Source organism: Paraburkholderia aspalathi (genome assembly GCF_905220735.1).
GTDB lineage: Bacteria > Pseudomonadota > Gammaproteobacteria > Burkholderiales > Burkholderiaceae > Paraburkholderia > Paraburkholderia aspalathi.
This window is the reverse complement of sequence record NZ_CAJNBA010000005.1, coordinates 1-228,888: the sequence shown is the minus strand read 5'-3', so window position 1 is coordinate 228,888 and position 228,888 is coordinate 1. Positions and strand designations below refer to the sequence as shown.

Here is a 228,888-nt window from a genome sequence, read left to right as displayed (position 1 = left end):
GAAAATAGACTGAAGTAAGTGTTGTTATGTCATCGAAGTGCTTGCAGCCTGAAAGAAGCACGCGTAGGCGATGGGGTCATCGCATTACGGGGCAGATAGCTTTGATATCGTATGACTTATGACAGTGACCCTGCACAACCCATGAGCACCACCGCCCTATCCACGCGCCGCACCCTGGATAGCTTCGCCATCCTGCTGATGATCGGTTTGTGCGCGATCTGGGGACTCCAGCAAGTCGCGATCAAGAGCACCAACGCCGCACTACCACCGGTATTCCAGGCCGGCCTGCGCTCGGCAATCGCAGCCGTGCTGGTATGGGGCTGGGCCCGTTCGCGCGGTACGCCGCTCTTTCGCGACGACGGCACATTGGGCGCCGGCTTGCTCGCGGGCGTGCTGTTCGCCGGGGAATTCGTGTGCATTTTTCTCGGCCTGACGCTGACCAGCGCTTCGCGTATGGCGGTCTTTCTGTACACCGCACCGTGCTTCACGACACTCGGGCTGCACTGGTTCGTCGCTGGCGAGCGCATGCGGCGCACTCAGTGGCTCGGCATCCTGGTGGCGTTTGCCGGCATCGCGCTGGCGTTCGCCGACGGTTTCCTGCATGGCCACGGGGCGCAGGGTTCGACGCTGAAGGGCGTTGCCGGCGACGCGCTCGGCGTGCTGGGCGGCATCACATGGGCCGCGACCACGGTGGTGGTGCGCGCCACACGTCTCGCTTGCACGAGCGCCAGCAAGACGCTGTTCTATCAATTGACGGTGTCGGCGGTGGTGCTGCTCGCGCTCGCACTGGGGCTCGGGCAGGCACGCGTGGAAACCGTCACGCCACTGGCGGTGATGAGCCTCGCGTACCAAGCGGTGATCGTGGCGTTCGTCAGCTATCTGCTGTGGTTCTGGCTGTTGACGCGTTACATCGCGTCGCGCCTTTCGGTGTTTTCGTTCTTGACGCCGTTGTTCGGCGTGACCTTTGGCGTGCTGTTGCTCGGCGAGTCGTTCAGCCTGCGCTTTCTAATGGCCGCGGCGCTGGTGCTGACCGGCATCGCGCTGGTCAATCTGCCGGCGAAGCGGGTCGCCGCTTAAGACGTGGGGCGTTTCACGCGCGCTGCAGGGCGCAGCGCGCTTCCTTCAAGACCGTGCAACGCCACTCAGGCGTCGTCAGTCCCAGTTTCCGCGGCCGCGGCGCCACGCGACGGCGAAGCCGCCACGATCTGCGCCACACGCACATATTCGGCCACCGGCACATCTTCGGCACGGCGTTGCAGATCGAAGCCGAGCGCCTCGAAATCCACCGAATCTCGAAACGCGGCCAGGGTATTACGCAGCATCTTGCGGCGCTGCGAGAAAGCCGCCGTCACGACTTCGCCGAGCACGCGCTCATCCGCGGCCGGCAGTTCATGCACTTCGTACGGAATCATCCGCACGATCGCCGAATCGACTTTCGGCGGCGGGTTGAATGCGTCAGGCGGCACGTCGAGTTGCTTGTCGATCACGTAGCGGTACTGCAGCATCACCGAAAGGCGGCTGAACGCCTTCGTACCCGGTTCCGCCACCATCCGCTCGACAACTTCGTTCTGCAGCATGAAGTGCTGGTCGATCACGCGATCCGCGAATGCGGTCAGATGAAACAGCAGCGGGCTCGAGATGTTGTACGGCAGATTGCCGACAATACGCAGCGACGCCTTCTCACCCGGTGCGGCCAGCGTGCCGAAGTCGAACGCGAGTGCATCGCCCGCGTGCAGCTCGAGCAGGTCGCCGAATTTTGTCTTGAGGCGGCCAATCAGATCGCGATCCAGCTCGACGGCGTGCAACGGCGCTTCGGGCGTCGCCAGACGCTCGATCAGCGGTTCGGTGAGTGCGCCAAGCCCCGGCCCGATCTCGACCATGCGCTCGCCGCGCTGCGGCCGGATCACGTCGACGATCGAATCGATCACGCCCATATCGACCAGAAAATTCTGTCCGAAACGCTTGCGCGCGATATGGCCTTGGTGCCGGCCCGGTTGCTGTCTGCTGGTGGACATCGAAGAAACGCTAAAAAGAGAACTGCTTAAGAATAGGAACAAACCAGGAATACGCACAACGACTGCGCAACGAACGCGCAAACGTCAGGCACCCGGAAAGGAAAACCCAGAAAAGCGCGAACCAAACTGCGCCGCAATCGCTGGATCAGCCCGCGCGGCGGTGTTGGGCCATCGAAACCGCCGTATCGATCGCGGCGATCAGACTGCCCGAGTCGGCACGGCCGGTGCCGGCCAGATCGAGCGCGGTGCCGTGATCGACCGAAGTGCGGATGATCGGCAAGCCGAGCGTGATGTTGATGCCTTCGCCGAACGTTGCGTACTTCAACACTGGCAGGCCCTGGTCGTGGAACATCGCCAGCACGCAATCGGCCTGCTCCAGATAACGCGGCTGAAACAGGGTGTCTGCCGGATAGGGGCCAGGCGCGTCGATGCCTTGATCGTTCGCGAGCTTCAGGGCGGGAGAAATCACCTCGATTTCCTCGCGGCCCAGATAACCGTTTTCGCCCGCATGCGGGTTCAACCCCGTCACGAGGATACGCGGCGCAGGCAGGCCAAAGTGGTGACGCAGATCGTGATCGATGATGCGCAGCGTCTCGACGATGCCTTCGATCGTCAGCGCGGCAGAGACGTCTTTGAGCGGCAGATGCGTGGTAGCGAGGGCAACGCGCAACGGGCGCTTGCCGGTGCCGGCCAGCATCATCACCACGCGCGGCGTGTGCGTGCGCTCGGCGAGGTATTCCGTGTGCCCGGTGAACGGCACACCGGCATCGTTGATGGTGCTTTTTTGCAGCGGCGCCGTAACGATGGCGTCGAAGGTGCCGGCCACGGCGCCGTCGATCGCGCTGTCGAGCAGATCGAGCACGTAGCGGCCGTTGGCGGCGTTCAGCTTGCCGGCCAGCGAGGGGACGCCGAGCGGCCGATGCTGCACCCGCACGCGCTTGCCGTCCGCCACCAGCGCAGCCCAGTCGACGCCTACCGCACGCGCTCGCTCCGCCAGCAAATCCGCATCGCCCAGCACGGTGAACTCGGCGCCGGGCCAATGCGCCGCCGCGCCCGCCAGCGCCTGCGCGGTCAGCTCGGGACCGACGCCGGCAGGCTCGCCGGTCGTGATCGCGATCTGCAACGGCAGGCTGGTGGACTGCGCGGCGCTTGTCATGACGGTTATTGCGCGCTCGTCAACTGCGGCTTCACTTCCACATAGGCGGTATCGCGCAGTTCGCGCAACCAGTCGGCGTAGGCCTGTTCCGCCTTGCGCTGGCCGATTGCCTGACGCGCCAGATCCATCTGCTGCGAAACCGAGCCTTCCGATTCGCGACGGCCTATCACCTGAATCAGGTGATAGCCGTATTCGCTGCGCACCGGGTCGCTGATCTGACCGTCCTGCAAGTTGTTCATGGCGCGTTCGAATTCCGGCACCGTCTCGCCCGGGCTGATCCAGCCGAGGTCGCCGCCTTGCGACGACGAACCGTCTTGCGAGTAGGTGTGCGCGAACTTGGCGAAGTCGCCGCCTGCGGCGATCTGGTTCTTGATTTCGAGCAGCTTCTGACGCGCTTGCGGCTCGGACATGCCGTCGCCGACGCGCAGCAGAATGTGGCGAACGTGCGTCTGTACGAGCTTCGGTGCATCGGAGCTGGTGCCCTGGCCCGCGCGACGATCGACGAGGCGCACGATTTCGAAGCCGTCGTTGGTACGGATCAGATCCGGGCTGACTTCGCCCGGGCGCAGCGACGAGGCGGCCTTGACGAACTCAGGCGGCAGCTTGGACGGCGTCACGAAACCCGTATCGCCGCCTTTCGAGGCATCCGGTGCTTGCGAATTCGACTTCGCCAGCTTTTCGAAGTTGGCGCCGCCTTTGGCTTCGGTCAGCAGAGCCTGAGCCTTTTGCTGCGCGGCTTCGATGTCGGTTTCCGAGGCGTTCAGCGGCGCCTTCAGGAAGATGTGCTGAATGTGCAGATCGCTCGTCAGACCGGAGTTCGGTCCGCGCTGGCTGGCGATGTAGTTCGCGACCTCGGCGTCCGACACCGTGACCTTGCTGTCCACTTCCTTCTCACGCAGACGCGAGAGCGTGAGCTCGGTGCGCGCGTCGTTCGTGAAGGTGGTCCAGGGCACGCCTTGCGCCTCGATACGCGCACGGTACATCTCGAGTGTCAGGTTGTTCGCCTGCGCGAGCCGCTCGAGCGTTTTTTGCACAGCGGCGTCGTCGATATTGATGCCGTCTTCTTTCGCCTTCTGCAGCTGGATGCGTTCCAGCACCATCTGGTTGAGCACCTGCTGGCGCAACTGGTCCATCGGCGGGACCGGCGCGTTCTGCTGGTTCAGCCGGCGGGTGATCAGGCCGATGCGCTCGTCGAGCTCGCGCCGCGTGATGACACCGTTGTTGACCACTGCGGCAATGGTGTCGACCGTCTGGCCGCTATTGCCGGACAGCGCCTGCGCCTGAACCGGCGCAACCGACAGGAAAGACGCCGCGGCGACCAGACCGGCCGCAAGCGTTGCCAAGCGAAGCTTTTTCATGATTGCCACAGATACTCCAATGATGTCGGGCGCGCCTGGCCCGTCTTTTCGCATGCTATAAATGATCGGGCGAGCGTCATTCGTAATTGGTGAAACGCGCTTCCGGCGGCGGCGGCGGGGGCAATGGCGTATAGCCCGCCACGCTGCTGCGGAACGCGGAAATCAGCCCGTTGTCGACGCTCGACAAGCCCTTGAACGTCAACTGCGCGAGAAACCGCGTGCTCGACTGATTCTGCCCCGAAGTATTCAGACCGTTCGCATAGCGCTGGATCCCGGCGCCGAGCGTCCAGCAATCGGCGTCGTATTGCAGCCCGACCAGACCGTCGACGATCCGATGCCCGCCCAGGTCGTAATTGAAACGGCCTACCCCGTACACACGGTGCGTCAGCGGCCACTGGCCCGAAATCAGCACCTGGTTGATCGGCTGGTTATCCAGCGTGGTGTTCGCGCGGGTGTAGCGATACGCGACATTGATCACCTTGCCGCTGGCCGGACTGAACCCGAAGCCGATGCTCGTCTTCGTCAACTGGTTGTTGTCGGCATTATATTGGAACGCAGTTTCCGACGCGAAACCGGCGCCGAGCTTGAGCGACGCACCCGCGATCAGGTCCGAGTGCGTGGCCTGCGTGCTGGTCTGCGTAGGCAGCAGCGTGACGCGCTGATCCTGGAAGTAATACTGCTGCGCGATCACGAAACGCGCGCGTTCGTCGCCCGTGGCCGGGTTGATGAAGCGTGTGGTAATCGCCGCGGTCAGACGGTTCGCGTCGGCGATCCGGTCGTTACCGACGAAGGTGTTCGGCGTGAAGATTTCCGCCAGCCCGAAGTCGGAGTCAGCCGTATCGAACAGCGGCGCGTTTTCCTGGTTGCGGTACGGCGTATAGACGTAGTAGAGCCGCGGCTCCAGCGTCTGGATGTAATCCTCGCCGAAGATCCGCACCGAACGGTCGAAAATCAGCCCGGTGTCAAAGGAGAGCGTCGGGATCGACTCGGTGAAATTCTTCGGCGTGCCGGCCGTAGCGATGTTGTTCAGGTTGTACGACGCAAAGTGCCACTGCACCTTCGGCGTAACGAAGTAACCCGGTCCGACCACCGAATACGACAGGTACGGGTTGAACATCACCCGCTGACCCTGGGTCGTGTCCGCGGTGGTGATGCGGAAGTTCGTGTAGTCGGCTTCCGCGCCGTAGTCGAAACCGCCGACGTTGTACTTCGCGTACTTCACGTTCAACTGCGGCTCGCGGCCGTACGGCGCCACCGAAGGCGTCAGCGTCTGCCAGTGCTGTTCACGGGCCAGCACGGACCACGGGCCGTTGTTATAGGTCACCCCGGCTTCCTGTTGATACAGGAGCTGGGTGCCGTTCATGAACTGACTGACCGACGACGACAGGTCTTCCGGATACGTGTTGTCCGAGACCTTGTTGTAGTAGATGTAACCGCCGAACCCGTTGCCGAAGTTCTGGTTGTGCTGGATATACAGCGCGTAGCGGTTAGTCTTCGTCAGACGGTCGTCCGGCAGGTATTCACCGGTGATCGAGCCCGAGTACGTGGGCGACAGATAACGGAAGGTCGACTGCAACTGCACGCCGCGCTTCGAGATCAGCCGCGGCGTCACGGTCAGGTCGCGATTCGGTGCGATATTGAAGTAGTACGGCACCGACAGTTCGAAGCCGTTCGACGAACTCAGCGAGAACGTGGGCGGCAGAACCCCGCTGCGCCGATCGCCCGATAGCGGGAACGACAACCACGGCGAAGCGAATACCGGCACGCCCTGGAAGAACAGCACGCTGTTGTACGCAACGCCTTCGTCCGCGCCGGTGTCGAAATCGAACTCGCTGCCCTTGAGATACCAGCCCGGCTTGTCCGTGCATGAGCAAGCCGTGTATGTGCCCTTCGTGAACACCGAACGTTCGCTGTCGAGCAGGTCGACGCGCTCCGCGCTGCCCGAGCCGCCCGTCACGTTGAAGTGGTACTTCGGCGCGGACATGAAGCCTTCACTCGAGTCCACCCGCATATGCGCTTCCGGGCCGGTGAACGCGGCGCCGTTGTTGTTCAGGAAAACCTGGCCGTATGCGTCGGCCATGTCCGTGTCCTGATCGTAGTGCAGCGCGTCGGCCTTGATCACGAAGGTATTGCGCCGCACCTCGGCCGAGCCTTTCGCGGCCATGTCCTGGTCGGTGGTGCCGCTCGTCGTGTCGCCGAGCACAAAGGTGGCCGCCTTCTGGCCGGTCTGCAATGGATGTTCTTCGAGCTGCGGGGCGAGCTGCATGCCCCATGGCGCGTCGATAGGTTGCGGCTGCGCGGCTTCCCCCACCAGCTGGGCGTGCGCAAGCGCGGGCATCAGGCCCGGAACGGCGATCAACGCCGCGACGAGCCGCCTTTTGCGCGGGACTACAGCACAAGAGGGAGTCGTTTGGGAAAGCTGTCTAGGCGGCATGTATCGTTTGGCGAATCGGCCCGTCCGTCAGCTTTTGTAGTCACGATCCACCGCCTGCACATCCCGACCGTGACAGTCGGCTGCACATCAATATTTACAATCTGTCGAACGATGAGGCGGGCGGTAGAGCGGACACGCGAAAGCTGGCGTGAGTCGCGTCAAAAAAGTCGTGGGGTATTATATGGCAAGACGTTGCCCCTCTGAATTTGCTGCCGGTTTTCATGACGCTCCCCCCTGCCAAAAACGCTACCCAAGATTACTCCGACAGCCGCCTCGAACTGCTCAAGGCCTGGCTGAACGCCCACGCAGCGCGCTATGCGCTTGATCTCGGCACACTTCTCCCGGCTTCGTCCGACGCCAGTTTCCGGCGCTATTTCCGGCTCGCCGGTAAGGCGGCGGAAGGCGAAAGCACCGGCACCCTGATCGCTGTCGATGCCCCGCCCCCCGAAAAGTGCCGCGAATTTGTGCAAATCGCACAATTGCTCGAGGCCGCCAACGTACATGTACCGCGCGTGCTGGAGGTCGATTTCGACGCCGGCTTCATGCTCGTCACCGATCTGGGCACCGATTCCTACCTCGGCGCGCTGACCGAGGCGCAAAACGGCGACGACCCGCGTCGCGCCCGCTCGCTGATGCACGACGCGCTCGACGCGCTGATCCGCTGGCAGCTCACCTCGCGCGAAGGCGTGCTGCCGCCGTTCGACGAAGCCTTCCTGCGCCGTGAGATGGAGTTGCTGCCCGAGTGGTTCATCGGCCGCCATCTGGGCCGCGAGGTCGACGATAAGACCCGTGCGCTGCTCGATCGCACCTTCGCGCTGCTGATCGCGAGCGCCCGGGCGCAACCGCAAGTGTTCATGCTGCGCGATTTCATGCCGCGCAATCTGATGGTCGCTGCCCTGCCGAACCCCGTGAATCCCGGCGTGCTGGACTTCCAGGACGCGGTGTACGGCCCGATCACGTACGACGTCGCCTCCTTGCTGCGCGATGCATTCCTCAGTTGGGACGAAGAGTTCGAGCTGGATTGCTTCGTGTACTACTGGGAGCGCGCGAAAAAAGCCGGGCTGCCGGTCGATCCGGATTTCGGAGAGTTCTACCGCCAGCTCGAATGGATGGGTCTGCAACGACACATCAAGGTGCTGGGGCTGTTCTGCCGGATCAATTACCGCGACAGCAAGCCGCATTACATGAAAGATCTGCCGCGTTTCATCGGCTATGCCCGCAAGGTCGCGGAACGCTATGCGCCGCTGCGTCCGTTCGCGAAGCTGCTCGACGAGCTCGAAGGCCGCGCGAATGAAGTCGGCTACACGTTCTGACCGATGACGATGTCTCTGAAGAAAGCGATGATCTTCGCCGCCGGGCGCGGCGAGCGCATGCGTCCGTTGACCGACACATGCCCGAAGCCTTTGCTCGAAGTGGGTGGCAAGCCGTTGATCGTGTGGCAGATCGAACGCCTCGCGCACGCCGGTTTTCAAACCATTGTGATCAATCACGCGTGGCTCGGCGAACAGATCGAGGCCGCGCTCGGCGACGGTTCGCGCTGGGGGGTGCAATTGCGCTATTCAGCCGAGCATGAAGCCTTGGAAACTGCTGGCGGGATCGTGCAGGCGTTGCCGCTGCTCGAAGATGACGGCGCTAGCGAAGTGTTCGTCGCGGTAAGCGGTGACGTGTACGCGGATTTCGATTGCGCCGCGCTGAACGCTCGCGCTGAGACGCTCGCGGCATTGCGCGAGCCCGGCATGCATCTGGTGATGGTGCCGAACCCGGCGTTTCATCCGAACGGCGACTTTGGTCTGGTCGACGGAATGCTGTCGCTCGAGGCGCAACCGCGCTTTACGTTCGGCAATATCGGTCTGTACGACACGCGTATGTTTCGCGATCTGCCGCGCGGCACGCGGCGCGCGCTCACGCCTTACTATCGCGCGACGATTGCAAACGGTCTCGCGAGCGGCGAGTTGTATGAAGGATTGTGGGAAAATGTCGGTACGCCGGCGCAACTGCAGGCTTTAGATCAGCGTGTGAGTGCACGCTGAGTACTCGAGGGTGATGAGCGGCAGGAAGCGATAACACGCCGCCCAACGCCGCCGCAAAACTCACCGCCCGCCATCCCCCGCACCCACCGTTTCAGCCGACTCCGGCGCCTCTGCGGCACGTTGCTGCTGCAAGGCCCACATCTGCGCGAACAAGCCGTTCGCCTGCAGCAACTCGGCGTACGTCCCACGCTCGACGATCCGTCCTTTGTCCATCACGATGATCTGCTGCGCGTGCACAACTGTCGAAAGCCGGTGGGCGATGATCAGCGTCGTACGCTCGCGGGCGATCTGATCGAGCTCGTGCTGGATCGCGCGCTCCGAGCGCGAATCGAGCGCCGACGTCGCTTCGTCGAACAGCAGGATCGGCGGATTCTTGAGGATGGTCCGCGCAATCGCGACACGCTGCTTTTCTCCACCGGACAACTTCAGGCCACGCTCGCCGACGGGCGTCTCGTACCCCTTCGGCAGCCCTTCGATGAAGTCGTGAATATGCGCCGCACGCGCCGCCGCGATCACTTCCTCGCGCGTGGCCGATGGGCGGCCATAAGCAATGTTGTAGTAGATCGAATCGTTGAACAGCACCGTATCCTGCGGCACGATGCCGATCGAAGCACGCAGCGAATCCTGTGTGACGTCGCGAATATCCTGACCGTCGATGGTGATCGCGCCGCCCGTCGCCCGGTCCAGATCGTAGAAGCGGAACATCAGCCGCGCGAGTGTCGATTTGCCCGAACCGCTATGGCCCACCACCGCCGTGGTGGCGCCCGCCGGAATCGTGAAGCTGACGTCGTGCAGAATCTGCCGCGCCGGCTCATACGAGAAGTTCACATGCTCGAAGCGCACCTGCGCACCGCTCACCCGCAACTCGGGCGCGTCCGGCACGTCGGGCACTTCCTGGGCCGCGCCAAGCAACGTGAACATGCGGTCCATGTCGGTGAGGCTTTGCTTCAGCTCCCGATACACGACGCCGAGAAAATTCAGCGGAATATAGAGCTGCAACATGAAGGTGTTGATCAACACCAGATCGCCGAGCGTGAGGCGCCCGGCCATCACGCCTTCAGTTGCGCGCCACAGAATGAACACGAGCCCCGTGCCGATGATCGCCTGCTGCCCGAAGTTCAGCGCCGACAGCGAGCGCTGCGATTTGATCGCGGCCGTGCGATAGCGCTTGAGGTTTTCGTCGTAACGGTGCGCTTCCCACTCTTCGTTGCCGAAGTACTTCACTGTCTCGTAGTTGAGCAGCGAATCGATCGCGCGCGAATTCGCCTTTGAATCGAGGTCGTTCATCGTGCGGCGAAAATGCGTGCGCCACTCGGTGACCTTCACTGTGAACGTGATGTACACGGCAAGTGCAATGAACGTGACGATCGCGTAATACGCCTCGTATTTGACGACGAAAAAACCCAGCACGAGGCCGACTTCGACCAGGGTCGGCAAGATGCTGTACAGCGAATACGAAATCAGTTGAGTGATGCCGCGTGTACCGCGCTCGATATCGCGCGACATGCCGCCCGTCTGCCGATCGAGGTGGAACCGCAAAGACAGCGCATGCAGATGGCGGAACACTTTCAGCGCGAGTTGCCGCACCGCGCTTTCGGTCACCTTCGAGAACAGGATTTCGCGCAGTTCGGTAAAGAGCGATGTGGACAACCGCACCACCGCATAGGCGACCACCAGCAAACCGACCCCGCCCAGCAGCACGATGGCCGGCGAATCGTGCGCGCGGCCGAGCGCGGTGAGATGCTGCACCGACGCGAGGCTGTCGACGATCCGTTTCATCACGATCGGCACGCCGAGATTGGCGACCTTCGCGCCGATCAGGCAGCTCAGCGCGAAGCCGACGCGCCATTTATAGGTGGCGAGGTAGGGCAGCAGCGACAGGATCGTTTGCCAGTCGTTGCGCGGCTGGGTCGAGATCGGGGATGGTTCGGACGAGGGCGTACGGCGCATGGGATCGGCTGGGGAGTGTATGGAAGCGACGGAGGCTCGCAGGAGCGTCGACCGGCAGCGTGCCAAGGCTGGCATCCTGCTTTTTGTCGCGCGACCCGGCTGGGCGCTTTCCCGTACAATTCCTGATCTTTCTATTGTCGCAGAAGCTGGCTGGCGCCGCTTTTCATCCCCATGACCGATATTCTTCAACTTCCGCAAAAGCCGTGCGCGCTGCGCGTCATGCCGCAACCGTCGGACGCGAATGTCCACGGCGACGTGTTCGGCGGCTGGATCATGGCGCAAGTGGATATTGCCGGTTCGATTCCGGCAAGCCGCCGCGCCAACGGGCGGGTGGCGACCATCGCGGTCAATTCGTTCGTCTTCAAGCAGCCGGTGTTCGTCGGCGATCTGCTGAGCTTCTACGCGGATATCGTCAAGACGGGCACCACGTCGGTGACGGTGGCGGTCGAGGTTTACGCGCAGCGCATGAGCCTGACCGAAGAGCTCGTGAAGGTCACCGAGGCAACCCTGACCTATGTCGCAACCGACAGTGACCGGCGCCCGCGCGCGCTGCCGGTGCTCGACTGAGCGGCGAACTTTGAACGAAAAACGAGGCGCATGGGCGCCTCGTTTGGTTTCATACGTCGTACTTTGCCGGGATCCCCAGCGCAAGCACAACAGAGCCGGCAACCTTCATCCGGCCCGCAGCCGCTTACTGGCTCGCCGCCGCGCCCGCTGCCGCCTTCTTCTGCGCATTCTGGAGATCCGTCGGATAGTTCGGATCGTTGCGCGACGGGTTGTACCCGTTGCTTTCCAGCTGCTTCAACTCGGCGTTCTTCTTAGCCCGCGCCTGCTTGCGAGCGGCCTTCCGTTGCGCCTTGGCGGCGGCCTTCGATGCGGCGGCCGACGGCGCGGCGGCAGCGGCTTCATCACCCGCCGGCGCACTACCGGCGGTTTGCGCGAACACCGGTGCAACCGAAGCCACACTCAGTACAACCGATGTCAACAGCACAGCCCATTTCTTTGCAGGTGAAGACGTCATTTCTCTCTCCAGTCGGATTGGCAAATATTCGACGGCGAAACGCCCGTGACCAAGTGCGAGCAGCGAAAAGCGGGCGCAACGCCACGTGAATCGATGCTTCGTGGTTCCCAGCGAAGTCAGAGATGGGAATCCCAAATATATACGAGTGCCCCTCGCGCGCAAACCGGTAATCCCCCCGTAAGCGAAAGTCTGCGCGCGCCAATCGTCCTGGAATCTCACCCGCCGCTACGCAAATAGACGTCGACCTGCGCTTCGATCCACTGCGCAAAATGGGCCTGCTTCGCGTTCAGAGTCTCGCGTTGCTGCCACACCAGCCAGTACGGATACCGGTACGGCACGCGGATATCGGTGATCTGCACCAGATCGCCGCGGGCCAGCGCGTGCGCGACCAGACTGCGCCGTTCGAGCGCGATGCCCTGCCCCAGCAAGACCGCGCCCAGCACGATGTTCGAATCGTTTGCAGACAGCACAACCGCCTCGGCGGCCGGCTCCGCCACCTGCGCCGCCTGGCACCATTCGGCCCACGGCGTGTTGGGGCTGGAGATCAACGGACACGCGATCACGTCCTCGGCTGTAACGGGGAGGCGGCCCCCCGGCGCGAGCGTGAAGTGTGGCGCCGCGACTGCCAGTACTTCGTCGTCGAACAGTTTCTGCTGCGCCACATCGGGCCAATGCCCTTGCCCCATGCGAATGCCGATGTCACTCACACCCTGGCGCAAATCCTCGACCTGCAGACTCGTCAGCAGACGGACCCGGTAGTACGGATGTGTCTCGCGGAAACTCGCGAGACGCGGCACGAGCCAATGCTGCGCAAACGACGGCACGGTCGCGACGACCAATTCGCTTTCGTGTGGGCGCGCCTGCACGCGGCGCGTCGCCCGCGTAATGTCGCGCAACGCCGAGCGTATTTCCAGCGCGTAGAGCCGGCCTTCCTCGGTGGGTCGCAGGCCGCGCGCTTCGCGCACGAACAGCGCGACGCCCATCGAATCTTCCAGCACCTTGATCTGCTGGCTCACCGCCGAGTGCGTGACATGCAATTCGCGCGCGGCCTGGGTCACACCGCCCAGGCGGGCGACGGCTTCGAAGCAGCGCAGAGCAGTGAGGGGTGGGATCGGCTTCATGTAAGAAATTCTGACGTAAACCGTCGATTAATGTCGCTTTTTTTGACTCGCCGAGCGCTTTAATCTATTGGTCTGATGCATCACAAGCACCGTCTGGCAAGCGAACAGCCGCCACTTCGCCCGCTCAGGCTAGCCTTATAGATCTTCTAACGGAAATGAGATGAAACTGATCGGAATGCTGGATTCGCCCTACGTGCGCCGCGTCGCTATCTGCATGAAGTTGCTGAAGCTCGACTTCGAGCACCAGTCGGTTTCCGTGTTCAGCACGTATGAAGCGTTCGCGAAGATCAACCCGGTTGTGAAAGCGCCGACGCTGATCCTCGACAACGGCCAGAGCGTGATGGACTCGACGGTGATCCTGCAGTATCTCGCCACGCTCGCCGCGCCGGATCAGCGGATCTTCCCGTCACAGCCGGAGCACTGCCTGCGCGCCGCGCGCCTGACCGGCCTCGCGCTGGCCGCCAGTGAAAAGACCGTGCAGATCGTCTACGAACGCAATCTGCGTCCGGCGGACAAACAGCACGAACCGTGGGTCGATCGCGTGACCGAACAATTGCACGCCGCATATCGCGAACTCGAAGAGGAACTCGCGTCGGCCCCGTTGCCGGTCGAACCGAACCATTTTGGTGCGGCGGACGTGGCGGTGGCCGTCGCTTGGAATTTCACGCAAATGTACATTTCGGAGATCGTCACCAAGGCGGCGTATCCCCACTTGCAGGCGTTTTCCGAGGTAGCCGAACAACTGCCGGTGTTCCTCGATACGCCGGCCGCCTGAGGCACACGCGGCGGGGAGCGGGACGCCGAACTACGCCGTCTCCGCTTCCCGCCCCACTCCCCCCTGAAACAAGGCCGAGATCGCGTCCGTCGACATCGGCTTCGCGAAGTAGAAGCCTTGCATCTCGTCGCACGCACGCTCCTTCAGAAAGTCGAGTTGCGCCGACGTCTCCACGCCTTCAGCAATCACCTGCAATTTCAGCGAATGCGCGAGCGCGATGATGGCGGAGGTGATCGTCTCATCGTCGCCCGACACGCCGATATCCGACACGAACGAGCGGTCGATCTTCAAGCGGTCCACCGGGAAGCGCTTCAGATAGCTGAGACTCGAATAGCCGGTGCCGAAGTCGTCGATGGCAAGGCCGATGCCGAGCGCGTGCAGCTCGTTGAGCATCAACACCGCCTCCTCGGCATTGCGCATGATGGTGCTTTCGGTGAGCTCGAGTTCGAGATACTGCGGTTCGAGCCCCGTCTCGGCGAGCACCTGCATGACGAGCTTGGCGATATCGCGCTGCTGAAAAACGCGCGCCGACAGATTCACCGACACCCGCGCCGGCGGCAATCCTTCGTCCTGCCAGGCCTTGTTCTGCCGGCACGCCTCGCGCAAAACCCATTCCGACAGCGGCCCGATCAGCCCGCTCTCTTCGGCGACCGGAATGAACAGCGACGGCAGCACCAAGCCGACTTCCGGATCGCGCCAGCGCACCAGCGCCTCGGTGCCGACGATCTGCCCGCTCACGATATCCACCTGCGGCTGGTAGTGCAGCAGGAATTCGTTGTCACGCAAGGCCCGCCGCAGACGCCGTTCGAGATTCATGCGCGCACCCGCGCTCGCATTCATCTCCGGCTGGTAGAACTGGAAGGTATTGCGGCCCATGTCCTTCGCGCGGTACATCGCGAGGTCGGCCTTTTTCATCAGCGTTTCCGCGTCTTCGCCGTCCTGCGGGAAGAGGCTCGCGCCCATGCTGCAGCCGACATACAACTCGGTGCCGTCGAGCCACACCGGCTCGGAAATCGACGCGCGCACCCGCTCCATCCACGCGATCAGCGACTGCTCGTCGACGGTATCGGTCATCACGATCACGAACTCGTCGCCGCCATGCCGCGCGACCGTGTCGCTGGTCCGCGTGCAACGGGCGAGCCGTTCGGCCACCACGCTCAGCAAGCGGTCACCGACGCTATGGCCGAGGCTGTCGTTGACGTTCTTGAAACCGTCCAGATCGATGAACACGACCGCGACGCCCTTGTGATGCCGCTGCGCGACGATCAACGCATGCTGCAGGCGATCGCGCAGCAGGTTGCGGTTCGGCAGGCGCGTGAGACTGTCGTAGTTGGCCTGATATTCGAGCTGTTCCTGATAGCGGATCAGATCCGTCACATCATTGATCACGCCGATGTGGTGCGTGATTACGCCCTCCGCGTTCGGCACGGGCGCAATGAACAGCTGATTCCAGAACAGCGCGCCGTCCTTGCGATAGTTGCGCACCACGGCGCTCACTTCGCGGTTCGCGGCGAGCGCCTGGCGGATCAACGCGACGCCCTCCTGGTCGCGGTCGTCGCGCTGCAGCACGCGGCAATCGTGACCGATCACTTCGGCGGGATCGTAGCCGGTAATCCGCATGAACGCGGGGTTCACGTATTCGATCAGATTGCCCGCCGGCGACGGCGCGGTAATCAGAATCGCGTTGACGCTCGCATCGAGCGCGCGGCTTTGCAGACGCAAAGCCAGATCGGCGCGCTTGCGCTCAGTGATGTCCGTGTAAGAACCGAGCACGCCGATCACGCGGCCGTCGCCGTCGGTGAACGGCAGCTTGCTCGTGACCGTGGTGCGGTGCACACCGTCGATCACCAGGTCGACCTCGAAACTCATCTTCGGCACGCCGGTGGTCACCACCTCCTTGTCGTGCCCGTTCAGCAGGTCGGCGAAGGCGCGCCACGGCATGTCGCTGTCGCTCTTGCCCACCACCTGCTCCGGGTAAGAAAGCCCCGCATCGCGCGCGAACGCCATATTGCAGCCGAGATAGCGCGACTCGTGATCCTTCCAGAAAATGCGCTGCGGGATGTTGTCCATCACCGTTTCGAGCATCTGGTTCGAACGCTGCGCTTCGGCTTCGGTATTGATCTGTTCGGTGACGTCGTCGGCCAGCACGAAGAAAGCGGCGCGGCCCATGAAGTTGAGCGCGTGATATGAAATGTCGGCGCTGATCGTCGAGCCGTCCTTGCGCCGGTGATGCCAGACACCCGCCATCGTGCGGCCGTGTTGAGCGGTGTCGCTGCGCTGCATGTGCGATTCGAGGCGCGAGATTTCGCCATTCGGCCGGATCGCGCGAATCGTCATGCCGAGAAATTCGCTTTCCGAGTAACCGTATTGCTGAATCGCCGCCGCGTTGACGGCGAGAAAGCGCAAGGTCTCGCGATCGAAAATGTACATCGGCACCGGATGGTCATCGAACAGACCGCGAAAGCGCTCGTCATTGCGGCCGAGCGCACGCACGGTGCGCAGCTTCTCGCGCGCGCTGCTTTCGCGGGCTCCGAACGTGAAGATCAGAAGCGCGCTGCCTGCCAGCATCGTCACGATCAGCAGACACATGGCGCGCTGGGTTTCGTTCGCGGAACTCGCGAGCGACGCTTGCAACGCCTCGTTCTCCTGCTTGCGCAACGCCGCCAGAGCGTCTTCCACACGGCCGAGACCCAGCCCGAGATGCGTATAGGTCGAAGCCGCCCAGGCACGTGACTCGTCCGGCATGGCGCTGGCGCTCTTCAGGAGCGCATCGTCGATATCGTGTTGCAGCGCGCGGCTGTCCACGCTCAGCCTCGCGAGCGTATCGAGCATGGCCGGTTCGCCGGCGAGCTCGTTGCGCAACTCGCGCTCCAGACCGGCCAGCGAGGCGGCCATGGCGGCTGCCTCGTTGACAGGCGCGGCCTCACCCGTTGCTTCGAAACGGCCGAGCGCGGCCAGCCCGCCGTCGAGCGCCGTATGGTATGCGTCGAGATTCTGACGCACGTTCGTCGAACGCAGCATGCGCGCGTCGGCGTCGCGCTGGCCGCAAATCTGCGTATAGGCGACGAACGCGTTCGCGCCGACCGCCGCGGCGACGACCGCCAGATTGATCAGCAGCCGCTTCGATAAAAAAGGAGTCATGGGTTCCGAACGTCAATCGTTCTGAGGGCGGGAGCGCGGGTCGCTTTCGGTGCGTCGGGTCGCACCGGGTCGAGTCTTTTTACGCGCCAACCCATGGATAACGGCAGGGTTCGGAACAGATTGAGGGGGCGAGGCGAAATATTTCGCGGATTGAGCTGGGGACGTCTGGCTGGAGGTGCCTGGGCGGCAGCGGCTGGCCGGACGTCCCTGGGTGGTCTGTAGTAGCCAGCAGCGCCTAACCGGCTGTACCGAATTCCCTCATCGCCGGGACGAAGTCGTGGTTGCTTTCCGGCTTGCGCGACAATTTGGCGAGGACGTAGCGCTTGAACGGCTCGAGTTCGGCCCACTGCGCGACACGCGGCGTGGGCAGGCCGGCCAGCCCCGCCTGATGCACTACGCCGTCCGGCACGGCATCCGTGCGGCGCCAGGCAGGCGCGTCCTCGGGCGTGAACCACTCCGGCTCGACATTCGCGTGCGTGCGCAGCATCTCGAACAGTGCGTGGTCGAAATTCGGCTCGATTTCCGCGTCTTCTTCGACCGGAAATCGCGCCAGCAGCTTGCGGTCTTCGAGCGGCAGCATTTGCCACTGCTCAAGGGTGATGCGCAGCCCGAAACGATCGAGATTGAAGCGCACCGACATCGGGATGTAGGTGAAATTCTCCGAGGACGCGACTTCGAAGTTGAACAGAAGCGGTGCTTCGTTGAGTCCCATGACAGTATTCCTCTTTGGTGACGGGCAACGCGCAAGCCCAGCTTGAGGTATTTTAGAACCTTATTCGCGCGATAGCGGCATGGTCTGGCGCTGCTTCGCGCCGCCGGGCAACGCTGCAAGCCGTAGAAACACGCGCAGCATGAAAGGAGTGAAGTCGCTTGAACGAACTGGACACAGACGGGCAGACGGGCGCCGTGGAGCGCCAGGTGCACCGGCATCGCGGCGCAGCGGTCGAAACCGTCACCGATCACGTCGGTCAGGAATGGCCGGTAGCGCTCGTCTTCAATGGCATCTCCCACGCGGTGATGATGTGCACGCCGCGCGATCTGGAAGCGTTCGCGGTCGGTTTTGCGATTTCGGAAGGCATCGTGGAACGCGGCAGCGACATTCAGGACATCGAGGTCGAGCTGCACGACGATGACGAATTGCCGCACGCCGAAGTGCAATTGAAGGTCGTGCAGCAGGCCTTCGTCGCACTGAAGGAAAAGCGCCGCGCGCTCGCCGGGCGCACCGGCTGCGGCGTATGCGGGATCGAAAGCATCGATCTGCTGGATCTGAAACCGGAACGTGTGCCGGACACCGGCTTTCTGCAACGGCTGGCGCCGGATGCAATCGCGCGTGCCGCGCGCGAGTTGCCGGAACACCAGGCGCTAACGCGTCTGACCGGCGGCCTGCACGCCGCCGCATGGTGCGATGCGGCAGGCGCGATCCGTTACGCGTTCGAAGACGTTGGCCGTCATAACGCGCTCGACAAGCTGATCGGCCAGTTGGTGCTCGACCGCGCGGATACCCGGGAAGGTTTTGTGTTTCTGTCGAGCCGCGCGAGCTACGAGCTGGTGCGCAAGGCGGCGCGCGTCGACGTGCCGATGCTCGCGACGATTTCGGCGCCGTCTTCGCTGGCGATTGCGATCGCCCGCAAAGCGGGCGTACGGCTTGTCAGCTTCTGCCGGGAAACCAGCTACGTCGACTACGACACCTTGCAGCCGACGCAAGCTTGAGCGTTCAAGGCGCCTGAGAATGTTTCAGGCGCCCGAATCTACCCGTTGCGCAGCCGCTTCAGTCGAACTGACGGAAGTCCGGCTTGCGCTTCTCGAAGAACGCCTTGAACGCCTCACGTGCTTCCGGCGCGATCAGCATCTTGCCGAAGTGCACCGCTTCCTCGCTCATCTGCGTTTGCAGTTCATGCTGGCTCGCGCGCTTCATCAGACTCTTCGTCACCCGCAGCGACGAAGCCGGCAGCGCCGCCAGCTTCGCCGCTTGCGCGGCAGCAAACGCATCGACTTCAGCTGCGGGCAGCACGCGATTCACGAAACCCATACGGTGCGCTTCGGCGGCGTCGAACGCTTCGCCGAGCAGCAGCTTTTCCGCTGCGGCCTGGTAGCCGGCCACGCGCTGCAACACCAAACTCGACGCCGCTTCCGGACAAAGTCCGAGTTGCGTGAACGGCAGCGAAAAGCTCGCCGTATTGGCCGCGTAGACCAGATCGCAATGCAGCAGGAGCGTCGTGCCGATGCCGACTGCTGGGCCCGCCACCGACGCCACCACCGGCTTTTCCGCCGAACTGAGCGCACGCAGGAACTGGAATACCGGCGCGTCTTCGCCGCCTGGCGGCTTCTTCATGAAGTCTTCGAGATCGTTGCCGGCGCTGAAAATGCCGGCGCCGCCGCGGATCAGAATCGCCCGGATCGATGTATCGCCATGCGCTTCGACCAATGCGTCGGCCATCGTCTGATACATCGCAGCCGTGATCGCGTTTTTCCTTTCGGGCCGGTTGAAGGCAATCGTCAGCACGCCGTCGGCGCGCTCGACCAGAATGTCCATTGTCATCTCCTCGTACTCCTCGTTGCTGCTGAATGAAAAAACGGTTCGCAAGCCAGGCGGCCTGCGAACCGTTTCCGCGATCCCTAGGGAACCGCTGCGGGGATTACCGCAGCGATCGCGACAAGGATCACCGCTTGAATCTGAGCGAACATGATTACAGGCGTTCGATGATGCCCGCCGCGCCCATGCCGGTGCCGACGCACATCGTCACCATGCCGTACTTGAAGTTGCGGCGGCGCAGGCCGTGCACCACCGTCGACGCACGAATCGCGCCGGTCGCACCCAGCGGGTGGCCGAGTGCAATCGCGCCGCCGAGCGGGTTGATCTTCGACGGATCGAGGCCGAGGTCCTGAACCACCGCCAGCGATTGCGCGGCGAATGCTTCATTCAGTTCGATCCAGTCCATGTCTTCGATCTTCAGGCCGGCGGCCTTCAGGGCGGCCGGAATCGCTTCCTTCGGACCGATACCCATGATTTCCGGCGGCACGCCGCGCACGGCGAAGCTGACGAAACGGGCGAGCGGCGTCAGGTTGAACTCCTTCAGCATCTTTTCCGACACGACGATCAGCGCGCCCGCGCCGTCCGACGTCTGCGAGCTGTTGCCGGCCGTCACCGAACCCTTGTTAGCGAACACAGTGCGCAGCTTGGCGAGGCCTTCCATTGACGTGTCGCCACGCGGGCCTTCGTCGAGCGCGACTTCACGCGTCTTGATACGCACTTCGCCGGTGGCGAGATCGGGGAAACGTTCGGTGATCGTGTACGCGGCGATCTCGTCGTTGAACTCACCGGCTTGCTGCGCGGCGATGGCGCGGCGATGCGATTCGACCGAGAACGCGTCTTGCGCTTCGCGGCTGATCTTCCAGCGCTCGGCGACCTTCTCCGCGGTCAGGCCCATGCCGTAGGCGATGCCGATGTCTTCGTTACGATCGAAGATATGCGGCGACATCGACGGCTTGTTGCCCATCATCGGCACCATGCTCATCGATTCGCAGCCGCCCGCGATCATCGCGTCCGATTCGCCGACCCGGATACGGTCAGCCGCCATAGCCAGCGCGGTGAGGCCCGAAGCGCAGAAGCGGTTCACCGTAACGCCGCCCACCGTATTCGGCAGGCCGGCCAGCAGTGCGCCCATGCGCGCGACGTTCAGGCCCTGCTCGGCCTCAGGAATCGCGCAGCCGATGATGGCGTCTTCGATTACCTTGGTGTCGAGGCCGGGCACTTGCGCCACGGCCGATTTGATCGCGTGCACCAGCAGTTCGTCCGGGCGCGTGTTCTTGAACATCCCGCGCGGCGCCTTGCCGATCGGCGTGCGGCTCGCGGCGACGATGTATGCGTCTTGCAATTGCTTTGCCATTTGAAGCTCCTCTATCGTCGCTTAATTGCGCACCGGCTTGCCGGTTTGCAGCATGCCCATGATCCGTTCCTGCGTCTTTTGCGTGCCGAGCAGATCGACGAACGCTTGACGCTCGAGTTTGAGCAGCCATTCTTCGTCGACGAGGCTGCCCGCTTCCACGTCACCGCCGCACACCGCTTCCGCGATACGGCTGGCGATCAGGTAATCGTGCTCGCTGATGAAACGGCCGTCGCGCATGTTGACGAGCGATGCCTTGATGGTCGAGATCGCCGAGCGGCCCGCCACCGGCACCTGCGTGACACGCAGCGGCGGACGGTAACCCGCGGCGGACAGCGCACGCGCTTCCTTCTTCGCGATGTCGAGCAGTTCAAACACGTTGAAGACGATCGTGTCGGACGGTTTCAGGTAGCCCATGGCGCGAGCATCGAGTGCCGAGGCCGAGACCTTCGCCATTGCCGCGTTTTCGAACGACTTCTGCACGAACTTCAGCAGGTCATTGGTCGCGCCGGCTGCGGTTGCGGCTTCTGCCGCGCGCAGTGCCGCTTCCTTCAGACCGCCGCCCGCCGGCACGAGACCCACGCCGACTTCGACCAGACCGATATAGCTTTCGATGTGCGCGACACGCTTCGCGCTATGCAGCGCCAGCTCGCAACCACCGCCGAGCGCGATGCCCGACACAGCCGAGATGACCGGCACGTTCGCGTACTTCACACGCAGCATGCCTTGCTGGAATTTCTTCACGAACGGCTCGATGCCCTTCGCGCCGCCCATCATGAACGCGGGCATGGCTTCTTCGAGGTTCGCACCCGCGGAGAACGGGCCGCCCGGCGTGCCGAGTTTCAGCGACGTCGGCTGCCACACGACCAGACCCTTGTAGTCCTTCTCGGCCAGTTCGATGGCTTGCGTCAGACCGTCGATCACCGACGGTCCGATCGTGTTCATCTTGCTCTTGAACGACACGATCAGGACGTCGTTCTCGCCGGCACGGTCGTCGACCCACGCGCGCACAGCGTCGGTTTCGAACAGCGTCTTGCCGTAGGTCTTCGGATCAGCAGACGTTTCGCCGACCAGCGGGGCACGGAACACCTGCTTGTCGTAGACCGACAGCGACGAGCGCGGCACAAAAGTCTTCGAAGCCGGCGACCACGAACCTTCGTTCGTATGCACGCCGCCCTTCTCTGCAACCGGACCTTCCAGCACCCACGACGGCAGCGGCACGTTCGACAGCGCCTTGCCTGCCGCGATGTCTTCCTGCACCCATTCGGCGACCTGCTTCCAGCCGGCCGTCTGCCAGCCTTCGAACGGGCCTTCGTTCCAGCCGAAGCCCCAACGAATCGCCAGATCGACGTCACGTGCGTTGTCGGCGATCGATTCCAGATGCACGCCAATGTAGTGATACACGTCGCGGAAAATCGACCACAGGAATTGCGCTTGCGGATGCTCCGATTCGCGCAGGAGCTTCAGACGCTCTGCCGGCGGACGCTTCAGAATGCGGCCGACCAGTTCGTCGGCTTTCGCGCCGCCGTCGACGTATGTACCCGTCTTCGGGTCGAGCACCTTGATCGCCTTGCCTTCCTTCTTGTAGAAGCCACCGCCGGTCTTCTGACCGAGCGCGCCCTTCTTCACGAGTTCAGCCAGCACGGGCGGTGTTTCGTAGACCGGGAAGAACGGGTCGTCCTTCAACGTGTCCTGCATCGTCTTGATGACGTGCGCCATGGTGTCGAGACCGACCACGTCCGCCGTGCGGAACGTTGCCGATTTCGCGCGGCCCAGACGCGAGCCGGTCAGGTCGTCCACTTCGTCGAAACGCAGACCGAACTTTGCGGCTTCGGTAATCACAGCGAGGATCGAGAAAATGCCGACGCGGTTGGCGATGAAGTTCGGCGTATCTTTCGCGCGCACAACGCCCTTGCCAACCACGCTCGTCAGGAACGATTCGAGTTGGTCGAGGATTTCCGGACGCGTCGTGGCGGTCGGGATCAGTTCGACCAGGTGCATGTAGCGCGGCGGATTGAAGAAGTGCACGCCGCAGAAGCGCGCCTTCAGTTCATCCGAGAAACCGTTCGACAGTTCGGTGATCGACAGACCCGACGTGTTGGTCGCGAAGATCGCATTCGGTGCGATATGCGGCGACACCTTCTTGTACAGGTCGTGCTTCCAGTCCATGCGTTCGGCGATCGCTTCGATCACGAGGTCGCACTCGGCGAGCTTCTCGATGTCGTCGTCGTAATTCGCGGGCTGGATGTATTGCGCGTCGTCCTTCACGCCGAACGGCGCAGGCGACAGCTTCTTCAGATTCTCGATCGCCTTCAGGGCAATCGCGTTCTTCGGGCCTTCTTTGGCAGGCAGGTCGAACAGCAGCACGGGCACCTTGGCGTTGATCAGGTGCGCTGCGATCTGCGCGCCCATCACGCCGGCGCCGAGTACGGCGACCTTGCGAATGATCAGATTGCTCACGTCGTTCCTCCGGGGAGTTATGCGGTGTCGCGAAGGTGTCTCTTATGTTTCGCGATGTGTGACTTGTGGCGGTGGAAGGCGCCACGCCTTCTGAAGGCGTGGCGCTTGCCGTGAAGTGTGTGCTTTAGAACAGCGACTCTTCGACGTCCATCATCGACTTCGAACCGGCGCGCGCCTGACGGATGGTCATGGCCGTTTCCGGCAGCAACTTCGCGAAGTAGAAGCGTGCGGTCGCGAGCTTCGCCTTGTAGAACGGATCGCCCGATGCTTCGTTGTCCAGCGCGATACGCGCCATGCGCGCCCAGAAGTACGAGAACACCAGGTGGCCGACGGTACGCAGATACGGCACGGCGGCAGCGCCGACTTCGTCCGGGTTCTGCATCGCCTTCATGCCGATTTCCATCGTCAGCTTCTGCACCTTGTCGCCGATGTCGGCGAGCGGGTTGATGAACTCCTGCATTTCCGGCTTCACGCCTTCGGCTTCGACGAAATCCGACACAAGCTTGCCGAACTTCTTCATCTTCGCGCCCATGTCGCCGAGAATCTTGCGGCCGAGCAGGTCGAGCGCCTGAATCGCGTTGGTGCCTTCGTAGATCATGTTGATGCGCGCGTCGCGCACGTATTGCTCCATGCCCCACTCGGTGATGAAGCCGTGGCCGCCGTAGATCTGCATGGCGTGGTTGGTGCTCTCGAACGCGTTGTCCGAGAGGAATGCTTTCAGGATCGGCGTGAGCAGCGCGACCAGATCCGCCGCTTCTTTACGCACCGATTCGTCGGCGTGCGACAGTTCCTTGTCGATGTGCAGCGCGGACCAGTACGAGAACGCGCGCGCGCCTTCGGCATAGGCCTTCTGCGTGAGCAGCATGCGGCGCACGTCCGGGTGCACGATGATCGGGTCAGCCGCTTTTTCCGGCGCCTTCGGGCCGGTCAGCGAACGCATTTGCAGGCGCTCTTTCGCGTACGTGAGCGAGTTCTGATAGCCGATTTCGGTCAGGCCCAGGCTCTGCATGCCAACGCCCAGACGCGCGGCGTTCATCATCACGAACATCGCGTTCAAGCCTTTGTTCGGCTCACCGACCAGCCAGCCCTTCGCGTTGTCCAGATTGATCACGGCAGTCGCATTGCCGTGAATGCCCATCTTGTGTTCGATGGAGCCGCACTTCACGCCGTTGCGCTCGCCCGGTTCACCCGCTTCGTTCGGCACGAACTTCGGCACGATGAAGAGCGAAATGCCCTTGGTGCCCTTCGGCGCATCCGGCAGACGCGCGAGCACCAGGTGAACGATGTTCTCCGCGAGATCGTGTTCGCCGCTGGAGATGAAAATCTTCGTGCCGCTGATCGCGTACGAGCCGTCGCTGTTCGGTTCGGCCTTGGTGCGCAGGATGCCGAGATCGGTACCGCAGTGCGGCTCGGTCAGACACATCGTGCCGGTCCAGACGCCCGCGACCAGCTTCGGCAGATAGCGTTGCTGCAACTCCGGCGTGCCGTGCGCATGCAGACATTCGTACGCGCCGTGCGACAGGCCCGGGTACATCGTCCACGCCTGGTTCGCCGAGTTCAGCATTTCATACAGCGCGTTGTTCACGAACGCGGGCAGGCCCTGGCCGCCGTAGTCCGGATCGCAGCCGAGCGCCGGCCAGCCGGCTTCCACGTATTGCTTGTAGGCTTCCTTGAAGCCCTTCGGCGTGGTCACGACGCCGTCGCCGACGTACGTGCAGCCTTCCTGGTCGCCGCTGTGATTGAGCGGGAACAGCACTTCGGAGCAGAACTTGCCGGCCTCTTCGAGCACGGCGTTGATCGTGTCCGCATCGAGATCCGAGTGCTTCGGCATCTGCTTGATCTCGGCTTCGACGTTAAGCAGCTCGTGCAACACGAATTGCATGTCGCGCAGCGGCGCGGCGTACTGTCCCATGACTCTCTCCCAAGTTTGACAAGGAGCCAGGCCGTTAGCTGAGTCCGTGGATCGGATCTTTCAGCGCCGCTGAATCTGCTTTAAGTTCGGCGGTTCTGCTAACGGCTTTCGCTCTGATACGAAACAATCAATTTTTCCAGCGCGGCCCACGTCAGACGCACTGCATCCGGCAAGTGCAGGAAGCGTGCGTCGTGATGCAGACCGAGCGTGAAGCTGTACAGTTCGAACAGCATCAGCTGCGGATCGGTATCGGCACGCAGATGCCCTTCTTCCATCGCCTGCGAAATTGCCCGCGTAAGCGCCGCACGCCAGATCGTCACGCTCGACACCAGTTGTTCACGCACCGGGTTGTCTCCGCGGTCGTCGTACTCGACGGCGCCGCTGATGTAGATGCACCCCGTGGTGACTTCCTGAATGCGTTTCTCGATCCAGCGGGAAATCATCGCGCGCAAGCGCGGCAATCCACGAGGCTCACGCAAGCTCGGGAAAAACACCTCGTCTTCGAAACGACGGTGGTATTCGCGCACGACTTCGACCTGCAAATCCTCGCGCGACCCGAAATGCGCGAACACACCGCTTTTGCTCATCTGCATGCGCTCAGCCAGCAACCCAATCGTCAGACCTTCCAGTCCGTCGCGGCTTGCCAGATCAAGTGCTGCTTCGAGAATCGCGACTCGTGTTTGTTCGCCTTTTCGCATAGCTTTTTACCGTTCTAATGTGACCGAAAGAAAATCGAACGGCCGTACTATTATTGAGTGCTGCCGTCCGCGAAACAAGGACTTTATTAGAAACCGGTTTCTAACCCGGTTTCAATTCTGCGGCATCCGTCAATCAGAGGAAGGAGATTTTTTAGAGGCGTTTGCCTTCTTTTTGTCCCTTTCATTGACGCTGCGCCCTTGCGGTTATGTGCGAGGTGCTGATGAGCTAGTCATAGCCACCCACCGTTAATAGCTTCATCACGGCCCGATAGGTCGTGTAGGCAAGCCAGTTGAGCAAGCGTTCGCCCGCCGGACGGGCATCATAGCGCGCCTCGTCGATCCGGCGAGATTCCTTGAACGCGGCGATGATCGCTTCGCGCAGCGCGTCGATCGACGGGTCGTTCACCAGCACCACGTTGGCCTCGTTGTTGAGCATCAGGCTCAACGCGTCGAGGTTCGAGGAGCCGACCGTCCCCCAGTTCGAATCCACCACCGCGACCTTGCCATGCAGCATGGTTTTCTCGTACTCGGCGATCTGCACGCCGGCTTTGAGCAGCGCACGATACAGGAACGGCACGGCGTAATCGAGCGCCTTGAACTCCTTGCGCCCGATGATGAGCTTCACGTCGACGCCGCGCCGCGCCGCGAACACCAGCGCGCGCCGCAGCTTGCGGCCCGGCATGAAGTACGGGTTAGCCAGCAGTACTTCGCTGCGCGCCTGGCCGATCGCGGTCAGATAGGCCTTTTCGATGGCGCGGCGGTTGATCAGGTTGTCGCGTGCGACGAAAGCCACACAGGGCAGCCCGCCGGCCCACAGTGCCTCGTTACGATTGCGGCGCCGGCGGCGCAGCGTGCCGAGCGACGCCATGGTCTTCGGCGCAAGATCCGGCTCGAGGGAGTCCAGCGGCCGATGCCCGAGACGGATCCGCTGCCACTGCACTTCGAACGCCTGGCGGATATCGGCGACCACCGGCCCGCGCAATTCCACCGCGAAGTCCCAGCGCCGGTAAGGCAGCTTCTCGCCGTTGTTCTCGTAATCATCGACGATGTTGATGCCGCCGCAGTAGCCGAACTGATCGTCCACCACCGCGATCTTGCGGTGCGTGCGCGAGAAGCCGAAGCGGCCGAACAGATGTGGGTTGTAGATACGATGGTCGACGCCGGCGAGCGGCCATTCGTTGAACATCGGCAGGCGCTCGGTGCCGATACCGTCGGTAATCACGCGCACCTTCACGCCGCGCGAGGCTGCGCGCAGCAAAGCCGCGCTAACGGCCTGACCGGCGCTGTCGCCACAGAAAATATAAGTTTCGAGAGCCACGTCGCTTTGCGCCGCGTCGATGCGTTCGATCAACGCGGTGAAGAACTCGTCGCCGGAGCGCAGCAGCTTGACCTCGTTGCCGCTGGTGAAGCGGTAGCGCTGCCAGTAGCGGCGGCCGAGCAGCGATTGACGGAGTCGCGCGAAACGGCGCGCGCCGCCGACGCTCACCGGGCACGCTCCTCGGGCTGGCCATTCAGGCGCCCAGCGAGCCGTTTCGGCAATTGCAGGATCGCGTCGGCGTTCGACGACGAAAAGCAGCGCGAGGCCGCTTCTTCATAGGGCAACCACAGGAACGCGGTGTGCTCGCGCGGCGCGAGCGTCACTTCCAGCTGCTCGGGCACTTCCAGACTGAACCAGTGCTCGGTGTTGTGGATCACGCCCTCGGCGTAGCGATGCCGGAACTGAGGGTAGATCTCGTATTCGATCGAATACTGCCAGTCGAACAGCGCGCTATGCGGCACGAGCGTACTGCCGACCACGATGCCGGTTTCCTCCGCCACTTCGCGCGTCGCCGTCTCGACGAAGGGTTCGTCGAGCTGGTCTTTCGAGCCGGTCACCGATTGCCAGAAATCTGCGTGATCGGCGCGCCGGATCAACAGCACGTCCAGCGCGGGCGTATGGATGACGACGAGTACGGATTGCGGGATCTTCGGCGGTTTCGGCATGGCGTAAAGACTGGGCGCAACGCTTGCGCGGTACATGTCGGCGAATGGTCCAATAAGCGGTCGAGACCGGTTGCTGCGACTGTAACGCAAAAAACGAAAAAGGCGCATCACGCGCCTTTTTCGTTTCGCTTTTTCGTCACCTCACGCTGTCGTTTTCAGACAGCGTGAGTTTGATCCAGCTTAGACCTTCGGTTCCGGCTGACGCAGACGGATGTGCAACTCGCGCAACTGGCGCTCGTCCACTTCGCTCGGCGCCTGCGTGAGCAGACACTGCGCGCGTTGCGTCTTCGGGAACGCGATCACGTCGCGAATCGAATCGGCGCCGGCCATCATCGTGATGATGCGGTCCAGACCGAATGCGATACCGCCGTGCGGCGGCGCGCCGTATTGCAGCGCGTCGAGCAGGAAGCCGAACTTGGCTTGCGCTTCTTCCGCGCCGATCTTCAGCGCGCGGAACACCTTGCTCTGCACTTCTTCACGGTGGATACGCACCGAACCGCCGCCGATTTCCCAGCCGTTCAACACCATGTCGTAGGCCTTGGCGAGGCAGCGCGCCGGATCCGTTTCCAGATACTCGAGGTGCTCGTCCTTCGGGCTCGTGAACGGGTGATGCGCGGCGACGTAGCGGTTGTCTTCCTCGTCGTATTCGAACATCGGGAAGTCGATCACCCACAGCGGCTTCCAGCCGGATTCGACGAGGCCGTTGGCCTTGCCGAATTCCGAATGACCGATCTTCAGACGCAGCGCGCCCAGGCTGTCGTTCACCACCTTCGCGCGATCCGCCGCGAAGAAAATGATGTCGCCGTCTTGCGCGCCAGTGCGCTCGATGATCGCCTTGACCGCTTCGTCGTGCAGGTTCTTGACGATCGGGCTTTGCAGACCGTCACGGCCCTTCGCCACTTCGTTGACCTTGATCCACGCCAGACCCTTCGCGCCGTAGATACGCACGAATTCCGTGTAGCTGTCGATGTCGCCACGCGAGAGCTCGCCGCCCTTCGGCACGCGGATCGCCGCGACGCGGCCGTCTTTCGTGTTGGCCGGCGTGCTGAACACCTTGAAGTCGACGTCTCTAACCGCGTCGGTCAGGTCGGTGAATTCGAGCTTCACGCGCAGGTCCGGCTTGTCCGAACCGAAACGGCGCATGGCTTCCGAATACTCCATGACCGGGAATTTCTCGGCCAGTTCGACGCCGATCGTTTCCTTGAACACGTGACGGATCATCGCTTCGAACAGATCGCGAATTTCCTGTTCCGACAGGAACGAGGTTTCACAGTCGATCTGCGTGAATTCCGGCTGACGGTCGGCGCGCAGGTCTTCGTCGCGGAAGCACTTGACGATCTGGTAGTAGCGATCGAAGTTAGCGACCATCAGCAGCTGCTTGAACAGTTGCGGCGATTGCGGCAGCGCGAAGAACTGGCCCGGGTTGGTACGCGACGGCACGAGGTAATCGCGCGCGCCTTCCGGCGTGCTCTTGGTGAGCATCGGCGTTTCGATGTCGATGAAGCCCAGCGAGTCCAGATACTTGCGCACTTCGATCGCGACGCGGTAACGCAGACGCAGGTTGTGCTGCATCTGCGGACGGCGCAGGTCGAGCACGCGATGCGTGAGGCGCGTGGTTTCCGACAGGTTGTCGTCGTCGAGCTGGAACGGCGGCGTGATCGACGGGTTCAGCACGATCAGCTCGTGGCACAGCACTTCGATCTTGCCGCTCTTCAGCGAGGCGTTCGTGGTGCCTTCCGGGCGGGCGCGAACCACGCCCTTGATCTGCAGGCAGAACTCGTTCCGGACGCCTTCGGCAGTCTTGAACATTTCCGCGCGATCCGGATCGCAGACGACCTGAACGAGGCCTTCGCGGTCGCGCAAGTCGATGAAGATGACGCCGCCATGGTCACGGCGGCGGCTTACCCAACCGCACAGCGAGACGGGTTGGCCCAGCAGTTCTTCGGTCACCAGACCGCAGTATTCAGATCTCATCGACATGATGTTTGTCTTTCGTTATGCATTGGTTGGACGGCGCGCGGCGATAAACGCTGCGCACCGGCATTACAGCGGAGGCTCGACTGTCGTGCGGCGCACCGGCGCCGGCGGCGCGGACGGCGCCACGACGCCCATCGAGACGATGTACTTGAGCGCAGCGTCGACCGTCATGTCGAGTTCGATCACTTCGCTCTTGGGCACCATCAGGAAGAAGCCGGACGTTGGGTTCGGCGTAGTCGGCACATACACGCTGACGTAGTCTTCTTTCAGGTGATTGACCACGTCGCCGCCCGGAATGCCGGTCAGAAACGCAATCGTATAGGAACCGCGGCGCGGGTACTCGATCAGGAGCGCCTTGCGAAACGCATTGCCGCTACTCGACAACAAGGTGTCCGACACCTGCTTGACGCTGGTGTAGAGCGGGCCGACCACCGGAATGTGAGCGACCACGACTTCCCACCACTTCACGAGCTTCTGCCCGATGAAGTTTTGCGTCAACAGCCCAACGACAAAGATGAACGCCAGCGTCAGCACCGCGCCGAGGCCCGGCAAACGGAAGCCGAGCGCGCGCTCCGGCTGCCATGAGGTCGGCAGCAGCAATAGCGTCTGGTCCATCGTGCCGATGATCAGGCCGAGCACCCACAGTGTGATAGCCAGAGGCACCAGCACCAGCAGGCCAGTCAGGAACACCGATTTGAGCGTCGTTTTTTTCGTCGTCATGTGTACCGCCAGAAAGCCGCGCGAGCCGATACCCGACGCGCGGCGTGTGCGCCGCCCATAAGGGCGGCCGTGCTACTAGGCGCTGCCGGAGCCGCTCGAATTCGACGATGCGGCGGGTGCGGCAGCAGGCGTGGCAGGCGTTGCGGCGGCGCCCGACGAAGCGGCGGCGGCCGTGCCGTTGGCCGAAGCCGTGTCGGAATTCGCCGCGCCGTTATTACCGGCTGCAGCGTTTTCGCCCGAATTCGCATTCGAGCCGCCATTCGCGTCGGGCTTGGCCGGCGCGCTTGCGCCGCCATTGCCGCCGCGGAAATCGGTCACATACCAGCCGGAGCCCTTCAACTGGAAACCGGCTGCTGTCACCTGCTTGCGAAAGGTGTCTTTCCCGCACTCGGGACACTGCGTCAACTGGGGGTCGCTCATCTTCTGAAGCACGTCCTTCCCGAAGCCGCATGACTCGCAACGATAAGCGTAGATCGGCATGAACTTTTCCCTACTGAAATCTTGTAAACGCTTGCAAAGCCTTGAATTATAGCCGCATATGGCTAGGCACCCGCGAATTTCCGGGACAAAAGCCAGGCGCAGCCGCCGTCCACATAAATGGGGGCGGCCACTATCGAATCAAGTGCGGCCTGCTCCATCGTCAAACGCGGCGGCCCGCTCAGCCTCGACGGCGCCAGGTCATCCAGCGCTCGCGGCCGGCAAAGACGGCAATCGAGTCGGTCACGGCTTCATCTTCGATCAGATCGAAGAACGGCGAGAGCAACGCATCGAGTTCGGCACGCTCGATACCGAACGGCGGCCCTTTCGGCGTCGCGCCGATGAAATAGAAACCCGCCAGCAGTGCGCCCTCCGGCAACAACGCGGCCATTCGTTGCGCGTAGTCTGCACGGCGCGCCAACGGCAGCGCGCACAGAAACGCGCGCTCGTAAATCCAGGCCGGCGTGAACGGCGGCTCGTAAGCGAAGAAGTCAGCCTGTTCGACCAGTTGCGCATGCTGCGCGCCCAACTGCTCGCGCGCTGCCGCTACGGCGGCCGGTGAGAAATCGATCGCCCGGACTGGGTTGCCCTGCCCGGCCAGCCAGAGCGCCTCGTAGGCGCTGCCGCAGCCGGGAATCAGTACGGCCGCGCCGGTGTGCCGGCTAGCGAACGACTGGAACGCCGACGGCACGCCCGCCTGATCCCACGGAGTGAAATGGCGTTCGAAGCGCTCGTCCCAGAACTCGGGCGAGTTGGGATCGCGGGTCGCAAAGTCGGGCACGGAAGGCTGGGTCGGGTCGCTCATAGGATGCCTCGTAGGAATCAGGATCGGGGCAGGATCACCCGCCGTAAGCGAACGCCAGAAACGCCCGCGCCAGCACCGCCCCGACACCGACCGCCACGCCGAACAGCAGCAGCCCTTGAAGCAGCCGGTTGGTGCGCTTCTGCTCGAGGAGGATCTGGCGAATCATGTCGTCGTTCGCGCCGCGCGTGTGGTCGTGACGCTGAGCCAGCGCATGATGGATCAGGCGCGGCAACTGCGGTAGCGTCTTGCTCCACTGCGGCGCTTCGATCTTCAGTCGCTCGTACCAGCCGCGCAGACCGATCTGCTCGTTCATCCAGCGTTCGAGATAGGGCTTGGCGGTCTTCCACAAGTCCAGCTCGGGATCGAGCGAGCGGCCGAGCCCTTCCACGTTCAGCATGGTTTTTTGCAGCAGCACCAGTTGCGGCTGGATTTCCACGTTGAAGCGGCGCGAAGTCGAGAACAGGCGCATCAGCACCTGGCCGAGCGAAATATCCTTCAACGCGCGGTCGAAATAGGGCTCACAAACCGCGCGGATTGCGCTTTCCAGTTCCTCGACCCGAGTGGTAGGCGGCACCCACCCGGACTCCAGATGCAGCGTGGCGACACGATGATAGTCACGCTTGAAGAAAGCGAGGAAGTTCTGCGCGAGGTAGTTCTTATCGAAGTCCGATAGCGCGCCGATGATGCCGAAGTCGAGCGCGATATAGCGGCCGAAGTGCGCCGGATCGAGGCTCACCTGAATGTTGCCCGGGTGCATGTCGGCGTGGAAAAAACCATCGCGGAACACCTGGGTGAAGAAAATCTCGACGCCTTCGCGCGCCAGCTTCGGGATATCGACACCGGCCGCGCGCAGCGTCTCCACCTGGCTGATCGGCACGCCGACCATGCGCTCCATCACCAGCACGGTGGGCGTGCAGAACTCCCAGTACATCTCCGGCACCAGCAGTAGATCGAGGCCAGCGAAGTTACGACGCAACTGGCTGCCGTTCGCCGCCTCGCGCATGAGATCAAGTTCGTCGTGCAGATACTTGTCGAATTCAGCGACCACCTCGCGCGGCTTCAGGCGCTTGCCGTCGGCCCACAGGCGTTCGGCCCAGACGGCGATGTCGCGCAGCAAGGCCAGGTCGGAGTCGATCACCGGCAACATGTTCGGCCGCAGCACCTTCACGGCGACTGCCTTGCCCGCGTGCTGCCCTGCTTTCACCTTCGCAAAGTGAACCTGCGCGATCGACGCGCTCGCCACCGGCACCCGCTCGAAATCGTCGAACAGCACGTCGACCGGTGCGCCGAGCGACTTCTCGACCAGCCCGATCGCCACCGCCGAATCGAACGGCGGCACCTGATCCTGCAGCTTGGCCAGTTCATTGGCGATATCGACCGGCAGCAGATCGCGCCGCGTGGACAGCACCTGGCCGAACTTGACGAAGATCGGCCCGAGGCTCTCGAGCGCGAGCCGCAGCCGCACACCAGGAGGCGCGTCGAACTTGCGGCCGATGGTGGTGATACGCAGCAGCAGACGCACACGCCGGTCATTGACGCGGCTGAGCATCATCTCATCGAGACCGAAGCGGATGACCGTAAAGAAAATCTTGAGGAAACGCAGAAAACGCATAGTTGTGCCCGATGACTAGCGCGTGCCGCGCGACGTGGCGGCGCCGCCCGGCGCATCTGCGCCGCGGGCTTCGACCTTCTGTTCAAGACGCTCGATGCGCTTTTCCACGCGCGCCAAAGCGTCGCGGGCGCGGGCCAGTTCGACGTTGAAGTCTTCCAGCGCAGCGCGGCGCACCAGTTGCGGGTTTTCGTCGAGCAGATATTCAGCGGCTGTGTCGAGCAGATTGCGCCCGGTACGCCGCGCATGTTCGCCGACCGTGCGCACGACCGAAGCCACCCGCCACGCCGGACCGTCGCCGATCAGCTTCGCCAGATCCTCTTCGGGCTCCCAGCGCAGATGCTCGGCAAGCTTGGCGATCACGGTCGCAAACTCGGCGTCGCCTTCGATCTTCACGTGCTTCATCACGGCGGCCTGGCCGCCTTGCATGAAGGCCGGGAACGCGTCGGACGGCACCGAGATGGTCACATCGAATTGTTGCGCATCGGTTTCGCCGAGCGCGCCGAGGTAGCCGTCGGGTTGCACCAGCAGCATCAGCACGACTGGCGGACAGGACAGTCTGGCGGTCTTGCCCGCGTAAGGGGCGAGGCGCTCTCGAGCCCACGATTCGCGGGCGAGCAGATGATTGACAGCAGCAGCGAAGGGCTTGGCGGCGAGGGTCATTGAAAGTGGCAAGAAAAAACCCGCGCGGGCGAGGTGCCCGCGCGGGTTCCTATTGTAACGTCCGTTCGCTTCGCGGCTTGCTATGCCGAACGGCCAATGCTTTGCGCAAAGTCAGGGCAAGCAGCGCTGGCTCAGTGCTGTGCCACCTGCTGAATGCCGGCCAGCAGCCAGCCTTCGCCGGGGCGGTTCGCCTTCGTCAGGTTCCAGACTTCGACGAACGGTTCAGCCGCCGCACCCGCCGATTCGCGGATCAAACCGGAGAAGCGCACGCTGGCGAAGTATTCGGACGCACGTTCTTCGACGCCCAGCAGCTCCGCATTCAGTTGCACCACGTCCGTCTGATTGGACTCGGCACCGCGCGAGTTCAGATCCACCTTCACTTCCGCGAACATTTCCGGCGTGGTGAATTCGCGGATGTCTTCCGTGTTGCCGACGTCCCACGCGGCTTGCAGGCGCACGAAGTACACCTTCGCGTTGCGCAGGAAGGCTTCCGAATCGAAGCCGGCCGGCACGGCCGGGGCAGCGTTGATGGACGGCGTGGTCAGCGGGTTGCCTTGCGGTTCGAGGTACGAGCCGGTGGGCGGAGCGGAGTAACGCGGCTCCTGGGTATAGCCGGTGCCGCCCGCATTCAGCGACGGTGCGCCGCCCGCGTACGCCGGTTGCGACGTATTGCGCTTACGACCCATGAAGCGGCGGATCAGCCAGATGCCGATCATCGCGATGAGCGCGATCACGATGATGTTGGCCATGGCGCCGGCGAACGCGCCGCCCAGACCGAAGTGCGACAACAGCGCCGCGATACCAAGACCGGCAGCGAGACCGGCGATCGGCCCGAGCCAGCGCGAGCGGTTAGGCGCTGCGGCGGGAGTCGGCGCGGGCGCCGGTGCCGGCTGCGCGCGCTGCTGCATGGCCTGATTGCTTTGGGAAGGTTGCGACGGAGCGGACTGTTGCTGAACCGTGTTCGACTGACGGCCAATGCTACGGCCGCCGCCCATGCGGCGGGCTTCCGCATCGAGCGAGGCGAGAGAGCCGGCCATGATCAGACCGACCATCGCGATCAGTCCGATTCTTCTCACCAATGACCTCGTAACCTTACGGGGAGATAACACACCTGAATCGGACATTTTCGTACTTTCCTTTAAAAATCGATGGGTTAGGAACCCTAGTATTTGGTCCCCACATGTAAAGCTACCACGCCAGCTGACAAATTGTAATATTTGACGCCGTCCAGGCCCGCTTGTTCCATCATTGTTTTTAAAGTTTCCTGATCCGGGTGCATCCGGATCGATTCCGCCAGGTAGCGGTAGCTCTCGGCGTCCTTCGCAAACCGGTCGCCGAGCCACGGCAAGACCTTGAACGAATAGACGTCGTAGACCTTTTTAAGCGGATCCCACACCTTCGAGAACTCCAGCACCAGCAGACGGCCTGCCGGCTTCAACACCCGTCGCATCTCGGCGAGCGCCACATCCTTGTGCGTCATGTTGCGCAAGCCGAATGCCACGGTCACTACATCGAAGTAATTGTCCGGAAAAGGAATCTTTTCGGCGTCGCAGAGCAGCGCCGGAGTGATGACGCCCTTATCCAGCAGGCGGTCGCGGCCCACGCGCAGCATCGATTCGTTGATGTCGGTGTGCCAGACTTCACCGGTGTCGCCCGCCTGTTTGGCGAACGCCTTTGAGAGATCGCCCGTGCCGCCCGCGATATCGAGCACCTTGAAGCCCGGCCGGACGTTGGCCTGGGCGATCGTGAACATCTTCCACGCCCGGTGCAACCCGCCCGACATCAGGTCGTTCATCAAGTCGTAGTTGGAGGCGACCGAGTGGAACACGCCCGCCACCTTCTGCGCTTTTTCCTGTTCGTCGACCGATTGAAAGCCGAAGTGGGTTTTGCTCATCGCGCTCGTCCTTTCGCGTATTCTGAAATGTTGCGCCGCATCAGTGCGGCGACCAGGGCGAATCGTATCAGTGACAGTGCCCGTGCGCAGCACCGGCTGGCGCCATTGGGGCGTCGCGGTCGACGCCGGCCGCTGCCAGTTTGGCGAGATAGTCGCGCCAGAGTTCATCCTGACGGACAGCCATGTCGTGCAGCAGGTCCCAGGAATAGATGCCGGTGGCGTGTCCGTCGGAGAAAGTCGGCTGCAGCGCATAGTTGCCGACGCCTTCGATCATGGTGATCGTGACGTCGCGCTTACCGGTTTGCAAAGTTTCCTGGCCGGGCCCGTGGCCCATCACTTCTGCCGACGGCGAGTACACGCGCAGCAGTTCGAACGGCAGGCGATACGTTTCGCCATTTGCGTACTGCAATTCGAGTACGCGCGATTTGGAATGCACGACCACGCCGGTCGGCACCGGGGTATCGCGAGTCAAGCCACTCATATTGACCTCATTAGAAAGCGCCGGGCCGCCTCTGGCGCTGAACGCCAGGTTTGGAGCGTTCAGCCAAACGCCTGTTCGATTTCTTGCCGCACGGCTTCGCGCAGCAGGGTAGCTTGCGCGCGGCGCGACGACAGCATGGCTTCGGACACCGTGCGTTGGCGCGGCGCCCAGATCGGCAGCGGAAAATGAGCGTCGTTCGAAAAACGCGGAATCACATGCCAATGCACATGCGGCACCTGGTTGCCGAGGCTCGCCAGGTTGACCTTCACCGGCTGGAGAATGCGCCGGATCGCACGCTCGACCGCATACACGGCCCGCATCACGCGATCGCGGTCGGTCTCGGCGAGATCGGAAAACTCAGCGACATGCTTGTTCCAGATCACCCGGCAAAAGCCCGGGTAGTCGTGTTCGTCGGCGAGGACGACACGCAGGGTGTCGTCCTGCCACAGCACATCGCCGCCATCTTCACGGCAAAAAACGCATTCCATCGTCGTCCTCAGGCAAAAATCGTCAGTCGTGCCATTAAACCAGCACGCGCTCGATTCCGCCATTGTTCGCCCGCTGGACGTAATCCGCCATCCAGTCTTCGCCCAGCACGTGACGCGCCATTTCGACGACGATGTAGTCCGCCTCGGTGCCCGCGTCCTCGTTATAGCGCGACAGGCCTTGCAGGCAGGACGGGCAGCTCGTGAGGATCTTCACCTCAGTGGCGCCGTTCGGTTGCGGCCCGTCGCCCGCCTTGAGCACGGAGCCATCCGGCGCACCCGCCGCGCCGGCCGATGCATTAGCCGCGTTGATCCCATTCGCACCCGCCTCGGCTACGAGAGGAATGCCACGCAGCTTCGCGGCGCCCTTGCGCATTTCCTCTTCCTTGCGGAAACGGACTTGCGTCGAAATGTCCGGGCGCGTCACCGCGAGTGTGCCGGATTCGCCACAGCAGCGATCGTTCTTCTCGATCTTGTAGCCGTCCTTCTCCGATCCCATCAGCTGATTGACGAGCTTGACCGGGTCCATCGTCTTGATCGGGGAGTGGCACGGGTCGTGATACATGTAGCGCACGCCGTTCACGCCTTCGAGCTTGATACCCTTCTCGAGCAGGAACTCGTGGATGTCGATGATCCGGCAGCCCGGGAAGATCTTCTCGAATTCGTAGCCGGCGAGCTGGTCGTAACACGTGCCGCACGACACCACCACCGTCTTGATGTCGAGGTAGTTCAGCGTATTCGCGACGCGGTGGAACAGCACGCGGTTATCGGTGACGATCTGCTCGGCCTTGTCGAACTGGCCCGAGCCGCGCTGCGGATAGCCGCAGCAGAGATAGCCCGGCGGCAGCACGGTTTGCACGCCCGCCTCCCACAGCATCGCTTGCGTGGCCAGACCCACTTGCGAGAACAGCCGCTCGGAGCCGCAGCCCGGGAAGTAGAACACCGCTTCCGTGTCGGCCGTGGTCGTCTTCGGATTGCGGATGATCGGGACAATCTTGTTGTCCTCGATATCGAGCAGCGCGCGCGCGGTTTTCTTCGGCAGGTTGCCCGGCATCTTCTTGTTCATGAAGTGGATCACCTGCTGCGTGACCTTCGGCTTGCCGACGGTTGCCGGCGGGTGCGCCGTCTGCTTCTTCGCGAACTTCTTCAGCACGTCGTTGCCGAGGCGCTGCGCCTTGTAACCGATGCCCATCATCGCGGTGCGCGCGAGGTTGATGGTCTGCGGGTTGGTGGCGTTCAGGAAGAACATGCCGGCCGCGTTGCCCGGATTGAACTTCTTCTTGCCCATCTTGCGCAGCAGGTTGCGCATGTTCATCGTCACATCGCCGAAGTCGATCTTCACCGGACACGGCGTCACGCATTTGTGACAGACGGTGCAGTGATCGGCGACGTCGTTGAACTCGTCCCAGTGCTTGATCGACACGCCGCGGCGAGTCTGCTCTTCGTACAGGAATGCCTCGACCAGCAAGGAGGTCGCAAGAATCTTGTTGCGCGGGCTGTACAGCAGGTTCGCGCGCGGCACGTGAGTCGCGCACACCGGCTTGCACTTGCCGCAGCGCAAGCAGTCCTTGATCGACTCGGAAATCGCGCCGATGTCGGACTGCTGCATGATCAGCGATTCATAGCCCATCAGGCCGAAGCTCGGCGTATAGGCGTTGCGCAGGTCGGCGCCTTCGAGCAGCTTGCCCGCGTTGAAGCGGCCATGCGGATCGACGCGCTGCTTGTACGCGCGGAATTCGCCGATCTCTTCCTCGGTCAGGAATTCGAGCTTGGTAATGCCGATGCCGTGCTCGCCGGAAATCACGCCGTCGAGCGAACGCGCCAGCTTCATGATGCGCGCGACTGCCGTGTGGGCGTCCTGCAGCATCTCGTAGTTGTCGGAGTTGACCGGCAGGTTCGTATGGACGTTACCGTCGCCCGCGTGCATGTGCAGCGCGACGAACACGCGGCCACGTAGGACCTGCTTGTGAATCGCCTGCGCTTCCTCGAGGATCGGCTTGAACTCGCCGCCGTTGAAGATCTGACGCAATTCAGCCCGGATCTCCGCCTTCCACGACACGCGCACCGTACGGTCTTGCGTGATATGGAACACGGTCGCATCCGGCTGCGCGTCGACGCGATCGGCAAACTTCTCCGCCAGCCCTTCGTAGCCGAGGCCGACCAGATAGTGCTGCGCCTCACGCAAGGACAGATCGAGCTTGTCGCGCAGGAATTCCCAGCGCGTACGCACCTTCTTCAGAACGTCGAGCGCCTGTTGCACGCGATCTTCGAGCAACTCCGCGCTCGGGATTTCGTTGGCGTCGTCGCTCTTGCCGAGCGGCAGCTTGCCGCCCTTGAAGAACGTTTCGAGCGCGTCGACCAGTTGCAGCTTGTTCTTGATCGACAGTTCGATATTGATGCGTTCGATGCCGTCGGTGTACTCGCCCATCCGGTTGAGCGGGATCACCACGTCTTCGTTGATCTTGAACGCGTTGGTGTGCTTGGCAATCGCGGCGGTGCGGCTGCGGTCGAGCCAGAAACGCTTGCGCGCTTCGGCGTTGACCGCGACGAAACCTTCGCCGCTCTTGCCGTTGGCCATACGCACGACTTCCGAGGTCGCTTGCGCCACCGCGTCCGCATCGTCGCCGACGATGTCGCCGATCAGCACCATCTTCGGAAACGCGTTGCGCTTGCTCTTGGTCGCGTAGCCGACCGCGCGCAGATAGCGTTCGTCCAGATGCTCGAGGCCGGCGAGAATCGCGCCGCCCTGCTTCGACGTTTCGAACAGATAGTCCTTGATCTCGACGATGCTCGGGATCGCTTCACGGGCCTGGCCGAAGAACTCGAGGCAGACCGTGCGCGTATGCGCCGGCATCTTGTGCAGCACCCAGCGCGCGGACGTGATCAGGCCGTCGCAGCCTTCTTTCTGCACGCCTGGCAGACCGGCCAGGAATTTGTCGGTCACGTCCTTGCCGAGACCTTCCTTACGGAATACGCGGCCCTTGATGTTGAGCGATTCCGTGCGCAGCAGCTTTTCGCCAGGCGCGTGACTGCCGTCGAACCACTTCAGCTCGAAACGCGCGACTTCGATGTCGTGGATCTTGCCGAGGTTGTGGTCCAAACGCGTGACTTCGAGCCAGTTCCCTTCCGGGTCGACCATGCGCCACCAGGCGAGGTTGTCGAGCGCCGTGCCCCACAACACCGCCTTCTTGCCGCCCGCGTTCATCGCGACGTTGCCACCGACGCAGGATGCGTCCAACGAGGTCGGGTCGACGGCGAACACGAAGCCAGCCTGCTCGGCCGCTTCGGTCACGCGGCGTGTGACCACGCCCGCGCCGGAGAAAATCGTCGCCACCTTACGCTCGACGCCCGGCAGTTCGGTCATCTCGACTGCGCCCAGCTGTTCAAGCTTTTCAGTGTTGATGACGGCCGAAAACGGCGTGAGCGGCACCGCGCCGCCCGTGTAGCCCGTGCCGCCTCCGCGCGGAATCACGGTCAGACCGAGCTCGAAACACGCCTTGATCATGCCGGCGATCTCGGCCTCGGTATCCGGCGTCAGCACGACGAACGGGTACTCGACGCGCCAGTCGGTCGCATCCGTCACATGCGAGACGCGGGACAAGCCGTCGAACTTGATGTTGTCTTTTTCCGTGACCTTGCCCAGCACCTTGTTCGCGCGACGGCGCAGGTCGAAGGTCTTCTGGAATTCGCTCTCGAAATCGTCGACGGCACGGCGAGCAGCCGCCACCAGCGTTTCGACGCGAGCGGCCCGATCGACGCCCGCTTCATCGCCGTGCTCGACCAGATCGGCGCGACGGCGCTTCTCGATCTCGCTCAGACGGTGATGCAGCGCCTCGATCAGCAGCGCGCGGCGCTTCGGATTGTCGAGCAGGTCGTCTTGCAGGTAAGGATTGCGGCGTACGACCCAGATGTCGCCGAGCACTTCGTACAGCATCCGTGCCGAGCGGCCAGTGCGGCGTTCCGCGCGCAGTTCGGCCAAGGCCGCCCAGGCTTCGTCGCCGAGCAGACGGATAACGATTTCGCGATCGGAAAACGACGTGTAGTTATAGGGAATTTCGCGCAGACGCGCTTCGGGATCGGCGGCCACCGCAGTGGCGGCCCCGTGCGGATCGAAAACTTGAGGTGCGTTCATGTTCGGACGACTCGGTGGGTCAACCGGGCGCGCTCATCTCTGTGAGGCGTCGGCGGACGGTGCGCGTGGGGCGCAATGCTGGAAATCTTCTAGGGGAGCGAAGCGCAACCGACGGCCTACCCACATCAGTCGCTTCACGGCGCTCAGAGACAGCTACACGATCGCGCGTGGCGGACGTGACGCTCCGCCGCGGGGCAAGACTCACGCGGGACGGGCATCAAGTGGGCGATCTGAGGCTGCCAGTGCATCTTCCGATCCTTATTCCAAAATGGAATTCTACCCCATGATCCCGCCACGCGTTGACGCCTGAAATCAGGGTTGCGGCAGGACTTTTGGCGTTTTTGTCCTGAACGGCGGTCTCGAGCGCATACGATCGATTCTCCGACCGGACGGTCGGGTTGGGCTTTACCGGCGGCGCGCCGGGATACGCCCAAGGTTCACAGAGGGCCAGCGTGCACACCGTTGGCGCTATCATTGACCCTTTCCCGTCTCGCAAAGCGCACCGCGCCACCCGCATGGCTTCCCACGACTACCTGAAGAAAACCCTGACCGCGCGCGTCTACGACGTGGCCCGCGAGACCGAACTCGAACGCGCGCCGAATCTGTCGGCACGGCTGCGTAATCCGGTTTATCTGAAGCGTGAGGACAACCAGCCGGTGTTCTCGTTCAAGGTGCGCGGCGCGTACAACAAGATGGCGCATATTCTGGCGGACGCGCTGGAGCGGGGCGTCATTACCGCGTCGGCGGGCAATCATGCGCAGGGCGTGGCGTTGTCGGCGGCCCGGATGGGCGTGAAGGCGATCATCGTGGTGCCCGTCACGACCCCGCAGGTGAAAGTCGATGCGGTACGCGCGCATGGCGGCGCGACCGTCGAAGTCGTGCAGTTCGGCGAGTCGTACAGCGACGCCTATGGACATGCCGTGAAGCTGCAGGAAGAACGCGGCCTGACGTTCGTCCACCCGTTCGACGATCCGTACGTGATCGCCGGCCAGGGCACGGTCGCGATGGAGATTCTCAGCCAGCATCAGGGCCCGATTCACGCGATCTTCGTGCCGATCGGCGGTGGTGGACTCGCCGCGGGTGTGGCTGCGTACGTGAAATCGGTGCGCCCGGAGATCAAGGTGATCGGCGTGCAGACTGACGACTCGTGCGCGATGGCCGCTTCCTTGAAAGCTGGCGAACGGGTGACGTTGAATGAAGTGGGTCTGTTCTCGGACGGTACGGCAGTGAAACTGGTAGGCGAGGAAACCTTCCGCCTGTGCCGCGAATATCTCGACGACGTGCTGCTCGTGAACACCGATGCGCTGTGCGCCGCGATCAAGGACGTGTTCCAGGACACGCGCAGCGTGCTGGAGCCGGCCGGCGCGCTGGCCGTGGCCGGCGCCAAACAGTATGCCGAGCGCGAAGGCATCGAGGACCAGACGCTGATCGCGATCACGTCCGGCGCGAACATGAACTTCGATCGCATGCGTTTCGTGGCCGAGCGTGCTGAGGTGGGTGAAGCACGTGAAGCGGTGTTCGCCGTGACGATCCCGGAAGAGCGCGGCAGTTTCCGCCGCTTCTGCGAACTGGTGGGCACGCGCAGCGTCACCGAGTTCAACTACCGGATTGCGGACGCGAATTCAGCTCATATCTTCGTCGGCGTGCAGATCCGCAATCGCAGCGAATCGGCGCAGATCGCGGGTGCATTTGAAGCGCATGGTTTTGCCACCGTCGATCTGACTTTCGATGAACTGTCGAAGCAGCACATCCGCTACATGGTCGGCGGCCGCTCGCCGCTGGCCCACGACGAACGTCTGTTCCGTTTCGAGTTTCCGGAGCGCCCGGGCGCGTTGATGAAGTTTCTGTCGTCGATGGCGCCGAACTGGAATATCAGCCTGTTCCACTATCGCAACCAGGGCGCGGACTACAGTTCGATTCTGGTGGGCATTCAGGTGCCGGAGAGCGAGAACAGCGAGTTCGACCGCTTTATCACGACGCTTGGTTACCCGTGCTGGGAAGAGACGCAGAACCCTGTATACCGATTGTTTCTCGCTTGACCTTATTGGACTAAAACGCGCAGATGGCTCTTTCGCTTGTCGACAAACTGGTGGTGGCAATCTCGTCGCGCGCGCTGTTCGACTTCGAGGAAGAGAACTGCGTTTACGAGAAAGGCGACCTGCAGGCGTATGAAGCGTTGCAGCGCGAGCGGCTGGCTGTGCCCGCCAAACCGGGCGTCGCGTTTCCGCTGATCCGCAAGCTGCTGGCCTTGAATGCCGGCGGTCATCGGGTCGAAGTGGTGATCCTGTCGCGCAGCGATCCGATCAGTGGGTTGCGCGCATTTCATTCGTGCAGGGAGTACGGGCTGGCGATCGAGCGCGGCGTGTTCACACGTGGGCGCGCGCCATTCGGTTATCTGAAGCCGCTGAACGCCTCGCTGTTTTTGTCCGCGAATCAGGACGACGTGCGCGACGCATTGGCTGCCGGATTTCCGGCCGCGCGCGTCTTGCCCGAATCGGCGAAAATGGCGAGCAAGTACCCGGACGAAATCCGGATTGCTTTCGACGGCGACGCCGTGCTGTTTTCCGACGAAGCCGAGCGTATCTTTCAGAAAGATGGCTTGCGCGCGTTCGTCGGCCATGAGATTCACAACAAGGATTTGCCGCTTGCGGATGGGCCTTTGAAGCCGTTGCTCGAAGCGCTGCACCGCCTGCAGAAACTCGCGGACGAAGCCGCACCGATGCATATTCGTACGGCATTGGTAACGGCGCGCTCGGCCCCGGCGCATGAGCGCGCGATCCGCACATTGATGGCGTGGAACATCGAAATCGACGAAGCGATGTTCCTCGGCGGCCTCGACAAGAGCGCATTTTTGCGCGAGTTCGAGCCGGACTTTTTCTTCGACGACCAAATTGGCCATTGCGAATCGGCCCGCGTCGTAACGGCGACGGGGCACGTGCTGAGTGGCATCGTGAACGCATCATGACACCTGAACAGTCACCGCTGGGTAAGGCTTCCACTTACACCGAACAATATGACGCTTCGCTGCTCTTTCCGATTGCCCGAAAGAATGCGCGCGAGGCGATTGGGATTGGCGCGCAGTTGCCGTTTTTCGGCACGGACATCTGGAACGCTTACGAGCTTTCCTGGCTGAACGCGCGCGGCAAGCCGCAGATTGCGGTGGCGACTTTCTTTGTGCCGGCTGATTCGCCGAATATTGTCGAGTCGAAGTCGTTCAAGCTTTATCTGGGGTCGTTTGCGCAGACGGCTTTCGAGTCGATGGAAGTTGTGCGTGACACGATCAAGCGGGATGTTTCCGCTTCATGCGGAGCGACGGTGTCGGTTCATCTGGCGGCGCCGTATGAGTTCGGCAAATTGCAGATGGAAGAGTTTGACGGCTTGTCGCTGGATCGACTCGATCTCGATACCGACGTTTATCATCCTGATGCTTCGTTGCTGAAGGCTGCGTTTGACGAGTCGCCTGTTGAGGAGACTTTGGTTTCCAACTTGCTCAAGTCGAATTGTCCTGTGACGGGGCAGCCTGATTGGGGCAGTGTGCAGATTCACTATGTTGGGCCGCAGATCGATCATGCGGGCTTGCTGAGGTACATTATTTCCTATCGGAATCACACTGGGTTTCATGAGCAGTGCGTCGAGAGGATTTTTATCGATGTGCTTAAGGCCTGTCGGCCGGTGAAGCTGGCTGTTTACGCGCGGTATACCCGCCGCGGGGGGCTGGATATTAATCCGTTCCGGACGAATTTTAATTTGCCTATGCCGGATAATTTGCGGCTGGCGCGGCAATAAATATGTGGCGGTTTTGCCTGCGCGGCGCTTTTTGTTCGTGTCTCTGGCCTTGGTGCCTTTCCTTGCTTTGTTAGTGGTCTATTAGCGTTGCCCCTGTGCGGGGCGGCACTTACTTTCTTTGCCGCCGCAAAGAAAGATAAGCAAAGAAAGCGGCTAGAAGCCCCTGCTAAGCGGGTCCCGCAGCTTGCTCAGGGTAGTGGTGCGACTGGAATCTGTGTTCGTGCACCTGCATGCACTTGTGACAAGGGCGTCATACTTCCGGCGGCGCTGCGCGCGCCGAAGAGCCATTCATAAAACCGAGCACTGCGTTTTGGCGCCCACGCCTCGCCAACGGTTTGTGGCCGCTCATTGCACGCCTACGGCCGCCGAGATTCCGATTGTGATTGGAATGTCAGTTGCGACCGTGATTGCGAGCACCGACATATCGTTTGAAGTGGGAGTTCCCGTGTGAATGCAGAGGCGCCTCGCCGAGGCGAAGCCGATGGCTCCCACAGATATTGAACGAAGCCCTTGGTTTCCCATGCAGACCCGTCCGCGACGCACGTAGTGCGGAGTGGGAGCTGATGAATCCTTTGTCACTAACGCCGAATGTGAGAGAACACGGATTCCAGTCGCACCACTACCCCAGGCACACCACGAGACCCGCTTAGCAGGGGCTTCTAGCCGCTTTCTTTGCTTATCTTTCTTTGCGGCGGCAAAGAAAGTAAGTGCCGCCCCGCACAGGGGCAACACTAATAGACCACTAGCAATTCAAGGAAAGGCCAAAGCCCCAGGAACACTGACAAACAAGCGCCAAGCAGGCAAAAACCCCAATCAGCGCCTACGACGACCAAAAAACCTTAAGCCGAAGGCTTCTTATAAGCGACGCAGTCAACCTCAACCCGACAATCAATCACCATCGAAGAAACCACACACGCCCGTGCCGGCGGATTCTCCCCAAAATACTCCCGAAACACCTTATTAAACGAAGCAAAATCCCGCGGATCATCCAGCCACACACCACAGCGGACAACATGCTCCGCCCCATACCCAGCTTCCTTCAGAATCGCGAAAACATTCTGAATCGCCTTGTGCGATTGCTCAACAATCCCGCCATTGATCACCTCGCCATTTTCCATCGGCGTCTGCCCGGAAACGAACAACCAGCCATCCGCTTCGACCGCCCGAGCAAAGGGCATATGTTGACCACCCGTACCCTTGCCACCTTCAACGCCATATCGCTTCATCATCCAGCTCCTTAAAAAGTCCGGCACGCAGCGCGAGCAACGCCACAACCGCGTGCCATATCAATCAGAAAACAAAAAATCAAAACGCGCCGTGCGCATCGCCCTTCGACGCCGCACCACGCGCCACAAAATGCCCTGCCCGTTCGCCAGTCACCGCGCCATCGCGGTAAGCCAACACGCCATTCACCCACACCGCGTCGATTCCATCGGCCGCCTGTTGCGGCTTCTCGAACGTCGCCGCGTCGCGCACCTTGGCCGGGTCGAACAACACCAGATCCGCGTGATAACCGATGTGCACCTCGCCGCGCTGCGCCAAGCCAAACCGGCGCGCCGACAAGCTGGTCATCTTGCGCACAGCCTCTTCAAGCGGCAGCAAACCGGCGTCACGTACGTAGTGCCCAAGCACGCGCGGAAACGCGCCCCACAATCGCGGATGCGGCAACGGATCGTTCGGCAATCCATCCGAGCCCACCATCGTCGCGGGATGCGACAGAATGCGCCGCACGTCGTCCTCGGACATGTTGTGATACACCGCGCCCGCCGGCTGCAAGCGCTTGCCGGCCTCCTGCTGCGTGACGCCCCACTCGGCAGCAATCTCACTGATCAGCTTGCCCGCCATCTCGGGATGCGGCTCCGACCACGTGATCGTAATGTCGATGTCGCCCGTCACCTGCTTCACGTCGAGCGTCGACGAACTGCGGTTGTACGGATAGCAATCGCAACCGATCGGCTGCAAACGACGGGCGCCCTCCAGCGACTTCAGCACCTCAACGCTACGCCCCCAGTTCGACGGACCCGCGCACTTCAGATGCGAAATCACCACCGGCACGTGCGCGTGACGGCCCACCCGATACGCTTCGTCCATCGCGTCGAGAATCGCGTCGAACTCGGTGCGCATGTGCGTGGTGTAAAGCGCGCCTGCGGCGGCAAGCGGTTCGGCCAGCGCCATCACTTCTTCGGTCGGCGCGGAGAAGGCGGAGCCGTAGGCGAGCCCTGAACTCAAACCCAACGCCCCGTTCGACAACGCCTCTTCGAGTTGCGCGCGCATGCCGTCGATTTCCGCCGCGGTCGCCGCGCGATCGAGCCGGTCCATCTGATTGCTGCGCAACGCCGTGTGCCCAATTAGTGCGCCGACATTCACTGCCGGACGCGCCGCGTTCACCGCTTCGACGTACGCAGCGAAAGTCGGGTACTGGAACGCATCGCGCTCACCAAGCAAATTCATCGGATCAGGCGGATCGCCCTTCAACGACACCGGCGACGCGCTGATCCCGCAATTGCCGACGATCACCGTCGTCACGCCCTGCGTGATCTTCGGCAGCATTTGCGGCGAACGGATCACGTGCGTGTCGTCATGCGTATGAACGTCGATGAAGCCTGGCGCCAGCGCGCGGCCGTTCGCTTCGATCACCTCTTCGGCGAGCCAGTTCGACAGATTGCCGATCGCGGCGATGCGGCCGTCGCGGATCGCAACGTCGCGTTCGACCGGCGGCGCGCCCGTGCCGTCGTACAGTTGCGCGCCGACGATCAGCGTATCGGCGGCTTCGGGATGCGAATGCATGGATCAGTCTCCTAACGGTTGTCGGTCGCCGCCGCCACGGTGCGCGTCGAGCGCGTGCTTCATGCGGCGCAGCAATTCGCGGCTCTCGTCACCCTGACTCACGGCAAGTTCGGTGACGAGCACATCGAGCGCCATCATCATCGCGTAGCGCGACGACGACGGCTTGTAAATGAAATCGGTTTCGAAGGCGACGATCGGGATCACCCAATCGGCCAGTTTGGCCAACGGCGAAGCCGGCGCGGTCAGAGCGATCACAGTCGCCCCGTAGCTGCGCGCGATCTTGCAGTTCTCAACCATCTCGGGCACGCGCCCGGTGGTGGACAACGCAATCACCACGCATTCGCGCGACACGGTGCTCGCCACCATACGCTGCAACAGGCCGTCCTGATAGGTTGCAACCGGCCGGCCGAGGCGCACGAGCCTGAACCGCATTTCGTCGGCAAGCGCGGTCGAGCCGCCGCCCATGCCGAACACGTAGATCATCCGCGCGGCGCGCAGCGTGGCTGCGGCTTCGGCTAAAGGCGCCTGACGAAGAAGTTGGTGGTTATGTGCCAGCGCGGTCTGCAGTTCGTCGAACACGCGGGTGGCAATCGGCTCGGGCGCGTCGGTGGGTCCGCCCGCCTGCAGGAAGCGCTGACCGACAGCGGCCGCCTGCGCGAGCCGCAGCTTTAACTCCCGCACGTCGCGGCAACCCACCGCCTTGGCAAAGCGCGTCACGGTCGCGACGCTCACCTCCGCCTGCTGGGCGAGCGCGCCGATGCTGGCACGCGATGCCCCGGTCAGGTCGTCGAGAATCAGCGCGGCGACCTTCCGTTCGGCCGAACGCAGTTCCGGCGCGCATTCGGCGATGCGCGCGACGATATCGAAGGCCAGCGGTTCGGCGGTCAGGTTCATTGCAGGCTGTGGGGTGTCTCGCGAACGCTTACAAAGCGCTTCCGGAAAACCGTGGTACTAAATAACATTCCTCCAACCATCGTACTTTCGGTAACATGGTAAAGTCAACTTTGATTCGATTTAACTGGACGATGGAGCAGGGAGACATGAAAGTTACAAACTATCAGGGCGCAACGATTGATCCTTATAGCAAGGGCTTGGGCATGGTTCCGGGCACCAGCATCCAACTCACGGATGCCGCGCGCCTCGAGTGGAACCTGCTGAACGAAGACGTGAGCCTGCCCGCCGCCGTGCTGTACGCGGATCGTGTGGAACACAACCTGAAGTGGATGCAGGCGTTCGTCGCGGAATACGGCGTCAAGCTCGCGCCGCACGGCAAAACCACCATGGCACCGCAGCTGTTTCGCCGTCAGCTCGAAACCGGCGCATGGGGCATCACGCTCGCCACCGCGCATCAGGTGCGCGCCGCGTATCACGGCGGTGTGTCGCGGATTCTGATGGCCAACCAGCTAGTCGGCCGCCGCAACATGATGATGATCGCCGAGTTGCTGAGCGACCCGGATTTCGAGTTCTTCTGCCTCGTCGATTCGGTCGAAGGCGTCGAACAACTGGGTCAGTTTTTCACGTCAGTACGCAAGCCACTGCAAGTGTTGCTCGAGCTCGGCGTGCCAGGCGGCCGCACCGGTGTGCGCGATGAAGCGCAGCGCAACGCGGTGCTCGAGGCGATCGCGCGCTATCCGGATGTGTTGAAGCTGGCAGGCGTCGAATTGTATGAAGGCGTGCTGAAAGAAGAACACGAAGTACGCGAGTTCCTGCAGAGCGCCGTCGCTGTGACGCGCGCGCTTGTCGACGAAGGGCGTTTTGCCCGCACGCCGGCCGTTCTGTCAGGCGCCGGCTCGGCGTGGTACGACGTCGTCGCGGAAGAATTCGTGAAGGCCTCGGAGACCGGCAAGGTCGAAGTCGTGTTGCGGCCCGGCTGCTATCTGACGCATGACGTCGGCGTCTACCGCAAGGCGCAGACGGACATCTTCGCGCGTAATCCGGTCGCGAAGAAAATGGGCGAAGGCTTGCTGCCGGCGCTGCAATTGTGGGCGTATGTGCAGTCGATTCCGGAACCGGATCGCGCGATCATCGGCCTCGGCAAGCGCGATTCCGCGTTCGACGCAGGCATGCCGGAGCCGTCGCGCCACTATCGTCCGGGCACCGAAGCGCCCCGCGATATCGCGGCGAGCGGAGGTTGGGAGATTTTCGGCTTGATGGATCAGCACGCGTATCTGCGGATTCCCGCGGGCGCCGATCTGAAGGTCGGCGACATGATCGCGTTCGACATCTCGCATCCCTGCCTGACGTTCGACAAGTGGCGTCAGGTGCTGGTGGTCGATCCGTCGTATCGCGTCACGGAAGTGATCGAAACGTTCTTCTGATCGTGATAGAAGCGGCGCGTTTCACCGCAAGGTGGCGCGCCGTTTGTTGTAGCCTTGCCGCTCAATCGGCAGGTTCAGGTCTCGCTGGCTCAGCGAGCCGGGTCGGCGTCCGCCGTGTCAGACACCTGGGCAGCCGACGCAGCCGCAGTGCCAGTCGCAGCCGCCACTTCGCCAATCCGCACTTCCAGCATCTTCAACGCCCCCGACAACGCGCTCAGCGCTTCGTCCGGTAACGCCGCCATCGTGTCGTGCAAAAAAGCGTTGCGACGCGGCAAGCTGGCTTCGGTCGCGGACCGTCCCGCTTCGGTCAAACGCACATTGGTCACGCGGTTATCGCGCGTATCCATGCTGCGAGCAATCCAGCCTAAACCCTCCAGCGTTTTCAACTGCCGCGTCAATGCGCCCGGATCGACACGCAAGCGCTCGACCAGCCGCTTCTGCGACGATTCGCCGGCCTGTTCGTGCAGCGCGAGCAGAATGCGCCAGCGCGGCAACGGATGGCCCACGTGAGCTTCGAATGCCGACATGAACGCCCGATAAGTGCGGCCGAACTGCTGCATGACGGCGACGCGGTCCTGTTCTTCCATGATCTGTCAGTAAAACGGTAAGGCTAAAAAATCAATCCGCGTGGATCACCGGCTCGAGCTTGCGCTGAAGCTTGACCGGCGGCACACGCCGGCTTTGCCACACGGACACCACGGCGATGATCGCCGCGAGCGCGAGACCCAGATGAATGGCTGAAACGAGCGACTCGCGCGCACTCTCGAGCAGCATCGCGCCGTTGTGGCCCGCATGCGTCAGCTGGCCGAGCAAGGTGGTTTGCGCATCATGATTGATGAGGATTTGCGGGTCGCCGAGATCGGCGAACCACTGCGACGCGTGATCGTTTTCCAGCGCGCTGCGCACGCCGCTCGCGTACATATGGCTGATCAGCGTGCCGGTCAACGCCGTGCCGATCATCCCGCCGATCATCCGCAGCGACTGCAGCAACGCGGTGGCGATACCGAGGTGTTCGCGGCCCGCGGTCTGCTGCGCGAAGATCGTCAGATTCGGCATCACGAAACCGAGACCAAGTCCGCCGAGCACCATGAACGACATCAGCAGCCATTGCGGCATGGCACGCGTCGCAACGACCACGCCGAGGCACGACAGCGCCACCAGCGCAAAGCCGACGTACAGCATCAGATTCGGATTGCGTACACGCGAGACGATACGTCCGTTGGCGATACTGCCGATCGTGATGAATACGACGAGCGGCGTAATGACAAGCCCCGCCTCTTTCGGCGACATCCCGAAGCCGCCCTGAAACAGCAACGGCGCGTAGAACAACAACGAGAACATCGTGAAGCCGCCCAGCACGGCGAGCGTAAAGAGCGCGGCCAGACTGCGATTGCGAAACATATCCACCGGCAGAATCGCCGTCGGGCAGCGCTTTTCCCACTGCCACAAGCCATATGCCGAGGCGACGCTCAATGCGAGCAGCGCGAAGGCGGCCAAGGTGACGCCATGCTTCGGCAACAACTCGACGAACAATTGCAGCGAACCGAGCGCAACCGCGATCAACAACGCACCCGGCCAATCGAGCCGCATCTTGCCTTCGTGCTCGATGTGCCGCAGATGCGGCAAAAAGCGCCAGACGAAAAATAGCGACAGCAAACCGACCGGCAGATTCACATAGAACACCGAGCGCCAGCCGTAGTACTGCGTGAGAAAACCGCCGAGCGACGGCCCCACCGCGTTCGCAATCCCGAACGCCGAACTCATCAGCACCTGCCAGCGCAGTCGCACGACCGAGTCGGGAAAGAGATCAGGAATGCACGCGAAGGCGGTGCCGACCAGCATGCCGCCGCCGATGCCCTGCAAGCCGCGCGCGAGCACGAGGAACAGCATGTTGTTGGCAGCGCCGCAGAGCACCGAAGCGGCAGTGAACACGACGATCGATGCGATCACAAATGGCTTGCGCCCGTAGTAATCGCCGAGGCGGCCGAAGATCGGCACGGTGATCACCGAGGTCAGCAAATACAAGGTGCCGACCCACGCGTAGAGCTCGAAACCCTTCAGTTCCGCGACGATCGTGGGCAACGCGGTGCCGACCACGGTCTGGTCTAGTGCGACCAGCATCGAAACGAAGGAAACGCCGAGCATCGCCAGTAGCGACTCACGGAAAGGTAAAACTTGCCCACTCGAGTGGTGGGCCGCGGTATGGACAGCCATTTTTGATGGAGCAACAGTTGACTCGTCAAACGATCGGGAATCATACCATGAGGTGATGCTCTAAGCTGGAACGCGCCGGTGCGGCTCGCCGCATCGGCAATCGACTGAAGAATGGACAATACATGACGCCAGGGAGGCACATGGAGCCGAGTTCGCTCGCAGCACAATCCTTATCGGACGACGACCTGAGCGCGTTGCGACGCGCGAAACACGAACTGGAGAGCCCCGCGCTGGCGATGAAACTGGCGAGCATCGTCGGTTCGCCGCTGGAGAAGCTGCTCGCGCGCATGCCGGCTTTTGCCAACGAAAAGATCACGGATGCGACGGAACTGGCGTTGCGCAAGTGCCTCTCGATCGCGCTGCGCACGTTGGGACGGCAGGCCGGCGCCTCGCCCCTTGTGGTGCCCGACAAACCGAGCAATCTGCTGCACAAGTTCGCTGTGGCGACCACCGGCGCGGCTGGCGGCGCATTCGGTCTGTTCGCGCTGCCCGTCGAGTTACCGGTCACGACCACGTTGATGTTTCGCTCGATCTGCGACATCGCGCGTAGCGAAGGCGAGGATCTGTCGTCGATCGACACGCAGCTGCAATGCCTGACGGTGCTCGGCATGGGCGGCACCTCGAAGGCCGACGACGACGCCGACTTCGGCTACTTCATCATGCGCGGCGCGCTGGCGCAGGCGGTATCGAAGGCTTCATCCGAAATCGCGACGAAAGGCTTCACCGCGCATGGCTCGGCGGCCTTGCTACGTCTGCTCAACACGATTGCCGCGCGCTTTTCGGTGCAGGTGAGCGAGCAAATCGCCGCCAAGTCGATTCCGGCGATTGGCGCGGTGCTCGGCGCGATGGTCAACACGGTATTCATCGACCACTTCCAGCAGGTCGCGCACGGTCACTTCACCGTGCGGCGGCTGGAACGGCAATACGGTCTGGAAACGGTCGAAGCCGCCTATCAGGCAATCGACGTCACTTTGGACGGCTGAGCGGTCGTGCCGCGCCCGCTCGTTGTTGCACTCGTCACGCGCCGCACGAAGGCCGCGGCGCGGTCGAGTGCGCGGCCGCCTTCCGGGATGAATGGCGTGAACAAGGGCCAGACGTGCGGCATCTTCTTCCACACTTCGAGTTCGCAGTCGACGCCCGCCGCGCGCGCCTTGTCGGCAACGCGTTGCGAATCATCGAGCAATACCTCGGTGCTGCCCGCCATGATGAAGAGCGGCGGCAAGCCTTTCATGTCGGCATAGACCGGCGAAGCGTAGGGGTGCGTGGCGGGCGTATCGCCGAGATAAACCTGCGCGGCCCGCGCGATGGCGGGACCGCTGAACATGGGATCGAGACCGTCGTTGGTGCGAATGGTGGCGCCGGCAGCGGCGAGATCGGTCCACGGCGAGAACAGCAGGCAGCCTGCCGGCAACGGATCGCCGGCGTCGCGCAAGGCGACTACCGTAGCGAGCGCAAGGCCGCCGCCCGCTGAATCCCCCGCGATTACGATCGACTCGGGCGGCGTGCCGTCCGCGATCAGCTGACGGTAGGCTGCGGCCGCATCGTCGAGCGCGGCTGGAAAGCGGTGCTCCGGCGCGAGATGGTAGTCGAGGGAAAAGATCGGTGCGTTCGCACGCGTGGCGAGTCCGAATACGAGCGAGCGATGCGTACGCGGCGAACAGAAGTAGTAGCCACCACCGTGGCAATACAGCACGGTCGGGCCATTCCCGGAAGTGGACACGCCGTCGGCGCGCTCGATCCACTCACCCTGCAGCGGCCAATCGTTCGGCCCGTACGACTCGCGCAGACGCCAGCCCCCCGGCACGCGCGGCGACCAGGCGCGCTTGGCTGTCAGCGCACGCGCCTTCTCCACATTGATAGTCGGCTTGAGAGTTTGCGGTCGAAACTGCTTACGCAGATACCAGCAGGCGAGTGCACTTTGCCAACTCATTGGGACACGCTCCTTCGATAGTGTCCCAACATGGTACGTGCGTTCGCCGCCGCGCCAATGGACGGCGGCTTCTAATCCTGAAAAAGCGCCCGCGCCACCGGGCAAGGCTTTTCTCGTTGTCCTCTTGCCTAGTTCGCCGGCAAAACCTGCCCGCGAATCTCGCCCGTCGGATTCTGCTCGGTATGGACGTTGAAGTACCACTGCCCTGCCATCAAGTCCGTCACCTGCTGTTCAGTGAGCGCCGCCGATCCTTTGATCGGGCTCGCCAGCGCGTCCTTGCCGATTGGCACCTGGACCTTCGCGTTCTGCCCGACCGGCGCCGGGCCGTGGAAGTGCGCGGCGGTTGCCGGACCACTCAGCCCTTCATAGGTGACCGTCCATTGTAGGGACTTGGTCGACGTATCGAACGTGGCGTTCAACATGCCGTGCCCGTGACTCACGCGCGGCGGCACTTCGCTCGACGGTTCGAGATCGGCCTTCAACGCCACCGTATCCGCAAAGGCGACGCCCGACGCCAACGCCCACAACACCACAGCAAGATTTAATTTTCGAAGCGCAATCATGGTCTTCTCCGGACTTTGATGCACCGCCGCACCGACATTTCGGTCACGCGCAGAGCCACCACATACTAGTGCAAATCCGTTACAGCTGTTTGCGTCGGGGTCAAATGACATTGCGGCGATCTGCGCGACGCCTTCTTCGATATTTACAAACAGTTAATTGCGCAATTCGTACTGAATCTTTTGCGCCATCCGGATTATGCTTCCGACTGCGAGAAGTGACTCCTTCATCGAGGGATGTCTCCAAATCTTTAACGCGGCTTCGGCCGCGTTTTTTTTCGTCCTCGCAATTCGTTGCATGGATTTGCTCATGGGCGCGCACGCACCAATACGATCGCGCAAGCGAGGTGCTGCAGGCTGCCTCGGTGCGGAGCAAAGCAGCGTCATGCAAGTAACGCAGCCTGCTCCTTGATTCCATCCAGCATCGCATTGCACTTGCGCACCAATGCCAGCCCGTCGCTGCGCAAGCGCTCCGGCGTCTTGACGGTGATACCCCGACGGTAGTCTTCCAACGCATTGAGCAGCGGCGGGTACTGCAACACACTCGCGGCCCCTGCCACGCGATGATGCCACTCGCGCAGACGCTCGATCTCGATGTGTTCGAGTAGCGGCGACAATGCCTGCACGTCTTCGCGCACCGATGAAACGAATGAATCGAGCAGGGCTTTAACGGTCGATTCACTCCCCCACAATTGCGTCATATGGCTCAGATCGACCGGGATAAATGGTTCGGCACCACCATGCGCATCCAGCCCCGAAACCGGAGATGCACTGACCGTTTCAGCCGGAGCCGCTTGCCATGCGCTGTCAGTGCCGAACCAACGGCTCAGGTACTCGCGTAGTGTGGCAAGCCGCGTCGGCTTGACGAGACAGTCGTCCATGCCGGCGTCGCGACACAGCTTCAGGTCTTCCGGCGCGGTATTCGCGGTAATCCCGAGGATCGGCAAATGATGCATGCCGTCCTGCTCCCGATCCCGGATACGCTGCGCCAATTCGTAGCCGGACAGGTTCGGCATATGGCAATCCGTGATCAGACATCCGTAGCTGGTTTGCTCGAGCGCGGCGAGTGCCTCGACGCCGTCGTTCGCCACGTCGCAGGCAAAACCGAGCAAGGCCAGTTGATGACGAATCAACTCCTGATTGACCGGGTGGTCTTCCGCAACCAGGATGAGCCGTCCGCTGGCAATTGCCCGTTCGCGGTCCGGCGGGACAGCAGCGCCTTCGGCCTTGCGCGGCATGCCGGTGGAATGCGGCGCCATGGATGGCAACCCCGTCATCGCCGCGGCGCACGCCGCACCGAGACCGCGCCACGAGATTGGGTTGATACTGACGCGCACGTTGTTGTCGAGGATGCGATAGCCCGTCGGCTTGGGTTTCTCGGTCAGGCAGATGATCCGCGACCCGGGCCTGGCGTTCGTCGGCAGCGCCGCATCTTCACTCACGAAAATCATATCCACGCCTTCCAGGCCGGCGGAATCGCATAGTTCGGCCACATGCGGCGATACGCGACTCAGTTCTAGTCCAAGGGCCTGGCCGAAATGCATCAGCGCCTGTGCGACCCGCGCGTCGTCCGTCGCCACAACGCCGCGCTTGCCGCGCAAGCCGTTCACTGAGTAGTGCTGCGATGCCACTGGCATGGTGAGGCGCACCGTCATGCCTGTACCGACATCAGGTTCGCTATGCAATTCAAGGGTTCCGTTCATCAGATCGATCAACTTGCGGCATATCGTCAGACCAAGGCCGGTACCGCCGAAGCGGCGGGTAGTAGAGGTCTCCGCCTGCACGAACGGCTCGAACAACTGCGCCTGCAGCTCCGGCGCAATGCCGATGCCAGTGTCCTCGACAGTCATCTCGATCGTCTGAACGTCGCCGGCCTGATCGACGACCGCGACCTGGACGTCGACCTCGCCCTTCGGCGTGAACTTGATGGCGTTGCCGAGAAGGTTGAACAGAATCTGCCGCAATCGCACGCTGTCTCCACGGAGCGTAGCCGCGACTTCGGGCGCGATATCCACGCGTACTTTCAAGCCCTTTTCGTGGGCGCGGCCCGCGAGTAAACCGACCGCGTTGTCGACCAACTCGCGCATGTCGATCGGTTCGGCTTCGATAGTCAGCCGCCCCGCTTCGATCTTCGAATAGTCGAGCAAGTCGTCCAGAATCTGCAGCAATGCCCCCGCCGACTCGTGGATCATGCTCAACATTTCCCCCTGATCCGCATTGAGCGGCGTGCGCTCCAGCACTTCGACGAGGCCGAGCACGCCGTTCATCGGCGTACGGATTTCGTGACTCATCATCGCGACAAAGTCATCTTTTGCACGCGAGGCGGCTTCTGCCACGTCGCGCGCTCGCGCGAGTTCCTCGGACCGCGCGTGCTCGACGCTCGCGTCCACCCAATAGCCGCTCCAGACAACACTGCCATCGCTCTCGCGACGCGGCACCAGCTCCGCGCGCGCCCACTTGATCTCACACTCGACTTCGAAGCGGAACTCCATATTCACCGGCGTTTCGCAACGCGCCGATCGCTCAAGTTCGGCCAGCACGAAAGGCCGGTCCTCTTCGCAGACACGTCTGAAATCGATTTCTTCGCGGTTCATCGACGAGGCAGGGGCGGCACCCAGCAGATGTCGTGTGTCGCCGCCGATATACGGAAACGAATACGCGCCGCCCACGGTGCGTCGCAATTGAAATACGACAGCCGGCAATGAGCGCGTGACGTCGAAAAGGCGCCGCTCGGTTTCGCGCGCGAGCATTTCAGCACGCCGGATATCGGTGATATCGACCATGGTTCCGAGCACACAACTGGCCCTGCCGTCGCTGCTATGACATATCCGTGACCAGAACAGGCCGTGCCGCAGGTCACCTGTGCTGCGTTCAAACTCGAGTTCCGCCTGCGCAGGCTCGCCGCCGTTCAGCATCTTGCGTGTGAGGTCATCCAGAACGTGGCTATTGGCTTTGCCCCATGCCTGGACGTCCACGGCCGTACGTCCGATCACCACTTCGCGGCGCAATCCACACACCTCTTCATACGCACGGTTGATCGCGATGTAGCGCCCATCCAGATCTTTGGCGACGAGCGGATAAGGAACCATCTCCATCATGGTTTCCTGAAAATTCAGCTGTAGCGCCAGTTCGCGTTCGGTCTGCTTACGCAGCCTGACCTCGCGTTGCAGCAGCAGATACGCGCGTAGCGTAACCAGCAACACGAGACCGATACCAATCAGCAAGGGCAAAAGGCGCACGGCGGTAACGCTCCACGTTCCCGACTCCGCCGTGTTGCCGGCCAGCCCCTTCTGCGGGACGCGCTGCTTCTCGACCGTCAATGCGAGGCGCCGCGCAGTGGACGCAGCTTGCGCGTCGAAGCTGCTGGATAGCCAGCGCGCACGGATCGCCGTGTCGTCGGCCGGACTCATGGAAGCGAGCGCACGATCGATCTGGTCGCGTAACGCCGCGCGGTTGCGCGGGACGGCAAAGCGCAAGTCAGCGATTCTGCCGCGTTCCTCGAAAGCGACTTGCAGGCCGCGGAATTCCCCGGTGGCCAGCGCATACTGAACGACCGGAGTAAAGCCGAGATAGGCATCGGCATCGCCTTGTGCGACCGCCTGAAGCGCTGCGTGCGTACTGGCGAAGGTTGCCAGCTGGGCGCGTGGAAAGCGCTCGCGCAACGAACGCTCCAGCGCAAACCCTTTCTCCACCGCGAGGCGCGCGCCGGCAAGCTGGGCGGCACTCGTGTACGACGCATTGCCGTCGCGACGCACCACCACCGATGCCGACGCCCGAAAGTACGGCGCGCTGAAGCTGAAGCAGCGTTCCCGCTCGGGTGTGCGCGCGAGACTCATGACCAGGTCGACATTGCCGGCGCAGGCTGCGGCCAGTAGCTGCGGCATGTCAGGGAACACTTTGGACCCGATCACGACGTTCGGCCCAACGAGCGCGCGGAGATAGTCGGCGCTCAAGCCGGTTGGCTGACCGTCCAGAAGTCCGTCGAAAGGCAACCATCCATTCGCGAGAACGCCGATGGTCAACGTGGCAGGAAAGGCGCCGCCGACTTGCGGATGCGATGAATCAGCGACAGGCTGAGCCGCCGCCGACTGCATCAGCGCGACGACAAAGGCGAACATCACGAGCAGACATTGCGATACACGCCGGACCACATGCCGCACCGCGACACCGCGTTGGCGTCTCATCGCGAGCACCATGAAATTAGACGAGGCGGCGCTCACGCGACTTCGCCCTGCCCGTGAGCGAGCGATGCCGCACGCCGGCCGGACTTGTACCGGAGGAAGGAAAACAGCGCTCCGGCAGCGACGCCGCCCAGCAACGGCGCGGCCCAGAACAGCCAGAGCTGGTCGAGTGCCCAGTCGCCGACGAACAACGCCTGACCAGTGGAGCGAGCGGGATTGATCGAACCGTTGGTAACCGGGATCGACACCATGTACACGATCATCAGAGACGCACCGGCGACCAGCGGTGCGATCGGTCGCAACTTTCGCCGGCAGGTCACCATCAGACTCACCAAGACGAAAGCGCACGACAGTGCAAGCTCGATGACCAGTGCGGAATGAAGTTGATAATCGGCCGGAGAATGTTCGCCGAAACCGTTCGCTGCGAATTCGCTCGCACCCAGTTCGAAGCCGGGGCGGCCGCTCGCCACGTATACGAGCAGCGCTGCGGCTGCGATGGCGCCGAGAATCTGGGCGGCAATGTAGGGCAGCAGATCCCGAACGGGGAAACGGTGCGCGACCGTGAAGCCGATCGTGACTGCTGGATTGAAGTGCGCGCCTGAGATGGCGCCGAATGCATAGCTCGCTGTGACGAGCGCGAGACCGAATGCGAGTGAGACTTCAAGGATGCCGTAACCTTGCTGGACCGCGCCGGTGTTCAATACAATGCTGCCGCAGCCGATGAACACCACCCAGGCCGTCCCGACCCCTTCGACCCATAACCGCTTGCCTAGCCCTACCATTCCGCCTCCCAGTATTTGCGCAAATGGCAGACGGTGCTCTACTCCAGCCGCTAGACATTTGCCTGAATTTTCCAGGCTCGGCATTGCTCAGCATGGCGAAATAACTGCCTTCGTCAGGCGGCGTTGGACGTCGAGCCTCAGCTAATTCATAACTATGAAGCGGCAACTTCACCCAACCAATCAGAAGACTCCTAAAATCCTAAGAATCATCACCGGAGTCGCAGTCTAGTTCTCTGACGCAGCTATCAGGCCAACCCAATCTGCCTCGCATAGTCGATGAGGTCGTTTTCTGTCTCGAGCCCGAGCTTGCGCATCGCGCTTCGCTTCTGCGTGCTGATGGTCTTGCCACTGCGCTGCAGTCGCGCTGCAATTTCGTGGACCGCCAAACCTTGCACATAAAGCTGGAAGACCTCCCACTCACGCGCGCTCAGCACACCCGCGCGCGGCTGTGGCGGCGCATCGCATGCGTCCATCGCAATGCGCGCCTGGTCCGATAGATAAACACGGCCGCCAACCGCTGCCTCGATCGCTTCGATCAACGCCGCGGCGGTATCGCGCTTATCGACGATTCCGGCCACGCCGAGGTGCAACAATCCTGAAAGCATGTGCACATGGCAGATCATCGTCAGCACGACGACGCAAGGGCGCGGCCGCCCCCGCAACAGACGGCGGAGAAACGAGACGGCATTGTTGGCACCGTGGATGCCCGGCATGCCGATATCCGATACGACGACGTCGCACGCATGGACGTCGAGCAATTCGGCCAGCGTTTCGGTATCGGGCGCCTCACCGATTATCTCGATGTGGGGCGCTGCTTGAAGCAGACGCATCACACCAACACGAACGCAATCGTGATCGTCGGCCACGATGACGCGGATTCTTTGTGTCATTTTTTCTTGTCTTATCGACTGGCACTCCCTGCACGCAACGTGCCTCCCCGGGATGTGCCAAGTACATCTTCTGTTCGCCATGCCACCAAACCGGCATGACATCTCGTCGGCTTAGCGCCGGTTCTGCAGACAATCTTCAGAGATCACGCCGTGCTCGACAGCGAAGCGGAACAACTCCGCGTCGCTATGAAGATCGAGCTTGCGCATCGCAGTACATTTCTGAGCGCTGATCGTCTTGACACTGCGACCGAAGCGCGCGGCGATCTCCGTTACGCCAAGGCCGGAGGCGTACTGCCTGAACACCTCCAGTTCGCGGCGCGACAACATTTGACGGACAAAGTCGAGCCGCTGCGCGACTGTTGCATCGGCAATCAGCGATCGCACCGCCGGCCCGAGGTAGCACTCCCGAGCCAGCGCCGTGATGGCTGCCACGTGAATCAGATCGATCCGGTCGCGCTTGCTGATCAGCCCATCGACACCGAGCGCGATAACCTTTCTCAACGCGGCCGCTTCGGTTTCCATCGTGAGTACTACGAGTGCGACTTGGGGATAACGCATCTTGAACTGCCTGACGGCCTCCAATCCGTCGCCGTAGAGACCCCCTGACATGTAAAGGTCCATGAAAACGAGGTCGCATGGAACACGATCAACTTCTTTGAACAGTTCCGTGGCGTCGGCAGCACGACCGACGACTTGCATATCCGGATAGCCCATCATCAGATTCTCGATCGCTAACAGAACCAGTGGATGATCGTCCGCGATGATGGTACGCACAGGTGTACTTGGTTCAACGTTATCGCTCATCGTCTTTTTCTCCCCCGTACCTGAATTCCCTGCCGCTCTCTCCGGAGCAACTGGCCGTGCCGCGATCATTAATCAAATCCTGGCCGATAGACATAAGATCGCTCTTAAATGAGCAATGACCGCACTCTGAAAATTGATTAGATATACGATTTAACTCCATCAAACGCCATGCGCACGAATATAAGCAAAGAGACCGGGATCGTTGGCAACGCCGAGTTTAGCCATTGCTTCGCGTTTCTGACGACTGATAGTGCGACGATGGCATCCGAGCGTCGCGGCGATCTCGGAGATCGATTGGCCACGCACGAACATTCTTATAACTTCTGCCTGTCTGGAGGACAATCGCGATACAGGAGGCAGTTCGCTCGCGTCGTCCCGAGGCAAAGCAAGCGCCTGAATGATGGAGCGGCCGACGTACATGTCACCCTTCCTGCTCGTCTCCATCGCTTGCCAAAGCTCGTCCAACGTTTCCATTTTGCTGAGCACGCTGACTACACCATCTGACACGATGGCGCGCAGAATCGCAGTGTTCGTCAGAGCCGTCATCACAACGATGCGCAACGACGGCCATGAGGATCGGATTCGCCTGACAAGGTCCAACCCATCTTCGACCGTGCCGGATACCTCAGGCATCGTCAGATCGGTAACGAGCACATCGCATAGCGTGCTCTCCAACAGCGTGATCAATGAAGTGGGAGTAGTCGCTTCGCCGACAATGGTGACACCGGCGTGCATTTCCAGCGCGGCCCGGACGCCAAGCAGAACGAATGGATGATCGTCCGCAAGAATGACTCGAAGTTTCGTCATGATTTGTCTCTGCTGTTGTAGGCATACTCAGCAAACGTATAGGGAAATACCGTCCGCTTCATGCGCGCTCTAATGGCCCAGTGGCGTAGGACACCGCACCAAGGGCGGCCATAAAACCACTGCTACAAACCGGAGAAAATCGGAGCACTCTGAAACCCGCTGACAATTTGATAGCCCATTGCGAAACTATCAAAGCAGGAATGCGCAATTATGCAAATCGAATATGCGAGAGTTTTTTCGTCGCTATTTTTTCTTCTGAAAAGCAACATAGCGACGAGAGCGCACCGCCGCTCTCGTCGCATGAAAAATAACGAATTTGACCGGCAACATAACGCCACCGGTCGCTATTACTCCATCACGTGGCATCACAAGCGCGTGCCGCCGTCAGCTTGTTAACGCGAGCCACGCGTGGAAATACCGGCAGCGCGATCAATGCGCACAGACTGGCTACCGCCCACACCATCGGCCACGAACCCACCGACAACAACACCGGAATCGCGAGCGGCGTCAGGAACAGCGTGAGAAAGATACAGGTATTGCCGATCGCGAGTGCGGTGCCAGCGCGACTCGTCCCCGCGAGGGTCGCCAGTTCCGTGAAGGCAACGCCGTGCCATGCGGACGCGCTTATGCCGCCCAGCACGATCATCAGTGCGACCACAGCCGTCATCGCCGTATGGTGCATGCCGGCCAGACCCGTCACCAGGGCGAGCGATGCAAACAGCACCGCGGTCAGCACGCTGCAGGCGCGCATGTAAGCGCGTCGATTGCCGCGCCGGTCGGTCCACGCACCGCTCCAGACCCGCGCAATCGCAGCGCCCGTTTGGACGGCCGCCATCGTCAAACTGATCGCCAGCACACCGGCGCGGCCGAAGTCATGAAGGAAGACGGTCCCGAATGTCACGATGGCAATCTGCGGCACACACAACGTGCCGGCGCCGAGCGCCACACGCCAGATGCCGACGTCGCGTAACGGAGAAACCTTCGCCGGCGCCGCACCTGCACCGGCAACCGCAGCGTTGCGAGCCATACTCACACCGTTCCCTTCAACGTGCGAAGGCTCGTGCAGCCACCACCATGCAAACGCCGCAGTAATCGCACACGCAAGGGCCAGCACGGAGTACGCACTGGCGAAGCCGAACTTCGAGGCGAGCGCCGGCAAGATCAGCGCACCCAGGCCTCCGCCGGCCGGCACCGCGGTCTGCCGAATGCTCATCGCGAGGCCGCGCTCACCTTCGCGAAACCAGGCCATCACCGCACGGCCACTCGACCCGTTGACGCTGCCGCCGAGCAGGCCGACAAGCAGCAGGCCGAGCGCGAGCGTCGCCACGCCCGGCACATGCGCGCCGGACGGCACCACGAACAATGCCATCCCGGCTAGCGCCGCGGCAGTCGAAAGAAGTCCAAGCAACAGCACGCGGCGATCGCCCCAACGGTCGGTCAACAAACCCCACGGCAACTCGCTGACCGCAATGCCCAAACCGAGCATGCCGAGCACCAGTCCGAGCCCGTCATTGCCGAGGTGATAACCCGAACGCAAAAACACGGCCGTAGTCGGGATCCCTGAAAAAGCAGCCGAGAAACTCGCGTTCGCCGCAAAGCCCACTCCCAGCACTTTCCACCGATGGCTCGCCGTACGCGCGCCTGGTACCCGCACGGCGGCAATCGAATCGTTTCCCATGACAGCCTCTGCAATGAATGAATTGGAGGTATCCTACGGCTGGGCAAACCATCGGAAAAGCCGGAAAATCAGATGACTTCCATCGGATATACCGAATCATGAGTCAACGCGGATTTGACCTGACTCAACTGCGCACCTTCGTCGCCGTCGCCGAATCGGGCAGCGTCTCGGCGGGCGCGGAACGCGTGTTCCTGTCGCAGTCGTCGGTGAGCGAGCAGTTGAAGAAACTCGAGGAACGCGCCGGCCAGCCGCTCTTCGTGCGCAGCAAGCAGGGTGTGACCGCCACGCCGGCCGGCAGCCGCCTGCTCGATCACGCGCGCCGCATCATCGCCATGAGCGAGGCAGCTTTCGAAGACCTGCAAGGCCGCTCGCTCGACGGCGAACTGCGCATCGCCATCACGGACTATTACCGTCCGCTCGACATCGCGCGCATTCTCAAGACGTTTTCGGAACAGCATCCGCGCTTGAAACTGCACGTCACCGTGCAGCCGAGCGCCGTGATCGATAGCAGTGCCGGCGACGATGCGTCGTACGACATCGGCCTCTCGTTGCGGCTCGTCACCGGGAGCACACGCTCCACCAACCGGCGCGGTGGTGCACAAAGCACCGTTGTTCGGCGCGAGAAACTGCTATGGGTCTGCGCGGCCGATGCCAGTCCGCGGCCGGCCACGCCTTATTCGTTGGTATTGCTTCCGTCGAGCTGTCAGTTGCAGCGCTTTGTCGTGAAACTCCTCGATGAGCACAAGGTGCCGTATCTGGTATCGCATTCGGCCTCCGGGGTGGCTGGCTTGCAACTGGCGTTGAAGGCCGGGCTGGGCATTTCCTGCCTGAACGAATCGTCGATCGGCGGAGGCCTGGTGGCTTGTCCACCGAGCGTCGGGTTGCCCGCATTGCCCGCTGTCGAGTTTCATCTGTTGCCGGGGCGAATCGGCGAAAGCGAACGCGTCAGTAATGCACGCACGGCGTTGATGCATCTCTTCAGTTGACGCGCTCCGCGTCGATGCACGCACTGCGACTCAAGGAACACGACAGAAACGCAGTGCATCAATTGCATTCGGCGATGCAGTCCGCACTCGAACCAAGCAAAGAATAAATATTGAAGGCGCTCTAATCGACGCCTATGCTGATCAAATACATCACCGATTGGTCCAGCAAATTTTATTGACGCACCGGATAAATTCCTGCAACCTGCTACACGTCTGCGAGACGCATCAAGCGTTATTACTGCAGCCCGAAAGCCGCCACCCATTGGCGCACTCAGGCAGATCGTTGCTTCATAAAGAAGTTGCATTGCCGCATCGCTTCAATACTGTGCCTCCTTAATAAGTCCGTTTCGATTTGCTGTTCATGCAGTCGTGATGAAAAAGAATTGGCAGGCTTGTCATGCATCGTTCATCGATTTCGATGAGTGAATTCACGAGCGAATGCATGAGAAATAAATAGCGAAAATAACCGTTCCCCGACGAGGCCTGGCGTGCATCGTAGATCTATCGGATTTTCGATTCTGGTGGTGCTTTACGTCATGTGGCGTGGTGCGGCGTTCGCAGCCACAGACGCGTCAGCCGCGATGCCCTCGGCCATGGACGAGCGCGTGCGCGCCTGCACCTCGTGTCATGGCGTGCAAGGCCAGGGCCTGAACAACGATTACTTCCCGCGTATCGCCGGCAAACCGGCCGACTATCTGTTCAATCAGCTGAGCGCGTTTCGTGACGGCGGTCGCACTTATCCGCCAATGGGTTATCTGCTCGCCTTCCTGCCCGACGACTATCTGCGCAAGATCAGCCAGTACTTCGCGGACCTGCAACCGCCCTATCCGAATGCCGATCACACCGACGTGGCACCGGCCGTGCTCGCAGCCGGACAACGACTCGTCACCCAAGGCGACCCGGCACGCAAGATCCCGGCGTGCATCGCGTGTCATGGAGCACGCATGACGGGCACGCAGCCTGGCATCCCGGGCCTGCTCGGCCTGCATGCGAGCTACATCGCCGGGCAGATGGGTACGTGGCGCTCGGGCACACGTCACGCGCTTGCGCCGGACTGCATGCATTCGATCGCCGTCAAGCTGACCGACAAGGACATCACCGCGGTATCGAGTTGGCTCGCGCGCCAGCCGCGCCCTGCCGATCCACGGCCCGCGCCGGCGTCCGCTGAGCGGTTGCCGCTTGCATGCGGGAGCCAACCGCAATGAAGACGACCTTCCGCTCGATCCACGCTGTTGCGCATGCCATGATGAAGCGCCGTCGTACTGCTGTATTCAGCTTGCTGATTGCCGGCTTGTTCGTCGCCGGTGGCGCCGCGCTTTTCAGCGCACCGCGAGCGCTGTTGATCGCTGAAGCGAGCGCGGCTGAAGCGGTGCCTGCCGCCACAACCGCAACTACCGCAACGGCCACTGGCGACAAAGCCGACACCCGTCCCGACATCGTCAAACGCGGCGAGTATCTGGCGCGTGCCGGCGACTGCGTCGCCTGCCATACCGCGCCGCGTGGCAAACTTTTCGCAGGCGGCCTCGCCATGGATACGCCGTTCGGTACGCTGTATTCGCCGAACATCACACCGGACGCGCAGTACGGCATCGGCACATGGAGCGAGGACGCGTTCTTCAAGATGATGCGCACCGGCCGCACGCCGGACGGCACCCTGCTCTACCCTGCGATGCCGATCGCCCAGTACACCAAGGTCACACGTGAAGACTCGAACGCGATCTTCGCGTACCTGAAATCCGTGGCGCCAGTACGCGAGCCGAATCACAAGCACACGCTGCGCTTCCCGTTCAACCAGCGCAAGCTGCTATATGGCTGGCGCACGTTGTATTTCCGTGAAGGCGAATTCCAGCCGGACCCGACCAAATCGGTCGAATGGAATCGCGGCGCGTATCTCGTCGATGGGCTCGGGCACTGCACGATGTGCCACACCAAGATCAACATGCTCGGCGGCTCGTCGCAAAGCGAGCAGTTCGCGGGCGGTCTGATTCCGGTGCAGAACTGGTACGCGCCCTCGCTCACATCCGACAAAGACGGCGGTCTCGGCGACTGGAGCATCAAGGACATCGTCGATCTGCTGCAAGCGGGAATTTCCGATCGCGGCGCTGTGTACGGACCGATGGCCGAAGTCACCTATCACAGCCTTCAGTACATGACGGAAGATGACGTCAAGGCGATGGCCGTCTATCTCAAGACCTTACCGGACAATCGCGGCCGCAAGTCGGGCCCGTCCGCACCGACCAATACCAACGTGTTTGCGCTCGGCGAAAAGATCTACGCCGACAAATGCGCCCTGTGTCACGGCGCGAACGGCGAGGGTCAGTTGCAGCACTATCCACCGCTCGCACGTAACCAGTCGATCGAAATGGACTCCGCGGTGAACCCGATCCGCATCGTGCTCAACGGCGGTTTTCCGCCCGGCACGGCGCGCAATCCCGAGCCGTACGGCATGCCTCCGTTCGGTCAGGAGTTGAACGACACCGATGCTGCCGCCGTCGTCACGTATATCCGCACTGCGTGGGGCAACCACGGCCAGCCGGTGACGTCGCGCGAGGTCAACGAATTGCGCAAAGCACCGCTGCACTGAACCTGAACTGCTGCACCGGAGAATCTCCAGATGGAAGCGAACGATACCCGCAGCGCGGCCCCACCTACGGATGAAGAAGTGGAACGTGTCGTCGCGGCCGGCCCGCATGGCGCGATCGCCGTGGCCGGCGTCGCCACGCTGATCGTCATGGCGATCTGGTTCGGCTTCTACTTTCTTGTCTTCCTGCCGCGCGGCGTCATCCACTGACTATGTCGACTGATTCCAATCACCAACCGGGCAGCGGTCACGAAGTCGCTTTACGCGCAGAGCGCCGCTGGGCGATTTTCGCCACGGCGCTGATCGTGCTGATGCTCGTCGTCATTGTGTACTCGGGGCTGCATTGGGCGATGATGCCGCCGTCGCGAGTCGAGACGATCGATCCTTCGCGCCTGCAACTGTCGGGCGAATTCGTCGAAGACAACCTCGGCAGCGCCGTCGAGCCGGATGGCTCGGTAGTCGTGCGTTTTGTCGCGCAGCAGTATTCGTTCACGCCTCAATGCCTGCTGGTGCCTGCCGACACGCCGATCACAATACGCACCACCAGCGCCGATGTCGTGCACGGGCTGCTCGTCACCGACACCAACATCAACACGATGGTCGTGCCCGGCTATGTTGCTACGCTGAATACGCGCTTTGACAAACCCGCCGATCACACCATGCCGTGTCACGAGTTCTGCGGCTTCGGCCACCAGACCATGTGGGCGCACGTCAAGGTCATCGACAAAGCCACGTTCTTCGAGCAAGCCCGACAATCACGGAGGCTCAGCTGTGTTTCACGCTAAGCGACTCGTTCTCGCGCATTTCTGGCTGGCCTTCATCGCGTTTCTGATCGCACTGCTGCTCGGCGCGTGGCAGATGCTGGTACGCAGCCCGCTGCTGCCGTGGGTCGGCGACCCCGAGCTCTACTATCGATCGGTGACCGCGCATGGCTCGGTGATGGCTTACGTGCTGCCCACGTTGGTGTCGATGGGCTTCGGTTACGCGATCGTCGAACTCGCGCTCGCGCAGCGGCTTGTCGGTTTGAAATGGGCCTGGGCCGCATTCATCATGCTGGCAGTTGGCGCGGTGATGGCGATGGTGCCGGTCGCGCTAGGCAAGGCATCAGTGCTCTACACCTTCTATCCGCCGATGATCGGCAGTCCGTTCTACTACCTCGGCGTGGTGCTGGTGGTGGTCGGTTCTTGGATCTGGGTCGCGCTGATGCACGTGAATCTGCGCATCTGGAAGCGTGCAAATCCCGGCAAGCCGATACCGCTCGCGATGTTCGCCAACGTCGCAGGCGCGTATCTGTGGGCCTGGACCGCAATCGGTGCGGCGCTCGAAATCCTGTTCCAGATCTTGCCCGTCGCTTTCGGTCTCACCGACACGATCGATGCCGGCCTCTCGCGCATCCTGTTCTCGTGGACACTGCATGCAATCGTCTACTTCTGGCTGATCCCGGCTTACATCGCCTACTACACGCTGGTGCCGCGTGCGATCGGCGGACGGCTCTATAGCGATTCGATGGCGCGCGTGTCGTTCATTCTGTTCCTCGTGTTCGCGATGCCGATCGGCATTCACCACCTGTTCGCCGATCCGCAAGTCGGTTCGGGCTTCAAGTTCCTGCATGCGGTGTTCACCGGCATGGTGTCGGTGCCGACGTTGCTGACGGTGTTCACCATCTGCGCTTCGGTGGAAATCGCCGGCAGACTGCGCGGCGGCAAAGGCGCATTCGGCTGGCTGACCGCATTGCCGTGGCAAAACCCGATGATGCTGGTGATCGCGTTTTCGTTCGTGATGCTGGGGCTCGGCGGTGCGGGCGGCCTGATCAACATGAGCTATCAGTTGAACTCGACCGTGCACAACACGCAGTGGGTGACTGGACACTTCCATCTGATTTTCGGCGGGGCGATCGTCATCATGTACTTCGCGATCGCGTACGAACTGTGGCCGCAACTGACCGGCCGTGCGATTACGTCGGTGAAGCTGGTGCGTACGCAACTGTGGCTGTGGTTCATCGGCATGATGGTGGTGACGCTGCCGTGGCATTACGTCGGTCTGCTCGGTGCGCCACGCCGCATGGCCTACTATGACTACAACATGCCGGGGATGGAATCACAGGCGTTCTGGGTAGGGATGTCGGCGGTGGGCGGACTGATCCTGGTGGTGTCCGGCGTGCTGTTCATCTACATCCTCGCGAAGTCGCAATTCGGACCGGAGGTACAGCAACAGAGTTTCCGCTTCGCGAGCGCGGTTCAGCCGGTCGAGCACGTGCCCGCCGCGCTCAATAGTTTCGGCTTGTGGGTGGCGTTGATGATCGGGCTGACGGTCGTCAACTACAGTGTGCCGATCGTTCAGTTGCTCAAATTGCCGCAGACGTCGGTGCCGGCAGTTGTCGTTGGAGCGCAGCGATGAGTCAGGAACGCGTCTTCAGCTTGCGCAATCCGTGGTTCACGGTGAGCCTGGGCGGCACGATTGCGATTGCCGTGGTCGCGATACTGATCGGCTTCGTCTGGTTGCCATCGGCGAATAGCGGATTCAGCGAGCGCGGCATATGGGCGACGATTTGCAGCGCCGCGGGTGCGCCGTCGAGCTGGTACGGCGGCGCCAATATTGCCGGCCCGGCGCCGAGCGAGGTGGTGGTCTTGCCGCCATTGCGATGGGTGCGCGCAGATGCGAATTCGATTGGCCGCGGCGCGACGATTGCGACGCAGAATTGCTCGATGTGTCATGGCGTGCTGGGCACCGTGCAGGTGACGGCGCCTGCATTGGCCGGGCAGTATGCTGACGTGGTCTACAAAGAGTTGCGCGACTATCAGAACGGTGTGCGGCAAAACGCGGTGATGCAGCCGATTATCGCGGCTCGCAGTGATCAGGATCTGCATGATCTGGCGGCTTACTATGCTTCGCTTTCTCGCGCGCCGGCGGCCGAGGTTTTGCCTACAGGCGTTGGACCGGATGCGAATGCTGTGAAGCTTGCGATGCAGGGCGATCCGCAGCGGAATATTGCGCCTTGTGCGGCCTGTCATGGACAGTTGGATCGTAAAGGGGCGGCGCCCTGGCTTGGGGGACAGTCGTCCATTTATCTCGCTGCGCAGATGCGAGCGTTTGCCTCCGGCGCGCGGCATAACGATATTAACGAGCAGATGCGGAATGTGGCTCGGCAGATGACTTCGGCGGAGATTGATAGCGTCGCTAAGTATTACGCGGCTATGCAGTAATCGTTCGAGTCAGTTTTAGCCTTTGCGACGCTCGATGCGGTGCGCAAGGTCTGCGTGGTCGGGAGATTTGTCGCAACGCATCGCAACATCGTTGATGACCTGAAATGACGTGTTACATGGCCCGCACTCAGCGGGCCTTTTTTGTTCAACGTCTTACACGCTTTCGGATACCCCTGACGCACGCTTCAGATGCGTCCAATATCGATCCGCGGCAGAAAATGCCAGGCTCTACAGATAAGTTTCTTTATACCCTGTAGGAGACTGGCACATGGGAAATAGCGTCGCCGACAAGACAATTTATCTGTTCGCCACAATCGGTGCACTGACAAGATATTGCCGTTATTGGGGTGAAGACGCGCTCGCAAGATGGGAACACCGCGCATGATGCGCCTTGTTCTCTGTGTGGGTGATCAACCCGAAACAGGCGGCTATATCGATCCCATGATGATCGACGTGCCGAATTCGATCATGGGTCATCCCATCGCATTTATCGGCGGCGCAGCGTTTTGCAATGCGTGCCGCAGTGTTGGCGTGATCGCCAAAGCAGGTGGTCCGAGGCGAGGAAAACACTGCGGCACTGAGATCGCACTCGATGGTGACGTTCTGCTTTGCAAGTGCCCCACGTCACCGCGCATGGTGGCGGCCATGCAAAACATTTCACGACACGACGATATGGCCGAGTCCATGGGCACGGTGATTTCGAGCTGGACCGTGAACGGCGGGGTTTCGTCTGTTGCCATGGGTGTTTACGACGAACAGATCGAAGCGAAGCAAGGCAGGGTGCTCGAAGGTTATCCCTACTTCATTGAAACCGAAGATGGGCGCGTTCTTCGTGGACAGGTCGATTCCCGCCGTCTCATACCGCGTGTCTATACCGAAACGTCTGGCAAGTACACCGTGTTTTGGGGCGACGAAGCCCTTGCGAAACAACAAGGAAACTGACAATGCCAAACAAGCCGACCGTGGTCAGAACCAACTCGACACCCGGCTCTATCAAGGTAGTGGAACTGAAGGTGCTGACCTTTCAGGAACTGTGGGATAACTATCCATCTGGTGACCCATACGATGATCCGACGGGACAATACAAAAACCAGTGTGCGATTCGCATGAGCATCGCATTCCATCGTGTCGGTATCGCGATGCTATCTTTCTCCCAAAAGCTGGTGAAGCCAGCTCCACGCAGGAAAGACGTTGGTCGTCTCTTGCTTGACGGCAAACCGACGGCAACCCGCGCCTATGAGCTGGCCGAATGGTTGCAATTGCGACCAATCGCGGGGCTCCAGCAAGCCGAAAACGTCACCGGTCCAGATTGGGTAAGTAAGGTCGAAAGGCGTACCGGCATCTTGTTCTTTTACGGATACTGGAAGCAGGACGGCGATTCGACGGATGATCTCAGTGGTGGACACATCGACCTGTGGAACGGTGAGAAACTGACAGGATTCGGTACAGGCCTTCGTGTCCATTGGAATATTGTGATTTCCGGCATCTGGTCGGATTTTCGAAAATCCAAGACCATTCTGTTTTTCCCGATTCGGTGAACGTCATGAGAGTGTTAGCGGGATTCTTTGTGGGAATGATCTCTTCCAGCCTCGTTTGTTGGGGAGGGCTTGTTTTTTGGGGAACAGTCGTTTTGCACGGTCAAGGCAGTCTGTTCGACACCAATCCGACAATCGCTAACGCTTTCTTTATATGCTGGGGAGCTTTATCCATGCTTTGCGGGATAGCGGGCGCGCTGTATAGCGAGAAGGCTCACAGACGGTGGCATGGCTAGGCTGGGCGTCAAAGAAAAAGGCGCGAATTTCATCGCGCCTTTTCTACTACTGCGGCGTATTGGCCGCTAGTGATCTTCAGTGTGCAACGGCAGAAACCTGTGCCCCCGCTTCTGCTCGCGACGCGACCTTTGTGCGCACCGGCTTGGGCCGCGCGGTATCCGCGGGTTTCGCGCTCAGCCTGTCATCTGATTTCTTCCGCACCGCCTCGGACAGAAGACTCGCGGCACGTTTGGCGGTGATGCGGCTATGAGGCACGTCCTTCGCATCAAGCGCGATCACCTGGTACAGTTCACGGTCGCATTCAATCTCGCGCTCGTACCCCTCGCCAGTTTCGACAAGCAGTTCCAGCAACGCCTGTTGGCTTTGCCGTTCCTCTCTTGTCATGCAGGGAGTCCTACGTATTGAGGCCGCAAGCGTAACCAGTCGCTTAAGTTGATCCAACTGCCGGTTGCATAAATCGAAAGCTGAGAGCGCGAGTTTCTCGTATTGGAGCGCATCAACGGGCGCGCGTGAGGGTGCTTGAGAGTTCTTGGTAGATTTGCTCATGGTGCGATTTCCGGTTCGTTCCTGAATCGCCCGACACTCGCTGAAAGATGGGGTGAGCGGGCACGTGGCGAGGTTGACAGACCGGGCGAAATACGAAACCGGCGAGCCTCTCGGCTCCCTCACCACGACCCGCCCATTGAACGCGGCGCGCGTAGGTGAGCACTACCCACTTTCGCGGGCAGTGCCGTACTTCGCTGCGGGCTGTCAAACCCGCGCCGTTTTGTCTAACGGCAGGAACAATCTAACGCACCTATTTTTTAAGACGATCAACCAAACAGGCTAAACGCGCGAATTATAACTAATCTTTACATTTGACCTGGCGCGTACCCTGTACTGATTTTCATCCGGCGCACGCAAGCGCTCGATCACCCTTCGGCACGCTACGCGGTCTGCCCTATCAAGCCGCTACAAACTCACCTGCGTTAACCTTCCGCGGCGCAGCCGCAGCCCCACCTCGCCGACCAGCAAGAGAAGAATCCCCGCTCCCCGTCTGAAACACAGCCACCGCCGAAGTCAACCTGCGAGCCTGATCCTCCAGCGAGCTAGCAGCCGCAGCAGCCTGCTCAACCAGCGCGGCATTCTGCTGCGTCACCTCATCCATCTGCGCAACAGCCAGATTCACCTGATCGATCCCGGTGCTCTGCTCAAGCGCAGCCGCCGCGATCTCACCCATGATCGAACTCACACGCGAAATCGAATTGACGATCTCGGTCATCGTCGACCCCGAGCGCTCGACCAACTGCGACCCTGCCTGCACGCGAGCCGTCGATGCATCGATCAACCCCTTGATCTCCTTCGCCGCCGCGGCGCTTCGCTGTGCCAACGACCGCACTTCGCTCGCCACCACCGCAAACCCACGGCCCTGCTCACCCGCGCGCGCCGCCTCGACCGCCGCATTCAACGCCAGAATATTGGTCTGGAAAGCAATCCCTTCGATCACGCCGACAATATCGGCAATCCGCCGCGAGTCGTCGACGATGCCATGCATCGTGCCCACCACCTGCTCCGTCAGATCGCCACCCTGTGCAGCGAGACTCGACGCACCCTGCGCCAGCGAGCTCGCCTGCTTCGCGTTGTCCGCGGTCTGTTTGACCGTCGAGGTCAGCTCTTCGATGCTCGCCGCCGTTTCTTCGAGCGATGCGGCCTGCTCTTCGGTACGCTGCGACAGGTCGGTATTGCCCGCGGCAATCTCGCTCACGCCCGTATCGATCGATTCCGTGCCGTGACGCACGGCATTCACCGTCTCGATCAGCGAGTCCTGCATCTTGCGCAACGCCGCGGCGAGACGGCCCATTTCGTTATTGCTCGTCACGTCGATCTGGCTGGTCAGATCGCCATTGGCAATTCGCTGGAACTGCGCGATGGTCGCGTCGACCGGGCTAACAATCGCCCGCACCATCACCGCCCGCCCGATCAATGCACCCAGCAGCGACAACCCCATGCCGACCGCCACCGCAATGCAGATTGCGTAGAACAGGTCCTGTGCGTCCTGATAACGCTGCGCACCGTGATCGATTTGCAATTGCTCGAGCGTGAGCATCGCCTTCTCGTACGCGCTATAGAGCGACGGCAGCTTGTGCGCCTGCAACTGCTCGAATGCGTTTTTGTCACCCGCCTTGAGCGCGGCCAGCGCCGGCTCGACACCGTCGTGCAGGAAGGTATCGCGCTTGTCCTGCATGTCCTTGATCAGGCGCTGTTCGTCGGCATCCGTGCTCGCGCGGCTCACATAATGGGCAAGGCGATCATTCGATGCTTTCTGATACTGATCAAAGCGCTTGAGCACCGCGTTCGCGCCGTCCTGATCGTTCAGATCGACCAACGATGCGTATGTCGCCAGCGCCAGACGCAGGCGCAGCAGTTGTCCAGCGCTGCCTTCGAGGTCCGCGACTGCGGGCGTGTCTACGGTGTACATCTGCTGCAGCGACGCGTTGCTCGAACGCAACGACAGCAGTCCGGCGGCGGCGCCGAACAGCAGCACCAGGCCGAAGAACACGATCATCAGGGTAAGGCAGGTTCGAATCGACAAATTTTTCAACATCGGGCTGGTCTCCATTGGGCTGCCTGACCGAATGTTCAGAAAACTCCCCTCGGCCACGCGTGCTGCGCCCAAGCCCATCCGGCCAGGTCCGCAACCTTTGATCAAAATTTAAGCGAATGCCACATAGATGGTCTACGGCGGGATTACAAAAAACTTTATGGTTGATGGCGCATACAGTTGCGATACATCAACATACGAGCGGAAGTCGGCCGCTGTTTGGGCAGGGGCATTTGCGGGACTACCCGGGTGGCCGGCAGGCGGTGGTTGGTAGAAAGTGACGAGGCACGCGTCTCCGGAGCATTTCTATGTCAGAAATAGGCTCGGCCCTGCTGGTTTTCGCTTTATTGCTTGTCGGAACCGGCCTAGGCGTCTGGGTGCGACCGTTGCTGCCAGAAGAGCACAAGGCTCACGAAACCGTGCAACTCATCCAGCTGGTTATCGGCATGCTGGTGACGTTTGCCGCTTTAGTGCTCGGGTTGATGACGGCGTCCGCGAAATCCAGTTTCGATACCGAATCGAATGATTTGCGCACCTATGCGGCCGACCTGATCGAGTTCGACACCACCTTGCGGGAATACGGCAGCGATACCGATGAGGCCCGCAACCTGCTGCGGGTGTACACCGCAGCGGCGATTGCATCGACATGGCCGGGCGAGACGGCTCCATCCGGTGACTATCCGAGGAACATCGGCACACAGGACAACTCGCAGAAGCTGGAGAACGTGAGGCTCGGCGACATGCTGACCGCGGTGGGAAGGCAGTTGCGGCAACTGCGAGCGCACGACCCGTTGCAACAGCGCGCGCTCAATGATGCCTTGACGCAATATCGGCGAACGGTGGATGCCCGCTGGAAAATCATCGAGGAAGCGCACAGCTCGATTTCTATGCCTTTTTTGATGACACTGACGTTCTGGTTGTGCGTGATTTTTCTCAGCTTCGGATTGATCGCGCCGCGCAATGCGTTGGCTTTGGTCACGATCTCGCTTGGGGCAGTTTCTATTGCTTCCGCTATCTACGTGATCGTCGATCTGGATACGCCGTTTTCCGGGCCGATTGTCGTTTCCAGTTCGCCGATGAGAGATGCGTTGGAGCATCTCAGGCGGTGATTTCTTTGAGTTTGGCGGCGGCGTTTCCCGACTGAGTGCGCGGAGCACGCACTTCTTTCCGTCTCATTGATGCTGATGCGCAAATAAAAAAACCCCGCCTCTCGAGCGGGGTCTTTTGCATCGGTCAACTCGCGTGCGGGTCGATCAAAACGGAATATCGTCATCCATCTCATCAAACCCACCGCCAGCCGGCGCGCTCGGACGGCTTGAACCACCGCCGCCACCACCGCTGCCGCCACGCGAAGCGCCACCACCCGAAACCGCGCGACCACCGCCACCGCCGCTACGCTCCGACGGCTCACCGCGGCTATAACCGCCTTCATCGCCACCACCACCGCCCGACGAGCCACCACGGCCACCCAGCATTTGCATCTGCTCGGCGACGATTTCGGTCGAGTAACGGTCGGTGCCGTCCTGAGCCTGCCACTTGCGGGTGCGGATGCGCCCTTCCAGGTACACCGACGAACCCTTCTTCAGATATTCGTTCACGATTTCAGCGAGCCGGCCGAAGAACACCACACGGTGCCATTCGGTTGCTTCCTTCATTTCGCCGGACGTCTTGTCCTTGTACCGATCCGTTGTCGCAAGGCGGATGTTCGCCAGTGCGTCGCCGCTCGGAAGATAACGGACTTCCGGATCGGCTCCGAGATTGCCGACGAGAATGACCTTGTTCACGGATGCCATGAGTTTCTCCTGTTGATTCTGTTACGGGCGGCGCGGCAACACACGATTCACGTCTCAAGCCAGCGGGCCAGAGACCGGAACTGCGCCTCAGCCCGCCGCCTGGTGAGTTCTGAGTAAGCCTTTTTACGCCTTGCGCGGCGGCTGTTTCATATTTGCCGCGATTATAAGCCAGCAAAAGACGAGCCCCGAGCAAGTGAAAAACACAGCGCTCTGACCATCCACTTTCAGCAGCCAGCCGCCGACCACCCCGCCCAGCGCAAGACCAATCGACTGCGTGGTGTTGTACACGCCGGCCGCCGCCCCCTTGCGGGTTCCCGGGGCCAGTTTCGACACCAGCGAAGGCTGCGACGCCTCAAGAATATTGAAGCCCAAAAAGTAAACAAAGAGGATCGCCGCCACAGTCAGAATCGTATGCGGTGCGACGCCCAACAACAACTGTCCGATCAGGATAAGACCGATTGCGGAAAGGAGCACGATTTTCATTTTTCCGCGCTTTTCCGCGGCGATGATCGCCGGGACCATCATCACGAAAGAGAGGCCCATCACCGGCAAATACACCTTCCAGTGCGACGCGACCGGCAGGCCGCCCGCTTCGAGAATGCGCGGCACGACGAGGAACAACGCGGTTTGCGTGGCGTGCAGCACGAGCACGCCAAAATTCAGACGCAGCAACTCGACGTTATGCAGCACCTCGGCGAACGGCGCGCGCACGTGCACGGGCTTGGGCGCATCCGGCACGACCCACAGCACGAGACCAATCGCCAGAATCGAGAAAATGCCGACCAGCGTGAACAGGCCGCTCATGCCGACCCACTGGAACACGATCGGCGCACCGACAATCGCCACCGCGAACGAAACGCCAATACTGCCGCCAACCATTGCCATCGCCTTGGTGCGATGCTCTTCGGAGGTCAGGTCGGCGATAAACGCGATCACTGCGGACGACACCGCGCCCATGCCCTGAATCACCCGCCCGACAATGATCCACGTCATGTCGTGCGCGCCCGCCGCGACGAAGCTGCCAAGCGCGAAAATCAGGAGACCGGTCGCAATGACCGGTTTGCGGCCGACTTTGTCGGAGATCCAGCCATAGAAGATGTACAGCATCGACTGCGTCACGCCGTACGCACCCAGCGCGATCCCCACCAGCAGCACGTTGTCGCCGCCGGGGATGGTCTTCGCGTAGATCGAGAACACCGGCATGATCATGAAGAGACCGAGCATGCGCAGCGCGAAGATGGCGGCGAGCGACACGGTCGCGCGCATTTCAGGCGCGCTCATGCGTGAGGATGTAGCGGACGGATTGGACATCGGGAACGTTCTTTGAATGAGCGGGGCGGCAAACATACGGCGCGGCATTCGGGCCGGCGGCCTTGCCAGACGCTCGTCCGGCGCCTCGCGGCGCCTTGTACTCGCGAAAAATGGCCCCAGTTAGGCCTCTTTCCCGCGGCGCTGGACCGCAGCCTTACAGCTTGCCTTGCACCTTCTTCGGGCTGTCAGGAAGCCGTAACGGCGGTCTTGAAAAGTCGTTATAGTAGCAGGTTTAGCCTCCTCCTCTTTCCGCCAGGTCACGGGCCAAGTCTTGGAATAACGCGTGGAACAAATCCGTATCCGTGGGGCTCGCACCCACAACCTGAAGAACGTTAATCTCGACCTCCCACGTCACAAGCTCGTCGTGATTACGGGCCTATCCGGCTCGGGTAAATCGTCGCTCGCGTTCGATACGCTCTATGCGGAAGGACAGCGCCGCTACGTCGAAAGTCTCTCCGCTTACGCCCGCCAGTTCCTGCAATTGATGGAAAAGCCGGACGTCGACCTGATCGAAGGCCTCTCGCCGGCGATTTCGATCGAACAGAAGGCAACCTCGCACAATCCGCGTTCCACGGTCGGCACCGTCACCGAAATTCACGACTATCTGCGGCTATTGTTCGCCCGGGTCGGCACGCCGTACTGTCCGGACCACGAAATTCCGCTGGAAGCGCAAAGCGTCTCGCAGATGGTCGACGCGGCGCTCGCGCTGCCGGAAGAAACCAAGCTGATGATCCTCGCGCCGGTGGTGGCGAACCGCAAAGGCGAACACGTCGAGCTTTTCGAAGAGATGCAGGCGCAGGGCTTCATCCGTTTTCGCGTGCGTTCGGGCGGCGGCACGGCCAACGAAGGCGTCGCGAAGATCTATGAAGTCGACTCGCTGCCCAAGCTCAAGAAAAACGACAAGCACACGATCGACGTGGTCGTCGACCGGTTGAAAGTGCGCGGCGATATGAAGCAGCGCCTCGCCGAATCGTTCGAAACGGCACTGCGTCTCGCCGACGGCCGCGCGATCGCACTCGAAATGGATACGGACAAGGAGCATCTGTTCAGCTCGAAGTTCGCCTGCCCGATCTGCTCGTATTCACTGCAGGAACTGGAGCCGCGCCTCTTCTCGTTCAACAACCCGATGGGCGCGTGCCCGGAGTGCGACGGCCTCGGCCAGATCACCTTCTTCGATCCGAAGCGGGTTGTCGCGCATCCGTCGCTGTCGCTGGCAGCGGGCGCGGTGAAGGGCTGGGACCGGCGTAATCAGTTTTACTTCCAGATGCTGCAGAGTCTCGCGGCGTTCTACGAGTTCGACATCGACACGGCCGTCGAAGACCTGCCCGAGAAAGTCCGCAAGATTCTGCTGTTCGGTTCGGGCAAGCAGGAGATTCCGTTCTCATACATCAACGAGCGCGGCCGCACTTCCGTGCGCGAGCATGTGTTCGAAGGGATCATCCCGAACCTGGAGCGGCGTTATCGCGAGACCGATTCGGTTGCGGTACGTGAAGAGCTCGCCAAGTATCAGAACAACCAGCCCTGCCCCGCTTGCGCCGGCACGCGGCTGCGTCGGGAAGCGCGTTTCGTGCGGATCGGCTCGAACAGCGACGCGCGCGGCATCTTCGAAATCAGCGGCTGGCCGTTGCGTGACGCGCTCGGCTATTTCCAGACGCTGCGGCTCGAAGGCTCGAAGCGTGAGATCGCCGACAAGGTCGTCAAGGAAATCGTCGCGCGCCTGATGTTCCTGAATAACGTCGGGCTCGATTACCTGTCGCTGGAACGCAGCGCGGAAACGCTGTCGGGCGGTGAAGCACAGCGGATTCGCCTCGCCTCGCAGATCGGTTCGGGTTTGACGGGCGTGATGTACGTGCTGGACGAGCCGTCGATCGGTCTGCATCAGCGCGACAACGACCGGCTGATTGCGACGCTCAAGCATTTGCGCGACCTGGGCAACTCGGTGATCGTCGTCGAGCACGATGAAGACATGATTCGCATGGCCGACTATGTGGTCGACATGGGTCCGGGCGCGGGCGAACACGGCGGCATGGTGATCGCCGAAGGCACGCCCAAGCAGGTCGAGGCGAACGCGGCATCGATGACCGGGCAATACATGTCCGGCGCCCGCAACATCGAATTCCCGGACGAGCGCAAGGAACCGGACGAGCGCCGTCTGCGCATCGTCGAGGCATACGGCAACAATCTGCAGCACGTCTCGCTCGATCTGCCGGTCGGTTTGCTGACCTGTGTGACCGGCGTATCTGGTTCGGGCAAGTCCACGCTGATCAACGACACGCTGTACCACGCTGTCGCGCATCACCTGTATGGCTCGTCCACCGAGCCGGCGCCGTACGAATCGATCGAAGGTCTGGAGCACTTCGACAAGGTCATCAACGTCGACCAGTCGCCGATCGGCCGCACGCCGCGCTCGAATCCGGCCACTTACACGGGCTTGTTCACGCCGATCCGCGAACTGTTCGCGGGCGTGCCCGCGGCGAAAGAACGCGGCTACGAAGCAGGCCGCTTCTCGTTCAACGTGAAGGGCGGCCGCTGCGAATCCTGCCAGGGCGACGGCGTGCTGAAGGTGGAAATGCACTTTTTGCCGGACGTCTACGTTCCCTGCGACGTCTGTCACGGCAAGCGCTACAACCGCGAAACGCTGGACGTCCAGTACAAAGGCAAGAACATCAGCGAAGTGCTCGACATGACGGTGGAGAATGCCTACGAGTTCTTCAAGCCGGTGCCGGTCGTCGCGCGCAAGCTGAAAACCTTGCTGGACGTGGGTCTCGGCTATATCCGGCTGGGCCAGTCGGCTACTACCCTGTCGGGCGGCGAGGCACAGCGCGTCAAACTTTCGTTGGAACTGAGCAAGCGCGACACGGGTCGCACGCTATACATCCTGGACGAGCCGACCACCGGTCTGCACTTTCACGACATCGCATTGCTGCTGGAAGTCATTCATCGTTTGCGAGACCAGGGTAATACCGTCGTGATCATCGAGCATAATCTCGATGTAATAAAGACCGCCGACTGGGTCATCGATCTCGGCCCCGAAGGCGGTGCCGGCGGCGGTCAGATCATTGCGCAAGGCACGCCGGAGCAGGTTGCCAAGTCGAAGGCAAGTTTTACCGGTAAGTATCTGGCGCCTCTGCTGAAACGCATTGCCAGTAGAAAGTAACGCTGCACAACACGGGTTGGAGACTGAATAAGCCATGGCCAAGCGGAATCAGGCGAGCGACGACGGGCAAGTGCGGGACCTACGCCCACGCCCGGTCAGGCTGACTAGCGACATGAGCCTGCCGAAGCTGTCGGCGGTCGAAATCGGCAGTTACGTGCTGATGCTGATCGGAATGTGGGCGGTCATCGAACTGAAGCTGCTCGGCGCCTTGCTCGCCGGGCTGCTCGTGTTTCAACTCGTGCACACCATCGCGCCGCGCATCGAACGGCATATGTCGAGTCAGCGCGCGCGCTGGCTCGCGGTGGTAATCCTCTCGGCCGTGATAGTCGGTGCATTGACGGGGCTGACGCTCGGCATCATCGAACATTTCGAGAACGACGTGCCGAGCGTGCAGAAACTGCTCGACCAGGCGATGCAGCTAATCGACCAGGCGCGCGGCCGGATTCCGCAATTCGTCGCCAACTATCTACCGGTCGATACCGACCAGATGAAGGCCAAGGCGGCCGAGCTGATGCAGACTCACGCGAACATGCTGCAGCAAAGTGGCAAGACCGCGGCGCGCGGCTTCACGCACATTCTGATCGGCATGATCATCGGCGCGATCATCGCGGTCGGGGCGCAGAAGCATATGCAACGGCTGCCGCTGTCCACGGCGTTTGTCACGCGCGTGACACGTTTCGCCGACGCCTTCCGCCGCATCGTGTTCGCTCAGGTGAAGATTTCCGCGATCAATGCGGTCTTCACCGGCATCTTCCTGCTGGTGGTCCTGCCGATCTTTCACGACACGCTGCCGCTCTCCAAAACGCTGGTGCTGGTGACGTTTATCGTCGGCTTGCTGCCGGTGATCGGCAATCTGATCTCGAACACGATCATCGTCGCGGTGGCGCTCTCGGTGAGTTTTCCTGCTGCGATCATGTCGTTGGTATTCCTGATCCTGATTCACAAGCTTGAATACTTCCTGAACGCGCGCATCGTTGGTGGTCAGATCGAGGCGCGCGCATGGGAACTGCTGATCGCGATGCTCGTGATGGAAGCCGCGTTCGGCATCCCTGGCGTGGTGGCGGCGCCGATCTTCTATGCGTATATCAAGCGGGAATTGATTTATCTGCGGCTGGTGTGAACGTCGACCAGCCTGCGATGCAGACTTAGTGGACGGGCGAAAAGCGACACTTCGGTGCCGCTTTTTTTACGCCAACAGTCTTCAGGAGACCAGATCCATGCGGCGCCAATCACTTACAGAAAACTTGCGGCGGACCACTTGATTCGCATAAGATGCGAACAATTCCCATTTGCATTCTGACACTGTGACCCGCTGTTTCCCTTCGTTTTCCGTTCCGCCGGCTCACTTATGAGGCGGCAACTCGTCCGCCTGCACCGCTGGTTCGGTGTCGCCATTGCGTTGTTTCTGTTCGTCGCCGGCCTGACCGGCGCGATCATCGCGTGGGATCACGAACTCGATGCGGCGCTGAACCCGTCGTTCTTCAAAGCGCGCACCGCCGGTCCGGCGCTGTCCGGACTCGAACTGGCGCGCCGCGTAGAAGCCGCCGATCTGCGCCTGCAGGTGACGTATCTGCCGCTCGACGCCGAACCCGGCCACACGCTGCAGATGATGGTGCTGCCGCGTACCAACCCCGCGACGAAGCAGCCCTACCCGCTCGACTTCAACCAGATTGCCGTCGACCCCGCCACCGGCGACATTCAGGGCCGGCGCGAATGGGGCGCCGTTTCACTCGCGCGGCTCAATCTGATTCCGTTCATCTACAAGCTGCACTACACGTTGCATTTGCCGTTCACCGGCGGCGTCGATATCGGCACGTGGCTGATGGGCATCGTTGGAATCGTGTGGCTGTTCGATAGCGTGGTCGCCCTATGGCTGTCGTTTCCGAGCCTCAAGGCATGGCGCAAGTCGTTTGCATTCCGCCTCGGACGCGGCGGCTATGCGCTCACTTTCGATCTGCATCGTTCGGGCGGCGTGTGGATCTGGGGCCTGCTGGTGATCGTCGCGCTAACGTCGGTATCGATGAATCTGTCAGGGCCCGTGGTTCGGCCAGTCGTGTCGCTAGTCTCAAAGCTCACGCCGGATCCGATCAACAACCCCGAAATTCTGCGTGCGCCGCAGCCCGGCGATCAGGTACTGAGCCGCGAGCGCATCGTGCAGCTAGCCGAGCAAGCCGGTAAGGCGCAGAACCTGAAGGTGCCGCCAGGCGGCGTCTACTACGCGGAATTCCTGCACGCCTACGGCGTCGGCTTCTACGCAACCGGCAACGATCACGGTGATCTCGGCCTCGGCAATCCGTGGATGTATTGGGACGCGGCCACCGGCAAGCAACTCGGCGCGCAGATTCCTGGCAAGGGCACAGCGGGCGACATCTTCATGCAGGTGCAATTCCCCCTGCACTCGGGACGCATCCTCGGTATCGGTGGACGGATTCTGATTAGCGCGATGGGGATTGCAGTCGCCGTACTGAGCGCAACGGGACTACTGATCTGGCTGAAGAAACTGAATGCGCGCCGCCGTTCCGCACAAAACGCACGGCTCGCGCCGGACGCGCGGAATGCGAGTGGCTCCGCAATGCGCTCTTGATCTGAAGAGGGAGCGCCGACTCATTCGGCGCAAGCTTGCAGCGGGGTGATGCGGCCACGGCTTGACCGCCCCACTGCAAGCACATCAACTACGTTTAACGAAACACCACCGTCTTGCTGCCGTTCAACACGACGCGATGCTCGACGTGCCACTTTACCGCACGCGCAAGCGTCACGCACTCGACGTCGCGGCCGATTGCCGTCAGTTGCTCCGGCGTCATGCTGTGGTCGACGCGCTCCACACCTTGCTCGATGATCGGACCTTCGTCGAGATCTGTCGTTACGTAGTGGGCCGTTGCGCCGATCAGCTTCACACCTCGGTCGAATGCCTGGTAATACGGCTTCGCGCCCTTGAAGCTCGGCAGGAACGAGTGGTGAATATTGATCGCGCGGCCGGCGAGCGATTCGCACAGTTGCGGCGAAAGAATCTGCATGTAGCGCGCGAGCACTACCAGATCCGCTTGATGCTCGTCGATCACTTCAAGCACGCGCGCTTCCTGCGCGGCCTTCGCGTCGGGCGTGCCGCCCATCAGCGGGAAGTGATGGAACGGAATGTCATAGCTGGCCGCGAGCTGATAGAACTCCTTGTGGTTCGAGATGATCGCCGGAATCTCGATACCCAATTGACCGGTGCGATAGCGGAACAGCAGGTCGTTCAGACAATGGCCGATCTTCGACACCATGATGACGACGCGCGGCTTCACCGACGCATCGTGCAATTCCCAGCGCATACCGAACTGCTCAGCGAGCGTGGCGAACGACGTACGCAACACGTCCTGGCCCGGATCGCCGCCGACCTGCTGAAAATGCACGCGCATGAAGAACTCGCCGGTGCGGCTATCGCCGAACTGCGCCGAGTCGAGAATATTGCTGCCACGCTCGAACAGAAAGCCCGAAACCGCGTGGACGATGCCGGGCCGGTCGGCGCACGACAGTTTGAGGATAAAGCTGTGATCGGTCGACATGACCTGGGTGACTCCCTTCTTCAGTGCGTAGTTTGTTCGGTGTGTCTTATTCGATGCAGCGTGCTACAGCGTGATCTGGCTTGTCCGCCGAACCTGCACCCGCGCCTGACTAGCGCTTATGCAAGCACCGGTGGCGCGAACAGCGTCTCGATGCCCGGACACGCGTCTTCGTCGATCCAGCGGCGGCGCAGCAGGCAATCCAGCGTAGCCAGACTCGCATCCACAGTCATCGCGCCTTCTTCAATCCAGCGCGCCACTTCGTCGATGCGCGCGAGCCGGTGTTCACCCACTTCGCCGTCTTGATTGCGCGGCGCGAAATCGGCCGGCAGCGCGAGGTCGTAGATAAAAATCTGTTCGGCCTGCGTGCCTTCCGGCAACGATTGCAGCACATGCGCAGTGCGTCCAGCCGTGGCACGCGCGGCGATCTCCTCGGGAATACCGGCTTCTTCCCAGCACTCCTTGATGATCGTCGCCTCGATGCCGAAGCCCCAGCCAATCCCGCCTGCGACGACATTGTCGAGCATGCCCGGGTCGGTGGCCTTGGTGTCGCTGCGGCGCGCGATCCACAATTGCGGCGCGCCATCCGCGTATTCTACGACGCCGTTCAGATGCACCGCGTAGGTCATCGTGCCGAAGAAGCGCGACGCCGCGCGTTCGATGTAGGCGAGCGGCGGTGCATCGAACGCATTGCGGATCGCATAAGTCTCGTTGCGCCAGCCGGGAATGCGGCCCTCGGCGGCAAGTGCGCCAATCACGGAACCGAGCGCCGCGCTGCGCAGATCGACAGTGTTGAACGCGGGCGCGAGCGTGACGCGCGTATTGTCGATTTCAAACACATCGGGCCAGCGCGCGAGCAAGGGCACATCAGTCGAGCGAATCCAGCCGACCTGCTCGGCGTCGATCCAGAACGGCAGATGCGCGTCTATGTCGAAGCGACGCGCGGCGGTGATGCAAGGCAAAGTCATTCAAAACTCCAAACTGGTCTTCAGCTGCGTTCGGTTGGTGTCAGCCGGGCAGCAACGTCAATAGCTTCAATCACGCAAGGCGACGCGAATTCCAATCGCAATGAACGTCGCGCCGGCAAGCCGATCGAGCCACACGCCCACGCGCGGCCGGCGCTTCAGCCAGCCACCGATCATCCCCGCGCACACGCCGAACAGCGAAAACACCACCACGGTCTGCAACATGAACAACACGCCGAGTTCGAGCATCTGCACCGTGACGCTTTGCGTGCCGTGCGGCTGTACGAATTGCGGCAGGAACACGACGAAGAACAGCGTCACCTTCGGGTTCAGCAGATTGCCGAGCACGCTCTGGCGAAACACCGCCTTCAACGGTTGCGGCGCACGCTCGTGCGCGGTGGCGAGGCCCTGGCTGCGCAGCGCCTTGATGCCGATCCAGATCAGATAGGCAGCGCCCGCCAGCTTGATCACTTCAAACGCAACCGGCGACGAACGCAGCAACGCGGCCACGCCAAGCGCGGCCAACGTGGTGTGGAATGTGATGCCGGCGGCAAAGCCGAGCGCGGCGACGAGACCCGCCGCGCGGCCTTGCGAGATGCCACGCGCTAGCACTTGCAGATTGTCGGGGCCAGGCGCCATCGTGATAGCGATCGAGGTCGCGAGGAACAACAGGAAGTTGGGCATCGTTTCTTACCTTCTTTGTGTGCAGGAAGAAGTTGGCATCCAGCGCTCAATGGCCGCCGAATTCAGTCACCGTATAGAGCGGCAGGCCCGCTTTGCGCAGCAAGGCCGAGCCGCCGAGGTCAGGCAGATCGATAATCGCCGCCCCTTCGATCACCACTGCGCCGAGCCGCTCGAGCAGAATCTTGCCGGCCATCATTGTGCCGCCGGTGGCGATCAGATCGTCCATGATCACGACGCGGTCGCCCGGCTTGCAGGCGTCCTCGTGAATCTCGACGGTCGCGGTGCCGTATTCCAGCTCATAGGATTGCGCGACCCGCTTGTACGGCAGCTTGCCCTGCTTGCGGATCGGAATGAAGCCGAGGTTCAGCTCGTAAGCCAGAATCGGCCCGATGATGAAGCCGCGCGCATCCAGCCCGGCGACGTAGTCGAGCTTCGCGTCGATATAGCGCTGGACGAACAGATCGATTAGCACGCGCAGCGACTTCGGCTCCTGCAGGAGCGGCGTGATGTCGCGGAACTGCACACCCGGCTGCGGCCAGTCGGGCACCGTGCGGATATGGCTTTTGATGTAGTCGGCCGCATCGAGCGGCGCGCTCGCGAGCGCGTTGGACATGATGTCTCCGGATGGACCTCGGCGGGTCCGATGAAAGGCTAAATCAGGTTCGGCCGGCGAGGCGCAAGCGGCTCAGCCGTGGCCGGCAACGCCGGCCTCGCCGAAACCACACCCAGGCAACGCCACGCCGGTCGCACCGTTGTTGCTAGGCCGCAGCGGCGCCCGCGCGGCGATGCTTCGAAAGCAGTTCTTCGGCTTCGGCCAACTGTTCGGGCAGACCGCGCAACACCACGATGTCGCTCGCGCGCAGCTTGGTGGACGGGTCCGGCTCGACGCCGCGAATGCCGTGCCGCCGAATGGCCGTCACCTCGACGCCCAGATCGAACAGGCCCAATTCCGCCAGCGTTCGGCCCACCGCGTCCGAGTTTTCGTCGACCGGCACCGATTGTAGCCGCACCTGTTCGTGGCCGTCGTCGTCTTCCATGTCGTCCGCGCCGTGGAAATAGCCGCGCAGCAGCGCGTAGCGCTCGTCGCGCATTTCCTCGACCCGCCGCACCACGCGCCGCATCGGCACGCCCATCAGCACCAGCGTGTGCGAGGCCAGCATCAGACTGCCCTCGACGATTTCCGGAATCACTTCGGTCGCGCCGGCGGCCAGCAGCTTTTCCAGATCGGCGTCGTCGACGGTACGAACGATCACCGGCAGCGTCGGCTCAAGCTCGTGAATATTGTGTAGCACGCGCAATGCCGACGGCGTGTTCGCATAGGTAATCGCGATCGCCGCGGCGCGATGGATACCGGCGGCAAGCAGCGATTCGCGCCGCCCCGCATCGCCGAACACCACGGATTCACCGGCCGCGGCAGCGGCCTGCACGCGATCGGGGTCCAGGTCCAACGCGACATACGACAAACCTTCGTGCTCCAGCATGCGCGCCAGATTCTGCCCGGCCCGGCCGTAGCCGCAAATGATCACGTGACCGCTTTGCTTCAGGCTCTGCGTTGCAATACGCGTCATCTGCAAGGACTGCATCATCCATTCAGTCGACGACAACCGTAGCACGATTCGATCGGCGTTCTGGATCATGAAGGGCGCGGCCAGCATCGACAGCAGCATCGCAGCGAGAATCGCCTGCAACAGGGTGGCGTCGACAAGATGCTTGTCGAGAATCAGGTTCAGCAGCACGAAGCCGAACTCACCGGCTTGCGCGAGGCCGATACCGGTGCGCATCGCGACACCCGGCGACGCACCGAACAGGCGCGAGAGCCCGGTCACCATCACCGCCTTCAGCAGGATCGGGCCGACCAGGAAGCCGAGCACGATGAACGGATGCTCCCAGATCACGCGCGGATTCAGCAGCATGCCGGTCGTGACGAAGAAGAGGCCCAGCAGCACGTCGCGAAACGGCTTGATGTCCTCTTCCACCTGATGGCGGTACGGCGTTTCGGCGATCAACATGCCGGCGATAAACGCGCCGAGCGCGAGCGACAGGCCGAACTTATCCGTGATGAACGCCGCACCGAGCGTCACCAGCAGCAGGTTGAGAATGAACAGTTCCTGCGAACGGCGGCGCGCGACCACGTTGAACCAGCGAGTCATGAAGCGCTGACCCACTATTAACAATAGCGCCAACGCCACGACGATCTTGATCGCGGCCACGCCAAGCGCGCTGACGAGATCTTTCGAATCGCCGCCCAGCGCCGCGATCACGATCAACAGCGGCACCACCGCCAGATCCTGGAACAGCAGCACGCCGAAGATGTTGCGGCCGTGCTCGGTTTCGATCTCGAGCCGCTCAGCGAGCATCTTGCTGACAATCGCCGTCGACGACATCGCCAACGCGCCGCCCAGCGCCACGCTCGCCTGCCACGTAATGTGCACCCAACGCTCAAGCACGAAGCCGAGCGTGACCGCCACAGCAATCGTGCCGATCACCTGCAACAGGCCCAAGCCGAACACGAGCCTGCGCATCGAGCGCAGTTTGGAAAGCGAAAACTCCAGCCCGATCGAAAACATCAGGAACACAACGCCGAACTCGGCCAGGTTCTGTGCGCCCACCGAATCGGGAATCAAACCGAACGCGTGCGGCCCGACGACGATGCCGACCGTCAGATAGCCCAGCATCGGTGGAAGATTCAGAAAGCGAAAAGTCACCACTCCGGCCACTGATGCCAGCAGCAGGAATAGCGTCATTTCGAGGGGGGAAATCATCGGCTAAAACGCATCGGTAAAGCGTCCTCGTTCGTCAGCGGACCGCGCACGAGAAAGGCCGTGCGACAAGGTTGAGGGGCCGGTAAAGGCAGCAATAAAGACAGCGGCTTGGCACAGCAGGCCCGGCGCGGCGAACAAGCGCCTTTGCTATACTCCGCGAATGATAGCGAAAATCAATGGCGACCGGGCACTCGCGCTCGCTCGCGACGTGCTCGACATCGAAGCGGACGCCGTGCGCGCGCTTCGCGATCAACTCGACGATGGTTTCGTCGGGGCGGTCGACTTCATCCTGGGTTGCCGTGGACGCGTTGTCGTTTCCGGCATCGGCAAATCCGGCCATGTGGCCCGCAAGCTCGCGGCCACGCTCGCCAGCACCGGCACACCGGCGTTCTTCGTTCACCCGGCGGAAGCGAGTCATGGCGACCTCGGCATGGTGACGGCAGACGACGTGTTCCTCGCGCTGTCCAATTCCGGTGAAACTGAAGAACTCGTGGCGATCCTGCCGCTCATCAAGCGGCTCGGCGCGAAGCTGATTGCAATGACGGGCCGTCCGTCGTCGAGTCTCGCACAACTGGCCGACGTGCATCTGAATTCTGGCGTGTCAAAAGAAGCCTGTCCGATGAATCTTGCGCCCACCGCCAGCACCACCGCCGCGCTCGCGCTCGGCGATGCGCTCGCGGTCGCGGTGCTGGACGCGCGCGGCTTTGGCCGGGACGACTTCGCCCGTTCGCATCCGGGCGGCGCCCTCGGCCGCCGCCTGCTGACTTATGTGCGCGACGTGATGCGCACCGACGACCAGGTGCCGAAGGTGACGCCTGACGCAACCGTGCGCGACGCGTTGTTCCAGTTGACCGCCAAGCGCATGGGCATGACGGCGATCGTCGATCACAACGATCACGTGACCGGCATCTTCACCGACGGCGACTTGCGCCGCGTGCTCGAACGCGACGGCGATTTCCGCGAACTGTCGATTGCCTCGGTCATGACCGCCGGCCCGCGCACCATCGGTCCGGATCAACTTGCTGTCGAAGCCGTGGAACTGATGGAGCGCCACCGCATCAATCAGATGCTGGTCGTCGACGAAGCAGGCAAGCTGATCGGCGCACTCAACATGCACGACCTGTTCTCGAAGAAGGTGATCTGATGCCCGTCGCCCCCCTTACCGCCACTGAACGCGCAAGCCGCGTCAAGCTGATGATTTTCGATGTCGACGGCGTACTGACCGACGGCGGCCTGCTGTTTACGGCGGAAGGCGACACGATGAAGGGCTTCAACTCGATGGACGGCCACGGCATGAAGCTGCTGCGCCAGGCCGGCATCGAAACGGCGATCATCACCGGACGCAAGTCGGGCATCGTCGCGGTGCGGGCGAAGGAAATGAACATCGCCCACGTCTATCAGGGCGTGCAAGACAAACCCAAGGCTTTCGCCGACCTGCTCGAGCAAACCGGCATGACGGCGGAGCAATGCGGCTATATGGGCGACGACTGGGTCGATCTCGGCGTGATGCTGAAGGTCGGCTTCGCGGCGGCGCCGGCCAATTCGCATCCTGAAGTGATCGCGCGCGCCCATTGGGTCAGCGAGGCGCGTGGCGGCCACGGCGCAGCGCGCGAAGTCTGCGACACCCTGCTGCGCGCGCAACACAAATACGAGGCGCTGCTCGCGGCAGCCTGTAGCGGCGAACAGCGAGGCCTCGTCGGATGAATCGGTTTCGCTGGACCTCACTGATTCCGCTCGTCGCGATGGCCGCGCTCGCCGGCATTACATGGTGGCTGCTGCAAGCCACGCTGCCGCGGCAGAACGAAGGCGTGCTGCGCCCCAAGGAGCACACGCCCGACTACTTCGCGGACAATTTCTCGGTTTCCGAGCTCGATCAGTCGGGCTCGACGCAATACCGTCTGACCGCCCAGTCCCTGATTCACTACGAGGATGACGAGCTGAGCGACCTGGTCAAGCCGGCCATGCGCGCCTTTCAGCCCGGCAAGCCGATCGTCACCGCGACCGGAGACACCGGCACGGTGAACGGCGACGCCTCGATCGTCAATCTGTACGACAACGCGCGCATCGTACGGGCGGCCGGGAACGGCGATCCGCAGATGCAGGCAGATTCGCAGCATTTTAGGGTGCTGGTCAACGACGATGTGATCGAGACCGAAAAGCCGGTTAAACTTCAGCGCGGCATGTCTGTGATGACTGCCAGCGGCATGAACTACAACAACGTCACCCGGGTGATGCAGCTGTTCGGCAATGTGAAGGGCGCGATTGCCGCGTCCGAAGGCTCCGTCAGCTCGCCCAAGCAACCCGGGTAATCCATTCCAGGCGTGACTGCATGAACGAATCGTTCCCCCGTTTTGATACCGGCCGCTCGCGCACCCTGTCCGCGTGCCGCGCCGGACTCGCTGCGCTGATTGTCGCGCTGCCGCTCGCCGGCTTCGCGCCGCTTGCGCACGCCGACCGCGCCGACAAGGACAAGCCGCTGAACGTCGAAGCGGACAACATGACTTACGACGACCTCAAACAGGTCAACATCTTCACCGGCCACGTGGTCGCCACCAAAGGCACGATCGTGATCAGGGCCGATCGGGTCGAAGTGACGCAAGACCCACAGGGCTATCAGTACGCCACCGGCACGTCGAGCGGCGGCAATCTGTCGTATTTCCGCCAGAAGCGCGAAGGCCTCGACGAATACATCGAAGGCACGGCCATCCGGATCGACTACGACGGCAAGCAGGATCTGACCACGCTCACCACCAACGCCACCGTCAAGCGCCTGCAAGGCCTCTCAACGGTCATGGACCAGGTGCACGGCAGCGTCATTACCTATGACGGCCAGAGCGACTTCTACACCGCTAAGGCGGGTAAGGACGTCGCCGGCCCGGGCAACCCGACCGGCCGCGTGCGCGCCATGCTGGCGCCGCGCAATGGCGGCGCAGCGCCGTTGAACGGCGCGTCGGCCACGCTCGCGCCGTCCACCACGATCCAGGGAGCACCGAACCAGTGAGTTCCTCCGCGTCCCTCCCCAATCGCAAACCGGCCGGCACCAGCAGTTCGCTGGTGGTCCGCAACCTGAAGAAGCGCTACGGTTCACGTACGGTCGTCAAAGACGTCTCGCTCGACGTGAAAAGCGGCGAAGTGGTCGGCCTGCTCGGCCCCAATGGCGCCGGCAAGACCACCTCGTTCTACATGATCGTCGGCCTCGTGCCGCTCGATGCAGGTGAAATCGACCTGGACGGCAAGTCGATCAGCTTGCTGCCGATTCACAAGCGCGCATCATTGGGCTTGTCGTATCTGCCGCAGGAAGCATCGGTGTTCCGCAAGCTCAGCGTCGAGGAAAACATTCGCGCGGTGCTGGAATTGCAGGTCGAAGACAACGGCAAGCGGCTCAGCAAGGAAACCATTACGAACCGCACCGAGGCCTTGCTCGACGAACTGCAGATCGCTCACCTGCGTGAGAATCCGGCGCTGTCGCTGTCGGGCGGCGAGCGTCGGCGGGTTGAAATTGCCCGTGCATTGGCCACCAATCCGAGCTTTATTCTGCTCGACGAACCGTTCGCAGGTGTCGATCCGATCGCGGTGCTGGAAATCCAGAAGATCGTTAAATTTCTGAAGCAGCGCAATATCGGCGTGCTGATCACCGACCACAACGTGCGCGAAACCCTCGGCATCTGTGACCACGCCTACATCATCAGCGACGGCAGCGTGCTGGCCGCCGGTGCACCGAGCGACATCATCGAGAACGAAAGCGTGCGGCGCGTCTATCTGGGCGAGCACTTCCGCATGTAAGTGCACAAAGGATTGCCGGCGGTGCGAGCGTGCATCCGCCGGCCCCTTTGCGGCATCCGCACATCAGCATTTTTGACCTGGGCCGTCCCGCGCCCAGCGCCGCCGAAACGGGCGCACGCGTAATTGCGAATGTCGCAATGTATCGCGGTCGTGGCAAACTCTCTACAATGAATCTCAACTTGCCATGAAAGCCAGCCTCCAACTCCGCCTATCGCAGCATCTTGCGCTGACCCCGCAACTGCAGCAGTCCATCCGGCTGCTTCAGCTGTCCACGCTCGAACTGCAGCAGGAAGTCGCAATGGCGATCTCGCAGAATCCACTCCTCGAGAATGAGGACGACTGGATTGCGAGTCCCCTGCGCGTGGCGGCCGACGGCTCACTGATCGCCCAGTCGCCCAATTCCTCCCCACCGTCCGACCAGATGGGCGGCAATACGTCGTCTTCGTCAACCAGCAGCAGCGAGCGCGCCGAGAACGGCGAGCCGCAAGGTGTCGACGAATACAACGGCCTCGCGAGCGACAACAACGGCGACGCGTCGCAATGGGATCTCGGCGACTATGGCCGCTCCGGCAATGCCTCGGACGACGACGATCTGCCGCCGCTGCAAATCCATGAATCGAGCACCTCGCTGCGCGATCACCTGATGGCGCAACTTCGCGTCACCCAGGCGAGCCAGCGCGACCGTGCGCTGATCACCTTCCTGATCGAATCGCTCGACGACGACGGCTATCTAGCCGCCACGCTCGAGGAAGTGCTGACCGATCTGCCCGAAGAGCTCGAGGTCGATCTCGACGAAATGAACGCTGCGCTTGCGCTGCTGCATAGCTTCGACCCGGCAGGGGTCGGCGCGCGCTCCGCGTCCGAGTGCCTCAAGCTGCAATTGCTGCGGCTCGAACACTCGTCTACACGCACGCTTGCGCTCGACATCGTCGCCCATCATCTGGAACTGCTCGCGGCGCGCGATTTCACGCGCCTGCGCAAACACCTGAAGGCAAACGACGACGATCTACGCGATGCGCATGTGTTGATCCGCTCGCTCGAGCCGTTTCCCGGCGCCGCTTACGGCAAGGCGGAAGCGGACTATGTCGTGCCGGACATCATGGTGCGCAAAACGGCACAGGGCTGGCAGGCGGAACTCAATCCGGAAGTGGTACCGAAGCTGCGCATCAACCATCTGTACGCGAATATTCTGCGCAATAACCGGGGCGATCCGGGCAGCGGATCGTTGCGCCAGCAACTGCAGGAAGCACGCTGGCTGATCAAAAATATCCAGCAGCGTTTCGAAACGATCCTCAGGGTCGCGCAAGCCATTGTCGAGCGTCAAAAGAGCTTTTTTGTCCACGGCGAAATTGCCATGCGCCCCTTGGTTTTGCGAGAAATTGCTGATACGCTGGGCCTACACGAGTCAACTGTCTCCCGTGTGACAACCGGTAAATACATGCTGACCCCATTCGGGACGCTTGAATTTAAGTACTTCTTCGGATCACACGTTTCGACTGACACGGGCGGCGCGGCGTCTTCCACGGCGATTCGCGCGCTCATCAAGCAACTGATAGGAGCGGAAAACCCGAAATCTCCTCTTTCAGACAGCCGCATAGCCGAACTGCTGGCGGAACAGGGCTTCGTGGTCGCACGGCGTACCGTTGCGAAGTATCGCGAGGCCCTCAAGATTCCGGCAGTCAACCTGCGCAAGTCTCTGTAGCCCGCCGCCTCCCGCGACGGGCATTTACCGGCCGCTCCGCAGTTGGCGGACAGGCCGGCCGATGCGACCTGCCAGAAGTCAGTCACCGGGGGGCGACTCAGGCAAGCCGACAGATCGACCGGACCTTCGTCATCGTGCGGAACAAGCGGCCTCTAGCTTGGAGAAGCACTATGAATCTGCAGATCAGTGGACACCACCTCGAAGTAACGCCTGCGTTGCGCGAATACGTGATCACCAAACTGGATAGGGTGCTAAGACATTTTGATCAGGTCATCGACGGCAGTGTGGTCCTCTCGGTCGACAACCACAAGGAAAAGGAAAAGCGTCAAAAGGTTGAAATTAACCTGCATCTGAAGGGCAAAGATATCTTCGTCGAGAGCTGTGACAGCGATCTTTACGCTGCGATCGATCTGATGATCGACAAGCTCGACCGGCAAGTGATACGCCATAAAGATCGCCTGCAAGGCCATCAGCACGATGCGATCAAGTACCAGCCGGCACCAATCCTGGACGTGCCGCCGCAATAAGGAAGATTAGAAGGCCTGCTTTACTTTCCTTCGTTTTCCTCATTCGCCCGCATTTGCTCGCATTTGCGTGTCCCCAGCCAAACCGCCCGAGACCGGGCGGTTTTTCGTTTCAGGGCACCTTTTTCAGGCCGCCGGGCAGACCGGATCAATCCTGCGAAGAAACCCATGATGCATGGATGGCGCGCCGCACCATCCGTGGCTACCCTGTTCTATAATGTTCCGGTTACCATCGGGGTCAAGTTAGCTCAAACGGAAATCGGTCGGCCGGAGTCCTGCGCTTTCGGACTTCAACGCACGTCGCCGTGAGCATCAAACGAATGGAACATCACTCAAACGCCCCAGCGAGGAGAACCCAGGCCACGTTTTCGCCTGTCAACATGAATCGTTTAGCCAAATTTCTTCCCCTCGAGAACGTCGTCGTCGGACTATCGGTCACCAGCAAGAAGCGCGTGTTCGAGCAAGCGGGCCTGATCTTCGAGAACCAGAACGGCATCGCCCGTAGCACGGTCACTGACAATCTGTTTGCGCGCGAGCGCCTCGGATCGACGGGGCTTGGTGAAGGCGTCGCGATTCCGCATGGCCGGATCAAAGGCTTGAAGCAGCCGCTCGCCGCATTCGTCCGCCTTGCCGAACCCATCCCCTTCGAATCGCCCGACGGTCAGCCGGTCTCGCTGCTGATCTTCCTGCTCGTGCCTGAGCAGGCCACCCAGCAGCACCTCGAAATTCTCTCGGAAATCGCCCAGTTGCTGTCCGATCGCGAAGCCCGCGAGCGCCTGCACACGGAAGAAGACCGCGAATCGTTGCATCGCCTGCTCACTCAGTGGCAACCTTGATGCATCGGCGGTTATCCGCACGTCGCCTATTCACCCGGCTTCCCGCCTGCAGGCGGGTACAGCCAGGCGAGGTGCGCGGTCCGCGTTAACGAGGCCGCATCCTTTCCCAAGCAAGCGGTCCACACGGGAGTCACCGACTCATGGATACGTCCAGCATCAACGCCCAGAGCATTTTCGACGACAACGCCGCCATGCTGAAGTTGAGCTGGCTGACGGGGCATGAAGGCTGGGAGCGCGGCTTTTCTTCGGAATCAGTCGCCAATGCCACGTCGAGCGCCGACCTTGTCGGCCACTTGAACCTGATCCACCCGAACCGGATCCAGGTGCTCGGCGACGCCGAAATCGACTACTACAAGCGCCAAACCGACGAAGACCGCTCGCGCCACATGGCCGAGCTGATCGCGTTGGAACCGCCGTTTCTGGTGGTGGCGGGCGGCGTCGCCGCGCCGCCGGAACTGGTGCTGCGCTGCACGCGCTCGTCCACGCCGCTTTTCACCACCCCAATGTCCGCCGCCGCGGTGATCGACAGCCTGCGCCTCTACATGTCGCGCATTCTGGCGCCGCGCGCCACGTTGCACGGCGTGTTTCTCGACATTCTCGGCATGGGCGTGCTGCTCACCGGCGATTCCGGCCTCGGCAAGAGCGAACTCGGGCTGGAGCTGATCAGCCGCGGCCACGGCCTCGTTGCCGACGACGCAGTGGATTTCGTGCGCCTCGGGCCGGATTTCGTCGAAGGGCGCTGCCCGCCGCTGCTGCAAAACCTGCTTGAAGTGCGCGGTCTGGGCCTGCTCGATATCAAGACGATCTTCGGTGAAACCGCGGTGCGCCGCAAAATGAAGCTGAAACTGATCGTGCAACTGGTGCGCCGTCCGGACGGTGAATTCCAGCGGCTGCCGCTGGAAAGCCAAACCGTCGACGTGCTCGGCCTGCCGATCAGCAAAGTCACGATTCAGGTGGCGGCCGGCCGCAACCTCGCGGTTCTGGTCGAAGCGGCCGTGCGCAACACGATCCTGCAACTGCGCGGCATCGATACGCTGCGCGACTTCATGGATCGCCAGCGCCTGGCCATGCAGGACCCGGACAGCCAGTTTCCCGGCAAATTGATCTGAATCCGCGCGCCCCGGCACCGTGTGACGTCCGCAGCCAACGGCAGGCTGCGACGGCGCGCGCACTGGGACCAGATGCTATGATGAACTGTACGGATTTCACGACTCCATGCGCATAATCCTGATCACCGGTATTTCCGGCTCCGGCAAATCAGTTGCCCTGAACGCGCTTGAAGACGCAGGCTATTACTGCGTCGACAATCTGCCGCCGCGTTTTTTGCCGCAACTGGCCAACTATCTCGCCGACGACGGCCAGGAACGCCTCGCGGTCGCCATCGACGCGCGCTCGAGCGCTTCGCTCGACGAAATGCCCGCGATGATCCGCGACCTGTCGCGCGCCCACGATGTGCGTGTACTCTTCCTGAACGCAAGCACGCAGTCGCTGATTCAACGCTTTTCCGAAACACGCCGCCGCCACCCGCTGTCCGGTTCCACGGCGCATGATGCAGACGTCGGCTTGCTGACGTCGCTCGCCGAAGCGATCGAACGCGAACGCGAACTCGTGGCGGGCCTCGCCGAATTCGGCCATCAGATCGACACCAGTAATCTGCGCGCAAACGTGCTGCGTGCGTGGGTCAAACGCTTCATCGAGCAGGAAGATGCGGGGCTCGTGCTGATGTTCGAGTCCTTCGGTTTCAAACGCGGCGTGCCGCTCGACGCCGATTATGTTTTCGACGTACGCACGCTGCCGAACCCGTACTACGATCATGAATTGCGGCCGCTCACGGGCCTCGACCAGCCGGTGCGGGATTTTCTCGATGCGCTGCCGGTCGTGCATGAAATGATCGACGACATCGAAAAATTTCTCGCTAAATGGTTGCCGCATTTTCGTGACGACAACCGCAGTTATCTGACGGTCGCGATCGGTTGCACGGGCGGCCAGCACCGCTCGGTATTCATTGCTGAGACGCTCGCCGCGCGTCTCGCAACGTCGGCGAATGTCATTGTGCGGCACCGCGATGCGCCGGTTCATGCCGGCGAATCATCGAAGTTAGTGGCTTAACCGGCCGCATCGCGCGGCCTTAACTCGAAGCGTTGCGCCATGTCTTCTTCTACTGTGCTTGCCGATGTGCCGCTGTTTCCGCTGCATACGGTGCTGTTTCCCGATGGACTGCTGCCGCTGAAAATCTTCGAAGCGCGCTACCTCGATATGGCGCGCGAGTGTCTGCGTGAAAAAACGCCGTTCGGTGTGTGTCTGCTGAAAAGCGGCGCGGAAGTGGCGCGCGAAGAAGAGCCTTCGGTGCCCGAAGCAATTGGCTGTCTCGCCGAGATCGAAGAGTGCGATGTCGAAGCCTTCGGCATGCTGCTGATTCGGGCACGTGGCACCCGGCGGTTTCGCCTGCTGTCGCATCGTGTGGAGAGCAGCGGCTTGCTGGTCGGCATGGCGGAGCCGCTTGGCGAAGACATCCCGCTTGAGGGCAATGAGCAACTGGCCAAGTTCGGTGCGTGCGCGGAAGTGCTCGAACGGATCATCGCCACGATCCGCGAACGCGACCCGGACAGCTTGCCGTTCGCGGAACCGTTCAGGCTGGAAGATCCGTCATGGGTGTCGAACCGGCTTGCGGAAGTGTTGCCCATCGCCCTTCGTGCAAGGCAAAAGTTGATGGAACTGCAGGACGCCGGCGCGCGAATCGACGTGGTTCATCACTATATGCAGCAGCATCAGCTGCTTTGATTTGATGTGCTTTCGGCTTTTTCGGCTCGCGGCTGGCTAGATCAGCGAGCCGTGCAAACTATCCAGTAGTTTGCGCACCGGCGCGGGCACACCGAACGAGTCGAGATCACTCAACGCGACCCAGGCGGTGTCTGCGTCGTTAAGCGCAGCCAATGCGCCCACACCGCGATCCAGTTCAGCGAGCCGCGGCTCGATATCCAGCTTGAAATGCGTGAAGACGTGCGTGAGCGGCGCGAGCGGAGAGACCGCTCCATCGCCACCGAAGGCACGTGCACGCTCGGCAAGCGTGGCTTCGTCGGCGGCTTCGGGCAGGCTCCACAAGCCACCCCAGATGCCCGAAGGCGGGCGCTTTTCCAGCATCACGGCATTACCGTCGCGCAGCACCAGCATCCATGTGCGGCGCGTCGGCACGGCTTTCTTTGGCCGTGACGTGGGCAGTTCACGCTGACGTCCGGTCACGTTGGCCACGCAGTCGGCGGCGAACGGGCAGCGCAGGCAGTCCGGCTTGCCGCGCACGCACAACGTTGCGCCGAGGTCCATCAGGCCTTGCGTATAGGCGCTGACATCGTCGTTCGATGCGTTGGACGGCAGCAGCGATTCCGCCAGCGTCCACATCGCGTTCTCGACTTTCTTTTCGCCCGGAAAACCTTCCACGCCAAATACCCGCGCCAGCACGCGCTTCACGTTGCCGTCGAGAATCGTGGCACGCGCGCCAAACGCGAAAGAGGCGATCGCCGCTGCCGTCGAGCGGCCGATGCCAGGCAATTCAGCAAGCGCGTCGGCCGACGCGGGAAACGCACCGCCATGCTGCTCGACGACCACCTGCGCGCAGCGATGCAGATTGCGTGCGCGCGAGTAATAACCGAGGCCGGCCCACAGCGCCATCACATCGTCTGCCGGCGCGGCGGCAAGCGAGGCGACATCCGGACAACGCGCGAGAAACTTGGCGTAGTACGGAATCACCGTCGATACCTGCGTCTGCTGCAGCATGATTTCCGACAGCCAGATGCGATACGGATCGCGCGTGTTCTGCCAGGGCAGGTCATGGCGGCCATGCTTGCGCTGCCACGCAATCAGCCGCGCGGAAAAATCAGACATGACAGGAAAAGCGGGCGTAGCGGACGCGGCGGACGGGCTTATACGAGAAGGCATCGAAAATTTAGCGCTGGCAGGTGGGACAGAAATACGTAGAACGCTGCCCCTGCACGATCTGTTTGATCGGCGTTCCACACACGCGGCATGGCAGCCCCGCGCGATCATAGACGAAATAGTCGAGCTGAAAGTAACCGCTTTCGCCATCGCTGCCGACGAAATCACGCAGCGTGCTGCCACCCTTCTCGATCGCTGCGGCGAGCGTGACGCGCACCGCGTCGGCCAGCAGATCGTAGCGCACGAGCGAGACGCGGCCCGCCGCGGTGGTAGGCCGGATACCGGCGCGAAAGAGACTTTCGGACGCGTAGATATTACCCACGCCGACCACGATCTCCCCTGCCAGCAAGGCCTGCTTCACCGACACCTTGCGCCCGCGCGTGAGCCGGTGCATCAACGCGCCGGAGAACGCCGGCGAAAACGGCTCGACACCGAGGCTCGCGAGCAGCGGATGCTCGAGCACGCCGCCGGCTTCGCGCGGGTGCCACAACACCGCGCCGAAGCGCCGCGGATCGCGATAGCGCAAAATGAATTCGTCGAAAATCCAGTCGATGTGATCGTGTTTCGCCGCAGCGGGTGGACGCGGCACATGGCGCAGCACACGCAGCGTGCCTGTCATGCCGAGATGCACAATGAACCAGCCGGCGTCGATCTCGAATAGCAGATACTTGCCGCGCCGTTCGACCTTGCGCACCACGCTGCCACGCAAGGTTTTCGCAAGGTCCGCCGGAATCGGCCAACGCAGCGCGGGCGTACGCACATCGACGCGTTCAACCTTGCGCCCGGACACATACGGTTCGATTCCCCTTCGGGTAACCTCAACTTCTGGCAACTCTGGCATGTCTAACTGGTCTGCAACTTGCGTGAGTGGTTGTGCGCTTATTGTAGCGAGCGCGTTACAATCGTCCGAAACATTGAACGGATTTCCATGAACTTGTCCTTCGTGAAGCTGTTTTCGAAGCGCCCGGCTAGCGCATCCCGCGTGCCGCACGCCGTGTCCGCTCGCCGCATGCTCGGTGCCGCCGCGCTCGCCGTCTGGGCGCTGGCTGCCGTGCCCGCGCACGCGCAGGACCCGTCGCCAGACTCGGATGACACGTCCGTCACGCTGCCAGACCCGCTCGGCCCGGCAACGGCAGAAGACCAGAAGTCTCTGCCGGGTGTGCCGCTGTCCAGCCAGATCGTATTCCAGGTGCTCGCCGCTGAAGTCGCACTGCAACGCGATCAGCCCGCGCCCGCCTACCAGACCTACCTCGCGCTCGCGCGCGACACGCACGATCCACGCATGGCGCAACGCGCCACGGAAATCGCGCTGGCCGCGCAAAGCCCGTCAGACGCATTGGCCGCCGCGCAATTGTGGCAGCAGTATGCGCCGGATTCGGAACGCGCCGCGCAACTCGATGCATCGCTACTCGTGCTGTCCGGCAAGCCTGACGACGCCGCACCGATCCTCGCCCGCGAACTCGCGAGAGTGCCGGCCGACAATCGCGGCAGCGCGATTCTGGCGCTGCAGTTGCTGCTCTCGCGCGGCCCGAACCGGATCGGCGGCTTGCATGTGCTGCAGGATCTGCTGAAGAACGACCTGAACCGGCCCGAGGCGCAGTTGGCCATCGCGCGCCAGCAGCTCGTTTCCGACGACGCACCGGGCGCGCGCAAGTCGCTCGAGCAGGCGCTCACGCTCAAGCCGGACTATTTGCCGGCCGCGCTGATGCTGTCGCAGATGGGCCCGGAGGAGCGCAAGGAAGGCATCGCGTCGCTCGAAAAGTACGTGCAGCAGAATCCGAAATCGCATGACGCGCGTCTCGCGCTCGCGCAGATGTATCTCGCGAGCGACCGTCTGGACGACGCGCAGAAGCAGTTCGAGATCATGCACAAGAACAACGCGACCGACCTCACGCCGCTGATGGCGCTCGCGCTGATCAAGATCCAGCAGAAGAATTTCACCGAGGCGCAGACCTATCTGACCCAGTACGCGCAGCAAGCCGAGAAAACGCCAGGCGCCGATCCGGGCCAGGCGTATATCTATCTTGCGCAACTGTCGCTGGAACAGAAGAACGAAGCGGCCGCGAGCGACTGGCTGAACAAGGTTTCGCCAGCGAGCCAGCAGTTCGTGCCGGCGCAGATCACGCGGGCGCAATTGCTCGCCAAGCAGGGCAAGACTGAAGACGCGCGCAAGCTGCTGGCCAACCTGCAGGCACCCGATCCGCGCGACCAGGCGTTGATTGCGCGCACCGACGCGGCCATTCTGTTCGACGCGAAGCGCTACCCGGAAGCGGAAACACGCCTGCAGCAGGCCACCGCGAATTTCCCGGACGACCCCGATCTGACCTACGACTACGCGATGGCCGCCGAAAAAACCGGCCATTACGACGTCATGGAAGCGCAACTGCGCAAGCTGATCCAGACGCAGCCGGACAATCCGCAGGCTTATAACGCGCTCGGCTATTCGCTGGCCGATCGCAATCAGCGGCTGCCGGAAGCGGACAAGCTGGTCGAGAGGGCCTCGGCGCTGGCGCCGAACGACGCGTTCATCATGGACAGCGTCGGCTGGGTCAAGTACCGGATGGGCGATACGTCGGATGCCATCAAGCTGCTGCGCAAAGCGTACGACCTCCAGCCGAACGCCGAAATCGGCGCGCATCTCGGCGAAGTGCTGTGGAAAACCGGCGCGCAGGATCAGGCTCGTGCCGCTTTCCGCGACGCACGCAAGCTCGAACCGGACAACGACACCCTGGTCAAAACGCTTCAACGTCTTCAGGTGAACGATCTTTGATGCGTCTTTCCCGCTTGATCTCCTATCCCCGGGCGCCGCGTGGCGCGGCGCTCGGATTCGTAGCGGCAGCGGTTGTCGCGTTGGCTGGTTGTGCATCGGTTAAGCCGCAGGGGCCGTCCACGTCGAATGCGGCAACGTCCGTCACTGCCCAGACCTCGCGTGCCTATCAAGGCCGTTTCGCGGTCCAGTACAACGATCAGAACGGCCAGCAGCGCAATGCCTATGGCAATTTCACCTGGCAGGAAACGGGTGACACGGTCACCCTGCAATTGCGCAATCCGCTTGGGCAGACGCTTGCCATCGTGACTTCGTCGCCTGCTTCGGCCACGCTCGAACTGCCGAATCGCCAACCGCTCACCGCCGACAACGTCTCCACGCTGATGCAGAACGCGCTCGGCTTCGCGCTGCCGGTCGAAGGGCTGCGTTATTGGCTGCAACCGTCGCCTGCGCCGACTTCGCGCGCGAAAACCGAGAAGGATCCGGAGCAACCTTCGCGTCTGAAGCAGATCACGCAGGACGGCTGGACGATCGATTACCTGGCGTATGCGGACGCACCGGCCACCGGCGTGAAGCGCGTGAATCTGAGCCGCTCGGAACCGCCGCTCGACATCAAGCTCGTGCTGGATCAGTAGTTCAGTAGCCGCGCCCGTTCGCGCAACCTTTGCCGCTTCTTCGGCGCCGCTATGGCGCATGTAGCCCTGACTCATGATTGAAACGACCGACTCGCTGCGCGATTGCCTCGCGCCAGCGAAACTGAACCTCTTCCTGCACATCACCGGCCGCCGGCCGGACGGCTATCACACGCTGCAAACCGTCTTCCAGTTGCTCGACTGGGGCGACATCCTGCACTTCACGCGGCGCGACGACGGCCTCATCACGCGCAGCACTGAGATCGCCGACGTGCCGCCGGAACATGATCTCACCGTGCGCGCAGCAACGCTCCTGAAAGCGCATACCGGCTCGCCCGCAGGTGTCGATATCGAAATCGACAAGCGCCTGCCAATGGGCGCGGGTCTGGGCGGCGGCAGCTCCGATGCGGCCACCACGTTACTCGCGCTGAACCGCCTCTGGAAACTCGATTTGCCGCGACTGGAGTTGCAAGCGCTGGCGTTGAAGCTCGGTGCGGACGTGCCATTTTTTGTTTTTGGGAAAAATGCGTTCGCACAGGGTGTCGGAGAGGCTTTAGACGTTGTACAATTGCCGCCGCGCCATTTCCTGGTGGTGACACCGAGGGTTCACGTTCCAACTGCAGCGATTTTTTCCGAAAAAGCGTTGACAAGAGATTCGAAACCCCTCATAATTACGGACTTTCCTGCAGAACTTAGCTGCAACACTGACTGGCCAGAAAGTTTTGGCCGCAATGACATGCAGCAGGTTGTCGTGGGAAAATACGCGGAAGTAGCGCAAGTGCTGCGATGGTTTGAAGACATCGCACCAGCGCGGATGTCTGGATCAGGTGCAAGTGTATTTGCAGCGTTCCGTAGCAAAGCTGAAGCAGAAGCGGCGCAAGCCAAACTGCCTCACGAATGGAACAGCGCAGTAACTGCAAGTCTCGATCAGCATCCACTCTTTACTTTCGCGTCATAAGTTTTGCATCGTCGAACGTTCCCTCGTTCGGTGAAGCTCAAAGTTAGTGTAGGGGAGTCGCCAAGTTGGTTAAGGCACCGGATTTTGATTCCGGCATTCGAAGGTTCGACTCCTTCCTCCCCTGCCAAAAATTCTCGCATTTCCCTCGCCCCCAGCCTGAAGTAGGTGCACGATGAGCAGCCATGACGGCCTGATGGTTTTTACTGGCAACGCAAATCCCGCGCTTGCACAGGAAGTCGTCAAAATCCTCGGTATTCCCCTCGGCAAAGCAATGGTCAGCCGTTTCTCGGACGGCGAAATCCAGGTCGAGATTCAGGAAAACGTGCGTGGCAAGGATGTCTTCGTCCTGCAATCCACGTGCGCGCCGGCGAATGACAATCTGATGGAACTGATGATCATGGTCGATGCGCTCAAGCGCGCATCCGCAGGCCGGATCACCGCAGCCATCCCCTACTTCGGTTATGCCCGTCAAGATCGACGCCCGCGTTCGGCGCGCGTCGCCATCTCGGCGAAGATCGTGGCGAATATGCTGGAAATCGCCGGCGTCGAGCGGATCATTACGATGGATCTGCACGCCGACCAGATTCAAGGCTTCTTCGACATCCCGGTCGACAATATCTACGCTACGCCCGTGCTGCTCGGCGATCTGCGCAAGCAGAACTACGAGAACCTGCTGGTCGTTTCGCCGGACGTCGGCGGCGTGGTGCGTGCCCGTGCATTGGCCAAGCAACTGAATTGCGATCTCGCGATCATCGACAAACGCCGCCCGAAGGCGAACGTTGCCGAAGTGATGAACATCATCGGTGAAGTCGAAGGCCGCACCTGCGTGATCATGGACGACATGGTCGACACCGCAGGCACGCTCTGCAAGGCAGCTCAGGTTTTGAAGGAACGCGGTGCGAAGCAGGTGTTCGCTTACGCTACCCACCCGGTTCTGTCGGGCGGTGCAGGCGAGCGAATTGCAGCTTCGGCACTCGACGAACTCGTTGTTACCGATACGATCCCGCTCGGCGAAGAAGCCCGCTCGTGCGCCAAGATCCGTTCGCTGACCAGCGCCGGCCTGCTCGCCGAAACGTTCTCGCGGATTCGCCGCGGCGATTCGGTGATGTCGCTGTTCGCTGAAAGTTAAGTATTTGCGAAGGCGCGGCGCGCATAGCAGTACCGCACGCTGCACTTTTGCACAATTGGCATGAACGAACGAAGGTTCGTGCCATCGCTCTGGGGCCTCAGCCGTAATGGCTTGGAGGCCCCGTTTTTACTGCCTGGTCGCGGGCAGTGCATTGGAGATTCAACATGAAAGTAGTCGCTTTCGAGCGTTCCTTGCAAGGTACGGGTGCGAGCCGCCGCCTGCGTATCTCGGGTAAGACCCCGGGCATCGTATATGGCGCTGGTGCTGAAACGCAATTGGTCGAACTGGACCACAACGCACTCTGGCACGCGCTGAAGAAAGAAGTTTTCCACTCGTCGATCCTCGAACTGGAAGTGGCAGGCAAGTCGCAACAGGTTCTGCTGCGCGACGTGCAATACCACCCGTTCCGTCAGCTCGTGCTGCACGTGGACTTCCAACGTGTCGACGCGAAGAAGAAGCTGCACACCAAGGTGCCGCTGCACTTCATGAACCAGGAAACCAACCCGGCAGTGAAGCTGTCGAGCGCGGTGATCTCGCACGTCCTCAACGAAATCGAAATCGAGTGCCTGCCGTCGGCACTGCCGGAATTCCTCGAAGTTGACCTGGCGACGATCGAAGCTGGTCACTCGCTGCACGCCAAGGACATCGTCCTGCCGGCAGGTGTGGCACTGGTTGCTCACGTTGACGCAGAAAACCCGGTCGTCGCATCGGCAACGATCCCGGCTGGCGCAATCGCCGAAGGCGACGCCGCTGCTGCTGAAGGCGAAGGCGAAACGCCGGCTGCCTAAGTGCCTTTTTGGCGCTGAGCAAGCAATCCTCTCGATCCGTTTCAATGAAACGGTCGATGTGACCCGCCGAGGTTCGCCCCGGCGGGTTTTTTTTCGGTTTTTTTCGGCTCGGTCGCGTTCGGCGCCGAGGCCAGATGGACCTATGCAATCATGATCAAGCTGATCGTCGGGCTCGGCAATCCGGGCGCTGAATACACCGCGACGCGCCACAATGCCGGCTTCTGGCTGGTCGATCAACTGGCGCGCGAAGCAGGCACAACACTACGCGACGAGCGGCGCTTTCACGGTTTCTATGCGAAGGCCCGGCTTCACGGCGAAGAAGTGCATCTGCTGCAACCGCAAACGTATATGAACCGCTCGGGGCAGTCGGTCGTGGCGGTTGCGCAGTTCTTCAAGATTCTTCCGGACGAAATTCTGGTCGCGCACGACGAGCTCGATATGCCGCCGGGCAGCGTCAAGCTGAAGCTCGGTGGCGGCAGCGGCGGTCATAACGGGCTGAAGGACATCACCGCGCATCTGTCATCGCAACAATATTGGCGGCTGCGGATCGGTATCGGCCATCCGCGTGACCTGATTCCCGAAAGCGCGCGAGCCGGCGCCAAACCGGACGTCGCCAATTACGTGCTGAAACCGCCGCGGCGGGAAGAGCAGGATGTGATCGATGCGTCGATCGAACGTGCGTTGGCCGTGATGCCGCAGATCATCAAAGGCGAGCTCGAACGGGCGATGATGCAGTTGCACCGCAATCCCTGAGCGGACCCTGCCCGCATCCGCTTCGCCCGTATCGCCATCGACAGGAGAAATCGCTTGAGCCGCTACTGGAGTGACATCGTCCACCGTCTGACGCCGTATGTGCCGGGCGACCAGCCCGTGGTTGCGCATCCGGTGAAGCTGAACACCAACGAGAATCCCTATCCGCCGTCGCCGCGCGTGCTTGAAGCGATCCAGCAGGAACTGGGCGACGCGGGCGAGTCGCTGCGGCGCTATCCCGACCCGACCGCGCGCCAGTTGCGCGAAACGGTGGCCGCATACCACGGCATTCGCCCGGAACAGGTGTTCGCAGGCAACGGCTCGGATGAAGTGCTCGCGCTCACCTTTCAGGCCTTGCTGAAGCACGACAAACCGCTGCTGTTTCCGGATATCACATACAGCTTCTACCCGACCTACGCGCGGCTCTTTGAAGTCGACTATCGGACCATTGCACTCGACGACAGCTTCGCCATTAATGTCGACGACTACACGACGCCTAACGGCGGCATCCTGTTCCCGAACCCGAACGCGCCGACCGGACGACCGCTGCCGCTCGCCGATATCGAGCGTCTGGTGGCGAGAAATACCGAATCGGTCGTGGTGATCGACGAGGCCTATGTCGATTTCGGCGCTGAATCGGCCATCACGCTGATCGACCGCTATTCCAACCTGCTGGTGATACAGACGGTATCGAAGTCGCGTTCGCTCGCTGGCATGCGAGTCGGCTTCGCGTTCGGCAATCCGGAACTGATCGACGCACTGAACCGCGTGAAGGATAGCTTCAACTCGTATCCGCTCGACCGCCTGGCGCAAGTCGCGGCCATCGCTGCATACGAGGACGATGCATGGTTCCGAGACACCTGCGCCAAAGTGATTGCGAGCCGTGAGCGGTTGGCGGCAGGCTTGACGGCACTGGGCTTCGAGGTGGTGCCGTCGGCGGCGAATCTGCTGTTCGCGCGTCACGAAGGCTACGACGCAGCGACGCTCGTGGCACGGCTAAGGGAAAAGGAAATTTTCGTGCGCCATTTCAAGGCGGCACGAATCGACCAACATCTGCGAATCTCGGTCGGCACTGACGCCGAATGCGACATTCTGCTGGACGCACTGCGCGACATTTTCAGCGCTTACGTCGGGTGACGGTGGGATAGCGAGCGACAGACACAAAACGTTGCCACAAAAGAAAACGGCGAGGCAGCCGCCTCGCCGTTCTCCATCATCCAATGGTCACGCGCCCTTGGCTGCCTGCAGCGCATGGTACTTCGCCATCAAACCTTCCGCCGACTCCAGATGCTCGGGGTCGCGCGGAATGCACTCGACCGGACACACCTGAATACACTGGGGTTCGTCGAAATGGCCGACACACTCGGTGCATTTCTTCGGGTCGATCACGTAGATTTCCGGGCCCATCGAAATTGCGTCGTTCGGGCACTCAGGCTCGCACACGTCGCAATTGATGCACTCGTCGGTAATCATCAAGGCCATACTTCTCTCACTTCGCGCCGGCCGAAGCCAGCTTTGATCCGTCAATGCGACAGTTTACGCCGGTTACGGTTGTCCCGCCGAGAGACCCTCATTCGGATCCAGCGCGGCAACCTTTTCCTTCAGCCATTTTTCGACCGACGGGAACACGAACTTGCTGACGTCGCCGCCCAGTTGCGCGATTTCACGCACGATGGTGCCGGAGATGAACTGGTATTGATCGGACGGCGTCATGAACATGGTTTCGACGTCCGGCAACAAATAGCGGTTCATGCCGGCCATCTGGAACTCATATTCGAAGTCCGAGACGGCGCGCAGGCCACGTACGATCACCCGGGCGTTATTGCTGCGGACAAAGTCCTTCAATAGCCCTTTGAAGCTCATCACCTGAACGTTCGGGTAGTGCCCGAGCACTTCGTGAGCGATGTCGAGACGCTCTTTCAGCGTGAAGAACGGCTTCTTGTTGCGGCTGTCGGCAACGCCCACCACCAGCGTGTCAAAAATGCTCGACGCGCGCCGAACGAGGTCTTCGTGACCGCGCGTCAGCGGGTCAAATGTGCCCGGGTACACGGCGACTACCATGAGACTTCTCCTCTCTTCAGACAAATGGGCACGTCAAAGCGTCCGCGTGACGCATTTGGCACCGACCGCACGCGTGACGGTAACCGTCCGCGGCTTGTTTTGGAACGCGCATTATTCCTTATTTTCGCGCTGCAGCAAATGAAAGTGGACAGCGCCTGCTTTGCCTTGCCGCACGATTTCCCAACCGGCGAGCGTCTCGTTCCCATCCAGTTCGAGCGCGTCGCCGGCTTCCACGTACAGAAAACCTTCCGGGCTCAGCAGCGGCACGGCCAGCGCGAGCGCCTTATCGAGCAGATCGCCGTCGAACGGCGGATCGAGGAAAACCACGTCGAACGATCCGGGGGCGAGACTCGCCGCGAGGCGCAAGCCGTCGGCTTCCGCGATTTCGATCGTACGCGCCGCGAGGCGCTCCTGGTTCGCGCGCAGCTGGCTGGCGGCCCGCGCATTGCGCTCGACCATCAACACCCGCGCCGCGCCGCGCGAGGCAGCTTCGAAGCCAAGCGCACCGCTGCCGGCAAACAGATCGAGGCAACGCTGGCCGTCCAGCCGTTGGCCGAGCCAGTTGAAGAGCGTCTCGCGTACGCGGTCGGGCGTGGGGCGCAGGCCGTCGAGGTCGAGCACGGGCAGCGGTGTGCGCTTCCAGTCGCCGCCGATGATACGGATGGCGTGCGGCTTGCCGCCTTTGGACGAAGCGCCGTGGGCGCGTGAAGGAGCAGAACGGGGCATGCAGTTTCGATTACGTTATTAGGGCGCCCGCGACGCCGATGCGTGCGGACCGGAGCGCCAACGTTACCACAGGGGCGCCCGGCGTCCAGCCTGGCCGTTCGGCCAATACGACGGGTGGCGGCGCGCCTGATAAAATGTGCGGCTTCCAGCGCCTTGCATCCCGCATCGCAACGCTGCCTGCCGCTCCCACGGGCCCGTCCCGGCTGCGCGCATCGGCGCGCGCTCTCACCACGCCAGATCATGTTCAGCTTTTTCAAACGATTCAAGGGTTCGAAAGAGTCCGATAACGCGCCAGAAGAATCGCAGACAGCGCCGGAAGCCCTGGCGCCCGAACCCGCCGTAGAGGCGCCGCAAGCGCCCGTCGCGCCGTCAGCGCCGCAGCCGGTAGCTCCGGTTCGCGTCGATACGCAGCCGGCTGCGGCGGCGTCCGCCAATGAGCCCGAAGCCGAAGCACCCGCGCTCGAAACCGTCGAAATCGTCCCGCCGCCTATGCAGGACGCGAACGCAAAGCGCTCGTGGCTCACGCGTCTGAAGACCGGTCTGTCGAAAACGAGTTCGAGCCTGACCGGTATTTTCGTCGGCACGAAGATCGACGAGGATCTGTACGAAGAGCTCGAAACCGCGCTGCTGATGTCGGATGCGGGCGTCGAAGCCACCGAATTTCTGCTCGAATCGTTGCGCGAAAAAGTGCGCACCGAACGCCTCACCGATCCTCAGCAGGTGAAAACAGCGCTACGCACGCTGCTGATCGACCTGCTCAAGCCGCTGGAAAAATCGCTGATGCTCGGCCGCGCGCAACCGCTGGTCATGATGATCGCGGGCGTCAACGGTGCGGGCAAAACCACCAGCATCGGCAAGCTCGCCAAGCATCTGCAAAGCTTCGAGCAGTCGGTGCTGCTGGCTGCCGGCGACACCTTTCGCGCCGCCGCGCGCGAGCAGCTCGCAATCTGGGGCCAGCGCAACAACGTGACGGTCGTGTCGCAGGAAAGCGGCGATCCGGCCGCCGTGATTTTCGACGCGGTTGGCGCCGCGCGTGCGCGCAAGATCGACGTCATGATGGCGGACACGGCCGGCCGTCTGCCGACCCAGCTGCATCTGATGGAAGAACTGCGCAAGGTGAAGCGCGTGATCGGCAAGGCGCAAGATGGCGCGCCGCATGAGGTGCTGCTGGTGATCGACGCGAATACCGGCCAGAACGCCCTCGCGCAAGTAAAAGCCTTCGACGACGCGCTAGGCCTCACCGGCCTGATCGTCACCAAACTCGATGGCACCGCGAAGGGCGGCATTCTCGCGGCGATTGCGCGTCAGCGTCCGATTCCGGTGTACTTTATCGGCGTCGGTGAAAAGGTAGAGGACTTGCAGCCGTTCAGCGCAGAAGAGTTTTCGGACGCGTTGCTGGGCGGTTGAACACAGCGACGCTCGTCGCAAAACAAGCAAAAAGGGCGCTCTTCCGAGCGCCCTTTTTTTCATTCAAGCCACAGCATCATTCCGCGTCGGGCTGAACACCAGGCGCTGCGCGAGCGAACGCGTCGATCTGCATCGCGTGTTCATAGATGCGCTGAATCGTCGGAAACTTCGCCGTATCCACCTTGAAGCGCTGGGCGTTGAACACCTGGGGAATCAGACAGGCGTCAGCCAGTGTCGGCGTGTCGCCGTAGCACAGCTTGCCGGTGCGCGAATCGCCCGCCAGATGTGCATCGAGCGTCGCAAAACCCGCTTCGACCCAATGCTTGTACCACGCGTCTTTCGCGTCGTCGTCGACACACAGCGTGTGCTTCAGGTATTTCAAAACGCGCAGATTGTTCAGCGGATGGATCTCGCACGCCACCTGCAGCGCCACCGAACGTACATAGGCACGCTCGGCCGGCGTGCCGGGCAACAGCGGCGGCTCCGGATGCGTCTCCTCCAGATACTCGATGATCGCGAGCGACTGCGGCATCACTTCGTTGCCATCGACGAACGTGGGTACGATGCCGTCCGCATTCACCTTGCGATACTCCGGCTTCAGCTGCTCGCCGCCGTCGCGCACGAGGTGCACCGGCACATAGTCGTACGGCAGGCCCTTCAGGTTCAGCGCGATGCGCACGCGATAGGACGCCGAGCTTCGGAAATAGCTGTAGAGCTTCATATTATGTGTCTCCTCCCACCGCGCTTCAGACGACGCGTACGCTGAGCTCGCCGAGCCCGTCCACGCCACCCTTCATGAGGTCGCCCTGCACCACCGCGCCGACGCCTTCCGGCGTGCCGGTGAAAATCAGATCGCCCGGTTGCAGTTCGAACAGCGTCGACAGATAGGCAATCGTCTCGGCCACCGACCAGATCAGTTGCGACACATCCGAATTCTGTTTTTCCTCGCCGTTCACCGACAACCAGATCGCACCCTTGCCGACATGGCCGACTGTCGTGACCGGATGGACTGGACCGAGCGGCGCCGAGTGATCGAAGCCCTTCGCGGTATCCCAGGGACGGCCCAGCTTCTTCGCTTCGGCCTGCAGGTCGCGGCGTGTCATGTCGAGGCCGAGCGCGTAACCGTACACGTGGTCGAGCGCGCTTTCGGCCGGAATGTTCTTGCCGCCTTTACCGATCGCCGCCACCAGTTCCATCTCGAAGTGGACGTTCTTCGATTGTGAGGGATAGGGGAATTCGCCGGTCGCACCCGGCGCGACATACAGCACAGCATCGGCCGGCTTGGCGAAGAAGAACGGCGGTTCGCGGTCAGGATCGTGCCCCATCTCGCGCGCGTGCGCCTCGTAGTTGCGGCCCACACAGTAGATGCGACGCACCGCGAACTGCTCGCTGGACCCCACGACCGGCACCGCAACGACCGGTGCGGGTGCAAATACGTAACTCATCCCGTTCTCCGTTTCTGGATTGTGCCGCGCCCACGCGGCGATAAAACATCGAGTGTAACGCGCGGCAAAGCGCCGCGCAGCGGATCGGTACCGGCACGCGCGGACCGGCGCTCCGGCCGCATCGTCTCGTGGGATCGCCGGTCCACCGGACCGCCTCGTCGCTATAGATGCGATACTCACACTGGATAGCGTCCTTTGAATTCCCTGGCCGACCGCCCAAGGCGGCACGCCCTCGTCCCACTGCGCCCGATGACCGACTCCGCCGACACCGCCAATTTTTTCCCCTGCGCCCGCTATATCAAGGAAATCGGCCGCGGCCCGAACGGCGCCCGCGCGCTGACTGCTGAAGATACGCGCACGCTTTACACCGCGATGCTTGACGGCCGCGTGGCCGATCTCGAACTCGGCGCCGTGCTGCTCGCGTATCGCGTGAAAGGCGAAACGGCCGACGAACTCGCCGCCATGCTGGCAGGCGCACAGGCGTCGTTCGAACCGCTTCATCTGCCGCACGCGGCATTCCGGCCCGTGTCGATACCCACCTACAACGGCGCGCGCAAGCAGCCCAACCTGGTACCGCTGCTCGCGCTGCTGCTGGCGCGCGAAGGTGTGCCGGTGCTGGTGCATGGCGTCACGGAAGATCCGGGCCGCGTGACGAGCGCTGAAATCTTCACACATCTGCAGATTCCGCACGCGCGATCGCACGCCGACATCGAAGACGGTCTCGCCGAGCGCCGTCTCGCATTCGCACCGATCGAGGTACTCGCGCCGAAGCTCGCGCACCTTCTCTCGCTGCGCCGGCGGATGGGCGTGCGCAATTCAACGCACACGCTCGTGAAAATTCTGCAGCCGTTCGCGCCCGCCGGGCTGCGGCTCGTGAACTATACGCATCCGCCATATCGCGACAGTCTCACGCAACTGTTCAACACGCACCCGGCCGCCGCGGAGGGCGGCGCCCTGCTCGCGCGCGGCACCGAAGGCGAAGCGGTGGCCGACACGCGCCGCCAGGTGCAGGTGGATTGGCTGCACGACGGCATCTGCGAAACGCGTGTGCCGCACGAGCGCTCGTCGCCCGACGCGCCTGAAGTCGACTTGCCCGAAGCTCGCGACGCCGCGACCACAGCCGCGTGGATCGACGCCGTGTTGCGCGGCGAAGCGCCTATCCCGAGCGCGATCGAACGGCAAGTGGAGCTGATCGTCGACGTCGCGAAAATTCCCGTGTGACGTGCGCGGCGTACGTGCAACGCAGCGCTTGCGGCATTGCACTCACGCGCCAGGATGACGGCCGCGGGTTGACACGCCTCTGCGAGCCGTCATACATTAGACCCATGCGTTCCCTTCCGAACACCCTCCGAATTATCTCCGGCCGCCTAGCGCGGCCCCTATCGCTACGTCTAGCGTAAGTCAGACGTAGCGCCGCGCGTTGGCAGCCTGAATCACCCAGATTAGTTGCCCAAAGCGCGGTCCTCAAAGCAGTTCCCCGCAGTTACTGTCTCACCCCCGACCGTAGTTCTTCACAACCTGTAGTCGTTTGCGTTCGTCCGTTTACCCTTCGGACGAAGCGCGAGGGTCAATTTCATGTTGCGCAATCCCGCTGAAAAATACCGCCCCTTTCCCGCAGTGCGCCTCACCGGGCGCAAATGGCCGAGCCGCACGATCAACCAGGCGCCGATCTGGATGAGCACCGATCTGCGTGACGGCAATCAGGCGCTTATCGAGCCGATGAATGCCGCGCAAAAGCTCGAATTCTTCGAGATGCTGGTAGCGATCGGCTTCAAGGAAATCGAAGTCGGTTTCCCGTCGGCCTCGCAAACCGACTTCGATTTCGTGCGCAAGCTGATCGAAGAAAAACGCATTCCCGACGACGTGACGATTGAAGTGTTCGTGCCCTCACGCGCCGAACTGATTGCGCGCACGTTCGAATCGCTGGAGGGCGCGCCGCGCGCCATCGTGCACCTGTACAACGCAATCTGCCCGTCGTTTCGCAAGATCGTCTTCAACCAGTCGAAGGAGCAGATCAAGGCACTGGCGGTGGAAGGCACACGCCTCATCAAGGAACATGCGCAGGCGCGGCCCGACACGCATTGGACGTTCCAGTATTCGCCCGAGACCTTCAACACGACCGAACTCCCCTACGCGCGCGAAGTATGCGACGCAGTCGCGCAGACCTGGCGGCCCACGCGCGACCACAAGATGATCGTCAACCTGCCCGCGAGCGTCGAGGCCGCGACACCGAACGTGTTCGCCGATCAGATCGAATGGATGGACCGCAATCTCAGCTATCGCGACAGCATCGTGCTGTCGGTGCATCCGCATAACGATCGCGGCACCGCCGTGGCCGCTACAGAACTGGCGCTGCTGGCGGGCGCGGATCGCGTCGAAGGATGTCTGTTCGGCAATGGCGAGCGCACCGGCAACATGGACCTCGTTACGCTCGCGATGAACCTTCACGCGCAGGGCGTCGACCCGGGCCTCGATTTTTCAGACATCGATGCGGTGCGGCGCGTGGTCGAGCGCTGCAATCAGATTCCGGTGCATCCGCGGCATCCGTATGCGGGTGATGCCGCAAAGCGGCCGGTGTGGAGCGATGAGGATCTGCAGCGCGTAGCTGCCTGAGTGACTTGAGACGGGGCGGAGCCGCCCTCCCGTTTGGAGCGCATTAGCGGCGGCGGCGCAACTGCATCAAAACCCGCCTGGCCGACCCACCAGGCGGCCAATTCAGCATGAGCGGTGCAACCCGCCTGCTCTTGCCGTTCGAGCGCTCACAAGGCGCTCACCCACTGCGACTGGCGAAACGGAGTGAGCTCAAAAAGCTCACTCGATCGCGCAACGCGTCGCCTGCCAGGCAATCAGACGCCATTGCCCGTCTTCCTGTGTGTGAATCGCCGTGTACGCAATCGGAAACAGCAGCGCGCCATTGTTCGCTTCCATTTCGATCAGCGCGCGCCCAGTGACGACGCAGGTCTCGCGCCCCACCGGCAGCACATCTTGCGACTGCACCTCGATCTGCCGATAGCGGCGGCGCCCGGCGGTAATACCGTCGATGAACTGTCGCTTCGTTTCGCGCTTGCCGTTCGTATGGACATAGCTCACGTTGTCCGCGAGCAGCGCATCGAGCGACTGCCCGTCGCCGTCGACCATCGCACGGAAGCGCTCGCGCTCGAGCCCGCGAATCGCTTCGATTATCTTTGCCGCCATTGCTCAGCCCCTTGCACCGGTGAGCCGAACGTGGCCACGGTCGTCAGAAGTTATATTGCAAATATAGCTGGTGGAAATTTATACCAGGATTCGGCTCTTTGATACCGCCATTGGAAATATGCTGGAAGCGGTAGCCCGCCTCGTACTGCTGGTGACTGCCGAATTGCAGGCCGACTCCCGCCATGGGGGCGAACTGGAAAGCGGTCGCGAGCGTGAGGTCAGTAGAAATTCTCGGGCTCGACAGGAGGCGGATACCGACACCTGCTTCGATGTAAGGGCGAATCGCACCCGCTCCGTCGATGAAGCGAATGATAGGCGTCACACCGATCTCGCCGATGTTCTCGTGCACATTGCCTTCGTCGGTGTGCCACCAGGCCACGTGCGCTTCGCCGATCAGCGAAAAGTGCCAATCGCCGATCTGCCACCACGTCAGATTCGGATCCCAGACCAGGCCGAGATCGAGTTTTTTAATGTGGTGATCTCCGAGACCGCCGGCGATCTGCACGCCGAACTGGTCGGCTGCCGCCACTCCGGAGCAGGCAAGTAGCAAAGCCGCCGACACACCTTTTAGAGCCAGACCACGCCAAACATTTTTTTTGTTGTTCATCGAACACCCGACCTAGTCGAACGCTGATTACCTTCGAATTGTTCCGCCTATTCTAAAGACAATCCTGATTTCGTGGATTGTCTGAAGAATGTTGAATTTCCGCAATTAGTCACTTCGGTTTTAGAAAAAGTCGGTCACTTATAAGACCGAAAGGAATATGTTAGGTAAATCCTACGGCGCACACGCACTTGCCGACAGAGCCCTCCATGGCTATCAAAACCTAAATTTCAATAGGAATTTACGGAACTTGGATGCCCCTACGGCCTCTAAGTATTAGCACTCGGCAAATCAGAGTGCTAACATCCAACGCTGGAGTCGTTTTAACTGAACACGCTTTTGTCTGATTCCAAAGGAGTTTCCTACGTGAGCCATGCAATGACCCTTCCGAGTACTTTGAGCCCGTCGTCGGCTAAGGCCGCTTCGGCAGGTGCGCTGGCGCTCTCGCATTCCTCGCTGCTGCCCGGTCAACTGGGCAATATCGACGCCTACATCCAGGCCGTAAATCGGATTCCGATGCTGACGCCGGCGGAAGAACGCCAGTTCGCCACCGAATTTCGCGAGCAGGACAACCTTGGGTCCGCACGCCGTCTCGTCCTGTCGCACCTGCGGCTGGTCGTATCGATCGCGCGCAATTACCTTGGTTATGGACTGCCGCATGCCGACCTGATCCAGGAAGGCAATATCGGCCTGATGAAGGCCGTGAAGCGCTTTGACCCCGAGCAAAACGTGCGCCTCGTGTCGTACGCCATGCACTGGATCAAGGCTGAGATCCACGAATACATTCTGCGTAACTGGCGGATGGTGAAGGTCGCCACCACCAAGGCGCAGCGCAAGCTGTTCTTCAACCTGCGCAGCCACAAGCAGGGTCTCGGCGCATTCACGCCGGACGAGATCGAAGGTCTCGCCAAAGAGCTGAACGTGAAGCGTGAAGAAGTGGCCGAGATGGAAACGCGCTTGTCCGGCGGCGATATCGCGCTGGAAGGCCAGGTCGAAGACGGCGAAGAGTCGTACGCGCCGATCGCCTACCTCGCCGACTCGCATAGCGAGCCGACTGCCGTGCTGGCTTCGCGTCAGCGCGACAAGCTGCAAAGCGACGGTATCGCGAGCGCGCTGAACGCACTAGACGCCCGCAGCCGCCGCATCATCGAGGCTCGCTGGCTGAAGGTGGAAGACGACGGTTCGGGCGGCTCGACGCTGCACGAACTGGCCGACGAATTCGGCGTGTCGGCCGAACGCATCCGCCAGATCGAGGCAAGCGCAATGAAGAAAATGCGCGGCGCGTTGACTGAATATGCGTAACACTTAAAGCTTGAGTCGTGCCGGCTCGTCTGGCGCACACTGTTTAGCTGCAGAGCCCTGCCCTCGCAAGAAGGCAGGGCTTTTTTGTGCCCACTCGACAATGCCTGCGCTCGATCGAAGACGCACGCGCACTCACTCAAGAACATGCCCACCAAACACGTGTTTCTTGACGTATCACAAACCCCATAGCAATACTGTCCAGACGGCGTGACGTTCGCGACCCAATGCCGCAGTGCCGAACTTACGCGCACTAGGTCATTGCTCCTAGAATCGGGATGAACTCGCCAGGCCTCCGAACCGGCCTGGATCCAGCCGGTTAAACCGGTGTGAAGTTGCCTTCTACCGATCATGACCATAGCCCTGAATCGCAATAGCCCCCCTCGCTCGAGCCTGCGCAAACGGCTCGCCGCCTGGGCGCGTGGTCCGACGCTGGCGCGGGATATCGCCATCGTCCTCGCCATCAAATTCGCATTACTGATGGTGCTCAAGTACGCGTTCTTCAATCATCCGCAGGCGGAGCATATGTCGCTGCCGCCTGAACAAGTCGCGCAGGCGCTGCTGTCCGTGCCTGCCTCGCATCCGTCCCAAGGTGGTCAACATGCCCGTTAGCGAAGTCGTAGAACTGTCGCGCCTCCAGTTCGCCATCACGGCGCTTTATCACTTTCTGTTCGTGCCGCTCACGCTCGGTCTGTCCTGGTTGCTGGTCATCATGGAGTCCGTCTATGTGATGACCGGCAAGCAGATCTACAAAGACATGACCCAGTTCTGGGGCAAGCTGTTCGGCATCAACTTTGCGATGGGGGTCACCACCGGCCTCACGCTGGAATTCCAGTTCGGCACCAACTGGTCGTACTACTCGCACTATGTCGGCGACATCTTCGGCGTGCCGCTGGCCGTTGAAGGGTTGATGGCGTTCTTCCTCGAGTCGACCTTCGTCGGCCTCTTCTTCTTCGGATGGAAGCGGCTCTCGAAAGTGCAGCACGTAAGCGTCACGTTCCTCGTCGCGCTCGGCTCGAATCTGTCGGCGCTGTGGATTCTGGTGGCCAACGGCTGGATGAATAATCCGGTCGGCGCTACCTTCAACTACCAGACCATGCGCATGGAACTCGACAGCATCTTCTCGGTGCTATTCAATCCGGTCGCGCAGGTGAAGTTCGTGCACACCGTATCGGCCGGTTATGTGACCGCTTCGATGTTCGTGCTCGGTGTGTCGTCGTGGTATCTGCTGAAGCGCCGCGACACCGAATTCGCTTTGCGCTCGTTCGCCATTGCCGCCGGCTTCGGCCTGGCCTCGACACTGTGCGTGATCGTGCTCGGCGACGAATCCGGCTACCGCACCGGTGAAGTTCAGCAGGTCAAGCTGGCCGCCATCGAATCCGAATGGGAAACGGCGCCCGCACCGGCGCCCTTCACGATCATCGGCATTCCGAACCAGAAGGAAGAACGCACCGACTATGCGATCCGGATCCCGTATGCGCTCGGCCTCATCGCCACGCGCTCGATCGACGAACCGGTGGTCGGCCTGAAAGAACTGATGGCGCAAAACGAAGTGCGCATCAAGAACGGCATGCTCGCCTACGCCGCACTGCAAAAGCTAAAGCAAGGCGATGTCACGGACGAAGCCAAAGCCGCCTTCGACGCGCACAAAGAAGACCTCGGCTACGGCCTAATGCTCAAGCAGTTCACCGCGAACGTCACCGACGCCACGCCGGATCAGATCGTGCAGGCCGCCAAGAAAACGATTCCCCCGGTAGCGCCCGTATTCTTCTCGTTCCGACTGATGGTCGGCCTCGGCATCCTCTTCCTTGCGACCTTCGTGCTGGCGTTCTGGTTTTGCGCTCAGCGCTCCCTACTCCTGGAGAAACGCCGCTGGTTCCTGCGCTGGGCTGTGTGGGCAATTCCGTTGCCGTGGCTCGCCGCTGAATTCGGCTGGATCGTTGCTGAAGTGGGCCGTCAACCGTGGACCATTGCCGGCATTCTGCCGACCGCATTGTCCGCATCGAGTCTGACGCCGGGGGATCTGTACCTGAGCATTGCCGGCTTCGTCGTCTTCTACACGGTGCTGTTCATCATCGAAATCATGCTGATGTTCAAGTACGCGCGGCTCGGGCCTTCGTCACTGCACACGGGGCGCTATCACCACGAACAACAACAGCCGCTGAATCAGTCGCTGCCGACCAACACGGCCGCATGATTCGCCGCCACTCTGTTCCAAGGGAAAGATCATCATGGATTACGCAACCCTCAAACTGATCTGGTGGGTGTTGATCGGCGTGCTGCTGATCGGCTTCGCGCTCACCGACGGCTTCGACATGGGCGCAGCGATTCTGCTGCCGTTCATCGCGAAGACCGACGCCGAGCGACGCATCGTCGTCAATACGGTCGGCGCAACGTGGGAAGGCAATCAGGTGTGGCTCATCACAGCGGGCGGCGCGATGTTTGCCGCGTGGCCGCTGGTGTACGCCGCGTCGTTCTCCGGCTTCTACTTTGCGATGCTGCTGGTGCTGTTCTCACTGTTTTTCCGACCGGTCGGCTTCGACTACCGCAGCAAGCGTGAAGACCCGCGCTGGCGCAGTGCGTGGGATTGGGCGCTGTTTGTCGGCGGCTTCGTGCCGGCGCTGGTGTTCGGCGTGGCGTTCGGCAACCTGCTGCAAGGCGTGCCGTTCTCGTTCGACACCGATCTGCGCGTTACGTATCACGGCAGTTTCTTCGCTCTGCTCAACCCGTTCGCCGTGCTGTGCGGACTCGTTAGCGTGTCGATGCTGGCCGCGCACGGTGCGGCCTTCGTGAAGATGAAGGCGGACGACGTCGTCGCCGAGCGTGCATCGCTCGCGCTGCGGATCGCTTCGCTCGCCGCCGTGGTGCTATTCCTGCTTGCCGGCGCATTGATCGCCACGATGATCGGCGGCTATCAGATCGTCGACGCCGCGCCGCTCGATACGGTGGCCAACCCGCTGCTGAAGAACGTGATCGGCGCGCCCGGCTTGTGGCTCACCAACTACGCAAACTATCCGTGGATGGTGATCGCGCCGGTGGCGGGCCTCGTGGGTGGCGTGCTTGCCTTGTTGCTGGCGCGCTCGCGTTTTGAAAAGAGCGCCTTCCTGTCGACCTCGCTGATGATCATCGGCGTGATCCTGACGGCGGGCTTCTCGATGTTCCCGTTCATCATGCCCTCCTCGCTCGACGGCCGCAGCAGCCTGACCGTATGGGATTCGACCTCGAGCCGCATGACGCTGCAGATCATGCTGATCGCCGTAATCATTTTCCTGCCGATCGTCCTGATCTACACGAGCTGGGTGTATCGCGTGATGCGAGGCAAGGTGACCGCCGCGGCGCTCGAAGAAAATCACCATTCTATGTATTGATCAGGAATACGGATAACAGGAGTTTGTGATGTGGTATTTCAGTTGGCTTCTTGGCATTGGCGTGGCGTTGGCCTTCGGCATTATCAATGTGATGTGGCTGGAAACGCGCCGGCCTTTGGAAGCGGGTAAGCAGAAGGCACGTTGATGGATCTGTTACTGGTCGCGCGCCGTTAGGCTCAAGCCGGCAAACGCAAAAGCGGCACCTTGAATCAAGGTGCCGCTTTTTTATTGCTGCTTCATCGGAACAGAAGCTTAACAATGGAGCGGCGCAGGCCGCTCCTCAACGTTGCATTACGCCAGCTGCGGCGCCGTACCGGCACCCGTATCGGGCGACAGACGCGTCGCCAGTTGTGCAGCGTAGCGCTGTGCTGCGTCGCCAACGACGATGTGGAACGTATCGGCCGAAACCCACGCCGTATCGAGCGTAGCAAGACGTTGACGATCAACCGCAGACGGATCGCGAACCACGATCCGCAGACGCGTGGCCGCCACGGCATCCAGCGACACGACGTTGCCCGCGCCGCCGAACACGGCGAGCCAACGCAACGGATCCGGATCGAGCGGACCGCCCTTAGCACCGCTTGCGGTCGCCACGGGAGCCACAGGAGCCACAGGAGCCGCAGCTACAGCAGGCGCAGCAGCAGCCACCGGCTTCACGGCATCGCCACCGCCTTGTGCGATCACCGTGCGGATTTCATCAGCGATGATGTCCGCTTCCGGTCCAATAATCACCTGCACGTTGGTCGAACCGCGTTTGAGGACACCACGCGCGCCGATCGTCTTCAGTTCGCTTTCCGAGACCTTGTTAGCATCGACCACCGACAGACGCAATCGCGTTGTACAAGCATCCACCACCGACAGGTTCGAGGCGCCACCCAGCGCGGCGATATAACGCTGTGCGCGCGGCACGGCGGCACCCGCAACCGGCGACACGAAACCGCCAGCCGCAAACGACTCGATCTGTTCTTCTTCGGCAGCAGGTTCACGACCCGGCGTTGCCATGTTGAACTTGCGGATAAAGAAGCGGAACAGTCCGTAATACACGACCATGTACACGAGGCCGATCGGAATCGCCCACCAGCCCTTGGTCGACAGGCCGTAGTTCAGCACGTAGTCGATAAAGCCAGCCGAGAAGGTAAAGCCGAGATGAATCCCGAGCGCCGAGCAGATCGCCAGCGACAAGCCCGTCAGCACCGCATGGATGGCATACAGCACCGGCGCGAGGAACATGAAGCTGAATTCGATCGGTTCGGTCACGCCCGTCAGGAACGAGGTAAGCGCCATCGAAGCCAGCAGGCCGAACACCATCGCGCGACGTTCTTTCGGTGCCTCGTGATACATCGCGAGACACGCGGCCGGCAGACCGAACATCATGACCGGGAAGAAGCCCGTCATGAACGTGCCCGCAGTCGGATCGCCCGCGAAGAAGCGATGCAGGTCGCCCGTCACCGGCGCGCCACCCGGCGGCGTGAAGGTGCCGAACACGAACCACGTCAGCGAATTGAGAATGTGATGCAGACCCGTGACAAGCAGCAAGCGGTTCAGCACACCGAACACGAACGCGCCAAGCGCACCTGCGGTGGTCAGCCAATGGCCGGCCGTATCAATGACGCCTTGCACCGGCTGCCATACATAGCCAAACACAATGCCTATCACCAGACAGACCACGCCGGTGACAATCGGCACGAAGCGTTTCCCTCCGAAGAATGCGAGGTAGTCTGGCAGCTTGATATCTTTGTACTTGTTGTACAGCAAGCCCGCGACGATACCCGCCACGATCCCGGACAACACGCCCATGTTGAGCTTGTCGTTGATGTCCTTCATCACCGCGATTTCGACCAGATAACCGATCGCACCCGCGAGACCCGCCACGCCGTTATTGTCTTTCGCGAAGCCAACCGCCACGCCGATTGCGAACAGCAACGGCAGGTTGTCGAAGATCGCGCCGCCGGCGTCGGCGATCATCTTGATGTTGAACACATCGGGTTGGCCCAATCGCAGCAGCAGGCCGGCAACCGGCAGCACTGCTATCGGCAGCATCAGCGCGCGTCCCAGGCGCTGAATCTTCAGAAACGGATTCCCATCCATTGACACCTCCAATCCTTGTCTCGTTGTCGACAGTCGTCGTTGAGTTCTAGCTTTACGTGGTTACTGAGCGAAGCTGGTTGCGGACCGTGTGGGGTTCAGTCCAAAGGCCAGGTTTCGCGGCTTACTGCTCTTACCGCCTGCGCCGATTCGAGCGCCAGGACATCCTGGGCACGTTGACGGCACAGCTGATAATCGAGGTTGCGCACCCGCGCCTTGATGCCCGGCACCGACACCGGATCCACCGAAAGTTCGGTCACGCCGAGGCCGACGAGGAGCGGCATGGCCAGCGGATCGCCCGCCAGTGCGCCGCATACGCCGACCCATTTGCCATGCTTGTTCGCGCCCTGCACGGTTGCTGCGATCAGGCGCAGCACCGCAGGATGCAAGCCGTCCGCTTGCGCTGCGAGATCGGCCTGGCAACGGTCCATGGCGAGCGTGTATTGCGTCAGATCGTTGGTGCCGATCGAGAGGAAATCCGCGTGTTGCGACAGTTGATCGGCGAGCAACGCGGCCGACGGTACTTCGATCATCACGCCGACTTCGATCGGTTCGGTACGGCCCGATTCACGAGCGAATTCGTCGATGCGTTTGCGGATGCGGATCAACTCGCCGACATCCGTCACCATCGGCAACAGGATGCGTACGGCGCCGAGCGGTTGCACCGCGAGCAGGCCGCGCAACTGATCGTCGAGCAGATCCGGACGGACTTGTGCGAGGCGGATGCCGCGCAGGCCGAGCGCCGGATTCGGTTCGGGCGGCAGCGTCAGGTAATCGACTTCCTTGTCCGCGCCGACGTCCAGCGTGCGAATGATCGCGGTGCGGCCGCTCAACGCCTCGACGATGGCCTGATAGCTCTGGCGATGTTCGTCGACGGTCGGCGCCGAGGCGCGGTGAATGAACAGCAATTCGGTGCGCAGCAGGCCGACGGAATCGGCGCCGTTGTCGACGGCGGTTTTCGCGTCGTCGAGCGTGGCGATGTTCGCGGCGACTTCGATCGCACGGCCATCGGACGTCACGGCCGCCTGTTGCGACGTACGGCGATTCGCTTCGCGCACACCGGCGAGGCGGCTGCGCTCAAGACGCGCGCGTTCGACGTCGAGCTCAGTCGGCGCGAATTCGAGGCGGCCGGTGGTGGCGTTCACCACAACCTGCGTACCTTCAGGGATCGCGTGCAACGCATCGCCGACTGCCACCAGCGCCGGAATGCCGGCCTGACGCGCGAGGATTGCTGCATGCGAAGTGGCGCCGCCACGCGACATCACCAGCGCAGTGACGCGCGTGCGATCCAGCGAGGACAGATCCGACGGTGTGAACTCTTCGGCCGCAAGCACAGCCTCTTCCGGCAGCGTGCGTGCCGCGGCGTTCGTATAACCGAGCGCACGCAACACACGCTTTTCAATGTCGCGCAAATCGGCAGCACGTTCCGCGAGCAACGCGTCTTCGATATTGGTCAGGATGGCGATCTGTGCGCGGATCGCTTCGCGCCATGCAAAGCCCGCGCTCTTGCCGAGGCTGATCAGATCGCGCGCGGCATCGACCAGCGTGGGATCTTCGAGCAGTACGCGATGCACTGCGAAAATACCCGCCTCGCCCACCGCCCCGCGTTGCGACGCATCGCGCACTGTCGTACCGAGGTCGGCGTCGACGGTGGCAATCGCCTTGTCGAGCAGCCGGCTCTCTGCCGCCGACGTGCCGTTCGCCTTTTCCGGCGGATCAATATCCGCATCGTCCCAACGCACCAGTTTGCCGACCGCGACGCCCGGCGACGCGCACACACCCGCGAGCGTATTCGGCGCGAGCGTTTCGCCCGCAGCGCGCGCGACCGTTTGCGGCGCTGGCGAACTTTGTCGCGCCGGCTTCTCTTCGACTTCACCGTGCGCTTCACGGGTCAATTCGTGTGCAATCGCTTCGATCGCAGCTTGAGCTTGCGGACCAACGCCGAGCAACTCGACAGTCGCACCTTCGCCCGCGCCAAGACCGAGCAAACCAACCACGCTCTCGATCGCCGCCTTACGCCCTTCGTAACGCACTTCGACACGCGCATCGAAACCACGCGCCGCTTCGCGAGCACGCGCCGCCGGCCGTGCATGCAGACCACCCGCGTGGACCAGCGTAACTTGCTGACGGGCTTCTTCGGTCACATTGGTGGCGCTCGCCTGGCGCGATGCGTCTGCCGCTTCGCCGCTGCGAGCGCGCAGCACCAGCAACGGCGTTTCGCCTGCCTTCAGCATACCGTTCTGCACACGCTCGACAATCTCAAACGCATCCGAATTGGCAATCGCGATCACCGAGACGAGACTCGGCGCATTCAGCGCGACCTGGTCCTGATCGAATTCGATCAGAATGTCGCCGGTACGCACATGGGCGCCTTGCGCGACCATCGGCGCAAAGCCCTTGCCATTCAGTTCGACCGTATCGATGCCGATGTGCAACAGAATCTCGACGCCTTCGGCCGTCGCAAGCGTGACTGCGTGACCGGTGCGGGCGAGATGGGTGATGGTGCCGTCGCACGGCGCGACGAGTCGCCCCTCGAGCGGATCGATGCCGATGCCGTCGCCGAACATGCCGCCCGAAAACACAGGGTCGGGCACGTTCGCCAGCGGCACGACCGGACCGGTCATCGGCGCGAGCAAAACAATATGGCCTTCAGAATGGCTCATCAAGCGGGACTCCTCGACACGTCGCATCTGATTTCTCGTCAGTGAGTTTCGGTGACTTTGTTGAGATGGCGTGGCGCGTCAGGATTGCGCCCGCGAGCGGCGGCAAGGCCGGCAGCCATCACATAAAAGGACAGGATTGCGGCGATCGGATCGAGCGCCGCATGAGCGGTGGTGGCGAGCGGCAGGGTCGCTTCCGGCACGTCGGCCGGCGCGGCGAGCAGTACGCGGGCGCCGCGCGTCTGCATGTCGCGCGCGAGTTGCAGCAAGCCGGCTTGTTCGGGACCACGCGGTGCGAAGACCAGCAGCGGGTAGTCGCGGTCGATCAACTCCATTGGACCGTGCCGCACTTCCGCGCTCGAAAACGCTTCGGCCTGAATGCCGGAGGTCTCTTTCAATTTGAGTGCAGCTTCCTGCGCGATCGCAAGGCCCAGACCGCGGCCAATCACGATCATGCGTTCGACGCCACGCAGTTCATCCACAGCCTTCGACCAATCAAGCTTGCCGGCGGCTTGCAACGCGTCAGGCAGCGTGTTCAACGCACCGAGCAGCGCTTCGTCTTTCTGCCAATGAGCGACCAGTTGCGCGGAGATCGACAGCATGGCGATGTAGCTCTTGGTCGCCGCGACGCTCAGTTCCGGGCCGGCCACGAGCGGCAGGTGAAACTCGCAAGCGTCCGACAGCGGCGAGTTCGGCGCATTCACCGCGGCCACTGTCAACGCGCCGGCCTTGCGCAATGCTTCCATCGTGCCGACCAGGTCCGGGCTCTTGCCCGACTGCGAGAACGCCAGCGCGAGCTGATCGCGCACTTGCAGCGGCGCTTGCTGGAGCGTCGCGACCGACATCGGCAGCGAGGCAACCGGTACACCGAGGCGGCTCATCGTCAGGCTCGCGAAGTAGCTCGCCGCATGGTCCGAGCTGCCGCGCGCGACTGTCAGCGCAACATGGCGCGGTTGCTGGGCGAGCTTCGCCGCCAATGCTTCCACGCGCGAGGTATCCCTGAGCTGCGCGGCGACCGTTTCAGCGGACGCCAGCGCCTCTTTAAGCATATTCGACAATTGATTCTCCTTCGACGTATGTCGCGGTCAACGCCAGTTCACGATCGAACACGACCACATCGGCCCACGCACCGCGCGCGATGCGGCCGCGGTCTTCGATGCCGAGGTAGTCGGCGGCGTAGCGCGACAAACGGTTTGAAACATCGGCGATCGGCAAGCCGATCGATACGAGATTGCGCAGCGCCTGATCCATCGTCAGCGTGCTGCCGGCGAGCGTGCCGTCGGCGAGACGCACGCCGCCGAGGCACTTCGTCACATGCTGGCTGCCGAGGCGGTATTCGCCGTCGGGCATGCCGGTCGCCGAGGTGCTGTCCGTCACAACGTAAAGACGCGGAATCGCGCGCAAGGCGGCGCGGATCGCGCCCGGATGGACGTGCAGCAAGTCGGGAATGATTTCGGCGAATTCGGCGTGCGCGAGCGCGGCGCCGACGAGGCCGGGATTGCGGTGATGCAGCGGCGACATCGCGTTGAACAGATGCGTGAAGCCGCAGGCGCCGTGCTTGAGTGCGGCGACGGCGTCGTCGTAGGTGCCGAGCGAATGGCCGAGCTGCACGCGCACGCCGCGCGCCGCCATCTCGGAGATGATCTCCATGTGGCCGGCGATTTCCGGCGCCAGTGTGACCACGCGAATCGGCGCGATCGACAGATACTTCAGCACTTCGTCCATCACGGCCGATACGGCCGCGTCTGGTTGCGCGCCGAGCTTGCCGGGGTTGATGTACGGACCTTCCAGATGCACGCCGAGCACACGCGACCCGCCTGGCGTGCGAATGCGCGCGTTGTTGCCCAGACCGGCGACGACATTCATCAGCTCGTCGCGCGGCGCAGTCATCGTGGTGGCGAGCAGGCTGGTCGTACCGTGACGCGCATGGGTGCGGCTGATCGTTTCGATCGCGTCGCCGCCTTCCATCACGTCGGAGCCGCCGCCGCCATGCACGTGCAGATCGATGAAGCCTGGCAGGATGTACGGCGCGTCATTCTTCGCCGGATCGACGCGTTCGCCGGTCAGTGCCGTGATGCGGCCGTTTTCGTATTCGAGCGTGCCGTGAATCCACCCATCGGTGGTGAGTATGTTTCCGGTCAGCATGAGTCTCTCTGGTGAGGCGTAATGCGGGGTGTGACTGAATTGCGTTCGGCTATGCCGCACGTGACGGCTGCCCGCTCAGGCGCGCCAATCAGGTGCGCAATTCAGCGACAAAGTCGTAGTAATCGTCGCGGCAATACGTGTCGGTCAGTTCGATCGCACGCTGGTCCGCGCTATACCCGATACGGGTAATGACCAGCAGCGCCGAGCGCGGTTCGATATCCATCAACGAGGCGATTTCGCTCGAAGCATTGACCGCGCGAAAGTGCTGCAAGGCGCGCACGACGGCAGCGCCACGTTGTTCGAGATAGCTATAAAGCGACACGCCGATGGCCAGCGGATCAGGCACGATCGCCGCGGGCAGCGCCGAATGCTCGACCGCCATCACGATGCCATCCGCGCGCCGCAGACGCCGCAGGCTCGTCACCGCCGCGCCGGGCGACAGACCGAGGTGCACCAGCTCATCACGGTTGGCGGCGCGGATATCGCGCTCGAGCCACACCGAATCCGGCCGGAACCCGCGTTGCTGCATCTTCTTCGTGAAACCGGTGAGCCGCGACAGCGGGTCTTCGACGCGCGGCGTGATGAAGCTCCCTGCGCCACGCGCCCGCCGGATCAAGCCTTGTTCGACCAGCAGCTCGATCGCCTTGCGCGCGGTGATGCGCGACACGCCGATCGCATCCGAAAGCGTGCGCTCCGAAGGCAGCGCTTCACCCGCCGACCACACGCCGCAGTGGATCGCCGTCGCCAGATTGCGCGCGAGCTGCAGATAGAGCGGCGTGACGTTGCGAGCGTCAGGCATCAGTGCGGACCAGCGAGTTTCCATGGGGCTCCGGCGGTCGTCGAGAAGAATGCGGCCTACGAAAATGAGAGCCCATTATATAACCAACATAATACCAGTCAATCAACTGGTCCCATGCTGGTATGAACTAGCGGAAAGCCTTGCTGTATAAGCGTCAGCGGGTGATTTGAGCGCCCCGGAGAGCGGTTTACAGGGATCGGGATTTACCCGTATTCGGGATGCCGGACGGCATCCAGGTGGTCCATAGTGGTTCTCTTCCCGGCCGGATAGACGCCCTAAAATCCATACCTTTCTGATACCACTTAGGGACGCTCCGTGGCAGCGCGGCTTTTTTAATGGGTTCCGTTCCAATATAGTGATGCGTAGTTAGCCAAAAAAATTCCCCCGGGGAGCAGCATTTGACAGATTCCGAGGCGCTGCGGCGCGCTCAGGCCGTCCGCCATTTCAACCGCTTCTATACCCAGCTCATCGGCGCTCTGCACGAGCATCTGGCAAAGAGTGCCTTCTCGCTGACGGAAGTACGCGTTCTACACGAACTGTCCCGCGGACGCGCGCAGACAGCCTCGGTGCTCGGGCGCAACCTCGGCCTCGATAGCGGCTACCTCAGCCGCCTTCTGACCAGTTTCGAACGACGCAACCTGATTACGCGGCGCCCGTCCGACACGGACGCGCGCCAATCGTTGATCGCCCTCACCGACAACGGCCACGCGGCCTACGCGCCGCTCGATACGGCGGCGATCGACGAAGTAACGGCGCTGCTGAACGGCCTCACCGCGCTTTCCCAGGAACATCTGATCGCCGCGATGAAGGTGATCGAGCGCCTGCTCGACAGCAAGCCGCAGCATGAACTCGTGACCCTTCGGCAGCCACGCGCCGGCGAGTGCGGCTGGCTCGTGCATCGGCAGGCGCAGTGGTTCGCTGCGCAATACGGCTGGGATCAGTCGTTCGAAGGGCTGCTCGCGCGCGTCGTCGCCGATTACTCGCAGCGCAACGATCCCGTGCGCGAGATGTGCTGGGTTGCCGATCAGGACGGCATGGTGGTCGGCTCGGTGTGCATCGTCGGAATCTCGACGACCGTGGCGGGCGCGCGGCTCTTGTGGGTGGAGCCAGACGTGCAGCGTCTTGGCATCGGCACGCAATTGATGAACGAATGCGTGCGCTTCGCGCGACGCGCAGGGTACACAAAACTCACGCTGACCACGGCCAGCACGCTCAATGAGCCGCGTCGGCTATGCGAGCGCGCCGGCTTCCAGCTCGTCTGCACGACGGAGGAACGGCGCTTCGGCAAGGATCTGATGATCGAACGGTGGGAGTTGGAGTTGTAGTCCTGCCAACGAATGCGCGACGCACGGACAAAAAAAACGCCACGGTTTGTCACCGTGGCGTTTTTGCTTTGCGAAGCAGGTTGACGGGTGTCGCTTAGAACGACGGCACCACCGAACCCTTGAACTGCGTCTTGATGAACTGGCGCACGTCTTCCGACTGGTAAGCCGCGACCAGCTTCTTGACCCAAGGCTTGTCCTTGTCCTGCGTGCGCACGGCGATCAGGTTCGCGTACGGGCTGTGAATATCTTCGAGCGCGATCGCGTCTTTGGTCGGCTGCAGACCAGCGGCCAGCGCGAAGTTCGTGTTGATCGCGGCCGCGTCGACATCCGACAGCGAGCGCGGCAGTTGTGCCGCGTCGAGTTCGAGCAGCTTGATCTTCTTCGGATTCTCGGCGACGTCGAGCGCCGTGGCGTTATTGCCGTTCGTGCCCGCGCCGGCCTTCAGCTTGATCACGCCTTGCGTCTGCAACAGCAGCAGCGCGCGGTTCTCGTTCGACGGATCGTTCGGCACCGCGATCTTCGCGCCCTGCGCCAGATCCTTCAGCGACTTCAGCTTCTTCGAATAGATACCGAGCGGCGAAATGTACGTCAGGCCCGCATTGACGATCTTGTAGCCACGTTGCTTGACCTGGCTGTCGAGGTACGGCTGGTGCTGGAAGCTGTTGGCATCCAGATCGCCGGCATCGAGCGCGGCGTTCGGCTGCACGTAGTCGTTGAATTCGACGACCTTCACATTCAGGCCTTCGCGCTTCGCCACTTTCGTGACGACTTCCCAGATTTGCGCATCCGGGCCGCCGATGGTGCCGACCTTGATGACCTTGTCGTCGGCGTGTGCGCCGAAGCTGGTGACGATCGCCGCGCTGGCGACTACTGCCGAGAGGGCTTTGAGGATATTTCTGCGCTGCATCTAATTCTCGCTTTTTCTGATCGATGTCAGATTCGGGTGGAAGCCGGCGGCAGGCATCTTGTGAACGCGCCGCCAACTGGACCGTAAATGGTCTCATACGCCCGGCGAGATGGGAAATATCACGATCGCATATGGTTATGCACCTGCAATGGCGCTGTAGATGTGAAACACACTCACCGTAGCCGGAGCGAGGCACTAAGCTCCGTAGGTCGCGCGCAACGAATTAGCTGCTGACAGATAATCGAAGGTCATTGCCCGCAAACCCACGCGGCCCACTTGTTCGCTTACGAGAACGCTCATGTACGTCATCAATCTCATCTACACCGCCCCCCTCGACCGCGTCGACGACGCACTCGAAGCACATCGCGCGTTTCTGACACAACAGTTCGAAGCAGGCGTATTTGTGGCCGCCGGACCGAAGGTGCCGCGCGACGGCGGCATCATTCTGGCGGTGCGCATCGAGCGCGATAAGCTGGATGAGATTCTCGCCAGCGACCCGTTCGCCGAACAGAAGCTCGCGCGTTACGAAGTGACGGAGTTCAAGGCGACGCGCCTCGCGCCGGGAATGAATTTGCCGATGCCGGCTTGAGGATAACTGCGAAGGAAATTGAATATGGGCGCGCGGCAGATGCACGCGCCCGTCTGCATCAATGCATCAACGCATTAATCGAGCAGCAGCTTGATATCGTGCACCCACGGCGTAGCGCCCTGGCCGTCACGCGCGAATAAACGCAGCTTGCCGTCCGGGTCGAATACATAGCTTGCTGCCGTGTGGTCCATCGTGTAGCTATCAGCTGTCTTGCCCGGCACTTTCGCGTAGTAGACGCGGAAGTCTTTCGTGATCTTGGTGAGCTGCGCCTGGTCCGCCGGACGCAAGCCGACGAACGTCGGATTGAACGCCGGCACGTATTGCCCGAGCAGAGTCGGCGTGTCGCGGTCCGGATCGACGGTGACGAACAGCACCTGCACGCGCTTCGCGTCTTCCGGGCCGAGTTGCTGCAACGCTTGCGAAAGCTCAGCCATCGTGGTCGGGCAGACGTCCGGGCAATGCGTATAGCCGAAGAACAGCACCACGACCTTGCCCTTGTAATCCGCCATTGTGCGGACTTGGCCGGTCGTGTCGGGCAGCGAGAAATCGCTCCCGAATTGCATGTTGCCGGTGATGTCGAGGTTCTGGAACGCCGGCGGCTGCTTGCCGCAGCCGGCCACCAGCAACGCGCCGCCGAGTGCGCAAGCGATCACGGTGACACGCGCGGCGGCACGCGCCGTGCGCACAATGCGTTGTGTAAGCATGGGTGTTACGCGCCGATCACGACGCGCGCATAGTGGTCGATCAACAGCGCGGCGAAGAGCAGCGACAGATAAACGATCGAATAACGGAAGGTCTTGCGCGCCAGATCGTCGGAGTAGTCCCGATAGATCTTCCACGCATACGCGAGGAACACGGCGCCGAGCAACACGGCCGCCGCGAGGTACACCACGCCGCTCATACCGGAGATGAACGGCATCATCGTGACCGCGAACAGAATCACCGTGTACAGCAGAATATGCAGGCGCGTGTACTTTTCGCCGTGTGTGTTCGGCAGCATCGGCAGACCGGCGTTTTCGTAGTCTTTGCGGCGATACAGTGCGAGCGCCCAGAAATGCGGCGGCGTCCACACGAAAATGATCAGCACGAGAATCCATGCGTCGCCCGGCACGTGACCGGTGACGGCGGCCCAACCGAGCGCCGGTGGCATCGCGCCGGACGCGCCGCCGATCACGATATTCTGCGGCGTGGCCGGTTTGAGCAGCAGCGTATAGATAACCGCGTAGCCGACGAAGGTGGCAAGCGTGAGCCACATGGTCAGCGGATTAGCGAACGTGTAGAGCGTCCACATGCCGAGCCCGCCGAGCACGGCCGAAAACAGCAGAATTTGCGGGGTGGTGATTTCGCCGCGCGCGGACGGCCGCCACGACGTGCGACGCATCTTCGCGTCGATCTTCTGTTCCATCAGGCAATTGATGGCGAACGCCGCACCGGCCAGCAGCCAGATGCCAACCGTGCCGCCGATCAGGACGGTCCACGGCACCATGCCGGGCGTCGACAGAAACATGCCGATGACTGCGCAAAACACAGCGAGCTGCGTGACGCGCGGCTTCGTCAGGGCGATGTACTGGGAGACCCGGCTACCGGGCGTTTGGGAGAGAGTTGTGCTGTCCATGTGGGGTCACGCTGGCGCGGCATCGCGCGCAGGCAACACGGCGCGGCCGGGACGGCTATAAGCGATCCGAAAGTTTAACATAACGAGTAGAAGCAGCAGGATCGCGGCGCCCCCGTTATGCGCGACCGCAATGGGCAACGGCCATTGCAGGACGATGTTCGACAGACCGGTGATGAACTGGATCAGCACCACCAGCAACACGCCGTTTGCCGGCCGCCTCAGCGAATCGAATCGGCGCAGTTTCAGCGCAAACCACACCAGATAGGCGACCACGACGATCGCGAACGTGCGGTGGGTCCAGTGAATCGCGACCAGCGCATCTTGCGTGATCATGTCGCCGTCACCGGTCATACCGAGCGCGCGCCACAGGTGAAAGCCGTGCGCGAAATCCATCGTCGGGACCCATTGGCCGTTGCAGGTCGGGAAGTCCGTGCACGCGAGCACCGCGTAGTTCGTGCTGACCCAGCCGCCCAACGCAATCTGCACCACCAGCAGTACGAGACCGGCGATCGCCGCCGCTCGCCAGCGCGCGGCTTCGGGCTCGTAGGCCGGCAATGGCGTTTGGCGCGCGGCCAGCCAGCCGAGCGTGCCGAGCAATGCGAGGCCGAGCAGCAAATGGGTCGTCACGATGATCGGTTGCAACTTCATGGTCACGGTCCATGCGCCGAACGCGCCCTGCACGAGAATCAGCAGCAGCAGCGAAGTCGGCCACCACGGCGACACATGCAGCGGACGGCGCTTGATGCGAGCCGTCCACGCAATCAACGTCTGCGCGATGATCAGCACGCCGATCGCCATCGCGAAGTAACGGTGAATCATCTCGATCCAGGCCTTCGTCATGCTGACCGGTCCGGTTGGCATCAATTGATGCGCGGCGGTAATCGCGGCGTGCGCGATGAACGGCGACGACGTGCCATAGCAACCAGGCCAGTCCGGGCAGCCGAGACCAGAATCGGTGAGACGCGTGAAGCCGCCGAACATCACCAGGTCCAGCGTCAGAAAAGTGGTGAGCCACACCAGCTTGCGGAATTTGTTGTCGTCGGCCTTGACCCATACATAGGACAACGGCAGCAACGCGATACACAAGCCGATCAGGGCCAGTTGCAGTACGAACATCTTTCTTACCCTGGTTGCGGCGTCAGCCGATCCTCGACCACTTGAGCAGCTTGGTCAGGTCACCCTTGATCTTGCTGGGGTTCGGATCTTTCGGAAAACGCATCATCAGATTGCCATTCGGATCGACCAGGTAGATGTGGTCGGTGAGCTGGGTGCCGGTATCGGTCGGCAGCCATGCGGACACCTGCGCCGGGTTGGCGATCAGCATGTCGGTGTCGGGATAGGCCTTTTGTATCACGTCGGAGACGTTGCCTGCATCGGTGCGCAGCCACACTTCGACGACGCGCTCGCGTTCCGGGCCCTGAGCTGCGCGGATTTGTCGCATGAAGTACAGCTTGGTGGCGCACGCTTTGTCGCACGCGCTGTTGTCGACGGAGATCATCAGCCAGTGGCCGCGCAACGACGCGAGCTTGAGCGGCTTGCCGTCTTCACCCGTCACGACGATCGATTCGGGAATCGGCCGCTGCGGTTCGATCAGCGCGCCGTAGTTCGTGCTGCCGCCGGCCGGCTTGACCACGTAATAGACGAAATACGACACGGCTATCGGTGCTGCACAGATGATCGCCAGCAATAGCAGCATCCAGCGGCCGCGCTTCCACGATCCCGCGCCATTGGGTTGATCTGCCATCACTTTCGGAGCTGCGGGTTTGCCGGCTTGCGGCGAACGGGGAGATTGCGTCGACACTACAGGACCTCTTTCAATGATTGCGCGGCTTCGAGCTCTTCTCTCAGGGCACGAAACCGCAGGCGATGCGTTACACGCTCGGAGCGTGCTCTTTCTTCGCGGCGCGGCGCGCGGCGTACAAACCGAAGACCAGAGCCGCGGCCGCCATGCCCCACCACTGGAACATGTAGCCGTAGTTGGTTTCAACGCCGGTGGTCGGCGCCGGCCAGTCGCGCACCAGCTTGTCACCGTCGTCGCTCAATTGCTGGATCACGAACGATTGCAGCGGCAGCCCGGTTTCCGCGGCGTAGGCCGCCGTATCCAGATTCTGACGGATCTTCTGATGCGCGGCTGATCCGCCCTGCCCCAACTCGAAAGCGCGCGATGCATCTGCACGCGCAATGCCTTCAATTTCGATCTCGCCTTGCGGCGTGATGTACGGCGCGATGGTTTCGCGATTGTTCATGTTGCGCGGCAGCCAGCCGCGATTGACCAGCACGTAACCGCCGTCGGCCAGTTTAAAAGGCATCACGACGTAAAAACCCGGCTGATCGTTATACGGGCGATTATCCAGATAGACGACTTTGTCCGCGACGAAACTCCCACGCGCCTTCACGCGATGGAATTCGATGTCCTTGAGTGCAACCGGCGTAGCGCTCACAGGCCGCGCGGGCGCGTCTTCGAACTGCGTGATCTGGGCTTCGAGTGCTTCCTTCTGATGCGCACGGTCGCGCTGCCAGAAGCCAAGCCGCACCGTCACTGCAATCACCAGCAGAATCAGCAGCGCGGGAACGAGGCGAAACTTCATCGAACACACTCCGGCACCGGCGCATGCGACGGCGTCCTGAACGTACGGCAGACGCTGACGCGCGGTGCGATAATAAACGTCTTGCCTCTGCGCTTCCCGGTTTCAGTTGGTTCCATGCACATTCTCGTTCCCATCGCCTTCGTCCTGATCATCGCCAGCATGGTGTCCGCGCTTTACTTCATGATGCATGACAAGGGCAAAACCAAGCGGATGGTCTGGTCGCTCGCCACGCGGGTGGGTCTGTCGATCTCGCTGTTCCTGTTCATCCTGTTCGCTCACTGGATGGGCTGGATTCAGTCGACCGGTATTCCTTACGGGCGTTGAGCTCAGCGAAAAAAGCTTCGCGCCACTAAACCCACCAAACAAAACGCCGCCCTGACAGGGTCGAGGGCGGCGCTCCATGACTTGCGTACTGCTCGTGCGCTGCGCCCTTGATGGGCGATGCGCGAACGACCTGCACACGTTCCGGAAACCACTCGGTTTTCAGTACGTATGCAGACCAGACTGCGTTACAGCCAGTACACGACGACGTACAGCCCAAGCCACACGACGTCCACAAAGTGCCAGTACCAGGCGGCGCCTTCGAATGCGAAGTGATGCTCCGCGGTGAAGTGGCCGCGAATCATCCGCGCCAGCACCACGGCCAGCATCGTACCGCCGAGGAACACGTGGAAACCGTGGAAGCCCGTCAGCAGGAAGAACGTCGAACCATACACGCCTGAAGCCAGCGTCAGGTTCAGTTCGTTGTACGCGTGGAAATACTCGAAGCCTTGCAGGAACAGGAAGCAGACCCCGAGCACCAGCGTAGCCGCCAGCCAGATGATCGCCTTCTTGCGATGATCTTCACGCAGCGCGTGGTGCGAAACCGTCAACGTAGCGCCCGACGACAGCAGCAGCGCCGTGTTGATAGTCGGCACCGGCCACGGCTGCATCGACTTGAAGGTCGAGACCAGCGCTGCCGGACCGTTGTTCGGCCACACCGCCGAGAAATCCGGCCAGATCAGCTTGTAGTCGAGGCTGCCGAGCTGATGCAGCGCGATTTCACGTGCATAGAACAACGCGCCGAAGAAAGCGCCGAAGAACATCACTTCGGAGAAGATGAACCAGCTCATGCTCCAGCGGTACGACTTGTCGACATTCTTGCCGTACATGCCGCCTTCCGACTCGGCGATCGCGTCGCCGAACCAGTGCCACAAGGTATAGAGCAGCCACAGCAAGCCGACGACGACGCCGATCGGCGCCAGTTCATGTTCGTTGATCCAGGCCGCAAGCGATCCGAGCATGACCAGCAATCCGACCGCGGCGCTGATCGGATGCCGCGACGGATGCGGTACGAAATAGTACGGGCTCTCGTTTTGACCGCTCATTCTTGATTCTCCACTTCAGTCCAGTTGTTCCGGAATCTCCGGCTGTATCTTCGGCGGCGCGTCGATACCGCACCGCTTCTCTCTAATTCGTGGGCTCTGCTTCGCCCGGTACGACTTGTGTGTCTGCCGGCTCAACCTACTACGGCGTGCACGATCAGGATCAGCACTCCGATCAGGATAGCGACGCTGATCAGCGCTGCTGCAAGCACATGCAGCGGGTTCAACTGAGTTGCGTCCGCTTCCAGATCACGACGCTTGCGCACCCCGAAAAACGACCAGAACACGGCTTTCATCGACTGGCCGAAACTGCTCTTGCGTGGGCTGCCGTGGTTATCGCTCATTAACGTCTTCTTCCTTCGCCTGCGGCCAGCGCCGTCAGGCGGGGTTGGCGGTGGTCGCCGCCGTGTTGGCCGTGGGTGCTGCGCTCCCGGCCGTCGCCGCTGCCGGCGTATTCAACTCAAAGAACGTGTACGACAACGTGATCGTTTTCACATCCTTCGGCAACTTCGGGTCGACGACAAACACCACCGGCAACCGCTTCGTCTGGTTCGCAGTCAACGTCTGCTGCGTAAAGCAAAAACACTCGATCTTCTTGAAGTACTCGGTTGCCTGCTTCGGCGCGTAGCTCGGAATGGCCTGCGCCTGAATCGTGCGCGCCTGTTCGTTGCTGACCTCGTACATCACTGTCGTCACTTCGCCCGGATGCACGTCGAGACTACGTTGCTCTGGCTTGAAACCGAGCGGACCGCGCGCGTTCGCATCGAGTTCGATCGAAATCGTGCGACTCATGTCGACCTGCGTATTCTTCGCCTCACGCACCGTAGCATCACGCTGCACGAGGTTGTTGATGCCGGTGATCTGACAGATCGCGCGGTACATCGGCACCAGCGCAAAACCAAAACCGAACATCATCAACGCGACGATGAACAGCTTGATCAGCATCGAACGGTTAAAAGAGCGATCGGCCTGGGCCGGCGGTTGCGTCGACATCTCAATCCTCAACAATCCTGCACACAGACTCGAACACCCGCGTACCGCGTCAGGGGAACCACTTCTGATGAATGATGACGCTCGCAAAAAAAGCCGCGGCGATGACAAACATCACGATACCGATCCGCCGGTTGCCCGCGCGAACCTGCTCGGGCGTACGTCTTTCTTGAGGATTGCGCGTCATGCTCGACTTTCTGAATACTTTCGTCACTACAGGGTGCCACCACTGCTCGCATGGCTGCCCGGTTCTGGCGGCGACTGACACCACGCCGCCAGAACCGGCAAGCTCGCTGAACGCCGATTACTCGACGGTCGGCGGGTTTTCGAACGTGTGGAACGGAGCCGGGCTCGGCACGGTCCATTCGAGGCCCGTTGCGCCGTCCCACGGCTTGTCGCCCGCTTTCTCGTGCTCGCCACCGCCACGGTAGGCCGGCAGTGCAACTGCGAACAGGAAGTACACCTGCGCCAGACCGAAGCCGAACGCGCCGATCGAGATGACCTGGTTCCAGTCGGTGAACTGTGCCGGGTAGTCAGCGTAGCGACGCGGCATACCCGCGAGACCGACAAAGTGCATCGGCAGGAACGCGAGGTTGAAGAAGAACATCGACGCCCAGAAGTGGATCTTGCCGCGCGTTTCGTTGTACATCCAGCCGGTCCACTTCGGCGACCAGTAGTACCACCCGGAGAACAACGCGAAGAGAGAACCCGCCACTAGCACGTAGTGGAAGTGCGCCACCACGAAATAGGTCCCGTGATACTGGATGTCGAGCGGCGCCATTGCCAGCATCAGGCCCGACAGACCGCCGAACGTGAACACGATCAGGAAGCCGACCGCGAACAGCATAGGCGTTTCGAAGGACAGCGAACCGCGCCACATCGTCGCGACCCAGTTGAACACCTTCACACCCGTCGGCACGGCGATCAGCATCGTCGCGTACATGAAGAACAGCTGGCCCGTCACCGGCATGCCGGTTGCGAACATGTGGTGCGCCCAGACCATGAACGACAGAATCGCGATCGACGAGGTTGCGTAAACCATCGAGCTATAGCCGAACAGCGGCTTGCGCGAGAACGCCGGGATCACCTGCGACACGATCCCGAACGCCGGCAAGATCATGATGTACACCTCGGGGTGCCCGAAGAACCAGAAGATGTGCTGGTACATGACCGGGTCGCCGCCACCTGCCGCGTTGAAGAACGACGTGCCGAAGTGGCGATCGAACAGCACCATGGTGATCGCGCCTGCCAGAACCGGCATCACGGCAATCAGCAGGTACGCGGTGATCAGCCACGTCCAGACGAACATCGGCATCTTCATCAGCGTGAGGCCGGGCGCGCGCATGTTCAGGATCGTCACAACGATGTTGATCCCGCCCATGATCGACGAAGCACCCATCAAGTGGACTGCGAAAATCGCGAAGTCCATGCCCGGGCCCATCTGCGTCGACAACGGTGCGTACAGCGTCCAGCCCGCGGCGGTCGCGCCGCCGGGTGCGAAGAACGAGCCGACCAGCAACACCGCAGCCACCGGCAGCAGCCAGAAGCTGAAGTTGTTCATCCGCGCAAAAGCCATGTCCGATGCGCCGATCTGCAGCGGCACCATCCAGTTCGCGAAGCCGACGAAGGCCGGCATGATCGCGCCGAACACCATGATCAGGCCGTGCATGGTGGTCAACTGGTTAAAGAACTCGGGGCGCATGATCTGCAGACCCGGCTCGAACAGTTCGGCACGGATCATCAGCGCCATCACGCCCCCGGAGAGGAACATGGTGAACGAGAAGATCAGGTACAGCGTACCGATGTCCTTGTGATTGGTTGCGAACAGCCAACGACGCCAGCCATGCGGCGTTTCGTGAGCATGGTCGCCGTGCACGTGCTCGTGGCCCGCGGTTACATCGTGTCCGATGCTAGACATGACAATCTCCTAATGCGAATACTGCGGTGCTGACCATGAACACGTCAGGCAGCCGGGCTGATCTGGACACGCCGGGCTTCTTTTGCGTCGCTGCCGCCCGTGATCGTTTCCGGCTTCTTCAAAATAATGTGGTCTTCGGCAATGCCGGCTGCTTTCAGCGCGTCGCGCACGGCTTCGGCACGAGTCTTCGCGAGCTTCGCGTTGACTTCGGCAGAGCCGGTGGCGTCGGTGAAGCCCGACAGCGTGAACTTGGCGTCCGGGTGTGCTTTCGCGTAGGCCGCGGCCGCGTCGACCGCCGCTTTCGCGTCGGCCGGCAGCGTGCTCTTGCCGGTGTCGAAGTAGATGCTTGCCGGGAGTGCAGCCGTGGTGTCCGAGGCGGCCGAAGCGGCTTCTGCACCAGAGGCAGACGCTGCGCCCGAAGCTGCTTCTGCGCCGCTAGCTGCTGCGCCTGCGCTGGCCAGATGATCGCCGCCTTCCGGCAACTTGCCGTTACGGGCGTCCAGAATCTGCTTCGGCTGGAGAATGTCGCCGGTGTGGTTGCCCCACGAATTACGTTCGTACGTGATGACCGAAGCGATTTCGACGTCGTTAAGCGTCGGCGCCCACGAAGGCATCGCGTTCTTGCCCTTCAGCACCAGGCTCACGTGCTCGGCGATCGGGCCGTTGGCGATCTTGCTGCCGTCCAGCGCCGGGAATGCACCTGCACCCTTACCGGTCGGCTGGTGGCAGACCGCGCAGTTCGCTGCGTACACCTTGCCGCCGCGCTCCATCAGCTCAGCCATGGTGTAGGTCTTGTTCGGATCGTCCTGGCCGGCGGCCATTTTCTTCTTCTGCGTATCGACCCACTTCGCGTAGTCGTCTGCCGACAGCACTTCGACCACCACCGGCATGAACGCGTGTTCTTTGCCGCACAGTTCCGTACAGAAGCCGCGGAAGGTGCCGGTCTTGTCAGCCTTGAACCACGTGTCGCGCACAAAACCCGGAATCGCATCCTGCTTCACGCCGAATGCCGGCACGTACCAGGAGTGGACCACGTCGTTCGCGGTGGTGATGATGCGGATTTTCTTGTCGACCGGGACGACGAGCGGATTGTCGACTTCCTGCAGGTACGTGGTGGAAATCGGCTCGCGGCCATCGGTTTGCGCACGCGGCGTGGCCAGCGTGGACAGGAAGCTGATGCCCTCACCCGGACCCTTCACGTAGTCGTAGCCCCACTTCCACTGGTAGCCCGTGACCTTGATGGTGACGTCGGCGTTCGTGGTGTCCTTCATCGCGACGACGGTCTTGGTGGCGGGGAGCGCCATCAGCACGACGATGACGAACGGGACGATCGTCCAGATGATTTCGACGGTAGTGCTTTCGTGGAAATGGGAAGCTTTATGGCCTTTCGATTTGCGGTGCGCAAACATCGAATAGAACATCACTGCGAACACGCCGACGAAGATCACCGTGCACAGGATCAGCATGAACGTGTGGAGGCTGTAGAGCTCCTCAGCGATTTTCGTCGCCGGCGGCTGGAGATTGATCTCGTTGACGGCAGGGCCGCCCGGAACATCGCCCACTGCCAGGGCCGCCCCGGCGAAAAGCAGTCCGCTCATCGCCAGCACGCCCATGAGGGCTCGCTTGATTGTTTTCATAGCTTCCTTACCCAAAATTTCCATTCAAACCCTCGACCCCGCTGGCAGGCTGTCTCGCGCTCCCCGTGAACGCCGCGCGTCTCAACACGTCTAACAACGCGTGAGCCACATGCGCAATTCGCCTGCGAACTGCGCGCGCCGATACTGCGCGAGATGTTGCCCGATCATGATCGTCTGTCCGCGCGAGACCAGTTTGATCTGGTCACGCGGCGTTGCGCCCGGTTCGATCCGCACCCAGCGCGGATTGAATTCGAACTGCGTGAGCCGCTCGGCGCTGACCTGCTCGATCACGAGCCGGTTCTGAAACAGCCGGACGCGCTCGTAATCGACAGCATGACGCGCATATATGGCAAACGCGATGCCCACCGCCAGCAATTCAATACCGGTGAACGGCAACACCAGCCAGGCGCCGACCAGAACCAGCATGAAAGCAATTGCCAACGAGAACAACGCAAGCGACACGTAGAAACATACAAACTGCCGCGGTGATATCGAACAGTTGCGCTTCATCGTCCAGTCTTTGAGAACTGGTTCTGAATCCGCCAGCAGATCTGATGCTTCCATCGCTGCCTCCCGCCGACCGTCTCCAATCACCGCCTGCGGCCATTGCTTGCGACCGCAGAATCCAGCCACTTGATTACTGCCGCGTCACTTCATGTTGCAGCCCTATGCCTCGGGCCTGCCGCCCCAAATGTGGGAACTCCGGGCGACAAACTGACGCATTATAGGCGCGATCCATGGCATCCACAAGCAAGCCTCAATCGGCTCACAAGCCCGGTGCGACAAGCCTCCGCGCCGTTTTGACGCAGCTTTCGCGCGTCTTTTGAAGCGGTAATTTCAGACATAACAGATGTCCTCTTTACCGCTTCGTTGATTCCTCACCGATTCCTCGACGAGCCTCGTCCGATATCCTCGAGCCGCACGATCCCATGCCCTTCGGCCGTGGTGCGCGGCACGGCTTTCCAGGCGTGGCCGTAGATCACTTCGAAGGTCAGCGCGATCGTGCCGTCGGCACGCCGGCGGGCTTCGAGCGCCGCCAGCAAAGCCTTGTGCAGCCTACGCGCGACAGCATTCGAGGTGCTCTCGCGCTCGAACGGATAGGCGCCCCAACGGCGCACATCCGCGAGCAGCGACTCGGGCGACTTATATGTAATGGTGAGTGTTTCCTGATCCATCACCGGAATCTCGAAACCGCTCTCGACCAACATGTCTCCGAGGTCATGCATGTCGACAAAGTCGATCACGTGCTTGCGGGACACGACGCCATGGGCGGCCTCGACCTCGGCGTAAGCGCCGCGCAATTCCTTCAGCGAATCGGGGCCGAGCGTGCTGAACATCAGCAGGCCGTTCACTTTCAGCACGCGTTGCCACTCGGGAAACACGAGATCGGGCCGCGAGTGCCAGTGGAGAGCGAGATTGGACCAGATGAATTCGAAGGCGCCGGCCGCGAACGGCAGCGCCGAGAAGTCGGCCTGCGCGAAACGCGGACCACGGGCGCCGAGTGCCTTGCCGAGCGTGGCCGGCAAAAAGCGCCGCCAGCTCGTGTCGCCGGAATCGTGATGCAGCGCGCGGCTGAGCATTCCGTGCGACAGGTCGGTGCCGAACACCGGCGCCTCGGGGAAGCGTTCGCGCAATCCGGGGATGTCTTCGCCCGCACCGCAACCGGCGTCGAGCACGCTCGACGGCGCAACCTTGATGTAGTCGAGGCGTTCGCGCATGCGCTGCGCGATTTCGCGCGGCAGGAACGCGACCTGGTCGAAGGTCGCCGCACGGCGGTCGAAAATTTGCCTGAGGCGCCGGGAATCATAGGCCGGACGGCCAGATTGAGACGTAGTTGGGGGCATGGGTGTCGTACTGGCGTAGAGCACGAAGTATACTCGTTCGCTTCCGTCCATTCAGCGTGAAAGGCCTTTACGGGCGGTCCAATCATGCCATTCCGAAAAAATTCCTCGTCTCCCGGCAGCTCGAACGCACTTTTTGCACGCTTCACGCGCGGCTTATATTCGGCGTGGCCGCATGTGATGCACGCTGCGTTGCCGAACCTGTGCGCACTGTGCGGCAATTTGTCGCATAAAACGCTGTGTGCTGGTTGTGACGAGGCGTACTGGAACGAAGCCAGATTGCGCTGCACGATGTGCGCGGTCCCTTTGTCCGGAACGCGCTGGGCGGGCCACGCGCAATATCGCTGTGCGGATTGCATCGGCGAGCCGCCGCCGTTCGAGGCGACCTTTGCTCTTGCCGATTACCGCCAGCCGCTCGATGCCTTGGCGCTCGGGCTGAAATTCCGTGCCCGGCTGATGCTGGCGCGCGAGTTTGCGCAACGCCTTGCGCGGCTCGCAGGGGATTCATGGGTGGACGCGACGGACAAGCCCGATGTGCTCGCGCCTGTGCCGCTGGCCAACAAACGTCTTACTGAGCGCGGCTACAACCAGGCCTGGCAGATTGCGAGGCCCCTGGCCCGCGCGCTGAATCTGCGCAGCGACGCCACCTTGCTGCATCGTGTGATCCACACCGCGCCGCAATCGCGACTCGACCTGGACGCGCGCCGCTTGAACGTGGGCCGCGCATTCAAAGTCGCCAGACCGGTACAAGGTCTGCATGTCGGCATCGTCGACGATGTCATGACGACCGGCGCGACCCTCGAAGCGCTGGCGCGTACGCTCAAAGCTGCCGGTGCGCGGCGCGTCACCAACTTCGTCGCGCTGCGTACGCCGAAAAACTAGTCTCTATCAGAAGCCATCATGTTCAATGTCGTTCTCGTCGAACCCGAAATCCCGCCGAACACCGGCAACGTTATCCGCCTGTGCGCCAACACCGGCGCGCGGCTGCATCTGATCGAGCCGCTCGGCTTTCCGCTCGACGACGCCAAGTTGCGTCGCGCCGGTCTCGACTATCACGAGTATGCGCAGATGAACGTGCATGCCGATTGGGCTACGTTCGTCGCCAAGGAAACGCCCGATCCGGCGCGGATGTTCGCCTTCACCACCCGTGGCTCGGGCCGGTTTCACGAGCATGCGTTTCAATCCGGCGACTGGTTCGTATTCGGCGCCGAAACGCGCGGCCTGCCTGACACCGTGCTCGACCAATTCGCCAATGAACAACGCGTGCGTCTGCCGATGCGGCCGGGCAACCGCAGCCTGAATCTGTCGAATACGGTCGCTGTCGTGGTGTTCGAAGCGTGGCGTCAGACCGGCTTCGACGGCGGCGCCTGACGGCGCTTCAATTCGGCTTCGTAGCGCGCGAGCATGGCTTCGTCGAAACAGGCGAACACCACGTGCTCGATTTTCGGGGTGCGTGGCAAAGTTTCAAGCACAGCGCCCACGGCGATCTGCACGGCTTCGTTGGCAGGAAAATGGTAGATGCCGCAACTAATCGCGGGGAATGCAATGCTCGTGCAATGCGCCTGATGCGCGACTTCGAGTGAGCGTTGATAACAGGAGGCAAGCAGGTCCGCCTCGCCGCGCACACCACCCTGCCAGACCGGGCCGACCGCATGGATCACGTGTTTGGCCCGTAACTGGTAGCCACGGGTGATTTTCGCATCACCGGTTGCGCAGCCGCCGAGCGTTTCGCACTCACGCAGCAATTCCTTGCCGGCCGCGCGGTGAATCGCGCCGTCCACGCCGCCCCCGCCTAGCAACGAAGTATTCGCGGCATTGACGATCGCATCCACGGCGAGTGTCGTGATGTCGACCACGCGCGCTTCTAGCGTGCAATTGTTAAAACTGGGCATGAGAACCTCGCTGGTCCGAAGCGTCGATAAAACGTGGACAGCGATGGCGGGCAGCCGTTCAGCGCTTTTCGCGCTAAACGGCTGAAAGACAAGACTTATTCTGCTTTCGAATCGCGCCGCAGCAAGGCGCTGACGGCGTCGCGGGGCGCTACGCCGTCGAACAGCACAGCACAGACTGCCTGCGTGATCGGCATCTCGATTGCATGAGCGCGAGCGATTGCCAACACAGCTTGCGCACAACGCACACCTTCGGCCACGTGACCGAGGCCGCCGAGGATGTCGTCGAGCGTACGGCCCGCGGCGAGCTGAACGCCGACCGTGCGATTGCGTGAGAGATCACCCGTGGCGGTCAGGATCAGATCGCCCAGCCCGGTCAAACCGGTGAACGTCTCCGCCCGTCCGCCGAGCGTCACGCCGAGGCGCGACATTTCAGCGAGACCACGTGTAATCAACGCCGCGCGTGCATTCAGACCGAGGCCGAGGCCATCGGCAATACCCGTGGCAATCGCCAGCACGTTCTTCACCGCACCGCCTACTTCCACGCCGACAATGTCATCGCCGGTATAGATGCGCATGGCGCCATGATGAAACGCGGCAACCGTGCGCTCCCGGCATGTCGCCGACGTGCTCGCGATCGTCAACGCGACCGGCAAGCCCTGCCCGACTTCACGAGCGAAACTCGGACCCGACAGCACGCCGTTACTGCCATGCCCCGGCAATTCAGCCGCGACCACCTGATGCGGCAACAACTGCGAGTCGGCTTCGAATCCTTTGCACAACCACACCACATGCGCCGGCACTTTGCCCGCGTCGTGCATCGCCCGGAACAAACCCCGCAGACCGGCGACGGGCGTCGCCACGACGCATAACGCGTCGTCGGCGAGCGCGTGGTCGAGCGCTGCGTTCAGATCGGCTTCATAGCGAAGGGACGCCGGCAACGCAACGCCCGCCAGATAGCGGGCGTTTTCGTGCGAAGCGGAGAGATCGGCGATGAGCGCGGGTTCACGCGCCCACAGCACCGTGTCGTGCCGTGCGGCCAGATGTCCGGCGAGGGCTGTGCCCCATGCGCCGGCGCCGAGGACAGCAACCTTCATAGCCGGCACCGAACGGACGCGTTTAATGCGTGACGCCGTTTTGCGCCGCGCCTTCCTGGCCGCCCATTTGCGCGAGACGTTGCTCGTACAGCGCCTGGAAGTTGATCTCGGCGAGGTGGATCGGCGGGAAGCCTGCGCGGGTGATCGCGTCGGCGATGTTCGAGCGCAGGTACGGGAACAGGATCGTCGGGCAGGCAATGCCGACCAGCGGATCGATCTGTTCAGCCGGAATGTTGCGGATGTCGAAAATGCCGGCTTGCTTGGCTTCGATCAGGAACGCAACCTTGTCCGACACCTTGGCCGTGACCGTGCCCGTCACGAGGATTTCGAACACGGTGTCGGCGAGGCGCTCGGCCTTCACGTCGACTTCGACTTCGACCGACGGCATTTCCTGCTCGAGGAAGATGCCCGGCGAATTCGGCTGCTCGAGCGACATGTCCTTCAGGTAGATGCGCTGGATGTTGAAGAACGGCTGGTTATTCTCGTCGGACATGATTGAGTGATTCCCTGATAGGTATGCATGGCGGCGGCCCATGACTCCACGGGCCGCCAGATCGTTGCGGCGCATCGCCGGCCCTCGAGGTTGTCCTTGAAGGGCCAGCACGCGCCGACTTGTATTTCACCCGACTGACTCACGCGCCGGCCGGCGCACCAGTCAGGCAGCTTCGTTCAGGCAGGTTCGAGCAGAGGCATCAAACCGCCCGCGCGATCGAGCGCGGACAGATCGTCGTACCCGCCGACATGCGTCTCGCCGATGAACACCTGCGGCACTGTGCGGCGACCGGTCCGGGTCATCATTTCTTCACGACGGGCCGGGTCCTTGTCGATCAGTACCTTTTCAACGTGCTCGACGCCGCGCGACTTTAAAAGACGTTCGGCCATCTGGCAATACGGGCACACCTGGGTGCTGTACATGATGACTTTGTTCACTTGGCTGCTCCTTGTTTCACAACCGGCATACCGGCTTTCTGCCAGGCGTCGACACCGCCTTCGAGAACATGGACTTCGGCGTATCCCGCATCCTGCACGATACGCGCTGCCTTGTTCGACTGCTGGCCGGTCTGGCATACCAGCAGCACCGGGTTGCTCTTGTTCTTCACGAGTTGCGCGACTTTCGCCTGCAGCTCTGCAAATTCAAGGTGCCGCGCCGCGGGCAGATGGCCCTTGGCAAAGTCGGCGGACGGACGCAGATCGATGACCGCCGCATTGCGCCGGTTGATCAGTTGGGTGGCTTCAGCGGCCGACAGGCCACCGCGGCCACGCCGGCTGATCGTCGGCCACAGCAGCAACCCACCGGAGATGAGGACGATTGCGATCAGTACAAGGTTTGTGTAATCAGTGAAAAACTTCACGGAAAATCCGCCGAAAAAGAGAGAAATCGAAAAGGGCAATCCACCCATTATAAAATAACCGTCTGACGCGATGGCGGCGCTCCTCTAGAGGACCCTCGCAGCGCTTTACCGCTTCCTTACTACCGACCGGCAATCTCATGTACAAACTCGTTCTCATCCGCCACGGCGAATCGACGTGGAACAAGGAAAACCGCTTCACGGGCTGGGTCGACGTCGACCTCACCGAGCAGGGCAATCGCGAAGCGCAGCAGGCGGGCGTGCTGCTGAAGGAATCGGGCTATTCGTTCGATATCGCCTACACGTCGGTGCTCAAGCGCGCGATCCGCACCCTGTGGCACGTACAGGACCAGATGGATCTGATGTACCTGCCGGTGGTGCACTCGTGGCGCCTGAACGAGCGCCACTACGGCGCGCTGTCGGGTCTGAACAAGGCGGAAACCGCCGCCAAGTTCGGCGACGAACAGGTGCTGGTCTGGCGCCGCAGCTACGACACGCCGCCGCCGGCGCTCGATCCGTCGGACGAACGCGCACCCTACAACGATCCGCGCTACGCCAAGGTGCCGCGTGAGCAATTGCCGCTCACCGAGTGCCTGAAAGATACTGTCGCACGCGTTTTGCCGTTGTGGAACGAGTCGATTGCGCCGGCCATCAAGTCGGGCCGCAAGGTCGTGATCGCCGCGCACGGCAACTCGATCCGCGCGATGGTGAAGTATCTCGACAACATTTCGGACGACGACATCGTCGGCCTGAATATCCCGAACGGCGTGCCGCTCGTCTATGAACTCGACGAAAACCTGAAGCCGATCAAGCACTACTATCTGGGCGACCAGGACGCGATTGCAAAGGCGCAGGCCGCTGTGGCCAAGCAGGGCAAGGCGGGCTAAACCGGGGCCACCGGCCGCCGCGGCCCCCGTCTGCAGCGGAAACTTGCAGCGGGGGGCCCGGCAAACGGGCCGTTCCATCGGCAAGACCTACCGGCATACGCTGCCCGCCGGCTGTCAATTGCGCCATCGCACCGCCATCTTGCCGTTACTGCACATTACTTCAGCGGCGCGAGCGCCGGCTCACGAACCAGGGCCGGCCGGCGCTGTCGAATCACGATTGCCTGCGCTGCGCACTGACTGGGCGGGTGTGCAGTTATACTTGTCCGTCCCCATCTCTATCGACGCTGCCACGCGCTCCCGACCGCAACAGACTCTATGCGAAAGAACCTGAAAAATATCGGCCTGATTGCCGCGGGCCTTGCTACCGGCGCATTTGCCACCCTGCAACTCTCCGCCTCGGCCCAGCAACCCGCCAGCGCGGCCTCGAGCGCCGTCGCACCGTTGCCGCTGGACCAACTCCGGCTCTTTGCCGAAGTCTTCGGGCAAATCAAGCATGAGTACGTCGAACCGGTAGACGATAAAAAGCTCCTCACCGCCGCGATCAAGGGCATGGTGTCGAGCCTGGACCCGCACTCGTCGTATCTCGACAAGACCGATTACGAAGAACTGCAGGAGCAGACCAAGGGTCGCTTCGCGGGTCTCGGCATCGAAATTTCGTCAGAAGACGGCCTGATCAAGGTGATCTCGCCGATTGAAGACACCCCCGCGTTCCGCGCCGGCATCCGTCCGGGCGACCTGATCACCCGTATCAATGACAAGCCGGTGCGCGGCATGACGCTCGACCAGGCCGTCAAGCAGATGCGCGGCGATCCGGGCACCAAGGTCACGCTGACCATCTTCCGCAAGACCGACGACCGTACGTTCCCGCTCACGGTGACGCGCGCGATCATCAAGGTCCAATCGGTCAAGATGAAGATTCTGGCGCCGGGCTACGCGTATGTCCGCATCACCAGCTTCCAGGAACGCACCACGCCTGATCTGGCTGCGAAGCTGCAAGACATCGCCCGTCAACAGCCGAACCTGAAGGGTCTCGTGCTCGACCTGCGCAATAATGGCGGCGGTCTGCTGCAAAGCGCGGTTGGTGTTGCCGGCGCGTTCCTGCCGCCGAATTCGGTTGTGGTGTCCACCAACGGCCAGATTCCGGATTCGAAGCAGGTCTATCGCGACACGTACGATAACTACCGCCTGCAATCGTTCGACAGCGATCCGCTGAAAGACGAAGCACCGATCTTCAAGACTGTGCCGATGATCGTGCTGACCAATGCCTACTCGGCGTCGGCGTCGGAAATCGTTGCGGGCGCGCTGCAGGATCAGCATCGTGCGCTGATCGTCGGCAAAACCACGTTCGGCAAGGGCTCGGTGCAAACCGTCCGTCCGATGACAGCTGAAACGGCACTGCGTCTGACCACGGCGTACTACTACACGCCGAGCGGCCGTTCGATCCAGAACAAGGGCATCCGTCCTGACATCGCGGTCGATCAATACGCGGAAGGCGATCCGGACGACGCACTGGTGACCCGCGAAGTCGACTACTCGAACCACCTTGCTAACACGCAGGATCCGAACGAGAAGAAGGAAGCGGAACAGCGCGAACAGGAACGCATGGACCAACTGCGCCAGCTTGAAGAGCAGAACGACAAGAAGACGCCGGAACAGCGTCAGAAGGATCGTGAGCGCAAGCCGGTCGAGTTCGGTTCGACCGACGACTTCATGCTGACTCAAGCGTTGAACAAGCTGGAAGGCAAGCCGGTGCAGGAATCGAAGTCGCTGACCGAGCGGCGTCTCGCGCAGAACAAGCCGGCAGCATCGGCCTCCGCGCCGGTCGCGGTGAAGCCGACGCAGCCGGTACCGGGCGCATCGGCACCGGCCTCGGCGCCTGCTACGCAAAGCAACTAAGCAGCAAACCCAACGTGTCTTCGCAGCGGAACGTGCTGCGAAGACACGTAGCAGTACCGTTGTAATACCCGGCACCAGCAAGAACACCCGCTCCCCCGCGCGATTAAAATAACGAAACCGCGCACGGCAGGCCATCGGTCCTGCATCTCATTGCGCGACACTCCACGCGCCCCGCCATGAATGACGATCAACTCCTCCGCTATTCCCGCCATATCCTCGTCGACGAAATCGGCATCGAGGCGCAGCAGCGCTTTATCGATGCGCACGCGATCATTGTCGGCGCGGGCGGCCTGGGTTCGCCGGCTGCGATGTATCTGGCGGCGGCAGGCGTTGGCCGTCTGACGCTGGTCGATGAAGATACGGTCGACCTGACCAATCTGCAGCGGCAGATTTTGCATGTGACGGCGTCGGTCGGGCGCAAGAAGGTGGAGTCCGGGCGCGATGCAATCGCGCAGATCAATCCTGAGGTGATGGTGAACGCGGTGGCCGAACGTGTCGACGATGCATGGCTCGATCGCGAGGTGCCGCACGCCACAGTCGTGCTCGATTGCACCGACAACTTCGCGACGCGCCACGCGATCAATCGCGCCTGCGTGAAGCATGGCGTGCCGCTGGTCTCAGGCGCGGCCTTGCGCTTCGACGGCCAGATCAGCACTTTCGATTTCCGCGACGCCGCGTCGCCCTGCTATGCGTGCGTGTTCCCGGAAGATCAACCGTTCGAGGAAGTCGCGTGCTCGACGATGGGCGTGTTCGCGCCCACGGTCGGGATCATCGGTTCGATGCAAGCGGCTGAAGCACTGAAAGTGATCGGCGAAATCGGCACGCCGCTGATGGGCCGTCTTACGATGCTCGATTCGCTGCGTATGGAATGGAACACGATGCGCATTGCGCGTCAGCCGGATTGCCCGGTATGTGGGCAACGGCATCAGGCCTGAGCCTACGCAGGCAAGACGCTAAAAGGAAAACGCCGCACATATGTGCGGCGTTTTTCATTTGAACCCACCAATCCGGATTTTCAGTTTCAAGCCAGTATCACGCGCTTGAGCGCCGCCTGCACCTCTTCCGGTTCGAACGAAGCCAACACGTCGGCCACCGGCTTCTCGAGCGTCTTCAGATGCGAGCGCAGGACTTCCTGCTTGACCACCAGCAACTGGCTCGGGTGCATCGAGAACTCGGTGAGGCCCATGCCGAGCAACAGACGCGTCAATGCCGGGTCGCCCGCCATCTCGCCGCACACCGACACCGGCACCCCCGCCCGCTTCGCCTCGCGCAGCGTGAAGGCGATCAGATGCAGCACCGCCGGGTGCAGCGGGTCGTACAGGTGCGCGACCGAGTTATCCGCGCGATCGATCGCCAGCGTGTACTGGATCAGATCGTTGGTGCCGATCGACAGGAAATCCAGCCGCTTGAGAAACAGCGGCAATGCAATCGCGGCAGCCGGAATCTCGATCATCGCGCCGACCTGCACGTTCGGATCGTAGGCGATACCAGCATCGTCCAGTTGACGCTTGGCCTCGCGAATCAGATCGAGCGTCTGATCGATCTCCTGCGCGTGGGCGAGCATCGGAATCAGAATCTTCACCTTGCCGAACGCCGACGCACGAAGAATCGCGCGCAGTTGCGTCAGGAACATCTGCGGTTCCGAGAGGCTCCAGCGAATCGCTCTGAGCCCCAAGGCGGGGTTCGGCGCGGTTTCGTAGCCATCGCCCCCAGCCATCGAATCGAGCGGCTTGTCGGCGCCGACGTCGATCGTACGGATCGTCACCGGCAAGCCGTTCATCAACTCGACCGCGCGACGATAGGCCGCGAACTGCTCTTCCTCTTCCGGCAACTGGTGCTTGTGATTCATGAACAGGAATTCGGTGCGGAACAGGCCCACCCCGGTTGCGCCCGAATCGACCGCCGCGCGCGCGTCCTCCGGCAACTCGATGTTCGCGCACAGTTCGATGCGCGTGCCGCAAAGTGTTTGCGTAGGCGAAAACTTCAGCCGTTGCAGCTTGCGCTGCTCCAACGCTTTTTCGCTCTGACGGTACGAGTATTCTTCCAGCACGATCGGTGCAGGATCGACGATCACGATGCCGTGATCACCGTCGACAATGATCAGGTCGTCTTGCCGGATCAACTGGCTCGCATGCTGCACGCCGACCGCGGCCGGAATGCCGAGGCTGCGCGCGACAATCGCCGTATGCGAAGTCCGTCCGCCGAGATCGGTGACGAAGCCCTGAAACGTTTGCGTTTTGAACTGCATCATGTCGGCAGGCGCGATGTCGTGCGCGACCACGATCATCTCGTCGCAGGTACCGTGCACGCCGTCCACCAGCGCCACCGAAGCACCGGCGAGCGCCTTCAGCACGCGCTCCACCACCTGTTCGATGTCGGCTTTCCGCTCACGCAGGTATTCGTCTTCGATATCGTCGAAATGGCGCGACAGGCGCTCGAGCTGTTCGGTCAGCGCCCACTCCACGTTGTAACGGCGTGTACGGATCAGGTCGATAGTTTCCTGCACGAGCATTGCATCGTTCAGGATCATTGAATGAACGTTGATGAACGCGCCCATTTCGCTCGGCGCGTCTGCCGCGAGATCGGCGCGCAACGTGTCGAGCTCGTAATGCACATGTTGCTGGGCCGTGCGGAAGCGCTCGATCTCGCCCTCGATCTGGGCGGGTTCGATCAAATAGTGGTCTACGTCAAGTGCAGCCGGGGCGATCAGATAGGCCCGCCCGATGGCGATACCGCGTGACACGGGAATTCCATGCAGCGTGAAGGACACGCGCACCTCCTCTAGTTGTGTGATGCCGCGGCAAACCGCTGCAATGCTCTCAGACTCTGCTGGCCATTATAAATTCCGCGCCCGTTGTAGATACGTTAGGGCTGTGTGCAGCGCAGCACGAAATACCGTAACCATCCACAACAATGCGCCTTCGGCAACGCGAACCCCCGCGCGCCGCGAGCAGGCGCTTCTCAAGCTGCGATTGTCTCGCGCTAAAAAAAATGCCGCGGACAGCCGCGGCATTTTGCTTCAGGCAACGGTAACGCGTGAATTCACTGACCTTCGCCGAATTTATCAGCAATCAGTTTCAACAATGCGTCCATGGCTTCTTTTTCGTCGGTGCCTTCTGTTTCGATGAGCACCGTGCTGCCTATACCCGCGGCCAGCATCATCACACCCATGATGCTCTTGGCATTGATACGGCGGCCATTGCGGCTCATCCAGATTTCCGCCTGGTAGTTGCCCGCGAGTTGCGTCAACTTGGCCGACGCGCGCGCGTGCAGCCCCAGCTTGTTCACAATAGTCGTTTCCTGTTGCAGCATGTGATGGTCCGAAGCGCGGGTAAGTGTTGTAGTGAAAGGTGAAACTGCAAACCAGCTGCGATTGGGCGCGACCCAATCGCAATCGTTTAAAGCCGTGAGATCCGCTTACAACCCGGTCGAGCCGGCTTTCTGAGTCAGGTCGGCCTCGGCCGGCAGCGCTTGCAAACAGTCAGCGGCGGCGGCCTCTGGCGGCAAAGCGGGCAAACAGTCACTGGACCCCGCGGGCGGCGCAACCGGCGCCGGCGTGGCAGGCCCGATTGCGTGCACGCCCTTGGTGGCTCCAGCGAGGGCTTTGTCGACCAGCGTGTCGAGCGGCGTTGCGCGATAACAGACCGCGCGCACCAGCATCGGCAGATTGACGCCACACAGCACACGAACGTTCGGCACCGAAGCAAGCCGCCCGGCGATATTCGCCGGCGTGGCGCCGAACATGTCGGTGAGCACGAGCGCGCCGTTTTCTTCCTTGAGCCGTTCGATTTCCGAATGCGCGAACGCGACCTGCTGTGCGGGATCGCAATCCGGCGATACATCGATCACGCCGATGCGAGCCGGCAAGCCACCGTAGATGTGCGAAATACAATCGCGCAACGCGGTGGCGAACGGAGCGTGCGCAATGATCAGAATGCCTGCCATGTCAGCCTTACTGCAAAAGAACGGCCCCGAACCGTGGACCGGGACAAAGCCCGGTTCGTAAGCGCCCTCGACTGGCCGTGGGTCGTGAGGGCCGGAACGCATCACCCGACGAGCGGCCCGCGGCGCCTGATATCGCTAAGGCACAGGCGGGAAACAGCTCGTTCACAGTCCGCAATCCATGCCAGTGGCGTCTGACAGACACCTTCCAGTCGGCTTGGCGCGGAAGAGCGGGCATTGTATCAGGCTCATTTTCTCGCCAAAGCTGGTGTTTCGCTTGATGCGGATTTACTACACAGTTTGGGGGGCTTGGCAGCCATTCAAGGGCTGCGCCTCAAGCGGCCGCTCGCTCCAATGCGTCGATGAACATCGCGGCGACGTCGAAGCCGGTCTGATCCATGATCTCGCGGAAACACGTCGGGCTCGTCACGTTCACCTCGGTGAGCCAGTCGCCGATCGCATCCAGCCCGACCAGCAGCAGACCACGCGCGGCAAGCACCGGTGCGAGCATGTCTGCGATCTTGCGGTCGTGATCTGTGAGCGGGCGCGCCACGCCCAGTCCACCCGCCGCGAGGTTGCCGCGTACTTCATTGCCCTGAGGAATCCGCGCGAGCGAAAACGGCACCGCTTCGCCGCCAATCAGGAGAATGCGCTTGTCGCCTTCCTTGATCTCGGGGATGAACTTTTGCGCCATCACTGAGCGCGCGCCGTCGTGGCTCAGCATCTCGATGATCGAGCCGAGATTCATGCCGTCGGCCTTCACGCGGAACACACCCATGCCGCCCATGCCGTCGAGCGGCTTCAGGATCACGTCGCCGTGTTCTTCATGGAAGGCGCGCAAACGGGCGGCGTCGCGCGTCACCAACGTCGGCGCGACGAACTCCGCGAACTCGCCGATCGCCAGCTTTTCCGAATGATCGCGAATCGCCTGCGGCTTGTTGAAAATGCGCGCGCCGCCGCGTTCGGCGATTTCCAGCAACCACGTGGACGTTACGTATTCCATGTCGAAGGGCGGGTCTTTGCGCATCACGACCGCGCTGAAACTCTTCAGCGATTTCGGCGTGGCCGCTTCAGCGGCGTACCACGTGTCGCGATGGAGGTCGGTCACGTCGCCGGTAATCGCAAAGCGCTGCACGTTCGCCTCGACGTCGCCGCCGGTCCACGCCAGATGTTTCGGCTCGCACGTGTAGAGCGTGTGACCGCGGCGTGCGGCTTCGGCCATCATCGCGTAGGTGGAATCTTTGTAGATCTTGAACTGAGTGAGCGGATCGGCAATGAAAAGAATGTCCATGAGGATTCCGGTGCGCCCTTAGGGCTTGGCATTGATCGTCAAATATAGTCGCTGAAAATGACGACGGCGGCACGCATGCCGCCATCGACCATCTCGCGAGGCTTAAACCTGAATTGCTTCCGGATCGGTCTTTTCCAGTTCGACCGATGCGGCCAGCAACCCGAGCCGCGCCACCACGCCGTACATATAGAAGCGGTTCGGCACCGCCGCGCCGGGCTTGGCGTGCGCATCCGGCAGGGCCGTATGCTCGAAGCCGAGCGGCACGAAGTGCATGCCGGGCGCGTTCAGATTCTGATCGCGCTCGCGGCTGCCGTGCACGCGGTAGAAGCCACCCACCACGTAACGGTCGATCATGTACACGACCGGCTCGGCGACTTCTTCGCCGATCCGCTCGAAGGTGTACACGCCTTCCTGCACGATCACGTCATGCACTTCGAGGCCGTCTTTGGTGGCGGCCATCTTGGCGCGTTCGCGCTTGGTGAGCGCGGCCACTTCCGAGGCGTCGTGCACGGTCATCACGCCCATGCCATAGGTGCCCGCATCCGACTTGATGACAACATACGGTTTCTCGGAAATACCGTACTCGCGATACTTCCTGGCGATCTTCTTCAGGACACCGTCGATCGCATCCGTTAGCGCTTCCTCACCGGTGCGCTCCTGGAAATCGACGCCTTCGACGTGCGCGAAGTACGGATTGATCATCCACGGATCGATCTCGACCATCTTCGCGAACTTCTTCGCGACGTCGTCATAACAGGAAAAGTGCGTCGATTTGCGGCGAACGGCCCAGCCGGCATGCAGCGGCGGCAGCAGATACTGCTCGTGCAGATTTTCCAGGACGGGCGGAATGCCACCCGACAGGTCATTGTTCAGCAGAATCGAGCACGGGTCGAAATTCTTCAGGCCGAGGCGCCGCTGCGAGCGCTCGAGCGGTTCGAGCACGAGCTTCTGGCCGTCGGACAATGCGATCGTGACCGGTCCGACGATGCTTTCGTCGAGCGTGCCGAAACGTACGTTCAAGCCAGCCTGGCGCATGATCGCGGCCAGACGGGCGACATTCTCCAGATAAAACGCGTTGCGCGTATGGCGCTCGGGGATCACCAGCAGATTCTTCGCATCCGGGCAGATCTTTTCGATCGACGCCATCGCGGCCTGCACGGCGAGCGGCAGCACTTCCTGCGGCAGATTGTTGAATGCGCCGGGAAACAGATTGGTGTCGACCGGCGCGAGCTTGAAGCCCGCGTTACGCAGGTCGACTGAACAGTAGAACGGCGGCGTGTGCTCCTGCCATTCGAGCCGGAACCAGCGTTCGATGGCGGGGGTAGCGTCGAGGATCTTCCGCTCGAGGTCGAGCAGCGGGCCGTTTAACGCCGTAACTAGGTGCGGAACCATTGATCACTCGCAGACTGGAGAAAAAAGATTGTAGAGCAAATGCTTTGTCCATTTGGGGACGCTTTCTCCATTCGCAAGCGGATGCGAATGCATTCTCGCTATCGCCATGATAGGCGGGGAAAACTGCTGTTACCAAGATAGCCGGCAAGAAAAAAGCCCGCCATGAAGGCGGGCCAAAGTCGCTGCGCTTGATTCTGATCCGCAAGTCCTGAGACTTGCGGGGGAATCCTTATTCGACGTGTTCGCCGTGCAGGCTCACGTCCAGACCTTCGCGTTCTTCTTCTTCCGTCACGCGCAGGCCCATCACCATATCGATCACCTTCAGCAGGATGTAGCTCACCACGCCGCTGTAGACCAGCGTCGTCAGCACGCCCTTGGCTTGCAGGATGACGCTGCCGTCCGCGCCGCCGATGTCCTTGACCGCGAACACGCCGGTCAGGATTGCACCCACGATACCGCCGATGCAGTGCACGCCGAACGCGTCGAGCGAGTCGTCGTAACCGAGCTTGTGCTTGAGCCACGTTGCCGACCAGAAGCAGATCACGCCTGCCGCGATACCGATCACCAGCGAACCCGCCATACCGACGAAGCCCGAAGCCGGCGTAATCGCCACCAGACCTGCGACGGCGCCCGACACGATACCGAGGACCGACGGCTTACCCTTGGTTGCCCATTCAGCGAACATCCATGCGAGTGCTGCTGCTGCGGTTGCCACTTGCGTTGCGAACATCGCGAAACCGGCACGGCCGTCTGCTGCCACTGCCGAACCCGCGTTGAAGCCGAACCAGCCTACCCACAGCATGGCGCCACCGATCAGCGTGAGCGTCAGGTTGTGCGGCGCCATCGCTTCCTTGCCGTAGCCGACGCGCTTGCCGAGCACCAGAGCACAGACCAGCGCCGCGATACCGGCGTTGATGTGCACCACCGTGCCGCCCGCGAAGTCGAGGATGCCCGCGCTAGCCAGCCAGCCGCTCGGTTCCCAGACCATGTGCGCGATCGGCGAGTAGACGATGATCGACCACAGCGTCATGAACACGAGCATTGCCGAGAACTTCATACGGTCCGCAAACGCGCCCGTGATCAGTGCCGGGGTAATGATCGCGAACGTCATCTGATAGACGACGTAGACCGTTTCCGGGATCGTCGGTGCGAGGTGGCTGACGGTCAGCGTCGTGGCCTTGTCACCCTTGATGTAGTTCATGCCCGCCATGAAGAAGCGCGAGAAGCCGCCGATGAACGAGTTGCCCGGCGTGAAGGCGAGGCTGTAGCCCACGATGACCCAGATGATCGACACCAGGCAGGTGATCGCGAAGCTTTGCATCAGGATCGCGAGCACGCTCTTCTTGCGGACCATGCCGCCGTAGAACAGTGCCAGACCCGGGATCGTCATGAACAGGACGAGCGCGGTGGAGGTCAGCATCCAGGCGGTGTCGCCCGAATTGATCTTCGACGAATCGACCGAGAACGGCGCGGTCGGGGCGGCAGGTGCGGCGTCCGATGCTGCCGGCGCGGCTGCAGCGGCGCTGGCAGCCGGTGCGGCGGACGCATCAGCGGCCGGTGCCGAAGCCGCGGCGGCAGCAGGCGCTGCCGAAGCGTCAGGCGCCGGCGCGCTCGCCGTCGTATCGGAAGCAGGCGCCGAGGCGGCTGCAGGGGCGGAAGCGTCGTCCGCGAGGGCGGCGCCGATACCGCCCGCGAGCAGCGAACCGGCCATCAGCATGGACATCAATAATTTGCGCATCTTCGTTTCCTCTTGTCGCTATCTGTGTCGCTATCTTTTGGTATTACAGAGCGTCCGCGCCGGTCTCCCCGGTGCGAATCCGAATCACTTGCTCGATCGGCGTGACAAAAATCTTGCCGTCGCCGATCTTGCCGGTGCGTGCCGCGCGTTCGAGCGCCTCGATCGCCTGGTCGACGATGTCGTCCGAGACAGCCGCCTCGATCTTCACCTTCGGCAGGAAATCGACGACGTATTCAGCGCCCCGATACAGTTCCGTGTGGCCCTTCTGACGACCGAAGCCTTTGACTTCCGTCACCGTGATGCCTGAGACGCCGATGGCCGACAAGGCTTCGCGCGCCTCATCGAGCTTGAACGGCTTGATGATTGCGGTAATGAGTTTCATGAAATCCCTCGCTAAGTTGCGTAACCCGTTGCGTAACCCTGTTTGCGTACCCTGTAACCCGTTCGCGTGGTCTCGTTCCGCTGCTGGTAAAAAGCACCCGGCAGTGCGCGCGGGGCAGTAACAGCAACTCGCATGCCATGTTGTGTCAGACTTCGTCCGGGGCATGCTGCAGAAGGGGCGCAAGCGGCCCTGGCCGGATGGCCAACGTTGGCGGGGACCGGTGGCGCGGCGTATGGATCGTTGCTAGAGTGTTCGAAGGCTTTTAACGTTTGAGCACGCACCAAACGGGCTCATGCGGCAGCGGCAGGCAACAGGCCATGCACCAAGACGGCCCATTCAACGTGACAAAGCACAGGCGCAATGAAACATGCACATTTTTTGTGCATTAAGGGGAACACCATGAAACAACCGAACGATGTCTTTAACGATTTTCAGGCCCGCATGAGCGAGCTGTTCAAGAACTCGCCGGCCAAAGATGTCGAACGCAACGTGAAAGCCATGCTGTCGCAAGGCTTCTCCAAGCTCGACCTGGTCACACGTGAGGAATTCGATACGCAGACCCAGGTGCTGGTGCGCACTCGCGCGCGCCTCGAGGAACTGGAGCGCCGCGTCGCCGAGCTCGAACAGAAACTGCCGGTCACAACGCCAGCAGCCTGAAGCTTGGCTCGCAGCGCTTTAGCTGCGTAGTGCTGCACATCACTGGCAAGCGAGCCGTGACGTCATCAGCGTTTTAGGGGATTTGCGCGCGCCATCTGCGCGCGGTCCGACGGGAGAAAACATGTCGCTTGCCGTGGTGCGCAGTCGCGCGCCGGCCTCTGGCCGCGCGCCCGAAGTAACCGTCGAGGTCCACCTCGCGAACGGATTACCCTCTTTTTCGATCGTCGGCCTTCCTGATCTGGAAGTGCGCGAAAGCCGCGAGCGCGTGCGCGCGGCGCTGCAGAACTGCAGCTTCGATTTCCCTGTGCGGCGCATTACTGTCAATCTCGCGCCTGCCGACTTGCCCAAGGAATCCGGCCGCTTCGATCTGCCGATTGCTTTAGGCATTCTGGCGGCGAGCGGGCAGATTCCGGCCGAGTCGCTCCTGCATCGTGAATTCGCCGGCGAACTGTCACTGACCGGCGCGCTGCGGCCGATGCGCGGGGCTTTCGCGATGGCCTGCGGAACGGCCCGCAGCGTTGCTTCTCCTGGCGGCGTGGCGGGCGTGTCTGCTTCTACTTGTACTTGTATTACTTCGGCCGGACCGGCAACGCCTGTTACGCCCGCTCAATCTGCCCCGCAGCTTTATCTACCCGCCGCGAGCGCGGCCGAGGCAGCGCTAGTGCCGGGTGTCGACGTCTATGGCGCCACCGATCTGCCGTCGCTGTGCGCACATCTGGCCGGAGCGCCCGACGCCCGGCTTTACCCTGTCGTGGCCCCCGACCTCAGCGAGACCGCGCCCACCGCCATTCCGGACATGGCCGACGTGATCGGCCAGCGCGGCGCGCGCCGCGCACTTGAAGTGGCCGCGGCCGGCGGACACCACGTCTTGCTGGTCGGGCCGCCTGGCGCGGGCAAATCGATGCTCGCCGCCCGCCTGCCAGGCCTGCTCCCGCCCATGACCGATGACGAAGCGCTCAGCTCGGCCGCGTTGCTGTCCGCCAGCCGGGCCGGCTTTACGCCCTCGCAATGGCGGCAGCGGCCGTTTCGCGCGCCGCATCATTCGTCGAGCGGGCCGGCGCTGGTTGGCGGGCGCAATCCGCCGCAACCCGGCGAAATCACCCTGGCGCATCTGGGCGTACTGTTTTTGGACGAATTGCCTGAGTTCGACCGCCATGTGTTGGAGACCCTGCGCGAGCCCCTCGAGGCCGGCCGCATCACCATCTCGCGTGCCGCCTTGCAAGCGGATTTTCCAGCCGCTTGCAAGCTAATCGCCGCGATGAACCCCTGCCCCTGCGGATGGCACGGCGACCCCAACGGCCGCTGCCGCTGCACGCCGGAGATCGCGGCGCGCTATCTGCGCAAGCTGTCCGGGCCGCTGCTCGACCGCATCGACATCCAGCTCGAGATTCCTGCGCTCACGCCGGCAGAGCTGTCGGCGCGTTCCGCCACCACCGGTGAGTCCAGTGCGGCGATCGCACTGCGGGTGAATGCCGCGCGTGAGCGGCAACTCGCCCGGCAAGGCAAAACCAATCGGGAGCTGGGCGGACGGGAAGTGGACGAGGTCTGCCGCCCCGACGCAGAAGGTGAAGCTTTGCTGCGCCAGGCCGGCGAACGTTTCGGCTGGTCGGCGCGTGCTTACTACAGAGTTCTGAAGGTGGCGCGGACCATCGCCGACCTTGCCGGCACCGCCATGCCGAGCGCTGCACAAGTCGGTGAAGCCATCCAATATCGCCGGGCTTTTGGGTCGGTATAAGGCGAAAAATCGGCTGTCAAGACTTGACTTATGCACATGTACGCGTTCCGGATAGATTTTGAAACATCTGAAAGGCACGCGGAAGCATGCATCCAAAAGGCATTGATTCGATTGGACTTTTTCAAGCGACCGGAGCGGACTCGATCTGACAGAATGCCCACGGGATGGGCATCTACGGCAAAAAAAGCGAAGTTCTCAACAGAGTTATCCACAGGACCTGTGAGTAACCGGAAAACTTCAACGTAAACCGGGAATTAGCACGCGATGCTACGAAGGAACTTTCACTGTCTTCCACAAACTTGTCGCGCACCGAGTCGGCCAAAAAACATGCCGCTTTAAACGTTCAATAGAGCTGGAACGACGAAAAAAACTGGTCGACCTGTTCCTGCTGCACGGGCGTGGAAGCAATGATCGCGGCCTGATACACATGCCGGCCACGCGCGACCAGCCGCGCATAGACGGTGCGCGTCTCGTGTTGCGAACCAGCCTCGCCGCTCAGTTTCATTTCCAGACCCAGCACCTTGCCGCCTGCGGCCAACGGGATTTGCACCGCGTGCGCATCCGGCGCGGCGCCGACGTTACGGGCGAGACCCGTGCGCAGGAATTCGAGGGCGGCACGCTGCGTCGCTTCGTCATCGCTTGGCAGCATCACGGTGCCGACCGCGAACACGGCGTCGCCGGCTTCGGCGGTTTGCATCGCCATCTGCATCGGCTTGCCGTCGATCTGGACCGCGCGCTGATCGTTGTCCGGCTTGGCCGGCAAGTCGACCGTGTAGCCGTTGTCGTTATTCATGATGGTGCGCCAGTCGAAGGTCGGCGAACACGCTGCCAACGCGCCGCCCAACGCCAGCGTGCAGGCCACCGTGCGGAGAACTGCTCGCGCTCGCTGCAAGGGGAAAACAGCGCCGGCCGGGCGACCGTCTGTCAGGGCGAAACGTGGAGAACGGCTAACCGGGCGGCCAAACGGGATGATCGAGACTCGGGCGAGGAAGCGAAAAGCAGTTCGGAGCATGGGGACAGAAGATCGGACTGACAGAAACGTAAAGTCCTATTATCGCCTCCCGGGCCGCCCGCTGCCGCGTTGCCGGAATCGGGCTACAATAGCGAGGCCAAGCAATACCGGATTTAACAGGCCAAATCCACGTACTGTTCCGCGCGTTCTGCGCGACTCTCGAGGTTCCGTTCATGAGCTCCACCCCGTCCACTGCCGCACGGCGCGCGAATCCGCTTCGCGCCATCATCATCGCCGTCGTGGCCATCGCGATTGCGACTGCCGGCTATTTCGCGTTCGCCGGCCAGCAGCGCGTGCCCGATGCGACCTTCACGTTGCTCTCGGGCCAGAAGGTCTCCACTGCCGATCTGAAGGGCAAGGTCTACCTGGTCAACTTCTGGGCGACCAGCTGCGACACCTGCATGAAAGAAATGCCGCAGATGGTCCAGACCTATAACCGCTTCAAGGGCAAAGGGCTCGAATTCGTCGCCGTCGCAATGAACTACGACGCGCCGATGTACGTGGCCAACTACACGCAAACCCGCCAGTTGCCGTTCAAGGTTGCCATGGACGACGGCTCGGCCGCCAAGCAGTTCGGCAACGTGCAGCTCACGCCGACGACCTTCCTGGTCGACAAGGACGGCAAGATTCTGAAGCGCTATGTCGGCGAACCGCAATTCGCGGAACTCGACCAGTTGCTGGAAAAAGCGCTGAACGCTGCCTGATTGCAACGAAAGCCTGAATTAAACAACACCCAGATTCAAACACACCGGCGCCGAGGTTATACCGCCTCGCCGCCGGCGTTTTTAATTCTCACCGCTCCCCTTCCCCTTTGGCCGCGAGGCCATATCGCTTGATCTTCTCGTAGAGCGTTGCCTTTCCAAGCTGCAGCTTGTCTGCCGCGACCGCCACTACGCCGCCCGCCTGCTCCAACGCCTCCGCGATCACCGCCCGCTCGAATTGCTCCACACGTTCCTTCAAGGGTTGTGTCGCTACGCCGTCGTCGGCGAATGACATGACAGGATCGTCGGCCACACCGAGCACGAAGCGGTCGGCGGCATTGCGCAGTTCGCGCACATTCCCCGGCCATTCCCGTTGCATCAGGCTCGCACGCTGCCGGTCGGTGAGAATCGGTGCGGGGCGTTGATAACGCACCGCCGCATCCAGCAGGAAGTGTTCGAAGAGCGGCACGATGTCCTCGCGACGCTCACCCAACGGTGGCAGCGCAATCGTCACCACGTTCAGCCGGTATAGCAAATCGCGACGGAACGAGCCGTCCGCGACATGCTCCGCCATATCGCCCTTCGCGGCAGCCACCACACGGCAATTCACGCGAATCGGCTGGTTCGAGCCGAGCCTTTCCAGCACGCCGTCCTGCAACACGCGCAGCAGCTTGACCTGCAACGCGAGCGGCATGCTCTCGATTTCGTCGAGAAACAGCGTGCCGCCCGAAGCGTGTTCGAGCTTGCCGATTCGGCGTTTTGCCGCGCCGGTGAATGCACCGGGTTCATAGCCGAACATTTCCGACTCGAACATCGGCTCCGGCAGCGCGCCGCAGTTCACCGCGATAAACGGTTTGTCACGGCGCGGCGACAGTTCATGCAAGCTGCGCGCGATCAACTCCTTACCCGCACCGGTGTCGCCGTTGATCAGCACCGAGGCGTCGGTCGGCGCGATATTCGCGATCAGCCGCCGCACCTGCTCGATCGCCGGACTACGGCCGATGATGCGCGGCGCCACCGTGTTTTGCCCGGCCAGCTCACGGCGCAGCGCGAGGTTCTCGAGCACCAGCTTGCGGCGCTCCAGCGCACGTCGCACGGTTTCGATCAGACGCTCGGATGCGAAGGGCTTTTCGATGAAGTCATACGCGCCGTCGCGCATCGCCTGTACGGCCATCGAAATATCGCCATGACCGGTAACCAGAATCACCGGCACGTCGGGCGCGCGTTCGTGGCACTGCGCAAGCAATTCGAGTCCACTCGCGCCAGGCAAGCGAATATCGCTGACGATCACCCCGGAGAAGTCCGCGCTAATCATCTTCGCCGCGGATTCCGCCGACGCATGGCCGATCACCTCGAAGCCCGCCAGTTGCAGACTCTGCACGCCGGCGCGCCGCACCAGTTCGTCGTCTTCGATATACAGCACTTGTAGGCCGTCGTTCAGCATGTTGTTCTCGTCTGATTCAGGAACCCGTGGTGAGCGGGTCCGATGTGTAGCTCGTCTGCACGCGCGCGCGGCGCAGCGTCAATACGAATAATGCGCCGCCATCCGGCGCGTTGCGCGCCACCAGTGTGCCGCCGCAGTCGCGCGCAATCGACGACGAAATCGCGAGGCCGAGCCCCAGCCCCTGACCCATTTCTTTCGTAGTGAAGAACGGTTCGAACAGACGCGGCAACACGTCGTCCGGAATGCCTGGGCCGTTGTCATGCACAGCGAGCGACACGCTCGACTCAGCGGTTTCGATCTCGATCGAAATACGCGGCGGCGTCAGCCCCGCCGTTGCGTCCAGCGCGTTGCCGAGCAGATTGATCAACACCTGCTCAAGTCGCAGATCGTCGCAATTGGCAACCAGATCGGCGGGATCGTCGGCGAGATTCAGCGGCGTGCGCACGCCGGTGCCGGCATCGAGCAAGGCGAACTCGACTTCCACGCCTTGCAGGCGTTTCTGCAGCAGCGCGATGACGTTGCGCAACGCTCGCATGACCGGCGCACGCGCACTGCGCGGCCGCGCGCGGCCGACAAACAACTTCAACTGATTGGTGATCTTGCCCATGCGCTCGGTGAGCGCCGCGATCGCTTCGAGATTTTCGAACGCCGACGCCTGATCGCCGCGTTCGAGCAGCACGCGTGTGTTGTCCGAGAAACCGCGCAGCGCGGCAAGCGGCTGATTCAATTCATGCGTGATGCCCGCCGCCATCTGACCGAGCGCGGCGAGCTTGCTGGCCTGAATCAGTTCGTCGTGCGCGTCGCGCAGTTCCTGCTCGGCGCGCGTCCGCTCGGCGACTTCTTTCTGCAACTGCTCATTCGCCTGCGAGAGATCCGCGGTGCGCTCCGCCACTCGCCGGTTCAGTTCGGCGTAGGCCTTTTGCAGCAGCGAACGGCTGCGCATTACTTCGCGCACCCGGGCGCGACGCATTCTCCAGTAGAACGCGAGCAACACCAGCGACACGTAGCCGAAGCCCGTCACAATGGTCGCCTTGCGCGCATCGGCGTCGACAGGACCGACGGGCGACATCGTAATCAGATGCCAGTCCGGCTCGCCCATGCCGCGCCGCGACGCCAGATAACGCGGTGCATAGCGGCCACCGCCGATCCGCACGATCTGGGCATTGCCTTCGAGCGTGCGCTCGATCGTCACCGGCAGTGGCGCGATCGGTTGCTGCGCATACTGGCGCGCCTGATAGATCGAATCGGCGACTTGCCCCGATAACGGGCGGATCGTGTGATATTTCCACGCCGGCACCGACGACAGAAAGATCACGCCGTGATCGTCGGCGACAACCAGAGGCTCGGACGCATCCGCGCCCTGAAACCATTCGAGATCGAGTTTGACGACGGCCACGCCGACGATCTTGCCGTCGCGCCGCACCGGCTGGGAGATGTAATAACCCGGCGCCTGCGAAACCGTGCCGATACCAAAGAAGCGGCCCACGCCACCCTTCACCGCATCGAGAAAATACGGCCGGAATTGATAGCCCGCGCCGATGAAGCTGCCCGGCCCGTGCCAGTTGCTCGCGGCGACGCAATAGCCGTCGAGCGGAATGATGTAGGTGACCGTTGCCCGCGCGTGACGGTTGAGGTCTTCGAGATAGAGATTGGCGCGTTCGACGTTGGCAGGGCTGGGATCGACCAGCACGTCTTGCACAATGGGATGCTCAGCCAGCAGATAAGGCAGCGATTCGTAGCGCTCGAGCGTGCTTTTCAGCGCGCTGGCCGTGCGATCGACCCGCACCGCGGCGTTGCGCCGCAAATTGTCGATCCCGCTCTGCCACGCAATGGTGTAAGTCAGCCCGCACGCCACCACGAGCCCGGCGACGAGCGCGAAGAGGATCAGCAGGCGGCGCGTCACGTTGGCAATATCCGATCGGTAAGGATCGGATATTGTGGCATAAGGCGCCGCGTCGCCGGCGTAAGCTTCGTCGGCTGACGGCGCGGGGTCCGGGCTCGCGGTCGCCGCTTTCATAGGTGGGCGTCCGCGGCCGAAGTCGTGCTCGTGACGGTTGCCTGGCTTACGCCTCGGCCGGCTCTTTGACCGCCACGTCACCCCGCAACGCAGCGTTCAGCTTGTTGCGGTCCAGTTCCTTTTCCCATGCCGACACCACCACCGTCGCCACACCGTTGCCGACAATGTTCGTCAGCGCGCGGCATTCGCTCATGAAGCGGTCGATACCGAGAATCAGCACCATGCCCGACAACGGAATGGTCGGCACCACAGCGAGCGTGGCGGCCAGCGTGATGAAGCCTGCGCCCGTCACACCGCTCGCGCCCTTCGACGTCAGCATCGTCACCGCCAGCAGCGTGAGCTGCTGCGTCCACGTGAGGTCGGTGTTGGTCGCCTGAGCGATGAACAACACGGCCATCGTCATGTAGATGTTGGTGCCATCGAGGTTGAACGAGTAACCAGTCGGCACCACGAGGCCCACCACCGAACGCGAGCAGCCGAGCTTTTCGAGCTTCAGCATCAGTTGCGGCAGCGCGGCTTCCGACGAGCTCGTGCCGAGCACGATCAGCATCTCTTCCTTGATGTAGGCGACAAAGCGCAGGATGTTGAAGCCCACCGCACGCGCGATGATGCCGAGCACGACCACCACGAACACGATCGAAGTCAGATAGAACGTGCCGATCAGCTTGAGCATCGGCAGCAGCGAGCCGATGCCGTACTTGCCGATGGTGAACGCCATCGCGCCGAACGCACCGATCGGCGCCAGCTTCGTGATGATCCGCACAATGCCGAACAGCACATGCGAGAGCCCGTCGATGAAGTTCGTGACGACCTTGCCCTTCTCACCAGCCGTGGCCAGCACCGCGCCGAACAGCAGCGCGATCAGCAGGATCTGCAGGATTTCGCCCTGTGCGAACGCCGACACGAGCGTGTCCGGGATGATGTGCATCAGGAAGTCGACCGTGGTCTGGCCGTGTGCCTTCGCGGCATACGACGCGACAGCCTTGCCGTCGAGCGTGGCCGGATCGATGTTAAAGCCGACACCGGGCTTCAGCACGTGGGTCGCGATCAGGCCGAGCACCAGCGCGAACGTCGAGACGATTTCGAAGTACAGCAGCGCCTTACCGCCGACGCGCCCGACCTTCTTCATGTCTTCCATACCGGCGATACCCGTCACCACCGTACAGAAGATGATCGGCCCGATCACCATCTTGATCAGCTTGATGAAGCCGTCGCCGAGCGGCTTCATGTCGACGGCGAAGTCCGGCGAAAAATGGCCGAGCGCAATGCCGATGATGATCGCCACGATCACCTGGACGTACAGCACTTTGTGGATAGGTTTCTTCACGATGTTTCCTGCGATATGGGTGAGCTCAAGGCCTGCCACGCTGCGCATCATGCGAACGAATAGTCGTCACGCCTGTGCACGGCATTAGGCCGCGACAAGACGACGAATTCAGAAATACCGGGAGGGGAAATCAGACATCGTTGTCTCCTTGCTTTAGTTGTCGGACCGTTGCGGCCGCGGTTTCTAAATTGCAAGGTCGATGCCAGCTTGATGCAAAGCGAATCGCTTTGATTTTTATAGGTTTTTTGGCGTGTTACAGCACCCGCCGTCCGGGATTCCGGAAATCCGGACGAGGGGTGTCGGGGAATCCGGAATCCGTACGGGCCGCGAGTCCGGGAAAACCCGGAGAGCCTTTGGGGCTGCGGCTTTCGCCTGTTTCAGCCGAAACCACCTGGTCTGTACGCGGGGTTTTCGCCCACCTCAGACACGGCTGTTCGGCTTCTATGCACCACCCTCTTCCAGCACCAGCAAGTTCTCGTGCGAGAAACCCAGCGATACCGGTTGACCCCGTTCGGGCAAGCCGCGATTCGGGTCGTTGAACACGTCGAGTGAAATCACCGCGTCTTTCACGCGCGTTCTGATGCGCACCACCGCGCCGAGGAAATTCACTTCTTCGACAGTCGCGTTCAGCGTATTGCGACCCGGCGCGGCCGGTTCCAGCACAATCGCTTCGGGGCGCAGGGCGAGCATGCGCTTTTTGCCCGCGTCGTCTGCCGGCAATTCTTGCGTGGTGGTCAGCTCCTGACCGTCGACGGCCATCTTGCCGGTTTTCGGGTCGATCACATGCCCCGCCAGAATGTTCAGCGTGCCGACGAACGACGCGACAAAGCGCGTGCGCGGATAGTTGTAGATCTCCGAGGGCGAGCCGATCTGTTCGACGCGCCCCTCGTTCATCACCACGATGCGGTCGGAAATGGACAGCGCCTCTTCCTGATCGTGCGTGACGAAAATCGACGTGATGCCCAACTCGCGCTGCAACGCACGGATGTCTTGCCGCAAGGAAATGCGGATCTTCGCGTCGAGTGCCGATAGCGGTTCGTCGAGTAACAGCACCTGCGGCTTGCCGGCAAGCGCGCGCGCCAGCGCCACGCGCTGCTGCTGGCCACCCGACAATTGCCACGGATAGCGTTCACCGAGATGCGGCAGCTTGATCAGTTGCAGCATCTCCTCGACGCGCTTCTTGATCTCCGCCTGCGGACGGTGCGTGATCTTCAAACCGAAGCCGATGTTATCGGCCACCGTCATGTTCGGAAACAGCGCATACGACTGGAACACCATGCCGACCTTGCGCTGCCGGGTACGCAGGTGCGTCACGTCCTTGTTATCCAGCCGGATGATGCCGCGCGTCGGCGTTTCGAAGCCGGCGATCATGCGCAGCACCGTGGTCTTGCCACAGCCGGACGGCCCAAGAAACGTGATGAATTCGCCGCGCTCGATCTTCATGTCGAAGTGATGCAGCGCCGTGTTCGCCCCGAAGGACTTATGCAGATTTTCGATCTCAAGGAATGCCATGATTCGCTGCCTTAGTCGGTCAAATTAGTCCGTCAAATTTTCTGGCCGCTAAGCGCGCGTGCCGAGCCGAATACCTGAATCAAACCCATCGACGCCCATGTAATCACAAACGCGATGATCGCAAGCGCCGACGGTTCATACGCGCGGTTCGCGCCGATCAATTGCAGATACGGGCCGAACGCGGGGCGGTCGAGCAGACTTGCCAGCGTGAACTCGCCGATCACCACCGCAAAGGTGAGAAACGCGCCGGACAGAATGCCCGAGCGGATATTCGGGAAGATCACCTTGAACAGAATCGTCGGCCAGTTCGCCCCGAGGCATTCGGCGGCCTCGGTGAGCGAGCGCACATCGACCGCGCGCAAACCGGCGTCGACCGCGCGATACATATACGGCAGCGAGAGCGTCACGTAACCGAACACCAGCAACAGGTCGGTCGCGCGCTCGTTGGCCGTGAGCGGCAGAATCGAACTGCTGTTGTAGATGCGCAGATAACCGAACACGATCACGATCGCCGGCACCACCAGCGGCAACAGCGTGATGAATTCGACGACCGGCCGCAGTTTCGGCAGCCGCAACTGCACGTAGTACGCAGTCGGCACCACCAGCAATACGCCGACAATGATCGTCAGCACCGCCATCAGGATCGAATAACCGAACGAGGCCTGAAAGCGCGGATCGCTCAGCACGACGCTATACGCCTCGAAGCTGTACACGCCGCGCTTCATGCGCAGGCTGAATTCGAAAGTGGCGAGTAACGGAATCAGAAAGTACAGCGAACCGACGATCATCGCGGTCCATGCACCCACACGCGACTGGCTTTTCATCGACGGCCCCTTTCAGCGCGTGAACGCAGCCAGATGTAGCCGCCATTCGACAAGCCCGTCACGAGCACCATGCCGAGCGCGAGCGCGTAGCCGAGGTTCTGATTGTGCATCACGTCGCCGCGAATCTGCGCGTACAGCAGGATCGTGACGATGTTCAGCGAACTGCCGGTCAGTGCGTAAGCCGTGGCGACCGCGCCGAACGAATTGGCGAACAGCAGCAGCGTCGCGCCAAGCACGCTCGGCCACAACACCGGCAACGCCACGTGGCGCCAGTATTGGAAGGCCGTGCCGCCGAGGCAGTCACAGGCTTCGCGCCACTCGCGCTTCAGGCCGTCGAGCGCGGGCGTGACGATCAGCACCATCAAAGGAATCTGGAAGTACAGGTAAGTCAGCGTCAATCCCGAGAAGCTCAGAACGCTGAAGCCCGTCGAGTACAGATTGAAGCCGAGGTACTTCTTCAGCAATACGGTCACGAGACCGACGCGCCCCAGCGTACAGATGAAGGCGAACGCGAGCGGCACGCCGGCAAAATTCGAGGCGACACCGGAGAACGTCATCAACGTAGGACGAATCCAGCCTGGCAATTTGCCTTGCACCGCCGCCCACGCGAGCAGCGAGCCGATCAACGCGCCGCCGAGCGCGGAAGCGGCGCTCACCTTGAAGCTGATCCAGTAGGCGTCCAGCACCGTGGGCTGGAGCAGGTCGCGAAAGTTGCCGAGCGTGAAGTGGCCTTGCGGATCCTGAAATGCGCCAACCATCAGAAAGCCGGTCGGCAGAATCAGGAACAGCAGTGCGAAGGTGAAAAACGGCACCACGCCGATCCAGGCGAGAAACTGCGACGCGCGGCCCGGACCGTTGACGCGAGGCGTTGGCGTGGGCACAGGCGGAACCAGCAATTCCGGCTGCACCGATCCAGCATCCGATGAAGCGCTCATAGCTCACCCTTAGGCAATCTGGCTAACGCGTGGCGCGCCGCGCTCATGGAGCGGCACGCTATCTTTGAAACTGCGCGTTGCGGTTAGAGGCGGCGGCGTGCGCGGCATGCGATAGATCGCCGCCCCACTGCCGCCGCAACCGCGTGCGCCGCGGCGATTACTTGACGTTCGCGCCGACCGTTTCGTCCCAGTGCTTCGTGATAGTGTCCTTGTAGGCGTCCTGTTGGGACAGCGTCGGGAACACCACGTTCTTGTACGACGACGGCGGCGGCAGCTTGTCGAGCAGCGCTTGCGGGACCTTCTTCGCTGCCACCAATTCGTTGTAGCGCATCGGGTGGCAATAGCCGGTCAGCCAGCCGATCTGGCCTTCGTCGGAGTACAGGTATTCCATCCACAGCTTGGCGGCGTTCGGATGCGGTGCGTAGGCGCTGATCGCCTGAACGTACACACCCGCGACCACGCCGGTCTTCGGAATCACCACCTGCACTTTCGGATTGCCCTTCAGCGTGTCGCGGTCAGCCAGCGCGTTGTAGTCCCAACGCACGACGATCGGCGTGGTGCCTTGCGCGAGCGATGCGGCCTTGCCGATCACCGGCACGAAGTTGCCGTTCTTGTTCAGGTCCGCGAAATACTTGAGGCCGGCCTTGTCGGCCTTGCTTACGTCGCCCTTGCTTTGCGACAGACCTGCTGCGAACACGGCCTGGATCGCCTGATTGGCCGTGCGCGGGTCGCCGGCCAGCGAGACGGCGTTCTTATAGTCTGACTTGAGCAGATCGCTCCAGTCGGACGGCGCCTTGTCGATCATGTCGGCGTTCACTTCAAACGACAGCACGCCGTAGTAATCGCCATACCAATAGCCATCGGCGTCTTTCGACTCTTTGGGAATCGAGTTCCACGAAGCGACCTTGTACGGCTGCAGCAAACCCTCGGCCTTCGCGGTCGGACCGAACGACAGACCCACGTCGATCACGTCAGGCGCTTGCGGACCCTTATTGCCCTTGTTCGCCTTGATGGCTTCGACTTCGTCGCCCGAACCCGCATCCGGATTCAGCTCGTTGATCTTGATGCCGTATTTCTTCTGAAAGCCGGCCACCAGTGCACCGTAGTTGCACCAGTCGTGCGGCAACGCGATCACGGTGAGTTGGCCTTCCTGCTTGGCGGCTGCGACCAGTGCGTCGAGCGGCGCGGCCGAGGCGCTGCTCACGCCGGCTGCGGCGACACCCGCAGCGGCCGACATCGAAAGTAAACGAGCTAACGCGGTGCGCTTCATAGTTATCCCCATCCTCTGCCGAAATTGCTACGTTTGGAAAATTTCTAATTTCTAGCTCTATGGGCGCACACCTGTGCAAGCTCGCACTCGCGCACCCGCGCCATGCTCGGTCCGGCTCAGTCTGGATTCACCGGCGCCGAAAACATGTCGTGCTCCAGTCTATCGATGCGATCTGTACAAATCATGTCGACGCCCCATTGCGCCAGCAACTGCGCGCGCTCGGGATCGTTTACCGTGTAGGCCAGCACGCGCAGTCCGGCCGCCTTGATCTCGGCGACGAGCGGCTCGGTCAGGTACCGGTGGCTCGCATGCAGCGACACGCAGTCCAGTTCCCGCACGATGCGCAGCCAGTCAGCCGGCACCTCTTCGAACAACATGCCGCGCCGCAGCGAGGGTGCCGCCTCGCGCGCAGCAGCCAGTGCCTCGAACGAAAACGATGACAGCAGTGGCGGCGTTTGCCCTTGCCACAAAGTCAGCGCGCCGCTTGCGACCAGGCGCCCGGTGATCTCGTCGCGCCCTGGGCAGGGTTTGATTTCGATGTTGGCGACGATGTCATCTTGTGCACAGCGCGCGGCGGCCTCGGCGAGCGTCGGCAGATGCGTGCCGACGAACTGCGGCCCGAACCAGGCGCCGGCATCGAGCGCGGCCAACTGGTCCCATGTGTGATCGGCAGCGGCGCCATGACCGTTGGTGGTGCGTTCCAGCGTGTCGTCGTGCAACAGAAAGAGCTGGTTGTCAGCAGAGAGTTTGGCGTCGAACTCGACCATGCGGTAGCCGTAGCGCACGCATGCGTCGAAACCGGCCAGCGTGTTCTCCGGCGCCAGCGTGCCGCCGCAGCGATGCGCAACCAGCCTCGGATACGGCCAGTCTGCGGATAAGGTGCGATCAATCCCGTTTCCCACGTCTCGTTACCTTCCAGATAGAGCGGGTTAAATATGCCCTCGACACGTTCCCAGCTGCCACTGCCGTCATGCCACACCTGCGCCACGCAGCCTTTACGCGTGAGCCCCGCGCGTAGTATCGCGCCAATGGGCGACGCTGCGATAGCTGGCTGCACGGCCAACGCCGCGCACTGCCGCAATCTTATTGTCAGGATGCCGAACCGTACGGCTTCCCGGCAGCGAGGTATACAGTAGCGAACGGTTCAGACGGCAGATCCCAAGATCCATTATGGCGACGACATGTGTCTATCAAATTGCCAAAAAACGCCGCGAAATGCTCGAAATCGGACATTTCAATTCCTTTTCGAACATTTGATGTTCGAAATATGCGCCGCGCTTCGATCTGCGAAGGCTAAGGTTAAATACACAAACTTGCAAGCTGCCAAAAAAATACAACACAATTCGACTAAAGTAGTACGCTTGTCATTGTCCGGACACACATCCATGTCCACGATGACACTATTAAAACAAGCTGTGTGAACGCGCGTTCGCATCCAAGGAATAATGCATGTGGCAGGAAGACCGTCATCAGAGAATTCGCGCGTTGCTGTCCACGCTTCAACGCGTGTCGACCGAACGGATCATGGCGGACCTCGGGGTATCGCGCGAAACGGTGCGGCGCGATCTGCTCGACCTGGAGGCGCTCGGTGAATTGCGGCGCGTGCATGGCGGTGCGATCAAACCCGCCGACGAAGCGCCGATCGCCGAGCGCGCCCACACGCGCGTCAAATCCAAAACGGCGATTGCCAAGGCGGCCATCGGTTTGATCGCGAGCGGCCAGACACTTTTCATCGACGCGGGCACGACCACCGCAGCGCTCGCTGAAGAACTGGCCAAACTGGCGAACCTGACGATCGTCACCAATTCCATCGACGTCGCACTGAAAATGCGTGGCGCCGTGGATCAAACGGAAACGGCCAACGAAGTGATCCTGCTGGGCGGCTCGATCAGCGATCGGGCGATGGCGACCACCGGCGCGACCACTGTGCTCGACATCCAGCGCTATCGTGCGGACATGGCCCTGCTCTCGCCGGTCGGCATCGATCACCGGCACGGCGCGACCAACTACGATCACGCTGAAACCGAAGTGGCGCGCGCCATGGTCGCCAACGCAGACCGCGTCGTGATCCTCGCCGACTACAGCAAGATCGGTCAACGCAGCCGGATTTCGTACTGTCCGGTCGATCGGATCGATGTGCTGGTCACCAACAAAAAGGCGGCCGAAGCCGCCGACTTTGCATCGCTGAAAAAGAAGCTGGAAGAGATCGTTCTGGCTTAGGGCGCCGGTGCGTTCGGCGCTTTGCACGAACGCTTCAAGGAACACTTCATGGAGCGCTGCAAGCGCGCCGCGCAAGCCGCTTATTCCTTCACATGCATCGTGTCGAGCACGCGCTTGCGCAAGCGCGTGTCGCGCAGCGCGCCGGCAGCTTCGAGCACCGGATAGGCCGTCGAGCAGAACAGCGAATTGAGCCGCTTCATGTCGCTGATCAGATCCAGATGCAACGCGCTGGTCTCGATGCTGCGCAAGGTTTGTCCGGCGAGTCTGTCCAGATGTTTGTATGAATACGCGCGCTCCAGATCCCGAAAGCGCTCTTTCTCCGCCAGCAAGCGCTCGGCGCAACGCAGATCGTTATTCAGAAACACCGAGAGGCCAAGCTGCAGATTGCTGACGAGCCGTGCCTGCAGGTCGTCCAGTTCGCCCAGCCCCTCCTCCGAAAACGACAGCCGGTGCGCGATCTTCTTTTCCTCGATATCGCCGACGATCCGCTCGATGATGTCGCCCGCATGCTCCAGGTTAATCGTCAACGAGATGATGTCGGTCCAGCGGCGGCTATCGGCTTCGTCGAGTTGCTCGCGCGAGATCAGCGTCAGATAGGTTTTGACCGCGGCGTAGAGCTGGTCGACGTCGTCGTCCATCCGGACCGTTTCACGCGCCTTGTCGAGGCTGTTTTCATGGATCAGACCCGCAACGTTATCGAGCATGGTGCGCACAATGTCGCCAATGCGCAGCACCTCGCGTGCGGCGTTCGCGAGTGCGAGCGTCGGCGTGGAAAGCGCGGCGGCATCCAGATGCAGCGGCCGCAGTTCGCCGTTGGGCTGCGGCCGGTTCGGCAACACCCGCGTGCAGATACGCGCCACCGGATCGATCAGCGAAAGACATGCGCAGCAACGCAGCGTGTTGTAGATCACGTGAAAGCCGACCACGGCTTCGCGTGGATTCGCGATCAGCACCGGCAGCCCGCGTGCAAGCAGCGGCGCGAACGGCAGGATCAGCAACGCGCCGGCCAGCTTGAACGCCAGACTGCCCAGGGCCAGACGCCGCGCCGCCGCGTTCTGCGCGAGGGTGCCCATCAGCGCCAGCAAGCCGCTGCCGAGATTCGCACCGATCACGAGACACAGCGCCACCTTGAGCGAGATCACGCCCGACGAGGCAAGCGTTGCTGTCAGCAGGACCGCCGCGAGACTCGAATAAGACAGCATGGCAAATGCCGCACCGACCAGCGCGTCGAGCATGGTGTCGCCGGTCAGCGCGCCGAACATCACGCGTACGCCGGCGCCTTGCATCATCGGCTGGGCGGCTTCAACGATCAGGTGCAGCGCCAGCAGGATCAAGCCAAGCCCGATCAGCGTACGCCCGACCTGGCCGAGGCGGGTTTGCTTGCGCGACAGAAAGAGCGGCACGCCGAACAGAATCAGGATCGGCGACAGCCATGTCAGATCGAGAGTCAGCAGCCGCGCCATCAGTGCGGTGCCGACGTCGGCACCAAGCATGATTGCGAGGCCGCTGGTGAGCGGCAGAAGACCTTGCGCGGCGAACGAAGTGACGATCACCGCCGTTGCATTGCTGCTTTGCACGAGGCTTGTGACGCCAACGCCAGAAAGGAAGGCGCGCCAGCGGCTACTGGTGCTGCGCCCGAGGACAGTGCGCAGATCGGCGCCGAGCACGCGCAGGATGCCGGTACGTACGATGTGCGAGCCCCACACGAGGAGCGCCACACCAGCCAGAAGGTTAAGGAGAATCAACATAAGGCACTGCGCATCCGTTCCTGCTGCCATGACCCGAACCGCATGCCGCGTGAACCGGCACCCGGGGCGTTTATGACAGTAGTGTTGCACATTTTTGCCTTATTGTAATTTTGTGCTTTTAAATATACGCTCGTGCCGAACCGTGGATTGCTGTGTACCGGCTCGTCGTCCGGACCGCAATTCACTCGATCACTTCGTTTGCCCACTTCATCACAAGGACTCTGGATGAGCCGCAACCTTGCGCTGTTCGACCTGGACCATACGCTGCTGCCGCTCGATAGCGATCAGGCGTGGGCCCATTTCATCGCCGGACTGGGCATAGAAGGCGCTGCGCAGCACGCGGAAGAAATCGACGATTACTACCGGCAGTATGTGGCCGGCACGCTCGATATGGCCGCCTATCTGAACTACACATTGGCGCCCCTCGCTCGCCACTCGCGCGAACAGCTCGACGCGTGGCATGCGCAGTTCATGAGGGATGTGATTGCGCCGGCGATCCTGCCGGCTGCACGGGAACTCGTGCAACGTCATATTGAAGCGGGCGACCTGTGCTGCATCGTCACCGCCACCAACGTGTTCATTACGAAACCGATCGGCAAGGCACTCGGCTTCGAACATCTGCTGGGGATCGATCTCGGCACCGAAGGCGGCGATCCTTTGGCGCGCTTTACCGGAACCGCCGTCGGCGTGCCGACCTTCCGTGAAGGCAAAATCACGCGCACCGAGAGCTGGCTGGCTTCGCTCGGTCATCGTCTGCAGGATTTTCCGCAGAGCTGGTTCTATAGCGATTCGATCAACGATGTGCCTTTGCTCGAGCTCGTCACGCATCCGGTCGCGACCAATCCCGACCCGCGCCTGCGCGCCATTGCCACGGAACGCGGCTGGCCGGTGATTGAGCTGTTTGCTTGAGACTGCGCGGACTCTCGGCGCGGGCGGCGGCTACACACGGCCCTTCCACGGCACCAGCCGCCGCTCCAAAGCACGCATGCCGAGATCGAACAGCCACGCGATCAGTCCGATCAGCACGATGCCCATCACCACCACATCGGTACGCAGAAAGCTCGACGCATTGAGCACCATCTGACCCAATCCGGCAGTGGCAGCGACCATCTCGGCGGCAACCAGGGTGGTCCAGCCAAAGCCGATGGCAATCCGCAAGCCGGTCAGAATCTCGGGCAACGCTGCGGGCAGAACCACATGTTGCACGATCTGCCCGAAGCGGCCACCCAGCGAATACGCCGCATGAATCTGCTCGATGGTCGCGCTGCGCACACCGGCACGCGCCGCCATTGCAATCGGTGCAAAGCAGGCGAGATAGATCACGACGATCTTCGCGGTCTCGTCGATGCCGAACCAGATCACCACCAGCGGCAAATACGCAAGCGGCGGCAACGGTCGGTAGAACTCAAGAGGCGGATCGAGCAAGCCACGTGCAACCCGGCTTACGCCCATCAGGATTCCGACCGGCACCGCCGTGACCGCCGCCAGCGCGAACGCACCGAACACGCGCAGCGCACTCCATGCGAGATGCTCCGAGAGTGGCAAGCCGCCTTGAATACGGCCGTGCCAGGCGTCCAGAAATGCGCCCCAAACCGACTCGGGCGTCGGCAGGAAGAGTGGCGGCAGCCAGTGCAGATGCGTGGCAAGCCACCATAGCGCCGCGAGCGTCGTGACCGAGACCGCGCTCAACGCCGCAGTCGGGCCTTCGCCCGGCAAACGCCAGCCACGTACCGCCCGTGTTTTACGCCGCGGCGGCTCGCTTGTCTGGGTCAGGGGCACGGTGCCCAACGATTCACGTGAGACCGTCACGACAGCACCTCTTCCTGGTCCTGGTTGCGCTCACCCCGTTCGTGCAGACGGCGCACCAGCCGTTCGCGCCACTCGATGAAATCCGGCGACGACTTCACCGCACGCGCGTCGCGTGTCTCGAGAAAACGCTGCGCGAATGGCAGGTCGTAGCTCTCGGCGATGCGCCCGGGTCCCGGTGTCATCACAACGAGGCGTGTCGCCAGAAACAGCGCCTCCTCCACGCTATGCGTAATGAAGAACACCGTCTTGCGTGTGCGGCCCCAAACGTCGAGCACGAGTTCCTGCATCGACTCGCGCGTCATCGCGTCGAGCGCGCCCATCGGTTCGTCCATCAGCAGCACTTGCGGATCGCTTGCCAGCGCGCGTGCAATACCCACGCGCTGCTGCATGCCGCCCGAAAGCGCGTAGACCCGCGAGCGCGCATGCTTCTCAAGCCCAACCAGCGCCAGCATCTCCAGCGCGACACGCTCGCGCTGCGCCTTCGGCACGCGCTGAAAACGCAGGCCGAGCGCGACATTGTCGAGTACGTCGAGCCAGGGCATCAGCGCGTATTTCTGAAACACGACACCGCGATCCGCGCCCGGTCCAAGCACGGGTTCGCCGTTCAGACGCACCTCGCCTTCGGTCGGCTGAATGAAACCGGCGATGCAGTTCAGCAAAGTCGTCTTGCCGCAACCGGACGCACCCAGCGCAACGACGAACTCACCCGGTTCGATGTGCAGATCGACGTCAGCGAGCGCGATGTGCGGCGCCGCGCCACGTGCGCCTTCGTAGGCGACGTGCAGCCGCCGTATCTCAAGACCGCTCATCGCCATGCTCCATGATGCTGATGGGTCAGCACGTTTAAAAAGTTAATGCGCCGCACGCTGTACGAACTGCGGATCGACGCCGGTCGAGTAATCGGCCAGCACGTTCTGAATCGTGCCTTGCGTCTTCAGGAATGCAGCGGTTGCGGCGAGCGATTTAGCCGCGCCGGATTGTGCACCGCCGCCAAGCCATGCATTCGAGGCCTGCTGAGCCGGCGTCGGGAATGCATACAGTGCGAGGCTCGCCGGCACTTCCTGCGCGGTGGCGCCGGACTCCTTCGCAACCGCCTCGACCTGCGGCGACGTCGCGGTCCATGCCGACGTGTGATCGCGATAGCTCGCATCGGTCGCGGCCAGCACCTTCACGAAGCGCGCGACGAACTCGGCGTTCTGGCTCGCGAACTTGCGATCGACGACGAAGCCGTCGAACGTCGCCTTGCCGGTTTGCTGCGCGACCTGCCCGGACGTGATCAACACCTTGCCGTTCTTCTTCACCTTCGCCAGCACCGGGTCCCAGATGTAAGTCGCGTCGATGTCGCCGCGCTCCCACGCCGCTGCGACTTCAGGCGGACGCAGATTAACGATCTTCACATCCGACGGATTCACGCCGGCGCTCTGCAGTGCAACCAGCGTATGAAAGTGCGAAGTCGACACGAACGGCACGCCAATCTTCTTCCCCTTCAGGCCGGCGACACTGGTGACATTGGAACCGTCTCGCGCGACCAGCGCTTCGGCGTCGTTGATGTTGTCGAGAATCCAGAACAGCGAAATATCGACGCCCTGCGACAGTCCGGCGGCAATCGGACTCGACCCCGCTTCGCCGAGTTGTACCGAGCCCGAAGCCAGCGCGCGGATCACGTCGGCGCCGCTGCCGAGCTTGCGATAGGTGACCTTGTAGCCGGTGGCTTTCTCGACTTCGCCCGTGGCCTGCGCATAACGCCAAGGCACGACCATGTCCTGATACGCGATCACGACTTCTTTGGTGTCGGCGTGTGCAATGGAAGAAAGCGGCGCGGACAGTGCGAGCAGCGTAGCGAACGCGGCGAGCGGACGAAGCAAGCGGTTCATCGAGAAACCCCTTTAGTGTGTGTTGTCTGGGAGGCTTTCGACTATAGGGAGTTTGTCCGCGGACGGTTCCAATTAATCCGCGATTGCTAATGACGCTGTTCGAGCATTGCTTTTCACGCTGAGTTGGATCGGCGCGACTGCTGCGGTGGCCAGTAGATGGGTTCTAGCGAAGGGTTACGGATTGGGATGCCTTTGCGCAAGCTGGCCGTTCGGCGGATTGTCGTGCTTCCGCGGCAACGGCATGATCAGCGAATTGCCTTCAATTCGCATTCCTATGGTCGATTTTCTTAGCCGCTTGAGCTGGTTGTTTTTCAATATCGGCGTACCTGTTTTTGCGCCGATTGCATTGCTTCCTCTGTTGAACTTTTCGCGCTACTACCGGCACGCGGCGAAAGGTATTACGCGGCGATCCATTCAGGATGGCCAGCTTTTCTGGGTTGTCATTTCGATGTGTGCCAGCGCATGCTACGAGATTGGAGGTGCGTTGAGCGAAGCGCCGACGCGCAGCAGGTTAGCGCTCATGTTGGCCGCACTTCTCTGGCACGTGCTCTTTATCGTCGCAGCGTCAATACTAGTGTGCCTGGGTGCGGCCGATGCAGCGGCTCGCCCAGCGCGTCACGCGGGAGAACAGGAGCGTGATGGTTGGTTGATGTGGTTTTCGCTGCTCATAACCGTTGTCGTCGCAGTCTCCTTTTCCGCATCTCATTATTCGCTTACCTAACTAAATTCGGCGCTCTGATCTATAATTTTCATCCTAGTCGCACGGAGATCCAGCATGCCCAATTTGATCGACCGCCTCATCGAAGACCGCGCACTGCGCCATCGCTTCATCCTCTTTCTTTACCCGTTCACGATCATCGGCGGAATGATATCCGTTACTTGCAGTCTGCTCGCACGTTATTACCGTTAGGCAACGCAGGCAGATCTCAGGGCGGAACTGCTGAACCGCCACTTCTGCGCCCAAAAAACAAAGCCCGCAACATGTGCGGGCTTTGCATTTTCAAACTGATAACACACTAAACCGTTTAAACCACCCCGGCTCCATGCGCCTGCAGATCGGCGTGGTAGCTCGAGCGAACCATCGCGCCCACAGCGGCGTGCGTAAAGCCCATCTTGTACGCTTCTTCCTCGTACATCTTGAACGTGTCCGGATGCACATACGAGCGCACCGGCAGATGGTGTTCCGACGGCTGCAGATACTGGCCGATCGTCAGCATGTCCACGTCGTGCTCGCGCAGATCGCGCATCACTTGCAAAATTTCTTCTTCGGTTTCGCCGAGGCCGACCATCAGGCCGGACTTGGTCGCGACGTCCGGATGCAGCGCCTTGAAATCCTTCAGCAGCTTCAGCGAATGCGCATAGTCCGAACCGGGGCGCGCTTCCTTGTACAGACGCGGCACCGTTTCGAGGTTGTGGTTCATCACATCAGGCGGTGCGGCATTCAGAATGCCGAGCGCGCGATCCAGACGGCCGCGGAAGTCCGGCGTCAGAATTTCAATACGCGTCTCCGGCGACAGTTCGCGCGTCTGACGGATACATTCCACGAAGTGAGCAGCGCCACCATCGCGCAGATCGTCACGGTCGACGCTGGTGATCACCACATACTTCAGCTTCAACGCGGCGATGGTGCGCGCCAGGTTGCCCGGTTCATCCACGTCGAGCGGATCGGGGCGGCCGTGGCCGACGTCGCAGAACGGGCAGCGGCGCGTGCACTTGTCACCCATGATCATGAACGTCGCGGTGCCCTTGCCGAAGCATTCGCCGATGTTCGGGCAGCTCGCTTCTTCACACACCGTGTGCAGATTGTGTTCGCGCAGGATCTGCTTGATTTCAGAAAAGCGCGAATTGCCGGTGGCCGCTTTGACGCGGATCCAGTCCGGTTTTTTCAGCTTTTCGATCGGGATGATCTTGATCGGAATACGGGCGGTTTTGGCTTGCGCCTTCTGCTTCGCGGTGGCGTCGTAGGCAGCGGCGGGAGCCGGCACGGCATCAGGAGCGGGAGAAGCTGCGAGGTTCGCGGTAACGTCAGTCATTCGTTCGGTCCAGTCAGGCGGTGAGGGCACCGGCCTGCGGTTGGGCGACGGCCGCGGGACTGCCGTCGAGGTTTGCGGTGAGGCGTGCTGCAAAGGTACGGGCCACGTCGTCCCAGCCGGCGGCAACGCCCAGCGTTGCCATATCGACTGTTTCGAGCCCCGCGTAGCCACACGGGTTGATGGCCAGAAACGGCCGCAAGTCCATGTTCACATTCAGGCTCGCGCCGTGATAGCTGCAGCCGTTGCGGATTTTCAGACCCAGCGCGGCGATCTTGGCGCCGGCATGCAACCCGGCGTCCGGCCCGGGCGCCACGTAGATACCGGGGGCGCCCGCCTTGCGTTCTCCGACGAGATTATACGCCGCGAGGGTGTCGATCACGGCCTGCTCGATCCGGGTGACCATCTCGCGCACCATCAGCTTGCGTCGGCGCAGGTCCAGCAACAGGTAGGCAACCACCTGTCCGGGCCCGTGATACGTGATCTGCCCGCCCCGGTCGACTTTCACAAGCGGAATGCCGCTGTCGGCGGCCAGCAGATGCGCAGGGTCGCCGGCCTGGCCAAGCGTGAAGACGGGGGGGTGTTCGACCAGCCAGATCTCGTCGGGTGTATCGGTGGTGCGCGCGTCGGTGAACGCGCGCATCGCTTCGAAACTGGCTTCGTAAGGTTCGTTGCCGAGCCAGCGCAGCGTAAGCGGCGCCGTGGCGGGCAAGGGAGACGGGGAAACCGGGGTGGTGCACATGATCCCGACAGTTTACCGAAATCTGGGCATCCCCGCCGGACGCGCCCACTTTGGGACTCGGGGCGCTTCGTTTCGCGCCTGAGCGCCGTTCAACTTCAGCGCCGCTCCGCCATCGCGTCACGGCGCCGCCAGCGCTCACACCGTGCGCCAGCCCCCCCGCATGCGGGCCGCCAGCCGTTCGCCCACCCGCGCGAGCCAGTTGAGCGCACGCTCATCGCAGCGTGTCGGCACTGAAAACGCGACCTTCGCATGCGTGCTGCCCTCGGCGCTCAACCACAGCCGTTCGCCGCGCCGCAGCCGCAGCGTGTGGCCGGGCTGCAGCCAGTAGTCTTCGGTATCGTCGCTGCGCGTGACCCACACCGCACCACCATGCACGACCAGCTTGGTGCTGCGCGCTACCTTCATAGGAATGGTTTCGCCATTGCGGATTTCAAAGCCGATACTAGAGGAAATTTCTCGCATGATGCCCTCGCCAAAATTCGTTTCGTGACTACAATCCTAGGCGTAGCAAGGGTTTACGCAAAACGATCTATTTTCACCTCTATGTGAGAAATATTGCGATGGATCTCCGGCAATTGCCTCCGCTGAACGCCATCAAGGCGTTCGAAGCCGCCGCCCGCCACGAGAGCTTCTCGCGCGCCGCCGACGAGCTGTTCGTCACGCACGGCGCCGTCAGTCACCAGATTCGCGCGCTTGAGGAGGAATTGGGCATCGCACTGTTCGCCCGCGACGGCAAGCGCGTACGGCTCACGGACACGGGCCGCCGCTATGCCACACGCGTGCGCACCGCGTTGATGGCGCTGGCTGACGCCACCCGCGAAGTCCGCGCCGGCGACCGCGAACGACGTCTCGTCGTGTCCATGCTGTCCTCGTTTGCGGCGCGCTGGGTGACGCCGCGCATCGGCAGCTTTATCGAGGCGCATCCCCAGTGGGACCTCGAACTGCTGTCCACCAACGCGCTGACGGACTTCGCGCGCGACGACGTCGACGTGGCGATCCGCTTCGGCTACGGCAAATATTCGGGGCTGCACGCGGAGTTGCTGCTGGAGGAGATCTTCTTTCCGGCTTGCGCGCCGAATTTCAACGGCGGCAAGCTGCCGCAAACGCCGGCCGATCTGGCCAAGGTTCAGTTGCTGCGCTCGGACGACGAACTCTGGCGCCCGTGGTTCGACGCCGCCGGCCTCACAGACTGGCCTGAGCCGAAGCGCGGCGTGTTGTATCAGGATTCGTCGAACCTGCTGCAGGCGGCCATCGACGGCCAGGGAGTCGCACTCACGCGCCGTTCTCTGGCGATGCACGAGATCGCGGCAGGCCGCCTTGTGCGGCTATTCGATGTGGATGGACCGAGCCCGTGGCAGTACTACTTCATCTGCCCGCCGCAGATGCTCGAAACCGCGCGCGTCAAGGCGTTCCGCGCCTGGGTATTCGAAGAAGTGGGACGGTTCAAACAGCTTTTCGAGCAGGCTTGCGAGGTGGGCTCTGCTGCAAGCGCCGACCTCCCGGCGGACGCATTGCGCGTCACGCCGTAATCCGTAGGCACAGAGCCTGGCTGGCCTTAAAGCACCACCTTCACCATCGGATGACCAGTAAGCGCGCGATAAATATCGTCGAGCTGCGCCTGGCTGGTCGCGCGCACAGTAACCGTCAAACCGGTGTAATTGCCGCCGCTCGACGGCCGCGTTTCCACGCGAGCCGGATCGACTTCGTTATCGAACTGCCGAACCACCGTGACGATCGTCTCGGCGAACTCGGGATGCGACTTGCCCATGATCTTGATGGGAAAGTCGCACGGAAACTCAAGCAATGATTCTTTCGCTGGATTCACTTTCTACTCCTTGCGCTTCTTGCGCTTCCTTGGCCTTGGCGCGCTGATAGGCCGCGTACAACGCCGCAAACACCGCACCCGGCTTACCGCTACCGACCGGCTGGCCGTCCAGCTGCGTGACCGGCAGCACTTCCTTGGTGGCGGAGCTGACCAGAATCTCGTCGGCGGCACGCAACTCGGCTTCGGCGATCTCGCGCGCTTCGAAGCGAATGCCGCATTCGCCCGTCAGATCTTCGATCAGGCTGTAGCGAATCCCTTCGAGAATCTTGTGGCTGCGCGGCGGCGCATACAACACGCCGTCCTTCACCATCCAGATATTCGACGACGAACCTTCGGTCAGCATGCCGTCGCGAAACTGGATCGTCTCGAACGCGTCGTTTTCAGCTGCGTATTGCGCCATCAGAACATTGCCGAGCAGCGAGATCGATTTGATATCGCAATTGAGCCAGCGGCGGTCTTCGGCGGTGACGCAGCGCACGCCCTGCGCGCGCTGGGCAGCGTTCGGCAGGTTCAGCGGCGTGACCATCACGAACACGGTCGGCTGGATGCCGGCCGGGAACGCGTGACCGCGCTTCGCGACGCCCCGTGTGATCTGAACGTAGGCAATCGCGTCCTGATCGGCGCGCAGGCCCGCGTCCGCTTCATTGGCCGCAACCACGCGGTCGATCAGCGCGCGCCAGCCGGTATCGTCGAACGGATTGACGATGCCGATCTTGTCCAGCGAACGCGCGAGGCGCGCCAGATGATGCCGGAAGCGAAACGCCGTACGGCCGCTCGCATGCGGATACAAGGGCGCGACTTCGTAAATGCCGTCGCCGAAAATAAAGCCGCGGTCGAGAACGGGTACGCGCGCTTCGGACAAGGGCACCAGCTCGCCGTTCAGATAAACGATCGGGTCGAGCGAAACATCGGAAACAGCAGTCATCGCAATCGGGCTCTTACTTCTTCTTGTTGAACATCAGCATCAGCGAATCCCACACGCGGCCGACCACACCGGCTTGCGGAACAGCCTGCAACGCGACGATCGGGAATTGCGCCAGCACCTTGCCGTCGGCCACGAGCTTCGCGGTGCCGACCTGCTGACCGTTCGCGATCGGTGCGATCAGCGGATCGATCTGCTCGATCTGCGGCTTCACCTTGTCGCCCATGCCCTTCGGCACGGTGATGTACTGATCGCCCTTCACGCCGATCTGCACGGTGTCCTGCGCACCCTTGTAGACGCGCGGCGTGCCCAGCACCTGGTTCGCCTTGTACAGACGCACCGTGTCGTACGCGGTGTAGCCGTAGTTCAGCATCTTCAGGCTGTCCTGCACGCGGTCGTGTTCCTTGACCTCGCCCATCATCACCGAGACAAGACGGCGCGAGCCGTCGGCCGTACCCGGCAGCGAACGCTTCGCGCTGGCGATCAGGCAATAGCCGGCCGCCTGCGTATGACCGGTCTTCAGGCCGTCCACCGTCGGGTCGATCCACAGCAGACGGTTGCGGTTCGGCTGCTTGATCTTGTTGTACGTGAATTCCTTGACCGAGAAGATGTTGTAGTAGTCGGGGAAGTCACGAATCAGGCGCGCCGACAGCACCGCGAGGTCGCCCGCGGTGGTGTAGTGCTGCGCGTCGGGCATGCCGTTCACGTCGGCGAAATGCGTGTTCTTCATGCCGAGTTTCTGCGCTTCGGTGTTCATCATGTTGACGAACTGCGCTTCGCTGCCGCCCACCAGTTCGGCCAGCGCGATCGCCGCGTCGTTACCCGACTGGATGATCATGCCGTACACCAGATCGTGCACGGTCACCGGCTTGTTCGCTTCGATGAACATGCGCGATTCGTCGGTGCGCACGCGGCGCACCGCTTCGCTCGGCATCACCGTCTGGTCCATCGTGATCTTCTTCGTTTGCAGTGCTTCGAAGACGAGGTACGCGGTCATCAGCTTGGTCAGCGAGGCCGGTTCGACGCGTTCGTCGGCATTGCCCGAGGCGAGCACCTGATTGCTGGTGGCGTCGACAAGCACCCACGAGCGCGCGTTCACCGCGGGCGGCGGCACCTGCGCGAACGCCGTGCTGGCAACGAGCGTTGCCGGCAGCACGATGCCGAGGGTCACGGCACGGCTAAGCGTAGTGGGAACGAAAGAAGAAACTGACGGGAATGACGTGCGGCCGGAGGTGGAGAAACGCATAGGGTCGATTCGTGCGGAAAAATACATCGCGCGCAGGGCGCACAGATTGGAGGAGCCGGTCGGCGAGCGTCAGGCCGTAAAAACGGCGCGGCGCCCATTGGACTTCCGGCGACGCGATCGGTTCGCGCAGCACGCCTCGCATCCGGCACCGCTGCGCACGAGCAAGAAGCTACGCGTCGCGCGAACTGCCGGGTGGGCAATGCTGCGCCCAAAAAAGAGCGCTCATTATACGCGCGCTATCCTGGTATCTTTGAGCAAAGGTCGGCGATTAATTTGCGTTTGCACATACCTGTACCCCGGAAAACACGCGCGGCGCCCTCCGCGTGTGTCCCCAAGTGTGCCCCTTAGCGCCACGCGTCGACGATGATCCGCTTCAGAACGTGCAGCTTGCGATGCAGAAAATGCTCTGCCCCCGGAATCACGACCACCGGCAATTCCTGCGGCCGCGCCCAGTCGAAAACCGACTGGATGGGAACGGTATCGTCGATTTCGCCGTGAATCACGAGCGTGTTTTCCGGCACAGGCGCGACTTCCCACCGGCTCGCCGCGGTGCCCACGAACACGATCCGCTCGATCGCCTGGCCTTCTTCGCGCAGCTTCGCGGCCACGTGCGACAGCACAAAGGTGCCGAACGAAAAACCCGCCAGTACGAGGGGCAGATCGCCCTGCCCTGCCTGGGCGCGCATGTGGTCGAGCACGGCGCGCAAATCGTCGCGCTCGCCGATACCGGCGTCATGCTCGCCTTGCGTTTCGCCGACACCGCGGAAATTCGAGCGGTACGTCACGTAATTCAACTGCACGAGCGTGCGGGCAAGCGTCTGCGCGACCTTGTTGTCCATCGTGCCGCCAAACAGCGGATGCGGGTGCGCAACCAGCGCGATGCCGCGCGGCGCGGCGCCGTTCTCACGCATCTCGTCGGGCAGATCCAGCGCGACTTCGATCTTGCCGACCGGGCCGTCGATCAGATACTTCTTCGTATGTACATTCATGGCGCGGTTTATTGATCGATTTTCAGACGCTCGACGACTTTGCCGTTCACAAGATGCGAATCGACGATTTCATCGATGTCGCTCTCGTCGACATACGTGTACCAGACGCCTTCCGGATACACGACGAGCGCCGGGCCGAGTTCGCAACGCTCGAGACAGCCGGCCTTGTTGATACGCACCTGACCCGGGCCTGCAAGGCCGAGTTGCTTCACGCGCTTTTTCGCGTGTTCCTGCATCGCCTGCGCGTTGCAATTCGCGCAGCTCGGACGCTCCGCGCCGGGATCGCGCTGATTGAGACAGAAGAAGACGTGATACTTGTAGTAGGAATCCATGATGTCGGGAGAGGCGAGACTGTAAGAGTGGGGATGGCGCTGGAAGCGCCGCAGCGCGCCTGTTGTGCGGAAGATTATAGCGAGCGGGGCTGACGATCGCTGAACGGCGGACGCACGGCTGCACGCATGCGCCGCCGCTGCTTCATGTGCGCGTCATGCGCCCCTCACGCGCCGCTTGAGCCACACCTGTTCAACCAGATAGGCGAGCCACACCAGCGCCGCATACGGCCAGATCCACGCGATCCAGTGCGCGAGACCGTTGAAGTGCAGATACCGTCCCTGGCGCCAGTCCGCCAGTACGGCATCGAAATACGGATTGACCGGCAGCAGATTGACGAACACCAGCGCGACCGTCAGCGCGCATCCCGCGAGCGCCGCCCGCGACCTGCGCCGCAAGCGCAGCGCCAGCAATGCGGCGACGGTGCCGCACACGAGCCCCATCAGTGCGCCGGGCGTCGCCCAGTCGAACGCAAGACCGGATTGCGATTGCAGAAAGGTCGCGCCCGCCTTCACGCACAAGGTCATGACGATAAACACGATCAACAGGCGCACGAGCGGCGCATGGCGGCGCACCGGCAGCGAGGCGAGAGCCAGTGCGGCGAACAGATTGAGCGTGGTGATGACGGCTTCCCAGGCGTCGTCCGGCAGCCAGGCGGCCACCAGCGCCGGCCACGCGCCGACGTGCCAGGCCGTCGGCGTCCACGCGAGCAAGGCATCTTGCGTCGTCGAATCGAAACGCAGCCACAGCTCGCGCGGCCAGTTGCCTAGACCGAAAAGCCGCGGCGCCGGGTACATGGTCGCGAACGGCCACAAGGCGACGAGACAGGCAAGCGCTGCCGTTTCGCGCTCGAACCAGAGGAGCCGCGCACGCCGCAGCAAACCGCGATCGAGCAACGCGCCGGTGGCCGGCGACATGATCGCCGCGCCGAGCAGCGCACCGAGCGCATTGGCGGCCAGGTCGAGGTTGGAGGCCACGCGCGTCGGCAGATAGGTTTGCACCGCTTCCATCACGCCCGACAGCAAGCCACCGAGCACGAAAGCCAACGCGACCGCCAGCGTGCCGCGCCAGCGCGGATACACCGCGAGCACTACCAGCGCGCCGAACGGCATATAGCCGAGCACGTTCGTGACGACGTCGAACGCCGTCAGGTACTGCGGCATGGGATCGGACAGATAGGCAAACGGAGCAAGGCCGAGCGAACGCCAACCGGAAAACGGATACCACGAACCGTAGACGATCAGCGCCGTATACAGCCCCAACGTCTGCCGGGCGAGCGCCGACGGGCGGCGCTGCCAGGGCTTAACGCTCATGCAGCGCTCCGTTCTTTGCGCTGCGAGCCGGTCATTGCGCGGCGACCAGCGCCTGCACGCCGAGCCATGCACCGATCTGCGCGACGAGGTCGTCGCTGGCCGTAGCGAGCGCCTGCGCACCGCCGGCGGCATCCGCCGAACTGGACGGCGCGCGTGCGAGGAAGGTACGCTGGCCGATCACTTTGCCGTTTTGCGTCAACGTGGCGCGCGCGGTCACCGCGGCGTGGCTTTCCGACTGGCTATCGAAGACCTGTTCGAACTCGCTCAGATCGACTTTCAGAACCGCTGCGTGCACGCCGTCGGCCCCGGTCAGCACGGTGCCACGCGAACTGAGCGCACCGCGCAGCCGCTGGGTCAGCAGTTGCGACGGCGCCATGGTCCAGTGGCTATTCGCGTACGACGCCGTTTGCTGCGCGTCGGCGTAGCTGAGCCGGTAAATCAGCTTGTCGGATTCGAGGTTGTCGGGCGCGGTGACATCGAGCACCTTCACCGCCGGCTGCGTGCCGGCCGAGGCCGCCGGGTTCGGCGGCCCGAGGTCGTAGCGGATGTCCGAGATCGCCGCGGGGGTGCCGGCGCAACCCGCGGCCAGCACGCCGAACGCGAGCAGCATCGCAAGCGTGGCGCCAGAGGACAACAATCGGTGGGTCAAGCGTGACATGACAATCTTCCTTCTTCAAAACCTGCAAATCATTTCATTTGGCGGCGGGTGTAACCCCGGGCGCAGCAGCGCGCGCGGCGGGCCATGAGAAACCGGCCTCTCCAGGACCCGGCGCCGAACGCGGCGCACCGAACAGCACGCTGCGCGGATTGGTGCTGAACGTATCGGCAGCGCGGTCCACGGAACGGGCCGCCGAGCGCACGTCTTCGGCGAGCGAATTGACGCGCGGCAGCGTGTCGTAACCGACGCGCGCCGACAACTCCTGGATCGAACTGTCCATCGACACCAGTGCGTCGCCCGCTTGCTGCGCCGCCGTTCCGACCTTGTTCAGGTTGGTCTCGAACGGCCCGTCGGGACGGTTCAGACTGGTGATCAACTGATTGGTCGACGCCAGCGTGCGATCCAGTGCGTTGATCGTGCCGGGCAGCTTGCCGGCTGCCGGCGCCATCTGCTGGGTCAGCGTGGCGACGCCGTCGGCGGCCTTCTGAAGGCTCGCTACCGTGCCCTGCAACTGGCTGACCATTTCCGGCGATAACAGATTGTCGACGTCGTCAGTGACTCTTTCGAGTTTGCGCAGCAAAACGTCGCCGCGTTGCTGCAATTGATCGAGCAAGCCCGGACGCATCGGCAATTGCGCCACCGCTTTCGCCGACGACGCGAGCGGCGTCGGATCGCGCCCACTATCATCCAGCTGAATGAAGGCGATACCCGTCACGCCCTGGAACCCGAGGCTGCCGAACGTGGAATGCGTAATCGGCGCGTGCGTGTCGACGAGGATGCGGATCAGGATTTGCCCAGGATGATCCCGATCGAATTTGATCGACTGCACCTTGCCGACGTCGAGCCCGCGATAGCGCACCGCCGCGTCGGTATAGAGCCCCGTGACATTGGTGCGCGCAATCAGATCGTACGGCACCCGCACGGAACGGTCGACGTTGAACAAAAAAGCCGCCACTGCGATCGCAGCCAGCAAGGCCACCGTGAAGATCCCTGCCCAGAAGGCATGTGATTTGTTTTCCATAGTCAGGTTCCCTGGTTCACAGCGGCAATTCGGACGATGCCGATTCGAGCGCGGCGCGCGGCAATTTCGCGCGGCGTTCCGGCGGCAGCGCCTGCAGCGCGCGACGCCCGCGCAGGCCGAGGAAATATTCCCGGATAAAAGGATGATCGACGCCCGCCGCCTCTTCGACCGGCGCGGCGACCAGCACCTTGCGATCCGCCAGCACGGCGACGCGGGTGGACAGCGCGATCATCGTGTCGAGATCGTGCGTGACCATCACCACCGTCAGACCGAGCGCGCGATGCAGCGCGGAAATCAGTTCGACGAATTCATCCGACGCCTGCGGATCGAGGCCGGCGGTCGGTTCGTCGAGAAACAGCAACTCGGGCTCGAGCGCGATGGCGCGCGCAATGCCCACGCGCTTGATCATCCCGCCCGAAAGCGCCGACGGCATCTTCGACGCGTGCTTGCACGGCAGGCCGACCATTTCGAGCTTGAGCATCACGATGTCGCGCAGCAGGTCGCTGGGCACCTTGCCGAGTTCGCGCAAGGGCTGCGCGACGTTGTCGAACACCGAGAGCGACGAGAACAGCGCGCCGCGCTGAAACAGCATCCCGGAGCGGCTGCGCATGAGCAGCGCGTCTTCGGGCGAAATGGTCGCAATGTCCTGACCAAACAGCTTGATGGTTCCCGACGACGGCCGCTCCAGGCCGAGAATCTGCCGCACCAGCGTGGTCTTGCCCGAGCCCGAACCGCCCACGATCGAGACGATCTCGCCGCGCCGCACGTCGAAATTCAGATGCTGATGCACGATGTTGCGGCCGTAGCGCTTGGTGATGTCGATCACCTCGATCACCGGCTCCGCGATCTCGGGCATCGGTTGGCCGCGTACGGCCTGGGTGAGTGGCGCGATCATCCTAGCCCCACATTCTGGAAGAGGATCGCGAACACCGCGTCCGCGAGAATCACGATGGTGATCGAGGTCACCACCGAGGTCGTCGTGCCTTCGCCGAGGCTTTGCGAATTGGCTTTGATACGGAAGCCGAAGTGACAGCCGACGATCGCGATCAGCATGCCGAACGCAACGCCCTTGCCAAGGCCGATCCACAAGTTCGCGACCGGCACCACGCCCGGCAAGGCGCGCGCGAAGTAGCTCATGTCGATGCCGAGAACGATCTTCGCGGCGAGCGCGCCGCCCGTCAACGCGATGATGTTAGTCCACATCACGAGGAGCGGCATAGCCACGCCGAGCGCGACCACACGCGGCAAAATCAGCCGTAGGCCGTGTGGGATGCCCATCACGCGCATCGCGTCGAGTTCTTCGGTGACGCGCATGACGCCGATCTGCGCGGTAATCGCCGAGCCCGAGCGGCCCGCCACCAGAATCGCCGACAGCACCGGTCCCAGTTCGCGAATCACCGACAGCCCGAGAATATTGACGATGTACTGATTCGCGCCAAAAAGCCGCAGTTGCTGCGCCGACAGATAGCTCAGCACGATGCCGATCAGAAACGCGACCAGCGCGGTGATCGGCAAGGCCTTGGCGCCGGCGTTATAGATGTTCGCGGAGATCTCAGTCCACGGCGTGATCTTCGGTTTGCGCGCGATCGCGAGAAGATCGAGCACGACCTGCCCGAGCATGCCGAACCCTCCGTACAGGTGCTCGAAGAACGAGAAGATCGAGAGGCCCAGCCGGGTGAACGGATCGAACTTGACCACCGGCTCGACTTTTTCGCGCGCCGTGTCGAGCAGCGCGATGCGCTCGAAAATGTCGCGTTGCGTATCGGTGAGCGTGGTGTCCGGGGGCATCTTGTGGCCCCACACGCGCCACAGCGCCTGACCGCCGACGTGATCCATCCGGTCGATACGCGACAGGTCCCACTGGCGGATGCCCGTAGCGCCAGCCAGCGAGTGCAACAGCGGGATCACGTGGCCAGTGGCCTTGTCCCGTGCGAGCGCGAGCGCCGTCCACTGGCCCGAAAGCCGGACGATCTTGCCTTGGCTGCCGGCCGCGACTTCAAGGCCGGGCGGAGTGTCGTAGTTCAAGGATCGCTGGAATCTGGTTATCGGATTAGGGGTCATTGTAACGAAGGCGCGGCGCTTGAACCGTGCTCACGGACTCCTGGCGTTCGCAGTGGCTACAATATGAGACATGAACGCCTCCAAGACCCCACCCCAAGCCGCTGCGGCCTCCGACTGGCGCATCGACCGTGAGCGCGCTGTCGCGCTGTTCGGTGCGCATGCGCACGACTGGCCGATCGAAATCGTCGAGGAAACCGGCTCGACCAACGCCGACCTGATGACGCGCGTCAAGGCATTGCCGCGCAAGGCCGGCGCACTGCCGCGACCGATCGTGCGGGTCGCGTATCTGCAAACCGCGGGCCGCGGCCGTCGTGGCCGCCCATGGTATGCGGAACCGGGCAATGCGCTGCTGTTTTCCGTGGCCTGCGTGCTGCCGCGCCCGCTCGAAGGACTGGCGGGCTTGAGTCTCGCGGTCGGCGTGGCGCTGGTCGACGGGCTGCGTTCGTTACCGGTCGCGGGTCCGGGGCAGATCGCGCTGAAGTGGCCCAACGACGTGCTGTTCGAAGGCGACAAGCTGGCCGGCATCCTGATCGAAACCGCATGGAGCACGGACGAAGCGAGCGCCGTGGTGATCGGTATCGGCACCAATGTAAAGGGTGCGGACGAGCTCGCCGCCAAGGTCGGCGCGCTCAACGCGAATGTGCCGGCGCAAGCGCGCGGCGCCACACCGACCGCACTGCAACGCGCGCTGCCGAATGCGAACCTCACCGATACGCTGGCTGCGGAACTGAACGCGCTCGAACCCGCGCTGCAGCGCTTCGGCGCGGAAGGCTTCGCACCGTTCCAGACGCGCTGGAACGCGGTGCACGCCTACGCAGGCCGCGAAGTCGTGCTGCTGGAGCAAGGTAAAGAGCTGGCGCGCGGCGTAGCCACAGGTGTCGACGAAAGCGGACAACTGCTGCTCAATACGGCGGCCGGGCGTCTCGCCGTCGCGACCGGTGACGTCTCGCTGCGTCTGGCCGACGATACGGCATGACGAGCGGCGCGCCTTATCTGTTAATCGACGCGGGCAATAGCCGCGTCAAGTGGGCGCTGGTGCAGCCGGACGGTACGCAAATCGCAGCCGGCGCGCTCGCGCACGGCGGCGTTGACCTGCCGGAATGGTCGACGTTGCCGACGCCGAGCGGCGCATGGTTATCCAACGTGGCGGGCGAAAGCGTCGCGGCACGGATTGCCGCGCTACTCGACGCTCACTGGCCGCAACTGCCGCGCACGACGATCCGCGCCTCTGCGCAGCAGTGCGGCGTGACCAATAGCTACACGACGCCGCATGCGCTCGGCAGCGATCGCTGGGCGGGCCTGATCGGCGCGCACGCGGCGTTTCCCGGCGAGAACCTGCTCATTGCAACGTTCGGCACGGCAACCACGCTTGAAGCGCTGCGTGCGGACGGTAGCTTTGTCGGCGGCCTGATTGCGCCGGGCTGGACTCTTATGATGCGCTCGCTCGGCGAGCACACGGCGCAACTACCGACACTCGACGCCCATGCTGCGCGCGGCCTGCTCGATGAGGACGCCCCGTCTGAGCGCGAGCGTCGCGGCCCATTCTTCGCGACAGACACGCCGCGCTCGTTGTCGGCCGGATGCACGTTGGCGCAAGCCGGTCTGATCGAACGCATGTGGCGTGACTTGCAGGACGAATGGCAGGTGCCGGTGCGCCTGGTGGTAAGCGGCGGCGCCGTGGACGAAGTGACAAGTGCGCTAAAAGTGCCGCATACTCGCCACGATTCGCTGGTGCTGTCGGGGCTTGCGCTGATTGCGGCCGAGCACGCGATGGAACGCGACGCCTGAGCCGCGACCTTCCGGACAACGGTGGGATAGCAGCGCGAGAACGGCGGCCGAACTTATTAACGGGGAATACTAACGATGCTGCGCTGGCTGATCGCCATCCTGTTTCTTGCCAATATGCTGGCATTCGTCGCGATGCGCGGCGTATTCGGCCCGACGCCCACAGCCGGCGGCCGAGAGCCGAACCACCTGAACCGCCAGCTCCATGCGGAGTGGTTGAAGGTGCGGCCCGTCACGGCAGCCGAAGCCGCCGACCAGGCCGTGGTAGGCGGCCCGGCGCCGACGGCGCCGATCGCGGCATCTGCGCTGCCGCAGTAAAGATCACCCTTGCGCGCGAACCTTCTTCAATAACGCGGTAGTCGACCGTTCATGCTCGAACGGAATCGCTAAAGCCTTGCCTCCCCAGCCCCGCACAATGGCCGACTCCGGCAACACATCCATGTCGTAGTCGCCGCCTTTGACGAGCACATCCGGACGCAGCGCCGAAATCAGCTCCACGGGCGTCTTCTCGCCAAAACAAACCACATAATCGACGCTCTCCAGCGCCGCCAGCAAAGCCATCCGGTCAGCCTCGTTATTGATCGGCCGGTCATCGCCTTTGCCTAGCATGCGCACGGAGGCATCGCTATTGACGCCGACAATCAGGCAAGCGCCGAGTGCTTTGGCGTCGGCCAGATATGTCACATGCCCGCGATGCAGGATGTCGAACACACCATTGGTAAATACAACCGGTGCGGACATCGAAGCGCGGAGCTTCACCAGCGCATCGCGCGTAAAAATCTTGCGTTCAAAAGTAGCGGCCATGACGGAGTCGCAAAAGAAAAAAGAAGTGCCGCCACGATACACGCCGGACGGCATGAAGCAAAACGGCCCAGCAAGCTCACGCCTGCCGGGCCGTTCCTGAAACTTTAAAACCGCGAACCTGAACCCATCAAGCCGGCTGTTCAGCCGATTTCTGATCGGCCTGCAGGCGCAGCACGACTTCCTTGCGATAACGGTTCAGTTCCTGCGCCGTGTTGAACGTGCGCTCGAACAGAATCGACAGGTTGTGCAGAATCCGCTCGACTACCTTCTTTTCCCAGCCGTCGTCAAAACGGATCTGCTCGTCGAGCCAGCGTTCGAGCCATTCCGGATCCGGCAGACGCGATTGAATCGTGTCGCGCGGGAACAGCGCCTGATTCACGTGCAGGTTGGTGGGATGCAGCGGCTTTTCCGTGCGGCGCGCCGATGCCATCAGGACGCCGATCTTGGCGAACGCAGCACGCGCGATGTCGCCGGTTTGCACCATCGCTTTCTTCATGTAGCGCAGGTACGCGCCGCCATGACGCGCTTCGTCGCGCGAAATGGTTTCGTAGATGGCCTTGATGACCGGCTCGGTGTGCCATTCGGCAGCACGGCGATACCAGTGATTCAGGCGGATTTCGCCGCAGAAGTGCAGCATCAGCGTTTCGAGCGGCGGCGCCGGATCGAATTCGAAGCGCACGGCGTGCAGTTCTTCTTCGGTCGGACACATTTCCGGCTTGAAACGGCGCAGATATTCCATCAGCACCAGCGAATGCTTCTGTTCTTCGAAGAACCACACGCTCATGAACGCGGAAAAATCGCTGTCGTGATGGTTGTCACGGAGGAACATTTCCGTGGCGGGCAACGCCGACCATTCGGTGATCGCGTTCATCTTGATCGTCGCTGCCTGCTCGTCGGTCAATAGCGATGCATCGAACTTGTCCCAGGGAATGTCTTTCTCCATGTCCCATCGAACGGATTCGAGCGATTTATAAAGTTCCGGATAAAGCATGGTGTTCATAGTCCCACCCCTGTTCTGCGCATACTGTCTGTGTCTGTAACTACTACGTGTAGCACTTTTGCTTATGACGAACGAAACGCACCGTTTTGTGCACCGTTTATCGGCCAAGCATTCAATTTTACGCGGTAATCGGCCGCCTAGATGCACCGGGCAGCAAAGAAGTCCGGCGTTTGCGCGGCGCTGCTAACCAGAAGTTACGCGCTGCGCGGCCAACCGTGGGTGAGGGATACCCTATGCCTGAGGTCGAGCCAGTCTGCGATGAATCCGCACCGTCCAGCTCTGCGCCGGTGGTACCGGCGGCGAATGGCGCAAGGACGGGTCGCATGGGTTGTTTTCAGCGCACGCCCAAAAGCCAAATGAAGCTTACACAATGATAGCACGCTGACTTTACGGTTCCCGTGCCTTAGCAGACGCAATTCCCGCGCCTGATTGACTTCTCTCAATAAACAGCCCGATTCACGGAGTGTGGCGGACGATCGGGGTCAAAACCATGACAGGCGGCGAATTCACTTCGTTGGCGCCGCCGGTCGGCACGGCTGTGCACGCTGTCGGCGCACAGATCGCGCCGACCCGTTTCACTCCCGCCGTCAAATGTCCTTTTTCGTCGCTCGGGGAGCGGCGCTCGCGCTGCCTGCGCGCTTCGCGGCCGTTGAAGCCGACGTCGTTGCCCGTTTCGCTGCAGGCTTTTTGGCTGCGGTTCCCTCCGGCACGTCAGCCCCTTCGCCGGCCGATGCTGAAGCGCTCGCCGCGCCTTCTGGCGAGTCCATTACCGAACCTTCCGCTGCGGCGCCTGGCTGCGTCATCGCAAACTGGGCAATCTGATTGAACTGCGATTGCAGCAGATTCCACCAGCCGGAGGCATCGAACGGCGGTGCCGCGGCGGCTTCGCCTTCTTCGGCTGCCGGTTCGGGCGCGGCCGATGAGCTTGCACTGGCCGAAGCCACGGTGGCTTCCGGGTGCGGCCAGCCGGTCGGCGAGGGACTCGGCGCGGCAGCCGCGGAAGCCGGCTGCGCCATCGACGACTGCGCGAACGCGCCAAACGCACGCAGCGTCGCGAGTGTGGCGCGCTGCACTTCGAGCGCCTGAATGGCGGACTGCAGCATGTTCAAATTCAGCTTGAGCCACTGCTCGACCGCGCGCATATCGGTGATGCGCTTATCGAGCTCTTCGACGTTGGTGAGCGGCGCCATCATGTCGGACATCATCGACAGCGACGGCCCGAGGTTGCTGCCAGGCTGCGCGCCCGAAAACGCCGAGCCGAACGGCGAGAGACGCATCATGCCCCACATGCGTTCGAGCATTTCAGCGGGCGGGAAACCGGGAAAGCCCGGAAAGGGCGGCGTGGTGCCAGATGTATCAGTCATGCTTGTCGCCTCGCTGCATAAAGGGAAGGAAATAGCGCCGTCCCGCGCGCGTTTGATTCGAATTCGATCATACCGCGCGCGGTGCTGCGAATCGCGCTTAGTTTGGGCTGCTGCTTGCCCCATGTTTGCCCGCTCGCGCAGCACCTCAAGTGCCGACCGGCGGGGCTTTGCGCAATACGCGCCGGCCTCCTGTTTCAGGAGCGCCCACCGCCCGATGCGCCGCCGCCCGGTGTGTGCCGCGGCTGCCCATTCCACGGGTCCGCGCCGCCAAAATCCGGCGCGCGCCGCTCACGCAGCGAGTTCACGCCCTCGCGCACATCCGGCCCGGCGAAGCCCATGAATTCCAGTGCCAGCGACGTATCGAACGCCGGCCCCGCCGAGCGCAGCCAGTTGTTCAGCGCGTACTTGGTCCAGCGAATCGCCGTTTGCGAGCCGTTGGCGAGTTTTTGCGCGACTTCGAAGGCTTTGGGCCGCAGATCGTTTTCGTCGACGGCGAGCGACACGAGGCCGATCCGCTCAGCCTCCTCCCCGCTCACCGGCTCACACAGCAGCAGGTAGTACTTGGCCTTGGCCATGCCGCACAGGAGTGGCCAGACGATGGCCGCGTGATCACCGGCTGCCACGCCCAAACGCGTATGGCCGTCGATAATGCGCGCCGACTTCGTCGCGATCGAGATGTCTGCGAGCAGCCCGGCCACGAGCCCCGCGCCGACCGCAGGACCGTGCATTGCCGAAACGATCGGCTTGCTGCAGTTGATCACGTTGTAGACCAGGTCGCGCGCCTCGCGCCACACGCGTGCGCGGACGTCGAAATCGGTCGCCATGTCTTCGACCAGTTGCAGGTCGCCGCCGGCCGAAAAGCCCTTGCCCTCGCCGCGAATGATCGCGACACGCGTGTCGGGATCCCGATCGATATCGCGCCAGATTTCGGCGAGTTCGAAGTGCATTCGCGCATTAGCGGTGGCGAGGCCGCTCTTGTTCGCACCCTCGCCGCTCATCACGACTTCGAGCACGCCATGCGGATGGCGGTGCAATTGCAGCGAGTGGTAGTGCGCGTAAAACGCGTCGTTACTGTGTGTTGCCTGAGACATGATGAGCAATCCGTCTATCGGTATGTCGGTTGAAACCGTCGCCCTAAGCTAAGGGCACATTTGCCATATTCCGCGCTAGACCCGCGCAAACCCAGCAAAATTTCAATGCGGCTGATAAACCCACTTCGCATTCATGATCTCGACCATTACACGCGCCCGTTGATCGAGTCCGAGGTGATCAGTGGCGCTCATGTTGACCACGCCGTTGGTATCCGCAAGACCACGCGTCGCTTCCAGCGCATCGCGTAACGCACCGCGAAATTCCGGCGTGCCGGGGGCGGCCACCTTGAGCGCGATCGGCACCGCGTTGCTGAGCAGCATGCCGGCGTCCCAGGTGTACGAGCCGAACGCCGACACGCTGCCCGGTCCACGCAACGCCTCGAAGCGCGCGATGTAGTCGAGCGCGAGACGTTTGGCCGGATGGTCCGCCGGCAGTTGCGCGGCGACCAGCACCGGGCTCGCGGGCAGGAACGTGCCGTTGCAGTCGGCGCCGCACACCCGCAGGAAGTCGTTATTGCCCACGCCGTGATTGTGATAAATCAGCCCTTTGTAGCCGCGTTCCCTGAGGGTTTTCGGCGGCAGCGCGGCGGGCGTGCCGGCCGCGCCGACCACCACTGCATCCGGATGAGTCGCAAGAATCTTCAGAACCTGGCCGGTCACGCTCGGATCGGTGCGATTGAAGCGCTCGCTCGCCACCACGTTGATGTGATGCAGTTGCGCGAACTTCGCGACTTCGGTGTAGAAGGTTTCGCCGAGCGCGTCGCCCTGGCCGATGAACGCGATCGTTTTGACGCCGTGCGTACTGGCGTGAGCGGCAATCGCCGAGGCCATCATCGCATCGGTCTGCGGGGTCTTGAATACCCAGTGGCGTTTCGCATCCACAGGGTCGATGATTTTCGCCGACGAGGCCAGCGAGATCATGGGTGTTTCGCCATCGGCCACCACGTCGATCATCGCGAGCGAATTCGGCGTGATCGACGAGCCGATTATCGCGTCGACATGATTCTCGGAGATCAGCTTCTTCGTGTCCTGCACGGCTTGCGTGGTGTCGGACGCGTCGTCGAGCACGATGTATTCGACGCTCTGACCGCCGATCTGTTTGGGCAGCAGTGTGACTGTGTCGCGCGCGGGAATACCGAGCGAAGCTGCTGGCCCGGTCAGCGACAGCACGAGGCCGATCTTCACCTGCGCAATGGCGATGGCGGGCAACGCGGCACACAGCGCGGCGGCAAGACGGGCGAGTCCGCGGCACGATGGTGTTGCGCGTACGCTCAATACGCGAGCGCCCTGGATTCCTCGTTCGGTGGTTTCAAATGGCGGCATGCTGTCTCCTCACCTCGGTTTTTCGTTTTGATGTAGCGCCGATGTGCTGCTGGGTGTTACTTATGCGTTGCTTATGTCCTGCTCACGTGCGGCTTCGCGATGGTTTTGCATTGGTTTCGCGATCAACGGACAGCCGCTATCCCGGGGCCGCCGCCGCGCCAGTCAGTGTAGCGGCGCGTCGTGACGGCGGCATCGGGCGAAACCCTTTCGTAAGCAATGAAGCGCACGTGGCGCGGTCCTGATTGCCGCGGTCCGCACCAAACCGGCGCATCAATCCAGCGGCGCGATGCCCTGATCGATTGAACCGAAAATCGACTTGCCGGCTTCGTCGAACATCTCGATCTTCACGGTATCGCCGAACTTCATGAACTCGGTTTGCGGCGCGCCGTGCTCGATGGTCTCGAGGCAGCGCTTTTCAGCGATACAGCAATAGCCGCGCTTAGCGTCCTTGTTCGACACCGTGCCCGAGCCGACAATCGCACCGGCGCGCAGGTTGCGCGTTTTCGCCGCGTGCGAGATCAGTTGGCCGAAATGGAACACCATGTCGGTGCCGGCATCGGGCTGGCCGACCTTCTTGTTGTTCCAGTGCACGATCATCGGCCGGTGCAGGCGCCCTTCGCGCCAGCTTTCGCCGAGTTCATCCGGCGTCACCGCGACCGGCGCGAACGACGTGGCCGGCTTGCTCTGGAAAAAGCCGAAGCCCTTCGCGAGTTCGGCGGGGATCAGATTGCGCAGCGAGACGTCGTTGACGAGCGTCACCAGACGCACGCTCCTGAGCGCCTGGTCGGGCGTGGCACCCATCGGCACGTCGGTGGTGATCACGGCGACTTCCGCTTCGAAGTCGATGCCGAATTCTTCAGATGCGCACAGCACGTCGTCTTTCGGGCCGATGAAGTCGTCACTGCCGCCCTGGTACATCAGCGGATCGGTCCAGAATTCCGGCGGCATTTCCGCGCCACGCGCGCGGCGCACCAGCTCCACATGATTCACGTACGATGAACCGTCAGCCCACTGGAACGCTCGCGGCAACGGCGCCATGCATTCTTTGGCGTCGAACGGGAAGGTGTTGCGCGCCCGGCCCTGGTTGAGCGCATCGTACAGATCCTGCAATTGCGGCGCGTAGAAGGCCCAGTCGTCGAGCACGCGCTGCATGGTGGGCGCGATCGCGTCGGCGACGGCCGCGGTGTGCAGGTCGCGGGACACGACGATCAGCTGACCGTCGCGCGTGCCGTCCTTCAGCGTGGCAAGTTTCATAGGGGAGTGAACCGTTAGTGACGATAGAAGGAATCTATTCTACGATGGTGAATCGGCGCGGCCCAAGCGCCCTTGCGTCTAATGCCTCTATCACTGTCTTTTGAACGCGCTCGATGCGCCTCGCTCATGCCTCCAATTGCCCGCTCCGGCGCGATCCGTACCGATACCGACTCCGCTTCCGCTGAGCCGCAGGAGCCGCTGGACGCGCCCGAATCCGACGACGAAAGCGTCGAGACCGGCGAGGAAAAACTGCGCTCGGGCATCCAGTCGATCGAAGTCGGTTTCAGATTGCTCGAGGTGCTCACCCACGAACCGCGCGCGATGATGCTGCGCGATCTGGCGCAGCGTGCCGGTATGAGCCCGGCGAAAGCGCACCGCTATCTGGTGAGCTTCCTGCGCCTCGGCGTGGTGGCGCAGGATCCGCTGTCGGGCCGCTACGAACTGGGCGGCTTTGCGTTGCAATTGGGGCTCGCGCGGCTTGCGCGCGTCGATGGCGTGAAGCTCGCGCGCATTGCGCTTGCCGAACTGCGCGACCGGCTCGATCTGACCGTAGGCATCGCGGTGTGGGGCAATCAGGGGCCGACGATGGTCCACTGGATGGAATCGAGTCATCCGGCCAAGGCGTCGCTCAAGCTCGGCGACGTGATGCCGCTGCTCAGTTCCGCCACCGGCCTGCTGTTTGCCGCCTATCTGCCGTCGAGCAAGACCGCCGCGATGCTGGAGCGCGAACTGGCCGATTCGCGCCGCTCGTCGCACATGGGCGGGCCGCGCACGCGGGACGAAGTCGAACGGGCGCTGACAGACGTGCGGCAGCACGAAGCAGCGCGTGTGGAGGGCATGTTGCTGCCGACCATCCACGCGTTCTGCATGCCGGTCTTCGACTCGACCGGTGATCTCGCGCTCGGCCTGGTCGCGCTCGGTCATGAGGGTGCATTCGATATCCGCTGGGGCGGCGAGATCGATACGGCGCTGCGCGAATGTGCGCAAAAGCTCTCGTATGAGCTCGGGTATAGTGCAACGCCACGCTGACGATTCACCCATGTCCTCACCTTCCGCCGCACAACGCTCTGATCGCACGCCGCCCGTCGGGCCGCGCGCCGGTTTGCGGGTGGGGCGATGGCTGGCGGTTCTGCTGGCGGTGGCCGTCCTGCACTGGATTGCGGCGCAATGGGTCGAGCGCAACCGCGCGTCGCTCAATCCATCAGACAACGAACATGTCCCCGTGCAGGTTGCACTGCTGACACCCGAGCGTGTCGAACGCAAACCCGCTACCGACGCGCAGCAAGCAGCAACGCCGGCTCCGGCGCACAAGGCCGTTGCAAGCAAGCCGCGTGAACACGTGTTGACGGCGACGCAACCGGCAAAGCAGGCACCTGCGGTCGCGGCCGCATCGGATGCCGCGGCGAGCGCATCGGCTGCAGCGAGTCAACCCGATACCAACGCCAAGGCGGGCGCAACCGCCGCCGGCACGGCCAGCGCACCCGCTGCTGCGAGCGCGCCTCACGCTGCCGCGGGCGTGAAATTCTCCGTTCCGCCATCAGGCGAACTGCAGTACGACACGTTCTACAACGGCGTGCGCAACCAGCCCGGCACCATCCACTGGACCAGCAACGCGCAGAGTTACGAAATGGTCGTCTCCGTGCCGCTGCCGTTCGTCGGCACGTTCGTGTATTCGAGCCATGGCCGCATCGACGCATTCGGCCTCGCGCCGGATCAATACATCGAAAAGCGCGGCCGTCGTCCGGAAGACGTGGCGATCTTCAATCGCACCGATAAAAATATCGCCTTCACGCGCACGCCCACCACGCTGCCGCTGCCCGACGGCGCGCAAGACCGTTTCAGCATGGTGATGCAACTCGCCAGCCTCGTGCGCGGCGACCCGGCCGCCTATAAGCCGGGCGTGACGCGGCAATTCTTTGTGGTCGATAACAACAGCGGCGAGAACTGGCCAGTCGAGACGATCGGCGACGAAACCATCCGCACCGCGCAGGGCTACCTCGAGACGCGCCACTTCAAACGCTTGCCTCGCCATGACGGCGATCTGCGCCGAATCGACGTTTGGCTCGCGCCTTCGCTTGGCTGGCTGCCCGCGCGAATCATGCAAACCGAGCCGAATGGCACGCAATTCGAACTGGTGTGGCGCGGCAAGCTCAATGCGGACGGTACGGGCAGCAGCGTTGACAGCACGAGTGGTTCTAATGGCGCCAGCGGCGCCGGCAATACTTCACCTGACAATTCGGCAAACCAACCACCCGGCAACTCACCCGCACCAACACCCGAAACCACCCCCTCGGTCGATACGACCGTGCCCGGCAACGCGCCCGAAAAACCCTGAACCCGAGCAGGGTCTCGAACAGATCGTTGAAACTTCCGCGACGCGGCTCACTCGCACGTGAACCGCAACCGTTCGCGCGGCCGCCACGTAGGTATAGTGAAGGAGGGAGAAGCGCGCAAACGGCTCTTTCCACCGCGTTCCCTTCAAGGAGCCTGCATGCAAGTGAAAATCAACGGTATCGAGACGCGCTATGTCCTGAGCAATGAGGGCGGCGGCCCGTGGCTGACGTTCATTCATCAGCTCGGCGGCGATCTGTCTGTCTGGGATCAACTCGCCGGCTATTTCCGCGACGAGTACACCGTGCTGCGCTACGACCTGCGCGGCCACGGCAAGACCGCGGTATCGAGCGAACCATTCAGCGTCGCCGATCTGTCCCGCGATCTCGCCGCGCTGCTCGATGCGCTCGGCGCACCCACCACGCATCTCGTCGGCATGTCGATGGGCGGCATGATCGCGCAGCAATTCACGCTGGACTACCCGTCGCGCGTCGACACGCTGACCGCTGCCGACACCACGAGCGGCACGCCGCCCGAAGGCCGCGCGATATGGGATCAACGTGCGGCAACGGCGCGCACGGAGGGCATGGCGTCCCTCGTGCCCGCAACATTGAGCCGCTGGCTGACGCCCGATTTCCAGGCAGCACATCCCGAAGCCGTCGAGCAGATTCGCGACGTGCTGAGCCATACGTTGCCAGAAGGCTACGCCATGGCGTGCGAAGCCCTGCGCGATTTCGATCTACGCGGTAAGCTGGGAACAATTCGTTGCCCAACATTGGCCGTGGGAGGCCGCCATGACACGGGCACGCTACCTGCTGCTACGCAGGCAATAGCAGACGCCATCCAAGGCGCGCAGTTCGAACTACTCGATGCCGCTCATCTCGCGCCCATCGAGCAATCTCACCGTTTTGCTGCACTGCTTGAAACGTTTCTTGGAAAGCCGGTCTAACCGGTAGGTTCGGAACTGTACAAGCGTCAATCCGGACCCACCCCTTGAATTCCACACCACAAGCTCCACCTATGGCGCAGGAATGGCCAGGAGCCAACGGAAATAAGGAGTGTCGCCATGCAAATGATCTATAACAGCCCCAACTATTGTGTCGTCGAGTTTCCGCCGCAGGAAGGCCCGCTGGCCATGAAATCAGGCGGCTACGAGATCGTCGACAAGAACATGCAGCGCGAAATCTACATTGATGGTGCAATGGCAGCGCGTTTCCGCGAGCATGTGCAAAAGCTGATCGAAGAGGAACCGTCGCTGGATGAAGTAGACGAATTCCTCGGGCAATTCGACAGCCTGATGCATCAACCGGTGATTCTTCACTAACTGAAGGGTTAAACGTAACGGTTTGGCGACATATATCGACCGCGCCGACCGGCTTAGCCGGCGGCCTTTATAAGGCGGTCAGTTGAAGTAACGCGGCCCAGCAGGCTTTCACCTCGCTGGGCCGTTTTGTTTCCCTTGTAGTTTCCTTTGTCATTTCCTCTGTTTGTTTCCGCTGCGACCACAGCCCATGCCACCGTTGCCGCGGCACGCGCATCCGCCTGCTGAGCGCACGCCGGGCGGGACCGCCCCACAGCGGCTACAATGACAGGTTTCCCGAAAAAGCCGGCGCAAGCCCTCGTCCGCCATGAACCAGCCTGCTCAATCCGCCACGCCAGTCCGTCCCGACGCCGCCTACACACGCGGCACGGCGCTGCCCGCGCTGCTCAAGTCGCGCATCCTGATTCTGGACGGCGCAATGGGCACGATGATCCAGCGCTACAAGCTCGACGAAGCCCGCTATCGTGGCGAGCGCTTCAAGGACTATGGACGCGACATCAAGGGCAACAATGAGTTGCTGTCGATCACGCAGCCGCAGATCATCGGCGAGATTCACGAGCAGTACCTCGCGGCGGGCGCGGATATCATCGAAACCAACACGTTCGGTGCGACCACGGTTGCGCAAGCCGACTACGGAATGGAAGACCTCGCCATCGAGATGAATCTCGAATCGGCGAAGCTGGCGCGCGCCGCCTGCGACAAATACTCGACGCCCGACAAGCCACGCTTCGTCGCCGGCGCGATCGGACCGACGCCGAAAACAGCGAGCATTTCTCCTGACGTGAACGATCCGGGCGCACGCAACGTGACATTCGACGAACTGCGCACGGCGTATTACCAGCAGGCAAAGGCTTTGCTCGACGGCGGCTGCGATCTGTTCCTCGTTGAAACGATCTTCGACACGCTCAACGCCAAGGCCGCGCTGTTCGCGCTGGACGAGCTGTTCGAAGACACCGGCGAGCGTCTGCCGATCATGATTTCGGGCACCGTCACGGATGCATCGGGCCGGATTCTCTCGGGACAAACCGTCGAGGCCTTCTGGAACTCGCTGCGTCACGCCAAGCCGCTCACCTTCGGCTTGAACTGCGCGTTGGGCGCGGCGCTGATGCGCCCGTACATCGCCGAACTGGCCAAGCTGTGCGACACCTATGTGTCGTGCTATCCGAACGCCGGTTTGCCGAATCCGATGAGCGATACGGGCTTCGACGAATTGCCGGCCGATACATCGGGATTGCTGAAGGAGTTCGCGCAGGCAGGCCTCGTGAATATCGCCGGAGGCTGCTGCGGCACGACGCCGGAGCATATTGCGGCGATTGCCAAGGCGCTGGCTGAAGTGAAGCCGCGCCAATGGCCGACGCAATACCGCGACGCGGCCTGAGCCCGGCGACTCGATCCTGATCCGCTGCACGTCCGCTGTCGAACCCGACGCAAGTAATCGTACGCAACCGAACCGCACCTACGCCATGACCGATCACACCATGCGCCTTTCCGGCCTCGAGCCGTTCAACGTCACGACCGGGACGCTCTTCATCAACGTCGGTGAACGCACCAACGTGACCGGCTCGAAGGCGTTCGCGCGAATGATCCTGAACGACCAGTTCGACGACGCGATCGCGGTCGCGCGGCAGCAGGTCGAAAACGGCGCGCAGATCATCGACGTCAACATGGACGAGGCGATGCTCGATTCGAAAGCGGCGATGGTCCGCTTCATGAATCTGATTGCATCGGAACCGGACATCGCGCGCGTGCCGATCATGATCGACTCGTCGAAGTGGGACGTGATCGAAGCCGGTCTGAAGTGCGTGCAAGGCAAGGCAATCGTCAATTCGATCTCGCTGAAGGAAGGCGAAGAAGCGTTCCGTCACCACGCGAACCTGATTCGCCGTTACGGCGCGGCCGCGGTCGTTATGGCCTTCGACGAACAAGGCCAGGCCGATACGTTCGAGCGCAAGACGCAGATCTGCAAGCGCTCCTACGATTTCCTCGTGAACGAAGTCGGCTTCCCGCCGGAAGACATCATCTTCGATCCGAACATCTTCGCGATTGCGACTGGCATCGAAGAGCACAACAACTATGCCGTCGACTTCATCAACGCAACGCGCTGGATCAAGGAAAACCTGCCCTACGCAAAGATCAGCGGCGGCGTGTCGAACGTGTCGTTCTCATTCCGCGGCAACGATCCGGTGCGCGAGGCGATCCACACCGTGTTCCTGTATCACGCGATTCAAGCGGGGATGGACATGGGCATCGTCAACGCCGGTCAGCTCGGCGTGTATGCCGACCTCGACCCGGAGCTGCGCGAGCGGGTTGAAGACGTCGTGCTGAACCGCCGTGAAGACGGCACTGATCGTCTGCTGGAAATCGCCGACAAGTTCAAGACCGGCGCCGCGAAGAAGGAAGAGAACCTCGAGTGGCGTAACCAGCCCGTCGAGAAGCGCCTGTCGCATGCGTTGGTGCACGGCATCACCAACTTCATCGTCGAAGATACCGAGGAAGTGCGCGCGAAGATCACCGCAGCCGGCGGTCGTCCGATCAATGTGATCGAAGGCCCGCTGATGGATGGCATGAACGTCGTCGGCGACCTGTTCGGTCAGGGCAAGATGTTCCTGCCGCAGGTCGTGAAGTCGGCGCGCGTGATGAAGCAGGCGGTCGCGCATCTGATCCCGTACATCGAAGAAGAAAAGAAGCTGATGGCCGAAGCCGGCGCCGATGTGCGCGCGAAGGGCAAGATCGTCATCGCTACGGTGAAGGGCGACGTGCACGACATCGGCAAGAACATCGTCTCGGTGGTGCTTCAGTGCAATAACTTCGAAGTGGTCAACATGGGCGTGATGGTGTCGTGCAACGACATTCTCGCCAAGGCGAAGGTCGAAGGCGCGGACATCATCGGCTTGTCCGGACTGATTACGCCTAGCCTCGAAGAGATGGCCTACGTCGCCTCGGAAATGCAACGCGACGACTATTTCCGCGTGAAGAAGATCCCGTTGCTGATCGGCGGCGCAACTACCTCGCGCGTGCACACCGCGGTCAAGATCGCGCCGCACTATGAGGGACCGGTGGTGTATGTGCCGGACGCTTCCCGCTCAGTCTCCGTGGCGTCGAGCCTGCTGTCCGATGAAGGCGCAGCGAAATACGTCGACGACCTCAAAGCCGACTACGACCGCATCCGTGACCAGCACGCCAACAAGAAAGCGCTGCCCATGGTCACGCTCGCCGAAGCCCGCGCGAACAAGACCAAGGTCGATTGGGCCGGCTACAAGCCGGTCAAGCCGAAGTTCATCGGCCGCCGCGTGTTCAAGAACTACGATCTGAACGAGCTGGCGAACTACATCGACTGGGGTCCGTTCTTCCAGACCTGGGACCTGGCCGGCCCGTATCCGGCGATCCTGAACGACGAGATCGTCGGCGAATCGGCCCGCCGCGTGTTCTCGGACGGCAAGTCGATGCTCGCGCGTCTGATCCAGGGCCGCTGGCTGCAGGCTAACGGCGTGATCGCGCTACTGCCTGCCAATACGGTGAACGACGACGACATCGAGATCTACACGGACGAATCGCGCTCGGAAGTCGCGCTCACGTGGCGGAACCTGCGTCAGCAAAGCGTGCGGCCGGTGGTGGACGGCGTGATGCGCCCGAACCGGTCGCTGGCCGACTTCATCGCGCCGAAGGACTCGGGCGTGGCCGACTACATCGGCATGTTCGCGGTCACGGCGGGTCTGGGTGTGGACGTGAAGGAAAAGCAGTTCGAAAAGGATCACGACGACTACAGCGCGATCATGCTCAAAGCGCTCGCCGACCGCTTCGCCGAAGCCTTCGCCGAAGGACTGCATGCCCGCGTGCGGCGCGACCTGTGGGGCTACGCGAACGCCGAAACCCTTTCCAACGAAGACCTGATCGCCGAAAAGTACCACGGCATCCGCCCGGCGCCGGGCTACCCGGCCTGTCCGGACCACCTCGTGAAACGCGACATGTTCGACGTGCTGCAAGCCACTGAAATCGGCATGAGCGTGACCGAATCGCTGGCCATGCTGCCGGCGGCCAGCGTCTCCGGCTTCTATCTGGCGCACCCGGACAGCACCTATTTCTCGGTTGGCAAGATCGGCCAGGACCAGCTGGAAGACTACGCAAAACGCATGTCGTTGTCGAAAACAGACGCTGAGCGGGCGCTCGCGCCTTTGCTGTAAGCCTTGCGGGGCGGGCGACCTACTATATCGGGCACGCTAGGCTGAATATTTGCGGCAGTGTAATTTTCGGCTTTGTAGACTGAAACGGCATCAACCCGCCAGACGCGGCCAAAACGCGTCGGCTTATCAAATTGCAATCGTCAACGGAGAAAATCGTATGAAGAAGCTGACGCTGTTATTGACTGCTGTTTCGCTCGCCGCAGGCGCCTCGGTGGCGCTGGCCCAGCCCGCCGCTCCGGCCGGCTCCAGCGCGGTCAGTTCGTATTCACCGCCCACCGTGAAGCACGTCAAGAAGCCCAAGAAGCAAAAAGCCAAGAAGGGTGCGTCGGCACCGGCGGCTGCCCCGGCGGACGCCGCCAGCCAGTAAGCCGTTTCGGCAGGCGGGCCGCAAGACCCGTGAAAAACAAAGAGCCCGCAGATGCGGGCTCTTTTCATTGACACGTCACGACCAGCGCCGCGAGCGCGGCGAACTCCACCGCCAGCGGACCGCCGCGGGATCAGATACCCCAGACGATATCCGCGTTTTCCTTCTGCGCGGCGCGCAGCATGTCGAGGAACGGATACGCACGCTGGGCGAGTCCCGGCGGGATCTCATGATGCTCGTGGCCGTCTTCGCCTTCGTGAAAATGGCCGTCGTGCTCGGCACGTTCCTGTTTGTCGACGCTGATCGCCGATTCGAGTTTCGTGATCGCGACGCTCAGTTCGTCGTGGGTGATGACACCTCGCTCACCCAGACGCTTGCCGACAATGCCGACCAGGTACTGAGCGAGATTTTCCAGCATCATCACGTCCGGCGCGGCGCGACATTTGAAAGTAATCAGCATGACTGTTCCCTTTTTCGTTATGTTGGATTGACGCGCGAACGGCTGTAAGCCGACCGTCGGCGCGCGTTACGTTGACACGCCGATCAGGCACGGCGGCCACGGCCCTTGGTGGGCATCTCATTGAACATATTAGCACCTGCTAAAATCCGTCTGGACGGAAAAGCGCGCCGCACACCGCGCCAGACGCGTTGCACGCTACGTGCCCGATGACGCCCCGACGTGCCCGGCGCATCCCGGCCGGTGCAGCGCCGCTTTCCACGCTTCTGACGAATCGGCTGCGCCTCGCGCGCGGCCGCCGCTTCTTCCGCATCACCGGATTGCCTCACTGGACTCGCAACAAGCATGCTGCCTGCACATAAACATACCCTCGAAACACTGCTCGCCGACACGGTGAAGCAGGTTGCTGACGCAACCCAGGGCGCGAGCGAAGCCGCCTTCGTGTCGCCCACGATCACGCTGGAGCGTCCCAAGGTCGCCGCGCACGGCGACGTCGCCTGCAATGTGGCGATGCAACTCGCCAAGCCGCTACGCGCCAACCCGCGCCAGCTGGCGCAACAGATCGTCGACGCGCTGCTCGCGCAGCCGCAAGCCAAGGGTCTCGTGGAAGCCGCCGAAGTGGCCGGCCCCGGCTTCATCAACCTGCGCCTCGCGGCGGCCGCCAAGCAGGCAGTGATCGCCGCCGTGTTCGCCGAAAAGGACGCCTTCGGCCGTTCGCAGCGCGAAGCCGGCAAGCATGTGCTGATCGAATTCGTCTCGGCCAACCCGACCGGCCCGCTGCACGTCGGCCACGGCCGCCAGGCCGCGCTCGGCGACGCGCTCTCGAACGTGCTGGCCTCGCAAGGCTGGGACGTGCACCGCGAGTTCTATTACAACGACGCCGGCGTGCAGATCCAGACGCTCGCCCTGTCGACCCAGGCACGCGCCCGCGGCCTCGCGCCTGGCGACGAAGGGTGGCCCGCCTCGGCGTACAACGGCGAGTACATCGCCGACATCGCCAAAGACTATCTGAACGGCGTCACGGTTGCCGCGAGCGACGGCGAACCCGTCACGGGCGCGGCTGACGTCGAAGACCTCGAAGCAATCCGCCGCTTCGCGGTCGCCTACCTGCGCCGCGAGCAGGACATGGACTTGCAGGCCTTCGGCGTGAAGTTCGACGAGTACTACCTGGAGTCGTCGCTGTACAAGGAAGGCCGGGTCGAGAAGACCGTGGCGGCGCTGATCGCCGCCGGCAAAACCTACGAACAGGAAGGCGCGCTGTGGCTGCGCACCACCGACGACGGCGACGACAAAGACCGCGTGATGCGCAAGACCGACGGCACCTACACGTACTTCGTGCCGGACGTCGCCTACCACGTCGCCAAGTGGGAACGCGGCTTCACCAAGGTCATCAACATTCAGGGCTCGGACCACCACGGCACGATCGCGCGGGTGCGCGCCGGCCTGCAAGGTCTCGGCATCGGCATTCCAAAGGGCTATCCCGACTACATCCTGCACAAGATGGTCACGGTGATGCGCAACGGTGAAGAGGTGAAGATCTCGAAGCGCGCGGGCAGCTATGTGACCGTGCGAGACCTGATCGAATGGTCGGGCGGCGCGACGCCGGGTTCGGAAGCCGCCGTCGACCTGATCGACGAAGAGACGATTCGCCGCGGTCGCGACGCCGTGCGCTTCTTCCTGATCTCGCGCAAGGCCGATACGGAATTCGTGTTCGACATCGACCTGGCGTTGAAACAGAACGACGAAAATCCGGTGCACTACGTGCAGTATGCGCACGCGCGGATCTGCTCGGTCATCGCGGAATGCAAGGCGCGCTACAACACGGACGAAAGCACGCTGGCCGCAGTGGACGTGTCGCCGCTCACCAGCGAACGCGCCATGGCCCTGCTGAACAAGCTCGCCGAATTCCCGGACATGCTGGAGCATGCCGCCGGCGAGCTCGCGCCGCACGCGGTCGCGTTCTATCTGCGCGACCTCGCCGGGGAATTCCACTCGTTCTACAATGACAGAGCCGAACGCGTGCTGGTCGACGACGCTGCCGAGCGCAATGCACGCGTCGCGCTGCTTGCGGCCACACGTCAGGTGCTGGCCAACGGTCTCGCGACGATCGGCGTCTCCGCTCCCGTCAAGATGTAAGTCCTCCGGCGCAACATGCATGCGGCCGTCGTTATAATCGACGGCCGTTCCAGGATTCTTTTTGCAGGTGATTCATACGATGGCAAAACCACGCCGCACAACAAAGCAATCGCAATCGAAACAAACCGGGGGGACTTTTCTCGGCATCGTGCTAGGCCTGATCGTTGGTCTCGCGATCGCGGTAGTGGTGGCGCTGTATATCACCCGTGCGCCTACGCCGTTCGTCTCGAAGGTCGCGCCGCCCGCGGCGCCCGACACCGGCGCGAGCCAGGCGCAGCAATACGACCCGAACCGTCCGCTGCAAGGCAAGACGCCGGGCCAGCCGGTGCCGCAAGCCGCGCAACCGGCGCCGCCGAACACCGCGCCGGGCCAGACCAATGCGCAGACGCAGTCGGGCATGCTGGAAGAGCCGCAGATCGTTGAAGTGCCGCCGTCGAATGGCAATGCGAACGGCACGGCAGTCGCACCGAAACCCGCGCAGGACAACGGCAACGGCACGGCCACCGGTACGGTGAAAAAGCCGCAAGGCGCAAGCGCACCGGCCGCCACCGCGGCAGGCTCCGCGCCGAAGGGTACGTCGTCCGCCACGGCTGCCAACGCCAAGCCGGGTTCAGGCGCGGCGCCGACAGCGGGCGACGCGAACACCGGTTACTTCCTGCAAGTAGGCGCCTACAAGACCTCGGCCGACGCCGAGCAGCAGCGCGCGCGGCTCGCCTTCCAGGGCTTTGAATCGAAGGTCACGCAGCGCGATGCAGGCGGCGTGACGTACTACCGTGTGCGGATCGGCCCGTTCTCGAAGTTCGAGGACATGAATTCGAGCCGTCAGCGTCTGTCCGACGCGGGCGTGGATACAGCCGTGATCCGCTTTACGAAGCAATAAGCCAACAATAAACAAACCGTGATTTACCGGAACGCGCCGCCGCCGAACTATCGGCGTGCGGCGCGAGTCACAAGCTCAACCGGCAAACACAACCGACAAGCACAACGGACGACTAGAGCGTCTAACGCCGACATTAAAAACGGTGACGGGCATTTGCGTGGCGCCACCGTTTTACCGCCTACTTGGGTTATCACAACATGAAAAAACTGCTGAGCATTCTGTTCCTCTCGCTGGGCCTGGTTGCCGCCACGGCGCATGCATCGCCGGCCGCACCGGTTTCCGGCAAGGACTACACCGTGCTGTCCACGCCGCAACCTACGGACGTGCCGGCCGGCAAGATCGAAGTAACCGAATTCTTCTGGTACGGCTGCCCGCACTGCAATGAATTCAACCCGTACCTCGAAGCATGGGTGAAGAAGCAAGGTCCGGACGTGGTGTTCAAGCGCGTGCCGGTTGCCTTCCGCGACGACTTCATTCCGCACTCGAAGATGTACCATGCGCTTGACGCACTCGGCCTCGCCACGCAACTCACGCCGAAGGTCTTCAATGAAATCCACGTCAACAAGAACTACCTGCTGACGCCGGAAGATCAGGCCAAGTTCCTCGCGAAGAACGGCGTCGATCCGAAGAAGTACATGGACGCGTACAACTCGTTCTCGACGCAAAGCGCGCTGCAAAAAGACAAGAAGTTGATGGACGACTACAAGATCGACGGCGTGCCGACGCTGGCCGTGCAAGGCAAGTATGAAACCGGTCCGGCTGCGACCAACAGCCTGCCGGGCACGATCCAGGTGCTCGACTATCTGGTGCAGCAGGTCCGCGCCAAGAAGATGTGATGTCGAAGGCGCCGGAATGAGCTCCCCCCTGAAGGTCTTCATTACCGGCGCCTCGAGTGGCATCGGCCTCGCGCTCGCCGCCGAATATGCGCGGCGCGGCGCGATTCTCGGCCTGGTCGCCCGCCGCGGCGACGCTCTCACCGCCTTCCAGCAGTCTCATCCGCAGAATTCCATCTCCGCCTATTCCGTCGACGTCCGCGACGCCGAGGCGCTCGCTGAAGCGGCCGCACAGTTCATCGCGCAGCACGGTTTGCCGGACGTGGTGATCGCCAATGCCGGCATCAGCCGCGGTGCGCTCACCGGGCACGGCGATCTGCGCACGTTCCGCGAAGTGATGGATATCAACTATTTCGGCATGGTCGCCACCTTCGAGCCGTTCGCCGCCGCGATGGTCGCGGCAAAGAAAGGCACGCTGGTCGGGATCGCGAGCGTCGCCAGTGTGCGCGGCTTGCCGGGGTCGGGCGCGTACAGCGCGTCGAAGTCGGCGGCGCTCAAGTATCTGGAAGCGTTGCGCGTCGAGATGCGGCCGCTCGGCGTCGGTGTGGTCACGATCGCCCCCGGCTATATCCGCACGCCGATGACCGAGCACAATCCCTACACCATGCCGTTCCTGATGGACGCCGACCGCTTCGCGGTGAAGGTCGCCGGGGCGGTCGAGCGTCAAACCGCGTTTGCCGTGTTTCCATGGCAGATGCGCATCGTGGCCATGCTGCTGCACGTGCTGCCGCGCTGGCTCTACGACCGCGCCTTCGAACGCGCGCCGCGCAAACCGCGCGCCGCCACCGAGTAAGTCATGCAGCCTCGTGCGGTCGATGCAGCCGGCGTCGCGCACGAAATTGGGGGCGCCGGTACGCGCATCGTCTCGCTGGTGCCCAGCATCACCGAATTGCTGTTTGCTCTGGGGCTCGACAGGCAGATTGTCGGACGCACCGGTTTTTGCGTGCATCCCCGCGACAAGGTCCGGCAGGTACGCAAGGTCGGCGGCACCAAGTCCGTGAACGTCGACGCGATTCGTGCTTTGCGCCCCACCCATCTGATCGTCAATATCGACGAAAACGAGCGCGATACCGTCGAGCAATTGCGTGCGTTCGTGCCGCATATCGTCGTGACCCATCCGCAGACGCCGCAAGACAATCTCTCGCTGTACGCGTTGCTGGGCGCGATCTTCGACCGCGAGCAGGAAGCGCAACGCCTGAGCGAGGCGCTCGAAATACGTCTGTATGAGGCCGCCGCGCAGGTGTTTTCCGAGCAAAACGTGTTGTATCTGATCTGGCGCGAGCCATGGATGACGGTGGCGCGCGACACCTATATCGCCGCGATGCTCAGGCTCGTGAACTGGCAGACGCTGCCCGACGTGGAAGGCGGCGCGGCCGGTGCCGCGCGTTATCCCGTGCTCGACTTCGACCACGCGCCATGGCTTGCCGGCGTGGATCGCATACTGCTCTCCAGCGAGCCCTATCGCTTCACACAAGCACATTGCGACGCCCTGAAGCGTGACCCGCGTCTGGCCGGCAAGCGCATTGAGTTGATCGATGGGGAGTTGGTGTCGTGGTACGGCGTGCGCGCGATCGAAGGCATCGGTTACCTGATGCAGCGCGCGGCGGCATCATGAGCAGCAACACCCTCAGCCCATATGGATATGCGGATTAAATTGTTGTCGCCGCAACCACCCTTCGATAAGCTTTCGCGAAGGCGAGGACGTGCATGCAGCGCAGCAGCCAAAGCATGCGCCAGCGCCGGAAACGTATCACAATAAAGACGACGGCCAGACCGGTCGCCACCCGTCAACGGAACATAACCACACAACCAGACGCACTGCCTGACTGCGCTTGTTATGGGAGATCCTATGCGCTTCAAACTGCTCGCAGCCGCCGTACTGTTCACGGCGCCCGCGCTCGTGCTCGCCAAACCGCTGACCGTCTGTACCGAGTCGAGCCCCGACGGCTTCGATGTCGTGCAGTTCAATTCGCTCGTGACGACCAATGCGTCGGCCGATGTGATCTTCAATTCGCTGGTCTCGTACGACGAGGCCGCGAAGAAAGTCGTGCCCGCGCTGGCCGACAAATGGGACGTGAGCGCCGACGGCCTCACCTACACGTTCCATCTGCGCCCGAACGTGCAGTTCCAGACCACCGACTACTTCAAACCCACCCGTGCGCTGAATGCCGACGACGTCGTCTTCACGTTCGACCGCATGCTCAACGACAGCAATCCGTGGCACAAGGTGGCGGGCGCGAGCGGCTTCCCGCACGCGCAATCGATGGGCTTGCCGAAGCTCATCAAGTCGATCAGCAAGGTTGACGACAACACCGTCAAGTTCGAACTGAACGCACCGGACGCCACCTTCGTGTCGATCCTGACGATGGGTTTCGCCTCGATCTATTCGGCCGAATACGCCGACCAGTTGCTCAAGGCCGGCAAACAGGTCGACCTGAATGCGAAGCCGATCGGCACCGGTCCGTTCGAATTGAAGAGCTACACGAAAGACGCGGTGATCCGCTACGACGTGAACCCGACGTACTGGGGCACGAAACCGAAAATCGACCGCCTGATCTACGCGATCACGCCGGACGCTACGGTGCGTGCGCAAAAGGTGAAAGCCGGCGAATGCCAGATCGCGCTGTCGCCGAAGCCGCAGGATCTCGCCGAAGCAAAGGGCGACAAATCGCTTGCCATCGTGCAGACACCGGCGTTTATGACCGCCTTCGTCGCGCTGAACACGCAGAAGAAGCCGCTCGACAACCAGAAGGTGCGCGCGGCCCTGAACATGGCGTTCGACCGCACCACGTACCTGAAAGCGATCTTCGACAACACCGCGACGCCGGCCGTCAATCCGTATCCGCCGAACACGTGGAGCTACGACAAAGCCGTGAAAGCGTGGCCGTACGATCCGGTGAAGGCAAAGAAGCTGCTCGCGGACGCGGGCTATCCGAACGGCTTCGAAACGACGATCTGGGTGCGTCCGAACGGCAGCGTGCTGAACCCGAATCCGAAGGCCGGCGCCGAACTGCTGCAAGCCGACTTCGCGAAGATCGGCGTGAAGGCGGAAGTGAAGGTGATCGAATGGGGCGAGCTGATCAAGCAGGCCAAACAAGGCCAGCATGACACGTTGTTCATGGGCTGGGCTGGCGACAACGGCGATCCGGACAACTACCTGTCGCCGCTCTTCAGCTGCAATGCGGTGAAGTCTGGGATCAATTTCGCGCGCTTCTGCGATCAGGATCTGGACAAACTGATCGCCGACGGCAAGACCACGCCCGATCAGGCCAAACGCGCGAAGGCGTATGAACAGGCGCAGCAGATCATCCACGATCAGGCGCTGTGGATTCCGCTGGGTTATCCGACCGCGGCGGCCATCACACGTACGAACGTGAGCGGATATCACGTGAGTCCGTTCGGACGGCAGAACTTTGCGACGGTGGCGGTACAGTAAGACTCTGTCTCGCCGATTTAAATAAAGCCCGGTTGCTTTTCGCAACCGGGCTTTTTTATCGACGTATCAACCTGTCGACGCGATCACGCCGAGAACCGGATCACCCCATCCGCGTCCTGCGTGCGCTTCAACTCGCCGGCCAACCACAGCAGATGCAAGTGCGCTAACGCCTCACCCATCGCGAATGTCATCTGATGGATGTCGAGCTGGCGCTTGAACATCAACGGCACGATATCCGCGGCGCTTTGCGGCTTCTCCGCACAGGCCTCGCGCACTTCAGCCAGACGCGCGTCATGATGCTCACGCAATTGCTTGATCCGCGTACGCACGCCGCGAAACGGCTTGCCATGCGACGGCAGCACGAGCGTGTCTTCAGGCATCGTCTCGTAGCGGCCGAGCGATTCCAGATACAGCGCGAGCGGCGTGCTTTCGGGCTCCATGTCGAACACCGAGACGTTGGTCGAAATACGCGGCAGCACCATGTCGCCGGAAATCAGCGTGCCCGTCTCTTCGCAATGCAACGCGCAGTGTTCCGGCGAATGGCCGAAGCCCGTTACCACACGCCACGTTTTGCCGCCGATCGTCACGCGATCGGCTTCGCGCAGGCGGCGGTACTGCCCCGGAATCGCCGGCACGAGGCTCGCGTAGTAGCTCGTGCGATTGCGCAGTTTCTCGAGCGACGTCTCGTCGTTCAAACCGTGACGTGCGAAGTGGCGCGCCGCGCCCTCGCCGCCCGCATTCGAGCCGTCGCCGGCCGCCATCACGCGGGCCTGCATGTATTCGCCAAGCGTCATCCACAGGCGCACGTCCCAGCGTTTCTTGTCGCCGCCGCTGCAGATCCAGTGCGCAAGGCCGATGTGGTCCGGGTGGCAATGCGTGACGATCACGCGCAGCACCGGCAGGCCGTCGAGCACCGAGTCGAACACTTTCTCCCAGTTCTCCTTGATCGTGTCCGACGTAATACCGCAGTCGACTACCGTCCAGCCTTGCTGGCCGTCGATCTCATCGCGTAGCAGCCACAGATTGATGTGGTCGAGTGCGAACGGCAGCGGCATGCGCAGCCAGAACACGCCAGGCGCGACTTCCATCGCCTGGCCCGCTTCGGGCAAGGTGTCCTTGAACAGGTAGTCGAGTTGATGTTCGAGTGCATTCATTGTGCTTGTCTTCCTCCGTCGGCCATCCGGCATGGCGAGGTATGCGATGCCGGACGGCGTGGTTGCGGCCCGGCCGGGACATGCCGGTGCCGTATTGCGCCGTAGTTGCGTTTCGATCAAGTTGACGATAACGTAAACGTCGATTCTATCGTTCAATCCGATTTTCTGCCCGGCTACGGGATGCCCCGATGAACACGCAATACACGATCACCGAGCTCGCGCGGGAATTCGACGTCACGCCGCGGGCGATCCGCTTCTACGAAGACCAGGGTTTACTCTCGCCCAGCCGTGAGGGATCGAGCGGCTTGCGGCGCGTTTATTCGGGCCGCGATCGAACCCGCCTGAAGCTCACGCTGCGCGGCAAGCGGCTCGGCTTCACGCTGTCGGAGATTCGCGATCTGCTTGACGTCTACGAGTCGCCGACCGACACCGTGCCGCAATTGCAGGCTTTCCTTGCTACGGTGGCGCGCCATCGCGACGTGCTCGAACGTCAACTGGAAGATCTGAACGCAACGCTCGAAGACCTCGCGCAGTACGAAACTCAGGCGCGCGCGTTGCTGGAAGGCGGTTCACGCGAGACCAGGTCCGCCTGAGCGGAGAACGGCGCGACGCGCCGCGAGTGCACCCGGACGATACAATCACGGGTGTCTTCACGACATGGGATGAATGCACGGCCGACATGAATCACTTTCCCAAACTGCTGTCGTCACAGATCGGCTTTGACGTCGCCCAGACGATGCTCGAAGGATTCGATCGGCACTACCGCATCTTCCGTGACGCCGCGATCCATGCCAAAACGCTGTTCGAAGCTGCCGACTGGCACGGCCTGCAAACGCTGGCGCGCGAGCGCATCACATCGTATGACGACCGCGTCGAGGAATGCGTCGAACTGCTCGAAGACGAATACGACGCCGAGAATATCGACGACGAAGTGTGGCAGCAGATCAAGCTCCACTACATCGGCCTCCTGACCACGCACCGCCAGCCCGAGTGCGCGGAGACGTTCTTCAATTCGGTGTGCTGCAAGATCCTGCACCGTTCGTATTTCAACAACGACTTTATTTTCGTGCGCCCGGCGATCTCGACCGAATACATCGAGAACGATGAACCGGCGGCGAAGCCGACCTATCGTGCGTATTACCCCGGCAAGGACGGTCTTGCCGCGACGCTCGAGCGCATCGTCACGAACTTCCAGCTGGAGCCTCCGTTTGAGGATCTGACGCGCGACGTCGAATGCGTGATGCAAGCGATCCACGATGCGTTCGGCGTGTTCGACGAAGCGCCCAACTTCCAGATTCACGTGCTTTCGTCGCTGTTTTTTCGAAACAAGTCGGCGTATATCGTTGGACGGATCATCAACGGCGATCTGTTGCTGCCATTCGCGGTGCCGCTGCGCCATGTGAAGCCCGGCGTGCTCGCGCTCGATACGGTGCTGCTCAAACGCGACCAGTTACTGATCATCTTCAGCTTCTCGCATTCGTACTTCCTGGTGGACATGGAAGTGCCTTCCGCCTATGTCGAGTTTCTCGGCACGATCATGCAGGGCAAACCGAAGGCGGAAATCTATACGTCGGTGGGTTTGCAGAAGCAGGGCAAGAATCTGTTCTATCGCGATCTGCTGCACCATCTGAAGCATTCCAGCGATCCGTTCATCATCGCGCCCGGCATCAAGGGGCTCGTGATGCTGGTGTTCACGCTGCCGTCGTTTCCGTACGTATTCAAGCTGATCAAGGACCACTTTCCGCCGCCGAAGGAAACCACGCGCGAGCAGATCAAGCGAAAGTATCAGCTCGTCAAGCGTCACGACCGTTTGGGCCGCATGGCCGACACGCTCGAATATTCGAGCGTCGCGCTGCCCATTTCTCGGCTCGACGAAGCGCTGCTGCGCGAACTTGAAAAGGAAGTGCCGTCCCTGATCGAATACGACGGCGACAACCTGGTGATTCGTCACATGTATATCGAACGCCGGATGGTGCCGCTCAATCTGTTCCTGCAAAACGGCAGCGATGACGACGTTGAACACGGCATCAAGGAATACGGCAACGCGATCAAGGAATTGATGCAGGCAAACATCTTCCCTGGTGACATGCTGTACAAGAACTTCGGCGTGACGCGTCATGGCCGCGTCGTGTTCTACGACTACGATGAAATCGAATACCTGACGGAATGCAACGTGCGCGCAGTGCCGGCGCCACGTTACGAGGAAGACGAAATGTCGGGCGAGCCATGGTACTCGGTCGGCCCGCACGACATTTTCCCGGAGACATACGGCACCTTTCTGCTCGGCGATCCACGCGTGCGCCGGTCCTTCATGCAGTATCACGCGGACTTCTTCGATCCAGCGCTGTGGCAACGGCACAAGGATCATTTATTGAAAGGCGAACTGCCCGACGTTTTCCCGTACGACAGCAGCGTGCGCTTCTGCATCCGCTATCCGGAACGATTCGCCGATACGGCGTCCGGACCCGCGGAGAACCAGGCAGATGAACGCACCGTGCGCGTGGCGTAAGCACTATGCGCTGCCCGCATCGTTGAATGCATCGTCCGAACCTTATGCAACGACATCGACCGGTCAATCGGTCGAGCAACCGCCAAGACTCAACATGAACACGAACGCTTCTCCCGCTGCCAATCCGCTTGCCCATCTGTTCGACAATAACGACGCGTGGGTGGCCCGCAAGCTGTCCGAAGACCCGGAGTACTTCTCGCGTCTCGCGCACCAGCAGACACCCGAATATCTGTGGATCGGCTGCTCCGATTCGCGCGTGCCGGCCAACCAGATCATCGGCCTGCCGCCAGGTGAAGTGTTCGTGCACAGAAATATCGCCAACGTGGTGGTGCATACGGATCTGAACTGCCTGTCGGTGATCCAGTTCGCCGTCGATCTGCTGAAGGTCAAGCACATCATGGTGGTGGGTCACTACGGCTGCTCGGGCGTCGGCGCGGCGCTGCACGGCCGCCGCGTGGGTCTCGCGGATAACTGGCTGCATCACGTGCAGGACGTGCGCACCAAGCATGCTGCGCTGATCGAAGAATGGCCGCTCGGCGAGGCGCGCCATCGGCGGCTGGTCGAACTGAATGCGATCGAACAGGTCATGAACGTATGCCGGACCACCATCATCAATGACGCGTGGGCGCGTGGCCAGGAACTCACGGTGCACGGCTGGGTGTATGGCGTGCATGACGGCAAGGTGCGCGACCTCGGCATGACAATCAACGACCCCGCGGCGCTCGATGCAACCTATAAGCGCTGCATCGCGGCCGTATCGGCCGGCGGTGCGTACCAGGAAGACAACGATGCGGCGGCCGCCGAAGCGGCCCAGCTCGGCGACGTGCCGGCCATCGTCGAAGGTGTGATCAAACAACTTAAGCATGAATGACACCCACATGAGTGAGACAAACATGAGCGAGACAAAGTCTGATCCGATCGTAATCGTAGGTGTGGCCCGTACGCCGATGGCGGCATTTCAGGGCGATTTCGCAACGCTAACCGCGCCGCAGTTGGGCTCGGTTGCAATCGAAGCCGCCGTGCAACGCGCCGGGTTGAAGCCTGAGCAGATCGATGAAGTGGTAATGGGTTGCGTGCTCCCCGCCGGCCTCGGCCAGGCGCCCGCGCGTCAGGCCGCGCTCGGCGCCGGCTTGCCTTTGAGCACCGGCAGCACCACCGTCAACAAGATGTGCGGCTCCGGCATGCGCGCGGCGATGTTCGCGCACGACATGCTGGCCGCGGGCTCGGTCGATGTGATCGTCGCGGGTGGCATGGAGAGCATGACGAACGCGCCGTATCTGTTGCCGAAAGCGCGTAACGGCATGCGCATGGGTCACGGCCAGGTGATCGACCACATGTTCTACGACGGTCTCGAAGATGCCTACGAAAAAGGCCGTCTGATGGGCACCTTCGCCGAGGAATGCGCGGCCTCGTTCGACTTCACACGCGAAGCGCAGGATGCATTCGCCGTCGAGTCACTGAATCGTGCAAAGCGTGCGAATGAAGACGGTTCGTTCACGTGGGAAATCGCGCCGGTGAAGGTGGAAAGCCGCAAGGGCGACGTGACCATCGATCACGACGAGCAGCCGTTCAAGGCGAACCTCGACAAGATTCCGACGCTCAAGCCCGCGTTCAGCAAAACCGGCACGGTGACGGCAGCGAATTCATCATCGATTTCCGACGGTGCCGCGGCGCTCGTGATGATGCGTGAATCGACCGCGAAGCGTCTCGGCGTCGAGCCCCTTGCTCGCGTGGTCGGCCACTCCACCTTCGCTCAGGAACCCGCGAAGTTCACCACCGCGCCGGTCGGCGCGATTCGCAAGCTTTTCGAGAAGAACGGCTGGCGCGCCGACGAAGTGGATCTGTACGAAGTCAACGAGGCGTTCGCGGTGGTCACCATGGCCGCAATGAAGGAACATCATCTGCCGCACGACAAGGTCAACGTGAACGGCGGCGCCTGCGCACTCGGCCATCCGATCGGCGCTTCGGGCGCGCGGATTCTCGTCACGCTGATCGGCGCGTTGAAAAATCGCGGTCTGAAGCGCGGTGTCGCGACGCTGTGCATCGGCGGCGGCGAAGCGACCGCGATGGGCATTGAACTGGTTTGACGCGCTGTTACCGGGTGTTTGCAAGCTTGAGGTGATTCGATGAAGACAGTGTTGATCGTCGGTGCATCGCGCGGCATCGGCCAGGAGTTCGTGCGGCAATACATAAAGAGCGGCTGGCGCGTGCTCGCCACCGCGCGCGATGGCGCCGCTCTCGACGCGCTGAAGGCGCTCGGCGCGGAGACGTTTTCACTCGACGTCACCGCACCCGAAGAAATCGCCGCGCTCGGCTGGAAGCTCGACGGCGAGCGGCTCGACGCAGCGGTGCTGGTGTCCGGCGTGTACGGCCCGCGCACCGAGGACATCGAGACGATTACGGCGGAAGACTTCGACCAGGTCATGCATACCAACGTGCGCGGTCCGATGCAGTTGATGCCGATCCTGCTGCCGCTCGTCGAAGAAGCGGGCGGTGTGTTCGCGGTGATCTCGAGCAAGATGGGTAGCATCGGCGACGCAAGTGGCACGACTGGCTGGCTGTATCGGGCGAGCAAGGCTGCGCTGAATGACGCGCTGAAGATCGCTTCACTGGACGCCACGCGCGCAACCTGCATTTCGCTGCATCCTGGCTGGGTGCGCACCGACATGGGTGGCGCGCAAGCGGCGATCGATCCGGTGCGCAGCGTCACCGGCATGCGTGAAGTGCTTGCGCAGGCCGCGGCCGCACATGAAGCATTCAACGGCCGCTTCTACCAATACGACGGCACGGCGCTCGACTGGTAAAGAAGCTAGTGAAGAGACAGGTAGGGAGACTAATGAGGAGACCGAGCCATGGTGCTTGATCAGGATCGTCTGATGGTCCGCGACGCGGTGCGCACGTTCGTCCGCGAAGCCGTTACGCCGTATGCGGCGCAATGGGACCGCGAGCGCACCTTTCCGAAGGACGTGCATCGCCAGCTCGCCGAGCTCGGCGCGTACGGCGTGCTGGTGCCCGAAGCCTACGGCGGCGCCGGCATGGACGCGCTGGCGCTCGCGCTGATCCTCGAAGAAATCGCTGCGGGCGACGGCGGCACCTCGACCGCGATCTCGGTCAACAACTGCCCGGTGTGCAGCATTCTGCTGACTTATGGCAACGACGCGCAGAAACGCGACTGGCTCACGCCGCTCGCGCGCGGCGAGATGCTCGGCGCGTTTTGCCTGACCGAACCGCAAGCGGGCTCGGACGCCTCCGCGCTGCGCACCACCGCGACACGCGATGGCGACAGCTACGTGTTGAACGGCGTCAAACAGTTCATCACGAGCGGCAAGAACGGCAACGTCGCGATCGTGATGGCCGTGACCGACAAGGCGGCGGGTAAGCGCGGCATCAGCGCGTTCATCGTGCCCACCGATACGAAGGGATATGTCGTCGCGCGCGTCGAAGAGAAGCTCGGTCAGCATTCGTCGGACACCGCGCAGATTATTTTCGAAGATTGCCGCGTGCCGGCCGCGAACCTGATCGGCGCGGAAGGCGAAGGGTATCGGATTGCGCTATCAGGGCTCGAAGGCGGGCGCATCGGTATCGCCGCGCAAAGCGTCGGCATGGCGCGCGCCGCGTTCGAAGCGGCATTGGGGTATGCGAAGGAGCGCGAGAGCTTCGGCCAGCCGCTGTTTTCTCACCAGGCCGTGCAATTTCGCCTCGCCGATATGGCGACCCAGCTCGAAGCCGCGCGCCAGTTGATCTGGCATGCGGCTTCGCTAAAAGACGCCGGGCAACCTTGCCTGACCGAAGCCGCGATGGCCAAGCTGTTTGCATCCGAAGCCGCCGAGCGCATCTGCTCGGCCGCCCTGCAGATTCATGGCGGCTACGGCTATCTGAGCGACTTCCCTGTCGAGCGCATCTACCGCGATGTACGCGTGTGCCAGATCTACGAAGGCACCAGTGACATCCAGAAAATTTTGATCGCACGCGGCCTTGCCTGAAAGTCTGATGAATAAGCCATTGTTGTCAACGCAACGACCGTCCGACTGCCCCTGCGGCGGCGCCGCGCCCGATCAGCGCAGCGGCGCCAAACCGCCGCGCTTTGCGCAATGCTGTGGCCGCTATATCGATGGCGGTGAAACAGCGCCACGCGCGCTCGAACTGATGCGCTCGCGTTACAGCGCGTATGTTGTGGGCGCAACGGATTATTTGCGCGCGACTTGGGCACCGCACACCTGCCCCACGGATCTCGACGCCGACCCTGCCGCCCCCGACGCGCCACGTTGGCTCGGACTGCAGATCAAAGCCTTCGCTGAAACCAGCGCCGATCATGCGACAGTCGAATTCGTCGCACGATACAAGGTAGGTGGCCGCGCCCACCGGCTGCACGAACTGAGCCGCTTCATACGCGGTGAGGATGGACGCTGGCGCTATGTCGACGGTGACGTCAACGAATAAGCCGTACCTTCGAAAGCCTTACACGGCTTGGCGGTGCGCAATAAAACCGTCATCACATATGGCCCTCAAACGAGGGCCTTTTTTTCGTGTTGGCTCGACACCACAGCGCGCATATTTCGACAAATTACTTCGGGCAGCCAAGCGCTGCGAGGCAGGCGGTTTCGGCCTTCCGACGGGGCGAACACGCCCTGATCCGCACCCGGCAATTATTGCGTCGCGGGTTCTCCTTTATTGCACAAAACAAAATTGTCGTGCCAGGATGAGGCCGTAGGTTTGTGACGTCACGTTGCGAGAACAGGTCCATACCGATTCCGCAAAATGCGCAGGTAGCTGCCGATAGCCCACCAGCAAGGGTTCGGCGGCGGTTCCGGGCAGCATGTGTGACGCTCATCATCGGCGCGTGGGGTCGCGTCGGCCGTTTGGGTTCATCCCGTGCGATCTCGATCAGCGTGCGTGCGCTTGCCGCACTACGTACGCGAGTGTGTTTTTGTTTGTCGAAAACGCCGATGAAAGGCAATTGTCAGCAACGATATTCGACAGACAAAACGTCACGGTGTTAAGGGCAGGTTTTTGAGGCAGGTGCGTCAATGGTGTTCAGCAAGGTTCTGACGAAGTGCGCGGTGACTTGTGCAGCAGCGATGTGCGCCATCGCACTCGCGCATGCCGAGCCGCTCGCCGACACCCAGGCGGGGCCTCTCACTCGCGCGCAGGTGCCGCGCATCGCACTCGACGACGATGTCTATCTGCCCACCGCGGGCCTCAACGAACAGATCATCCGCGTGCCGGTTAACGCTGCCGGCACTGTCACGCTCGAAACCACGATCTACAAACCGGACGGCGCAGGTCCGTTTCCGATGATCGTTTTCAACCACGGCAAGATTCCCGGCGACCCACGCACGCAGGAACGCAGCGACCCGCGGCCGTTCGCGCGCGAATTCGTGCGCCGCGGCTACGTGGTGGTGGCGCCGAACCGCCAGGGCTTCGGCCATTCGGACGGTACGTATCAGCAGGACGGTTGCGACGTCGAACGCAACGGCATCGGCCAGGCCGGCGACGTGGCCGCGACGATCGATTTCATGTCAAAGCAGCCGTACGTGGATGCCACGCACATCGTAGTGGCCGGCACCTCGCACGGCGGTCTCGCGACGATTGCTTACGGCCCCGAGGCTGCATCGGGCGTGCGTGCCTTGATCAATTTCTCGGGCGGTTTGCGGCAGGACGCGTGCACCGACTGGCAGGGCAATCTGACGCATGCATTTGGCGCCTATGGCGAGAAGACAAAGGTGCCGTCGCTGTGGTTGTACGGCGATAACGATTCGGTGTGGACCGCGCCGCTGGTGGCCGGCATGTATGCCGCGTATGCCGCGCATGGCGCGAGCGCGAAGATGGTGGATTTCGGCAATTACAAGAATGACGCGCATCGGCTCGTGGGCGATCGCGATGGCGTGCAGATCTGGTGGCCTGCTGTCGAGGCGTTTCTTGCGCGCGTTGGGATGCCTACGGGCGTGCAGTATCGGGTCGATGATCCTTCGGCGCCGAAGGCGAGCGGTTTTGCTGCTGTCGATGCGGTCGACTCTGTTCCGTTTGTTGATGAAGCCGGGCGTAACGGTTATCGCAACTTCTTGCATCAGTATCCTAGCCGGGCTTTTGCTGTGTCGGATTCGGGGGCCTGGTCGTGGGCGGAAGGTGGTGATAATCCGATGTCTGTTGCCATTGCTAATTGCCAGAAGCAGAGTTCGGCGCCTTGCCGGTTGTATGCCGTTGACAACTCCGTTGTATGGGGGAAGGGGTCTTCGCAGACGGCGGATTCTGGTTCTTCGTCGGCAGCTGGGGCTGCTAATGATCGGCGCGCTATTGCTAGCCGGAATTGAAGGTTTTGATTTGCCTTCGCGGCGCTTGTTTGTTCGGTTGCCTGGGGCTTTGGCCTTGTTCTGGTTTTCGTGCCTTTCCTTGATTTGTTAGTGGTCTATTAGCGTTGCCCCTGTGCGGGGCGGCACCTACTTTTCTTTGCCGCCGCAAAGAAAAGTAGGCAAAAGAAAGCGGCTAGAAGCCCCTGCTAAGCGGGTCCCGCAGCCCACACAGGGTAGTGGTGCATCTGGAATCTGTGTTCGTGCCCGGCACGTGCTTGTGACAAGGGCGTCATACTTCCGGCGGCGCTCCGCGCGCCGAAGAGTACTTCACCAAACCTCCCTCTACGTTTCATTCCCCCGTTTCGCTCGTCTCCCCGCATCTCAACCGAAGCCCCTGGTTTCCCATGCAAACCCGTCCGCGACGCACGCAGTGCGGAGTGGGAGCTGATGACTCCTTTGTCACTAGCGCCGAATGTGAGAGAACACGGATTCCAGTCGCACCACTACCCGCAGCAGACCACGGTGCCCACTTAGCAGGGGCTTCTAGCCGCTTTCTTTGCTTATCTTTCTTTGCGGCGGCAAAGAAAGTAAGTGCCGCCCCGCACAGGGGCAACACTAATAGACCACTAGCAAATCAAGGAAAGGCACCAAAGCCAGATCAAGGA

Annotated in this window: 212 protein-coding genes, 1 tRNA gene and 1 pseudogene; 91 read left to right on the top strand and 123 right to left on the bottom strand. The window is 62.1% G+C overall.

The window, feature by feature from the left end:
- Positions 1-141 precede the first annotated feature (141 nt).
- Positions 142-1,077, top strand: coding sequence for a DMT family transporter (locus KHO30_RS27665; protein ID WP_093646527.1), 936 nt, complete (start codon positions 142-144; stop codon positions 1,075-1,077).
- A 65-nt stretch (positions 1,078-1,142) separates the two neighbouring features.
- Here KHO30_RS27665 and rsmA read toward each other — a convergent pair whose 3' ends face one another.
- The 4 genes from rsmA to KHO30_RS27645 all read right to left on the bottom strand — a co-directional run bounded on the left by rsmA (position 1,143) and on the right by KHO30_RS27645 (position 6,963).
- Positions 1,143-2,015 carry a 16S rRNA (adenine(1518)-N(6)/adenine(1519)-N(6))-dimethyltransferase RsmA gene (rsmA, locus tag KHO30_RS27660; RefSeq protein WP_211702925.1) on the bottom strand — a complete coding sequence of 291 codons (873 nt, stop codon included), beginning with the start codon at positions 2,013-2,015 and terminating at the stop codon, positions 1,143-1,145.
- Between the two features lie 145 nt (positions 2,016-2,160).
- The gene (pdxA, locus tag KHO30_RS27655; protein ID WP_211702924.1) at positions 2,161-3,171 is read right to left on the bottom strand and encodes a 4-hydroxythreonine-4-phosphate dehydrogenase PdxA; all 1,011 of its coding nucleotides are present in this window, start codon (positions 3,169-3,171) and stop codon (positions 2,161-2,163) included.
- A gap of 5 nt (positions 3,172-3,176) precedes the next feature.
- Positions 3,177-4,538, bottom strand: coding sequence for a peptidylprolyl isomerase (locus KHO30_RS27650; protein WP_093646520.1), 1,362 nt, complete (start codon positions 4,536-4,538; stop codon positions 3,177-3,179).
- 67 nt (positions 4,539-4,605) lie between these two features.
- Entirely contained in the window at positions 4,606-6,963 is a 2,358-nt protein-coding gene (locus tag KHO30_RS27645; RefSeq protein ID WP_200652772.1) for an LPS-assembly protein LptD, read from the bottom strand.
- A 221-nt stretch (positions 6,964-7,184) separates the two neighbouring features.
- Here KHO30_RS27645 and KHO30_RS27640 point away from each other — a divergent pair, with 221 nt between their 5' ends.
- Both KHO30_RS27640 and murU read left to right on the top strand, forming a co-directional pair.
- Positions 7,185-8,276, top strand: coding sequence for an aminoglycoside phosphotransferase family protein (locus tag KHO30_RS27640; RefSeq protein WP_211702923.1), 1,092 nt, complete (start codon positions 7,185-7,187; stop codon positions 8,274-8,276).
- A gap of 3 nt (positions 8,277-8,279) precedes the next feature.
- Complete coding sequence (gene murU / locus KHO30_RS27635) at positions 8,280-8,993, top strand: N-acetylmuramate alpha-1-phosphate uridylyltransferase MurU (RefSeq protein ID WP_211702922.1); 714 nt, start codon at positions 8,280-8,282, stop codon at positions 8,991-8,993.
- Positions 8,994-9,053: 60 nt separating this feature from the next.
- Here the strand turns inward: murU and KHO30_RS27630 are convergent, their stop codons facing one another.
- On the bottom strand, positions 9,054-10,943 hold the full coding sequence (locus KHO30_RS27630; protein ID WP_200652769.1) for an ABCB family ABC transporter ATP-binding protein/permease: 1,890 nt from the start codon (positions 10,941-10,943) through the stop codon (positions 9,054-9,056).
- A 171-nt stretch (positions 10,944-11,114) separates the two neighbouring features.
- Here KHO30_RS27630 and KHO30_RS27625 point away from each other — a divergent pair, with 171 nt between their 5' ends.
- Complete coding sequence (locus KHO30_RS27625; protein WP_093646508.1) at positions 11,115-11,510, top strand: acyl-CoA thioesterase; 396 nt, start codon at positions 11,115-11,117, stop codon at positions 11,508-11,510.
- A gap of 124 nt (positions 11,511-11,634) precedes the next feature.
- On the opposite strand, the gene KHO30_RS27620 is transcribed toward KHO30_RS27625, so the two are convergent.
- The gene (locus KHO30_RS27620; RefSeq protein ID WP_093646506.1) at positions 11,635-11,964 is read right to left on the bottom strand and encodes a DUF4148 domain-containing protein; all 330 of its coding nucleotides are present in this window, start codon (positions 11,962-11,964) and stop codon (positions 11,635-11,637) included.
- A gap of 215 nt (positions 11,965-12,179) precedes the next feature.
- A complete protein-coding gene (locus KHO30_RS27615; protein ID WP_211702921.1) occupies positions 12,180-13,085 on the bottom strand; it encodes a LysR substrate-binding domain-containing protein in 906 nt (301 codons plus the stop codon).
- A gap of 160 nt (positions 13,086-13,245) precedes the next feature.
- Here KHO30_RS27615 and KHO30_RS27610 point away from each other — a divergent pair, with 160 nt between their 5' ends.
- A complete protein-coding gene (locus KHO30_RS27610; protein ID WP_211702920.1) occupies positions 13,246-13,860 on the top strand; it encodes a glutathione S-transferase family protein in 615 nt (204 codons plus the stop codon).
- Between the two features lie 30 nt (positions 13,861-13,890).
- On the opposite strand, the gene KHO30_RS27605 is transcribed toward KHO30_RS27610, so the two are convergent.
- Together KHO30_RS27605 and KHO30_RS27600 are read right to left on the bottom strand one after the other, a co-directional pair.
- A complete protein-coding gene (locus KHO30_RS27605; RefSeq protein ID WP_211702919.1) occupies positions 13,891-17,001 on the bottom strand; it encodes a sensor domain-containing protein in 3,111 nt (1,036 codons plus the stop codon).
- 235 nt (positions 17,002-17,236) lie between these two features.
- Entirely contained in the window at positions 17,237-17,713 is a 477-nt protein-coding gene (locus KHO30_RS27600; protein WP_093646497.1) for a nitrate reductase associated protein, read from the bottom strand.
- Between the two features lie 158 nt (positions 17,714-17,871).
- Here KHO30_RS27600 and fdhD point away from each other — a divergent pair, with 158 nt between their 5' ends.
- The gene (fdhD, locus tag KHO30_RS27595) at positions 17,872-18,711 is read left to right on the top strand and encodes a formate dehydrogenase accessory sulfurtransferase FdhD (RefSeq protein WP_200563875.1); all 840 of its coding nucleotides are present in this window, start codon (positions 17,872-17,874) and stop codon (positions 18,709-18,711) included.
- 58 nt (positions 18,712-18,769) lie between these two features.
- On the opposite strand, the gene KHO30_RS27590 is transcribed toward fdhD, so the two are convergent.
- The 18 genes from KHO30_RS27590 to KHO30_RS27505 form a co-directional block, all read right to left on the bottom strand.
- Positions 18,770-19,540, bottom strand: a complete 771-nt coding sequence (locus tag KHO30_RS27590; RefSeq protein ID WP_211702918.1) for an enoyl-CoA hydratase — start codon at positions 19,538-19,540, stop codon at positions 18,770-18,772.
- Between the two features lie 148 nt (positions 19,541-19,688).
- Entirely contained in the window at positions 19,689-20,888 is a 1,200-nt protein-coding gene (locus KHO30_RS27585) for an acetyl-CoA C-acyltransferase (RefSeq protein ID WP_211702917.1), read from the bottom strand.
- Positions 20,889-20,909: 21 nt separating this feature from the next.
- Complete coding sequence (locus KHO30_RS27580) at positions 20,910-23,345, bottom strand: 3-hydroxyacyl-CoA dehydrogenase/enoyl-CoA hydratase family protein (RefSeq protein ID WP_211702916.1); 2,436 nt, start codon at positions 23,343-23,345, stop codon at positions 20,910-20,912.
- Between the two features lie 124 nt (positions 23,346-23,469).
- Positions 23,470-25,257, bottom strand: coding sequence for an acyl-CoA dehydrogenase C-terminal domain-containing protein (locus KHO30_RS27575; protein WP_093646485.1), 1,788 nt, complete (start codon positions 25,255-25,257; stop codon positions 23,470-23,472).
- Positions 25,258-25,355: 98 nt separating this feature from the next.
- Entirely contained in the window at positions 25,356-25,955 is a 600-nt protein-coding gene (locus KHO30_RS27570) for a TetR/AcrR family transcriptional regulator (protein WP_046566835.1), read from the bottom strand.
- A 226-nt stretch (positions 25,956-26,181) separates the two neighbouring features.
- On the bottom strand, positions 26,182-27,441 hold the full coding sequence (gene clsB / locus KHO30_RS27565; protein WP_211702915.1) for a cardiolipin synthase ClsB: 1,260 nt from the start codon (positions 27,439-27,441) through the stop codon (positions 26,182-26,184).
- Positions 27,438-27,938, bottom strand: coding sequence for a dihydroneopterin triphosphate diphosphatase (gene nudB / locus KHO30_RS27560; protein WP_093646567.1), 501 nt, complete (start codon positions 27,936-27,938; stop codon positions 27,438-27,440). The genes clsB and nudB overlap by 4 nt, the downstream gene beginning before the upstream one ends.
- 180 nt (positions 27,939-28,118) lie before the next feature.
- Complete coding sequence (gene aspS / locus KHO30_RS27555; protein ID WP_093646480.1) at positions 28,119-29,918, bottom strand: aspartate--tRNA ligase; 1,800 nt, start codon at positions 29,916-29,918, stop codon at positions 28,119-28,121.
- Between the two features lie 63 nt (positions 29,919-29,981).
- Entirely contained in the window at positions 29,982-30,635 is a 654-nt protein-coding gene (locus KHO30_RS27550) for a DUF502 domain-containing protein (protein ID WP_093646478.1), read from the bottom strand.
- Positions 30,636-30,710: 75 nt separating this feature from the next.
- The gene (locus KHO30_RS27545; protein ID WP_093646475.1) at positions 30,711-31,115 is read right to left on the bottom strand and encodes an FmdB family zinc ribbon protein; all 405 of its coding nucleotides are present in this window, start codon (positions 31,113-31,115) and stop codon (positions 30,711-30,713) included.
- Positions 31,116-31,293: 178 nt separating this feature from the next.
- The gene (locus tag KHO30_RS27540; RefSeq protein WP_093646473.1) at positions 31,294-31,917 is read right to left on the bottom strand and encodes a methyltransferase domain-containing protein; all 624 of its coding nucleotides are present in this window, start codon (positions 31,915-31,917) and stop codon (positions 31,294-31,296) included.
- Positions 31,918-31,951: 34 nt separating this feature from the next.
- The gene (gene ubiB / locus KHO30_RS27535; RefSeq protein WP_211702914.1) at positions 31,952-33,529 is read right to left on the bottom strand and encodes a ubiquinone biosynthesis regulatory protein kinase UbiB; all 1,578 of its coding nucleotides are present in this window, start codon (positions 33,527-33,529) and stop codon (positions 31,952-31,954) included.
- 15 nt (positions 33,530-33,544) lie between these two features.
- Positions 33,545-34,189, bottom strand: coding sequence for a ubiquinone biosynthesis accessory factor UbiJ (locus tag KHO30_RS27530; RefSeq protein WP_093646471.1), 645 nt, complete (start codon positions 34,187-34,189; stop codon positions 33,545-33,547).
- A gap of 131 nt (positions 34,190-34,320) precedes the next feature.
- The gene (locus KHO30_RS27525) at positions 34,321-35,313 is read right to left on the bottom strand and encodes a Tim44 domain-containing protein (protein WP_211702913.1); all 993 of its coding nucleotides are present in this window, start codon (positions 35,311-35,313) and stop codon (positions 34,321-34,323) included.
- Between the two features lie 38 nt (positions 35,314-35,351).
- Positions 35,352-36,083, bottom strand: a complete 732-nt coding sequence (gene ubiE, locus KHO30_RS27520) for a bifunctional demethylmenaquinone methyltransferase/2-methoxy-6-polyprenyl-1,4-benzoquinol methylase UbiE (RefSeq protein ID WP_093646467.1) — start codon at positions 36,081-36,083, stop codon at positions 35,352-35,354.
- Between the two features lie 67 nt (positions 36,084-36,150).
- Positions 36,151-36,564: a gamma-butyrobetaine hydroxylase family protein gene (locus KHO30_RS27515; RefSeq protein WP_054037674.1), complete on the bottom strand. Its 414-nt coding sequence runs from the start codon at positions 36,562-36,564 to the stop codon at positions 36,151-36,153.
- Between the two features lie 59 nt (positions 36,565-36,623).
- Complete coding sequence (locus KHO30_RS27510) at positions 36,624-37,052, bottom strand: HIT family protein (RefSeq protein ID WP_200563886.1); 429 nt, start codon at positions 37,050-37,052, stop codon at positions 36,624-36,626.
- A gap of 34 nt (positions 37,053-37,086) precedes the next feature.
- The gene (locus KHO30_RS27505; RefSeq protein WP_211702912.1) at positions 37,087-41,181 is read right to left on the bottom strand and encodes a DUF3683 domain-containing protein; all 4,095 of its coding nucleotides are present in this window, start codon (positions 41,179-41,181) and stop codon (positions 37,087-37,089) included.
- Positions 41,182-41,696: 515 nt separating this feature from the next.
- On the opposite strand from KHO30_RS27505, the gene ilvA reads away from it, so the two are divergent.
- The 3 genes from ilvA to queF are packed head-to-tail and all read left to right on the top strand — an operon-like array spanning position 41,697 to position 44,967.
- Positions 41,697-43,220, top strand: a complete 1,524-nt coding sequence (ilvA, locus tag KHO30_RS27500; protein ID WP_244864147.1) for a threonine ammonia-lyase, biosynthetic — start codon at positions 41,697-41,699, stop codon at positions 43,218-43,220.
- A gap of 23 nt (positions 43,221-43,243) precedes the next feature.
- Positions 43,244-44,146: a 5'-nucleotidase gene (locus tag KHO30_RS27495; RefSeq protein ID WP_093647935.1), complete on the top strand. Its 903-nt coding sequence runs from the start codon at positions 43,244-43,246 to the stop codon at positions 44,144-44,146.
- A complete protein-coding gene (gene queF / locus KHO30_RS27490; protein ID WP_054037665.1) occupies positions 44,143-44,967 on the top strand; it encodes an NADPH-dependent 7-cyano-7-deazaguanine reductase QueF in 825 nt (274 codons plus the stop codon). Before KHO30_RS27495 ends, queF begins: the two co-directional genes overlap by 4 nt.
- A gap of 839 nt (positions 44,968-45,806) precedes the next feature.
- Here the strand turns inward: queF and KHO30_RS27485 are convergent.
- The 3 genes from KHO30_RS27485 to KHO30_RS27475 form a co-directional block, all read right to left on the bottom strand.
- Positions 45,807-46,193 carry a RidA family protein gene (locus KHO30_RS27485; protein WP_028200605.1) on the bottom strand — a complete coding sequence of 129 codons (387 nt, stop codon included), beginning with the start codon at positions 46,191-46,193 and terminating at the stop codon, positions 45,807-45,809.
- A gap of 79 nt (positions 46,194-46,272) precedes the next feature.
- Positions 46,273-47,754: an N-acyl-D-amino-acid deacylase family protein gene (locus KHO30_RS27480; RefSeq protein WP_211702910.1), complete on the bottom strand. Its 1,482-nt coding sequence runs from the start codon at positions 47,752-47,754 to the stop codon at positions 46,273-46,275.
- Positions 47,755-47,757: 3 nt separating this feature from the next.
- Complete coding sequence (locus KHO30_RS27475; RefSeq protein WP_200653946.1) at positions 47,758-48,648, bottom strand: MurR/RpiR family transcriptional regulator; 891 nt, start codon at positions 48,646-48,648, stop codon at positions 47,758-47,760.
- Between the two features lie 146 nt (positions 48,649-48,794).
- On the opposite strand from KHO30_RS27475, the gene KHO30_RS27470 reads away from it, so the two are divergent.
- On the top strand, positions 48,795-50,072 hold the full coding sequence (locus KHO30_RS27470; protein ID WP_211702909.1) for an amino acid deaminase: 1,278 nt from the start codon (positions 48,795-48,797) through the stop codon (positions 50,070-50,072).
- 89 nt (positions 50,073-50,161) lie between these two features.
- On the opposite strand, the gene KHO30_RS27465 is transcribed toward KHO30_RS27470, so the two are convergent.
- Both KHO30_RS27465 and KHO30_RS27460 read right to left on the bottom strand, forming a co-directional pair.
- Positions 50,162-50,659 (bottom strand): MarR family winged helix-turn-helix transcriptional regulator, encoded by a 498-nt coding sequence (locus KHO30_RS27465; protein ID WP_211702908.1) that lies wholly within the window; start codon positions 50,657-50,659, stop codon positions 50,162-50,164.
- Between the two features lie 31 nt (positions 50,660-50,690).
- Positions 50,691-52,286, bottom strand: coding sequence for an MDR family MFS transporter (locus KHO30_RS27460; protein WP_093643591.1), 1,596 nt, complete (start codon positions 52,284-52,286; stop codon positions 50,691-50,693).
- 140 nt (positions 52,287-52,426) lie between these two features.
- Between KHO30_RS27460 and KHO30_RS27455 the strand changes: the two genes are divergently transcribed.
- Positions 52,427-53,269, top strand: a complete 843-nt coding sequence (locus KHO30_RS27455) for an EcsC family protein (RefSeq protein ID WP_211703059.1) — start codon at positions 52,427-52,429, stop codon at positions 53,267-53,269.
- On the opposite strand, the gene KHO30_RS27450 is transcribed toward KHO30_RS27455, so the two are convergent.
- The 8 genes from KHO30_RS27450 to KHO30_RS27415 form a co-directional block, all read right to left on the bottom strand.
- Positions 53,239-54,216 carry an alpha/beta hydrolase gene (locus tag KHO30_RS27450; RefSeq protein ID WP_093643595.1) on the bottom strand — a complete coding sequence of 326 codons (978 nt, stop codon included), beginning with the start codon at positions 54,214-54,216 and terminating at the stop codon, positions 53,239-53,241. The genes KHO30_RS27455 and KHO30_RS27450 overlap by 31 nt on opposite strands.
- Positions 54,217-54,344: 128 nt before the next feature.
- On the bottom strand, positions 54,345-54,779 hold the full coding sequence (locus KHO30_RS27445) for a CHRD domain-containing protein (RefSeq protein ID WP_093643597.1): 435 nt from the start codon (positions 54,777-54,779) through the stop codon (positions 54,345-54,347).
- Positions 54,780-55,159: 380 nt separating this feature from the next.
- Entirely contained in the window at positions 55,160-58,960 is a 3,801-nt protein-coding gene (locus KHO30_RS27440; protein WP_211702907.1) for an ATP-binding protein, read from the bottom strand.
- Positions 58,961-58,992: 32 nt separating this feature from the next.
- Positions 58,993-59,739: an aquaporin Z gene (gene aqpZ, locus KHO30_RS27435; protein WP_211702906.1), complete on the bottom strand. Its 747-nt coding sequence runs from the start codon at positions 59,737-59,739 to the stop codon at positions 58,993-58,995.
- 245 nt (positions 59,740-59,984) lie between these two features.
- Complete coding sequence (locus KHO30_RS27430) at positions 59,985-60,629, bottom strand: response regulator (RefSeq protein WP_211702905.1); 645 nt, start codon at positions 60,627-60,629, stop codon at positions 59,985-59,987.
- 111 nt (positions 60,630-60,740) lie between these two features.
- A complete protein-coding gene (locus KHO30_RS27425) occupies positions 60,741-61,433 on the bottom strand; it encodes a response regulator (protein ID WP_093643604.1) in 693 nt (230 codons plus the stop codon).
- A gap of 159 nt (positions 61,434-61,592) precedes the next feature.
- The gene (locus KHO30_RS27420; protein ID WP_211702904.1) at positions 61,593-62,240 is read right to left on the bottom strand and encodes a response regulator; all 648 of its coding nucleotides are present in this window, start codon (positions 62,238-62,240) and stop codon (positions 61,593-61,595) included.
- 355 nt (positions 62,241-62,595) lie between these two features.
- Positions 62,596-63,918, bottom strand: coding sequence for an MFS transporter (locus tag KHO30_RS27415; RefSeq protein ID WP_211702903.1), 1,323 nt, complete (start codon positions 63,916-63,918; stop codon positions 62,596-62,598).
- 98 nt (positions 63,919-64,016) lie between these two features.
- On the opposite strand from KHO30_RS27415, the gene KHO30_RS27410 reads away from it, so the two are divergent.
- The 9 genes from KHO30_RS27410 to KHO30_RS27370 all read left to right on the top strand — a co-directional run bounded on the left by KHO30_RS27410 (position 64,017) and on the right by KHO30_RS27370 (position 72,226).
- Complete coding sequence (locus KHO30_RS27410; protein WP_093643608.1) at positions 64,017-64,904, top strand: LysR family transcriptional regulator; 888 nt, start codon at positions 64,017-64,019, stop codon at positions 64,902-64,904.
- A 488-nt stretch (positions 64,905-65,392) separates the two neighbouring features.
- Positions 65,393-66,109 carry a c-type cytochrome gene (locus KHO30_RS27405; protein ID WP_211702902.1) on the top strand — a complete coding sequence of 239 codons (717 nt, stop codon included), beginning with the start codon at positions 65,393-65,395 and terminating at the stop codon, positions 66,107-66,109.
- A complete protein-coding gene (locus KHO30_RS27400; RefSeq protein WP_211702901.1) occupies positions 66,106-67,488 on the top strand; it encodes a c-type cytochrome in 1,383 nt (460 codons plus the stop codon). Before KHO30_RS27405 ends, KHO30_RS27400 begins: the two co-directional genes overlap by 4 nt.
- A gap of 30 nt (positions 67,489-67,518) precedes the next feature.
- On the top strand, positions 67,519-67,695 hold the full coding sequence (locus KHO30_RS27395) for a hypothetical protein (protein ID WP_167378501.1): 177 nt from the start codon (positions 67,519-67,521) through the stop codon (positions 67,693-67,695).
- A gap of 2 nt (positions 67,696-67,697) precedes the next feature.
- Positions 67,698-68,270, top strand: coding sequence for a cupredoxin domain-containing protein (locus KHO30_RS27390; protein ID WP_054037650.1), 573 nt, complete (start codon positions 67,698-67,700; stop codon positions 68,268-68,270).
- Complete coding sequence (locus KHO30_RS27385; protein ID WP_211702900.1) at positions 68,257-69,882, top strand: b(o/a)3-type cytochrome-c oxidase subunit 1; 1,626 nt, start codon at positions 68,257-68,259, stop codon at positions 69,880-69,882. Before KHO30_RS27390 ends, KHO30_RS27385 begins: the two co-directional genes overlap by 14 nt.
- Positions 69,879-70,688, top strand: a complete 810-nt coding sequence (locus KHO30_RS27380; RefSeq protein ID WP_211702899.1) for a c-type cytochrome — start codon at positions 69,879-69,881, stop codon at positions 70,686-70,688. Before KHO30_RS27385 ends, KHO30_RS27380 begins: the two co-directional genes overlap by 4 nt.
- A 381-nt stretch (positions 70,689-71,069) precedes the next feature.
- Complete coding sequence (locus KHO30_RS27375; RefSeq protein WP_211702898.1) at positions 71,070-71,630, top strand: PAAR domain-containing protein; 561 nt, start codon at positions 71,070-71,072, stop codon at positions 71,628-71,630.
- 2 nt (positions 71,631-71,632) lie between these two features.
- Positions 71,633-72,226: a type VI secretion system amidase effector protein Tae4 gene (locus KHO30_RS27370; protein WP_211702897.1), complete on the top strand. Its 594-nt coding sequence runs from the start codon at positions 71,633-71,635 to the stop codon at positions 72,224-72,226.
- A gap of 309 nt (positions 72,227-72,535) precedes the next feature.
- On the opposite strand, the gene KHO30_RS27365 is transcribed toward KHO30_RS27370, so the two are convergent.
- Both KHO30_RS27365 and KHO30_RS27360 read right to left on the bottom strand, forming a co-directional pair.
- Positions 72,536-73,006 (bottom strand): hypothetical protein, encoded by a 471-nt coding sequence (locus KHO30_RS27365; protein ID WP_211702896.1) that lies wholly within the window; start codon positions 73,004-73,006, stop codon positions 72,536-72,538.
- Positions 73,007-73,403: 397 nt separating this feature from the next.
- The gene (locus KHO30_RS27360) at positions 73,404-75,044 is read right to left on the bottom strand and encodes a methyl-accepting chemotaxis protein (RefSeq protein ID WP_211702895.1); all 1,641 of its coding nucleotides are present in this window, start codon (positions 75,042-75,044) and stop codon (positions 73,404-73,406) included.
- Between the two features lie 305 nt (positions 75,045-75,349).
- On the opposite strand from KHO30_RS27360, the gene KHO30_RS27355 reads away from it, so the two are divergent.
- The gene (locus KHO30_RS27355; protein WP_093643624.1) at positions 75,350-76,150 is read left to right on the top strand and encodes a bestrophin-like domain; all 801 of its coding nucleotides are present in this window, start codon (positions 75,350-75,352) and stop codon (positions 76,148-76,150) included.
- Positions 76,151-76,294: 144 nt separating this feature from the next.
- Here KHO30_RS27355 and KHO30_RS27350 read toward each other — a convergent pair whose 3' ends face one another.
- Both KHO30_RS27350 and KHO30_RS27345 read right to left on the bottom strand, forming a co-directional pair.
- Positions 76,295-76,834, bottom strand: a complete 540-nt coding sequence (locus KHO30_RS27350; RefSeq protein ID WP_200651393.1) for a single-stranded DNA-binding protein — start codon at positions 76,832-76,834, stop codon at positions 76,295-76,297.
- Positions 76,835-76,957: 123 nt separating this feature from the next.
- Positions 76,958-78,145, bottom strand: a complete 1,188-nt coding sequence (locus KHO30_RS27345) for an MFS transporter (RefSeq protein WP_167378502.1) — start codon at positions 78,143-78,145, stop codon at positions 76,958-76,960.
- A gap of 283 nt (positions 78,146-78,428) precedes the next feature.
- On the opposite strand from KHO30_RS27345, the gene uvrA reads away from it, so the two are divergent.
- From uvrA to KHO30_RS27330, 3 genes are all read left to right on the top strand, one after another.
- Positions 78,429-81,302, top strand: a complete 2,874-nt coding sequence (gene uvrA / locus KHO30_RS27340) for an excinuclease ABC subunit UvrA (protein WP_093643659.1) — start codon at positions 78,429-78,431, stop codon at positions 81,300-81,302.
- Positions 81,303-81,336: 34 nt separating this feature from the next.
- A complete protein-coding gene (locus KHO30_RS27335) occupies positions 81,337-82,422 on the top strand; it encodes an AI-2E family transporter (protein WP_093643661.1) in 1,086 nt (361 codons plus the stop codon).
- 228 nt (positions 82,423-82,650) lie between these two features.
- The gene (locus KHO30_RS27330; RefSeq protein WP_211702894.1) at positions 82,651-83,886 is read left to right on the top strand and encodes a PepSY-associated TM helix domain-containing protein; all 1,236 of its coding nucleotides are present in this window, start codon (positions 82,651-82,653) and stop codon (positions 83,884-83,886) included.
- Between the two features lie 94 nt (positions 83,887-83,980).
- On the opposite strand, the gene purU is transcribed toward KHO30_RS27330, so the two are convergent.
- The 5 genes from purU to KHO30_RS27305 all read right to left on the bottom strand — a co-directional run bounded on the left by purU (position 83,981) and on the right by KHO30_RS27305 (position 89,258).
- On the bottom strand, positions 83,981-84,850 hold the full coding sequence (gene purU, locus KHO30_RS27325; protein ID WP_054035832.1) for a formyltetrahydrofolate deformylase: 870 nt from the start codon (positions 84,848-84,850) through the stop codon (positions 83,981-83,983).
- 116 nt (positions 84,851-84,966) lie between these two features.
- Complete coding sequence (locus KHO30_RS27320) at positions 84,967-85,815, bottom strand: NUDIX hydrolase (RefSeq protein WP_211702893.1); 849 nt, start codon at positions 85,813-85,815, stop codon at positions 84,967-84,969.
- Positions 85,816-85,881: 66 nt separating this feature from the next.
- A complete protein-coding gene (locus KHO30_RS27315; protein ID WP_171925180.1) occupies positions 85,882-86,496 on the bottom strand; it encodes a LysE family translocator in 615 nt (204 codons plus the stop codon).
- Between the two features lie 46 nt (positions 86,497-86,542).
- Entirely contained in the window at positions 86,543-87,109 is a 567-nt protein-coding gene (locus tag KHO30_RS27310; protein ID WP_093643671.1) for an adenine phosphoribosyltransferase, read from the bottom strand.
- Positions 87,110-87,254: 145 nt separating this feature from the next.
- Complete coding sequence (locus KHO30_RS27305; protein ID WP_093643673.1) at positions 87,255-89,258, bottom strand: monovalent cation:proton antiporter family protein; 2,004 nt, start codon at positions 89,256-89,258, stop codon at positions 87,255-87,257.
- A 160-nt stretch (positions 89,259-89,418) separates the two neighbouring features.
- On the opposite strand from KHO30_RS27305, the gene kdsD reads away from it, so the two are divergent.
- The 11 genes from kdsD to KHO30_RS27250 all read left to right on the top strand — a co-directional run bounded on the left by kdsD (position 89,419) and on the right by KHO30_RS27250 (position 98,884).
- Positions 89,419-90,402, top strand: coding sequence for an arabinose 5-phosphate isomerase KdsD (gene kdsD, locus KHO30_RS27300; RefSeq protein ID WP_054035827.1), 984 nt, complete (start codon positions 89,419-89,421; stop codon positions 90,400-90,402).
- A complete protein-coding gene (locus tag KHO30_RS27295) occupies positions 90,402-90,962 on the top strand; it encodes a KdsC family phosphatase (protein WP_211702892.1) in 561 nt (186 codons plus the stop codon). The genes kdsD and KHO30_RS27295 overlap by 1 nt, the downstream gene beginning before the upstream one ends.
- Positions 90,959-91,567: an LPS export ABC transporter periplasmic protein LptC gene (lptC, locus tag KHO30_RS27290; protein ID WP_093643677.1), complete on the top strand. Its 609-nt coding sequence runs from the start codon at positions 90,959-90,961 to the stop codon at positions 91,565-91,567. The genes KHO30_RS27295 and lptC overlap by 4 nt, the downstream gene beginning before the upstream one ends.
- Before the next feature lie 20 nt (positions 91,568-91,587).
- Positions 91,588-92,259, top strand: a complete 672-nt coding sequence (gene lptA / locus KHO30_RS27285) for a lipopolysaccharide transport periplasmic protein LptA (protein WP_154565559.1) — start codon at positions 91,588-91,590, stop codon at positions 92,257-92,259.
- On the top strand, positions 92,256-93,041 hold the full coding sequence (lptB, locus tag KHO30_RS27280; protein WP_093643681.1) for an LPS export ABC transporter ATP-binding protein: 786 nt from the start codon (positions 92,256-92,258) through the stop codon (positions 93,039-93,041). The genes lptA and lptB overlap by 4 nt, the downstream gene beginning before the upstream one ends.
- A gap of 184 nt (positions 93,042-93,225) precedes the next feature.
- Positions 93,226-94,743, top strand: coding sequence for an RNA polymerase factor sigma-54 (locus KHO30_RS27275; protein WP_093643683.1), 1,518 nt, complete (start codon positions 93,226-93,228; stop codon positions 94,741-94,743).
- A gap of 170 nt (positions 94,744-94,913) precedes the next feature.
- A complete protein-coding gene (gene hpf, locus KHO30_RS27270; protein ID WP_054035819.1) occupies positions 94,914-95,270 on the top strand; it encodes a ribosome hibernation-promoting factor, HPF/YfiA family in 357 nt (118 codons plus the stop codon).
- Between the two features lie 317 nt (positions 95,271-95,587).
- On the top strand, positions 95,588-96,103 hold the full coding sequence (locus KHO30_RS27265) for a PTS sugar transporter subunit IIA (protein ID WP_074285509.1): 516 nt from the start codon (positions 95,588-95,590) through the stop codon (positions 96,101-96,103).
- A gap of 140 nt (positions 96,104-96,243) precedes the next feature.
- Complete coding sequence (gene hprK, locus KHO30_RS27260) at positions 96,244-97,212, top strand: HPr(Ser) kinase/phosphatase (RefSeq protein ID WP_012431656.1); 969 nt, start codon at positions 96,244-96,246, stop codon at positions 97,210-97,212.
- A gap of 106 nt (positions 97,213-97,318) precedes the next feature.
- Entirely contained in the window at positions 97,319-98,212 is an 894-nt protein-coding gene (gene rapZ, locus KHO30_RS27255; protein ID WP_093643686.1) for an RNase adapter RapZ, read from the top strand.
- Positions 98,213-98,251: 39 nt separating this feature from the next.
- A complete protein-coding gene (locus KHO30_RS27250) occupies positions 98,252-98,884 on the top strand; it encodes an LON peptidase substrate-binding domain-containing protein (protein ID WP_054035816.1) in 633 nt (210 codons plus the stop codon).
- 36 nt (positions 98,885-98,920) lie between these two features.
- Here the strand turns inward: KHO30_RS27250 and mutY are convergent, their stop codons facing one another.
- On the bottom strand, positions 98,921-100,036 hold the full coding sequence (mutY, locus tag KHO30_RS27245; protein WP_211702891.1) for an A/G-specific adenine glycosylase: 1,116 nt from the start codon (positions 100,034-100,036) through the stop codon (positions 98,921-98,923).
- A 7-nt stretch (positions 100,037-100,043) separates the two neighbouring features.
- A complete protein-coding gene (mutM, locus tag KHO30_RS27240) occupies positions 100,044-100,874 on the bottom strand; it encodes a bifunctional DNA-formamidopyrimidine glycosylase/DNA-(apurinic or apyrimidinic site) lyase (protein WP_054035812.1) in 831 nt (276 codons plus the stop codon).
- Positions 100,875-100,961: 87 nt separating this feature from the next.
- Here mutM and KHO30_RS27235 point away from each other — a divergent pair, with 87 nt between their 5' ends.
- The 8 genes from KHO30_RS27235 to hisC all read left to right on the top strand — a co-directional run bounded on the left by KHO30_RS27235 (position 100,962) and on the right by hisC (position 108,194).
- Positions 100,962-102,803 carry a tetratricopeptide repeat protein gene (locus KHO30_RS27235; protein ID WP_093643690.1) on the top strand — a complete coding sequence of 614 codons (1,842 nt, stop codon included), beginning with the start codon at positions 100,962-100,964 and terminating at the stop codon, positions 102,801-102,803.
- A complete protein-coding gene (lolB, locus tag KHO30_RS27230) occupies positions 102,803-103,435 on the top strand; it encodes a lipoprotein insertase outer membrane protein LolB (RefSeq protein WP_093643692.1) in 633 nt (210 codons plus the stop codon). Before KHO30_RS27235 ends, lolB begins: the two co-directional genes overlap by 1 nt.
- Before the next feature lie 73 nt (positions 103,436-103,508).
- The gene (gene ispE / locus KHO30_RS27225) at positions 103,509-104,390 is read left to right on the top strand and encodes a 4-(cytidine 5'-diphospho)-2-C-methyl-D-erythritol kinase (RefSeq protein WP_093643694.1); all 882 of its coding nucleotides are present in this window, start codon (positions 103,509-103,511) and stop codon (positions 104,388-104,390) included.
- A gap of 50 nt (positions 104,391-104,440) precedes the next feature.
- Positions 104,441-104,517: transfer RNA gene (locus KHO30_RS27220), tRNA-Gln, on the top strand.
- A gap of 45 nt (positions 104,518-104,562) precedes the next feature.
- The gene (locus KHO30_RS27215) at positions 104,563-105,519 is read left to right on the top strand and encodes a ribose-phosphate pyrophosphokinase (protein WP_006048037.1); all 957 of its coding nucleotides are present in this window, start codon (positions 104,563-104,565) and stop codon (positions 105,517-105,519) included.
- Positions 105,520-105,683: 164 nt separating this feature from the next.
- Positions 105,684-106,307 (top strand): 50S ribosomal protein L25/general stress protein Ctc, encoded by a 624-nt coding sequence (locus KHO30_RS27210; protein ID WP_093643696.1) that lies wholly within the window; start codon positions 105,684-105,686, stop codon positions 106,305-106,307.
- Between the two features lie 150 nt (positions 106,308-106,457).
- Positions 106,458-107,060, top strand: coding sequence for an aminoacyl-tRNA hydrolase (pth, locus tag KHO30_RS27205; protein WP_211702890.1), 603 nt, complete (start codon positions 106,458-106,460; stop codon positions 107,058-107,060).
- Between the two features lie 54 nt (positions 107,061-107,114).
- The gene (hisC, locus tag KHO30_RS27200) at positions 107,115-108,194 is read left to right on the top strand and encodes a histidinol-phosphate transaminase (RefSeq protein WP_211702889.1); all 1,080 of its coding nucleotides are present in this window, start codon (positions 107,115-107,117) and stop codon (positions 108,192-108,194) included.
- Between the two features lie 87 nt (positions 108,195-108,281).
- Here hisC and KHO30_RS27195 read toward each other — a convergent pair whose 3' ends face one another.
- The 3 genes from KHO30_RS27195 to rsmD form a co-directional block, all read right to left on the bottom strand.
- Positions 108,282-108,539 carry a YfhL family 4Fe-4S dicluster ferredoxin gene (locus KHO30_RS27195; RefSeq protein ID WP_093643699.1) on the bottom strand — a complete coding sequence of 86 codons (258 nt, stop codon included), beginning with the start codon at positions 108,537-108,539 and terminating at the stop codon, positions 108,282-108,284.
- A gap of 63 nt (positions 108,540-108,602) precedes the next feature.
- A complete protein-coding gene (gene coaD, locus KHO30_RS27190; RefSeq protein WP_054035797.1) occupies positions 108,603-109,118 on the bottom strand; it encodes a pantetheine-phosphate adenylyltransferase in 516 nt (171 codons plus the stop codon).
- 111 nt (positions 109,119-109,229) lie between these two features.
- Positions 109,230-109,844, bottom strand: a complete 615-nt coding sequence (gene rsmD / locus KHO30_RS27185) for a 16S rRNA (guanine(966)-N(2))-methyltransferase RsmD (RefSeq protein ID WP_154564550.1) — start codon at positions 109,842-109,844, stop codon at positions 109,230-109,232.
- 240 nt (positions 109,845-110,084) lie between these two features.
- Between rsmD and ftsY the strand changes: the two genes are divergently transcribed.
- Positions 110,085-111,251, top strand: a complete 1,167-nt coding sequence (gene ftsY, locus KHO30_RS27180; RefSeq protein ID WP_093643702.1) for a signal recognition particle-docking protein FtsY — start codon at positions 110,085-110,087, stop codon at positions 111,249-111,251.
- 76 nt (positions 111,252-111,327) lie between these two features.
- Here the strand turns inward: ftsY and maiA are convergent, their stop codons facing one another.
- Entirely contained in the window at positions 111,328-111,972 is a 645-nt protein-coding gene (gene maiA / locus KHO30_RS27175) for a maleylacetoacetate isomerase (protein ID WP_211702888.1), read from the bottom strand.
- Between the two features lie 25 nt (positions 111,973-111,997).
- Positions 111,998-112,696 (bottom strand): fumarylacetoacetate hydrolase family protein, encoded by a 699-nt coding sequence (locus tag KHO30_RS27170; RefSeq protein WP_211702887.1) that lies wholly within the window; start codon positions 112,694-112,696, stop codon positions 111,998-112,000.
- Positions 112,697-112,945: 249 nt separating this feature from the next.
- Here KHO30_RS27170 and ybiB point away from each other — a divergent pair, with 249 nt between their 5' ends.
- Both ybiB and KHO30_RS27160 read left to right on the top strand, forming a co-directional pair.
- Positions 112,946-113,917 (top strand): DNA-binding protein YbiB, encoded by a 972-nt coding sequence (gene ybiB, locus KHO30_RS27165; RefSeq protein ID WP_211702886.1) that lies wholly within the window; start codon positions 112,946-112,948, stop codon positions 113,915-113,917.
- 354 nt (positions 113,918-114,271) lie between these two features.
- Positions 114,272-115,255: pseudogene (locus KHO30_RS27160) on the top strand (2-isopropylmalate synthase); the annotation flags it as partial.
- Between the two features lie 252 nt (positions 115,256-115,507).
- On the opposite strand, the gene KHO30_RS27155 reads toward KHO30_RS27160, so the two are convergent.
- Both KHO30_RS27155 and KHO30_RS27150 read right to left on the bottom strand, forming a co-directional pair.
- Positions 115,508-115,891, bottom strand: coding sequence for a nuclear transport factor 2 family protein (locus KHO30_RS27155; protein WP_093643712.1), 384 nt, complete (start codon positions 115,889-115,891; stop codon positions 115,508-115,510).
- 43 nt (positions 115,892-115,934) lie between these two features.
- Positions 115,935-116,498, bottom strand: coding sequence for an acyloxyacyl hydrolase (locus tag KHO30_RS27150; RefSeq protein ID WP_211702884.1), 564 nt, complete (start codon positions 116,496-116,498; stop codon positions 115,935-115,937).
- A 363-nt stretch (positions 116,499-116,861) separates the two neighbouring features.
- Here KHO30_RS27150 and rpoH point away from each other — a divergent pair, with 363 nt between their 5' ends.
- From rpoH to cydX, 5 genes are all read left to right on the top strand, one after another.
- Positions 116,862-117,797, top strand: coding sequence for an RNA polymerase sigma factor RpoH (gene rpoH, locus KHO30_RS27145; RefSeq protein ID WP_211702883.1), 936 nt, complete (start codon positions 116,862-116,864; stop codon positions 117,795-117,797).
- Positions 117,798-118,145: 348 nt separating this feature from the next.
- Complete coding sequence (gene cydP, locus KHO30_RS27140; protein ID WP_211702882.1) at positions 118,146-118,406, top strand: cytochrome oxidase putative small subunit CydP; 261 nt, start codon at positions 118,146-118,148, stop codon at positions 118,404-118,406.
- Positions 118,396-119,991 carry a cytochrome ubiquinol oxidase subunit I gene (locus KHO30_RS27135; protein ID WP_093643720.1) on the top strand — a complete coding sequence of 532 codons (1,596 nt, stop codon included), beginning with the start codon at positions 118,396-118,398 and terminating at the stop codon, positions 119,989-119,991. Before cydP ends, KHO30_RS27135 begins: the two co-directional genes overlap by 11 nt.
- A 34-nt stretch (positions 119,992-120,025) precedes the next feature.
- Entirely contained in the window at positions 120,026-121,162 is a 1,137-nt protein-coding gene (gene cydB, locus KHO30_RS27130; RefSeq protein WP_054035782.1) for a cytochrome d ubiquinol oxidase subunit II, read from the top strand.
- Positions 121,163-121,190: 28 nt separating this feature from the next.
- On the top strand, positions 121,191-121,307 hold the full coding sequence (cydX, locus tag KHO30_RS27125; protein ID WP_093643722.1) for a cytochrome bd-I oxidase subunit CydX: 117 nt from the start codon (positions 121,191-121,193) through the stop codon (positions 121,305-121,307).
- Positions 121,308-121,453: 146 nt separating this feature from the next.
- Here the strand turns inward: cydX and nagE are convergent, their stop codons facing one another.
- The 5 genes from nagE to KHO30_RS27100 all read right to left on the bottom strand — a co-directional run bounded on the left by nagE (position 121,454) and on the right by KHO30_RS27100 (position 128,875).
- Positions 121,454-123,250 carry an N-acetylglucosamine-specific PTS transporter subunit IIBC gene (gene nagE / locus KHO30_RS27120; RefSeq protein WP_211702881.1) on the bottom strand — a complete coding sequence of 599 codons (1,797 nt, stop codon included), beginning with the start codon at positions 123,248-123,250 and terminating at the stop codon, positions 121,454-121,456.
- 95 nt (positions 123,251-123,345) lie between these two features.
- Positions 123,346-125,910: a phosphoenolpyruvate--protein phosphotransferase gene (gene ptsP / locus KHO30_RS27115; protein WP_211702880.1), complete on the bottom strand. Its 2,565-nt coding sequence runs from the start codon at positions 125,908-125,910 to the stop codon at positions 123,346-123,348.
- 38 nt (positions 125,911-125,948) lie between these two features.
- The gene (locus KHO30_RS27110) at positions 125,949-126,956 is read right to left on the bottom strand and encodes an SIS domain-containing protein (protein WP_211703058.1); all 1,008 of its coding nucleotides are present in this window, start codon (positions 126,954-126,956) and stop codon (positions 125,949-125,951) included.
- Positions 126,949-128,052 carry an N-acetylglucosamine-6-phosphate deacetylase gene (gene nagA, locus KHO30_RS27105; protein ID WP_093643731.1) on the bottom strand — a complete coding sequence of 368 codons (1,104 nt, stop codon included), beginning with the start codon at positions 128,050-128,052 and terminating at the stop codon, positions 126,949-126,951. The genes KHO30_RS27110 and nagA overlap by 8 nt, the downstream gene beginning before the upstream one ends.
- 88 nt (positions 128,053-128,140) lie before the next feature.
- Positions 128,141-128,875: a GntR family transcriptional regulator gene (locus KHO30_RS27100; protein ID WP_054035773.1), complete on the bottom strand. Its 735-nt coding sequence runs from the start codon at positions 128,873-128,875 to the stop codon at positions 128,141-128,143.
- Between the two features lie 374 nt (positions 128,876-129,249).
- On the opposite strand from KHO30_RS27100, the gene KHO30_RS27095 reads away from it, so the two are divergent.
- Positions 129,250-130,176 carry a bifunctional helix-turn-helix transcriptional regulator/GNAT family N-acetyltransferase gene (locus tag KHO30_RS27095; RefSeq protein ID WP_093643734.1) on the top strand — a complete coding sequence of 309 codons (927 nt, stop codon included), beginning with the start codon at positions 129,250-129,252 and terminating at the stop codon, positions 130,174-130,176.
- Positions 130,177-130,270: 94 nt separating this feature from the next.
- Here KHO30_RS27095 and KHO30_RS27090 read toward each other — a convergent pair whose 3' ends face one another.
- On the bottom strand, positions 130,271-131,083 hold the full coding sequence (locus KHO30_RS27090; RefSeq protein ID WP_093643784.1) for a MetQ/NlpA family ABC transporter substrate-binding protein: 813 nt from the start codon (positions 131,081-131,083) through the stop codon (positions 130,271-130,273).
- A gap of 298 nt (positions 131,084-131,381) precedes the next feature.
- Here KHO30_RS27090 and KHO30_RS27085 point away from each other — a divergent pair, with 298 nt between their 5' ends.
- A complete protein-coding gene (locus KHO30_RS27085) occupies positions 131,382-131,672 on the top strand; it encodes a YciI family protein (protein WP_211702879.1) in 291 nt (96 codons plus the stop codon).
- 74 nt (positions 131,673-131,746) lie between these two features.
- Here the strand turns inward: KHO30_RS27085 and KHO30_RS27080 are convergent, their stop codons facing one another.
- From KHO30_RS27080 to KHO30_RS27060, 5 genes are all read right to left on the bottom strand, one after another.
- Positions 131,747-132,376, bottom strand: coding sequence for an SCO family protein (locus KHO30_RS27080; protein WP_211702878.1), 630 nt, complete (start codon positions 132,374-132,376; stop codon positions 131,747-131,749).
- Positions 132,377-132,381: 5 nt separating this feature from the next.
- Positions 132,382-133,287 carry a heme o synthase gene (gene cyoE / locus KHO30_RS27075; RefSeq protein WP_054035767.1) on the bottom strand — a complete coding sequence of 302 codons (906 nt, stop codon included), beginning with the start codon at positions 133,285-133,287 and terminating at the stop codon, positions 132,382-132,384.
- Positions 133,288-133,293: 6 nt separating this feature from the next.
- On the bottom strand, positions 133,294-134,403 hold the full coding sequence (locus KHO30_RS27070; RefSeq protein ID WP_211702877.1) for a COX15/CtaA family protein: 1,110 nt from the start codon (positions 134,401-134,403) through the stop codon (positions 133,294-133,296).
- A 22-nt stretch (positions 134,404-134,425) separates the two neighbouring features.
- Positions 134,426-135,088 (bottom strand): SCO family protein, encoded by a 663-nt coding sequence (locus tag KHO30_RS27065; RefSeq protein ID WP_200651374.1) that lies wholly within the window; start codon positions 135,086-135,088, stop codon positions 134,426-134,428.
- 70 nt (positions 135,089-135,158) lie between these two features.
- Positions 135,159-135,875, bottom strand: coding sequence for an SURF1 family protein (locus tag KHO30_RS27060; protein WP_211702876.1), 717 nt, complete (start codon positions 135,873-135,875; stop codon positions 135,159-135,161).
- Positions 135,876-135,989: 114 nt separating this feature from the next.
- Between KHO30_RS27060 and KHO30_RS27055 the strand changes: the two genes are divergently transcribed.
- Positions 135,990-136,199, top strand: a complete 210-nt coding sequence (locus KHO30_RS27055; protein WP_007179452.1) for a twin transmembrane helix small protein — start codon at positions 135,990-135,992, stop codon at positions 136,197-136,199.
- Positions 136,200-136,384: 185 nt separating this feature from the next.
- Here the strand turns inward: KHO30_RS27055 and KHO30_RS27050 are convergent, their stop codons facing one another.
- The 8 genes from KHO30_RS27050 to KHO30_RS27015 all read right to left on the bottom strand — a co-directional run bounded on the left by KHO30_RS27050 (position 136,385) and on the right by KHO30_RS27015 (position 143,628).
- Positions 136,385-137,242, bottom strand: coding sequence for a cytochrome c oxidase subunit 3 (locus KHO30_RS27050; protein ID WP_093643746.1), 858 nt, complete (start codon positions 137,240-137,242; stop codon positions 136,385-136,387).
- Between the two features lie 131 nt (positions 137,243-137,373).
- Complete coding sequence (locus KHO30_RS27045) at positions 137,374-137,583, bottom strand: DUF2970 domain-containing protein (RefSeq protein ID WP_093643748.1); 210 nt, start codon at positions 137,581-137,583, stop codon at positions 137,374-137,376.
- A gap of 34 nt (positions 137,584-137,617) precedes the next feature.
- On the bottom strand, positions 137,618-138,232 hold the full coding sequence (locus tag KHO30_RS27040; protein ID WP_093643751.1) for a cytochrome c oxidase assembly protein: 615 nt from the start codon (positions 138,230-138,232) through the stop codon (positions 137,618-137,620).
- A 49-nt stretch (positions 138,233-138,281) separates the two neighbouring features.
- On the bottom strand, positions 138,282-138,416 hold the full coding sequence (locus KHO30_RS27035) for a cytochrome oxidase small assembly protein (RefSeq protein ID WP_093643753.1): 135 nt from the start codon (positions 138,414-138,416) through the stop codon (positions 138,282-138,284).
- Positions 138,417-138,533: 117 nt separating this feature from the next.
- Positions 138,534-140,147 (bottom strand): cytochrome c oxidase subunit I, encoded by a 1,614-nt coding sequence (gene ctaD, locus KHO30_RS27030; protein ID WP_093643755.1) that lies wholly within the window; start codon positions 140,145-140,147, stop codon positions 138,534-138,536.
- A gap of 44 nt (positions 140,148-140,191) precedes the next feature.
- Positions 140,192-141,808 carry a cytochrome c oxidase subunit II gene (gene coxB / locus KHO30_RS27025; RefSeq protein ID WP_200651371.1) on the bottom strand — a complete coding sequence of 539 codons (1,617 nt, stop codon included), beginning with the start codon at positions 141,806-141,808 and terminating at the stop codon, positions 140,192-140,194.
- 66 nt (positions 141,809-141,874) lie between these two features.
- Positions 141,875-142,348, bottom strand: a complete 474-nt coding sequence (locus KHO30_RS27020) for a DUF2244 domain-containing protein (protein ID WP_063494650.1) — start codon at positions 142,346-142,348, stop codon at positions 141,875-141,877.
- Between the two features lie 314 nt (positions 142,349-142,662).
- Positions 142,663-143,628: a methyltransferase domain-containing protein gene (locus KHO30_RS27015; protein WP_211702875.1), complete on the bottom strand. Its 966-nt coding sequence runs from the start codon at positions 143,626-143,628 to the stop codon at positions 142,663-142,665.
- Between the two features lie 84 nt (positions 143,629-143,712).
- Between KHO30_RS27015 and KHO30_RS27010 the strand changes: the two genes are divergently transcribed.
- Both KHO30_RS27010 and trmL read left to right on the top strand, forming a co-directional pair.
- The gene (locus KHO30_RS27010; protein WP_211702874.1) at positions 143,713-144,507 is read left to right on the top strand and encodes a ComF family protein; all 795 of its coding nucleotides are present in this window, start codon (positions 143,713-143,715) and stop codon (positions 144,505-144,507) included.
- An 18-nt stretch (positions 144,508-144,525) separates the two neighbouring features.
- The gene (trmL, locus tag KHO30_RS27005) at positions 144,526-144,996 is read left to right on the top strand and encodes a tRNA (uridine(34)/cytosine(34)/5-carboxymethylaminomethyluridine(34)-2'-O)-methyltransferase TrmL (protein ID WP_211702873.1); all 471 of its coding nucleotides are present in this window, start codon (positions 144,526-144,528) and stop codon (positions 144,994-144,996) included.
- On the opposite strand, the gene KHO30_RS27000 is transcribed toward trmL, so the two are convergent.
- The 5 genes from KHO30_RS27000 to KHO30_RS26980 all read right to left on the bottom strand — a co-directional run bounded on the left by KHO30_RS27000 (position 144,969) and on the right by KHO30_RS26980 (position 147,963).
- Positions 144,969-145,517 (bottom strand): O-acetyl-ADP-ribose deacetylase, encoded by a 549-nt coding sequence (locus KHO30_RS27000; RefSeq protein ID WP_211702872.1) that lies wholly within the window; start codon positions 145,515-145,517, stop codon positions 144,969-144,971. The genes trmL and KHO30_RS27000 overlap by 28 nt on opposite strands.
- Before the next feature lie 95 nt (positions 145,518-145,612).
- Positions 145,613-146,611 carry an NAD(P)H-dependent glycerol-3-phosphate dehydrogenase gene (locus KHO30_RS26995; protein WP_200651369.1) on the bottom strand — a complete coding sequence of 333 codons (999 nt, stop codon included), beginning with the start codon at positions 146,609-146,611 and terminating at the stop codon, positions 145,613-145,615.
- 22 nt (positions 146,612-146,633) lie between these two features.
- Entirely contained in the window at positions 146,634-147,104 is a 471-nt protein-coding gene (secB, locus tag KHO30_RS26990; RefSeq protein WP_054035743.1) for a protein-export chaperone SecB, read from the bottom strand.
- A gap of 176 nt (positions 147,105-147,280) precedes the next feature.
- Positions 147,281-147,541: a glutaredoxin 3 gene (gene grxC, locus KHO30_RS26985; protein ID WP_054035740.1), complete on the bottom strand. Its 261-nt coding sequence runs from the start codon at positions 147,539-147,541 to the stop codon at positions 147,281-147,283.
- A complete protein-coding gene (locus KHO30_RS26980; protein WP_054035864.1) occupies positions 147,538-147,963 on the bottom strand; it encodes a rhodanese-like domain-containing protein in 426 nt (141 codons plus the stop codon). The genes grxC and KHO30_RS26980 overlap by 4 nt, the downstream gene beginning before the upstream one ends.
- A gap of 137 nt (positions 147,964-148,100) precedes the next feature.
- Here KHO30_RS26980 and gpmA point away from each other — a divergent pair, with 137 nt between their 5' ends.
- The 3 genes from gpmA to KHO30_RS26965 all read left to right on the top strand — a co-directional run bounded on the left by gpmA (position 148,101) and on the right by KHO30_RS26965 (position 151,678).
- Entirely contained in the window at positions 148,101-148,847 is a 747-nt protein-coding gene (gpmA, locus tag KHO30_RS26975; protein ID WP_054035739.1) for a 2,3-diphosphoglycerate-dependent phosphoglycerate mutase, read from the top strand.
- Positions 148,848-149,162: 315 nt separating this feature from the next.
- Positions 149,163-150,743, top strand: a complete 1,581-nt coding sequence (locus KHO30_RS26970) for a S41 family peptidase (protein WP_093643768.1) — start codon at positions 149,163-149,165, stop codon at positions 150,741-150,743.
- A 176-nt stretch (positions 150,744-150,919) separates the two neighbouring features.
- Entirely contained in the window at positions 150,920-151,678 is a 759-nt protein-coding gene (locus KHO30_RS26965; RefSeq protein WP_211702871.1) for a HesA/MoeB/ThiF family protein, read from the top strand.
- Positions 151,679-151,764: 86 nt separating this feature from the next.
- Here KHO30_RS26965 and ptsP (KHO30_RS26960) read toward each other — a convergent pair whose 3' ends face one another.
- From ptsP (KHO30_RS26960) to KHO30_RS26930, 7 genes are all read right to left on the bottom strand, one after another.
- Positions 151,765-153,513 (bottom strand): phosphoenolpyruvate--protein phosphotransferase, encoded by a 1,749-nt coding sequence (gene ptsP, locus KHO30_RS26960; RefSeq protein WP_093643772.1) that lies wholly within the window; start codon positions 153,511-153,513, stop codon positions 151,765-151,767.
- 272 nt (positions 153,514-153,785) lie between these two features.
- Positions 153,786-154,055: an HPr family phosphocarrier protein gene (locus tag KHO30_RS26955; protein WP_054035732.1), complete on the bottom strand. Its 270-nt coding sequence runs from the start codon at positions 154,053-154,055 to the stop codon at positions 153,786-153,788.
- 105 nt (positions 154,056-154,160) lie between these two features.
- Positions 154,161-154,688, bottom strand: coding sequence for a PTS sugar transporter subunit IIA (locus KHO30_RS26950; RefSeq protein WP_093643774.1), 528 nt, complete (start codon positions 154,686-154,688; stop codon positions 154,161-154,163).
- A 331-nt stretch (positions 154,689-155,019) separates the two neighbouring features.
- Entirely contained in the window at positions 155,020-155,976 is a 957-nt protein-coding gene (gshB, locus tag KHO30_RS26945; protein WP_093643776.1) for a glutathione synthase, read from the bottom strand.
- Between the two features lie 102 nt (positions 155,977-156,078).
- A complete protein-coding gene (gene gshA, locus KHO30_RS26940; RefSeq protein WP_093643778.1) occupies positions 156,079-157,368 on the bottom strand; it encodes a glutamate--cysteine ligase in 1,290 nt (429 codons plus the stop codon).
- A 229-nt stretch (positions 157,369-157,597) separates the two neighbouring features.
- Positions 157,598-159,106 (bottom strand): ammonium transporter, encoded by a 1,509-nt coding sequence (locus tag KHO30_RS26935; RefSeq protein WP_211702870.1) that lies wholly within the window; start codon positions 159,104-159,106, stop codon positions 157,598-157,600.
- Between the two features lie 43 nt (positions 159,107-159,149).
- A complete protein-coding gene (locus KHO30_RS26930; protein ID WP_006048089.1) occupies positions 159,150-159,488 on the bottom strand; it encodes a P-II family nitrogen regulator in 339 nt (112 codons plus the stop codon).
- Positions 159,489-159,887: 399 nt separating this feature from the next.
- Between KHO30_RS26930 and KHO30_RS26925 the strand changes: the two genes are divergently transcribed.
- Together KHO30_RS26925 and KHO30_RS26920 are read left to right on the top strand one after the other, a co-directional pair.
- Positions 159,888-160,145 carry an accessory factor UbiK family protein gene (locus KHO30_RS26925; RefSeq protein WP_093645600.1) on the top strand — a complete coding sequence of 86 codons (258 nt, stop codon included), beginning with the start codon at positions 159,888-159,890 and terminating at the stop codon, positions 160,143-160,145.
- Positions 160,146-160,266: 121 nt separating this feature from the next.
- Complete coding sequence (locus tag KHO30_RS26920; RefSeq protein WP_211702869.1) at positions 160,267-161,880, top strand: YifB family Mg chelatase-like AAA ATPase; 1,614 nt, start codon at positions 160,267-160,269, stop codon at positions 161,878-161,880.
- Positions 161,881-162,223: 343 nt separating this feature from the next.
- Here KHO30_RS26920 and KHO30_RS26915 read toward each other — a convergent pair whose 3' ends face one another.
- A complete protein-coding gene (locus KHO30_RS26915) occupies positions 162,224-162,892 on the bottom strand; it encodes a hypothetical protein (RefSeq protein WP_244864146.1) in 669 nt (222 codons plus the stop codon).
- Positions 162,893-163,065: 173 nt separating this feature from the next.
- On the opposite strand from KHO30_RS26915, the gene KHO30_RS26910 reads away from it, so the two are divergent.
- Positions 163,066-163,596, top strand: coding sequence for a TlpA disulfide reductase family protein (locus KHO30_RS26910; RefSeq protein ID WP_093645606.1), 531 nt, complete (start codon positions 163,066-163,068; stop codon positions 163,594-163,596).
- Positions 163,597-163,684: 88 nt separating this feature from the next.
- Here the strand turns inward: KHO30_RS26910 and KHO30_RS26905 are convergent, their stop codons facing one another.
- The 8 genes from KHO30_RS26905 to ugpQ form a co-directional block, all read right to left on the bottom strand.
- A complete protein-coding gene (locus KHO30_RS26905) occupies positions 163,685-165,037 on the bottom strand; it encodes a sigma-54-dependent transcriptional regulator (protein WP_211702868.1) in 1,353 nt (450 codons plus the stop codon).
- A 16-nt stretch (positions 165,038-165,053) separates the two neighbouring features.
- Positions 165,054-167,054: a sensor histidine kinase gene (locus KHO30_RS26900; RefSeq protein WP_211702867.1), complete on the bottom strand. Its 2,001-nt coding sequence runs from the start codon at positions 167,052-167,054 to the stop codon at positions 165,054-165,056.
- A gap of 46 nt (positions 167,055-167,100) precedes the next feature.
- The gene (locus KHO30_RS26895; RefSeq protein WP_211702866.1) at positions 167,101-168,381 is read right to left on the bottom strand and encodes a dicarboxylate/amino acid:cation symporter; all 1,281 of its coding nucleotides are present in this window, start codon (positions 168,379-168,381) and stop codon (positions 167,101-167,103) included.
- Between the two features lie 441 nt (positions 168,382-168,822).
- Positions 168,823-169,893, bottom strand: coding sequence for an ABC transporter ATP-binding protein (locus KHO30_RS26890; protein ID WP_054035689.1), 1,071 nt, complete (start codon positions 169,891-169,893; stop codon positions 168,823-168,825).
- A 32-nt stretch (positions 169,894-169,925) separates the two neighbouring features.
- Positions 169,926-170,717 (bottom strand): ABC transporter permease, encoded by a 792-nt coding sequence (locus KHO30_RS26885; RefSeq protein ID WP_093645611.1) that lies wholly within the window; start codon positions 170,715-170,717, stop codon positions 169,926-169,928.
- Positions 170,714-171,652: an ABC transporter permease gene (locus tag KHO30_RS26880; RefSeq protein WP_093645614.1), complete on the bottom strand. Its 939-nt coding sequence runs from the start codon at positions 171,650-171,652 to the stop codon at positions 170,714-170,716. Before KHO30_RS26880 ends, KHO30_RS26885 begins: the two co-directional genes overlap by 4 nt.
- Before the next feature lie 157 nt (positions 171,653-171,809).
- Positions 171,810-172,922, bottom strand: a complete 1,113-nt coding sequence (locus KHO30_RS26875; RefSeq protein WP_093645616.1) for an ABC transporter substrate-binding protein — start codon at positions 172,920-172,922, stop codon at positions 171,810-171,812.
- Positions 172,923-173,038: 116 nt separating this feature from the next.
- Positions 173,039-173,824, bottom strand: a complete 786-nt coding sequence (ugpQ, locus tag KHO30_RS26870; protein ID WP_211702865.1) for a glycerophosphodiester phosphodiesterase — start codon at positions 173,822-173,824, stop codon at positions 173,039-173,041.
- 547 nt (positions 173,825-174,371) lie between these two features.
- On the opposite strand from ugpQ, the gene KHO30_RS26865 reads away from it, so the two are divergent.
- Positions 174,372-175,142, top strand: a complete 771-nt coding sequence (locus KHO30_RS26865) for a DeoR/GlpR family DNA-binding transcription regulator (protein WP_093645621.1) — start codon at positions 174,372-174,374, stop codon at positions 175,140-175,142.
- 80 nt (positions 175,143-175,222) lie between these two features.
- Here the strand turns inward: KHO30_RS26865 and KHO30_RS26860 are convergent, their stop codons facing one another.
- Positions 175,223-176,890: a Na/Pi cotransporter family protein gene (locus KHO30_RS26860; RefSeq protein ID WP_211702864.1), complete on the bottom strand. Its 1,668-nt coding sequence runs from the start codon at positions 176,888-176,890 to the stop codon at positions 175,223-175,225.
- A gap of 225 nt (positions 176,891-177,115) precedes the next feature.
- Between KHO30_RS26860 and KHO30_RS26855 the strand changes: the two genes are divergently transcribed.
- Entirely contained in the window at positions 177,116-177,799 is a 684-nt protein-coding gene (locus tag KHO30_RS26855) for a histidinol-phosphatase (RefSeq protein ID WP_093645625.1), read from the top strand.
- Between the two features lie 30 nt (positions 177,800-177,829).
- Here the strand turns inward: KHO30_RS26855 and KHO30_RS26850 are convergent, their stop codons facing one another.
- The 3 genes from KHO30_RS26850 to tauA are packed head-to-tail and all read right to left on the bottom strand — an operon-like array spanning position 177,830 to position 180,573.
- The gene (locus KHO30_RS26850) at positions 177,830-178,699 is read right to left on the bottom strand and encodes an ABC transporter permease subunit (RefSeq protein ID WP_211702863.1); all 870 of its coding nucleotides are present in this window, start codon (positions 178,697-178,699) and stop codon (positions 177,830-177,832) included.
- On the bottom strand, positions 178,696-179,508 hold the full coding sequence (locus KHO30_RS26845; protein WP_093645630.1) for a taurine ABC transporter ATP-binding protein: 813 nt from the start codon (positions 179,506-179,508) through the stop codon (positions 178,696-178,698). Before KHO30_RS26845 ends, KHO30_RS26850 begins: the two co-directional genes overlap by 4 nt.
- Before the next feature lie 42 nt (positions 179,509-179,550).
- Positions 179,551-180,573, bottom strand: coding sequence for a taurine ABC transporter substrate-binding protein (tauA, locus tag KHO30_RS26840; RefSeq protein WP_200651359.1), 1,023 nt, complete (start codon positions 180,571-180,573; stop codon positions 179,551-179,553).
- Positions 180,574-180,814: 241 nt separating this feature from the next.
- On the opposite strand from tauA, the gene KHO30_RS26835 reads away from it, so the two are divergent.
- Together KHO30_RS26835 and KHO30_RS39595 are read left to right on the top strand one after the other, a co-directional pair.
- Positions 180,815-181,294, top strand: coding sequence for a hypothetical protein (locus tag KHO30_RS26835; protein ID WP_244864145.1), 480 nt, complete (start codon positions 180,815-180,817; stop codon positions 181,292-181,294).
- A gap of 54 nt (positions 181,295-181,348) precedes the next feature.
- Entirely contained in the window at positions 181,349-181,483 is a 135-nt protein-coding gene (locus KHO30_RS39595; RefSeq protein ID WP_266211018.1) for a hypothetical protein, read from the top strand.
- 115 nt (positions 181,484-181,598) lie between these two features.
- Here KHO30_RS39595 and lipA read toward each other — a convergent pair whose 3' ends face one another.
- The 3 genes from lipA to KHO30_RS26820 form a co-directional block, all read right to left on the bottom strand.
- A complete protein-coding gene (gene lipA / locus KHO30_RS26830) occupies positions 181,599-182,606 on the bottom strand; it encodes a lipoyl synthase (RefSeq protein WP_054035853.1) in 1,008 nt (335 codons plus the stop codon).
- 13 nt (positions 182,607-182,619) lie between these two features.
- On the bottom strand, positions 182,620-183,345 hold the full coding sequence (lipB, locus tag KHO30_RS26825) for a lipoyl(octanoyl) transferase LipB (RefSeq protein ID WP_211702862.1): 726 nt from the start codon (positions 183,343-183,345) through the stop codon (positions 182,620-182,622).
- Positions 183,346-183,480: 135 nt separating this feature from the next.
- Positions 183,481-183,807, bottom strand: a complete 327-nt coding sequence (locus tag KHO30_RS26820) for a DUF2917 domain-containing protein (RefSeq protein WP_093645639.1) — start codon at positions 183,805-183,807, stop codon at positions 183,481-183,483.
- 98 nt (positions 183,808-183,905) lie between these two features.
- On the opposite strand from KHO30_RS26820, the gene KHO30_RS26815 reads away from it, so the two are divergent.
- Positions 183,906-184,874 (top strand): transcriptional regulator GcvA, encoded by a 969-nt coding sequence (locus tag KHO30_RS26815; RefSeq protein WP_093645641.1) that lies wholly within the window; start codon positions 183,906-183,908, stop codon positions 184,872-184,874.
- Positions 184,875-184,900: 26 nt separating this feature from the next.
- On the opposite strand, the gene KHO30_RS26810 is transcribed toward KHO30_RS26815, so the two are convergent.
- From KHO30_RS26810 to KHO30_RS26765, 10 genes are all read right to left on the bottom strand, one after another.
- Positions 184,901-185,170, bottom strand: coding sequence for a DUF493 family protein (locus tag KHO30_RS26810; RefSeq protein WP_054035680.1), 270 nt, complete (start codon positions 185,168-185,170; stop codon positions 184,901-184,903).
- Positions 185,142-186,095 carry a D-amino acid aminotransferase gene (locus KHO30_RS26805; protein ID WP_211702861.1) on the bottom strand — a complete coding sequence of 318 codons (954 nt, stop codon included), beginning with the start codon at positions 186,093-186,095 and terminating at the stop codon, positions 185,142-185,144. The genes KHO30_RS26810 and KHO30_RS26805 overlap by 29 nt, the downstream gene beginning before the upstream one ends.
- 13 nt (positions 186,096-186,108) lie before the next feature.
- Entirely contained in the window at positions 186,109-187,338 is a 1,230-nt protein-coding gene (locus KHO30_RS26800; protein ID WP_211702860.1) for a D-alanyl-D-alanine carboxypeptidase family protein, read from the bottom strand.
- Positions 187,339-187,682: 344 nt separating this feature from the next.
- Complete coding sequence (locus KHO30_RS26795; RefSeq protein ID WP_093645649.1) at positions 187,683-188,327, bottom strand: alpha/beta hydrolase; 645 nt, start codon at positions 188,325-188,327, stop codon at positions 187,683-187,685.
- 8 nt (positions 188,328-188,335) lie between these two features.
- Positions 188,336-188,659 (bottom strand): (2Fe-2S) ferredoxin domain-containing protein, encoded by a 324-nt coding sequence (locus KHO30_RS26790; protein ID WP_054035677.1) that lies wholly within the window; start codon positions 188,657-188,659, stop codon positions 188,336-188,338.
- A 153-nt stretch (positions 188,660-188,812) separates the two neighbouring features.
- Positions 188,813-189,970 (bottom strand): VanZ family protein, encoded by a 1,158-nt coding sequence (locus KHO30_RS26785; protein ID WP_093645651.1) that lies wholly within the window; start codon positions 189,968-189,970, stop codon positions 188,813-188,815.
- A 31-nt stretch (positions 189,971-190,001) separates the two neighbouring features.
- Complete coding sequence (locus tag KHO30_RS26780; protein ID WP_093645654.1) at positions 190,002-190,628, bottom strand: ABC-type transport auxiliary lipoprotein family protein; 627 nt, start codon at positions 190,626-190,628, stop codon at positions 190,002-190,004.
- A gap of 34 nt (positions 190,629-190,662) precedes the next feature.
- Complete coding sequence (locus tag KHO30_RS26775) at positions 190,663-191,649, bottom strand: MlaD family protein (RefSeq protein WP_093645656.1); 987 nt, start codon at positions 191,647-191,649, stop codon at positions 190,663-190,665.
- Between the two features lie 16 nt (positions 191,650-191,665).
- On the bottom strand, positions 191,666-192,544 hold the full coding sequence (locus KHO30_RS26770; RefSeq protein ID WP_093645659.1) for an ABC transporter ATP-binding protein: 879 nt from the start codon (positions 192,542-192,544) through the stop codon (positions 191,666-191,668).
- A complete protein-coding gene (locus KHO30_RS26765) occupies positions 192,541-193,674 on the bottom strand; it encodes an MlaE family ABC transporter permease (RefSeq protein ID WP_093645661.1) in 1,134 nt (377 codons plus the stop codon). The genes KHO30_RS26770 and KHO30_RS26765 overlap by 4 nt, the downstream gene beginning before the upstream one ends.
- Positions 193,675-193,780: 106 nt before the next feature.
- Between KHO30_RS26765 and KHO30_RS26760 the strand changes: the two genes are divergently transcribed.
- The 3 genes from KHO30_RS26760 to KHO30_RS26750 all read left to right on the top strand — a co-directional run bounded on the left by KHO30_RS26760 (position 193,781) and on the right by KHO30_RS26750 (position 195,813).
- A complete protein-coding gene (locus tag KHO30_RS26760; protein WP_093645664.1) occupies positions 193,781-194,686 on the top strand; it encodes a biotin--[acetyl-CoA-carboxylase] ligase in 906 nt (301 codons plus the stop codon).
- Positions 194,683-195,498 carry a type III pantothenate kinase gene (locus KHO30_RS26755; protein ID WP_093645666.1) on the top strand — a complete coding sequence of 272 codons (816 nt, stop codon included), beginning with the start codon at positions 194,683-194,685 and terminating at the stop codon, positions 195,496-195,498. Before KHO30_RS26760 ends, KHO30_RS26755 begins: the two co-directional genes overlap by 4 nt.
- Positions 195,499-195,573: 75 nt before the next feature.
- Positions 195,574-195,813: a hypothetical protein gene (locus KHO30_RS26750; protein WP_093645669.1), complete on the top strand. Its 240-nt coding sequence runs from the start codon at positions 195,574-195,576 to the stop codon at positions 195,811-195,813.
- A 3-nt stretch (positions 195,814-195,816) separates the two neighbouring features.
- Here the strand turns inward: KHO30_RS26750 and rfaE2 are convergent, their stop codons facing one another.
- From rfaE2 to KHO30_RS26720, 6 genes are all read right to left on the bottom strand, one after another.
- On the bottom strand, positions 195,817-196,299 hold the full coding sequence (gene rfaE2 / locus KHO30_RS26745; RefSeq protein WP_054035671.1) for a D-glycero-beta-D-manno-heptose 1-phosphate adenylyltransferase: 483 nt from the start codon (positions 196,297-196,299) through the stop codon (positions 195,817-195,819).
- Between the two features lie 127 nt (positions 196,300-196,426).
- Positions 196,427-197,299 (bottom strand): ferritin family protein, encoded by an 873-nt coding sequence (locus tag KHO30_RS26740; RefSeq protein ID WP_054035670.1) that lies wholly within the window; start codon positions 197,297-197,299, stop codon positions 196,427-196,429.
- A 587-nt stretch (positions 197,300-197,886) separates the two neighbouring features.
- Positions 197,887-198,663, bottom strand: coding sequence for a PhaM family polyhydroxyalkanoate granule multifunctional regulatory protein (locus tag KHO30_RS26735; RefSeq protein WP_211702859.1), 777 nt, complete (start codon positions 198,661-198,663; stop codon positions 197,887-197,889).
- A 194-nt stretch (positions 198,664-198,857) separates the two neighbouring features.
- The gene (locus KHO30_RS26730) at positions 198,858-199,754 is read right to left on the bottom strand and encodes an enoyl-CoA hydratase/isomerase family protein (protein ID WP_211702858.1); all 897 of its coding nucleotides are present in this window, start codon (positions 199,752-199,754) and stop codon (positions 198,858-198,860) included.
- Positions 199,755-199,856: 102 nt separating this feature from the next.
- A complete protein-coding gene (locus KHO30_RS26725; protein WP_211702857.1) occupies positions 199,857-201,077 on the bottom strand; it encodes an ABC transporter substrate-binding protein in 1,221 nt (406 codons plus the stop codon).
- Between the two features lie 270 nt (positions 201,078-201,347).
- Positions 201,348-202,331, bottom strand: a complete 984-nt coding sequence (locus KHO30_RS26720; RefSeq protein WP_093645679.1) for a fumarylacetoacetate hydrolase family protein — start codon at positions 202,329-202,331, stop codon at positions 201,348-201,350.
- A gap of 126 nt (positions 202,332-202,457) precedes the next feature.
- Here KHO30_RS26720 and KHO30_RS26715 point away from each other — a divergent pair, with 126 nt between their 5' ends.
- The 7 genes from KHO30_RS26715 (at position 202,458) to KHO30_RS26685 (ending at position 210,531) form a co-directional block, all read left to right on the top strand.
- Positions 202,458-203,360, top strand: a complete 903-nt coding sequence (locus KHO30_RS26715) for an IclR family transcriptional regulator (protein WP_093645682.1) — start codon at positions 202,458-202,460, stop codon at positions 203,358-203,360.
- A 10-nt stretch (positions 203,361-203,370) separates the two neighbouring features.
- Positions 203,371-204,666, top strand: a complete 1,296-nt coding sequence (locus KHO30_RS26710; protein ID WP_200652555.1) for a DUF3108 domain-containing protein — start codon at positions 203,371-203,373, stop codon at positions 204,664-204,666.
- A 156-nt stretch (positions 204,667-204,822) separates the two neighbouring features.
- Positions 204,823-205,611, top strand: coding sequence for an alpha/beta fold hydrolase (locus tag KHO30_RS26705; protein ID WP_200652554.1), 789 nt, complete (start codon positions 204,823-204,825; stop codon positions 205,609-205,611).
- A gap of 117 nt (positions 205,612-205,728) precedes the next feature.
- Positions 205,729-205,986, top strand: a complete 258-nt coding sequence (locus KHO30_RS26700) for a BTH_I0359 family protein (protein WP_007179533.1) — start codon at positions 205,729-205,731, stop codon at positions 205,984-205,986.
- A gap of 304 nt (positions 205,987-206,290) precedes the next feature.
- On the top strand, positions 206,291-207,361 hold the full coding sequence (locus tag KHO30_RS26695) for a homocysteine S-methyltransferase family protein (protein ID WP_200618622.1): 1,071 nt from the start codon (positions 206,291-206,293) through the stop codon (positions 207,359-207,361).
- Between the two features lie 13 nt (positions 207,362-207,374).
- Positions 207,375-210,164, top strand: coding sequence for a methionine synthase (gene metH, locus KHO30_RS26690; protein WP_425312920.1), 2,790 nt, complete (start codon positions 207,375-207,377; stop codon positions 210,162-210,164).
- 157 nt (positions 210,165-210,321) lie between these two features.
- The gene (locus KHO30_RS26685; protein WP_093645696.1) at positions 210,322-210,531 is read left to right on the top strand and encodes an acid-shock protein; all 210 of its coding nucleotides are present in this window, start codon (positions 210,322-210,324) and stop codon (positions 210,529-210,531) included.
- 130 nt (positions 210,532-210,661) lie between these two features.
- Here the strand turns inward: KHO30_RS26685 and KHO30_RS26680 are convergent, their stop codons facing one another.
- The gene (locus KHO30_RS26680) at positions 210,662-210,988 is read right to left on the bottom strand and encodes a DUF1840 domain-containing protein (RefSeq protein ID WP_093645699.1); all 327 of its coding nucleotides are present in this window, start codon (positions 210,986-210,988) and stop codon (positions 210,662-210,664) included.
- A 342-nt stretch (positions 210,989-211,330) separates the two neighbouring features.
- Between KHO30_RS26680 and argS the strand changes: the two genes are divergently transcribed.
- The 6 genes from argS to KHO30_RS26650 all read left to right on the top strand — a co-directional run bounded on the left by argS (position 211,331) and on the right by KHO30_RS26650 (position 218,270).
- Entirely contained in the window at positions 211,331-213,121 is a 1,791-nt protein-coding gene (gene argS, locus KHO30_RS26675) for an arginine--tRNA ligase (protein WP_211702855.1), read from the top strand.
- A gap of 61 nt (positions 213,122-213,182) precedes the next feature.
- The gene (locus tag KHO30_RS26670) at positions 213,183-214,001 is read left to right on the top strand and encodes an SPOR domain-containing protein (RefSeq protein WP_093645706.1); all 819 of its coding nucleotides are present in this window, start codon (positions 213,183-213,185) and stop codon (positions 213,999-214,001) included.
- A 197-nt stretch (positions 214,002-214,198) separates the two neighbouring features.
- Positions 214,199-214,837 carry a thiol:disulfide interchange protein DsbA/DsbL gene (locus KHO30_RS26665; protein ID WP_093645709.1) on the top strand — a complete coding sequence of 213 codons (639 nt, stop codon included), beginning with the start codon at positions 214,199-214,201 and terminating at the stop codon, positions 214,835-214,837.
- Between the two features lie 16 nt (positions 214,838-214,853).
- Complete coding sequence (locus KHO30_RS26660; protein WP_211702854.1) at positions 214,854-215,627, top strand: SDR family oxidoreductase; 774 nt, start codon at positions 214,854-214,856, stop codon at positions 215,625-215,627.
- A 3-nt stretch (positions 215,628-215,630) separates the two neighbouring features.
- On the top strand, positions 215,631-216,449 hold the full coding sequence (locus tag KHO30_RS26655) for a helical backbone metal receptor (RefSeq protein ID WP_211702853.1): 819 nt from the start codon (positions 215,631-215,633) through the stop codon (positions 216,447-216,449).
- Positions 216,450-216,683: 234 nt separating this feature from the next.
- Positions 216,684-218,270, top strand: a complete 1,587-nt coding sequence (locus tag KHO30_RS26650; protein ID WP_093645716.1) for an ABC transporter substrate-binding protein — start codon at positions 216,684-216,686, stop codon at positions 218,268-218,270.
- 83 nt (positions 218,271-218,353) lie between these two features.
- Here the strand turns inward: KHO30_RS26650 and KHO30_RS26645 are convergent, their stop codons facing one another.
- Entirely contained in the window at positions 218,354-219,424 is a 1,071-nt protein-coding gene (locus tag KHO30_RS26645; RefSeq protein WP_211702852.1) for an MBL fold metallo-hydrolase, read from the bottom strand.
- 188 nt (positions 219,425-219,612) lie between these two features.
- Between KHO30_RS26645 and KHO30_RS26640 the strand changes: the two genes are divergently transcribed.
- From KHO30_RS26640 to KHO30_RS26605, 8 genes are all read left to right on the top strand, one after another.
- The gene (locus KHO30_RS26640; RefSeq protein WP_054035656.1) at positions 219,613-220,017 is read left to right on the top strand and encodes a MerR family transcriptional regulator; all 405 of its coding nucleotides are present in this window, start codon (positions 219,613-219,615) and stop codon (positions 220,015-220,017) included.
- An 86-nt stretch (positions 220,018-220,103) separates the two neighbouring features.
- A complete protein-coding gene (aceK, locus tag KHO30_RS26635; RefSeq protein ID WP_211702851.1) occupies positions 220,104-221,933 on the top strand; it encodes a bifunctional isocitrate dehydrogenase kinase/phosphatase in 1,830 nt (609 codons plus the stop codon).
- A 94-nt stretch (positions 221,934-222,027) separates the two neighbouring features.
- Positions 222,028-222,804, top strand: a complete 777-nt coding sequence (gene can, locus KHO30_RS26630) for a carbonate dehydratase (protein ID WP_154564192.1) — start codon at positions 222,028-222,030, stop codon at positions 222,802-222,804.
- A 7-nt stretch (positions 222,805-222,811) separates the two neighbouring features.
- Entirely contained in the window at positions 222,812-224,020 is a 1,209-nt protein-coding gene (locus KHO30_RS26625; RefSeq protein WP_200564104.1) for an acetyl-CoA C-acetyltransferase, read from the top strand.
- A 39-nt stretch (positions 224,021-224,059) separates the two neighbouring features.
- Entirely contained in the window at positions 224,060-224,737 is a 678-nt protein-coding gene (locus KHO30_RS26620; protein WP_093645726.1) for an SDR family oxidoreductase, read from the top strand.
- 48 nt (positions 224,738-224,785) lie between these two features.
- Complete coding sequence (locus KHO30_RS26615; RefSeq protein ID WP_211702850.1) at positions 224,786-225,916, top strand: acyl-CoA dehydrogenase family protein; 1,131 nt, start codon at positions 224,786-224,788, stop codon at positions 225,914-225,916.
- Between the two features lie 7 nt (positions 225,917-225,923).
- A complete protein-coding gene (locus KHO30_RS26610; protein ID WP_093645731.1) occupies positions 225,924-226,373 on the top strand; it encodes a YchJ family protein in 450 nt (149 codons plus the stop codon).
- A 587-nt stretch (positions 226,374-226,960) separates the two neighbouring features.
- Complete coding sequence (locus KHO30_RS26605) at positions 226,961-228,244, top strand: dienelactone hydrolase family protein (RefSeq protein ID WP_211702849.1); 1,284 nt, start codon at positions 226,961-226,963, stop codon at positions 228,242-228,244.
- The last annotated feature ends 644 nt before the right edge of the window (positions 228,245-228,888 follow it).

What these genes read in the sequence shown, in the direction of transcription:
- KHO30_RS26950 (WP_093643774.1), bottom strand. Translation starts at nt 154,688, where the DNA reads ATGGCAGGCATTCTGATCATTGCGCACGCTCCGTTCGCCACCGCGTTG.
- gshA (WP_093643778.1), bottom strand. Translation starts at nt 157,368, where the DNA reads ATGGTTCCGCACCTAGTTACGGCGTTAAACGGCCCGCTGCTCGACCTC.
- KHO30_RS26660 (WP_211702854.1), top strand. Translation starts at nt 214,854, where the DNA reads ATGAGCTCCCCCCTGAAGGTCTTCATTACCGGCGCCTCGAGTGGCATC.
- KHO30_RS39595 (WP_266211018.1), top strand. Translation starts at nt 181,349, where the DNA reads ATGCCCAATTTGATCGACCGCCTCATCGAAGACCGCGCACTGCGCCAT.
- KHO30_RS27050 (WP_093643746.1), bottom strand. Translation starts at nt 137,242, where the DNA reads ATGAGCGGTCAAAACGAGAGCCCGTACTATTTCGTACCGCATCCGTCG.
- KHO30_RS27390 (WP_054037650.1), top strand. Translation starts at nt 67,698, where the DNA reads ATGTCGACTGATTCCAATCACCAACCGGGCAGCGGTCACGAAGTCGCT.
- ubiB (WP_211702914.1), bottom strand. Translation starts at nt 33,529, where the DNA reads ATGCGTTTTCTGCGTTTCCTCAAGATTTTCTTTACGGTCATCCGCTTC.
- murU (WP_211702922.1), top strand. Translation starts at nt 8,280, where the DNA reads ATGACGATGTCTCTGAAGAAAGCGATGATCTTCGCCGCCGGGCGCGGC.
- KHO30_RS27640 (WP_211702923.1), top strand. Translation starts at nt 7,185, where the DNA reads ATGACGCTCCCCCCTGCCAAAAACGCTACCCAAGATTACTCCGACAGC.
- ybiB (WP_211702886.1), top strand. Translation starts at nt 112,946, where the DNA reads ATGACCGACTCCGCCGACACCGCCAATTTTTTCCCCTGCGCCCGCTAT.
- pdxA (WP_211702924.1), bottom strand. Translation starts at nt 3,171, where the DNA reads ATGACAAGCGCCGCGCAGTCCACCAGCCTGCCGTTGCAGATCGCGATC.
- KHO30_RS27000 (WP_211702872.1), bottom strand. Translation starts at nt 145,517, where the DNA reads ATGCCCAGTTTTAACAATTGCACGCTAGAAGCGCGCGTGGTCGACATC.
- KHO30_RS27585 (WP_211702917.1), bottom strand. Translation starts at nt 20,888, where the DNA reads ATGGCAAAGCAATTGCAAGACGCATACATCGTCGCCGCGAGCCGCACG.
- KHO30_RS26855 (WP_093645625.1), top strand. Translation starts at nt 177,116, where the DNA reads ATGAGCCGCAACCTTGCGCTGTTCGACCTGGACCATACGCTGCTGCCG.
- KHO30_RS27440 (WP_211702907.1), bottom strand. Translation starts at nt 58,960, where the DNA reads ATGAGACGCCAACGCGGTGTCGCGGTGCGGCATGTGGTCCGGCGTGTA.
- KHO30_RS27465 (WP_211702908.1), bottom strand. Translation starts at nt 50,659, where the DNA reads ATGGAAGAACAGGACCGCGTCGCCGTCATGCAGCAGTTCGGCCGCACT.
- KHO30_RS27460 (WP_093643591.1), bottom strand. Translation starts at nt 52,286, where the DNA reads ATGGCTGTCCATACCGCGGCCCACCACTCGAGTGGGCAAGTTTTACCT.
- KHO30_RS26885 (WP_093645611.1), bottom strand. Translation starts at nt 170,717, where the DNA reads ATGAAAAGCCAGTCGCGTGTGGGTGCATGGACCGCGATGATCGTCGGT.
- KHO30_RS27450 (WP_093643595.1), bottom strand. Translation starts at nt 54,216, where the DNA reads ATGAGTTGGCAAAGTGCACTCGCCTGCTGGTATCTGCGTAAGCAGTTT.
- KHO30_RS26615 (WP_211702850.1), top strand. Translation starts at nt 224,786, where the DNA reads ATGGTGCTTGATCAGGATCGTCTGATGGTCCGCGACGCGGTGCGCACG.
- KHO30_RS27215 (WP_006048037.1), top strand. Translation starts at nt 104,563, where the DNA reads ATGAGCAGCCATGACGGCCTGATGGTTTTTACTGGCAACGCAAATCCC.
- KHO30_RS27420 (WP_211702904.1), bottom strand. Translation starts at nt 62,240, where the DNA reads ATGACGAAACTTCGAGTCATTCTTGCGGACGATCATCCATTCGTTCTG.
- aspS (WP_093646480.1), bottom strand. Translation starts at nt 29,918, where the DNA reads ATGTCGATGAGATCTGAATACTGCGGTCTGGTGACCGAAGAACTGCTG.
- KHO30_RS27445 (WP_093643597.1), bottom strand. Translation starts at nt 54,779, where the DNA reads ATGATTGCGCTTCGAAAATTAAATCTTGCTGTGGTGTTGTGGGCGTTG.
- KHO30_RS26930 (WP_006048089.1), bottom strand. Translation starts at nt 159,488, where the DNA reads ATGAAACTCATTACCGCAATCATCAAGCCGTTCAAGCTCGATGAGGCG.
- KHO30_RS27525 (WP_211702913.1), bottom strand. Translation starts at nt 35,313, where the DNA reads ATGTCCGATTCAGGTGTGTTATCTCCCCGTAAGGTTACGAGGTCATTG.
- KHO30_RS27540 (WP_093646473.1), bottom strand. Translation starts at nt 31,917, where the DNA reads ATGAGCGACCCGACCCAGCCTTCCGTGCCCGACTTTGCGACCCGCGAT.
- KHO30_RS27135 (WP_093643720.1), top strand. Translation starts at nt 118,396, where the DNA reads ATGCCCGTTAGCGAAGTCGTAGAACTGTCGCGCCTCCAGTTCGCCATC.
- KHO30_RS27605 (WP_211702919.1), bottom strand. Translation starts at nt 17,001, where the DNA reads ATGACTCCTTTTTTATCGAAGCGGCTGCTGATCAATCTGGCGGTCGTC.
- KHO30_RS27195 (WP_093643699.1), bottom strand. Translation starts at nt 108,539, where the DNA reads ATGGCCTTGATGATTACCGACGAGTGCATCAATTGCGACGTGTGCGAG.
- KHO30_RS26605 (WP_211702849.1), top strand. Translation starts at nt 226,961, where the DNA reads ATGGTGTTCAGCAAGGTTCTGACGAAGTGCGCGGTGACTTGTGCAGCA.
- KHO30_RS27355 (WP_093643624.1), top strand. Translation starts at nt 75,350, where the DNA reads ATGTCAGAAATAGGCTCGGCCCTGCTGGTTTTCGCTTTATTGCTTGTC.
- KHO30_RS27055 (WP_007179452.1), top strand. Translation starts at nt 135,990, where the DNA reads ATGCACATTCTCGTTCCCATCGCCTTCGTCCTGATCATCGCCAGCATG.
- gpmA (WP_054035739.1), top strand. Translation starts at nt 148,101, where the DNA reads ATGTACAAACTCGTTCTCATCCGCCACGGCGAATCGACGTGGAACAAG.
- KHO30_RS26900 (WP_211702867.1), bottom strand. Translation starts at nt 167,054, where the DNA reads ATGAAAGCGGCGACCGCGAGCCCGGACCCCGCGCCGTCAGCCGACGAA.
- KHO30_RS27085 (WP_211702879.1), top strand. Translation starts at nt 131,382, where the DNA reads ATGTACGTCATCAATCTCATCTACACCGCCCCCCTCGACCGCGTCGAC.
- KHO30_RS26625 (WP_200564104.1), top strand. Translation starts at nt 222,812, where the DNA reads ATGAGTGAGACAAACATGAGCGAGACAAAGTCTGATCCGATCGTAATC.
- KHO30_RS27010 (WP_211702874.1), top strand. Translation starts at nt 143,713, where the DNA reads ATGCCATTCCGAAAAAATTCCTCGTCTCCCGGCAGCTCGAACGCACTT.
- KHO30_RS26890 (WP_054035689.1), bottom strand. Translation starts at nt 169,893, where the DNA reads ATGGCATTCCTTGAGATCGAAAATCTGCATAAGTCCTTCGGGGCGAAC.
- coaD (WP_054035797.1), bottom strand. Translation starts at nt 109,118, where the DNA reads ATGGTAGTCGCCGTGTACCCGGGCACATTTGACCCGCTGACGCGCGGT.
- KHO30_RS26730 (WP_211702858.1), bottom strand. Translation starts at nt 199,754, where the DNA reads ATGTCTCAGGCAACACACAGTAACGACGCGTTTTACGCGCACTACCAC.
- KHO30_RS27550 (WP_093646478.1), bottom strand. Translation starts at nt 30,635, where the DNA reads ATGACGACGAAAAAAACGACGCTCAAATCGGTGTTCCTGACTGGCCTG.
- KHO30_RS27470 (WP_211702909.1), top strand. Translation starts at nt 48,795, where the DNA reads ATGAAAGTTACAAACTATCAGGGCGCAACGATTGATCCTTATAGCAAG.
- KHO30_RS26970 (WP_093643768.1), top strand. Translation starts at nt 149,163, where the DNA reads ATGCGAAAGAACCTGAAAAATATCGGCCTGATTGCCGCGGGCCTTGCT.
- lipB (WP_211702862.1), bottom strand. Translation starts at nt 183,345, where the DNA reads ATGTGCACCACCCCGGTTTCCCCGTCTCCCTTGCCCGCCACGGCGCCG.
- aqpZ (WP_211702906.1), bottom strand. Translation starts at nt 59,739, where the DNA reads ATGGTAGGGCTAGGCAAGCGGTTATGGGTCGAAGGGGTCGGGACGGCC.
- KHO30_RS27625 (WP_093646508.1), top strand. Translation starts at nt 11,115, where the DNA reads ATGACCGATATTCTTCAACTTCCGCAAAAGCCGTGCGCGCTGCGCGTC.
- aceK (WP_211702851.1), top strand. Translation starts at nt 220,104, where the DNA reads ATGAATCACTTTCCCAAACTGCTGTCGTCACAGATCGGCTTTGACGTC.
- KHO30_RS27040 (WP_093643751.1), bottom strand. Translation starts at nt 138,232, where the DNA reads ATGTCGACGCAACCGCCGGCCCAGGCCGATCGCTCTTTTAACCGTTCG.
- KHO30_RS27575 (WP_093646485.1), bottom strand. Translation starts at nt 25,257, where the DNA reads ATGGGACAGTACGCCGCGCCGCTGCGCGACATGCAATTCGTGTTGCAC.
- KHO30_RS26715 (WP_093645682.1), top strand. Translation starts at nt 202,458, where the DNA reads ATGCCTCCAATTGCCCGCTCCGGCGCGATCCGTACCGATACCGACTCC.
- ptsP (WP_211702880.1), bottom strand. Translation starts at nt 125,910, where the DNA reads ATGAGCCATTCTGAAGGCCATATTGTTTTGCTCGCGCCGATGACCGGT.
- KHO30_RS26755 (WP_093645666.1), top strand. Translation starts at nt 194,683, where the DNA reads ATGACGAGCGGCGCGCCTTATCTGTTAATCGACGCGGGCAATAGCCGC.
- KHO30_RS27090 (WP_093643784.1), bottom strand. Translation starts at nt 131,083, where the DNA reads ATGCAGCGCAGAAATATCCTCAAAGCCCTCTCGGCAGTAGTCGCCAGC.
- KHO30_RS27345 (WP_167378502.1), bottom strand. Translation starts at nt 78,145, where the DNA reads ATGTCCAATCCGTCCGCTACATCCTCACGCATGAGCGCGCCTGAAATG.
- KHO30_RS27210 (WP_093643696.1), top strand. Translation starts at nt 105,684, where the DNA reads ATGAAAGTAGTCGCTTTCGAGCGTTCCTTGCAAGGTACGGGTGCGAGC.
- KHO30_RS26770 (WP_093645659.1), bottom strand. Translation starts at nt 192,544, where the DNA reads ATGATCGCGCCACTCACCCAGGCCGTACGCGGCCAACCGATGCCCGAG.
- KHO30_RS26965 (WP_211702871.1), top strand. Translation starts at nt 150,920, where the DNA reads ATGAATGACGATCAACTCCTCCGCTATTCCCGCCATATCCTCGTCGAC.
- rsmD (WP_154564550.1), bottom strand. Translation starts at nt 109,844, where the DNA reads ATGCCCCGTTCTGCTCCTTCACGCGCCCACGGCGCTTCGTCCAAAGGC.
- cydP (WP_211702882.1), top strand. Translation starts at nt 118,146, where the DNA reads ATGACCATAGCCCTGAATCGCAATAGCCCCCCTCGCTCGAGCCTGCGC.
- KHO30_RS26740 (WP_054035670.1), bottom strand. Translation starts at nt 197,299, where the DNA reads ATGAACACCATGCTTTATCCGGAACTTTATAAATCGCTCGAATCCGTT.
- KHO30_RS26790 (WP_054035677.1), bottom strand. Translation starts at nt 188,659, where the DNA reads ATGGATTCCTACTACAAGTATCACGTCTTCTTCTGTCTCAATCAGCGC.
- KHO30_RS26800 (WP_211702860.1), bottom strand. Translation starts at nt 187,338, where the DNA reads ATGCGTTTCTCCACCTCCGGCCGCACGTCATTCCCGTCAGTTTCTTCT.
- KHO30_RS27360 (WP_211702895.1), bottom strand. Translation starts at nt 75,044, where the DNA reads ATGTTGAAAAATTTGTCGATTCGAACCTGCCTTACCCTGATGATCGTG.
- KHO30_RS27015 (WP_211702875.1), bottom strand. Translation starts at nt 143,628, where the DNA reads ATGCCCCCAACTACGTCTCAATCTGGCCGTCCGGCCTATGATTCCCGG.
- KHO30_RS26795 (WP_093645649.1), bottom strand. Translation starts at nt 188,327, where the DNA reads ATGAATGTACATACGAAGAAGTATCTGATCGACGGCCCGGTCGGCAAG.
- nagA (WP_093643731.1), bottom strand. Translation starts at nt 128,052, where the DNA reads ATGCTGACCGGAAACATACTCACCACCGATGGGTGGATTCACGGCACG.
- KHO30_RS27035 (WP_093643753.1), bottom strand. Translation starts at nt 138,416, where the DNA reads ATGACGCGCAATCCTCAAGAAAGACGTACGCCCGAGCAGGTTCGCGCG.
- KHO30_RS26920 (WP_211702869.1), top strand. Translation starts at nt 160,267, where the DNA reads ATGTCGCTTGCCGTGGTGCGCAGTCGCGCGCCGGCCTCTGGCCGCGCG.
- KHO30_RS27315 (WP_171925180.1), bottom strand. Translation starts at nt 86,496, where the DNA reads ATGCCCAACTTCCTGTTGTTCCTCGCGACCTCGATCGCTATCACGATG.
- KHO30_RS26775 (WP_093645656.1), bottom strand. Translation starts at nt 191,649, where the DNA reads ATGGAAAACAAATCACATGCCTTCTGGGCAGGGATCTTCACGGTGGCC.
- KHO30_RS27070 (WP_211702877.1), bottom strand. Translation starts at nt 134,403, where the DNA reads ATGTTCGTACTGCAACTGGCCCTGATCGGCTTGTGTATCGCGTTGCTG.
- rapZ (WP_093643686.1), top strand. Translation starts at nt 97,319, where the DNA reads ATGCGCATAATCCTGATCACCGGTATTTCCGGCTCCGGCAAATCAGTT.
- KHO30_RS27275 (WP_093643683.1), top strand. Translation starts at nt 93,226, where the DNA reads ATGAAAGCCAGCCTCCAACTCCGCCTATCGCAGCATCTTGCGCTGACC.
- KHO30_RS27335 (WP_093643661.1), top strand. Translation starts at nt 81,337, where the DNA reads ATGGCCAAGCGGAATCAGGCGAGCGACGACGGGCAAGTGCGGGACCTA.
- KHO30_RS27020 (WP_063494650.1), bottom strand. Translation starts at nt 142,348, where the DNA reads ATGGAAGCATCAGATCTGCTGGCGGATTCAGAACCAGTTCTCAAAGAC.
- KHO30_RS26955 (WP_054035732.1), bottom strand. Translation starts at nt 154,055, where the DNA reads ATGCTGCAACAGGAAACGACTATTGTGAACAAGCTGGGGCTGCACGCG.
- coxB (WP_200651371.1), bottom strand. Translation starts at nt 141,808, where the DNA reads ATGGAAATTTTGGGTAAGGAAGCTATGAAAACAATCAAGCGAGCCCTC.
- lptC (WP_093643677.1), top strand. Translation starts at nt 90,959, where the DNA reads ATGAATCGGTTTCGCTGGACCTCACTGATTCCGCTCGTCGCGATGGCC.
- KHO30_RS27100 (WP_054035773.1), bottom strand. Translation starts at nt 128,875, where the DNA reads ATGGAAACTCGCTGGTCCGCACTGATGCCTGACGCTCGCAACGTCACG.
- can (WP_154564192.1), top strand. Translation starts at nt 222,028, where the DNA reads ATGAACACGAACGCTTCTCCCGCTGCCAATCCGCTTGCCCATCTGTTC.
- KHO30_RS26695 (WP_200618622.1), top strand. Translation starts at nt 206,291, where the DNA reads ATGAACCAGCCTGCTCAATCCGCCACGCCAGTCCGTCCCGACGCCGCC.
- KHO30_RS27615 (WP_211702921.1), bottom strand. Translation starts at nt 13,085, where the DNA reads ATGAAGCCGATCCCACCCCTCACTGCTCTGCGCTGCTTCGAAGCCGTC.
- KHO30_RS26925 (WP_093645600.1), top strand. Translation starts at nt 159,888, where the DNA reads ATGAAACAACCGAACGATGTCTTTAACGATTTTCAGGCCCGCATGAGC.
- KHO30_RS27515 (WP_054037674.1), bottom strand. Translation starts at nt 36,564, where the DNA reads ATGAGTGGCTTGACTCGCGATACCCCGGTGCCGACCGGCGTGGTCGTG.
- KHO30_RS26640 (WP_054035656.1), top strand. Translation starts at nt 219,613, where the DNA reads ATGAACACGCAATACACGATCACCGAGCTCGCGCGGGAATTCGACGTC.
- KHO30_RS27400 (WP_211702901.1), top strand. Translation starts at nt 66,106, where the DNA reads ATGAAGACGACCTTCCGCTCGATCCACGCTGTTGCGCATGCCATGATG.
- KHO30_RS27235 (WP_093643690.1), top strand. Translation starts at nt 100,962, where the DNA reads ATGAACTTGTCCTTCGTGAAGCTGTTTTCGAAGCGCCCGGCTAGCGCA.
- KHO30_RS26645 (WP_211702852.1), bottom strand. Translation starts at nt 219,424, where the DNA reads ATGAATGCACTCGAACATCAACTCGACTACCTGTTCAAGGACACCTTG.
- KHO30_RS27250 (WP_054035816.1), top strand. Translation starts at nt 98,252, where the DNA reads ATGTCTTCTTCTACTGTGCTTGCCGATGTGCCGCTGTTTCCGCTGCAT.
- KHO30_RS27365 (WP_211702896.1), bottom strand. Translation starts at nt 73,006, where the DNA reads ATGAGCAAATCTACCAAGAACTCTCAAGCACCCTCACGCGCGCCCGTT.
- KHO30_RS26910 (WP_093645606.1), top strand. Translation starts at nt 163,066, where the DNA reads ATGAGCTCCACCCCGTCCACTGCCGCACGGCGCGCGAATCCGCTTCGC.
- KHO30_RS26860 (WP_211702864.1), bottom strand. Translation starts at nt 176,890, where the DNA reads ATGTTGATTCTCCTTAACCTTCTGGCTGGTGTGGCGCTCCTCGTGTGG.
- KHO30_RS26845 (WP_093645630.1), bottom strand. Translation starts at nt 179,508, where the DNA reads ATGAGCGGTCTTGAGATACGGCGGCTGCACGTCGCCTACGAAGGCGCA.
- KHO30_RS27415 (WP_211702903.1), bottom strand. Translation starts at nt 63,918, where the DNA reads ATGGGAAACGATTCGATTGCCGCCGTGCGGGTACCAGGCGCGCGTACG.
- lolB (WP_093643692.1), top strand. Translation starts at nt 102,803, where the DNA reads ATGCGTCTTTCCCGCTTGATCTCCTATCCCCGGGCGCCGCGTGGCGCG.
- secB (WP_054035743.1), bottom strand. Translation starts at nt 147,104, where the DNA reads ATGTCCGACGAGAATAACCAGCCGTTCTTCAACATCCAGCGCATCTAC.
- KHO30_RS26820 (WP_093645639.1), bottom strand. Translation starts at nt 183,807, where the DNA reads ATGCGAGAAATTTCCTCTAGTATCGGCTTTGAAATCCGCAATGGCGAA.
- KHO30_RS27665 (WP_093646527.1), top strand. Translation starts at nt 142, where the DNA reads ATGAGCACCACCGCCCTATCCACGCGCCGCACCCTGGATAGCTTCGCC.
- KHO30_RS27590 (WP_211702918.1), bottom strand. Translation starts at nt 19,540, where the DNA reads ATGACAATGGACATTCTGGTCGAGCGCGCCGACGGCGTGCTGACGATT.
- ctaD (WP_093643755.1), bottom strand. Translation starts at nt 140,147, where the DNA reads ATGTCTAGCATCGGACACGATGTAACCGCGGGCCACGAGCACGTGCAC.
- hprK (WP_012431656.1), top strand. Translation starts at nt 96,244, where the DNA reads ATGGATACGTCCAGCATCAACGCCCAGAGCATTTTCGACGACAACGCC.
- KHO30_RS27610 (WP_211702920.1), top strand. Translation starts at nt 13,246, where the DNA reads ATGAAACTGATCGGAATGCTGGATTCGCCCTACGTGCGCCGCGTCGCT.
- KHO30_RS27350 (WP_200651393.1), bottom strand. Translation starts at nt 76,834, where the DNA reads ATGGCATCCGTGAACAAGGTCATTCTCGTCGGCAATCTCGGAGCCGAT.
- cydX (WP_093643722.1), top strand. Translation starts at nt 121,191, where the DNA reads ATGTGGTATTTCAGTTGGCTTCTTGGCATTGGCGTGGCGTTGGCCTTC.
- KHO30_RS27645 (WP_200652772.1), bottom strand. Translation starts at nt 6,963, where the DNA reads ATGCCGCCTAGACAGCTTTCCCAAACGACTCCCTCTTGTGCTGTAGTC.
- KHO30_RS26680 (WP_093645699.1), bottom strand. Translation starts at nt 210,988, where the DNA reads ATGCTGATTACTTTCAAATGTCGCGCCGCGCCGGACGTGATGATGCTG.
- KHO30_RS27485 (WP_028200605.1), bottom strand. Translation starts at nt 46,193, where the DNA reads ATGAAGCGATATGGCGTTGAAGGTGGCAAGGGTACGGGTGGTCAACAT.
- KHO30_RS27305 (WP_093643673.1), bottom strand. Translation starts at nt 89,258, where the DNA reads ATGATTTCCCCCCTCGAAATGACGCTATTCCTGCTGCTGGCATCAGTG.
- kdsD (WP_054035827.1), top strand. Translation starts at nt 89,419, where the DNA reads ATGATAGCGAAAATCAATGGCGACCGGGCACTCGCGCTCGCTCGCGAC.
- rsmA (WP_211702925.1), bottom strand. Translation starts at nt 2,015, where the DNA reads ATGTCCACCAGCAGACAGCAACCGGGCCGGCACCAAGGCCATATCGCG.
- KHO30_RS26655 (WP_211702853.1), top strand. Translation starts at nt 215,631, where the DNA reads ATGCAGCCTCGTGCGGTCGATGCAGCCGGCGTCGCGCACGAAATTGGG.
- KHO30_RS27110 (WP_211703058.1), bottom strand. Translation starts at nt 126,956, where the DNA reads ATGCTTAAAGAGGCGCTGGCGTCCGCTGAAACGGTCGCCGCGCAGCTC.
- KHO30_RS27395 (WP_167378501.1), top strand. Translation starts at nt 67,519, where the DNA reads ATGGAAGCGAACGATACCCGCAGCGCGGCCCCACCTACGGATGAAGAA.
- KHO30_RS27380 (WP_211702899.1), top strand. Translation starts at nt 69,879, where the DNA reads ATGAGTCAGGAACGCGTCTTCAGCTTGCGCAATCCGTGGTTCACGGTG.
- gshB (WP_093643776.1), bottom strand. Translation starts at nt 155,976, where the DNA reads ATGGACATTCTTTTCATTGCCGATCCGCTCACTCAGTTCAAGATCTAC.
- KHO30_RS27045 (WP_093643748.1), bottom strand. Translation starts at nt 137,583, where the DNA reads ATGAGCGATAACCACGGCAGCCCACGCAAGAGCAGTTTCGGCCAGTCG.
- KHO30_RS26610 (WP_093645731.1), top strand. Translation starts at nt 225,924, where the DNA reads ATGAATAAGCCATTGTTGTCAACGCAACGACCGTCCGACTGCCCCTGC.
- KHO30_RS27155 (WP_093643712.1), bottom strand. Translation starts at nt 115,891, where the DNA reads ATGGCGGCAAAGATAATCGAAGCGATTCGCGGGCTCGAGCGCGAGCGC.
- KHO30_RS26865 (WP_093645621.1), top strand. Translation starts at nt 174,372, where the DNA reads ATGTGGCAGGAAGACCGTCATCAGAGAATTCGCGCGTTGCTGTCCACG.
- KHO30_RS26760 (WP_093645664.1), top strand. Translation starts at nt 193,781, where the DNA reads ATGAACGCCTCCAAGACCCCACCCCAAGCCGCTGCGGCCTCCGACTGG.
- cydB (WP_054035782.1), top strand. Translation starts at nt 120,026, where the DNA reads ATGGATTACGCAACCCTCAAACTGATCTGGTGGGTGTTGATCGGCGTG.
- KHO30_RS26995 (WP_200651369.1), bottom strand. Translation starts at nt 146,611, where the DNA reads ATGAAGGTTGCTGTCCTCGGCGCCGGCGCATGGGGCACAGCCCTCGCC.
- KHO30_RS26710 (WP_200652555.1), top strand. Translation starts at nt 203,371, where the DNA reads ATGTCCTCACCTTCCGCCGCACAACGCTCTGATCGCACGCCGCCCGTC.
- KHO30_RS27265 (WP_074285509.1), top strand. Translation starts at nt 95,588, where the DNA reads ATGGAACATCACTCAAACGCCCCAGCGAGGAGAACCCAGGCCACGTTT.
- KHO30_RS26685 (WP_093645696.1), top strand. Translation starts at nt 210,322, where the DNA reads ATGAAGAAGCTGACGCTGTTATTGACTGCTGTTTCGCTCGCCGCAGGC.
- KHO30_RS26620 (WP_093645726.1), top strand. Translation starts at nt 224,060, where the DNA reads ATGAAGACAGTGTTGATCGTCGGTGCATCGCGCGGCATCGGCCAGGAG.
- KHO30_RS27480 (WP_211702910.1), bottom strand. Translation starts at nt 47,754, where the DNA reads ATGCATTCGCATCCCGAAGCCGCCGATACGCTGATCGTCGGCGCGCAA.
- lipA (WP_054035853.1), bottom strand. Translation starts at nt 182,606, where the DNA reads ATGACTGACGTTACCGCGAACCTCGCAGCTTCTCCCGCTCCTGATGCC.
- mutY (WP_211702891.1), bottom strand. Translation starts at nt 100,036, where the DNA reads ATGCCTTCTCGTATAAGCCCGTCCGCCGCGTCCGCTACGCCCGCTTTT.
- KHO30_RS27505 (WP_211702912.1), bottom strand. Translation starts at nt 41,181, where the DNA reads ATGAACGCACCTCAAGTTTTCGATCCGCACGGGGCCGCCACTGCGGTG.
- KHO30_RS26875 (WP_093645616.1), bottom strand. Translation starts at nt 172,922, where the DNA reads ATGAAGCGCACCGCGTTAGCTCGTTTACTTTCGATGTCGGCCGCTGCG.
- KHO30_RS27330 (WP_211702894.1), top strand. Translation starts at nt 82,651, where the DNA reads ATGAGGCGGCAACTCGTCCGCCTGCACCGCTGGTTCGGTGTCGCCATT.
- KHO30_RS26725 (WP_211702857.1), bottom strand. Translation starts at nt 201,077, where the DNA reads ATGCCGCCATTTGAAACCACCGAACGAGGAATCCAGGGCGCTCGCGTA.
- KHO30_RS27425 (WP_093643604.1), bottom strand. Translation starts at nt 61,433, where the DNA reads ATGAGCGATAACGTTGAACCAAGTACACCTGTGCGTACCATCATCGCG.
- KHO30_RS27475 (WP_200653946.1), bottom strand. Translation starts at nt 48,648, where the DNA reads ATGAACCTGACCGCCGAACCGCTGGCCTTCGATATCGTCGCGCGCATC.
- KHO30_RS26700 (WP_007179533.1), top strand. Translation starts at nt 205,729, where the DNA reads ATGCAAATGATCTATAACAGCCCCAACTATTGTGTCGTCGAGTTTCCG.
- lptA (WP_154565559.1), top strand. Translation starts at nt 91,588, where the DNA reads ATGAACGAATCGTTCCCCCGTTTTGATACCGGCCGCTCGCGCACCCTG.
- argS (WP_211702855.1), top strand. Translation starts at nt 211,331, where the DNA reads ATGCTGCCTGCACATAAACATACCCTCGAAACACTGCTCGCCGACACG.
- KHO30_RS26935 (WP_211702870.1), bottom strand. Translation starts at nt 159,106, where the DNA reads ATGCGCAAATTATTGATGTCCATGCTGATGGCCGGTTCGCTGCTCGCG.
- ftsY (WP_093643702.1), top strand. Translation starts at nt 110,085, where the DNA reads ATGTTCAGCTTTTTCAAACGATTCAAGGGTTCGAAAGAGTCCGATAAC.
- KHO30_RS26650 (WP_093645716.1), top strand. Translation starts at nt 216,684, where the DNA reads ATGCGCTTCAAACTGCTCGCAGCCGCCGTACTGTTCACGGCGCCCGCG.
- ispE (WP_093643694.1), top strand. Translation starts at nt 103,509, where the DNA reads ATGATTGAAACGACCGACTCGCTGCGCGATTGCCTCGCGCCAGCGAAA.
- KHO30_RS26905 (WP_211702868.1), bottom strand. Translation starts at nt 165,037, where the DNA reads ATGCTGAACGACGGCCTACAAGTGCTGTATATCGAAGACGACGAACTG.
- KHO30_RS26665 (WP_093645709.1), top strand. Translation starts at nt 214,199, where the DNA reads ATGAAAAAACTGCTGAGCATTCTGTTCCTCTCGCTGGGCCTGGTTGCC.
- KHO30_RS26705 (WP_200652554.1), top strand. Translation starts at nt 204,823, where the DNA reads ATGCAAGTGAAAATCAACGGTATCGAGACGCGCTATGTCCTGAGCAAT.
- KHO30_RS26785 (WP_093645651.1), bottom strand. Translation starts at nt 189,970, where the DNA reads ATGAGCGTTAAGCCCTGGCAGCGCCGCCCGTCGGCGCTCGCCCGGCAG.
- trmL (WP_211702873.1), top strand. Translation starts at nt 144,526, where the DNA reads ATGTTCAATGTCGTTCTCGTCGAACCCGAAATCCCGCCGAACACCGGC.
- KHO30_RS27375 (WP_211702898.1), top strand. Translation starts at nt 71,070, where the DNA reads ATGATGCGCCTTGTTCTCTGTGTGGGTGATCAACCCGAAACAGGCGGC.
- pth (WP_211702890.1), top strand. Translation starts at nt 106,458, where the DNA reads ATGATCAAGCTGATCGTCGGGCTCGGCAATCCGGGCGCTGAATACACC.
- nudB (WP_093646567.1), bottom strand. Translation starts at nt 27,938, where the DNA reads ATGCCGAAACCGCCGAAGATCCCGCAATCCGTACTCGTCGTCATCCAT.
- KHO30_RS26915 (WP_244864146.1), bottom strand. Translation starts at nt 162,892, where the DNA reads ATGCTCCGAACTGCTTTTCGCTTCCTCGCCCGAGTCTCGATCATCCCG.
- KHO30_RS27410 (WP_093643608.1), top strand. Translation starts at nt 64,017, where the DNA reads ATGAGTCAACGCGGATTTGACCTGACTCAACTGCGCACCTTCGTCGCC.
- KHO30_RS26720 (WP_093645679.1), bottom strand. Translation starts at nt 202,331, where the DNA reads ATGAAACTTGCCACGCTGAAGGACGGCACGCGCGACGGTCAGCTGATC.
- ilvA (WP_244864147.1), top strand. Translation starts at nt 41,697, where the DNA reads ATGGCTTCCCACGACTACCTGAAGAAAACCCTGACCGCGCGCGTCTAC.
- nagE (WP_211702881.1), bottom strand. Translation starts at nt 123,250, where the DNA reads ATGGATGGGAATCCGTTTCTGAAGATTCAGCGCCTGGGACGCGCGCTG.
- KHO30_RS26805 (WP_211702861.1), bottom strand. Translation starts at nt 186,095, where the DNA reads ATGACTGCTGTTTCCGATGTTTCGCTCGACCCGATCGTTTATCTGAAC.
- queF (WP_054037665.1), top strand. Translation starts at nt 44,143, where the DNA reads ATGACACCTGAACAGTCACCGCTGGGTAAGGCTTCCACTTACACCGAA.
- purU (WP_054035832.1), bottom strand. Translation starts at nt 84,850, where the DNA reads ATGTCGACCGATCACAGCTTTATCCTCAAACTGTCGTGCGCCGACCGG.
- KHO30_RS27295 (WP_211702892.1), top strand. Translation starts at nt 90,402, where the DNA reads ATGCCCGTCGCCCCCCTTACCGCCACTGAACGCGCAAGCCGCGTCAAG.
- KHO30_RS27170 (WP_211702887.1), bottom strand. Translation starts at nt 112,696, where the DNA reads ATGAGTTACGTATTTGCACCCGCACCGGTCGTTGCGGTGCCGGTCGTG.
- hpf (WP_054035819.1), top strand. Translation starts at nt 94,914, where the DNA reads ATGAATCTGCAGATCAGTGGACACCACCTCGAAGTAACGCCTGCGTTG.
- KHO30_RS26780 (WP_093645654.1), bottom strand. Translation starts at nt 190,628, where the DNA reads ATGTCACGCTTGACCCACCGATTGTTGTCCTCTGGCGCCACGCTTGCG.
- tauA (WP_200651359.1), bottom strand. Translation starts at nt 180,573, where the DNA reads ATGAACCGCTTGCTTCGTCCGCTCGCCGCGTTCGCTACGCTGCTCGCA.
- KHO30_RS27620 (WP_093646506.1), bottom strand. Translation starts at nt 11,964, where the DNA reads ATGACGTCTTCACCTGCAAAGAAATGGGCTGTGCTGTTGACATCGGTT.
- KHO30_RS27510 (WP_200563886.1), bottom strand. Translation starts at nt 37,052, where the DNA reads ATGGAATGCGTTTTTTGCCGTGAAGATGGCGGCGATGTGCTGTGGCAG.
- KHO30_RS26880 (WP_093645614.1), bottom strand. Translation starts at nt 171,652, where the DNA reads ATGAGCGCTTCATCGGATGCTGGATCGGTGCAGCCGGAATTGCTGGTT.
- KHO30_RS27455 (WP_211703059.1), top strand. Translation starts at nt 52,427, where the DNA reads ATGGAGCCGAGTTCGCTCGCAGCACAATCCTTATCGGACGACGACCTG.
- KHO30_RS26750 (WP_093645669.1), top strand. Translation starts at nt 195,574, where the DNA reads ATGCTGCGCTGGCTGATCGCCATCCTGTTTCTTGCCAATATGCTGGCA.
- KHO30_RS26835 (WP_244864145.1), top strand. Translation starts at nt 180,815, where the DNA reads ATGATCAGCGAATTGCCTTCAATTCGCATTCCTATGGTCGATTTTCTT.
- KHO30_RS27495 (WP_093647935.1), top strand. Translation starts at nt 43,244, where the DNA reads ATGGCTCTTTCGCTTGTCGACAAACTGGTGGTGGCAATCTCGTCGCGC.
- maiA (WP_211702888.1), bottom strand. Translation starts at nt 111,972, where the DNA reads ATGAAGCTCTACAGCTATTTCCGAAGCTCGGCGTCCTATCGCGTGCGC.
- KHO30_RS27630 (WP_200652769.1), bottom strand. Translation starts at nt 10,943, where the DNA reads ATGCGCCGTACGCCCTCGTCCGAACCATCCCCGATCTCGACCCAGCCG.
- KHO30_RS27545 (WP_093646475.1), bottom strand. Translation starts at nt 31,115, where the DNA reads ATGCCGATCTACGCTTATCGTTGCGAGTCATGCGGCTTCGGGAAGGAC.
- KHO30_RS26735 (WP_211702859.1), bottom strand. Translation starts at nt 198,663, where the DNA reads ATGACTGATACATCTGGCACCACGCCGCCCTTTCCGGGCTTTCCCGGT.
- mutM (WP_054035812.1), bottom strand. Translation starts at nt 100,874, where the DNA reads ATGCCAGAGTTGCCAGAAGTTGAGGTTACCCGAAGGGGAATCGAACCG.
- cyoE (WP_054035767.1), bottom strand. Translation starts at nt 133,287, where the DNA reads ATGGACAGCACAACTCTCTCCCAAACGCCCGGTAGCCGGGTCTCCCAG.
- KHO30_RS27080 (WP_211702878.1), bottom strand. Translation starts at nt 132,376, where the DNA reads ATGCTTACACAACGCATTGTGCGCACGGCGCGTGCCGCCGCGCGTGTC.
- KHO30_RS27320 (WP_211702893.1), bottom strand. Translation starts at nt 85,815, where the DNA reads ATGACTTTGCCTTGCATCACCGCCGCGCGTCGCTTCGACATAGACGCG.
- KHO30_RS27370 (WP_211702897.1), top strand. Translation starts at nt 71,633, where the DNA reads ATGCCAAACAAGCCGACCGTGGTCAGAACCAACTCGACACCCGGCTCT.
- KHO30_RS27310 (WP_093643671.1), bottom strand. Translation starts at nt 87,109, where the DNA reads ATGTCCAACGCGCTCGCGAGCGCGCCGCTCGATGCGGCCGACTACATC.
- KHO30_RS27600 (WP_093646497.1), bottom strand. Translation starts at nt 17,713, where the DNA reads ATGGGACTCAACGAAGCACCGCTTCTGTTCAACTTCGAAGTCGCGTCC.
- KHO30_RS27530 (WP_093646471.1), bottom strand. Translation starts at nt 34,189, where the DNA reads ATGACCCTCGCCGCCAAGCCCTTCGCTGCTGCTGTCAATCATCTGCTC.
- KHO30_RS27430 (WP_211702905.1), bottom strand. Translation starts at nt 60,629, where the DNA reads ATGACACAAAGAATCCGCGTCATCGTGGCCGACGATCACGATTGCGTT.
- ubiE (WP_093646467.1), bottom strand. Translation starts at nt 36,083, where the DNA reads ATGAGCAAAACCCACTTCGGCTTTCAATCGGTCGACGAACAGGAAAAA.
- KHO30_RS26815 (WP_093645641.1), top strand. Translation starts at nt 183,906, where the DNA reads ATGGATCTCCGGCAATTGCCTCCGCTGAACGCCATCAAGGCGTTCGAA.
- KHO30_RS27060 (WP_211702876.1), bottom strand. Translation starts at nt 135,875, where the DNA reads ATGAAGTTTCGCCTCGTTCCCGCGCTGCTGATTCTGCTGGTGATTGCA.
- rfaE2 (WP_054035671.1), bottom strand. Translation starts at nt 196,299, where the DNA reads ATGGCCGCTACTTTTGAACGCAAGATTTTTACGCGCGATGCGCTGGTG.
- KHO30_RS27150 (WP_211702884.1), bottom strand. Translation starts at nt 116,498, where the DNA reads ATGAACAACAAAAAAAATGTTTGGCGTGGTCTGGCTCTAAAAGGTGTG.
- KHO30_RS27570 (WP_046566835.1), bottom strand. Translation starts at nt 25,955, where the DNA reads ATGCGAAAAGGCGAACAAACACGAGTCGCGATTCTCGAAGCAGCACTT.